This window comes from Bradyrhizobium sp. CCGUVB23 (assembly GCF_024199885.1).
GTDB lineage: Bacteria > Pseudomonadota > Alphaproteobacteria > Rhizobiales > Xanthobacteraceae > Bradyrhizobium.
The window spans coordinates 1,536,423-1,767,108 of sequence record NZ_JANADQ010000001.1; the positions used below are offsets into that span (position 1 = coordinate 1,536,423).

Consider the following 230,686-nt stretch of genomic DNA (forward strand, 5'->3'; position numbering starts at 1 on the left):
TTCTATCAAAAACACAATGCGCGCCTCGGTGCGCTCGGTGATCTCGACCTTGTCGCCTGTCTCGCGAACAAGGTTGGGGATGTCGATCACCGACAGGGGATCAGTGCAGTACACCTCGAGCTGGTCGCCAGCCTTCAACGGCTTCAGCGCCTTGCGCGTCTTCAAGGCCGGCAACGGGCATTTCAGCCCCGTAAGATCGAGAGTCGTTCTGGTCATAGCGGCACCATGGCGAGGCGGGTCGGGAGCGTCAATGCACGACGCTCAGATCAGGTTGGCGTAGGATAGAAATCCGATGCTCTGTCCGGGCTCGACCCGCGTCACCGCCTCGCCGAGTTCGACCAGCCCGTCAGTCTCGACCAATGATGACAACAGCCCGGCACCCTCGCGTGGAAACTTGATCGCCTCGAGCGTGCCGTCTTCGGCCTTGCGCAAGGAGACGCGGACGTATTCGCGGCGGCCCTCCTTCTTCTTGTAGGTGAAGGCGGCGCGCACCGGAATCGGCAGAAGCGGCTCCGGCAGGCCGCCGGCGAGCGCCAGCACCGTCGGTCGCACCACATGGACGAAGGTGACGAAGCTCGCGACGGGATTGCCGGGCAAGCCGATCAGCGGCGTGCCGCCGATGATGCCCATGGCGACCGGCCGGCCCGGCTTGATCGCCATCCGCCACAGCACCAGCGTGCCGATGCTCTCGACCGCGGCCTTGACGTGATCCTCCTCGCCGGTCGACACGCCGCCGGTGGTGAGGATCAGGTCATGCTGGCCTGCGACCTGCTTCAGACCATCCGCGAGCAAGGCTTGCTCGTCGCGCAAGATACCGAGATCGCTGACATCGCAGCCGAGCCGGCGCACCATCGCCATCAGCATGAAACGGTTGGAGTCGAAGAGCTGCGAGGGGGCGCGCGCATCGCCCGGCGAGACCAGCTCGTCGCCAGTCGAGAACACCGCGACGCGGATGCGCCTGACGACGTCGAGCGCGGTCAGGCCGAAGGCGGCGGCGAGCGCGACATGTTGTGGCCGCAAGCGCTGGCCGGCACGCAAGGCGACGTGACCTTGCGGAATGTCCTCGCCGGCGGGCCGAACGTTCGCGCCTCCCTTCAGCCCAGGCGGCAGAATGATCTTGCCGCTCTCATCAACACGCACGTCCTCCTGCATGAAGACGGTCTCGGCCCCCTTCGGCATCGGCGCGCCGGTGAAGATGCGTGCGGTATGGCGGGGCTTGATTGGATGATCGGCGGCACTACCGGCCGCGATACGGCCGTCGAGCGGAAACGCTTCTTCGTTCGCTTGCGGCAGGTCCGCATTGCGCACTGCGTAGCCGTCGACCGCGGAGTTGGTGAACGGCGGCAGCGGCAGCGGCGCGGCGATGTCGCGTGCGAGCACCCGCCCGTCGGCATCGACCAGCGCCACGGTCTCGATGTCGGCGATCGCGTTGACGCGGGCCGCGATCAGGCTGACGGCGTCGTCGACCGACATCATCGGCCCACCGAAGGCAAAGCAATCGTCGGACAGTTGCGCCATGATGCCTCGTCAGCGCGCAAGCGCGCTCTTCGCCATCGCCTCGTCGGCCGTCATCGCGGAGCGCAAGACAAGCGCGGCTACGGCCGGGATATCATCGAGATGGACCGTCGGCAGCCTGGTTTCAACCGCAACGTCGGCCGCAATCCCGACAATGCCGGGATCGTCGGGAAACAGCAGCGGCTTGCCGTTGGCAGCGCGGTACACCTCGATCTTGCGATGCGGCTCCCGCTTGAAACCCTCGACCACGACCAGGTCGACCGCCGACAGCTTTGCGAGCAGTTCCGGCAACCGCGGCTCGGCCGCCCCCCGCAGCTCATGCATCAGCGCCCAGCGATTTGCCGAGGACACCAGCACCTCGGCCGCACCCGCCTCGCGATGGCGCCAGGAATCCTTGCCCGGCACGTCGACGTCGAAATGATGATGGGCGTGCTTGATCACGGAGACGCGCAGGCCTTGCACGTTGAAATGTGGAATCAGCCGCGTCAACAAAGTGGTCTTGCCCGCTCCGCTCCATCCCGCAAGGCCGATGATTTTCATCACAACTCGATCTCCGCCAGCCGTATCACGCGGCTGGAACCGCCATCTCCGTCATTGCGAGCGGAGGCATTTCCTTCATTCCCTCACATGCTTATATCGGCCTGAGCCGAATGTCATGCTAACGTCGCACCCATGATGAAGATCGACAAAGCCCCGGTCCCCCTGATCGTCCCCAACCCGGACGATCCGCGCCTGACGCAGAGCGTCGTCGGCGTCGACCAGGCCGGCGCGAGGGTCGAGACCAAGGTGCCGATGGAGCGGCCGTTGACGCTCTATCTCAACGCCCAGGAGATCGTCACGATGATGACGATCGGCGACTATCCGGAGTATCTGGCGCTCGGCTATCTCCTCAACCAGAACATGCTGAAATACAGCGACGTCGTCACCGAGGTCGAATATGACGACGACCTCCAGGTCGTCGTGGTGCGCACCTCGCACCACACCAATTTCGAGGCCAAGCTGAAGAAGCGCACCCAGACCTCCGGCTGCGCGCAGGGTACCGCGTTCGGCGACCTCCTCGAAGCGGTGGAAAGCGTGGCGCTGCCGAAGGCCGAGCTGCGCACCTCCTGGCTCTACCAGATGACGCAGACCATCAACACCATGCCCTCGCTCTATCTCGAGGCCGGTGCGATCCATGGCTGCGTGCTGTGCAAGGAGGGCACGCCGCTCTGCTACACCGAGGATGTCGGCCGCCACAACGCCGTCGACAAGATCGCGGGCTGGATGTACCGCCACAATGTCGAGGCCGGCGACAAGATTCTCTACACCACGGGCCGGCTCACCTCGGAGATGGTGATCAAGACGGTGCGGATGGGCATCCCCATCCTGGTGTCCCGCTCGGGGTTCACCGCCTGGGGTGTCGATCTCGCCCGCCAGGTCGGGCTGACGCTGATCGGACGCACGCGCGGCAAGCGCTTCATTGCGCTCGCAGGCGAGCAGCGCATCGTCTACGACCAGAACCTCGCTTATGTCGAGGAAGAGTCGGCCAAGCACAAGCGCAAGGGTGAAGGTGGTGACGACTGAAACTCCACCGACCTTGGGCGTGCTGCTCGCAGGCGGCCTCGCGCGGCGCATGGGCGGCGGCGACAAGCCGATGCGCACGATCGGCGGCCGCACCATTCTGGAGCGCGTGATCGCGCGGCTGAAGCCGCAATGTGACGGGCTGATCCTCAACGCCAATGGCGAGCCTTCGCGGTTTTCCGCGTTCGGCTTGACCGTCGTCGCCGATGACGTGCCGGGCTATCCTGGGCCGCTCGCCGGCATTCTCGCCGCGCTCGACTGGACCGCGGCGAACCGGCCCGGCATCGAATGGGCGTTGAGCGCTGCCGGCGACTGCCCGTTCCTGCCACGCGATCTCGTGGCACGCCTGCACGCGGTTCGCACGGCAGAGAATGCACAGCTCGCCGTTGCCGCTTCCGGCGACCAGTCGCATCCGGTGATCGGATTGTGGCGCGTCGCCTTGCGCGACGAATTGCGCCAAGCCCTCGTCGTCGAAGATATCAGGAAGATCGACCGCTGGACCGCGCGGTATCCGCTCGCCACCGTGACCTGGCCGGTTCAGCCGCTCGATCCGTTCTTCAATGCCAACACGGTCGAGGACATCGCGGAAGCCGAGCGGCTGGCCGCGCTGGACGAGCATTCGGCTCAGTAAGATCGTGCCTTCTCTTAGAAGAGCTAAGGCTTGGGGAATTCCGTCAGCAATTGCGCCCACACCACCGCAAAGGCGATCAACCCGCAGAAGCCGAAAAGGGTGGTGAAGCGCGGCAGCCGGCCGATCGCGACGAGCAGCCAGGCCGGCAGGAAGAACACCCCGAAAATCATGCCGAGCGGGAAGACCGCGAGCCATTGGAAACCGGTGCCGTCACCCATCGGGACGTGCGCGATGGCGTAGAAGGTGTAGAGCCAGAACAGCGTGCCGGTAGCCGCGATGATAGCGGCGATCTTGCGGAAATTGAGCTGGGACGACAGGGGCATGGGCTGATCCTCGCCACATTAGTCGTGGTCGCAAGGCGGCAAGTTCACGGCGCCTTGACCGCCCTGAACCGCCTCGGGCCGGGCTGCGACCAACGAGCGTTCAATAGCTTTACCGGTTAACGGCGATGATCGAGGCGGTCTGGGGCTTTCTGGTTTTCCTTGTCCGTGCGGTCAACTTCGCGCTCGATATCGCGTGCTTCATCGCCGATGCGAGGTACCTTGCGCGGCTGGCCACGGGCGCCGAGAAGCTCGTCGAGGTCCCACCGGATCCCAAGCCGCTCGCACCCGATGCACAGCGCGCGCTTACCGGTGCAGAAGAGCGCGAACGCATGCGCGAAAAGGCCACTCAGGCCGCGAGCGGCACGGTCCAGGCGTCGTAGCCATAGACCCAACCGGTATCAGTTCGCTCCTTTAGCCAAATGTTGGCGCGCGAGGTCTCCTGCACCCGCGTGGTCCGCTCCTTTGCGGGTCGCCTCGAAGCGGCGAAACGCGTTTGCCACGCCCTCCCGCGCGACGCCGTCGAGGCAGCGCGACAGGACGGCGGCATCCTCAATCGCCATCGCCGCGCCCTGCGCCATATAGGGCGTCATCGGATGGCAGGCGTCGCCGAGCAGCGTGACCTTGCCGTCCGACCAGCGCTCGAGCGCGTCGCGATCCATGATCGCCCATTTGTGCACGTCGGGGCATGCGGCAAGCACCTGCGCGACCTGCGGATGAAAGCCTTCGAACGATGCGCGCAAGTCCCGCACGTCGCCCTTCGCCGACCAGGACTCGATGCGGAAATCCGGCTCCGGCTGGCTGGTGACGAGATAGACTTCGCTGCGATCCGGCTTGACGTAATAGATGACGATGTGACGGTCCTCGCCCCACCATTTGGTGCAGTCGTCGATCTCTTCGCCGCCGAGCAATGACGCGGGATAGGTGGTGCGATAGGCGATACGGCCGGTGAACCTGACCGGCGCCGTGTCGAACAGAATGTCGCGCACGAGCGAATGCACGCCGTCCGCGCCGACCACGGCATCGGCGATAGCGCTCGTGCCATTCGCAAACGTGAGCCTCACGCCTTCGGCGCTCTCATCGAGGCCGGCCAGCTTGTGGTTGAGCCTGATACATTCGGCGGGAACGGCGCTGGCGAGCGCCGCATGCAGATCGCCACGATGGGCAAGCAGATAGGGCGCGCCGAACTTCTGCTCGGCGCTCTCGCCGAAGATCATGTCGAACTTGACGTCGCCGCTCCGCCAGTCGCGGTTGTTCCAGGAGCGCGGATAAAAGGCGTGATCGCGCATCTGCGTCTCGAGCCCGAGCGCGCGCAACACCTTCATCGCGTTGCAACCGATTTGGATGCCGGCGCCGATCCGGGCAAATTGCGACGCCTGCTCGTAGACCATGACGTCGATGCCGGCGCGCCGCAGCGCAGCGGCGGTGGCAAGCCCGCCCATCCCGGCACCGACGATCGCGACCGAAAGCGGCTTTGCCATCGCGTCCCCACCCCTGTCATCACGCAGCTCGACGGCCGTGTCGTTATCTTAGGCTCAGGCTGGCCGGAATCCGGCCCGCGCCAGCGCCGCCCGGCTCTCGTCCGAGGCAAGCGCATCCAGAAAGGCCTGCACCGCCGGACGCTGCTTGCGCGCGCTCACCAGCGCGAAATCATAATGCTCTTCGCTGAGCGGAATGAAACCGAGGCTGGACGCATGGGCGACCGGCGCGATGGTCATGCCCCAGTCGGCGCGACGCTGCGCCACCGCGGCGGCCACCGCATTGTGCGAGCGCGGCTGATTCCAATAGCCTTCCGGCCGCGCGCCGCCGAGCAGGCGGTCGATCAGGATGCGCGTGCCGGCGCCCTGGTTGCGATTGACCATGATGCAGGCGGGATCGGCGAGCGCGGCGGCGACGGCATCCTTCGCTGACAAGCCGTCGAAACGCCTGTCGCCTTTGCGGAACACGATGCCTTGCATGCGCCGCCAGCCCGGCACGAGCTCGAGGCCCTCAGCAAGGTAAGGCGTGTTGTAGGTCTCGGTCTTGTCGTCGAACAGATGGATCGGCGCCAGATCGCACTCGCCCCGCCGCGCCGCCGCCAGTCCACCGAGACTGCCCACCGCAATCGAGCGCACGGAGAGGCCAGCGCGCGCGAGCGGCGCGGTGACGAGATCGAGCCCGGTGCAATGGCTACCGATGATGACGAGATCGGGCACGCGCACATGCGGCGTGAACAGCGTCACCTCGGCCTCGCTGCCGGCCGGCATCTGGTCGGCGAGCGCATCGATGCGCAGGAATCCGTCGGCCTGCGCGAAGGAGGTGATCGCGCCGGAGCCCTTTCCGGAGGGGTAAGCTATCAGCCCGTCCTTGCCATCGACCAGCGAGACCATCACGAACTCGGTGCGGCCGAGCTCGGAGGCAATCCGCACCGGCACCTTCGCACTCACTTTGGCATCCGCGCGCGGCGGAAGGCCCGCCATCTGCCGTAGCACCGGCACGATCATGTCGTGAAAGGTGAACATCGCCGAGGTCGGAAAGCCCGGCAAAATCACCACCGGCTTGCCGTCGCAGACCGCAAGGCACAACGGCTTGCCGGGCTTGAGCGCGACGCCATGGGCGATGATGCCGGGCTGGCCGAGGCGGCCGATGATGCGATGGGACACGTCGCCCGCGCCTTTCGACGTACCGCCCGACAGCACCAGCATGTCGGCTTCCGCGAGCGCCTTGCGCATCGCGGCCTCGAGCTGGGTCTCGTTATCAGGAATGGCGCCGATGAAATGCGCCGCGCCGCCGTTCTCGTCGATTGCAGCAGTGACGATCGCGCCATTGGTGTCGTAGATCGCAGCGGGCGCGAGCGCCTCGCCGGGCTGCACCAACTCGTCGCCGGTCGAGATAACCGCAACGCGCGGCTTGCGCACGACCTTGACCTCGGCGATGCCACAGGCGGCGAGCATCCCGATCTCGCGCGAACCGATGATCGTGCCACCGCGCAGCAGAGCTTCGCCGCGCGCGATGTCCGAGCCGGCATAGGACACGAACTGGCCCGGCGAAGCCGCGCGGCGGACGTCGATCGCGCCGATCCCCGCCGGCTGGGTGTGCTCGACCATGACCACCGCATCGGCGCCGCGTGGCAGAGGGCCGCCGGTCGCGATTGGCGTCGCAGTGCCCGAGGCGACCTGAAGGGCCGGCGCGGTGCCGCAGGCGATGATCTCGCCATTCAGGGCGAGACGCACGGGCGCAGCCTCGCTCGCCGCGGCAAGATCCGCGGAGCGGACGGCAAAGCCATCGACGTTGGAGCGGTCGAAGGGCGGCACGTCGATCGGCGCAAAGATGTCTTCGGCGAGCGCGCTTCCGAGCGCAGCCGCAAGCGCGCGCGTCTCGCTCGGCAGCGCGCGGGGGAACAACGCGGCTTCAAAGCGCGCCAGCGCCTCCTCGCGGGAGAGTATCTTGAGGAACTGCTCCTGATCGACCGAACTGCGGTCGGTCGGTTGCGGAATCCTGTTCATGCCGGAACCCATATCATTCCCGCATCAGATAGGCATCGACCGGCGCGCCCGCCGCAAAGCCTTCACTGTCGCCGGGAACGAGCAGCCATGCGTCGGCGCGGGCGATCGCCTGCAAGGACAGCTCACCGACCGCAAGCGGCAGCCAGGCGTCTTGTTCCTCGGCCAGCAGCGCGATCTCCGCCATGCCGACGTTTGATGCGATCTTGCGGGCGAGCTGCAAGCTGGCGGATTTGCGCAAGGCCCGCATCGACAGATGATCCAGCACCGGACAGACCAGCATGAGCCAAACCGCAAATGCCTGATCCGGCGCGCCCGGCAGCGCGATGACGGGAACTGATCCGATTCTTCCGATCGCCGCCGTACGTCCAGGCTGCACCGCAATCCCGTGAGCCAGGACCTCGCCGCAATCGGCTAGCGCGGTGACGGCGGCATCGCGGCGACCGACGCCGGTGCCGCCGACGGTCAGCAGCAGGTCGCAAGCGGTGATATCGAGCGCGTTCGCAATCGACGCCGCATCGCGCGCGCTAGCCTCCGCCGCAGTCACCTCCGCGCCCGCCGCGCGAGCCTGATCGGCGATGAGCTGAGCAGCCGCGGTGCCACCGGGCATGTTGATGACGCGCAGCCGCGGGCGGCGGACGCTCAGAGTCTCCAGTTCTACAGCTCGCGCCAGCAGAAGCTCGGTGGTGCGAACAGGCCGGCCCTCGGCAACGGTCGAGGTGCCTTCGGCCATGTCGCAGCCCCTCCGCCGAACGCCCTGCCCGGGAGAACCTTCGGTGAGCACTTCCGTGATCGGCCCCGCAGTATCGACCGCGTCAGCATCGAGCATGCAGTCGCATCCCTCCGGGATCGCGTCGCCGGCCTCGACCCAAATCGGAGGCGCAGCCAAAGGCAACGGCGAGTAGGAGGACGCCCCGACGAGATCGCTGACGCGCAACGCCCAGCCGTCCGCGGCAGCGGTATCGTGTGGCGGATAAGCGCCGAGCGGCGGCATACCCGCCGCGACGCAGCCGAGCGCCTCGGCGAGCGGCAGATCGACCGGCGCAACCGGCCGAACACCGCGCAGCAGCGCGGCGAGCGCAAGATCGAGCGGCGTGAGCGACGGCGGCAGGCGCTGGGTCATCCCTCAGATGGACCACGCAGCGCTCGGTTTGGCAACTCGCCTATTCCGGCTACTTGCTAGTCAGGCTTCCTGGCGGCATCCGGAAAGAACAGCTGCTGGCCGTCGATCTTGTAGCCGGCGATTGCGGCCTGGCCTTCCGGAGAAATCAGCCAGTCGACGAAAGTCTGACCCAACTCTTTCTTCACCGACGGATACTTTTCCGGATTCACCAGCATCACGCCATATTGGTTGAACAGCCGCTTGTCGCCCTCGACGACGATGTCGAGATCGCCGCGGTTCTTGAACGCGATCCAGGTGCCGCGATCGGAGAGCACATAGGCATTCATCGCACTCGCGGTGTTGAGCGCCGCCCCCATGCCCTGCCCGATCTCGCGATACCAGGCACCCTTGGTGCTCGCGACATCGATGCCGGCGATGATCCAGAGTGCAAGCTCGGCGGCATGGGTGCCGGAGCGGTCGCCGCGCGAGACGAACGGCGCGCCCTTGGCCTCGATCGCCTTCAGCGCAGTCGCGATGTCCTTGCCCTTGACGCCGGCGGGATCGCTCTTCGGCCCGATCAGCACGAAGTCGTTGTACATCACGTCGAAACGCTTCACGCCAAATCCGTCGGCGACGAATCTCTCCTCCTGCGGTTTTGCGTGCACGAACACGACATCGGCATCACCGCGGCGTGCGGTGTCGAGCGCCTGGCCGGTGCCTTGCGCGATCACCTTCACGTCGATGCCGGTCTTGGCCTTGAACATCGGCAGGAGATAACCGAACAGGCCGGAGTCCTGCGTCGACGTCGTCGAAGCCACGACGATCGAGCGATCCTCGGCCGACGAAGTCGAACTCACCAAGGCGATGCCCAGCAGCATCGCGAGCGGAAGGAACGGGCGGCGAGAGGCCATCGGAAAACTCCACTTCAAATCACGAGATCGCCGCGCAGGAAGGCCTGCGCCTCCGGCGTCGACGGATGGTCCAGGAATTCGCTCGCCCGCGCGCGCTCGCACAGCGTCCCGCGCGCAAGGAAGACCACCTCGCCCGCAAGCCGCCGCACCTGGCCGAGATCGTGCGAGGCCATCACGATCTTGATGCCGGATTGCGCCGCGCTCGTGACGATCTCTTCAACCGCGCGCGTCGCGGCGGGATCGAGATTGGCGGTCGGCTCGTCCAGCAGCAGAAGCTCGGGATCGCGCGCAAGCGCCCGGGCCAGCGCCAGCCGCTGCTGCTCGCCGCCGGAGAGGAGTCGCGCCGGACGGTGCGCAAGATCGGCAAGGCCGACCCGCTCCAGCAGCGCCACCGCGCGCCCGGGCCGGTGCGCGTGCGGCACGCCGGCCTGTGCGAGGGCGTAGGTGACGTTGGCCGAAGCCGTGCGCCGCAACATCACCGGGCGCTGGAACACGAAGGCGCGGCGCGTCGGCGCCGGATCGCTGCGGCCACCCCAACTGATGCGGCCACCCGTCGGAGCCGCAAGTCCCATGCACAGCCGCAGCAGGCTGGTCTTGCCGGAGCCGTTGGGACCGATCAGCAGGGTCGGCGCACCCGGCGTGATCGTGAGGCTGATGCGATCGAGGATCGTGGCCACGCCCCTCTGGAGCGAGACGCACTCGAGCACCACTGGAAGATCGCTGATCGGCGCCCGCATGGTCACCCCGTCACCCGTTGCGACCAGACGCGCGTCCCCCAGGCGGCCGCGTTGATGGCGAGCACGATGACGATCAGGATCGCACCGAGCCCCATTGCCAGCGGCAGATTGCCCTTGGACGTCTCCAGCGCCACGGTAGTCGTCATGGTGCGGGTAAAGCCGTCGATATTGCCGCCGACGATCATGACCGCGCCGACTTCCGCGGCAGCGCGGCCGAAGCCGGCGAGCAGCGCCGTCAGCAGGCTGAAGCGCGCGTCCCACAACAATGTCGTCATGCGGCCAACCGCGCCGACATTCATGGCGCGAAGCTCGTCGCGATACTCGACCCAGAGGTCCTCCACCGTTTGCCGGGTCAGCGCAGCGATGATCGGCACGATCAGCACCGTCTGCGCAATCACCATCGCCGCCGGCGTGAAGAGGATGCCGAGTTCGCCGAGCGGCCCCGCGCGCGACAGCAGCAGATAAAGCGCAAGCCCGACCACGACCGGCGGCAGCCCCATCATGGCGTTGAGCAGCACCACCAGGACCGCGCGCCCCCGGAAATGTGTCAGCGCCAGTAACGCGCCGAGCGGCATGCCGATTGCTGACGCCAGCGCGACCGCCGCAAGGCTCACACCAAGTGAGAGCCGTACGATCGCCAGCAACGCAGGATCGCCGCTGACGATGAGTTGCAAAGCACTGAGATGATCGGGCATGGTTCCCATAAGATGACATTGAACTGCAAAAATTCCGGCCTGCGTCAATTGCCAAAAGGCGAACAAAGATATGCATAGGAATGCAGAATGGAATTCCTGACGACGAGTGAGGCGGCGGACTACCTCCGGCTGGGGGAGCGCAAGCTTTATGAGCTCGTCACCAATGGGGCCATCCCCTGTAGCAAGGTGACCGGAAAGTGGTTGTTCCCGCGCCATGAGCTCGATTTATGGGTGCTGTCGGGCCTGGCGCGCCCGGCCGGCATGCGGGCGACCGAACCGCCGCCGATCGTCGGCGGCAGCCAGGACAGCCTGCTGGAATGGAGCCTGCGGGAATCCGGCTCCGGGCTCGCCTCGCTCAACGAAGGCACGGCACGGGGACTGGAACGGTTGCAGCGCGACGAGGTGATGGCGGCGGCACTGCATTTCCACAGCCTCGATGGCTCGGACAATCTCGCCAGCGACGCCAATGCCGCGGCCGTGCGCGCCGCGCCGGACCTGCATGATGCCGTGCTGGTGGGCCTGGTGCGCCGCGAGCAGGGCCTCCTGGTGCCGCCGGGCAACCCGAAGCGGCTGCGCAGCCTGCCGGACGTGCTCGCGCTCGGGGCCCGGATGGCGCTGCGACAAGAGGGCGCAGGCGCGCAGATGCTGCTCGACGTGCTGCTCAAGCGTGCCGGTGCCTCCTTTCGGGATCTGCGCCGGCTGGATGCGCCGAACCTCACCGGACCCGACCTCGCCGCCACCATCCGCGCCGGCCATGCCGATTGCGGCGTCGCAACACGCGGAGCCGCCAAGTCGGCCGGGCTCGATTTCGTTCCGCTGCTCTGGGAGAACTTTGATCTCGCCATGCGGCAGCGCACCTATTTCCGCCCGCCGATGCAGGCGCTGATCCGGTTCCTCAGCGAGAAGAAGCTGCGCCAGCATGCGGAGGAGTTGACCGGCTACGATCCCTCGCCGGCCGGCCAGATCCGCTTCGCCGCCTGACCAGCGTTGACGCGCGGCCCCAAATAGTTGCAAAAGAAACCAATTCAGCCGGGCCATACCCGGCCGCAATCAAGCGAACAGCGGCCAACGAGCTGCATGAGGGGAGGAATAGCGTGACTCCAGGCAGAACAGGACTGTCCGTCGTGGCCGCAATCGCAGCCGTGACGCTGCTGTCGGGCACCGCCTCGGCGCAGGTGTCCGACGACGTCGTCAAGATCGGCGTGCTTACCGACATGAACGGCCCGGCATCGACGCCGACCGGCCAGGGTTCGGTGACGGCGGCGCAGATGGCGATCGACGATTTTGGCGGCAAGGTGCTCGGCAAGCCGATCAGCGTGGTGGTCGGCGATCACCAGCTCAAGGCCGATATCGGCGCGGCGCTGGCACGGCGCTGGTACGACGTCGAACAGGTCGACCTCATCGTCGACGTCCCGGTGTCGGCGGTGGGATTGGCGGTGCAAAACATCGCCAACGAGAAGAAGAAGCTGTTCATCGCCCATTCGACCGGGACTGCCGATTTCCACGGCAAATTCTGCTCGCCCTACGCCATCCAGTGGGTGTTCGACACCCGCGCGCTCGCGGTCGGCACCGCCCAGGCGGTGGTCAAGCGCGGCGGCGACAGCTGGTTCTTCATCACCGACGACTACGCTTTCGGACACTCTCTGGAGCGCGATGCATCCTCGGTCGTGACCGCCAGCGGCGGCAAGGTGCTGGGCTCGGTGCGGCCGCCCTTAGCGACGCCTGACCTGTCCTCCTTCGTGCTCCAGGCGCAGGCCTCGAAGGCCAAGATCATCGGCATTGCCGCAGGGCCCCCGAACAACATGAACGAGATCAAGACCGGCGCCGAGTTCGGCGTGTTCAAGGGCGGCCAGCAGATGGCGGCGCTGCTCGCGCTGATCACGGACATCCACGGCCTCGGCCTTCAGGCCGCGCAGGGGCTGTTGCTGACGACCTCGTTCTATTGGGACATGGACGACAAGACCCGCGACTGGGCAAAGCGCTATTTCGCCAAGATGAACCGGATGCCGACGATGTGGCAGGCCGGCGTCTATTCGTCCGTGATGCACTATCTCAACGCCATCAAGGAGACCGGCACCGACGATCCGCTCAAGGTCGCAGCCAAGATGCGGGAAAAGCCGATCGAGGATTTCTTCGCCCGCAACGGCAAGCTGCGCGAGGACAATCTGATGGTGCACGACCTCTGGCTGGTGCAGGTCAAGTCACCCGAGGAGAGCAAATATCCCTGGGACTATTACAAGATCCTCGCGACGATCTCCGGCGATCAGGCGTTCGGCCCGCCCGATCCGGCGTGCGCGATGGTGAAGAAGTGACGGCGTAGCAGTCATTCCGGGGCGATGCGAAGCATCGAGCCCGGAATCTCGAGATCCCGGGTTCGTGCTTCGCGCGCCCCGGGATGACCGTCGCCTTGAGCGACGGTCATTTCACCACGCCGATCTCGCGGAAATATTTCATCACGCCGGGATGAATCAATTCCGGCCTCAGTGCGGCCGCGACGGTGTTCGCGGCCGTGGTCTCGCAGGCCTGCGCGAGCTTCTTGCAGAACACGGCTTCGACGCCGTGCAGCGTCTTCGCCAAGCGATACGCGACATCGTCGGGCAGGTCCTCGCGCGTGAGCACGAAGCTCCAGGAGCCGAGCGAGGCGATCGGCTCGGTCTGCTTCGGATAGGAGCCGGCCGGCACCGTCAGAGGCTTCAGGAAGGAATGCTTTGCGCGGATGCGCGCGATCTCATCACTATCGGGCGCAATGAAACGCGCGCCGGATGCGCTCGATGCGACCGCGGCGAAGCCGGGCCAGCCGATGCCGGCGCCCCAGAGCGCAGCGACGCGGCCGTCTTCGACCAGCGCGGGGCCGTCGCCGGCGCGGTCGAGATAGATCGCCTTGAAGTCCTCGTCCTGTTTGAGGGCGAGGCCGTCGAGCACATAGCGCGCGAGAATTGGCAGGCCGGAGCCCCTCGCGCCGAACGCCACGGGCTGGCCGACGAGATCGCGGATGGTTTTGTAGGGGCTGTCCGCCCGCACCACGAACATGCCGGGATTGGAATAGATCGCCGTGAGAATTTTCAGCGCTACCTTCGCGCGGCCAATGCCGGCGAAGGCCTCATAGGCCGGCTCGCCGGCGACGAGCGCGAGATCGAGCTCGCCCTTCTCCAGCAGCGGAATGTTCTCGTTGCTGCCCTTGGTGTTGCGCGGAGCGATCGCGAGCGAGGGATCGGCCGCATTCATCACTTCCGCGAACGCATTGCCATAGAGCGGGAAGCCGCCGCCAGGCGTCGCGGTGCCGAGGCTGATTGTCATTTTCGAGATGGCCTTGTCTCCATCCTCTCGGTTTTGCGCTGAGGCTGCGCCTGCAAACAGCGCCACGCCCAGCATGATCAGCGAATGAAGTTTCATGAGGGCTCCTCGGCGCACTGCGTCAACAGTCAACACTAGACTAGCGACGATGTAGGCAGCGACACGAATTTATGGAAGCATGGCGGCAACGACAATAAAGCAATGGGAGGCGTCATGTTGGGTGTTTTGCGTCGCGGTCTTTTCGGTCTTGCCTTTCTTTCCGCCCTCGCCGGCGTTTCACCCCCCGCCTCCGCCGCCGACTACCCGAACCGCCCCGTGCACTGGCTGATCGGCTTTGCTGCCGGCGGCCCCGTCGACATCGTGGCGCGGATCATGGCGCAGTGGCTGTCGGATCGTTTCGGCCAGCAGTTCATCGTCGAGAACCGTACCGGAAGCGGCGGCAACATCGCGGCCGCCGCCGCGATCAACTCTGCGCCCGACGGCTATACGCTGCTGTTCGTCGCGCCCAACAACGCGATCTCGACCTCGCTGTACAAGAAGCTGCCGTTCGACTTCCTGCGCGACACGACGCCGGTCGCGAGCATCATGCAGCTCACCAACATGCTGGTCGTCTCCAACGCCATGCCGGTGAAGACCGTCCAGGAGTTCATCGACTACTGCAAGGCCAATCCCGGCCAGATCTCCTATGCGTCCTCCGGCAACGGCACCTCGGTGCACATGTCGGCGGAGCTGTTCAAGGCGATGACCAAATGCGACATGGTGCATGTGCCCTATCGGGGATCTGCGATCGCCTTCCCCGACATCATCTCCAACAAGGTGCAGCTGATCTTCGACAACCTGCCCTCCGCGCTGGAGCAGGCGCGCGGCGGCAATGTCCGCGCGCTCGGCGTCACCTCGCCAAAACGCTGGCCGAGCGTGCCCGATGTGCCCGCCATCGCCGAGACCGTTCCGGGATTTGAATCGGTCGGCTTCTACGGCATCTCGGCGCCCAAGGGCACGCCGGGCGAGATCGTCGATCTCCTCAACAAGGCCGTCGGCGAGGCGCTGAAGGACCCCAAGCTGGTGGCACGGCTCGCCGAGACCGGCGGCATCCCGAGGCCAATGACATCAGCCGAATTCGGCAAGCTGGTCACCGACGAGACCGAGAAATGGCGCAAGGTGGTCGAGTTCGCGGGGGTCTCGGTGGATTGAGAGGAGGCCATCCCGGCGAGCCCCGCCGACGGCCGAGACCCGCAAGAATCAAAAACTGGAAAACAACCCCATGCAAAGTAGCCAAGGGGGCAGCGCGACATCTTACGCCTTTTCCGAAAACAACTTGACACGTCGGGCAAATCACCGGCACAATCGTATCATTGGCCCGTCTCGGCAGACCAACCAACACATCGCTCCGGCGGTTGCCCCGCGCCCGCGGGGCCGGCATTGCACCCTTGGCTCAAGCCTTGTAAACGGACCACGCACCGTTGCCGGCCGCACCTGTCGCGGCCGCCTCGCGGCGGGGCCTGTAGCTCAATGGTTAGAGCCGGCCGCTCATAACGGTCTGGTTGCAGGTTCGAGTCCTGCCGGGCCCACCACGCTTCGCCCTTCGGGCTTCGCGTGGCGCAGCCACGCGAGGGCCGAAGGGCGAAGCGTGTCCGGGCGTAGCTGGAGCGAAGCGGAAGCGAAGTCGGACTGACGCCACAAAGCTTCGTAGTTTTGGTGATAGTGCCCCCGGCAACGCTCGGCGAAACGCGTCGCGGAGGACCGCCGGTTCAGCCTGAGGATTCTTATTCACTGAAGATCATCTAGCCGGCCTTCGCTAGCAAGAAGGCGGTGGAGCTAAAGTGAGTTCGCAATCATCGATTCACTTTAGGCCACGAGGAGGCGAAGATGATGTACGGCGGGATTGATCTGCATTCCAACAACAGCGTTGTCGCTGTTATCGACGATGCCGACCGGGTCGTGGCGCAGAAGCGCTTGGCAAACGACATCACGAAGATCGTCGGCTTTCTGGCCCGATGGCAAGACCAGTTGGCCGGCGTCGTCGTCGAATCGACCTACAACTGGTATTGGCTGGTCGATGGCTTGCAAGACGCAGGGATGCACGTGTATCTCGCCAACACCGCTGCGATCAAGCAATACGAAGGCCTCAAGCACAGCGGCGACGAGACCGATGCGCAGCATCTGGCCCATCTCTTGCGACTGGGCATCCTGCCGACGGGAACGATTCTACCGAGGGGACACCGCGCGCTGCGCGATCTGGCACGCAAGCGCATGCAGCTGGTGCAATCGTGCACGACACATATCCTCGCGGTCGAAAACATCATGGCCAGGCAGTTCGGTGGGCGGATGACCAGCAATCAGATCAAACGGCTGACCGACGATACGATCGACAGCTTGCCACTGGCGGCGGACGTAAGCTTGGCAATCAAGGCGAACGTCGCGGTGATCGCGACATTGCAGTCACAGATCGATGTTCTGGAGAAGCGCCTGCAAGAACGCGTCAGGCCCCGGCCGCAATACCGCTTATTGACCAGCGTGCCAGGGATCGGCCAGACGCTTGCCACCGTCATTCTTCTGGAAGCAGGTCCGATCGACCGGTTCGCCGACGTCGGCAACTTCGCGTCCTACGCTCGCTGCGTCGACAGCGTGCATACCAGCAACCGGAAGAAGAAAGGCGAAGGCAACGTCAAGAACGGCAACAAGTATCTTGCCTGGGCATTCGTCGAGGCGGCGAACTTTGCCAGGCGCTTTTGCCCCGAAGCCAAACGCTTCCATGAACGCAAGAAGGCCAGGACCAACAACGTCGTCGCCACCAAGGCGTTGGCACACAAGCTGGCGCGCGCCAGCTATCATATCCTGAAGGAGGGCAAGCCGTTCGAGGTAACGCGCTGCTTTGCCTGACGGACGACGACGATCCGGCGAGCCACGTACGGTGACTGGGGCGACAACCAGCAGCACTGAATTGGACGCCGGATCGCCGTCACCAGCCGCGGTGACAGCGGATCGCCCGAACCGTAAGCCATCCGGAGATTGGCGCCGGCTCGCCGGCAGCCACGGTTCTGTGAAACTCTTTTGGATACGGGGCGGTACCAACGTTCTTCTGGGGCGGCCATGCCGCCAGGGCGCAGGCCTCATTTTGGGCCCGATGCTTGATCCCGATGGGTGTCTGGCGCGATCCGCGATACGGACGCAGCCATCAATCGAAGAAACGGGTGCGGTTCGAGCACCGCAGCTGAAAGCGACGAATGAAGAAATTGGCAGCTAGCGCTGCCAAAAAAAATGCGCTGCGCCCTTGACGACCGACCGGCTAATGGGTGTCACCGTAATCTCAGAAACACCCCTGCCAAAACGCAACGAACGCAGGCTAGGATTGGGCGGGAAGGTCTGGAAGTGATTTGAGAAAGCCGGAACGTGTGGATCACAGATAGTAGCGGGGGTCCGCTGCACCGTTCAACCCATTACGGATGACGCCGTATTTTGCTATTGGAGGCGCGCCGCAACATGCAGGACTTTGATTCGGTCTCTACATCTGGCCAGACGATCCATATCTGACTCATGACACGAATCGCACTATTGAGCGTTGGGGGCGTGCCGCATGTCAGTGTCGTAGATCGCAATTCCACCATCTCCCTCCGGTTTAGGTGTGAGCACATCGCGGCCGAGGGCCCGCTCCGTATCCGATCGTCCACGCGCCCAGTGCTCAGCGATCGCATTCTGCGAAAAATTGTGAGGCGCAAATACGACATCGTCGTCCTGCCGACGGTAGACCAGATTTACCAGACTAACGCGCGGCTGAGAAACAAGTCCATTAAGGAGGTCCTTTTCCTCCTGCGTTCGGGCATCCTCGGGAAGCCGTTCGAGCACATGTCTTAGTTTGCGTCGCATCCACTGCATATTGGCGTAATAGTCAGCAATAAAACGAGCCCTACTTGTCAAACTGATTGCACGTTGCTTGGCATTGACCTCGTGCAAGGAGCGCGGAAGTCGATCCGAGACCGCGAGCAAGTAGGGCTGAAACACGACAAGCGCACGATCTCCGAAGCCGTCTAAAACGTGCTGCAGCGCAGTGCTGGAAACAAGCGCAGCGCCCCAATAAGACTGACCATCGATTTGTATGGCCGGAAAGCCAGGCGGGAGTGCCATGCTTGCGAGGACGTGTTCGGGGCCGATGCGCATATAGGCGTTGTCGAAGTATGTGAAATTGCCGGTCGCAGCATTCACAGCACCAGCCGCAAAGCGGATCTCGCGATCGTTTAGTCGGTCGAAGTCAATATACCGCTCAAGTGTGGCTCGTGCCGGCGACAGATCATAAAACGCCGTGCCGCCAGCCAAGGGGCCTGGTAGGCTTGGCGAGTAGAGGCCGGGCACACCGTAGGCCGCGCCCAGCCAATCGCCAATCGGCCAGGGAAAAAGTTGTGTCGACGGCCACGAGTGCTGGGCGAATGTAGCCCACAGTGCCCTTAGCGCGTCGATGCGCCGTTCAATCGGATTTCCGGCGATAACGGCACCGACCATCGCCCCCATAGATTCTCCAGCGATCCACTCTGGTTCGATTCCGGCCTCGTGCAATGCTTCGTAAACGCCTGCGTGATAGGCGCACAACGCCCCATTGCCTTCAAGAGCGAGTGCAATACGAGCCCCGGTTGTACGATTGAGCATAACCTTCCAAAGCTCCGTGGTGGTCGGCACGGGCCCGATAAGCCGCCCAGCGTTGACGTGCTCGGCAAGCAGCTTTGGGTACGCTTGCGCGACATTGGTTGCAAAATTGGCACCGCCCCCCCAATGGGAAAATGTCTCGCGAATGAGTAAGACGTCGGAAGCTCTTCCCAAGCTTGAAGCCAACATGGAGTGACAGAGAAACGCAGCGTACCGGCCGGCATCGTCATGATCCAGAGACGCCAAGTAGGCAGCGGCGCGTTCGTTCAAGAGTCTAAAACGCGCCGGGTCTGCCTGGCGCAGGCGCGTAAGTAGTACCCGACGGGTTTCATCGGACAAGCGATGCTGGCCAAATCGGTCCTTGCTGGCAAAGCCAAGCTCCTCGATCCTTTGCAGCCTATGTTCCGCATCTTTGGTCGACTGCATCGCCAGCGCTGCAAGAAACGGCGCATCAAGACGATCTGGGATGGCGGCGATGAATAGAAAGTCTTGAATGGTTGAGTCCAGCTCCTGGATATTGGCGTGCAAGAAAACCCATGCCCGCTCGTCGCTATCCTTAGCCACCGAGAGCGCCTGAAGCAGTTCATCGATCATGTCAGCTGCATCGCGTGCGGCAATTTGAGTTCGATCCAGTTCATGAGTTGCTCTGCGTTCGAGACGCAGCTACACACCGCCGCAAGCGCGCCGTCCGGATCGGCACTGTCCACGCGGCGTCCCATCTCATTGATGAGCAGTTTCCAATCGCTGGGGTCTGTTACGGGCGACAGTATCTGCACCGGACCGCAGCATGCGCTCCACTTGCCCGAAAGGTCCGGAACGGTGCGGCCCGCGATGACAACCCGAATCGCGTTCAGCAGCGCAGCACGGGGGAGCAACAATCCTTTTATCCAGTCTTTCGCCGCCTTCGAGCCATAATCATGGGAATCGATTGCGATTAAAAACGGCCTTTTGAATGCAAGGGCATCTTCGAAAAACGCCTCGACCAATCTCGCGCGATCCGTCTCCGCATCGGGACTGTACTCAACCGATATCGTGTTCATGCCGATCATCCGATTGTTCATTACCTGAACCAGCGGACTCGCCTGATCGCGCCGAGCCTGTGCTAGACGAGCTAGGCTGTCGCCCATTTTTAACCAAGCGACCTGCAACAGCTCGTCCGCTGGATGAGGAGGATCCTTCAAGTCGATGCGCACATAATCGACACCGGCCGCCAGCTTTGCAAAACAATGATCGAGCAAACGAGTTTTTCCGGCTCCCTGCATGGGACCATGAAGCAGAAGGATTCGGACCGGAGAGGACGGCGCGATCAGGCGCTCGAAAGCATCACGCGGAGATCGATGATCAGCAAGCGGAATGCCAATCATGCCTCGTGCTTGCGCGGTCATGCTGACGGCGGACTTGGCTCGCGCGGACTTCTACGTTCTTGAACTTTTACCTTGTTCGCACCGAGCAGCGCATTTTCCGCAACGGTGCCGCCTTCAACGGTCTCCACTTCGTTGCGTCCCAACAACGTGTTGTTGCTTACCCCTGGTGTGGCGGTATTGCTGGGAGTTTGGGCCGTTAGCGACGCTGTAAGACTTCCGGATTGGATGTCCGCCTTAGTCAGCCGCCGTCGAACGGCGAACACGACAATTACGGCAGCAATAGCAACAATGAGTGCGATCCAGACATTTTCAGTCATCGCCTCGCTCCTGTACTCGCTCCCCCAAAAAGCCGGTGATTAGGCTAGCGATTTTGCACGAATTTCCTCCTTCCCGCAACGGTTGAACGTCTCTATTTTTGCGACGGGCAGAGGAATGGCCCTGATTCTCTGCGGCGCAATACTCTATGTATTTTGGCCATTTGCCCTTCTATTTGGTGAGCGCAACGCGCTGAGTGCAAGTGCGATGACGGTTTCAACGAGAAACACCTCATCCTATATCGAAGAAAGCTTGATGCTCGGCATTGGTATTACGGTGACAGTCCTGGACTGCACCCCTTAAGTGAGACACGATAATTCCTGTGACAGGCATTTTGAGGATGACCTGTGGCAGGAAGAGGAAAGAACCGTCAGTTTCCGACGGCCTACAAATTGAAGGCGATCAGGCGGGTTGAGCGGGGCGAAGGCGTTCTGCCTGTGGCTCGCGAACTTGGGATATCACGCAAGATTCTGCACGACTGGATCAAGGCGTGGAAAGCGCATGGGCCGGAGGGACTAAACCGCAAGCCCGGACCCAAGCCTGGTCCCCGGAAGCTCAAGCCTGTACCGACGTATGACGACAAGCGTTCTGCGCTCACGCGTGCGAATGCCCGCATCGCCGAGCTCGAGCGGCTGGTGGGCCGCCAGCAGATGGATATCGATTTTTTTCGGAAAGCCTTGCGCGCATTGGAGCGGCCGGCAGCGCAAGGCAAACCCGCATCCGCATCGTCGAAGTCATCCAAGCCATGACGTCGGAGACGACCAATTCTCACGCCGACGTGCAGCGCCTCTGCTATCTGGCGGGCCTGCCGCGCGCGACGTACTACCGGCATCTCAACAGGCGCAATCGTGCGACGGCCGAGTGCGAGCTGCGCGACCAGCTCCAGCGTATTTGCCTCAAGCATCCTTTCTACGGCTATCGACGCGTGGCAGCCACCCTCCGGCGCCAAGGCATGGTCGTAAATGCCAAGAAGGTTCTGAGGCTTATGCGCGAGGACAATCTTCTCGCGCAGCGCAAGGCGCCGTTCCTGAAGCCACCTGCGGAGCGACCAGGGCGCGTTCTCGTCGTCCCCAATCTGGTGCGGGGCCTGGTGCCGTCCGCGCCCGATCAAATCTGGGTCGCCGACATCACCTATGTGCATCTCGCCAGAACCTTCGCCTATCTCGCTGTCATCCTCGACGCCTTCTCGCGCAAGGCCGTCGGCTGGGCTTTCGAGAACACACTCGATGCCTCGCTCGCGATCGCCGCGCTCGATATCGCTCTCCAGGCCCGTAAGCCGCAACCCGGCAGCCTGATCCACCACTCCGATCGCGGCGTGCAATACGCCTCCATCGCCTATCGCCAGCGATTGGCCGATCGCGACATCACCATCAGCATGAGCAGGCCCGGCAATCCCTTCGACAACGCCAAGGCCGAAAGCTTCATGAAGACGCTCAAGGCCGAAGAGGTCAACGGAAAGGCATTTGCCGACCTCGGCGACGCCCGCCGCCGGATCGATAGCTTCATCGCAGATGTCTACAACAAGGAGCGCTTGCACTCGGCGCTTGGATACCAATCGCCTCTTGAGTTCGAAACCGCGTTCGCGCAAAACAAGATACGATAACGTCGTGGCAACCGCACTGTCACAGGAATTATCGTGTCTCACTTAAGGGGTGCAGTCCAGTCCAGGACTGTCACCGCAACTGAAGCGCCCCCTCCCGTAGGCCCCTTTAATCCTCGACCCGGTACAGCCGCCATCGCTCGGGCACGCCTTTGAGCTGGTGAACGCCGTGATCCCTGAAGCGGATTTGCGCGTGCGACACGAGCAGGTTCTTGACCGCGCTCGAGACCAGGACTTCGCCGGCGCGCGCTTTCGCGGCGATGCGCGTGCCGATGTGAAAGGCGAGACCGACCATTTCGCCCCCGCTCACCGTGTACTCGCCCACATGCAGCCCTACCCTGATCTCGAGCCCGAGCGTGCGCACGGCCTTTTGGATCGCTGTCGCGCAAGTGACCCCGGCAGCCGGCGCCTTGAACGTCGCCAGCACGCCGTCCCCCGTCGTCACGACTTCCTTTCCGCGCGAGGTTTTCAGCTCTTTGCGCACGGCTGCGTAATAGTGGCCCATCACCTTTGTCCAGCGCGCATCGCCGAGCTTTGCAGCTTTTTCGGTGGAGCGGACGATATCGACGATCAGGATCGTGGCGAGCGCCTGTTTGAGCTCGGTGCCGCGCTCGACGGATCGGCGCCGGAGCGCAATCGGTCCGGCTAGCGATTCGTAGCGATGGCTGCGGCGCCGCGCGATCGCGGCTTTTGCATAGTCCTGGGCACGCTGCGCCGTACCGCAACGAACTGTTTTCTCCCTCGGCGCAACCGTCCAGTAAACCTTCCGCCCGTCTCCGGCACCATGGACTTCCACGGCGCCCCACTTCAGGAAAACCGCCGAGCCAACGCGCCGAACACACCACGCCTTCGACGTGTATCCGGAAACGTTCGACTGATGGACCCCGATGCGAAGGAATTTTGGCATGAACGTGCGGCCATTCGCAAGAACGTTTGGGAAAGCCTCCGTCAAAAAATAGTCGTACACCGCTGCGTTGGCAACCGCACCGCCCGCGCATTCGCGACGTTGAGTTACGATGACAGTGCATTCAATTTGCCCGACTCGCCTTGGTACCCATCACCGCGGGCATGGCCCGCTTGGCTAGCATCGTCATCCCCTGTCAATTGTACCACTTCGCCTGGCGCGGCAACGGACGCACTCATTGTCGATTGAGTGCACTGTAATCCCCCGTAAACGAACCGCGCACCGTTGCGGTCCGCGTCCCGCGGCCGCCTCGCGGCGGGCCTGTAGCTCAATGGTTTGAGCCGGCCGCTCATAACAGTCTGGTTGCAGATTCGAGTCGTGCCGGGCTCACCACAACAAATTCAAATAAATACTTGTCGGACTGAGAGCGGCGTTACGGCTATTTTTGCCACAGAAATTCTACGACGGATGTGAACGAACGTCGTCGAACGCGGACGAATTCGCGCAAATGACGATCAGATAGTTGGCCGTGTGAGACGGCTTGCTCGTACGTTTCTCTGACAACAGAAAGTCGTCCGGTACGTCATCTGCTTTTGCTCGACAATCGGACGTTCGCCGGCGACGTCCGCAGCTTCGAAATGGGCCATTTCCGGACCAAGAGTATCGACGATCGCGCTGATATTCCGTGCGACTCTAGCTCGCCGGCATGTTGTTCCAGATGTCGCGATGCAGACGCCACCGGCCATCCGGGCATCTGAGCCAGACAACAAGGTATTTTGCCTTTGCTTGCCCGGTGTCGGTTTCGCCAATCTCGTAGGCAGTGTCACCGACGACCTCGAGCTCAGTGGTCTTGAATGTGGGGTCGCTCCGCTCGAGTGCCGCGCGCCAAAATTCTTCTATCGCCTTCCTTCCCGAAACGATCGCCGCACCCGGCGGCAGAACCTTGGCATCTTCGGTAAAGATGCCAGCCACACCCAAATAATCCTTGCGGGCGGCGGCGGCTCCAAAGTTGCGAATTTCCAGTTCAATAGCCTGTCGACGCTCATCAGAGTTCATAACGATCCTCCTGCTGAAGCTACAACACGCCACGCACCCACGATGTCGATCCCCTCGTCCTTACCAAGAACCAGATTAGCCTATCAAAATTGGCACGCTATGTCCCTTTCGGGTCAAAAGCAGCAAAATAGCCTGATGACGACCGCGGGCGTCCGGTTTCCCGTAGGCAGCCGACATGGCAGCGGCTGTCCCTACTCGGGCCAGAATAAAGGACGCGTACTTCTATCCGAACAGCGCCTGGATGACCGTGTTCATCGGCGGAAATTACAAGTTCGAGCAGAATGGCGCCGTCAATCTGGACGCGAAGGCCATGTTCTTCTTCTACGCCACGGGCATTACACCGGCGATGACAGAGAAGATGGTTGGAGAAGGCTCACAGTATGCCGGCGCTTTCGTAGATGCCAAGGGCGATCCCCTCGATGGAGCGAAGACTTATAAGATACACATGACTTCACCAGTTCCCGCCAAAGATTTCTGGTCGTTCACGGTGTACGACAATCAGACACGCTCGATGCTGCAGACGGATCAAGAATTCCCTGCTGTTGGTAGCCTCACCAAAGGACTACTGGTGAATGCGGATGGGTCAGTCGATGTCTACTTCGGTCCGAAGGCTCCAGCCGGAAAGGAAAACAACTGGGTCCGGACGGTCCCCGGCAAGGGCTGGAGCACCCTGCTCCGCCTGTACGGGCCGCTCGAAGCATGGTTCGACAAGAGTTGGAGGCCGGGAGAGATAGAGCCGATGTGACGGCGCACCGCTCTCCTACAACTGCAACCAGCAATTTTGGCGCATCAGATATCCTCGATAGATGCGGTCGCGCGTCCCCCGCTTTTTCGACGCGGCCCAGAGGACCCGAGCCTGAGGACCTACATGAGCCCGCCAAAAGGGCGTCACCATGCGAAAGCAACCTTGATCTAGCTCAAGGGTGGCAGTTTGCCTCTGTCCGACCGTCGAACCATGACACCGACCGAAAGATCATGCCCGGAAGCACATGAGCCAACACCGAAGCCGTCGCGCACGGAGGAAGCGCGCCGGGTTGTTGAGGAGTACGCGAACGATCTCGGGGAAATCGTCAGGAAATTGGGCAAGCGCTTCTTCCATTAAGGCTGCCACACCGGGGGTGAGGTGGCCGCGCGCCTAATGTTTAATTTTGGACCAACCCCGGCTGTGCTAGTTTGATCACCATCACCGGCCAAGGCTCTGCCCGTAGGCGTCGGTGGCTGAGAGACCGAGCGCGCTCCCGCCTATAGCGAGGAGAGCGAGATGGATCGGTCCCGGCAACTTCAACATCTTGAACAAGCTGAGCGCCACCTGTTGCGTGGCGAGCAGAATGTTTTCGACCAAGAACAGCGTATCGAGGACCTTGAGCATCATGGGCATGACACAACCTTGGCCCGCGCTCTCTTGGAAACATTCCTCTGCACGCAAACGCAATTCGTTGCGCACCGCGATCAAATCCTTCGAGAACTAGACCACAGCGGAGCTTCCTGACGTCAGCTCCGTTCCCTGGCAAGGGCAGATGAGGATATGGAAGGTGCAGGCCGCGCCAGCCTCGCGCCAGCTTCGCACCATAAACGACTTCATGGGACGCTACGGCCGCGCTCGGTGGGTGGACTCCGCCAGCACAGCTCAATGCGAACTGATGGAACGAGAAGGCAAGTGCGACGGACACCTCCTTCCCGCGTGACTGAGAGGCGGCGAGCAATCTGACGTTGTCCACTTTTTTCTGGTCAGCTTATGAATCGTCAAGAGTGCCGGGCCGCGGCGGAACAATCCCAAAAGGTCGCACCGCAAAATTTGGAGGCCGCGAAACAAAGTTTGGAGGCCGCGAAACAGGGCCAATTGCTGTTCAATCTCGGCCGGTATGCCGAAGCCCTGGAATGCTTCAACGCATTCGATAGGCTCAATCCAAATATCGCACCTCTGTATCAAACGCGCGGCCTTTGCCTCCAACGGTTGGGCCGGTTCGAGGAAGCGCAGGCCGACTTCGAGAGGTCCATTGCGCTGAACCCCGGCGAGGCGGAGACGCACAAAAACCTTGGCACGCTTCATTCAAGATTTGGCCGGATGGAGCAGGCATTAGCGAGCCTCGATCGCGCGCTCGAACTTCGTCCTGATTTTTCCGCAGCGCTTAACGAAAAGGCACGGGCGTTGAGGAACCTGCAATTGCGGGATGAAGCTCTCGTGGTCCTTCACAAATCGCTGGCGATCGACCCGGGCAATGCGGACACGATCCGGAATCTCGCGCTGCTGCTGCTTGATCTCGGCCGGCATGCGGAAGCCCTGGACTGCTTCAACGCAGCCGTGAAATTGAATCCAAATTCCGCAGCTCTGTATCAAATGCGCGGCGTTTGCCTCCAAGAGACGAACCGGTTCGAGGAAGCGGAGGCCGACTACGAGAAGTCCATCGCGCTGGACTCCGGCCTGGCGGAAACGCACAACAACCTCGGCTCGCTTCATTCGAGACTTGGCCGGATGGAGCAGGCATTTGCTAGCATCGAACGGGCGCTTGAACTTCGACCGGATTTTGCCGCAGCGCTTTCCAATAAAGCATTCCTATTGTTGAATCTGCAATTGCTGGATGAAGCCTTCGCGACCTCTCACAGATCCTTGGCGGTCGACCCAAATCATGCGCCGGCGGCCTTTAATTTGGCGACGCTTCAGCTGCTGACCGGAGATTTTGAGCGAGGCTGGCTTGGGCGCGAAGCGCGTTGGAGAATTCCTTCTTTCGGTTTGCCCGATCGCGGTTTTCCCCAATCCCTTTGGCTTGGTGACCAACCGCTCGAAGGCAAGACCATATTGCTTCATGCCGACGAGGGATTGGGCGATGCAATTCAGTTTGCGCGCTATGTGCCCATGGTGGCCGCGCTCGGGGCTCAACTCATCCTGGAGGTCCAGCCGCCAATCCAGCGGCTCCTGGCTGGGGTGCCCGGCGTCGCAACGTGTACCGTCCGATCGTCTACAACGTCGCTGTCGTTCGACCTGCACTGTCCTCTTGGAAGCCTGCCGCTGGCGTTCGGGACGCGGCTCGATACGATCCCGTTCGCGCAAGCGTACCTTCCTGCGCCTGCGGCGGCGCGCGTGAAGGCCTGGGAAGACCGGCTTGAAGACCGGATTGGCCCCCGCAATCGCTTGCGCGTCGGACTTGTCTGGTCGGGGAATCCGGTTCACAAGAACGATCACAATCGATCGATGGCACTGCGCACGCTTGCTCCTCTCCTGGATTGCGACGTCCAGTTCGTCAGCCTGCAAAAAGGCGTCCGGGATCAGGATCAGGCCTTTCTCCGCGAACGTTGTGACATCGTAGACTTAACGGAACATCTTACGGATTTCAGCGAAACAGCGGCGCTGGTTTGCTGCCTCGATCTGGTGATCTCGGTCGACACCAGCGTCGTTCACCTTGCCGGCGCGCTGGGCGTCCCCGTCTGGACGATGGTGCCATTCAGCCCGGATTGGCGCTGGCTGCTCAACCGCGACGACAGCCCGTGGTATCGGTCAATGAGGCTGTTCAGGCAAAACGCGCCGCGCGAATGGTCGGGAGTTGTCGAGCAGGTGCGCACCGAACTGCGCAAAGTCATTGCTGGCTGGAGCCCGGCGAAAAAAAGGACGATCGGCGCAGACTAAAGCGCGATGAGATTAGGATGAATCGTCATCGCGCTCAGGTCGCTTGTTTGAGCATGACCTCCGCGCAAACGCGTTCCACGTTTGTCGCGAGGGAAAACCGCTTCACACTTTGCGCTAACGCGCCCCTTCGGGTCCGGATGATGCTCTAGACATTTGCTTCCGCAAAGCTGCGTGCTTCAGCATGCTGGCCGGCGCCTTGAAGTCCGTTGATATCCTTCGAACTCTCATCGCTTTGATGTACTGCGAGAATATTGATGCCGAGAGCCAAGGACTGATAGCCGTTGTCCCGTAGCCAATGCTCAAGTTGCCGGTTATCCGTCTTGATTTTTTCGATGAACAGCATCGGGCGATACTTTTTGATTGTCTCCCGAGCACCCGCAAGGGCCTCCATCTCCATTCCCTCGATATCAATCTTGATGAAATCCACTCGAGGCAAGTTGAGCTCGTCCAGCGTCATTTTTTGTACAGGGACGGTGTTGTCGGTATAGTTGATCGACTGACCTATAAATTCGTTACCCGGACGCTGCCGCAATTCCAGGCTGCCGAAGCTGGAAGGCGTAAAATAGTTTGGATTTGGAATTTGCATCGTGCCGGATTCGGAGGAAACGGCAGCATGCACCGCTAACGCATTGAAGCAGTTGTTGATGGCAATGTTGCCCGCCAGCGCATAGTAGATCCGTTCCTGGGCTTCGATCGCAATCACCGAACCCCAGCCCGTCATCGACGAGGCCCATTCGATCGTGTGCACGCCGATATTCGCGCCACAGTCAATGGCGATCACCCCGTCACCGTGGTACCGCCGTCGCAACGCCAACAATTCGAGAGCGGCCCTGACTTCGCCTGGATCGAAAGCGGCCGTTTCGAGGATCTGAAACCCCACGCCGTAGCCGCGGTCAGGACTGACCATGCGATAGTCGAATCGATTGACTATCATCGTTCCATGATTGGACGAGGCCAAGACAAAGGCCAGCTTTTGCCCCGCGATAGGCATTGCAGAATCTCCTTTAACCTAGAATCGATCCCACTATCCCAATGCCCGCTTGTGCGAAGCTGGTCCCGACAATGGCTTCCGGCAGTTCTTTAGCGGCCATGCCGTCAGGCGAACTGACAGAAACTGGAGGACGTTAGTTGCCGGAATCACACCCGATTACCTAGTCGCTCGTGAATGGACGATATTGGATGGCCGCTCCTTCAACAGTGCCGAGATCAATTCCGGTGCCAAGGTCGCCATCGTAGGGACAGTCATTCCTATGGAACTCTACGACTCGCGTCCGGCAGTCGGAAGAATATTCCGGATTGGCGACGTGCCCTTTACCATCATTGGTGTGCTGGACAAAAAGGGGATTGGAGCGGCTGGCCGCAGTCAAGACGATGTTGTCTTCGTTCCCATCTCGACGGCAAAGAGTCTAGGTTGCTATTCGACACCTATCCTGATTTCGCCCAGCCCGTCGATTCCTCCCGTCATCACCTGGCCCCGCTGCACGGGGCCGACGCCTTCCGGCGTGCCCGTCATGATGATGTCGCCGGGTTTGAGCGCCATCGACTGCGAGCAGATCGAGATGATGTCCGGCACGGGCCAGATCAGCTTTGAGATGTCGGAGTCCTGCTTGAGCGCGCCGTTGACGGCAAGCCAGATGCGCCCGGCGTTTGGATGGCCGACCTCCGAGACCGGTCGCAGCGGGGCGATCGGCGCCGAGAGATCGAAACCCTTGCCCCAGTCCCAGGGCCGGCCCTGCTCGCGGGCCTGAAGCTGCAGGTCGCGGCGCGTCAGATCGATGCCGACGCCGTAGCCCCAGACATGATCGAGCGCGCGCGCGACGGGAATGTCCGTGCCGCCCTGGCCGATCGCGACGATCAGCTCGATTTCGTAGTGGAAGTTGCTGGTCTGCGGCGGATAGGGAACCGTCGTCCCGTCGTCCACGACCGTGTCCGCGGGCTTCATGAAGAAGAACGGCGGCTCGCGATCGGGATCGCGTCCCATCTCGCGTGCGTGCGCCGCGTAGTTGCGGCCGACACAGATGATCCGGCGCAGCGGAAAGCGCGCCGCCACATCGTGGACCGCGACCGAGGCGTGCGGCGGCGGCGGCAGAACGAAATCGGAGTGAGTATTGGCGTTAAGCATTGCCGCGGTCCTCCCGGAAAAGATGCAGGGCTTCCTGAATGGGGCGATCGGAATAGGAGAAGATCACGGCGTCGCCGTCGATCGCCTCGTGACGTGCGCGATGCCAGGAGGGTACGACGAAGATGTCGCGCTTGCCCCACTCGACCACGATGTCCTCGCCGGATCGCGACGAGATGACGCTGCGGCCCCTGCCCTCGATCGGCACGAACACGGTCGCGTCCGTCGAACGGTAGGCCGCGGTCGCAAAATCCTTTGGCAGGAGCTGGATGAAGGTCGCCATGGTGGCCATGGCGTGATTGCCCGTGATCGGGTTGGTGTAGCGCATCTTGAGACCGTGGCAGGGGTCCCAGGCGGCGGCGCGTCGCAAGCGCTCGAGCGACTCGCGGGTTCGTGCATAGGGATAGTTGAACACCGGCGAGGTGCCGCCGCCTCCCCTGTGATCGACGGGAAGCAGGTTGTGGCCATAGCGAGCGTCGCTGTCGCCGATGGGACGGATAATCGGCTGCTCGTCGACGTCGAGATGTTCGGCGAAGGACGCATCCAGCATCTGAATGACGGGAATATCGAGACCGTCCAGCCAGAACACCGGATTGGGGCTGGGGTTGCCGTGATCGTGCCAGGCCCAAGGCGGCGTGATGATGAAATCGCCTTCGTGCAGGATGGTGCGTTCGCCGTTCACCGCCGTGTAGGCGCCCTCGCCTTCGAGGATGAACCGCAGCGCGGATTGCGTATGGCGGTGGGCCGGCGCAACCTCACCCGGCATGACGAGCTGCACACCGGCATAGAGGTCCGTCGTGATTTTCGACTGGCCGCGAAGACCGGGATTTTCGAGGACCAGGACCCTCCGCTCCGCCTCCTTGGCGGTAATGAGACTTCCGGCCTCGAGCATATAGGCGCGGATCTCATCAAAGCGCCAGGATGCGGGGCGACACGCGCTTCTCGGTTCGGGCGTGACGAGATCGGCCAGTGACAGCCACAGGGCCGTCAGGTTCCTCTTGTCGATCTTGTCGTAGAAGGCCCGTCGCTCCGGCGTATCGGCGGTCGGGGCCATGATCGAATGTTGGGACATTGTCTGTCTCGCTGTTAATGATGAAGTGTCGCGGTCGACGACACGAGCGCAAGCGCCGGCTCTCGTCTGCGAAGCGCGATCACCGCCAGTCCCGCCAGCATTGCCGGCACCGCCGCCGTCAAGACGACGGACTGCGCAGTCCATCCGAAGCCGAGCAGCACGCCGCCTGCGACCGGGCCGATGATCGAGCCGATGCGGCCCACGCCCAACGCCCAGCCCACACCGGTGGATCGGATCTCAGTCGGATAGAGGCTGGCCGCGAGCGCGTTCATGCCGATCTGCGCACCCACCACCCCGAACCCGGCGAGGAAGGTCGAGATCATCAGCGTCCACACATTGGCGGACCCGAATGCGATGCCCGCAATGAAGAGCGCCGAAGCGGAGTAGGCGCCGCCGAGCACCAGATACGGATCGAGCCGGTCGACGAAGCGGCCGAGAACGACCGCGCCGACGACCCCTCCGGCGTTCAGCACCGCCGTCGAGAGGATCGCGATGTTGAGCGGCAGCCCGCTCGCCTTGAGCAGCGAGGGCATCCAGTTTACCAGGAAGTACATGACGAGCAGGTTCATGAAGAACGCGATCCAGAGGAGCACCGTCATGGATGCGCGGCCTTCCCCGAGAAGCTTCGTCACCGGAAATCCGGATGCTTTCGAACCATGCATGACATAGCGGCTCACCGCAGTCGGGGAGATGGTCGGATCGAGCCTGGCGACGAGACGCCCTATTCTTTCGTCTGCAACGTCGCGTGTCATCAGATAGCGGATCGACTCGGGCAGCCAGATCAACAGCACGATCAGGGTGACGAGAGGAAGCACGCCGCCCACGACGAAGACCGCCTGCCAGCCGAGCGCACCGATCAAAGGCGCACTGATCACGCCGCCGATCGTCGACCCCAGCGGAAAGCCGCAGAACATGATGGCGATGAGCAGCGCACGCATCCGCTTCGGCGCGTATTCGCTGGTCAGAGCGATGATGTTGGGCATCGCACCGCCGAGGCCAAGGCCCGTCAGAAAGCGGTAGACCAGGAGCTCGTTCAGCGTGGTCGCGCGCGCGGTGACGAGCGCGAAGATGCCGAACAGCAGCACCGAGAGCAGGATCACGCCTTTTCGACCGAAGCGATCCGCCGCCGGGCTCAGGACGAAAGCACCGACCGTGAGGCCGGCGAGGCCCGCACCGAAGATCGGGCCGAAGCCGGCCATGGCGATCCCCCATTGCTCGGCAATGACGGGCGCGACATAGGCGATCGCCTGAGTGTCGAAACCGTCGAGCAGGGCGATCCACGCGCAAAGAACGAGGATCAGAAGCTGGAGGCGTCCGAACCGCGCCTCTTCGATGACCTCGGTAACGTCTACAATATTCGCAGCGGACATCACGAACTCCAGTGAGCTTGTGTTTCTAAGCCGGTGACAGTTCAAGTATGTGAGAAGGCGGAGCTGGCTGCTTGGTCAGGCGCCCAACGGGGCGCTACGCAGCTTCTGCCGATCGATCTTGCCCGTTCCCGTCTTCGGCAAATCGGACCAGTATTCGATCAGGCGTGGATATTTGTAGGGGAGCAGTTTCGATTTGACGTGATCCTGCAGCTCACGCGTCAACGACTCGCTCGGCGTATGACCGTCCTGAAGGATCACAAATGCCTTCGTGGTCATGCGGCGATCGGGAAGCTCGAGGCCAAGGACCGCGCATTCCCGGACCGCGGGATGATCCGACAGGCAGAGCTCGATCTCGACCGGGTAGATCCACTGCCCGCTCACCTTGATGAGATCGTCGACGCGACCGACGAAGGTGAAGAAGCCGTCGGCATCCTCGACCAGCCTGTCGCCGGTCCAGATCCACCCCTCCTCGCGCATGGTCTGTTCGGTCTTGTCGGGCCTGTTCCAGTAGCACGGCGCGTTGGAGTGACCGCGGACCCACATCACGCCTTCTTCGCCTTGCGCGACGGGCTCTCCTTCGGGCGTGGTCAGTCGGATCTCGTATCCCGGAACGCGCTTGCCGGCGGTCCCGGTCTTCCTGCGTTCGCGCGTGTTCGAGAGATAGATGTGCAGCACCTCGGTCGATCCGAGTCCTTCGACGATCTCGAGCCCGAAGCGTCGTCGCCAGTCGTTGAAGATATCCTGCGACAGCACTTCGGCAGCCGACAGGCACAAGCGCACGCTCGACAGGTCGGCAGTTTCGATGCGAGGATGATGCAGCAACGCGTTGTAGAGCGTCGGCAGGCCGAAGAAGAGGGTCGGCTTGAACCGCTCGATCATGTCCAGGACAGCGCCTGGCTCGGGCCGCCCGGCGAGCAGGACCGTGCTGGCGCCGACCGAGAACGGGAACGTGATCGAATTGCCGAAGCCGTAGGCGAAGAAGATCTTCGGCACCGAGAAACAGATGTCGTTCTCTTCGATTCCCAGGATGTGACGCCCGAAACTATCAGCCGTGTAGGCCATGTCGTGCTGGAGATGCACGATGCCTTTCGGCCGGCCGGTACTGCCCGAGCTGTACATCCAGAACGCCATGTCGTCACGACGCGTGGGTGCTGCGTCCAGCTCTTCGGGAAACTGGGCAAACCATTGGTCGCCATTCAGAACCTTGATCGAGGACGGCTCGCACGCGGCATCGCCATTGACGACGACCAGCGCGCGCAGCCGCGTTCCCGCGACCGTCTCCTGGTCGAACAGGGCAGCATATTCGGCGTCGACGACCGCCGCCGGCGCAGCCGAGTCCTGAAGGTAGAAGCCGATGAGGTCCTTGGGCGACAACGTATTGATCAGCATCGGCACGAAGCCGGCACGGATCGCGCCAAAGAACACCGCAGGGTAAGCGGCCGTGTCGTTCAGCAGGAGGAGCACGCGCTCACCGGCGGCAAGCCCGAGCGATTTGAGCGCGTTTCCGCATTTGGCGGCCTTGACACACAGCTCGGCATAGCTGGTGTTGCCGGTCGCGGCAAAGATCGCGACCTTATCGGCACGACCCGCCCCGAGATTGTCGAAGAGGATTTCGCTGGCGTTGTAGCGCTCGGCGATTTCAAACCCGATCTCCTGTGCGCCCGGCGCATTGTCGGGCACTTGGTCCACGATCGCGTCCGCGAGTACCTGGCCGATTCCGTTCGTCATGGAAGCGCTCCTCATCATCGCTTACGTGCTTGGGACCAATGAACTGGCGTCGTAGCGCGCCATGAAGCGCGGCGACATCGCGCGGAGCTGATTGTCGTCGATCCGCCCCGAACGGGTGATGTAGCTGTAGCCGAAATCCAGCGGCTTTAGCTTCATGTGCTCGGCAAAGCGCTCGTACCAGGCCGCGCTCGTCCTTGCCGCTTTGACCAGCTTCTCCACCACCGGGCGGCGCAGAGCCTCGTAGACTTCCAGCGTGCGGCGGAGATCGTTCGGTTCACTGTCCAGCGCATTGACGAGGGCGATGACGTCCTCGAGCGCCAGGCGCGTGCCCGATCCGATCGAGAAGTGCGCGGTGTGAAGCGCGTCACCCACGAGCACCATGTTGCGGTGTGACCAGCGATCGTTCCACAGCCACGGGAAATTCCGCCAGATCGACTTGTTGTTGACGAGCGGATGCCCTTCGAGCGTGTCGGCGAACACCTTCTCGCAAAGAGTCCTGCTCTCTTCCTCGGTCTTCTCCGCAAAACCGGCGCGCAGCCACGTTGCGCGATCGCACTCGACGATGAACGTGCTCATCGTCGGCGAGTAACGGTAATGATGGGCGTTGAAGCTGCCGAACTCGGTTTCGACGAAGGTCTGGGTCAGCGTCTCGAAGCGCTTGGTGGTGCCGTACCAGGCGAACTTGTTGTCGTCATATGAAAGGGACGTCTTGAAGTCGCCTTCGTAGCTCCTTCGAACCAGCGAGTTCACGCCGTCGGCAGCAACGATCAGATCGTATCCCGCGAGCTCGTCGACCGAGCGCACGACGGTGCCGAAGTGCAGATTCGCGCCGGCGGATCGGGCACGCTCAGTCAATTGCGTGATGAAATCGAGCCGTCCGACCGCGGAGAAGCCGACGCCGTCGAGCGCGACGCGCTCGCCGCGATGAACGAGCGTGATATCGCGCCACGTCTCCATGCGCGCCGATACAGCTTCGGCCGTTTCCGGATCATCGGCGCGAAGGAAGTCGAGCGCCTTGTCGGAGAAGACGACGCCAAACCCCCAGGTCGCACCTTCCGGATTCTGCTCGAAGACGTCGACGCGGGTGTCGGGGTGCCGACGCTTCCACAAGTAGGCGAAATACAGCCCCGCAGGACCGCCCCCCATCACAGCAATGCGACCGAGCCGCATGACCTTCCCTTCCCTGTTGGTTTGCTTGCCGTTTTCTTATTGCGTATTATGCAATCAATTTCTCAATATGCAATATATTTTTTGCGCAGTGAGGAAACATTTTTCTTATAGGGAATGAAGCCGCCGAAGCTAAGCTTCGGACCGGCGTCGTGCGACAGGAGGGTTTTCGGATGTTTGAGACAGCTTTCACGATCGAGTGGGGCGATTGCGACGAAGCCGGAATCGGGTTTTATCCCAACTACTTCTATTGGTTTGACTGCACTTATCAGCGCTGGCTGCGTAAGCACGGTTTGAGCCAGCGGGAGCTCAAGCGCCGCTTCAAAAGCGTCACGCCGCTCGTCAATGTCGGCGCCCAGTTTGTCGGACCTGCCCGCTACGACGATGAGCTGGTGGTCCGCGCTGAAATCGCCGAGTGGCGAGAGCGAAAGTTTCGAATCGACTACAAGCTGTCGGTCGGAAACATGCAGATTGCGAGCGGCTTCGAACAGCGCGCCTGGTCCTCTGTCACGGACACGGGCGAACTCCGCGGCGCCAGCGTGCCGCAAGAGTTCAGGGAATTGCTGAAATGAAACGGACGCCTCCGAAAGACACTGGCGAAGAGAGCGGCGGGACGGCTCCCGGCGGTATCCAGGCTCTCGACGCCGCGCTTTCGGTCCTGCGAGTCCTGCGATCCTTTGACGGGCCGGCGACACTGTCGGATATCGCGCGCGAAGCCGGGATGCCACCGAGCAAGGTGCATCGCTACCTGGCGAGCTTCATTCATGCGGGACTTGCCGTGCAGAAGGAGCGCTCCGGCCGGTACGACCTCGGCCGCGAAGCCGCGGAGTTGGGCGTTGCGGCCATCAGCCGGAACAACTTCGTCGTCCGCGCCTCCGACGAGCTCGAGGAATTGGCCGCGACGACGGGCCAGGCTGCGCTGCTGGCCGTCTGGAGCCACAATGGCCCGACCGTGGTCCGAATGGAGAGAGGTCCCCATCTGACGACCACGTCGATCGGTCTCGGCAGCACGTTTCCCTTGCTGGACTCCGCGACCGGACGCGTCTTCTTGTCTTACCTGCCGTCCCCACAACTGGCCGGGCGGCTGCAAAACGAACTCGAGCGTGCCGCGTCAGTCGGCGTCAGCTGGCCGGATCTCAATCCCAACCCGGAAAGCGTCGAGGCATTGACGACGAAAATCCGGCGCGAGCGGATTGCCTATGTCGATGGACGCTACATTCCGGGACTGAGCGCGATCTCATCCGCGATCACGAACTGGCAAGGCGAGATCGAGGTCGCCGTGACCTTGTTCGGCACGCACAGGGACTTGCTGCAGCCTGATAGTCCCGCGCGAGGCGCCTTGATCGATTTTGCCGCCCGTCATTCGATCGTGCCGCCGGCCCAACTCGGCAATTCGAGCGGCGTGCCAGAGCGATAGCTGGCGCGTGCGCCTTGGCTGACAACCTGAATTCACGAGCAAGCTCGGCCCCACACAGCCGCCGTCGCCTCCAATTGACACGGGCCTTGCTTATCGGCACGGTTTACGTCCGTGAAACATGCGGGAACGAGTTGCCGATTCGGCGGCGTCGGCACGCAAACCGCAGCGTCGCAACACGACCCTCGGGGCACTCAAGCCGCATCGGCGCAGCTGCTGAAGTTGACAGATGGCTCCATCGAGAACGGATATCGGCCGGCTTGATCTGCGAATGGAGCGTGATCCGTTGCACGCCGCCGCTCGTCCTCCACCGGAGGATCATGTTCCAGAGGACCAGGAGCTGGGGTCAGGCACCGGGCAAAGTAGCAGAGCACCCGCGGTTCACCCGGCCCACGAGGCCTCTGCCGTGTCGTCCGTGCACTTCGGTTCCGGGGGCGATGAGGCGGGAGACATGACCGCCTTTGCCAGATGGGTGGGGCGAGCACGCAGCATCTGGCGTGGCCATGTCCTGCGCGATCAGGCCCCCGAGGCGACGAGGCCGTCGGGAGGAAATGTCGAGCGCTGGTTGCTCGCATTGTTGAGCGTCCTCGTGATCGTCAGCTGCGTTTGCGTGACCATCGTCTTCACGCAGGTCACGTCGCTCAAAGCAGAGATCACAACGCTGCAACGCGAGATCATCGCGCTCAAGCTGCACGTCGCCAGGCTCGATCAGATCGCCAACGAGGCACGTGACAGGCAAAGCAGCGAAACACCCAAGCCAGCGGCGGAGCCCCGTCCTGACCAGGGCTTGCTCATCCTCTCGCGCGAAGAGATTCAGCTGATCAGAGACTTTATCAAGCCTGCCCCGATTGCGCCGTCCGCGACTGAGCCGATCAAGGTCGGCGATCCCGTCGCGGGAGAAACCATCCCCTTTCCTTCTCCGATCACGGACAAGGTGCGGAAACTGCTTGGCGCCAGATTTACCATTCGCAACGGCGTCATCGCCGTTACCCGGAACGGTAGCCGCCAGGTTGACGCCGTGATCGGGCCCAATTGACGAGGGGCGGACTTCGGGGCTGCTGCGGTGAGTATGCCGCCTGCCGCGCCCTCACCCCAGATCATCAAACACGCGACGAAGATTGCCCTTGTGGCCGGCGAGAAGGTTCGCCGCTTCCGTCTTGTCGTATCCGAGCACGACGAGCGCGGCCAGCTTGATGTCGCCGCCGGTCTCTTCCAGGGCAGAGGCAGCTTGCGCTTCGCTGCAACCTGTGATGTGGGCGACCATCGCCTCGGCACGGCGCTTCAGCTTCGCGTTCGTGGGCAGCATGTTGACCATCATGCCGCGGTAGACGCGACCAAGACGCAGCATGATGCCGGTCGACATCAGGTTGAGGACGATCTTCTGGGCCGTGCCGGCCTTCATCCGCGTCGAACCGGCGATGAGCTCGGGCCCGGTCTCGACGAGGACCGGATATTTCGCGGCTGCAAGCAGCGGGGCCTGGCGATTATTGGCGATGCCGACGGTCACGGCCTGGTATCGGCCGGCCTGGCGCAATGCGGTTACGGTGAACGGGGTCGTGCCGCTCGCCGCAACCGCGATGACAACGTCGTGTGACGACAGCCTTGCGGCATCGATCTGGGCGATTGCGTCATCGACGTCGTCTTCCGCGCCTTCGACGCTGGTGACAAACGCGCTCTCTCCGCCGGCGATGATGAAGTGAACCCGCTGTTGAGGCCACGCGAAGGTAGGCGTCAGCTCGGCGCCGTCCTGGATGGCCACCCTGCCGGACGTTCCTGCGCCGACATAGACCAGGCGCCCGTCATCTCCGAGGGCCTCTGCCGCGGCAGCCGTCGCCGCGGCGAGCGCGGGAAGACACTGGCCGACGGCCGCGACGGCCGCGAGCTGACCTTCCCACATCGCTTCCAATGCCGCGGTCCCCGACCAAGCGTCCAAATCCGTGAAGCGGGGATCGACGGCTTCAGTTGCATTGGCGCGATCCGTTCGTTTCATGGGCTCGTACCACCGTAGCGTGACGCTGAGTTGCCAGTAGCCGGCCTGACGCTAGCCAAGGGCAGGTCGCCGTTCATCGCATCCTTGGGAATGCCAGCGCGACCGGCAAACTAACATGGATCCTGGTACATGGGTTCCAGTTCGGTAGACGCAACCGGCCGCGCAGGCAGTCCGATCGAGCTCCCAACAAAAATCTAAAAAAACACGGAAAATTGAGTCGCGAGCGTTTCGCAAAAAAATGCCGTGCCTGATGGCACGGCCAGTTTCAGGGAGCAAACCGGCGCGATGGACAGCCCGCTAGCGGGGCCGGCATTCTATCGCGGCGGAGTTCAGGATCGCTCAGTGGTCCATATCAGGCGAGGCTCACCATTTGAGGGCTGCGGTGCGGACCGGGTGGTCCCACAGCGCCGTCGTCTCGGCATCGAGCAGGCTCAACGTGAGCGAACAGCCGGCCATGTCGAGCGAGGTGACGTAGCTGCCGACCAGCGAGCGGGTGATGCGCAGGCCGCGCTTCTCGAGCAGCTTTCGCGCCGCCTGGTACATCAGATAGAGCTCGATCGTGGGTGTGCCGCCGAAGCCGTTGACGAGCAGGAGCGCCTCGGCCCCCTCCCGTGCGTCGAGATCCTCCGCGATGGCCGTCGTCATCTCGAAGGCGATGGCGTCGGCCCGCTCCAGCTTGACGCGGCGGCGCCCGGGCTCGCCGTGAATGCCGACGCCCATCTCCATCTCGTCCTCGGCGAGCGCGAAAGTCGGCCCGCCCGCGGCCGGGACGGTGCAGCTCGTCAGCGCCACGCCCATCGAGCGCGTTTTCGCATTGACGCGCTCGCCGAGCGCAACGCAGCCGGCGAGATCAAGGCCCTTCTCAGCGGCCGCGCCAACGATCTTCTCGACGATCAGCGTCCCGGCGACGCCACGGCGGCCGATGCTGTGGGTAGAGTTCTCAACCGCGACGTCATCATCCGTCACGATGGTCGCAATCCGGCCTTCGGCGATCTCCGCCGCCATCTCGAAATTCATGCGGTCACCGGCATAATTCTTCACGATGAACAGCACGCCGGCGTCACCAGCGACAGCCTGGGCAGCCTCGACGATCTGGTCCGGCGTCGGCGACGTGAAGACCTGCCCCGGACAGGCGGCGTCGAGCATGCCATAGCCGACGAAGCCGGCATGCAGCGGCTCGTGCCCGCTGCCGCCGCCCGAGACCAGCGCCACCTTTTTCGGGTTGAGCTCACGGCGGCGCACGAATTTGCGTTCGGATCCCAGCGTCACGAGATCGGCATGCGCCGCGGCAAACCCGTCCAGGCTCTCGGCCAGGACGTCGTCGACGGAATTGATGAACTTCTTCATGCGACCCTCCCCATCACTTATGCCTCATTCTTTTTCCTGCATGATGGCAATCAGTCGGCGCGCGAACTCCTGGAGCAGCGCGTCGAGCTGAGCATTCCGCTTGCCGCTGCCGAGATCGGGCAGATGCAGCGTCAAGGTCCGCTCGTGCGGTCCCTCGGTCAGCCGGCTGATCCTGCGCGGATGGGCGCGCGCATAGGCGCGCAGAAAGGCTGCCTTCGCCTGCGGAGGAAAGTGGCAGACGTCGAAGATCGTGTTGAGATGCTGCACCGGGATCGGCACCGGATAGGCCGGATTGGAGATCTGGCTGACGAAGCTCCGGTTCTTTCCCATGGCATGGGCGAGCCGCAGCCGCATCCCCGAGGGGCGCTTGTCCAGCACCTCCTTGAAAATGCGCTTGTAGACGGCAACGGCACCGGCTTCCGCCGGTTCATCGACAACGGCGTCAGTCAAGTCCCACCTCCGCTGCCCAGACGATCGATCGTTTGCTTGATCTGCGCAAGCGCCGAAACATTCACCGAGAGCTCGCGCAGCCCGCAATCGAGCAGCGCAGGAATGCAGCGCGGATCGCTCGCCATGTCGCCGCACAGGCTCACGGGAATTCCGGCGCGCCGGCCGTGCTCCGCGGTCCGCGTGATCAGTTCGAGAACAGCGGGATGCAAGGGATCCACCAGGGGTGCGAGAGCTCCATTTGAGCGGTCGCAGGCAAGGACGTATTGCGCAAGGTCGTTCGACCCGATCGAGAAGAAGGCGCTCTTGAAACTGGCGATCGAAAGCGCCGCCGCGGGCACCTCGACCATGATTCCGAGGTCGGGAAGCATCGCGGCAGTGCCTTTCGCCTGCAAGTCCTGCACGATGTCGGCAAACAGCTTTCGAGCCGCCTCGACCTCGTGGGCCGAGGTGACCATCGGGAACATGACCTTGAGATTTCCGCGCACCGCCGCACGCGCCAGAGCGCGGAGCTGGACCGCAAAGATCTCGGGCCGAGCCAGACAAAGACGAAGGCCGCGTACGCCGAGGAAGGGGTTTGCCTCGCCATCCGGCGTGAAGCCCGGCACCGGCTTGTCGCCGCCTGCGTCAAAGGTGCGGATCGTCACCGGACGCCGCTCGGCCCAGCGCAGGACCTGGTCGTAGACCTGAAACTGCGTCTCCTCGTCAGGCAGGCCGCGCTCCGAAAGCAGAAACTCGGTGCGCATCAGGCCGACGCCGTCGGCATATTGCGCATCCGGATAGTCGAGGTCCTCGACGCGCTGGATGTTGATGAGGAGCTTGATCCGATCGCCGCGCCAGGACGCCGCCGGCCGCCGCAGGATGGCTCGCGCAGAAGCCCTGCTCTTGCGGTGGATCTCCCGCCGCTTCTCGAACAGGCCGATCTGCTCGATGCTGGGATCGAGCTCGAGCGTTGCGCCCTCGCCGTCGAGCAGCGCCGTGCTGCCTGCCGGGACCGCGCCGAGTTGCACCACCATCGGTATGCCGCGGGCGCGCGCCAGCATCGCGACGTGGCTCGTCGGACTGCCGCGCAGCAGCGCCAGGCCACCGCCATCGGACCAGTCGATCTCGAGGAAGCGCGAAGGCGGCAGATCGTCGGCGCAGACCACCGCACCGCTCGGAATTCTCAACGCATGGCCTTCGCCGCCGCGCAAGATGTTCAACACACGATCGCGAAGGTCGGCAAGATCCGAGCTGCGCGCCTTCAGATATTCGTCCGGCGCCGAATTATAGTCCGCGATCTGCTCGTCGAGCACCGCGCGCCAGGCGGCGTCCGCGGGTTCGCCTTCGCCGATCGCCGCGAGGATCGCGCTGACCAGATCCTCGTCCTCCAGCAGCGCGACCTGGAATTCCAGGATTTGCGCGGCTTCGCCGCCGGCGATTGCGGCGAGCTCGGCGATCTGCCGGCTCGCGGTATCGATCGCACTTCGCAGCGCAAGCGCTTCATCGACCAGGGTGCCGGCGACCCGTTCGCCGTTCGCGCCCGCGTCGACCCGGACGAACGGGCCCTGGGCAAAACCGATCGAGGCGGTTCTGCCGCGGTAGGCCAGTCGTGAAGCGCTGTCTCGCATGTTAAGCGGTCCCATCCGGAAAATCGGTCGCGATCAGATCGATCAGCGCGGCGACGGCAGCTTCCGCATCACTGCCCAGCGCCTTGATCTCGATGATGCTGCCGTGGGCGGCGCGCATCGCCATGATCTTGGCCACGCTCTTGGCATTGATCCACTCGGCCGCGCCGGCAACGCGGACCGATATCTGCGCCTCGAACTTCTTGGCGAGCTTGGTCAGCTTGACCGCCGGACGCGCATGCATGCCGACCGCGTGCACCAGCTGCACGTTGCCCGTGAAGATCTGTCCGTTCACATTTGAGGTTTCCAGCATCGTCATATTCCATCTTCGCTTCGCCGAACTGTTGTCAGTCGGCAGAGAGTTCCTCGGCCACGGCCCGCACCTCGGCCAGCGAGCTGCCGCCCGCGGCTTCAGTCGCCGCCATCACGGCGCCTTCGACGATCGGTGCGTTGCAGACGACAACAAGATCACGCCGCTCGGGGTCCAGCATTTCGACCGCCATTTCGCTGTTGGTCTCGGCGCCGCCGAGATCGACGAGAATCGCAACACCCTTCGGCGACCAGGCGTCATTGATGGCATCGACGATCAGGGCGACGCTGGTCCCCAGTCCGCCCTCGGGGTTGCCGCCGCAGAAGGCGACCTTGACCTCGCTGCCGACCATCTGCCGCACCATGTCGGCGGTGCCTTTGGCGATGTCCTTGGAATGCGAGACGATCACGATGCTCACGGTGTCGTTCATGGCCGCCCCTCCAGGCTCGCGCACACCGCTTGCAGAAGGACGCAGCTCGACCGTGCACCGGGATCGACATGTCCGACACTGCGAGGTCCGAGGAACGACGCGCGTCCCTTGGTCGCCTGCATCGGCGCAGTCCGCTCGGCGGCTTCGGCGGCCGTGGTGCGAATGCGCTCGACGATGTCGGGCCGCCCGGCATCCGTCTTCAACGCCTCCAGGACGGGAACGAGCACGTCGAGCATGGTCTTCTCGCCGGCGTGCGAGCGGCCGCGCTTGCTCACGGCGTCGACCCCACTTGCGAAGACTTCGGCGAGATCGTCCGGCAGATGCTTGTCATGCGACAGCGCTTCGCCGGCGGCAAGGAAGAAGCTGCCGTAGAGCGGCCCCGAGGCACCGCCGACGGTCATCACCAGCGTCTTGCCGATCGTCTTCAGCGCCTCGTCGAACGGCTGCGCGGAGATCGCATCGAGCTTGCCGAGCACGGCCTCGAAACCGCGCTTCATGTTCGTGCCGTGATCGCCGTCGCCGATCGCCTGATCCAGCGTCGTGAGCTCCGGCGCGCTGGCGATGACCTGTTCGGCGGCCACCTTGAGCAGCGACTTGAATGTCTCGGGTTGCAGCGACATTGAATTATCCTCAGTGAACCATGGCGTTGATGCGTTGCCCGACGCCGTCGAAGTAAAGCGGATGCTTCAGGTGCAATTCAACCTCCTGACCGACCTGGAGCGGCTGGCGCGGGTCCGCAAGCGTCACCAGCGTCTGGCCCTTGTAGTTCAGGTGTACGTGATTCTGCTCACCCAGGTGCTCGACCCGATGCACGCGGCCGATCAACCGCCCCCCATTTCGCGCGGCGATCTGCAGATGCTCGGTGCGGATGCCAATGGTCTCGGTCCCGGGTGGAAGGACGATCTCCGAAGCAAGGCGTGCCGGAAGAAGGTTGATCTGGGGCGTGCCGAGCCGTGACGCGACGTACGTACTGGACGGGCTCTCGTAGATCTCCCGCGGCGTGCCGAGCTGGAGAAGCTGGCCGTCCTTGATCACGCCGATGCGCGTGGCCATGGTCATGGCTTCCACCTGATCGTGCGTCACATAGAGTATGGTTGCACCGAGCTCGACCTGGATCCGCTTGAGCTCCAGGCGAAGCTCGGCGCGCAGCTTCGCATCCAGCGACGACAGCGGCTCGTCCATCAGGTAGATCGACGGATCCCGCACCAGGGCGCGTCCGATGGCGACCCGCTGCATCTCGCCGCCGGACAGGCGGGTGGCGCGATTGTTCAGCTTGCTGGCGATATGCAGGAGCTCCGCGGTCTGTTCGACGCGCTGGCGGATGACCGGTTCCGGAACGCGCCGCGCCGGCGAGCGCAGCGGAAACGCCAGATTGTCGTAAACCGACAGATGCGGATAGAGCGAATATTGCTGGAAGACGAACGCGATGTCGCGCGACCCCGGAGGATCGAGCGTGACGTCGCGGCCGTTGATCATGACCGAGCCCGAATCGGGTTGTTCGAGCCCGGTGATCAGCCGTAGCGTCGTGGTCTTGCCGGCGCCGCTCGGGCCGAGCAGGACGAGAAACTCGCCGTCGTTGACCGCAAGCGACAATTCGCGCACGGCCTCGACCGCACCAAAACGCTTGCTGATGTTACGCAGAATGACGTCAGCCATGGCGAGAGCCTCCCCCGTTCGCGGTGCGGATCGCAAGGCCGCTGCCGGCATCGAACAGCGCCAGCCGTTCGGAGTGGAATTCGAGACCGACCGTCTCGCCGATCCGCACCGGCGTGGCGGACGGCAGCCGGGCCGCAACGCGCCCATGCGCGGTGTCGACGGTGACGATCTGGTTGGTGCCGAGATATTCCGCGCCGAACACCTCGCCACGAACCGGCGCAGCATCGGTGAAACGGATGTGCTCCGGACGCACGCCGAGCACCAGCGGGGCGCTGGCACGGTCCTCGCGGATCTCCGGCACGGCAATGTCGGTGTCATGGAAACTGACCGCGCGGTCGCCGCAATGCAGGCCGCCCTCAAAGCGCAGGAAGTTCATCGACGGTGAGCCGATGAAGTCGGCAACGAACATGCTCGCGGGCCGATCATAGATCTCCTGCGGCGAGCTGATCTGCTCGACGCGTCCCTTGTTCATGACTGCGATCTGGTCCGCCATCGACATCGCCTCGAGCTGGTCGTGCGTCACGTAGATCGTGGTCGCGCCGATGCGATCGTGGAGATCACGGAGCTCGCCGCACATCAGATGGCGAAACTCGGCATCGAGGGCTCCGAGCGGCTCGTCCATCAGGAACGCCTTCGGCCGCCGCACCATCGCCCGGCCGAGGGCCACGCGCTGGCGGTCACCGCCCGACAGCTTTGACGTCTTGCTCGACAACAGATGCTCGATCCGCAGCAACCGCGCCGTCTCCTCGACGCGCTGACGGATTTCGCGGCGGCCCATGCCCTGGCACTTCAGGGGGAAGCCGATGTTTCCGGCGACGTTCATGTGCGGATAAAGCGCGAAGAGCTGGAACACGAAGGCGATGTCGCGGGCGGATGCACGCTCGAAGGTGACGTCCTCGCCGTCGAGCAGGATCTTGCCCTCGGTCGGCAGCTCGAGGCCGGCGATCATGCGCAGCGTCGTCGTCTTGCCGCAGCCGGAGGGGCCGAGCATCGCAAAGAAGGTGCCGTCGTCGATGGTGAAGTTCGAGCCTTCGACGGCGGTGAACTGATCGAACGACTTGCGCAGGTTTTCAACGCGGATCTGTGCCATCTCTGCCGCCCTATTCCGGAAAATGGCTCACGATGACGTAGCCGAGCGTGCCGGCCAGGATCGTCACGAACGAATAGCTGTAGAGATCGAGCGAGAACGGCTGCACCAGCATGACGATGCCGCCGCCGATCAGGATCGTCGCTCCGGTCTCCCAGGGCCCGCGCCGGAACCAGCGCGTCACGCCACCATTGGCAATCGCAGAACCGCTCATTTGCGTACAGCTCCGAAGGTGATGCCGCGCAACAGATGCTTGCGCAACAGAACGGTGAACAGGACGATCGGGACGACGAACAGCGTGGTCGCGGCAGCAACTGCCGGCCAGTCCTGTCCGCCTTCGCCGATGATGAAGGGGATGAAGGGCGGCATGGTCTGGGCTTCGCCGCTGGTGAGGAGAACCGCGAAGGCATATTCGTTCCAGGAGAAGATCAGGCAGAAGATCGCCGTTGCCGCGATGCCCGTCACCGCCTGCGGCAGCACCACCTTTCGCAGCGCCTGCAGTCGCGTGTAGCCGTCGACCAGGGCAGCCTCCTCGTATTCGCGCGGAATCTCGTCGATGAACCCCTTGAGCAGCCAGACCGCGAGCGAGACATTGACCGCCGTGTAGAGCAGGATCATTCCGAGCCTGGTGTCGGTCAGGTTGAGCTGGCGGTACATCAGATAGATCGGGATTGCGACCGCAACGGGCGGCATCATGCGCGTCGACAGGATGAAGAACAGGAGGTCGTCGGCAAGCGGAATGCGAAACCGCGAGAATGCATAGGCCGCGAGCGTGCCGAGGAAGACGGCGAGGAAGGTCGAGCCGAAGCCGATGATGAGCGAATTGACGAAGCGCGGCACGACCTTCGAGGGACCGGCGATCACCATGTCGTGCTGGCGCACGAGCTTGTCGTACCAGGTCTCCGGTGGCGGAAGCTTTGCGATGAAGTCCGGCGTCTGCCGCGTGCGCACCGTAAACAGGTTCACATAGCCCTCCAGCGTCGGCTGGAACAGCACCTTGGGCGGATAGGCAATCGCATCGCTCTGCGACTTGAACGCCGTGGCGACGATCCAGACGAGCGGCAGGATCGTGATCACTGCATAGAGGATGACCAGGCTTCCGGCCACCGCCCTTGTGCGCGGCGAGGATTCGACGATGGAGTGAGCGGTGGATTTGGCGATAGCGGCGGTCATCGTTGCTTCACCTTGTTGAGCACCTTGACGTAGATGTTGGCTGCACCGAACACGGTCACGAACAGGATGATGGCGAGCGCGGAGGAATAGCCGGTGCGCCATTTCTCGAATGCCGCGCGCTTCAGCGTGATCGAGACCAGCTCGGTGGTCGATCCCGGTCCGCCGGAGGTCAGGAGGTTGACCATGTCGAACATCTTGAAGTTCTCGATCGCACGGAACAGAACGGCGAGCATCAGGAACGGCACCGTCATCGGCAGCGTGATCGACCAGAACTGGCGCCAGGCCGAGGCACGATCGACTTCGGCAGCCTCATAGATGTAGTCGGGAATGGAGCGCAGCCCGGCGAGGCAGATCAGCATGACGTAAGGCGCCCACATCCAGGTATCGACGAGGACGATCGTCCACGGTGCCAGCGCGACCTCGCCGGTCATGCTGAACGAGCTCGGCGGCACGCCGGTGAACAGGCTGATCAGGTAATTGAACGGTCCGATCTGCGGCTGGAACAGCAGGGTCCAGAAGTTGCCGACGACCGCAGGCGACAGCATCATCGGCAGCAGGATCATCGTGGTCCAGAAGCTGTGACCGCGAAACTGTCGGTTGATGAGCAGCGCGAGCCCAAATCCGATGACCACCTGCAACGCCACCGACGAGATCACGAACTGCGCCGTGGTCTGGAGCCTGATCCAGACATCCTCGTCGGTTAAGATGTCGGTGAAATTGTCCAGGCCGACGAACCGCAGCGGCAGATAGGACATGCTGAGGTTGAGGCTCGTGAAGGAGAGCCTGATCATCCAGACCAGCGGAAAGATGTTGATCGCGAGCAGAAGCGCGATCGTCGGCGCGACGAACAGCCAGGCGATGGCCCGGTCCGACAGGCCGCGGACGCGCCGCGTGGCACGAGATTTGGCGGGCTCGCTCACGCCGGGGATCGTAACATGATCGGGTTGGAGAATGGTGGTCATCTTGTCCATCGGCTGGCTGGTTCGGCTTCCCCGGGACACGTCCCCGGGGAAACCAGTTAGGTCGATGCGAACGGTCTCGTTTATTGCGAGGCGACCTGCTTGCCCTGCTCCTTGAAGACCTTGGTCCAGTCCTTGACCAGGAGATCGAGCGCCTGCTGCGCCGTTCCCTTGTCGGCGACGACGTAGTCATGCACGCGCTTCTGCATGTCGAGGAGCAGCTGGGCGTAGGACGGCTCGGCCCAGAAGTCCTTTACGATCGCCATCGACTCCAGGAACTGCGGAGCGAACGGCGCGCTCGCGGGGAAGTCAGGCGCGTTGACGACGGCCTTCAGCGCTGAGTAGCCACCGAGCTGCCACCACTTCTGCTGCACGGTCGGCTGCGCGAACCACTTGATGTAGGCGAGCGCATCTTCCTTGTGGTCCGACGTCGCGACGACCGAGATCCCCTGCCCACCGAGCTGGGTGAAGTGTCCGTTCGGACCGGCCGGATTGACGAAGAAGCCGATCTTGTCGCCGCCGACGTTCGGGTCCTTGTAGAGCCCGGGGAAGAAGGCGAACCAGTTCATCTGCATCGCCACCTGGCCGGACTTGAAGGCGTCGAGACCTTCCTGCATGTAGGCGTTGGTCAGGCCCGGCGCGGTGCAGCACTTGTAGAGCTCCTTGTAGAACTCAAGTCCCTTGGCGGCATCCGCCGAATTGACGAAGCCCTGCATCTGGTACGGCTTCTTTGGGTTCTCATAGTTGAAGCCGTAATTGTAGAGCGCGTTGGTCACGCCCATCGTGATGCCTTCGGAGCCGCGCTCGGTGAAGATGTAGGCTCCGTAGACCTTCTTGCCGTCGATCTCGCGGCCCTGGAAGAACGCGGCGATCTCCTTCAGCTCGTCAAAGGTCTTGGGCGGCGCGAGATCGCGGCCATACTTGGCCTTGAAGGCCGACTGAATGTCGGGACGCGAGAACCAGTCCTTGCGATAGGTCCAGCCCACCGCATCGGCCATCGCCGGCAGGGCCCAGTAGTTCGGCGAGTTCTTCGGCCACTGCGAATAGCCGACGACGGTCGCCTGGACGAAATCGTCCATCGAGATCTTCTCCTTGTCGAAGAAGTCGTTGAGCTTGACGTACCACTTGTTCTCGGCGGCACCGCCGATCCACTGGCTGTCGCCGATGATCAGGTCGCAGAGCTTGCCGTGCGAGTTGAGCTCGTTCAGGAAGCGATCGGCATAGCTCGTCCAGGGGACGAACTCGTATTTCATCTCGATGCCGGATTGCTTGGTGAAGTCCTTGCCGAGTTCGACCAGGGCGTTGGCCGGATCCCATGCCGCCCAGCACAGCGTGAGCTGCTTCCCTTCCGCCGCGGCTTCACCGCCGCCCGCGGCCACCAGCGCGGCGGCCCCGAGGACCGCAGACGTCACTGCACCACCTAGCCATTTGAGTCTTCGCATGTCCGTTTCCTCTCTATCGTTGAACCACCGAACCCGCCCGGCGCGCGCCTTTTCCGGAGCAACGCCAAGACCCTGAAACCGAGTTGATGAGCGATGAGATGATGGAGAACGAGACGGACCGCGCCCGGAAACGGGTCCGGACGGGTTGGGCTCCTCCCATACATCAGCTCGATGCGCGATGTTTATTTTTTTGTAGTACTAAACCTATTACTAAATTCTCGAAGCCGTCAAGCCGGTTTCTGGCGCACCGGGAAAAAAGCTCGTCCGCGGCCGCATTCGCCGGAAGCCTGCTGCAACGCAGCACGATAGCCGTGATTTCGGTGAATTTGCTTCTCGCCATTGAACGCAGACCGCGCCAATCACCGCGACGCCAACGCGATCGAAGCCAAGCGAATTTGTTTAGCAAACTGTTTTACTGAACGTTCAATACCGCGTAGTTCCCACGCTGTGTCGTCAACTGCCTTCACTTCGGCAACTGCGCTACAGTCAGAGGGGGCTGGCTGATCGTCGTTCACTTCGGGAGCCCGCATGTCTACGGCAATCTCGGTACTCGGCGGCGTCGGTCTTTTCTTGCTCGGCATGACCGTGATGACGGAAGGCCTGAAGGCGCTGGCCGGCTCCGCCCTGCGCACCGTGCTCGGCAAGGCCGCTGCGACGCCGCTGCACGGCTCCTTCTGGGGCGCCGTCGTCACGCTCCTGGTGCAGTCGTCGAGTGCAACGACGATGACGACGATCGGCCTCGTCAGCGCGGGCCTGCTGACGTTCCAGCAAGGCTTGGGATTGGTGTTCGGCGCCAATATCGGCACCACGGGCACCGGCTGGCTGGTCGCGCTCATTGGCGTCCGTGTCTCGCTTACCGCCGCGGCACTGCCGATGATCTTCGCCGGCTCGTTGACCAAGCTTCTGGCGCGCGGGCGAATATCCGGCGCAGGCGCAGCGCTCGCCGGATTCGGGCTCGTGCTTTTCGGGCTGACGACCTTGCAGCAGGGCATGGGCGGGCTCGCCGAACGATTGCACCCGGCGGACCTTCCTGCCGTTCTCGCGGGTCCCGACGGGCGGTGGTGGTCGGGCCTGCTCGGCGTGCTGGTGCTCGTCGTGATCGGACTGGTGATGACCGCCCTGATGCAGTCGTCAACGGCCGCCGTCGCGGTGACCTTGTCCGGTCACTTCGCCGGTGCGATCGGGCTGGACCAGGCTTGTGCGCTGATCATCGGCCAGAATATCGGAACGGCGACGAGCTCCGCCCTCGCCGCGATTGGCGCGAGCATCACCGCCAAGCGGCTGGCCATTGCCTATGTTCTTTTCAAGCTGATCGCCGCCGTCATCGCGCTCGTGCTCTTTCCTGTCACCATCCCACTGCTCATGCGCGCCTCGAACAGCATCGATGGCGTCACGCTGCTGGCCGGATATCATACCGCGTACAATGTCGTCGGCGTGGTGGTCCTGCTGCCGCTGATCAACCAGTTCACGCGCCTGGTCGAGCGTATCCTGCCCGAGCGCGGCTCGCCGCTCACGCGGTGTCTCGATCCCTCGGCGCTCGTGACCCCAATCGTGGCCGTCGAAGCGGTACGCCGAACGATCGCGCGCGTGCTCGTAACGGTCTGCGCCTGGGTCGAGGCGGCACTGGCTGGCCGAGCTGCACCAGTCCGTCTCGGGAGAGCCGCCGTATCGCTGCAGGACGCCGCCGACGCCCTGCGACAGGCACAGATATTTTTGTCGGAGGTGGCCGGACCGCCTGACACCGAGGACGAGCAACGGAGTCTGACCAGCACACTGCACGCACTCGACCATGCGTCTCGGCTGACGGACGTGGCGAATGGCGGAATCAATTTCGCTTCAGTGAGGGATGGACCGGAGGACGTCCGCGCAGGAGAACTCTGCGCCGAAGTGATGCGAAGCGCAGCTGCGCTCGCCCGCGGCGTGGCCGCACCATCGCAGCCGGTCGTGCCAGTCCCGCATGGCGTCGACGCCATGGCCGGTCCGCGCGCGATCCAGACCGACGAAGCCATCGCCGAGCTCGAGCGTTGCACGACGGAACTTGGCGAAGTGCTGCGCCGCCACCGCAGCGCGACACTCGGCGCAGTCGCCAATGCAACGCTCACCACCGACACCGCACTCGTTCGCGTCGAAACGGTCCGCAGCCTCCAGGTGCTGTCGCATCATGCCTGGCGCTCCGCGGCGCATCTCGTCGGTCGCGGCTAGTCGTATCGGCTAGACGCCGAGAGCCTTCCGGTTGAAGTTTCGCAACAGCCGCAGCGTCAGCGTTCTGGCGTTCGCGACATTGAGCAGCCAGCCTGCGCCGGCATAAGCAACGCCGCCGGCCAAGCTTACCACGATCAGCGACAACAGGCCGGTGCCGTTAACCTGGGAGCGGGCCACGAGGATCGCCGCCGCCATGATCGCGGCCGAGGCGCCTACGCCCGCGAGCCGGCCCGGATCGAACGGCAGCACATAGGCGCGGCGCATCAGGACGACCGCGGCCACGAAGCCGATGGCTTCGGTCGCGAACGTTGCCAGCGCTGCGCCATACAGCCCCAAGCCCGAAATCAGCGCGAACATCAGCGCGATGCTCAGCACCAGCGTGAGGAACGACTGCGCGGCAAGGATGAAGGGCCGCTCGGCGAGCTGGAAGCTGATCTGGACATAGAACTGATTGGCGATGCCGAGCATCCGCGCGACGACCAGCATCGGCAGCAGCGCCGACACGCCGGCGCGGAAGTCGACGCCGACGAGCGTTCCGGCGACCTGGTCCGCAGCGAGCGCGAGCCAGATCGCGACCGGCATGATCACGACGAGCAGGAGCTCGAGGCTTTCGTTGAGTCGTTCACGGGTCGCGGCATGGCCCTCCTGGCTCAACGTCCGGAACACGATGGGCACGGTGGCCGCAGCGACGCTCGAGGCCAGCATCACCAGAAACTGCCGCGGCAGATCGGCGGCAACGCCGAAAATTCCGGCGGCATCCTTGCCGAGAAGATAGGCGACGATCAGCCGGTCGCTGGTCGAATAGAGCGCGACCGAGAGGCCGCCGATGGTCAGCGGCAAGCCGTAGCGGGCGAGTTGCGTGAGCTGGCTCTTCTGCCAGGGCGCGATCCTGGTCTGGTCGCCCGCGAGATTGAGAACGATGCCGGTCAGCGAGCCGAGCCCGAACGCCGCGAGCAGACCCAGCCCGCCCCAACCCAAATAGATCGCGAGCAGCCCGAAGCCGACGCTCGCCAGGCTGCGCACGATCGCAATTGCCGCGAACCTGTACGGGCGCAATTTGGCGCGCTCGAATTCCTGACCGACATCGACCGCATTCGCGGTGATGGCAACGAACACGCTGGCGAGCAGCAACTCGAAGCTGACGTCGCGATGGAAGAGGAACGTCAGCGGCGCCGTGGCGCAGAGAGCGGAGACGGTCAGCGCGAAGGCAACCATCGCCGTGCCGCGAAAATCCACCTCCAGCGACATCGCCTGGTAGCGCGAGACCGACAGCTTGATCCAGGCGAAGAAGATCGCGCCCAGGATGCTGGCGATGCTGAGGCCTACGACGTAGACGCCATATTCCGCCGGACTCAGGAGCCGCGTGTAGGTCGTGATCGCGAAGAAGCCGACGGCGGCCGGCAGGATGTAGGCCGCGAGATAGATCGAGAAATGGCGATTCAGCATGCGAGCACGAGACGTTGATTATCCCAGCCAATTAACGCTTCGTTAATCAGTTGGACCTTGGTTGGGCTATTTTGACGACGGCGCTGCAGCATGCCGGAGAATACGCGCAGAAAGCGACAATCCCGACCGGCGAATGCGCCGTTAGGCTCTATTTCGTACGTTAGCGTTAAATTTGCGGTTGTCTTGAACTCGCAAGTGCGATCACCCATTAGACATAGTGGTTTCGAGCACCCGCCGACCGTTTTCAACCTGGACCGATTGACATGGAAGTTGCCGAACATGCTCGGATGGAGTTGCGCCTGCCAGACGGTGGCCGCAGCGACGCCGGCAAGGGCATGAGCGCGACCTTGCATCCATCACGGCCGGAGACGTCGCGCGGCGAGCGGATGGTGCTCAATCTCTTCTTCGAGGAGAAGGACGACCGCTGGTTCCGGGGCGACCGGCATCTGCGGACCTGGCTCCGGCGCCTGCTGCTCGGCAAGCCGTGGATCAACGGCCAGCAGCGCGTGTTCCTTAATCTGTGCGCCGGCCTCGACAAGCTCGGAATCCGCTACCGGGTCAACGATTACGGCTACATCCGCAAGCACCCTGATGAGCTCGCCTGCGTCATCGGCCGCCCTTTCGTGCTCGACTGGATCGACTGGAAAAACCCGATCCTGCTCGGCGTCGCCTCGTACAATCATCCGATCGACGATCCGGATCTGCTGACGCGGTATCCGGTGAAACACATCGTGGTCCCCTGCCAATGGTACGCCGATATGTGCCGGCCCGGCTGGCCCAATATCGACGCCTGGCCGGTCGGCATCGATACCGACGCTTGGACGCCGCCCGTCGCGGAGCGCAAGAGCGTCGACGTGCTGCTCTATGACAAGGTCCTGTGGGACCGCGACCGCATTGAGCCGGATCTGATCGAGCCGATCCGCGCCCGGCTCCGCGCCGAGGGCCGCACTTTCGAGGAAATCCGGTACGGCAGCTACAACGAGCAGGACTATCGCGCTGCGCTGGCACGCTGCCGCACCATGATCTTCCTCAGCCAGAACGAAAGCCAGGGGATTGCCTGTCTCCAGGCACTCGCGAGCGGCGTGCCCGTGCTTGCCTGGGATCGCGGCGGGCCATGGCGCGATCCGGATTATTTTCCGCACCGGGTCAGGTTCGACGGTGTCTCCTCGGTGCCTTACTGGGACGATCGCTGCGGCATGAAATTCGTCGATGCCGAGGGCTTCAGTTCCCGCTGGAGCGAATTCTGGACGCAGGCCGGCACTGGAGATTTTCAGCCGCGCCAATATGTGCTCGACAACCTCACGCTCGAAAAAGGCGCGCTGCATTACTACGAGATCGCGCAAGCGGTGATGCAGCGTCTGTCGGCGCGTTAGGGAGTGCGCAACATGGCGAGCCTCGACAGACGCGAATTTCTCCTGGGCGCAACGGCCGCGCTTGCAGCTAGCTCCTCGGCGGGTGCCCAGACCTCAAAGCAGCTCAGCCGCCGCCCCGGCTATGGCGCCGCGGCCACGTTGTGGGATTTGCAGGCCGACCCGCGGCTCGGCGAGGCCATCAGCACGTATTGCACGCAGGTCGTTCCGGTCCTCGAACTGAAATGGCCGATGCTGCGGCCGGATCCGTACACCTTCGCGTTCGAGCGCGCCGATGCGATCCTGGATTTCGCGCGGCAAAATGACCTGACCATGCGCGGCCACGCGCTCGCCTGGTACCACGACATCCCGGACTGGACGAAGCAGATCAAGGAGACGAAGGCGGCCGAGCGGGCCTTCGTCGATCACATCTCGACCGTCGTCGCCTACTACAAGGACAAGTTGACCTCGTGGGACGTCATCAACGAGCCGATCCCCGACAATCCGCGCAAGATCACCGATCGGCGCGACTGCTACTGGTCGAGCATGCTGGGCGAGCGTTGGATTCCCCTCGCCTTCCGCACCGCCGCGGCCGCCGATCCGTTCGTGAAGCTCGCGATCAACGAGTACGACATCGAGTCCGCCAAGGACAGCTTCATCGCCAAGCGCGCGGCCTACCGCAACCTGATCCAGGACCTGCTCGATCAGGGCGTTCCGCTGCATGCGGTCGGATTGCAGTCGCATCTGCATGCCGAGCTCGAGATCGATAAGGACGGGCTTGCCGCCTTCGTCGCCGAGATGCGCTCGTGGGGGCTCGAGATCCTCGTCACCGAGCTCGACGTCGACGACCAAAAACTACCCGGCGATCCGGCGCAGCGCGACGCCATCGTGGCGAAGCGCGTGGACGACCTCTTGACGGCGATCACCGCGAGCGGCCCGCTCAATTCGATCCTGAGCTGGGGCATCTCGGATCGCTACAGCTGGATCAACGGGACGTTCAAGCGACCCGACAAGCAGCCGAACCGGCCGCTGCCGCTCGACGGCAACTTTCAGCCGAAGCCGCTGATGGACGTGATCAGCAAATTCCTGAAGCCCGCCTGAGCGGCGACCGGCTATCGCGCCATTTTCGACGCTTCGATCCCTGCGCCATCACCGACGTGATCGCCGGGCGCAAGGCTCGGCGCGCGTGAGCGCAGGCGGAAGACGTCGCGGATGTCCTCGATCGAGGTCGACGAGTAGGACTGGATGCACAGCGCGACCTGCCGGGGCGAAGCGGCGCGCATCATCGCTTCGATCGCCGCGCGATCGAGCCGGCTGTCATCCCAATGCGACACCGCGATGCTGTCTTCGGTGATCTCATGCGCCGCCAGATGCTTTGGCGAACTGGCGACGAAATGGCCGTAGAGCAGGTATTCGGAGAATTTCTTGCGGCGGCACAGCGCCAGAATCCAGTTCGTTCCCGTCGCCGACTTGATCGCGTCGGTCATCGCCTGCACGGAATCCTTATCCCAGACCAGCGCATTGCCCACATAGTCGTCCGCCGGGAAGGGCGTATCGGGCATGCCGAGCAGTTGATCGACGGTGCGGAGCCAAAGGCAGTGCAACGGCGTCTCGGCGCCGATCGCACCGCGCGTAACGAACAGCGGTGCCTTCGCGGAGCCCGCATATCGGCCGACGTCGAACTCGCGGAAGAACAGATTGTCGGAATCCAGGATGCAGACGCGCTGCTCGGACGCGCCAAGCACGCCCGCGATCTTGACGATCTGCTGGATGTGCCAGCCATGCACCGGAGAGGACAACAGCGAGAGCCAGACCTTCCGGTTGCCCCGCTGGAGGAACGACGGCGCGGCAAACAACCATCGCGGCAGATAACGCGACACCGGCACGATGACGCGCTTGTCGGAGGCGAACTGCGCGAATAGCGGAACGTCCTCGTCGTTAACGACGACGTAGTGCCTGGTGTATCCCGTTAACCACGTGTCGATGCTCTCGGCGAGCAGCGAGAAGCGCTCGATATCCTTGGCGTAGCTGGCTGTCAGCAGTGCAACAGAATGCATGAACGCGCTCAGGCCGGGTTGTCAGGGGGCATCGCGGGTCAACTTAGCGGGGCCGCCTACGGCGGGGAACTCACATTCCAAATCAAGGTAAAGCCCCGCTGTATCCCGGGGACACCGAGGGCTATTTCGAGTTCAGCGTGGCGACTGGGCGCCACGCCTGATCCGGACCCGACCGCAGCAACTGCTGGCAACGCTCCAGCATCAGTTCCGCGGGACGATCGCGCAGCCGTTCCCCGAGCACCGCTTCGAAATCGGCGGCAGCGCCGGCGAAATCGCGCGCGCGGTATTTGGAGAGCCCCTGCTCGTAGCGCGCAATCCAGCTCGCCGCCTGACGCTCCGCGTCGGCCTCTCCCGTCAGCCCTACCAGTTCATGCACCGCAAGCCCTTCCTCGCGCCCATAGACGGCGATGCTGTCGATCTCGCGGGTCACGACGTCTCCTCGCGCGAGGCGCGCCGTCGTCTCGCCGATCAGGATCTGCGTCAGGTAATGCTTGTTGGCACTCTCCAGGCGGCTTGCGACGTTCACGGCGTCGCCGATGACGGTGTAGTTGAGGCGCAGTTCGGAGCCGATATTGCCGACCAGCATGAGGCCGGAATTGATTCCGATGCGGATCTGGAGGGGATGGCCGAGATCGTCGATGAGACCGGAGGACTCGATCGCGCGGCGGCAGGCGAGCGCGGCCCGGCAGCACAGCAGCGCGTGATCCACCTGCGGCTGGGGCGCGCCCCAGAACGCCATCACGGCATCGCCGATAAACTTGTCGATGGTCCCGCCGTGAGCGACGATGATCTCGGAGGCAAGATCGAGATAGCTTGACAGCAGCGGCACGACGCGGTCGCCCATGCGTTCAGAGAGTCGTGTGAAGCCGGCAACGTCGATGAACATCACGGTCAGCTCCTGAATGGAGCCGCCGGGTTTTGCTTCGACACCCTGGCGCAGGAGCGAGCGGACGAGATCGGCCGGAATGAACTTGCGGAAGGCGGACAGGCCCGCGGCCATTTCGGCGATTGCGCCCGACAGGCTCGCAATCTCCTTCAGCCGCGAGGGATGCCGCCGAACCTGCTCCAACGCAAAGCTTTCGACGTGGCGGAGCTCGCCCACGACGCGGGATAGGGGCGCTGCGATCACCGACCGCGCCAGCACGGCCGACGCGAGCGCCGCCAGCACCGCTCCCACCGCGAGACCGACGATGAGGCGTCGCAACGTCGTCTCGACGGGACCCAGAAACTCCGCCTCGGGAATCACGGTCGCAAGTCGCCAGCCTGGAAACGGCAGCGGCGTGAGCGCGACTTCATAGGCCGCGCCGCCGGCGGCGAGTCGGCTTCGCCATGCATCCTTCCCGCCTTCCTCGCTGGCTTTCGCCAGCGCCGTCCGCGCCAACGGCAGCAGCGGCTGCTCGCCATGCACGGGATGCAGTTCGTCGGCGTCCTTGTCGGGCGCGGCGACCAGTTCGCCGCTGCCGTCGAAGATGAAGGCAGTGCCCGTGCGGCCGACCTCGAGCTGCGCCAGGAACCGCGCAAGCCGGGTGTATTCGATGACGATGGCAAGAACGCCCTGGCGTTCCTGGTAGACGTCGATCGGCCCGGCAAAGGCGATCGACGGCCGCTCGCCGATCGGGTAGTTGGTCACCTTGAACCATTGCGGCTGCTCCGCGGCCATGCCGGTCTTGAACCAGTCGCGCTCGGCGACGCGAAAATCGGTCGGCTCGAAGCGGCGATGCGTGAACTCGATGTCGCCCGGCACCACCTCATACTCGTCGACCCGCCGCTGGCCGGGATGATCGGTCAGCGAAATCTCCATCATCTCCAGATGGCGGTCGCCGAGCTTGTGGGCGGCGAAGAACGAGCCGTCGGGCCAGCCGAACGCCGCCCAGGAGATCGTCGCCTGCGACTGCAATTGGGACAGGAACACGAATTCGCGCTTGTCCGCCTCGCGGGTGTCGAGCACGTTTTGCAGGAACAGCGTGCGAATGGCGGTATGGGCGGCGCGTGCCTCATCCACGATCGCCGACACTTCCTTGCGAACGGCGGCCACGATCTGTTCGTTGATGGTGCTGGCGAGCTGCCGGCTGGTCGCTTCCGCCGTGCGCCACCACAACAGGCTCGAGAGCGCGGCGGTGAGAAGGATTGCGGTCAGCACCAGCGCCGACACCGCGAGACGAATGCTGACGGTGAGCCGGTTGAGGGCCGACAGGGACGTCGGTCGACGATATCGTCCAGGATTCGCGATCATCCTTGGTTCTGCCCTCGAGCCATGCGCGGCGCATTGCGCCGGCTGATATCGACATACGCAGGGCCTGCGCCGTCCGTTACGTCTCGCAAATGTCTCGGCACCCGGCCAATGCCCGCCGGCTAATGTGGCGATAGGAACAAGGCATTGGATTTGCCCCGCCGCTTCCTCGCTAATCGCGTCCCAAGCGTACGACGTCGTGCGCGATATCGAAACGGTTTCACGGACTCGTGAGCGGCGTTGCCCGTAACAACGGAGGCCGCCGCGACGAATGAAGTCATGCACCTTCGCTTGCCAAGCGGAGCAACCCTCGAGAGGAGAATTTCATGTCTGCCAAGACCCTAGTCAGCTCGCTCATGCTCGCCGGCGCGGTCTCGACCGCGCTCGCGACGCTCGCCGCGGCCGCACCACTCACCAAGGCGGAGGCCGATGCTGCCGTCGCCGCCAAGAAGGAGAAGTGTTTTGGCGTTGCACTGAAAGGCCAGAACGATTGCGCCGCGGGACCGGGCACGACCTGTCAGGGCACGTCGACGGCCGACTTCCAAGGCAATGCCTGGAAATTCGTCCAGGGCGGCACCTGCGCCAATATCGAGCTGCCGAACGGCAAGCACGGCTCGCTCAAGCCGATCTGAGGCAGCCAGCTCATCATGACAACAGAGAGCGGAGGAGCATCATGACCATTGCGATCAGGCTAGATGCGCCTGCGACCATGCCTCTCCGCTTTTCGCCGCCGATCGGCGGGCTCGCCGGCACCAGCTTCAAGCACGAGCATCTCGCCGCGATCCTTGCCGAAGGGCCGCAGCGCGGCTTCTTCGAAGTCCATGCCGAGAACTACATGGGCGCCGGCGGCGCTCCTCATCGCGCGCTCGAGGCCATGCGCCGCGATCATCCGTTGTCGCTGCATGGCGTGTGCATGTCGATCGGTGGCCCGCGAGCGCTCGACCGGACACACCTTGCGCGCTTTCGCGGCCTCGTCGCGCGCTACCAGCCGGCGCTGGTGTCGGAGCATCTCGCCTGGTCGACGCATGAGACCGGCTTTTTCAACGATCTTTTGCCCCTGCCCTACACCGCGGCGACGTTTCAGCACGTCTGCGATCACATCGACGAGGTGCAGGAGACGATCCGGCGGCCCATCCTCCTGGAAAATCCGTCGACCTATGTCGCCTTTGCCACCTCAACGATGAGCGAGACGGATTTCATTCGCAGCGTGGCGGACCGCACAGGGTGCGGCCTGCTGCTCGACATCAATAACGTGTTCGTCACCGCCACCAATCACGGCTTCGCGGCGCTCGAATATCTGGCCGACTTCCCATTGTCGCGGGTCGGCGAGATCCACCTTGCCGGGCACGCGGAGCAGAGTGACGACGAGGGTGATCCGCTGCTGATCGACAGCCATGACGGCCCGGTCGCGGATGCCGTGTGGAAGCTGTTCGAAATCGTCATCCAGCGCCGCGGTCCGGTTCCGACACTGATCGAGTGGGACAGCAGCATTCCCGACTGGCCGGTCCTCAAAGCCGAAGCCGCGCGGGCGCAGGCGATCCTGGATCGTGCCCACGCCGCCGCAGTTTCGGATAATCGTCATGCCGCCTGAGCCCTCCACATCTTACGCAGCCGCCATCGCTCCTGCGCTGCTCGATCCGACGCGCGCTGTGCCGACCGTCGTCATCGGACCGAACGGCAAGGCGACCGAGAAACGCTTCGGCGTCTACCGCAACAACGTCACGGTCAGCCTGATCGAGGCGCTCGCGGCGATCTATGCGGCCGTGCTGCGTATCACGGGCAACGACTTCTTCCGTGCCATGGCGCGCTTCTACATCCGCAGCAGCCCGCCACGATCGCCGCTGCTGTTCGAATATGGCCGCGACTTTCCGGCGTTCATCAAACGCTACGAATACGCGCAGTCTTTGCCCTGGCTCGCCGATGTCGCGCGCGTCGAACGCGCCTGGCTCGATGCCTATCATGCCGCCGATGCGGTGCCGCTTGCGCCGCACGCTCTGGCGAGGATCGCGCCGGAACGGCTTGCCAGCCTCGTCTTTGCCGCGCATCCGGCAACGCGGCTGGTGCGCTCGCCCTATTCAGCCGTCACGATCTTTGCCGCCAACCGCAGTGCGGAGCCCGTCGGCCGCATCGATGCGTCAACGCCCGAGGACGCATTGATCACGCGACCGGATGTCGAGGTCGTGGTGCGGCAGCTCCCGCCGGGTGGCGCGATCTTCATCTCGTGCCTGATGGCTGGATGTCCGCTCGGCGAAGCCGCAGCTATGGCGCTCAAGCAGGCGCCCACATTCGATATTGCCGCGAATATCGCCGGTCTGATCGAGGCCGGTGCATTCACCTCTATCGCGCCAGCGACTTTCGGAGACGGACGATGATCACGAACCAAGATATTGCAGCGGGGAACACTCTGCCTTCTCTCGGACGTCTCGCCTGCAAGGCCGATCATCTGGTGCAGGCGATCGCATCGCCCTCTCTCGTCCAGCTCGTCTTGCGCGTCGCGCTGGCGGTGCCGTTCTGGCGCTCGGGCACCCTCAAATGGGGCGGCTTTCTGAGGCTCAACGACACGGCCGTGACGCTGTTCAGCGATGAGTTCATGCTGCACCTGCCGGGCGGGCCCTATCATTTCCCGGCGCCGACGGTGATGGCCTTCCTGTCTGGATCTGGCGAGATCCTGCTTCCGATCCTGCTCTTGCTCGGCCTCGGCACCCGGTTCGCAGCGCTCGGCCTCCTGTTCATGACCGTGATCGTCGAGCTCACGGTGCCGGACGGATGGCCGGTGCACATCACCTGGGCTGCGATGGCCCTCGCAATCATGGCGTACGGACCTGGGCCGATTTCGCTGGATCATCTGGTGAGCCGCGCAGTTCGGGTGACCAAGACCGCGCACTCAGGGGAGTAACGGCAAGGACGCAATACGCGTCAGCCCCTTCACTCCCTCCCGCCCTTCAACTTCGGCAGCGTCTCAACGATCTTCTGCTTGCCGTCGACGATCTCGGCGAGGAAGCTCGCGCGGTCGATGTCGCCATTCTGGTCCCAGCTCGCTTCCATCAGCATGCCAGGCGCCTTGTCCGGCGTCAGCGTCAGGCCTTTCATGGCCGCACCGAAAGCCTTGCTGTCGAATTTGCCAATCTTTTCGGTAACGTACTTGACGAGATAGACCGCCGTATAGCCCTTGATGCCGTTGTGGTCGGGCCAGTATTTGTAGCGCGCGCTGAATTTCCTGGCGAAGTCCTGGATCGCAGGCACCGGCGCATCGGCGGAAAGGCCGACATGGCCGCGCACGCCGTTGGCGGCGGGGCCGGCGAGCTCGACGACCTTCTGGCTGAGCAGCGTGGTCTCGCCGAACAGCGGCGTCGACAGGCCCTGCCGCCTTGCCTCGATCAGAAAGCGCGCGCTCTCCTCCTCGTTGGTGTAGACGAACACGGCATCGGCCTTGGCGCTCTTCAGCTTGATGACGTCGGAGCCGAAATCGACTTGGCCCTGCTCGGTCGAGATATCGGCCGCGATGTCGATGTTGCGCGCCTTCATCTCCTTCAGAAAATTGTCGTGGCCGCCCTTGCCGAAATCATTGTTGACCCAGACCAGCGCGACCGTCTTCACCTTGAGCTTGTCGTGCAGATAGTTGGCGATCTTCGGCATGGAGAACTGCTGGCCGAAGGCGGTGCGGAAGACGAACGGATTGCCCTGCGTGGTGATGTCGGCGGCTTCGGCGCCGACGATCTGCGGAATCTCGGCCGCCTGGGTCAGCGCCATGTTGACCTTGACCGAGCCGGAGTAGATCGGGCCGAGCACCACATACGGGTCCTTGTCCAAAACCTTCTGCACCTGGGCGCGAGAGACGCCGGGATTGCTCTGGGTGTCGAGATGCTCGGTTTCGATCTTGCGGCCCAGAATGCCGCCGGAGGCGTTGATCTCGTCGATCGCAAGCGCAACGCCGTCGCGCCAGTTGGTGCCGGAGACCGCGCCGGGGCCGGACAGCTCGACGACATCTGGGATGTAGACCGTCGTCTGCGCCTGCGCGAGGCCCGCCCACAGCGACGCAGCAGCGACGATGCCACCCCATTTTCCCAAGGCCTTCATGACGTCCTCCCTCTATTTCTCGTTATGCTGATTGATCTGGGTCGAAGCCGAGCAGCCTTGTCGGCGTTCGCCACAACAGGCTGTGCTGATCGGCCGGATCGGGAAACAGCCGGCTCAGCACCGCGAGCAGCGGCCCGTAATCCAGCCGCTCCGGGGCACGCAGGAACGGATAGTCCGAGCCCCAGACGCAGCGATCGAGCGTGAAGGCGTCGACCAGCGCTGCGATGAACGGCCAGGCGTCTTCGTAAGGATGCGGCTGCTGCGAGAATTTGTAGTAGCCCGACAGCTTGATGTGCGCATCGCGCGTGCGGCCGATCGCCAGCAACGCCTGGAAGGCCTTGCCGTTCAGGCCCTGCTCGACCGGCGGCCGCCCGCAATGATCAATCACCAGCTTGACGTTCGATTTTTCGATCAGCGGCAGCAAAGCGAGCAGTTGATCCTGCTCGACCTGGATCTGGAGGAACAGGCCAAGATCGGTCAGCTTCGCCAGCAGCGGCGCGGTGTTGCGATAGTATTCGGCGCCGTGGAACGGGACGTTGAAGGCAACGCCGATCACGCCGGCCGCCTTCAGGCGCTCGAGCTCCCTCACATCGACGTCGTTCTCGACGACCGCGACGCCCCTGAAGCGGCCCTTCCCTTGCGCGAGCGTGTCGAGCAGGATGCGGCTGTCGCTGCCATAGCCGGTGTTGGTGGCGACGACGAGCGCGTGCCTGACGTCGAAGACGTCGAACACGCTGAGAAGCTGCGCGGCCGGCGCGATCTCCTGCCCGCTCGGCCGATAGGGCGTTGTGGACACGTACGGAAACCGCGCGGGATCAATGGCGTGGATGTGGCAATCGATCTTGGGACACGCCGGGATGGTCATGGCGGAAAAACTTCTAGAAGGTCGCTTCGATGGCCTTGATGAGATCGGGCGTCACGTCGGGCATGACGCCGAACCAGGCCTTGAAGGCGATCCGTGCCTGGTTGAGCAGCAGGCCGAGCCCGTTCACGGTCTTGCAGCCGCGCGTGCGGGCCTCAGCCAGGAACCGCGTCTCGAGCGGCGTGTAGATGAGATCGGCAACCAGGGTCGACGGCTTCAGCCGCGACAGGTCGATCTCGAGTGCATCCTTGCCGACCATGCCGCGATCGGTGCAGTTGACGACCAGCGCCTTGTCGGCGACCGCAGCGCTGCGGTCCGCCCAGGCGACGGTGCGGACATTTGCGCCGAACTCTTTCGCCAAGGCTTCCGCCTTGTCCGCCGTGCGGTTGGCGATCAGGATCTCGCGCGCGCCGTTTTCGAGCAGCGCCACGACCACCGCACGTGAGGCTCCACCGGCGCCGAGCAGCAGAATCGGTCCCTCGTCGGCACGCCAGTCCTCACGCGCATCGCGCAGGCTCTGCACAAAACCGTTGCCATCATTGTTGAAGCCTGAGAGCGTGCCGTCCTCTTCGACGACTATGGTGTTGACGGCACCGATGCGGCGCGCGGTGTCGTTGACGCGGGCGAGCAGCGCCATCGCCGTCTGCTTGTGAGGCATGGTGACGTTGCAGCCGCGGAAGCCGAGCGCGACGAGACCCGGCAGCGCGTCCTTCAGCCGCTCGGGCTGAACCGCGAGCGGCACATAGACGCCGCGGATGCCGTGGGCATTCAGCCAATAATTGTGAATCACCGGCGAGCGCGAATGCGCGACCGGCATTCCGATGATACCGGCGAGTCCAAAGCCGTTTGCGGACATGCTTTCGATCCATCCTCCGTTGGCGCGATACGCGCTCTCCGCGCATCGGCCGGCCCTTGCCGGCGCGAAGAGCGGCCGGCGGACCTCTGTTCTTGGTCAACTGTACAAGACTATTAGGCGGAACGCCAATCGCAGGCAATCTGAATCTCGGGCCCAAGGCCCGGCCGCGTATCGCGCATATTGTGAGATACGGGCGAGCGCCGGCTCTAGCCGTCCGTCGGCAGGCCCTGAGCAATGCCGAGGAAGCACTAGGACGCGGACTCATCAAGACGCAGCCACAGCCGGATTGAAGCAAGCTGTACGAACGCGAGGTAATTTACGGCGAGCCTGTCATAGCGTGTCGCCACACGCCGACATTGTTTGATCCTGTTGAAGAACCGCTCGACCCGGTTGCGGGCGCGGTGGAGATACGGACGATATTGGTCGGATCGAAATCCTGCACAGGCTGTCGCCCACACTGGTATGTCGCCTCCTCGGCGCCGAGCTTTTGGGCTATCATACTGAGGCGGAGCGGATTGCTTCGCGCTGTGTGTTTTTTTGTCAGAACCGGTGCACAGCCGCGCCGGGAGACTACCCATGGCAAACTCAAAAGCGATCGCTGGTCTAATCGGCCCGTCCCTGATCGCGCTTGCGGCCGCGTTGCTCATCAATCTGGGCTCGATGTCGGCACTGGTCGAGGCAGTCTCGCGCGATCCGGCGGTCGTGCTGGTCTCAGGGGTCGTTTCCTTCGTGGCCGGGCTCGCTGTCGTGCGCGTGCACAATCACTGGGCCGCAGATTGGGCGGTTCTTGTCACGATCTTCGGCTGGCTTCTGCTGATCGGCGGCCTGGTTCGCATGCTGTTTCCGATCTGGCTCGCTGGAATGGCTGCGACCCTCAGCCTCAGCACGGGGCTTATTGTGGGAGAGGCCGTCGTGTTTCTCGTGATCGGGGCTTTCCTGTCTTACAAGGCCTACATGAACGGCTGAGGAAGGCAGCGATCGGGCAGCCGACCAAGTTCGCCTTGCTGCGCGCTCGCCCGTGGCCGCTATCGAGGTGCTGGAGAAATGGGCAGCCTTGCCGGCCCGGGCAGAAGCGTCGAGGATGACCCGGGGCGGACCTCGCCCTTCGCTCCGGTACTGGTGCGAAATTGAAGAAGTTCGCACCAGTGGGAAAGTCAGCCTCTCAGCGATTCATTTAGCCGCCGGCCGACGTTTCGGGTCCGGTCGGACCTGGGTCGTTAAGCCCCTCTCCCTGAAGAGCCTGCCGGATCGCAATCTCGACCGGCGAGTAATCACCGTTCTCGCGGTCGAGCCGGACAGGGTCCTGCGGATGCGGATGCAGCGGCGGCTGCGCCATGAACCGCGGTGTCGTCCCCTGATGCCGTTGCCCGGCGTGGACGAGGAAGGGATGGCACAGGTAGACATCGCCGGCCTCGCCGGTCGCCAGCGCTTCGGGCCGGTCGGCACCCATCTGGTCCAGCATCATATCTTCATGTGACATCCCCGCCTCGCCGGCCGTCGCAAGGTGGCGCGCCATGTCGATGTGCGATCCCACCCGTATGCGCGTCGGGGCGTCGTGCGGGCCGACGTCGGAGAACAGGAACAGCATCAACAGGGTGCGGCCGCGCGACCTCACGTTCGCGCGCCGCTCGTTCGGATCGCCGCCATCGGGGGAAAAGCTTGTATCAATGTGCCAGCCGTCGTCGCCGGGCGCATCCGGATGCGGGAAGCGCACCACAAACGTGCCCCCGAAGCCCAGCGACCCCAGGCGCCAGCGACCCTTGCCGGCGATTTGGTCCAACGCGGCGTGCAGCACCGGTGTGCGTTCGGCCTTCAGGAACGGCGGGTCCTTGTAGCCGGAAAGCCGGATCACCGGCTTTGTCCATGTCCCCGGATCGTGAGGATCGCAGCCGGTATCGCGCCACAGGATGGCGCGGGCTTCATCGGCAAGTTCGCGCGGAAAGGCTCGGTCGATGCGGACGAATCCGTCGCGAACGAATCGCTGTATCTGATCGTCGCTGAGCGCGCGCATCTCATCAGCAGGCATGAAGATCATCCTCATATCGCTCTAGGCTGGTCACCTATCGCTGCGCGATGCAACGTTGGTGCGGCCTATTGGTCCAGTAATGTAAGATGGGACGGCTAGGCGGCTGCCCAGCACGCTCTCGTCTTCCGCCCGCTCGAAGCAGGCGCCGTTAACGGCTCAGGAAGAAGACCGAAGCGATATCGGATGCGCGGATCATCATGATAATTCAGCTTGGCACAGATAGGGTGAAGGATCAATGCACGACTTGAGGCCGACAATAGGTGCAAGACCAAAGATCAAGAGTCCGCATCTGGCCCATCGCGACACTTGCTGCGGTTGTACAAAGGCGGTCGGTGTCGGGGCGAACCGGACATCGACGAAGATTTATGAGTACGCGCGCTAGCAGCGCGAGCGCGGAGGCGCGTTCCCAGCCAAGGGCGACGCTTACCGCTCCACGTCGACCTGCTGCCTGCCGAGCTGCTTCAGCAGTTGCGCCGCCTGCGTTAGGTCCGGCGTCAGGAAGCCTTCGCTGAACTTGCCGATGATGGGGCCGAGCAGCCGTTCGGCCTGCCCGGCCTTGCCCGCGTCCTCCCAGAGCCGCGCAAGGCTGATCGCTGTCCTGAGCTCCCAGGACTGTGCACCCTGCTTGCGGGCGACGTCGAGCGAGAGCTCATAGAGATCTTCGGCGTCATGGGCCGAACTCGGCCCGCCCTCGGCGAGCGTGATCTCGCCCTGCAACCGATAGACTTCGGCGAGGTAGGAGTGATCGCCGGTGCGCCGTGCGGTCGCGAGTGCGCCATCGAGCGCGCGCAAGGCTGCCTCGCGGAAGCCGGCCTTCGCATAGGCCTCGGCCAACAGGCATCTGAACCAGCAGCCGGCGAGCCAGGAGTCCATCGCCTCATACTCGTCGAGACCGACGCGCATCTGGCTCAATCCATCGTCGACGTCGCCAAGCTGCGTCAGCGCCCAGCCGCGCAGGATCGCAGCCTGCTGCTTCCAGTGCAGGAAATTGTGCTCGGTGGCGAGGATCATCGCGCGGTTGGCGTGATCGCGGGTGCCTTCGACGTCGCGCAGGTGCTGGCAGAGATAGGCGCCGAACACCAGCGCGAAGGCAAGCGTGAAGGGATGGCGGATCTTCTCGGCGTTCGCGATCGCCTGTTCGCTATGCTGGCGTGCCGCATCGGAGCGGCCGAGGAACCACAGGAGATAGCCGAGATAGGACAGCGACACGACGCCGGGATCGGTGCCGTGCCGCACCATCAGGTCGGCGTGCAGATCCGCGCTATAGAGATTGATGCAACGGTGCAGATGATGCTGGGCAGCCGCAAAACGCCCGCGATAGAGCATGGTCATCGCGATGGCGCGATGGGCCTCCATGAGATAGCCGGTCTGCTGCGCGGGCCGCGCCCGCTCGCTCTGCCGCACGCGCTTGGCAAACTTCAACAGTTCGACGCTGAGATCGTGCGCGCGCGTCAGATCCGCGCGGATGAAATGGCAGACCCAGAGCCCGCGCGTCGCCGCGAACGTCTTCTCCTCGTCGTCGAGCTCATGGCCGAGTTCGAGGGCGCGGATATAGTTTTCCTCCACCTCATGCACCGCATAGCCCTTGGCGGCGATCAACGCGTTGCCCAGCGCAATTCGCAGCTCGAGCTCCATTTCGCCCGCGCCCTGAATACGGGCATTGGCCTGGACGACGCTCAAGCCCCGACGCAAGTGCCCGATCGCCTCCAGATTGCCGCCGGTCTTCGCGGCCTGCTCGCCGGCCTTGAGCCAGAAGCTCGCGGCGCCTTCGCTCTGGCCGGATTCGGTCAGATGATGTGCGAGAAGCTCGGGCTCGCGCGCCGTCTTCTCCGGATACATCTCGGCGAGCACTTGGGCGATCCGCGAATGCAGCTTGCGCCGCTCGCTGTGCAACAGGCTGGCATGTGCCGCGTTCTGGATCATCACGTGCTTGAACGCGTAGAGCGCATCCGGCGGATGGCCGCCGCGCACGATCAGGCCGGCCTCCTCCAGATGATCGAGTGCCGCCTCGATCTGGTCGGCGGGCGTGTTGGCGACGGCGTGAAGCGTCTCGTAGGAGAACTCGCGGCCGATGGTGGCGCCGATCTGCGCGATCTTCTTGAACGGGCCCATGCGGTCGAGGCGCGCCATCAGCGAGTCCGTCAGCGTCGCCGGGATCGCGAGCTGCCGCCACTCGCCGGACAGCACGTAGCGGCCGTGCCGTTCGGTCAAGAGGTTGGATTCGAGGACGGTCTTGGTCAATTCCTCCAGGAACAGCGGCACGCCGTCGGTCTTGACGATGATCTCCTCGACGACCTCCTTGGGCAGCTCCCGCCCGGCAACGCGCTCGACCAGAGTCGTGCGCAATTGCCGGCTCAACCGGTTCAAGACCAGCGTCGTGATGTGCGAATGCGCATTCCAGCTCGGCTGAAACTCCGACCGCGCGGTGATGACGACGAGGATCGGCTGGCCCTGCACCTTGTCGACCAGGAGATCGATGACCTCGCGCGAGGTCGGATCGATCCAGTGCAGGTCCTCGAAGGCAATCACCAGCGGCTGCTCGCGCGCAAGCCCGAGCAGATGGTTGACGATGGCCGACACCGTCGCGTCCTTCTGCTGCTGCGGCGACAGGTCGAGCGGCGGGTAGCGGTCGCCCGTCGGGATCGACAGCAGCGCAGCGAACAGCGGGGTCACCTGCGCGACGTCGTTTCCCGTAGCCGCCACGGCGGCCTCGAGATTGGAGAGCGACATCGCGCTCGCATCCTCGCGATCGAGCCCGAGCGCGAATTTGAGCTGCGCGCTGAACGGATAGAACGCGGTCGAGGTGTAGTACGGAGAGCACTGCAACGAGATCTGCCCGTGCCGCTCACCCGCGATGGCCGCGAATATCTCCTGGACGATGCGGGACTTGCCGATCCCGGGCTCGCCGAACAGCACCACGACCTGTCCGTCGCCCCGCCTCGCCTGCTGCCAGCGCCCCGTCAGCAGCGAGACCTCCTCCTCGCGATTGACGCGCGGCGTCAGCCGCGTGCCCATGGCCGCGGCGAAGCGAGTCTCTACGCGCGAGGGCCGCACCACGTGCCAGGCCTGGACCTTCCCGGAAAGACCCTTGAGCGCCTGGAGGCCGAGATTGCGGTAGTCGAACTTGCCCTTCAGCAGCGACTGGGTGGAGGCGGAGATGACCACGCCGTTCGGCGGCGCCAGTCCCTGGAGCCGCGCGGCGAGATTGACGGTTTCGCCGACCGCGGAATCGCGCTCCTCGGTGCCCTGGCCGACGAGATCGCCGACCACGACGAGACCGGTGGCGATGCCGATGCGGACCGCCGGTGCATGGCTCGGCGCGCCGCGCGGCTCGACCGCGCGTGCCGTCGACAGCACCCGCACGATCTCGAGCCCGGCGCGCACCGCGCGCTCGGCGTCGTCCTCATGCGCGGTCGGATAGCCGAAATAGACCAGGATGCCGTCGCCGACGAAGCGGGCAGCAAACCCCTCATAATGCTTGACCACGCGGACGCAGGTCTCGCGAAAGCTCGCGATCATGTCGCGCACGTCTTCGGGGTCGAACTGGGTCGAGAGCGGGGTCGAATCCACCATGTCGCAGAACATGGTGGTGAGCTGCCGCCGCTCGGCGCCGACCTCCGCGCGCGCCGTAGTCTGCGGGGCGGGTGGCGGCTGGGCCGGTTCGGGCGAAAGCAGCGTCGCCATCGCCCGGCGCAGCCGCTTGCGATCACCGAGCGGCAGGCCGAGTTCTGCGAGATCGGCCTCGGTCAGGTCGGGCATGACGTCGAGGCCGAGGCGATGCTGTGTAAAAAGTTCGGTGTATTGGCCGAGCCCCGCGCCCTCAAGCCAGCCTTTCAAATCCGTTTCCGTCGCCGCGCCCGGCTCCAGCATGCTGCTTCCGTTCGACTGCACACTCCATCCAGGAGAATATGCCCTCAACCACAAAGTTTGAGAGCCAAAACTCCATCTCGGACCGGACGCGTTTCACAGTTTTTTGAATAATAGCTCAACTGGATCGAAAAGGCACGGCGTCACTCACTCGGACTCTGCTCTCGCAAAATCCGACCTCTCCCCACGCGCGGGAGAGGCGACGCCGGATCACCGCACCTCTTGAAAGCCCGCCAGCACCGACGTCAGGTTCGCGCCGAGGATATCGGAGAGATAACCGCCCTCCTGCACGAACACGGTCGGCAGTCCCATGCGCGCGATCGCCTGGCCGATGCGGCGGAAGCCGGGCGTGGTGACGGCAAGCCCTCTCAGCGGATCGTGCTCGGAGGCGTCCAGACCAAGCGCCACGACGAGCGCGCCGGGCGCGAATGCTTCGATCGCGGTCCTGGCGTGCGCGAGCGCCTGCATGTAACCGTCATCGCCCGTGCCGATCGGCAGCGGGATGTTGAGATTGGTGCCAAGCCCCTCGCCCTCGCCGCGCTCATGCGCATAGCCCCACACGAACGGATAGTACGCGACCGGATCGGCATGGATCGAGATGGTGTAGACGTCGGGCCGCGCATAGAAGATGCCTTGCGTGCCGTTGCCGTGATGCACGTCGACGTCGAGGATCACGACGCGCTCATGCCTGAGCCGCAGATGCGCGGCCGCGACGGCGCTGTTGTTGAGGAAGCAGAAGCCGCCGGCCATGTCGCGATAGGCGTGATGGCCAGGCGGACGGCAGAGCGCGTAGGCAGCATCCTCGCCGTCCATCACGAGCTGCGCCGCGGTGGTCGCAACATCCGTCGCCGCGCAGGCCGCCGCCCAGGTGCCAGGCCCGATCGGCGCCGCGGTATCGGCGGTGTGCCAGCCGAGCTTGCCGACGATATGCGTCGGATAGGTCGCGGCATGGCGCACGGGATGGATATTGCCGATCATCTCCGGTCCGGAATCGCCGAGCGCGCTCCAGGCGTCCCAGGCCTCAGAGAGAAAAGCAAGATATTCCGGACTGTGAATCCGAGCCCGCGGTCCCTGCCCGAATGTGGTCGGCTCGACCAGTTGATGCTTACCGTCCTTCAAACCCTTGAGCAGCCGGTCCGCGCGCTCGGGCTGCTCGGTCGTGCGCTTGACGACCCCGCGCACCAGGAAGAATTGCGGATCGTGGCTGCGATGCAGTTCGGTATAAAGGGCTTTCACGTGGGCGGCTCCATTGCCTTGGGATCGGATGACGTCTTGATCCCGGCGGCGCTACGATGCAAGCAAGAACAGTGCCGCATCTTGCGCGCGTGCCCTGCGTGGCGCGCGGATCGCACCCGATGCACGGCTCAGCAACGGCCGCGTTGCACGCAATGCTCGCGGCCCTGCTGATCGGTGCGGAAGGCCTCGATGAAGCCGCCCTGTCGCTGCGTGACGAAGACGGTCTTGCCGTCGTCGCCGCCGAACGCGAGGTTGGTCGGCTCCTTGCCTTTCAGGGCGACCTCACGCTGGACCGCGCCATTGGGCTTCATGACCGCGATCGTGCCCTTGAGAATGCGCGCGACATAGAGCCTGCCGCTGACGTCGGTGCGCAGACCGTCGATGGTGTCGGGCTGGAACGTCTTGATCAGCTTGGCGTCAGTGAGCTCTGTGCCGCGTATCGTATAAGACCAGACCTCGCCGCTGTTGGATTCGCCGACATAAAGCGTCTTGCCGTCCGGGCTGAGATCGATGCCGTTGGTGGTGCCCATCGCGCGCGGCGCCGTCATGACCTGGCCCTGCACCGATCCGTCAGCGGCCTTGGCGATGCGCCAGACGTGGCCCTCGCGCCCCTTCCAGTTCGGATCGCTCGCATAGATGGTGCCGTCGCGCGCCATCGTCATGTCATTGGGCTGCTTCATCTCGTCGGAGTGAAACCAGAGTCGCGGCTCCGCATTGCCCTTGGGAAGCGCGAAGATGTTGTGGCCCTTGTAGTCGGCGACGAACATGGTGCCGTCGCGATCGAAGCGGATGGAGTTGCCGACGCTGCCTTGCGGGAGCTCCGCAAAAGTTTCGGAGGCCGCGCCTCCCGCCGGCAATCTGCCGATCGTGCCGGGCTTGCCGAGATTGACCACGAACAGGTTGCCGTCGAGATCGACGGCGGGCCCTTCGATGCCGAAGGTGTACTCGCCAGCCGGCGTCACCTGCGCGCTTTCGAACAGCTTGGTCTGCGCTCCGGCCGGCTGCGTCGCCAGCATCATGAGAATGCTACTGCAAAGGCACCAGATCGTTCTGCTGGATGTAGTAGCCATCGTCGTCGGTGCATTCGCCGTTGAGATAGGGATCGGCCGGCCGGTAGAACCGGCTGAAGCCGGCTTTGTCTACAGCGGTCCTTTGTGTCACGACGACGACCTTGGCGGCCGGTATTTCGCCGCATTCCTTGCCGCTGCGCGCGACGAATTTGCGCGTCGGCGGGCCGGGCTTGATGCGCATGCGCGTTCCCGGAACCATATTTGCAACCAGCGAGTCCGCATAGTCGAGCTGGCGGGCGTAGCCGGGCTCGGTCTTCGCCAGCGCTTCGCCGCCCGGCGGCATCAGCTTCTCGGCGCCGATCCCGCGCAGGCGCGTGCGCAGCTTCCCGGACCCGGGATCGCCAGGATAGATCCAGCCGTCCTGTGTCAGCATGAAGCGCAGCACGGTCTGGTCCTTCTCGGTGTCGGACTGGCCCTGCTTCAGTCCGAAATCAGAATGGCAGCCGACGCAGTGCTTCTCCACGACCCCCTTGCGCAGTGCCGAGAGCCGGTCCCTGTTCTGTGCGTCCTTGGCAACGAAGGCGGCGAGCTGGTCGATCTGCGCAGGGCTTCGCATGTCGCAGGGGAGCGGCTCCGGACCAGTGCCATCAGTGCGATCGATCCGGATCACGGTCTGGTTCTTGTCCTCCACCAGCCAGATCGCGCCATCCTCCGCAACGGTGATGCCGACGGGCGCGCCCTGCGGCCGCGCGCCGTTCACGCGGTGCCAGCCGGAGACCAGTTCCTCGAAAGGCGCCGCGGCGACCTCGCCCGCGTCGGTCTGGAAGCTGCGCGTCGGCTCGGCGGCGCAGCTTACATGGTAGCGGACCGGCGGCGGACTGATTTTGGGGAAGCCGTGATCGTCGACATCGTAGACCAGGAGGCGGCTGCCGGTCGGGCGATAGCCGTGGAGGGCGATCAGCAGCTTGCCCTCCAGCTCCGGAAATTTTGCGCCGTGATAGTAGAGCATGCCGAGCGGCGCGCCGTGCGGGGGCAGCAGCGAAAACGGCTGCTTGTAGAGGGCATTGCCGGCGCAGAGGTTCTTGTAAGGCCCCGATTGAAGCACCAGCCTGAATTCCGGACTCGCCGTCGAGAGGTCGTAGCAATAGGGCCAGCCGTAGTGCTTGCCCTGCTCGATCGCGTTGATCTCCTCGTTCGGCTTGAAGATGTCGGGCAGGTCGCGGCCGTTCTCGCCCTGCAGGAAGGCGTAGCCGGGATCGGGAAATTGCCGGTGCAGCGCCATCGAGTTGCGCAGGCCGCGCGCATAGACCTCGTGCGGCGGATTGGGATCGCTGGGCTTCAATGCAGGGAAGACGCCGCCTGAAGGCGGCGTGAACATCCAGATCGCGGCGAGCGCCGAGGCGCCTTCCGCCGGCGCGCATGGCCGCGTGATCGGCGGCTGGGTGATGCAGTCATCGCTATGCGAGCCGACATTGACGAACAGCCGCCCGGTGCGGTCGAACGCGAACTGCTTGAGCGGATGCGCGCTCTCCTCGACCTTGGTGCCGTCAGGCAAGGTGAGCCGGCGGCCCGGCAGATGATGAAGGATAGTCTCGACCGTGCTGTGCGGATTGTCGGCAAGCGGATCGACGCGGAAAATCGTCTCGTCGGTGGACGCATAGAGTTTTTTGTCGGGACCTATCACCAGACCAAAGGGATATTCGATCCCCGTGAGCAGCTCCTTGATCCGCTTGCCCTCGGCTGCACGGGGATCGAGCAGCAGCAGCCGGCCATCGGTGTGGCCCCAGCCGCCCATGTCGGTCACCACAAACAGCTCGTGGCCGGGAATCTGGATGATCGATCGCGGGAATTTGAGATGATCCTCTTCGCTGGCGACGAGACCTGCGCAAAACCCTTGGCGGAGGTCGATCTTGAGCCTCGGGAAGGCGAGATCGCCGCTGCCGCAGGTATCCGTGCCGATCGCATAGCCGCTTCTCCGGATCGGGTCGGACGACGCCGGCGGCGCAAGGCCAAGCCCCGCGGCCAGCAGAATGCATGCGAACGTCCCCGGCCGGCCCCAGGTTTCTCTGGTGAATTGCAAGTTTCCCCCTCCCCTCGCCCCCGGCAAAATCGAGAGTTCCATGCCTCCGCCGCGCCGTCCAGCCGAAGGTTAAGAATCAGTAACGCGCTCACCGTCCCGTGAATCGGAACATCCGTAAATTCCCTTACCGGGTTGAACCCGAATATTTCCGACAACGTCAGAGTGTTATGGGTTGATTGCGTCCGATTCGCTCCCTGGAGGAGACGGCTATGGTCCAAGTTTATTTTCATTGTTCGAATACTGACGGCATGTTGATCGACCGGCACGGCACCGCCGTGTCGAACCTGACCGAGGCCCGCGACCGTGCCGCGCAAATCATGCACTCGATGATCATGGTGCCCGGCGACGAAGACTGGCGCGACTGGATCCTGCACGTCAGCGACGACGACGGCGAGGAGATCTTCGACGTGCCGTTCAGCTCCGTGCTCGGCAAGCCGCACTGAGGACATTGCCATGCTGATCGCTTCGCTCACGCTGCTTCGCCACCACGTCTCCGCGATCGCCACGCGATGGCAGACGCTGGTGAAGCTCGCGGGCAATCCCTACCGCCCCGAGCTGCACTACATGCGCGGCCCGGGGCCGAAATGGCACGCCAAGCACGGCAACCGCCGCAGGGATGGCCGGCTCTGAGCGCGACCTCGCCGGGCCGAAACGCACAATCCTCCCCATCACCACGACGCCGATTTAAGGCTTTCATCAGGGAACAGCCTTGTCTACCTTGCCGCCCTTTCAGGCAGCAGGGGCCATTTCATGCCGAATGAATTCCATTTGGACAACTACCTGACGCGCATCGGTCATGGCGCGGCGGTGAAGCCGGATCTGGCCACGCTCACCGCGCTTCACAGCGCTCACGTCGACGCGATCCCGTTCGAGGGGCTCAATCCGCTGTTGCGCCGGCCGGTCCACCTCGATCTGCCGTCCGTGCAGGCCAAGCTCGTCGACTCCCGGCGCGGTGGTTATTGCTTCGAGCAGAACGCGCTGTTCAAGGCGGCGCTCGAGCGCATCGGCTTCACCGTGACGGGCCTTGGCGCGCGCGTGCGGTGGATGGCCGCACCCGACAGCCCGCTCGGGCCGAAGGTCCATATGCTGCTCAAGGTCGACCTGCCCGAGGGTCTCTACATCGCCGATGTCGGATTCGGCGCCTGCGTGATGGATAGCCCCTTGCAGTTCCGGACGGAGATCGAGCAGCGCACCGCGATGGGAACTTATCGGATCGACGAGACCAATGGCCTGTTCTCAATCAGCGCGAAACAGCCCCGCGGTTGGCGGACCATGTACGTCTTCGACCAGGTCCCGCAGCTTCAATCCGACTACGAGCTCGGCAACTATTTCACCTCGACGAGCTCCATCCCACCCTTCACCAGCACCCTGATCATGGAGCGCGTCGCAGCCGATACGCGCTACAAGCTGGCCAACCGCCGGCTGACCATCGAAGGACGCGACGGCGAGGTGAAAGGCGAGCGCACGATCGACAGCGCCGACGAGCTGGGGCTGGTGCTGGATGAGACGTTCAACGTCGAGCCCCCGGTGCCGCTCGAGGAGGTGTTTGCGAGGATTGGGGGATAGCGCGCTGGCGTCCCCTCTCCCCTTGCGAGACAGGTGAAGGGTCTCTCTCCGCGAGTCGCTCTGATGGTTGTGTTCGCGGATACAACCTCTCATCCGGCGCTTCGCGCCACCTTCTCCCGCAAGGGGAGAATGAACAAGGACGATCCCGCGCCTGCTTCACACCTGCCATGTTGCGCTTCGGTCTGGATCGTCGGCCGCGATCTGCCATTGTTGGCTCCCGTGCCACTCCGGCGCAATTCCATCCCACGCAACAAGATCGGCCCATGTCTCACCAGTTCAGCTATGCCCAGCAGCCCCGCAAACCCGCCCGCCACGCCAAGGGCGGCATCGTCGCGGCGCAGTCGCGCCGGGCGGCCGAGATCGGGGCGGAGGTGCTGGCCGCGGGCGGTGACTGCGTTGACGCGGTGGTCGCTACAACCTTCGCGCTCAACGTGCTGGAGCCCTGGATGAGCGGCATCGGCGGCGGCGGCATCATGGTGCTCTACCGCGCGAGCGAAGACCGTTACGAAGTGATCGACTACAACATGCGTGCGCCGCAAAGCCTGCGGGTCGAGGATTATCCGATCACGGGCCAGGGGGCTGCCTCCGATCTCTTCCCCTGGGCGCGAGTGAAGGACGACCGCAATATCCACGGCCCCGGCGCGATCGCTGTGCCCGGCGTCGTTGCCGGCATGGAGGAAGCTCATCGCCGCCACGCCAAACTGCCCTGGAAGGACCTTCTCGCACCAAGCGCGAAACTCGCCGGCGAAGGCCTGCTCGTCGACTGGTGGACGACGCTTATGATCGCGAGCAGCGCGCTCGACCTGCGGCGCTATCCCGCCAGCGCCGAGGCGTATCTTGTCGACGGCCTGCCGCCGAATGCACCGTGGGGCATCAATGCCGAGACGCGGCTGCCGCAGCGGAAATTGCAGGCAACGCTGGCGCACCTCGCCGCGGCCGGCCCACGCGATTTCTATCAGGGCGATCTCGCCAAAAGCATCGCCTCCGACATCCGGGCCGACGGCGGCGCCCTCTCGGTCGAGGACCTCGCCGCCTTCCGTGCGCATCTTCGCGAGCCGCTGAAAATTCCCTATCGCGGCGGCAAGGTGTTTGCGACGCCCGAGCTCACCGCCGGCCCTACGCTTGCGCATACGCTGCGCCTCTTGCAGCAGAACCTGAGGCCGGACGGCGCGCCCGATGCAACGGCCTACGCTGAATACGCCGCTGCCCTGCAAGCGGCCTATCGCGAGCGTCTCAAGGACATGGGCGATGCCGACGGCAAGCGGTCGCTCGGCGCCGAATATCTCGCGCCCGGCTGCACCACGCATTTCTCCGTGGTTGACCGCCACGGCAACATGGCCGCGGTGACGCAGACGCTGCTGTCGACCTTCGGCTCGAAATACGTGACGCCGCATTCCGGCATTCCCATGAACAACGGCGTCATGTGGTTTGATCCGACACCCGGCACGACCAACTCGCTGGCGCCCGGCAAACGCTGCCTCACCAACATCACGCCGGTTATCGCAGAAACCAGAGACGGCAAGCGCCTCGCAGTCGGCGCCTCCGGTGGCCGCCGCATCCTGCCCGCAGTGACGCAGCTCCTCTCCTTCGCGATGGACTATGGCATGGACCTCGATGCCGCAATCCACCAGCCGCGCATCGACGCCAGCGAAGGCGCCGTCGTGACCGGCGACCGCCGGTTGCCCGCGGACGCACGCAGGGCGCTCGCGGCGCGCTTCGACTATGAGGAGACGCAGGTGCAGTCCGTGCCGATGAAATTCGCCTGCCCGAGCATGGTGATGCGCGAGGGCGACACCAACTCCGGCGCGGTCGATATCTTCCAGCCCTGGGCCGATGCGGTAGCAGAGAGCTGAGCGTCACGACTCCTCCACATTTGCAGGCGACTTCCAGTCCGATGTCAGTTCATCGAACGGACAGAAGCGTACGTCCAAGAGGAGACCATTCTAATGAGGAAGCTTGCGCTCGCCGCAACATTGATCATCGCGGCTGGCTTCGCCATGCCAAACGCGGCATCCGCCAAAGGCGGTCATGGCCACGGACACGGCCACGGCGGATTCCATGGACATCACCATGGCACGCCACCGGGCTGGTATCACGGGCGCAAAGTCGGCTGGCGCGGTATGGGCTGCCCGCCCGGCCTGTGGAAGCAGGGCCGCTGCTGATATCGCCGACAACCTGCCAGGCGCCGCTCGACATCGGGCGGCGCCTTTCTAGATCCCCAGCCTGTCCCGTACGCGACCGGCAATCACTGCGCTCGTCACCCCGACCGGCCAGAACGCGTGCAACGGGATCGGCTTGATGCCGGTGATGGGCATGTCGATCTCCGCGCTCCTGCCACCGATCAGGCGGCGTGCGAGCTGCGCGCCCATTGCGGTGGAGAGCGCCACGCCGCGGCCGTTGCAGCCGAGCGAGATCAGGATGTCCTCCGCCGGCTCATGCACATGCGGATAATGATCCTTGGTGATGGCAAGGCGGCTGTTCCAGCCATGGGTCCAGGCGACGCCCCTGAGCTGCGGCCATAGCCGCTCGGCATAGCGCATGAGATAGGTCACATCGGACGGCGAGCTGATCCAGCGCATCGGGCCGCGGCCGCCCATCAGCAGGCGGTTCTGCTGATCGATGCGGTAGTAGACCGTGATGTGTCCGCTTTCGTAGAGCACGGAGCGTGTCGGCATGATCGAGCGGGCGACCTCGTCCGACAGCGGCGCGGTCGCAGCGATCGACGAAAACACCGGCACGATGGTGCGGCGAAGCGAAGGCCAGAGATCATCCGTAAACCCGTTGGTGGCGAGCAGCACCTTTTCGGCGCGCACGACCGCGCGCGGCGTCTCGATGCGCCAATGCGTGCCCTCGCGGCGCAAGGCGAGCGCCGGGGTTTCGCCGTGCACACTCGCACCGGCCGAGATCGCGGCGCGTGCCAGGCCACGGGCGTAGCTCAGCGGATGCAAATCGCCGCCGCGTGCATCCAGCATCGCGCACAGGTAGCGATCGGTGCCGGTGATCTCGCGCAATTGCTCGCGATTAAGCAGCGTCACTGGCATGGCGCGGCGAATGCACTGCTTTGCCGTGCTTTCGATCGCCGCAGCGCTTGCTTCGTTATAGGCCGCACGCAGCGTGCCGTTCTGCCGCGCCTCGCAGGGAATCTGGTACCGGCGGATCAGGTCGTGGGTAAAATTCGTTGTGCCGTAGGAGAATTCGATCATGCGGCGGCCGAGATCAGCGCCGAAATCGGCCTCGATCCGATCGGGATCGTGCTTCAGCCCCGGATTGGTGTGTCCGCCATTGTTACCGGACGCGCCCCAGCCCGGCTCCTGCGCCTCCAGCACCAGTGCCTCGACACCCTGCTCGGCCAGATGCAGCGCAGTGGACAGGCCGGTGTAGCCGCCGCCGACGATCGCGACAGAGACACTCTTGTCCGCATCGAGCGGCGGCGTGGGCACCGCCGCAACGGCGGTGTCGGCATAGAGCGAGGGCGGCAAAGGCAGGCGCACGGGCGCGGTCATGTCGGATACCGGATCAGAGCGGATGCAGCACGCGGCGCAGGAAATCCTGCGTCCGCGCATGCTGCGGTTGATTGAGCACCGCTTTCGCCGGCCCCTGCTCGACGATGACGCCGCCGTCGATGAACAGCACACGGTCCGCGACGTCGCGGGCAAAGCCCATCTCGTGGGTGACGACGACCATCGTCATGCCGTCATCGGCGAGCTTGCGCATCACGGAAAGCACCTCGCCGACGAGCTCGGGATCGAGCGCCGAGGTCGGCTCGTCGAACAGGATCGCCTTGGGCTGCATCGCGAGCGCGCGCGCGATCGCGACGCGCTGCTGCTGGCCACCGGAGAGCTGCGGCGGATGCATGTCGGCCTTTTCGGCCAGCCCCACCTGCGCGAGCAGCGCGCGGCCACGCTCCAGCGCCGCGGCGCGCGGCTCTTTCTTCACATAGAGTGGTCCTTCAACGACGTTCTCCAGCGCCGTGCGATGCGGGAACAGGTTGAAGCGCTGGAACACCATCGACACCTGTGTGCGGATCGAGACGATCGACGATGCATTGCGATCGACGCGCGTGCCCTCGACGCTGATGTCGCCGCGGTCGTAGCTTTCGAGCCCGTTGATGCAGCGCAGGATGGTCGACTTGCCGGAGCCGGACGGGCCGATGATGCAGACCACCTCGCCCTTCTCGACGGACGCCGTGATGCCCTTGAGCACCTCGACCTTGCCAAAGCTCTTGTGGACGTCGTCGAGCTCTATCATCGCTTGCCGGCCCGCTTCTCGAAATGACGGACGAGCAGGATCAGCGGGATGCTCATGGTGAGATACATCAGCGCCACGAGCGTGAACACGCTGGTGTTCTTGAAGGTCGAGGACGCGATCAACTTGCCCTGGAGCGCGAGTTCGGCGACCGTGATGGTTGAGGCCTGCGACGAATCCTTCAGCATCATGATCATGACGTTGCCGTAGGGCGGCAGCACGATGCGCACCGCCTGCGGCAGCACCACGCGGCGCATGGTGAGCCACCAGCCCATGCCGATGGTCTGTGCCGCCTCGATCTGCCCCTTTTCGATCGCCTCGATGCCGGCGCGGAAGTTTTCCGCCTGATAGGCCGAATAGGCGATGCCGAGCCCGAGGATCGCGGCCTGCAAGGCCGTGAGCGTGACGCCGAGATCGGGCATCACGAAGTAGAGATAGAACAAGAGCACGATGATCGGGATGCCGCGGATCACGTTGATCACGCTGGCGCTCAGGCCGGACAGAAAGCCGATGCCGGAGACCCGCATCAGGGCCCAGACCAGCCCGAGCAACGTCGACAGGATCAGCGAGCCGATGGTAACGACGATCGTGAGCGCGACGCCGTTCAGGAGGATCGGAAAGAACTCAACGGTGTCGCGCCAAAAGCCCTGCATCGGCGATCAGCCCTTCAGGCCCCATTTGTCCAGGATCTTGTCCACGGTGCCGTTGGCCTTCAGCCGGCCGAGCGAGGCGTTGATCTTCCCGAGCAGCTCGGTGTCGGTCTTGCGCACGCCGATGCCGACCGAGCCGACGGTCACGGGCTTGTAGCTCGTAACGAGGCGCACCTCGGGGAAGCCACCCTGCTTGAGGTTGTAGGCGAGGATCGGATAGTCGGCGAAGCCGGCCTTGAGACGGGCGGCGTTCACGTCGCGCAAAATGTCGGGAATGGTGTCATAGGCCTTCACGTCGCTGAACAGGCCCGATTTCTTCAGCGCATCGACGAAGGCGGTGCCGACCTGGGCGCCGACCACCTCACCCTTCAGATCTTCCTGCGACGCATAGGCCTTGGTATCGCTCTTCGGCACCACGAGACCTTCGCCATAGGTATAGATCGGATCGGAGAAATCGATCACCTCCTTGCGCGGCGCGGTGATGAACATCGCGGCGGCAATGATGTCGATCTTGTTCGAGGTCAGCGAGGGGATCAGCGCCGAGAACTGCATCGGCTCGATCTGGACGTTGAGGCCGGCGTCCTTGCCGACCTCGGTGATGAGATCGACCATGACGCCCTGGATGGTGTTGGTCTTGGTGTCGAGGAAAGTGAAGGGGATACCAGTCGGGGTCGAGCCAACCTTCAGCACCTGCTGCGCGGATGCCGGCACGCTGGCTGCAAGGGCGAGCGCCGCGACCGCGGCTTGAACGAAACGCTTCATCGCAATCCCCCTGTTGGGTTCGGCCGATGACGGCGCGCCCGCTTGTGACGGATATTGCGGGTCGGGCCGTTTCGGCTTATTTTCACCAATATGAAAATTTGGTCACACTTTCGCGGACGATGCAAGCGGTTTTCATGCACATGAAGGAAGCGGTTTGACGTGAGCGGTGGCAAAAGAATGCGCAAACCGGCCGCCGCCAAGGCGGTGAAGAAGGCAAAGGCCGTCGCCAAACCGGCCGCCAAGCCGGTCGAGCCGGCGATGGACGTCGCGGTCGGACGCCGCATCCGCGATCTCAGGCGCACGCGGCAACTCTCGCTCGAAACGGTCGCCGAGCGCACGTCGCTGTCGATCGGCTTCCTCAGCCAGATTGAGCGCGGCCTGTCCTCGCCATCGCTGCGCGTGCTCGCGACACTTGCCGACGTGCTCGGCGTCGGCATCGCCGCGCTGTTCGGCGCGAGTCCGAGCACGGACGGCGCATCCGATTCCGTGGTGACGCGCGGAATGCAACGGCCGGAGCTGAAGCTCTGGCGCACCGGCATATCAAAACAGCTCCTCAGCGCCGCAGGCGCCGAGAACCGGCTCAACCTGTTCCTGGTGCATCTCGAGCCCGGCGGCTCGACCGGCGATGAACTCTACACCCATGATGGCGAAGAGGCCGGCCTCGTGCTCGAAGGCGAAATGATGCTCACGGTGGACACGGAGACGTGGTCGCTGAAGACGGGCGACAGTTTTCGCTTTGCCAGCCGCAGGCCGCACCGGTTTTCCAATCCGGCTGATGATGCGAAGGCAGTCGTGCTGTGGGTGAACTGCGTGACGGGGGCGAGTTAATCTGAGTCATTCCGGGGCGATGCGAAGCATCGAACCCGGAATCTCGAGATTCCGGGTTCGCCTCTTCGAGGCGCCCCGGAATGACAGTGCAAATCACCCAAACCGGTGCGCGTAGCGATCCACCGTCAGCTCGCTGGTGTCGATCTCCGGCTTCTTGCCCGAGAGCATGTCCGCGAGGACGCGGCCGGAGCCACAGGACATGGTCCAGCCAAGCGTGCCGTGGCCGGTGTTGAGATGGAGATTCGGATAGCGCGTGGCGCCGATCACGGGCGGGCCGTCCGGAGTCATTGGCCGCAGACCGCTCCAGAAGGTCGCTCTGGAGAGATCGCCGCCGCGCGGGAAGAGATCCGTCACCGAGTGATCGAGCGTGGCGCGGCGCGCGGCATAGAGCTTGTCGGAATAGCCGGAGATTTCCGCGGTGCCGCCGACGCGGATGCGATTGCCGAGCCGCGTGATCGCGACCTTGTAGCTCTCGTCCATCACGGTCGATTCCGGCGCGCCGGAGGCGTCCTTGATCGGCACCGTGATCGAATAGCCCTTCACCGGAAAGACCGGCAGCGAAATCCCGAGGGGAGCAACGAGCCGCGACGACCAGCTCCCGAGCGCGACGACGTAGGCATCCGCCTGCAACAGGCCGGCGCCGGTCGCAACGCTGGTGACGCGCGAGGCGTCCGTGACGATGCCGTCGATGGACGTGTTGAACATGAAGCGGACGCCGAGCTTTTCGGCCTCCGCGGCCAGCGCCTGCGTGAACATGTGGCAGTCGCCGGTCTCGTCCTCCGGCAGCCGCAGGCCGCCGACGATCTTTTCCTTCACGCCGGCGAGCGCCGGCTCGGCCGCGATGCAGCCCTCGCGATTGAGCACTTCATAGGGCACGCCATACTGCTTCAGCACGGCGATGTCCTCAGCCGTGCCGTCGAGCTGCGCCTGGTAGCGGAAGAGCTGGAGCGTGCCCTTGGAGCGCTCGTCATATTGAATGCCGATGTCCTTGCGCAAAGCGCGCAGGCAATCGCGGCTATATTCCGCGATCGGGATCATCCGGCTCTTGTTGACGGCGTAGCGCGCGGACGTGCAGTTGCGCAGCATCTTGAGCAGCCAGACCCACATCACGGGATCGATCTTCGGCCGGATCACCAGAGGGCCGTGCTTCATCAAGAGCCATTTGATCGCCTTCACCGGCACGCCGGGGCCGGCCCAGGGCGAGGAATAGCCGGGCGAGACCTCGCCGGCATTGGCAAAGGACGTCTCGAGCGCCGGCTCGCCCTGACGGTCGACGACCGTCACCTCATGGCCGGCCCGCGCGAGGTAGTAGGCAGAGGTTACACCGATGACACCGCTGCCGAGGATCAGGACTTTCACGTTTCGCACCACTCCCGCGGCGTTTGTCGCGCCGCTAGCAAGAACAAGGGGTCGAGATCCGCGAGAGCAATTATCAGGCCACGCGCTTGATGGCGTCGCCGAGAATCGAGACCATCTGGTCGATGTGGCTCTTCTCGACGATCAGGGGCGGCGACATTGCGAAGGAGTCGCCGCTCATGCGCAGATAGAGGCCAGTGTTGAAGCAGTCGACCATGATGTCATAGCCGCGCGCACCAACCGCACCATCACGGGGCGAGACCTCGACCGCGCCCATCAGGCCGCAATTGCGGATGTCGACGACGTTCGGCAGGCCTTTGAGCGAATGCAGCGCATCGCGCCAGTAGTCGGCGATGTCAGCGCCGCGGGTGAGCAGGCCCTCATCCTTGTAGATGTCGAGCGTCGCGATGCCGGCGGCGCAGGCGACAGGATGTGCCGAATAGGTGTAGCCGTGGAACAGCTCGATCTGGCCCTCCGGGCCGGTCATCAGACCATCGTGAACCTTGCGGCTCGCGAACACGGCGCCGCAGGGCACGGTGCCGTTGGTGATGCCCTTGGCCGTCGTCATCAGGTCCGGCGTGACGCCGAAGAAACAGGCGGCGAACGGCGTACCGAGGCGACCGAAGCCGGTGATGACCTCGTCGAAGATCAGGAGAATGCCGTGCTTGTCGCAGATCTCGCGCAGGCGCTTGAGATAACCTACCGGCGGCGGCAGCACTGCGGTCGAGCCCGGCACAGGCTCGACGATGACAGCGGCGATCGTCTCGGCGCCATGCAGCGCAACGAGGCGCTCGAGATCGTCGGCGAGCTCGGCGCCGTGCGCGGGCTGGTCCTTGGCAAAGGCGTTGCGGGCAAGATCATGGGTGTGGCGGATGTGATCGACGCCTGGCAGATGCGTCGCAAACGCGCGGCGGTTCGCCACCATGCCGCCGACCGACATGCCGCCGAAACCGACGCCGTGATAGCCGCGCTCGCGGCCGATCAGGCGGGTGCGGCTCGACTGGCCGGTGGCGCGATGATAGGCGAGCGCGATCTTGAGCGCAGTGTCGACCGACTCGGAGCCGGAATTGGTGAAGAAGATACGATCGAGGCCCTTAGGCGCGATCTCGGCGAGCCGCTCGGCGAAGTCGAACGAAAGCGGATGACCCATATTGAATGACGGCGCGAAATCGAGCGTCATGAGCTGCTTCTCGACCGCAGCCGCAATCTGCTTGCGGCCGTGGCCGGCGTTGACGCACCACAGGCCAGCGGAGCCGTCGATCACCTTGCGGCCGTCGACGCTGGTGTAATGCATACCCTCGGCCGAGGAGAACAGGCGCGGCGCCTTCTTGAACTGCCGGTTGGCCGTGAACGGCATCCAGTGCGAATCGGTCTTGATGGTGTTCGGAATCTGGTGAAGGGTCACGGGCCGCTCCTTTGCTGACCCGATAGCAGAGCCACGGCTTCAAAAGCGCAACAAGTCCTTTTCTGCGCACCGGCAACCCATTGATCTGGCTGGGGCTGCCGGTCCATATTTGCGCGATCCGCAACACCTGCAACAGGGATTTGCACCATGAGCGTCGACATCGGTGGACGGCTGCGATTCATCCGGGCCCGCCACAAGCTGTCGCAGCGCGAGCTCGCCAAACGCTCCGGCGTCACCAATTCGACGATCTCGCTGATCGAATCCAACCAGATGAACCCGTCCGTCGGCGCGCTCAAGCGCATCCTCGACGGCATCCCGATGGGGCTCGCCGAGTTCTTCGCGCTGGAGCCGGAGAAGCGGCGCAAGATCTTCTACCGCACGGAGGAGTTGACCGAGGTCGGCAAGAAGCCGATCTCCTACCGCCAGGTCGGCGACAATCTGTTCGGCCGGAGCTTGCAGATCCTGAAAGAACGCTACGAGCCCGGCAGCGACACCGGCCGCGTGCCGCTCGTGCATGACGGCGAGGAGGGCGGCGTGGTGATCTCCGGCAAGCTCGAGGTGACGGTCGAGGACGAGCGGCGCATCCTCAATCCCGGCGATGCCTATTATTTCGAAAGCCGCAGGCCGCACCGCTTCCGCTGCGTAGGCGGCAAGCCGTGCGAGGTGATCTCGGCCTGCACGCCGCCGACGTTCTGAGGTGCTGGCAGACCCGCCGCTATGCTTGCGCAGGGTCAAGGAATACAGTCCGCGGTGATGCGCCGGATAAACTGCAACCGCCGTCCATCACGTTGAGCCATCTCAATTCCCGCGCACCGAATCTCGCCTAGGGTCCGCCCCGTAGCCGAACAACCTGGCGCAAAGGTGCTGAGGTTATGGCCCCGGACTCCTAGGCACTCCGGGGCCGCTTCGTCTTGGTCCGGCTCCTGCTGAACCCCGCGCACAAGGCAGGCGACCAAAGGGGCAGGTGTGATCCCCTTTGGACCCAAGAGCTGCCCGCCCATGCCCGCGCCCTTCCGTTTCGCCCTCTTCGCCGCGATGGTTTCGCTTGCCCCGGCCACCTGCCAGGCGATGGACGACTATCTCCGCGCCAGCAGCAGCGCGCCCACGGGAATCGTGCTGTGCGGCGCGGTCAATGGCGACGGCAGCCGCATCAAGACGGCGGCGGCCTGCAAGAAAGCCGGCTACGACAAGCTCGTAGCCGCGATCGATAAATCGTTCGATGCCGCGCTCGCCAAAACACCCGGCAATATCCGGCCGCTCATCAAGCGCGACCAGGCCTGGTTCAACGAGATGATCCTCGGGGCCGCCGATACCGTGCAGGAGGTCGACGAGGCCGAGCTCCGTGACAATTTCATCGCAACGCTCCGCCGGCGCGCGAGGGTGCTCGACGAGATCGCCATCGGATTCGGCCACAGCGGGCTGGCCGGCAAATGGACCAACGCGTTCGGCGGCCTGATCGTCACGCCGGCCGCGAACGGCGGCTATGATCTCGCCGTCGACATGAACGCCTATTACGGCAGCGACAAGCATCGCCAATGCAAATTGAGGGCAACGGTGACGTCCGGCACGGGCGGCTGGCTGAACGGCCCGCTCCCACCACCGGCTGCCAAGGCCGCGGACACCGGAGACAAGGCGAAGTCGGGCGATGCCAATAGCAAGTCGGCAAGACCGCCGGCGATCAAGATCCGGCGCCAGGGCGATACGCTTCGCGTCGTCATGATCGACGGCGACGACGGCTCGAGCGAGGACCGCGACGATTGCGATTATCTCTGGCAGATCACTGGCACTTATTTCGCGAGCGGCAAATCAGGCACGACAGACAAGATCGATACGTCATTCGTCGTCCCGACGTTCGACTGCACGCGCCCGGACACCGCGACGGAGGAGGAGATCTGCTCCGATCCGGATCTCGCCGAGAACGACCAGCGACTGAACCGGGCCTGGAAGGCGTTGCTGCCGCGGCTCGACGACGCGACACGGCATGCACTGACGGACGACCAGCGCAATTGGGTGCACGCCCAGGCCGAAGAATATCCTGAATTCCTGCACCCCGCCTGGGAGAAGCAGACCTCGGAGATGCATTTCACGGCGAACGCGCGCGATCATGTCGACGCCCTGCAACGCGAGCGGATCGCGCTGCTCGAAGGCTTTGACGACAAGCGCACCGGTCTTGCCGGCGTCTGGCTCGCCTACAATGCGGTCATCAAGATCACCGTCGACAAAGACGGCCAGTTGAAGGCCAAAGGCTGGAAATGGGACCAGGGCGACTGGAAAGCCGGCTGCGACTATGAGATGAGCGGCGCCGTCAGTGACGGGACATTCCGGTCGGATGAGAAGCGCAAAAATCCGGACACGCTGGAGCGCGACCACGCCATGCTGATCGTCAACCGGCTCGACGACGATTTTGCAAAAAAGCGCACCGGAGCGAACGACACCGACGAACAGAAATGCAAGCGGCGGCTCGACATCTCCTCGACCGCACGGCTGTTTCCTGCCCTGTCCTCCCCAGACATCGACAATATGCCGGGCGAGATCCGTTGAGCGGGCCGAAACTATTCCTGCCCGCCCGCCGCCTCGGAGCGTTTTCCAGCGAAGTGGACACCGGTTCGCATGAAGAAAACGCGTCAAAACAAGAATCTAGAGCTCCGTTCCGATTCAATCGGAACGGAAACGGCTCTAGAGCGGCGTCAGCAGCTCCTCGATCCGGATCGGGAAACGGCGCACGCGCACGCCCGTCGCATGCCAAACGGCATTCGCCACCGCGCCGGCGCTGCCGGTGATGCCGATCTCGCCGACGCCCTTGATGCCGAGCGCGTTGACGTGCGGATCGTGCTCCTCGACCGTCAGCACGTCCATCGGCGGCACGTCGGCATTCACGGGGATGTGGTACTCGCCGAGATTAGCATTCATGATCCGCCCCGTTCGCCGGTCGGTGATGGCTTCCTCGTGCAGCGCAAAGGACAGGCCCCAGATCATGCCGCCGAGGAGCTGGCTGCGCACCAGATGCGGATTGATGATGCGGCCCGCGGCGAATGCGCCGACCATGCGCGAGACCCGGATCTGGCCGAGCTCGGGATCGACCTTCACCTCGGCAAACACGGCGCCATGCGCATGCATGGCATAGTCGGTTTGCGCCGTCGGGTTCGGTGCGCCGGTGCCGCGCGCATCGATCTCGGCTAGGCCGGCCCGCGCGAGGATATCGGCATAGCTTTCGCCACGGCTCTCGTCGTCGCGCCGGAACAGCTTTCCGTCGCGCGCAACCACGCCGGCATTGCCGGCGCCGAACAGCGGCGAACGCTCGTCGCGGGTCGCTAGATCAGCGAGCTTGGCGATCACCGCAGCGCCGGCGTTGTGGATCGCATTGCCCGCGGTCGCGGTGTGAGCCGAGCCGCCGGCAATGCCGCCATCGGGCAGGTCCGAGGTGCCGGAGCGAAACTCGACGCGATCGACGTCGAGGCCAAGGCCATCGGCGGCGATCTGGGCAAGCGCGGTCCAGGCGCCCTGCCCCATGTCATGCGCGCCGATCTCCATCACGCCGGTACCATCGCGGCGGATCGCCGCGCGCGCCTCCGCCTGGAACATCAGCGCCGGGAAGGTCGCGGTGCCCATGCCCCAGCCGACAAGGAGGCCGGAATCATCACGCATCTGCCGCGGCGCAAGCGGCCGCTTCGCCCAGCCGAAGCGCGCCGCGCCCTGCTCGTAGCAGGCACGCAGTGCCTTGGACGAAAATGGCTTGCCGGTGGTCGGCTCGACCTCGGCATAGTTTGTCAGGCGAAACGCCAGCGGGTCCATGCCGCAGGCGAGCGCCATCTCGTCGATCGCACTTTCGAGCGCAATCGATCCGGTTGCCTCACCGGGCGCGCGCATGAACAGTGGCGTGCCCGTGTCGACGCGCGCCGCCTCGTGCGAGCTCCTGATCGCGGGGCTCGCGTAGAGCGTATGCGAAGCGTCCGCGGCGGGCTCGTAGAAATCGTCGTAGCTGCTCGACACGGTCTTCGCATGGTGATCGATCGCGGTGAAGTGCCCTTCCGCGTCGATGCCCATCCGCAAGCGCTGCCGCGTCGGCGCGCGATGGCCAACCGGGCCATACATTTGCTCACGGCGCAGCACGAGCTTCACCGGCTTGCCGACCAGCTTCGCCGCCATGACGCCGAGGATCTGCGGTCCCGTCAAAAATCCTTTCGAACCAAAACCGCCGCCGAGAAACAGGCTGCGAATCCTGATCTTGTCCGGCACGAGGCCGAACAGCTCGGCGACGCGGGCGCGCGCCATCACCATGGCCTGGCTCGGCGTATCGATCGAGAGCGTGTCGCCGTCCCAGCTAGCGACGATCGCGTGCGGCTCCATGGCGTTGTGATATTGCGGCGGCGTCTCGTAGGTCGCTTCGATCCGCTTTGCGGCAGCAGTGAGCCCGGCATCGATATCGCCATGCTGCACTTGCGCAGGATTGCCGACGCCGACGACGGGCGGCGCAAACGTTTCGCCGGCGTCGAGACCGACGCGCGGCGCAAGGGCCTCGTAGCGCGGTGCCAGCAGCGCTGCGCCCTCGGTCGCCGCCTCCAGCGTCTCTGCGATCACGACGGCGATCGGCTGGTTGGCGTAACGGATCTCGTCGCTCTGCAGGACCTCCATCCGGAACACGAACGGGTTGGTCTTGATGTCGGGGTCGATCGCGAGCTCAGGCTTGTGCTTCGACGTCATGACGTCGACCACGCCCTTGTGGCCCTTGGCCGCCGCCACATCCAGTGCCGCCACGCGGCCGCGCGCGATGCTCGACACTGCGATCACGGCAAACAGCATGCCCGGCGGATGGTGGTCCGCGGCGTAGGCGGCCTGCCCCTTGACCTTCAGAACGCCGTCACGGCGGGTCAGCGGCTGGCCCATGTTCGAGCCGTGGCGGATGTGAGCGGGTGCGGAGGTGAGGCTGATCTCAGGCATGCAGGGCTCCGGAAGCAAAGAGAGAGGCCGGCAGCGCCGGAATGCGCGCGGGCGTCCCAGCGGCGGCAAGGGTCAGCGCGCGCACGACAATGCGGCGCGCGAGCTCGAGCTTGAAGGCGTTGTCGCCGGACGGCTTTGCATCGGCGAGCGCGGCTTGCGCGGCTTCGCTGAAAACGGACGGCTCAGGCGCGGCACCTTTCAGCACCGCTTCCGCAGCGCGGGCACGCCAGGGCTTTGCAGCGACACCGCCGAGCGCAAGCCGGGCCTCGCGGATCTTGCCATTCTCGATCCTCAGCGCGGCCGCGGCGGACACCACGGCAAAAGCATACGACGTGCGCTCGCGAACCTTGAGATAGCGCGCATGGCCTGCGAAATCGCGCGCCGTAGCCGGCAAGCGCACCGCCACGATCAGATCACCCGGCTCGAGCGCGGTCTCGCGCTCGGGCGCATCACCCGGCAGGCGATGCAGTTCATCGAGCGGCAGCTCGCGCCGGCCGCTTTTGCCTTCGATCTCGACGATGGCGTCGAGCGCAACCAACGGCACGCAGAAATCAGAGGGATGGGTCGCGATGCAGTTCTCGCTCCAGCCGAGCACGGCATGCAGCCGGTTCTCGCCGCCGCGTGCGTCGCAGCCGCTGCCGGCCTCACGCCGGTTGCAGCGGCTGGCGGGGTCATAGAAATACGCACAGCGCGTCCGTTGCAGGAGATTGCCGCCAACGGTCGCGGCATTGCGGAGCTGCGCGGAGGCGCCCGATAGCAGCGCTTCGGCGATCGCCGGATAGGCCTTTGCGAAGGCCGCGTCATGCGCGAGATCGGCATTGCGCACGAGTGCACCGATGCGCAACGCACCGTCGGCGAGGTGTTCGATCTTATCGAGTCCCTGAAGATGCGTGACATCGACCAGACGATCCGGGCGGCTGACGCCGCCCTTCATCAGGTCGAGCAGATTGGTGCCGGCGGCAAGGTAGGTCGCGCCGGGCTGCGCGGCGGCGGTGACGGCCTCGGCGATGGTCGCGGGCCTGACGTAATCGAACGGCTTCATGCGGAGCGCCTCTGATTGGCTTCACTGGTCTGCACCTCGAGCACCGCATCGACGATGCCGGCATAGGCGCCGCAGCGGCAGAGGTTGCCGCTCATGCATTCCCTGATACGTTCGGGATCATCGCCCGCCTGCGCTTCCCGCATCATCCCGATCGCGCTCATGATCTGGCCGGGCGTGCAGAAGCCGCATTGAAAGCCGTCATGAGCGATGAAGGCGGCCTGCACGGGATGAAGCTGGTCGCCGCGCGCGACGCCCTCGATGGTGAGGATGTCGGCGCCGTCATGGCTGATGGCGAGCGCGAGACAGGAGTTGATCCGCTTGCCGTCGACCAGGATGGTGCAGGCGCCGCACTGGCCGCGGTCGCATCCCTTCTTGGTTCCGGTCAGTTGCAGACGCTCACGCAAGAGATCGAGCAGCGTGACTCTGGGATCGTCGAGTTGAAAATCGCGCCGCGCACCGTTCACGGTGAGGCTGATGGAGTGGGTCATACAGGGCTCCGATCAGATATGGACATGGTCGATCGCATGCGCGCCACCGCCGTGGCCGCAGTCGATCTGTCGCCACCCGAAGGCAAATCGAGCCGGCGTGCGAGCGGATATACGGAGGCACCCTCCACTTAGCAAGAGGGTGCAAATTCCTGGAATTCGTCAAAACCCCGTGCGCAAACAACGTGATGCAGCGCGCAAAGGGTTCAATCTAACCAGATCGTGATCTAGATTGGTCTGCATGGACGACCAGGTCGACAACATCCGGAAACCCCGCGCCGACGCCGTGCGCAATCGCGAGCGCGTGCTGGAGGCCGCGAAAGCCGTGTTCAGCGCGGGCGGGCCGGAGGCGAGCCTGGAAGCCGTTGCAAAACGCGCCGGTGTCGGCATCGGCACGCTCTATCGTCATTTTCCGACGCGCGAGGCGCTGTTCGAGGCAGTGTATCGCCGCGAGGTCGAGCAGCTCGGCGAGCTTGCCGAGCAACTCAGAAGCGCCAAGGATCCGGTCGACGCCTTGCGGCGCTGGTTGCGCTCCAACGTCGAATTCGTCACGACCAAGAAAGGCATGTCGGCAGCGCTTGCACTTGCGGTGCAGAGCGGGTCGGAGCTGCATGCTTTCTCGTTCGACCGTCTGACCAAAGCCATCGGCTCACTGCTCGATCGCGCGGTTGCAGCCGGCCAGATGCGGGCCGACATCAGTCCCGAGGACCTGCTGCGTGCATTCTTCGGCATGTGCTACATGCACGACCAACCCGGCTGGCAATCGACCGCGCTCAGGCTGCTCGACGTATTCGTCGACGGACTTCGCGTGCAGTCCAAACCATCATCGCGCGCGACCGTCAGAAAGACAAAACCGGCGGCGAAGCGAAAACGATAATGCGGAGCCAGTGATGCGCATCGTGGTATTGCTGATCACGTTACTCCTGAGTTTTACGGCCGCGCAGGCCGACGACATCGCAGCCGCCAAGAGCGTGATCCGCGCCCAGGAGCAGGCTTTTGCCCGCAACGATGCCGCGGCCGCCTATTCCTATGCCGCACCCGAGATCAAGAAGATCTTCCCGGCCGCCGACATCTTCATGGCGATGGTGGAGAATGCCTACGCACCGATCTATAGGCACAAGAGTTTTGAGTTCGGCGAGACCAAGGTCGATGGCGACTGGATCGGCCAGCACGTCGACATCATCGATGCCAATAACGAAGCTTGGGACGCGCTTTATACGCTGGAGCAGCAGAGCGACGGCAGCTACAAGATCACGGGGTGCTCGCTGTTGAAGGCGGGACAGGCGGTCTAGGCGTGGACTCACGGGACGGCGATGTCCGTTCAACCTTCAACAGCGTCGCAGATGCCGCCATTGCGTGAGGTCCGAGTAGGGCCAATTTGCGGACAGGTGCAAGACGAACGGCTAGGCTGGCGGGGGTTCGCAGATCGCTACGGCCAGTGGACCGACAAGGCGGCAAGAGGAGAGCTCAATTGAGAAGCGCCGACCCAGATGCGTTCATCAACAGCGCCATTGAAGTGGGCTCACGCGCGCCACGAGACGGTGGAGGAATTGGCACATTAGACGCTGATCAGCGCCTTGTATACCTGATATCGGAAGCAGAGGTCCTCTGCGATATGGAGGGAATTGACTCTTTCCTCGATCGCTACTTTCCGCAGTGGATGGAGGAGACCGCCTCCGCCTTCGCCGAGGTCGGAGCCGCTGAGATCGCTGTCGCCCTGCGTGCAATTGACGCCGACACCATACACGACGATCCCCTCCTTGATCGCGCAAACGATCTTATCACCAGCCGCGCAGGCTATGGTTACGAAGCCATCCGCCAGACAGTCGAGAGGCGCCTCACAAAACGATCTCCTTGAGTGCGGACCTCGGCGCCTCTCGTTTGCGGCGCGCAGGTGCATTGTCGGCTTCGGGGCAAAATCGGAAATACTCTGATTAAACAAGAAACATCTGCTTGGCCTCAAAAAGCCGACGCTCACGCGTCAACCGCTGTGGATATCGAGCCGATCACATTCGCCAACGGGCTCCCGCCTTGAAATGACGGCTGAAGCCATGCGCGCTGATAGGCGTCAGCCGTGCCCCTTCCGTCGTTTTGCAGATTGCGCGATGATCCTTTTTTAACCCCTGATTTGCCCGACGCGTCAAGCTAATTTCTGTAAATCAGCAATCCTCTCTGACGGCCGCCTCTACTTTGCATGGGGTTGTTTTTCGAGTTTCTATTGGCGAGCGCCGTCGAGATTGCTCCCGGCGTCAAGTGGCAAACCCAGGCCCGGCCTTCGCCGCATTCATCCGCGAGCGGATCAGGAGCGTCGCCACGATCGCGATGTTGACCGCGTTCCACGCCACGCCATTGGCGAAGGCGGCAGCATAGGAGCCGGTGGCATCGAAGATCAGGCCCGACACCCAGCCGCCGAAGGACATGCCGAACACAGAGGCGAAGATCACGATGCCGACGCGGGTCGCCGCTTCGCTCGCCGGCATCGCCTCGCGCACGATGATGGCGTAGCTCGGCACGATGCCGCCCTGGAACAGACCGAACATCGCGGAGATCAGATAGAGCGAGGAGAGGCTGTCGAAGAACAAATAGAACACGAGCGCAAAGGCCTGCGCGAGCGAGCCGATCAGGAGCGTGCGGACGCCGCCAATCTTGTCGGCGAGGTAGCCGGAGCCGATCCGGCTGACGATGCCGCAGCCCATCATCAGCGAGAGCATCTCCGCGCCGCGCGCCACGCCGTAGCCGAGGTCGCCGCAATAGGCCACGATATGGACCTGCGGCATCGCCATCGCCACGCAGCAGGAGATCGAGGCGATCGACAGCAGCACCGTCAGCGTATTGGTCGACAGCCCGAGATCGACGCGCGGCGGCGGCGCGTTGGCGTGATTGCGAACCTTGTCGTCGCCGATCCGGGCGCGCAGGACCATTACCAGCATCGTCATCGTGCTCGCGCAGACGATGCCAATTCCAATGTGAGTCATGCGCCAGCCGACGGTCTGCACGCCCCAATTCACGATCGGCGGCCACATCGCGCCCGCGACATAATTGCCGCTTGCCACGATCGTCACGGCGAGCCCGCGATAGCGTTCGAACCAGTGCGAGGCTTCCGCCATCAGCGGCGCGAAGGTCGCGGACGTGCCGAGCCCGATCAGGAAATACACCGCTACGAACTGCCAGAGCTGGGTCGACAGCCCGGCCAGCACGTTGGCGACGCCGAGAAAGGCGATGCTGATCGCCATCGCCGGCACGATGCCGAAGCGATCTGTGATCTTGCCCGCGATCACGCCGCCAAGGCCGAAGCCGAACATCATGAGCGTGAAGGCCAACGACACCGCGCCGCGCGTGGCTGCGAATTCGGCCTGCACCACGGGAATCACGACCACGACCGCCCACATGCCGACCGCGCCGATCGATCCGATCACGAGCGCGAGCACGAGCCGCACCCAGGCCTGACGCGAATCAGGGGTGAAGCCGGCCGGTCGCTGCGGGTGATTTGGCGCGTGCACGGCGCGACCTTCTTCGCTGGCCGCCTTGCGGTCAAGCATCATGCTGCGATATTGGGCATGCGCGGTGCACTGCGGTAAGAAGAGCTTGGCGGAACCGCGCTTTGCCATTAGTTTGCAATCTGCGTGTGCATCATTGCCGCGCAATGGGCATGTCGACGGGATGTTGTTGCAATTGACGCGATCAATGCGGATCAAGGTGGGGCGGTTCGTCGCTCTCGCCTATCTGTTCTGCGTCCTCGCGCCGGCAGCAGCCCTTGCCTGGGGCAGCGGTCCCGCACCGTGCCTTGGCGATGAAGTGCAGACGGTCGTGCTCGCGCCGGAGCACCATCACGGTGCGAGCCAGATGCACGCCGACGGCGGCCATGATTACGCGGGTGGGCATGCGCATCACCAGACCGCTGCGCAGGATGCACCTACACAACATCATCATGACGGCAAGGGCACACCCGGCCCCTGCTGCGCGATGATGTGCGCGAGCGCGCTGCCGGCCGCCCTGCCCGACGTCGCCAAGCCGGTGCAGCCGATCTCCGCCTGTGCGCCCGAGATCGCGGTGAGCTTGCACAGCGAGGCGCCACCCCTGCTCTACCGTCCTCCCATCGCCTGACCTGACGTCACGATTTGAGGCCTCGCGCATTTTTGCGCGCGCGGACTCGTGGTCATCAGACAGTTCAGGGAATACCCATGGTTACGCTTCTCGGAGCGAAGTTTGCCGCCGCATCTGCGGCGCGCGAACGGCACTTAGGATTCATCTGGCCGATCCTGGCCGTAACGGCGCTCGCGTTGTCCGGCTGCATGCCCGCGACCACCGCGCCGCTGGCGAGCGCCGATCCTGCGGATCCCGCGGCCAGGGTCGCGCACGTCGGCTATCGCTCGACGGTCGCGCCCTACAGCAGCCTGCGACCGGCGATGCCGGCACCATGGCGCGAGCGCAACGACAGCGTCGCGCCTCCAGCGAAATCGGACCAGTAGGAGCGGCCATGGCACACCCATTCGCGCGCGGCCTGCTCGCATTCGCAGCGCTTGGCCTTTCCGGCTGCGCCGCGTTCTCGCCGGACAGCGGCATGACCACTGTTGCGGACCTGACCCGCCGGACCATCAACAAGGATGTCGCCTTCGTGCGAACGGCCGAAGGCGCCGACGTGGTCAACGAGGGCGTTCGCCGCCTGCTGTCACGGACGTTGAGCGCAGATGCCGCCGTGCAGATCGCGCTGCTCAACAACAAGGGGCTGCAAGCTGCCTATAACGAGCTGGCGCTGGCCGAGACCGATCTCGTCGAGCAAAGCCTGCCGCCCAATCCGGTCTTTTCGGTCTTGCGGATTTCAGGCAATGGCGCCAGCGAAGTCGAGCGCCAGGTCGTCGGCGATATCCTGGCGCTCGCGACGCTGCCGTTCCGCTCCGAGGTCGCCCGCGACCGTTTCCGCCAGGCGCAGCTGCGCGCGGCACTGGCAACGCTGCGGCTCGCAACTGACGTGCGGCGCGCCTATGTTCGCGCCGTTGCCGCCAACGAGATGGTGGCGCTGCTGACCGATGCGAAGTCGACGGCCGAGTCCACCGCGCAGCTCGCCGTGAAGCTGGGCGAGACCGGATCGATCAACAAGCTCGATCAGGCCCGCGAGCAGGTGTTTTATGCCGAGACCACCGCCGATCTCGCCACCGCCCGCCAGGCCGCAACGAGTGCGCGGGAGCGGCTCGCGCGGCTGATGGGTCTGTGGGACGACGGGCTCGACTTCCGCCTGCCCAACGCGTTGCCGCCGCTGCCGCGGCGGCCGCTCGCACTGCCCTCGATCGAGACCGATGCGGTCGCCCATCGCATCGACCTGCAGATCGCGCGGCTCGAGCTCACGGCGCTGGCAAAGTCGCTCAATCTCACCGAAGCGACGCGCTTCGTCACGTTGCTCGATCTCGCCGGCATCTCCCGCCGCACCCAGGATCCTGAAGGCGCGCCGTTCCGCGAGCGCGGCTTCGACGTGCAGTTCCAGATCCCGATCTTCGACGGCGGCGAGGTGCGCGTGCGGCAGGTGACCGAAACCTACAATCTCGCCTTCAATCGGCTCACGGAGCGGGCGGTCAATGTGCGATCGGAGGCGCGCGACGCCTACCGTGCCTATCGCTCGACCTACGACATCGCCAGCCACTACCAGCGAGAGATCCTGCCCCTGCGCAAGATCATCACCGAGGAGATGCAGCTCCGCTTCTCCAGCATGCAGGTCGACATCTTCGCGCTGCTGACCGAGGCGCGCCAGCGCCTCGCCTCGCTGCGCGGGGCGATCGACGCGAAGCAGAAATTCTTCCTCGCGCAGTCCGAGTTGCAGACCGCCGTCAACGGCGGCGGTCTGCCTGCGGGCGGCACGGATAATTCGACGACCATCGCCGCGGCGGCGCCTGCCGATGGCGTGCACTGAGATGGAGGCCGACATGTTTTCCCGCCGAGGATTTTTGGGCACCGCCGCGCTCGCAAGCGCGTCAGCAATCAGCGGCCGCGTCCAGGCCGCATCGATTCCGGAAGCCCCGCACATGGACAAGGTGGTGATGCAGCCGCCGCGGCATCCGACCAACGGCCCCGATTATCGCCCCGTCGTCACGCTGAACGGCTGGACATTGCCGTTCCGCATGAACGGCGACTGGAAGGAATTCCATCTCGTCGCCGAGCCCGTCGTGCGCGAATTCGCCGAAGGCATGAAGGTCAACCTCTGGGGCTACAACGGCCAGTCGCCGGGGCCGACGATCGAGGCGGTCGAGGGTGACAAGGTCCGCATCTTCGTCACCAACAAATTGCCCGAATACACCACCGTGCACTGGCACGGCATGATCGTGCCGAGCGGCATGGACGGCGTCGGTGGGCTCAATCAGCCGCACATCCCACCCGGCAAGACCTTCGTCTACGAGTTCGAGATGAAGAAGAGCGGGACCTTCATGTACCACCCGCATTCCGACGAGATGGTGCAGATGGCGATGGGCATGATGGGCATGGTCGTCGTGCATCCGCGCGATCAGGATTTCCGTCCGGTCGACCGCGACTTCGTCTTCGTGATGAGCACCTATCGCGTCGACCCCGGCACCTACCTGCCGAAGGTCAACGAGATGACCGATTTCAACATGTGGACCTGGAATTCGCGGGTGTTTCCCGGCATCGATCCCTTGCCGGTGCGGCTCGGCGACAAGGTGCGCGTGCGCATCGGCAATCTCAGCATGACCAACCATCCGATCCATCTGCACGGCCACAGCTTTGCGGTGACCTGCACCGACGGCGGCTGGATTCCCGAGAGCGCGCAATATCCGGAGACGACGACCGACGTTCCGGTCGGCGCGGTGCGCGTGTTCGACGTTCTCGCCGACAATCCCGGCGACTGGGCGTTCCACTGCCACAAGTCGCATCACACCATGAATGCGATGGGCCACGACATGCGCAATCTCATCGGCGTCTCGAAGAAGGATCTCGCGCGTGCGGTCGGCAAGCTCGCGCCCGACGCCATGGTGATGGGCCAGTCGGGCATGGCGATGGGCAACATGGAGATGCCCGCGCCCGACAACACGCTGCCGATGATGACGGGCTCAGGCCAGTTCGGACCGATCGAGATGGGCGGCATGTTCACGGTGATGAAGATCCGCGAGAACCTCGCGCGCGACGATTACAGCGACCCCGGCCCCTATCAATTCCCGCAAGGCACCGTCGCCTATGAGGTCGCCTCACCTGCCGCGGAGCCGGCACGGCAGCAAAACGCACCGATGAAGAAAATGAAGATGTGAACGAATGTTTTGACGACCACCAACTGGAGAACAAGATGAAGAAGACGACGATGATCCTACTTGCGGCACTTTCGCTTTTCGCCGCGCCTGCACTCGCACACGAGCATCACGCCCATGAGACCTTTTCCGCCGGCGAGCCCGGCGATCCCAACAAGCCGGCGCGCATCATCGAGATCGCGCTGAGCGAGATGGCCTACGAGCCCTCGCGCATCACCGTCAAGCGCGGCGAGCAGATCCGCTTCGTGCTGCGCAACGTCGGCAAGGAGGACCATGAATTCCTGCTCGCCACCACCAGAGAGAATCTCGCGCATGCCGAGGTGATGAAGAAGCATCCGCACATGGAGCACGACGACCCCAACGGCGTGCGGCTCGCGCCGGGCAAGACGACCGAGATCGTCTGGAAATTCACCAAGGCCGGCACGTTCGAATTTTCCTGCCTGATCCCCGACCACCGCGACTACGGCATGGTCGGCCGCGTCACTGTGAAGTGAGCTATGGAGACTCCCATGAACGGCATCATCCGCATCGCCGCTGCGCTGGCGCTGAGCATCGGCCTGTCTCGCGGCACCCTCGCGGCCGAGGGCGCCGCGATCAGCGGCGAGGTCAAGAAGATCGACGAGAGCGCGGGCAAGATCACGCTCAAGCACGGACCAGCGAAAAGCCTCGGCATGGATGAGCCGATGACCATGGTCTACCGCGTCAAGGACTCGGCGGTGCTGAGACAGGTCAAGGTCGGCGACAGGGTCACCTTCGAGGCCGAGGAGGCGGCGTCGGGATATACGGTGACGAAGATGCAGAAGGCGAAGTAGGCACACCCTCCGCCACCGTCATTCCGAGGCGGCTCGAAGAGCCGAACCCGGAATCGCGAGATTCCGGGTTCGATGCTTCGCATCGCCCCGGAATGACGGCCGTAAGGCGCCCCATTTCGCACCTCTCCCACCCTCCTCGTTAACCCTTTGCTAACCATACACCGGGCAAAAATTGCCGGGTGAAGTCGAGTGTCGTCGGCCGCGTAAAACGGGAGCTCCCGTGGACGCCAGTGCGGTGCCTCACTTTCGAAACGGTGGCCCATCGGCCGCCGCGCAGACGTTTGGCGCGCGTGGGCGCCAATCGCGGGGGGAGGCAGCAACCATGGTCGACGTCACCGCGGGTCAAGGTGTAGGCGCCCCCAAGCCCGGCCTCCCCTCCCTCACCGAGATCGGCAACATCCTCAAGCGCGGCGACATCGCGCTGGCGCTCGGCATCCTCACCATCCTGGTGGTGCTGATCCTGCCGCTGCCCTCGATCGTGCTGGACCTCTTCCTGGCGATCTCGATCACGCTCTCGATCCTGATCCTGATGACCTCGCTGTTCATCCAGGCGCCACTGGAGTTCTCCGCTTTCCCGACCATCCTGCTGATCTCGACGATGCTCAGGCTGTCGCTCAACATGGCCTCCACCCGCCTGATCCTGTCACACGGCCACGAGGGCACGGATGCTGCGGGCCATGTCATCGAAGCCTTCGGCAGCTTCGTGATGGGCGGCAATTTCGTCATCGGCATCATCGTCTTTGCCATCCTGATCATCGTCAACTTCGTCGTCATCACCAAGGGTTCGGGCCGCATCGCCGAGGTCGCGGCGCGCTTCCACCTCGACGCCATGCCCGGCAAGCAGATGGCGATCGACGCCGACCTGTCCGCCGGACTGATCGACGAGAAGGTCGCCAAGGAGCGGCGCAAGGCACTTGAGGACGAGAGCGGCTTCTTCGGCGCCATGGACGGTGCCTCGAAATTCGTCCGCGGCGACGCCATTGCCGGCCTTTTGATCGTCTTCATCAACGTCGTCGGCGGCATGATCATCGGCGTCGCGCAGCAGGGCCTCTCCTTCGCCGACGCCGGGCGCAGCTACACGCTGCTGACCGTCGGCGACGGCCTCGTCACGCAGGTGCCGGCGCTGATCGTCTCGACCGCGGCGGGCCTGCTCGTCTCCAAGGCCGGCGTCTCCGGTGCCGCCGACAAGGCGCTGATGAAACAGTTCTCCGGCTATCCGCAGGCGCTCGCGATGTCGTCGGCGGTGATGATCGTGCTGGCGATCCTGCCGGGCATCCCGACCATCCCCTTCCTTGCGCTTGGCGCCGGCGCCGGCGCGCTCGCCTGGTCGGCGCGCAACCACAAGCGGACCACGGCCAGGGCCGAGGAAGCCGCCAAGGCCGCGCCCGCCCAGGGAACGCCGGGCGCGCCCGGCGCTGCAGCGGCGGAGGAGCCCATCTCCGCAGCGCTCAAGATCGACGATCTCAAGATCGAGCTCGGCTATGCGCTGCTGCCGCTCGTCAACGGCCCCGACGGCACCGATCGCCTCACCGAGCAGATCAAGGCGCTGCGCCGCTCGCTCGCCATCGAGATGGGTTTTGTGATGCCGGCCGTCCGCATCCTCGACAACGTCCAGCTCGAAGCCAACACCTACATCATCAAGATCAAGGAGGTCGACGCCGGCACCGGCAAGATCTGGCCTAACCAGTTCATGGTGATGGACCCCGCGGGCAACCAGGTGCAGGTGCCGGGCATCCACACCACCGAACCGACGTTCGGCCTGCCCGCGACCTGGATCGATGCCAGCCTCAAGGAAGAGGCGTCGCTGAAGGGCTACACCGTCGTCGACGCCGCAACCGTGCTCTCCACCCACCTCACCGAACTGCTCAAGACGAATATGTCTGATCTACTGTCCTATGGTGAGGTGCAGAAGCTGCTCAAGGAGCTGCCGAAGGAGCAGAGCGAGCTGGTCAAGGACATCGTGCCTGGCCAGGTCACCATTTCCGGCATTCAGCGCGTGCTGCAACTCCTGCTCGCCGAACGCATCTCGATCCGCGATCTCTCGACCATCCTCGAAGGCATCGCCGACTCGCTCGCCTTCTCGCGCAATCCCTCGACCATGGTCGAGCATGTCCGCGCCCGCCTCGCCCGGCAGATCTGCGCGCAGAACACCTCCTACAACGGCTACCTGCCGCTGATCGCGCTGTCGGCGAGATGGGAGCAGGCCTTTGCCGAATCCATCATCGGCCAGGGCGAGGAGCGCAGCCTTGCGATGCAGCCCTCGAAACTCTCCGAGTTCATGACCGCCGTGCGCGAGGCGTTCGAGCGTGCGGCACGCGAGGGCGAGGCGCCGGTGCTGGTCACCTCTGCGGCAATTCGTCCCTTCGTGCGTTCCCTGGTGGAGCGGTTCCGCGCCCAAACCACCGTGCTGTCGCAGGCGGAAATCCATCCGCGGGCACGACTGAAAACGGTTGGAAGCATCTGATTTGCTTCTGATTTGCCCGAATTTCGTCTGTGTTTTTTCGCCACAGGCAAATGGTTTTTGTAGTTTTGGGGCAACTCGCTGATTTGGCTCAGGAACTCGCGACAGCCAGCTAACAGACTGAGTTACCTGAATAAATATTCACGGTTACGATCTTTCGATCGCGACCGTTCACGTCTTTTCACGCCCTTGTGATCGCCTCTTGGGAACGAATCCCCGCAATACTAGGTTGTTGGGTACCGAAGGCATGAACCTCGCCGATGAAGCCGGCGACTACTTCGGTAGATGGCGGCAGGAGGCTTCCATGAACCACTCGATCTACAGCGCGGATCGATCGACCCATCTTAAGATCGTGGTCGTCGCCCTCGTTGCTGGCGTCGCAGTGGCGGGCCTCAGCATTACGGCGCGATCGGGTTCCGACGACGGCATGACCCAGACCGCCCGCGTCATCAAGGCCGGGAAGCCGGTTGTGATCACCAGTTCGAACGCTTCACTGGTTCGCTGAGGAGATTTGACGGAATTCAGGAATTCACGTGGCTCTTTACCAGCCCCCCAAAGTCGCCATGTGGATATGTAGACGACCCCAACCCCAAGTCGACTACAGAAAGCGCCCGCCCCCCACGGGCGCTTTCTCATTTCTGGGGGGACGATTTCTCTGCGGGTGATGTTCGCCGCCGAGACAGCACACCACATCTCCCCACCCATCGCTTGTCATTCCCCGCGAAAGCGGGGAATCCAGTACGCCGCGGCTTCTCCGTATCCTCGCGCTGTCTCTGGAATACTGGATCGTCCGCTTTCGCGGACGATGACACCGAAAATGCAGCGCGCCTGTCCACGCCGGGCGCGGTTACTTCCTCGCCGGCGCCGCCTGCACCGTTGGCGCAGCTGCGGCGAACAAGTCTTCTTTCCTGCCGGTGAGCGGCGGGTAGATGCGCTGGTGATTGATGATCTGCTTCGTTGCTTTCGCCGCGGCCCCGGTCGTGCGCACCTCGCGGTCCCAGCCTTCCGTATAAAGCGCGCCCCAGCCACCGAGATCGAGCACGGTCACGTACCAGTCGATCCGCAGCGGCAGCAGCGGCTGGCCGACGAGATCGGCGATCACATTGTGGCCGGCGAAGCGGCCCATGGGGCGCGCGAACTGGCAGGACATCACGGTCGCATGCAGCCCGTCGACCAAACTGGACGCAACGTCACCGGCCGCAAAGACGTGGGCGAGATCGGCAACCCGCATGAAGGGATCGACCAGAATACGCCCCAGACGGTCCCGTTCGACCGGCAGCGTCGCGGCGAGCGGGCTTGCACGCATGCCGGCGCACCAGATCACCGTCTGCGTCCGAATGACTTCTCCGGAGCTCAAGCGGACGCCGGCCGCATCCATCGCCTCGACCCGCACGCCGAGACGGGTCTCGACATTGAGCGCTGCGAGTGCCTCGCTGATGACGGGACGGGCGCGCTCGCCGATGGTCGCGCCGACCACCGGGTTCGGATCGACCAGGATGATGCGGCCGCCGGCGATGCCGGCGCGCGCGAGCCGGTCCGGCATCTCGGCGGCGACCTCGATGCCGGTGAAGCCGGCGCCGACCACCACGACCGTCGTTCGTCCCGGCGCCGGCGCGCTGCGGCCAAGCGCGGCGAGATGGGCCTCGAGCTTGGCGGCAGCGGCATAAGTGTCAACATCGAACGCATTCGCGGCGAGACCGGGAATGTCCGGCCGCGGCACCCCGCTGCCGAGCGCCAGCACCAGCCGATCATAGACAACCACGTCGTGCGCGCCGTTCACGGCGATGGTGACGGTGCCTCTTGCGACGTCGATGGTTTCGACGTCACCGAGCCTGTGATCAACACCGACGGGATCGAGCAGCTGCGACAGCGGAAGCACGACCTCGCTCAGATCCACTTCGTAGTTGCGCACGCGGATGTTATGATAGGGATTGCGGTCGATGACGAGGATTTCGATGTCGCTGCCGGCCGCACCGATCTCGTCGCGCTTGCGGGCAGCGCCGATGGCGGCCCACAGGCCCGCGAACCCAGCACCGAGCACGACGATACGCGCCATTCCAAGTCCTGCTGCGCAAGTCCTGTCCGCGCCGCCTACGGCCCCAGCGTCCGCGCCACGCGCACACTCATATAGCTCATCCGGTTCGGCGGGCCAAACCAGAGGCGCGCGGCGGAGCGGCGGGTCTGGAGCGCGCGGCTGAAGGCGCCGCCGCGCAGGACGTGGCCCTTGCAGTCATCCGCGATCCACGCCGAGCCGTCATTCGGCGCGCCGACGTAGTTGTCGTGCCAGCAGTCCTCGACCCAGTCGTAGACGCCGCCATGGACCTCGAAGAGGCCAAAGGGATTGGCCGGGGGCGGCGTGAATGCCGTGGTCGCGATCGTCACGATGCCGACATCGGCGACCAGATTGGCCGCCGCGATGTCGGCAAGATGCGGATCGGCGCCATCGCCCCACCAGAACGCGGTGGTCGTGCCGGCGCGCGCGACGTATTCGCGCTCGGCTTCGCTCAGGAGCCGGTACGGGCGGCCCGTCAAACGCGACAGCCACTGCACATAGTGGCTGGCCTCCTGCCAGAGGATCCCGGTCACCGGATCGCGCACGTGCTCCGGCTCGGTCGGATGCGGACTGCACGCCTTGGCCGCCACGCAGGCGCTCCATTCGTCGACGCTGACGGGCCAGCTTCCCGCGGCGAAGCGCTGCACCGTCACCCGGTGCTGCGGCCGCTCGTCCTCGGTGCTGCCCATCTCGCCTGCGCTCGCACCCATCATGAAGGTGCCGTCGGGGACGACCACCATCTCGGGGCAATGCGCGCATTCCCTGAAGCGATCCTTCGGCCTGAGCGCCGCTTCCTCGCCGCGCGAGAGCGGCTTTGACAGGCGCATGTCCAGGATCGCCGCATCAGTGCTCGCCAATGCCAGGCTGGTCGGAGCCTGCTCAATGGTTTGAGCCGCCGCAAGCGGCGCCGAAAGACCAGACATCAGCAATGCAAGCAGGGCAAACGGCCGGTCAATGAACCCGCCCATGAGACCCTCCCGGTCACGTCAGTGTGACCTTCAAAATGACTTCTTCAAAAACGTGCTTCGAACACCGGCAAAGCGCGCCGGCGCTCGGCACAATCGCGCGCGAAAAGCGCCGCCGCGGCTCTCGTCAATCTGGTGATGATGCGAGGTGAATGTTTCAGGCGTGTTTCGCGGGCGCGTGAAAGCAGCTTCGCAATGAAGCGCTTTGCCGCTTTTGACGGCGACAAAACGTCTCAATTTCACGCGCGGCGTGCGCCGGCGGCGAATTCACGACATGATTGCAGACATCGCCGCGATCACACCTCGCGCAGCTCCGATGGAGTCGACCCGAACCGCTTGCGGAAGGCGCGGTTGAAATAGGACAGATCCGCAAAGCCCGAGGAATGCGCGATGTCGCTGATCTTGCGTGCGCGCGATCGCGGATCCTGCAGCAGCTTTCGCGCAAGCAGCAGGCGCTGCTCGAGCACGAATTCGGTGAAGGTGGTACCGGCCTGCTCGAACAGGCGCTGCGCCTGGCGCGGGCTGAGCCCCGAGCGTCCGGCGACTTCCGACAGGCTGAGATCATTGCGGCCGAGCGCCGACATAACGTCAGCGCGCATCAGATCGAGACGCGCGGCAGCGTGGCCGCGGCCGCGGGCAAGCGCGGCGTGCTCGGCATCGGTGCCGAGCATGAGACCGACGAGATCGACCATGTGCTGCGCGGTGAGGCGCTGGCCGACCGCATCGAGATGCGGCGCGTGATTGGCGGCGAGCGCATGATAGCGCGTGATGGTTTCGGCGACGGCGCCGTCCGAAAGGACCTGCGAGATCTTGTCTTCGGCGCGCGGATTGATCTCGAGCAGCGCGCGGCGCGGCATGCGGATGGTGGTGAAACCATCCTGCTCAGTATGGCCGACTGCGCCGGTGACGCTGAGATCAGCGAGCACCATCTGCGACGGCTCGAGCTCGAGCGTGTGGCCGCTCTGCTGGACGCGGACGAGCCCCGAATGCGCCGAGATCAGCACGAGATCGTCGCAGCCGTCGGCGAGGCCGCCCTGCGTGCGCGAGAACTGCGCGGAGGCGCCCTCGGGAATCCCGAGCACGATGTTGCCGACCAGGCTGACCTGGAGGCGGCAATCGATGCTGTCGCCGCGGCTCGGTGCGACGTCAAGCCCGCACGATCCGAAAGCCCGGTCGCGCCAGTGCTCGAACGCCGGACCGCTCGGCAGCCCCGTATACTGATGAATGAAGATGCCCGGCGGCTTCGCTGGATCCATCTCGATATCTCGCCCCTTCACTCCGGCACGAACGACGCCGGGACTGCCCAATCGCGCGCATTTGACGCGGTGAAACGCGAGGAGGTTCAAATCGGGCGTCGGAGTCCACCCAGCTTGTCGGAATACGACGGCAAGACGGACCATGGCGACATTGCGCACCGGAGAACTACGGAGCTCGACGCGTAGCCCGCATGAGCGAAGCGATGTGCGGGATCGAATGTCCCCGGATCGCTTCGCGCGCCCGGGCTACATGCGCGGCAAACTACTTCTTCGCGGGAGCCTGCGGCTGGGACGGCGGCACGGTCTCGATCAGCTTGCCAGAAAACACCGGCGCGGATGTCGGCTGGCCGCTGGGCGAGCCGCCGGCCGGCTCGACGGTGACGGCGTAGGTGGCAGCATTGATGACGTCGGCATCGTAGCCGGCGAGCACCGGGCGCGCGGTGAAGTCGCCATTATTGATCACGCCGAGCGAGCGCGGGCGCGGCAGCTTGTCGGAGATCAGCCAGAGCTCAAAGCTCTTGCCCGGCTCCGGAGTGGCGCCCACTTTACGCACCGTGAAATTCTTGGTCGCGCCGTCGATGGTGAGGATGAAGGCGGGGCCGCCACCCTGTCCCTGCAACAGCGCGACATATTGCGATGACGGCGTAAGCGGCGTGGCAGGCGTCTTCACCTCGACGGTCTGAACCTGCGGCGCTGGACGGAGCGCGCCAGGCAGCGCATCGGGCCGCAGGATCTGAAGCGACAGCACCACAAAGAGCGCAGCGGCAAGCGCACTGAGGCCGGAAGCGATGCTGCGCCAGCGCTTCACGCGGCCTTCGAGATAGATGACGTTGGTGTCGTCAACGATCGGCACCTGCGAGACGGTGAAATCAGGCGCATGGACTTGCGGCACGAATTGCGGAGCGATGTCGGACGCAGCTTCCGGCTCCGCCGGCGGCTCTGGCACCTCGGGCGGTGGAGACGTCGGCGCCTCAGGCGGCGCCTGCGGCTCCTCTGTTGCCCGGATCGGTCCGATCGCAGCCTTGATGTTTTCCCACACGATCGGCCGCGGCTCGACCGAGCCGACCATCTGGTTCAACACGCCCAGCCGCAATTGCCAGGCCTGCACGAGGCCGGCGAACTCCTTGTCCACCGCCATCATGGTCTCGACCTGCGCGCGCTCGTCGGCATCGAGTGTGCCGAGCGTGTATTCCGCGGCGAGCGCAATATGGTCCTCAGAGTAGGCCATCAATTACAACCCAAGACTCACAATCCAAGGCACTCCCGGATATCCATCATACTGCGCCTCAGCCACGTCTTCACCGTGTTGACGGGCGCGGAAAACTTCTCCGCCAACTGCTCGCGGCTCCAGCCGTTGTAATAGGCGAGAAGCACGAGCTTCTGGCGATCCGGCTCGAGCCGGCCGACACATTCCAGGAGCCGCTTCAACTCCTCCGTCATCTCGCGCCGCGCGAGCGGATCGGGGCTGTCGGCGGCAACCTCCATCGCCTGAGGCTCCTCCTCGATCGAGGCTTCGGTCTTCTTGCGCACCAGGTCGATGGCGCGGTTGCGCGCGATCGACGCCATCCACGTGATCGGCGAGGACAGCGCCGGATTGAACTGGCCCGCACTGTTCCAGATCTTGACGTAGGTTTCCTGAATGACCTCCTCTGCGAGATCCTGTCGGCGCAAGATACGGAGCACGACGCCATAGAGTTTCGCGCGCGTGGCGCCGTAGAGGCGCTCGAAAGCCGCCTCGTCGCCCTTCGCCACCGCTGCGATCAGCCAGACCAGATCTGCTGGCGTCAGCATTCAGTCCCCCAACGCGCACCGCCCCGTCGCTTTCCCGCGAGGCCCCTGCAAACTCCACCACCATAGCGCGCAGCAAAGCCCGCCACCAAGGGGCCGGGCGCCACACTGTGGACATCGCACGCGAAAAACCCGGACCCTTTCGGGATCCGGGCTCACACAATTCCCTGGCTGTGGGGCTTTGAGAGCCTTAGGCGATGGCGCCCATGCGGGCGCGCATCAGGCCGATGCTGTCGAGGTCGGCCTGCTCGCGGGCGCTCTCCTCGGCGCGCTCGCGCGCCTGGTCGCGCTCGTCCAGGAGCTCGACCTTCTTCAATTCCTCAAAAGCCTCGGCCAGCGCGCCCTTGGCCTCTTCGAGCTGGCCCTTCAGCTCGTCGGCCGAGCGGGTCAGGTTCTCGCGGCGCTGGATCGCGGCCTTGGCATAGGTCGGATAGGCGAAATGAGAGGGATCGTTGATCCCGGCGCGCTCCTGCTCGGTCAGGATCTCGCGCTCGAGATCGACAGACATGCGCTGGAAGTCCGCGATCATGCTCTCGATTTGGGTGACCCTGCGGCGCTTCTCGTCGACCTGAAATTTCTTCAGGCGAATGAGCGTTTCACGTGACTTCATCGACTCGTACTCCCCAGAAGTCCCCTAGCTGCACGTGGGACAACACCGGTCTCCCCGATCCCGAAATTGGGCCCCGACCGGCTCTGCTACTCTGTGGAGCGGATGATGGCCTGACAAAGTTAGCGTTCCGTTTCCAAATTCTGGAGGATTTGCGCCAACTGGCGGTAGCCGTCCGCCAAACCGGCACTTTCGTCCTTGCGCTGGCGCAGGAAGGCCTCCAGCGGCTCATGGAGCCGGATCGCCTCGTCGACCTCGGGGCTGGACCCCGCCCGGTAGGCGCCAAGCCGGATCAGTTCCTCCATGTCGGCATAGGTCGCCATGACCTGGCGGGCCTTCTGAATGGTCGGCCAGAACTGCGGGTCGGCCGATTTCGGCATCGTGCGGGAGACCGATTTGAGGATGTTGATGGCGGGGTAGCGCCCGCGCTCGGCGATCGAACGCTGCATCACGATGTGACCGTCGAGGATGCCGCGGACGGCGTCCGCGATCGGCTCGTTATGGTCGTCGCCGTCGACCAGCACCGTGAAGATCGCGGTGATGGCACCGACCCCCATGCCGGGACCTGCGCGCTCCAGGAGCTTCGGCAGCTCCGTGAAGACTGTCGGCGTATAGCCCTTGGCGGTCGGCGGCTCGCCCGCGGAGAGGCCGATCTCGCGCTGGGCCATGGCAAAGCGCGTCACCGAGTCCATCAGGCACAGCACGTCCTGATCCTCGTCACGAAAATATTCGGCGATCGCAAGCGTCAGATACGCCGCCTGCCGCCGCATCAGCGCCGGCTCGTCCGATGTCGCGACCACGACGACGGAGCGCGCCAGGCCCTCCTCGCCAAGGTCGTCCTGCAAGAACTCCTGCACCTCGCGGCCGCGTTCCCCGATCAGGCCGATGACGCTGGCATCGGCGTCGACATTGCGCGCGAGCATCGACAGCAGCACGGATTTGCCGACGCCGGAGCCGGCAAAAATGCCCATCCGCTGGCCACGGCAGCAGGTCAGAAACGTGTTGAGCGCGCGGACGCCGAGATCGAGCGGCGCGCCGACACGCTTCCTCGAATGCGCAGGTGGCGGCGAATTGCGGAACGGCATCGGCGAGGTGCCCTGCAGCAGCGGCCCCTTGCCGTCGATCGGCTCGCCCAGCGCATTGACGACGCGGCCGAGCCAGGCCGCCGACGGCCGCACCTGGTTGGCGGCATTCGCGATGACAGCCTTGCAGCCGCGCCGCACGCCCTCGAGTCCCGCGAACGGCATCACGACAGCGTTGTTGCCGGAAAAGCCGATCACCTCGCAGGGAATGAAGCGGTTCGCGCCGGTCTCGATCACCAGCCGCGCGCCGACCGACATCGCGTGAATGGGACCAGCGACCTCGACCATCAGGCCGCGCACGCCGACGACGCGGCCGTATATATTGACGCCGTCGATGTCCCCGATCTGCTCGGCAAGCGCCTTCATGATCCGGCTTTCATGCCCTTCATGACGAAACCCTTAAATTTCGCCACATTTCTGAACGGCGCTTAACTTCGTGTTTACCCGCATCATTAATCATTGCGTCACTGTCTTTGTGACTGAGCGCCTGCCCGGCAGAAGAAGGGGAGTCGCGAGAGTCGGTTAGGCCCGTCTCTTAAAGTGGAACTTGAACGGAACCGGGTGACGAAAACTGCTTCTGCGCAACATCTTAGGGCGATTCGACAAAAATTGCACCGTGAGGTCTTGCGTTCCAGAATCAGACTTTGTTAACCATGTGACGTCAGGATCCGAATCAGTTGTTCAAAGGCGTTTTGTTGAGTGCCGCGAATGCGGCCGACCTGACGCCCGGAGCGGCGACTATGGGGAACTGGCATGCGCGTTTTGCTGATAGAAGATGACAGCGCCGTCGCGCAGTCGATCGAGCTGATGCTGAAGTCTGAAAGCTTCAACGTCTATACGACCGACCTGGGGGAAGAGGGCGTCGATCTCGGTAAGCTATACGATTACGACATTATTCTTCTCGACCTCAACCTGCCCGACATGTCCGGCTACGACGTGCTCAAGCAGCTCCGGGTCTCCAAGATCAAGACACCGATTCTGATCCTCTCCGGCCTCGCCGGCATCGAGGACAAGGTCAAGGGTCTCGGCGTCGGCGCCGACGACTACATGACCAAGCCCTTCCACAAGGACGAGTTGGTGGCCCGCATCCACGCGATCGTGCGCCGCTCCAAGGGCCACGCCCAGTCGGTCATCCAGACCGGCGACCTCGTCGTCAACCTCGACACCAAGACGGTGGAAGTCGGCGGCCAGCGCGTGCATCTGACCGGCAAGGAATACCAGATGCTGGAGCTGCTCTCGCTCCGCAAAGGCACGACCCTCACCAAGGAAATGTTCCTCAACCACCTCTATGGCGGCATGGACGAGCCGGAGCTGAAGATCATCGACGTCTTCATCTGCAAGCTCCGCAAGAAACTCGCCAACGCCTCCGAAGGCCGCAACTTCATCGAGACCGTGTGGGGCCGCGGCTACGTGCTGCGCGAGCCGCACGAGGCCGACGAGCGGATCCCCGCCTGATCTTCCTTCCGTCGTGAGCCCCAGGTGGCTCGCTCCTCCCCGACTGGACCCCGCCGCAAATGGCGGGGTTTTCGTTTTTGGAGGATACGAACAGAGCTTCATCCCCCTCTAACCGTTGAACCGGTATCCTCGGCCTGCCGACGAATACTGGCCTGACACCGGGGGAACGATGATCCTGCAATCGCTTGCTGGCCTGCCAGCCTTTCTGGTCTATTTCTGCACCGGGCTGGTGGCGATCGTGGCCTATCTGTTCGTCTACACCCGCATCACCCCGCACAACGAATTCCAGCTCATCCGCGACAATGATCCGGCCGCAGCGATTGCGCTGGGGCTGAGCCTGCTCGGCTTCGTCGCACCGCTGGTCAGCGCCATCGCACATTCGGCCAACGTGCTGGACTGCCTGATCTGGGCGTTCATCGCGCTGATCGTCCAGGTCGTGGTGTTCTACGTCGTGAAGGTGCCGGTGCCGAACCTGTCGGCGCGGATCGCCGCGGGCGACATGGCGCCTGCGATCTGGCTCGGCCTTTCCTCGCTCGCCGCAGGCCTGCTCAACGCCGCCTGCATGATCTACTGACCATGGCCGAGAAGCGCCCCAACAAGGATTTCGGCAAGCGCCATCCTCAGCCCTTGCCGCTGCCGCCGAAGGAGCCGGTCAAGCGCTCCGGCGAGGTCGCATTGCTGGTGATGGGCGCGATCGCTGTCGGCACCGCCGCCTACACACTGATACCGCGGCAGAACTGCGACCAGCCCGGCATGGCGGCCTGCTCGTCGAGCGGCGGCGGCGGCGGTGGCCATTGGTCGTCGCGATCGAGCTTCTACAGCAGCGGCTCCGGCGGTGTGACGCGGGGCGGCTTCGGCTCGTCCGCGCATGCCTTCGGCTTCTCGGGAGGCGGTTGAGCCGAGCCACGTTTTGAATTCACCGCCTTTGGCCGGTCTGCTTGATTGGCGTCGGGAGGAAGCAACATGAAACGTTCGCGACGGGTCGTGCTGACCCTGATGGGGAGTGCCGCGGTCAGCGCGGTCTCGATGGGATTTGTGCGGCGGCCCTATGACTGCGGACCCGGAATGACGGCCGTTCCCGGCATCGACGGACAACCCTATTGCGGGCCCGCCACCTATGGCGGCTTCGGCGGCACGCTGCATGTCGTCCACGGGCACGGCCATGGCGGCCATGGCCACGGTGGCGGCTAGCGCATGCAGCGGATCGTCTGTCCCGAGCGCGACGACTGGGAGCAAACCGCGCAGCAATCCGGCTTCGATTTCCATACCATCGACGGTGAGCGCTATTGGGATGAGCGCGCCTATTACGCCTTCACGCTCGACGAGATCGAACGCGGGATCGAAACGCCGACCGGCGAGATCGACGCGATGTGCATCGAACTCGCCGGCCGCATCATCATCGATGAGCGGCTGCTGGAGCGGTTGAAGATCCCGGAGGCCTTCTGGGACCTGATCTCCGAGAGCTGGGAGCGCGACGACCGCAGCCTCTACGGCCGGCTCGACCTGAAGTTCGACGGCACGTCGCCGGCCAAGCTGCTCGAATACAACGCTGATACGCCAACCTCGATCTTCGAGGCCGCGGTGTTTCAATGGACCTGGCTCGAACAGGCGATCGAGCGGCGCATCATCCCGGCGCGCGCCGACCAGTTCAACTCCATCCATGAGCGGCTGATCGAGGCCTGGAAGGCGATTGCGGCAGGCCAGCATCTGCATCTCACCGGCACGACCGGCAACGAAGAGGACGCCGGCACGCTCGCCTATCTCGAAGACACCGCGCGCCAGGCAGGGCTATCGACGACGCTGCTCGACATCGAGGAGATCGGCTGGCGCGAGGCTGGCGGCCGCTTCGTCGATCTCGACGATCGCGACATCACGCTCGCCTTCAAGCTCTACCCCTGGGAATGGATGTTCCACGACGCCTTCGGCGCCAAGCTGAAGGAGGCGCCGACACGCTGGATCGAGCCGCCGTGGAAGGCGGTGCTCTCCAACAAGGGCATCCTGCCGCTGCTGTGGGAGATGTTTCCGAACCATCCCAATTTGCTGCCGGCCTTCTTCGAGGATGATCCGCGCGCCGCCGAACTCGGCAGCTCCTACGTGCGCAAGCCGCTGCTGTCGCGCGAGGGCGCCAACGTCACGCTGGTCTCTGGCGGCGCGCCGCTCGAGGAGCACACGGGCCCCTACGGCGCCGAAGGCTTTGTCCGCCAGGCACTCTCGCCGCTCCCGAATTTCTCCGGCTTCTATCCCGTGGTCGGAAGCTGGCTCGTGAATCACGAGCCCTGCGGCCTGTCGATCCGTGAGGACGAAAGCCCCATCACCGGCAACAGCTCGCGATTCTTGCCGCACGCGATCTTGTGAGGCGGGCATTCTTACCCTCTCCCCTTGCGGGAGAGGGTGCCTTCGCGAAGCGAAGGCGGGTGAGGGGTCTCTCTCCGCGATTGACCTCTCGCATTTGAGTTCGCGGAAGCAACCCCTCATCCGGCGCTTCGCGCCACCTTCTCCCACAAGGGGAGAAGGGAAGAAGGCACCTCACCGCGCCGCGGCGATCCTCATGCCTGCGAGCATCGGCGCACCCGCCGGACGCGCGCCGCGCGCCGGATTGATCTGGTAGAGACCGCGGCGGTCGGCGACGGGACGAAAGGCGTCGGTGATGCCGACGACGGACTCGGCGGCGCCAAGCAGCAACGTGCCATCCGCCTCGAGGCTCTTTGCCATGCGTTCGAAGATCACCGCCTTGGTGTCTTGGTCGAAATAGATCAGCACGTTGCGGCAGAAGATGACGTCGAACGTGCCGAGATGCGAGAAGTCCTGGAGCAGGTTGAGCTGGCGGAACTGCACCATGGAGCGGACGTCGGCATTGAGCTGCCAGATGTCGCCGGACTGGGTGAAGTATTTCACCAGCAACTGGATCGGCAGGCCGCGCTGCACCTCGAACTGGCTGTAGACGCCGGCCTTGGATTTCTCCAACACCTCCTGCGACAGATCGGTCGCGACGATCTCGATGCGCCAGCCGGCGAGCGCCGCGCCCTTCTCCTTCAGGCACATCGCGATCGAATAGGGCTCCTGCCCGGTCGACGATGCCGCCGACCAGATGCGCAGGCTCTTGCGCGCCGCGCGCGCCTGGATCAGGCCCGGCAGGATGGTGTCGCGCAGATGATCGAACGGGATCTTGTCGCGGAAGAAGAAGGTCTCGTTGGTGGTCATCGCCTCGACCACGTCGGTCGCGAGCCTGGCATCGCCGTTCTTGATCTTCTGCACGAGATCAGGAATGGCGGCGAGGCCTGCCTTGCGCGCGAGCGGCATGAGCCGGCTCTCGACCAGGTAGGTCTTGTCGGCGGAGAGATCGAGGCCCGAACGTTCCTTCAGGAACTTGCGCAGGTATTCATAATCCATCGGCGTCACGACCGGTCTCCCGAAAACAGCCGATTGACCTTCGGTGCAATCTGATTGAGCGGCAGGATCGCGGCGCAGATGCCGGCATTCGCGGCCGCACCCGGCATGCCCCATACCACGCTGGTGGCTTCGTCCTGCGCGATCACGCTGCCGCCGGCGGCGACGATGTCCTTGCCGCCGCGCATGCCGTCCGAGCCCATGCCGGTCAGGATCACCGCCAGAATACCGCCGTGCCAGAGGTCGATGGCGGAAGTGAAGAGCGGATCAACCGCAGGCTTGCAGAAGTTCACCGCAGGTCCGTCGTCGAGCGCGATCGCGGCCTCAGCGCCGCTCCGCACCACGCGCATGTGCTTGCCGCCCGGCGCGAGATAGATCTGGCCCGGCTTCACCGCCTCGCCATCGATCGCCTCATGCGCGGGCCTGCGGCTCGAGCGCGCCAGATGCTCGGCGAGAATGGTGGTGAAGGTCGGCGGCATGTGCTGGGTGATCAGCACCGGGAAGCGATCGATCACCGGACCGAGATCGGTCACCAGCGACATCAGCGCCTGCGGCCCGCCGGTCGAGGAGCCGATCAACAGCACCTTCGGGGCCTGCGTCGAAAACGAGCGTTTGACGAGCGAAGCGGCTGAGGCCGTCGGTGCGGCCGGCGCCGGTGCTGCAGGACGCGCGGCGGGCTCACGCGCAAGCGGAGCCGGGCTCGCGGGCGCGAGCGACGGGCTTGCGACCGCCGCCTTCCTGCGCAGCCGCGCGCCGAGATGACGGATCTTCTGGATCAGATCGTGATGGAATATATCGGCGGCGGAGGCCTCGCGGGTCGATTCCGGCTTCGGAATGTAGTCGGCCGCGCCCAGCGACAGCGCCTTGAAGCTGATCTCCGCGTTACGGCGGGTCAGCGTGGAGGCCATGATGATGACGAGATCGCGCTTCTTGGCCAGAAGCTGCGGCAGCGCCGTGAGGCCGTCGAGTTCGGGCATTTCGATGTCGAGCACGGCGACATCGGGGTTGATGCGTTCGAGCTGGTTGACCGCCTCAAGTCCGGTGCGCAAGGAGGCCGCCACCTCCATGTCGTGCTCGGCGCCGATCCAGCGCGAGATCAGACCGCGGATGACGACGGAATCGTCGACGATCATCACGCGCAGTGGCCCTTCCCGCGACGGACTGATGGCCGAATTTCCAGCGAACGCAACACTCATTACTCACCAACTCAGACTGGAACGGTTCAGTTGAAACAAACGCCGAAGGATCCGTTCAGCCCCCGGGCAGCACGGTCAGATCAGGCCGACTTCCTGGAACTTCGCCGTCACGATGTCCTTGTCGAATGGCTTCATGATGTACTCGTTGGCACCGGCGTGCAGCGCGCGCGCGATATGCGCGACGTCGTTCTCGGTGGTGCAGAACACCACCTTGGGCTGGTCGCCGCCGGGCATGCGGCGCAGATGGCCGAGGAATTCGTAGCCGTCCATGACCGGCATGTTCCAGTCGAGCAGCACGGCATCGGGCAGCCCGCGCTTGCAAGCTTCCAGCGCCTTCTCGCCATCCTCGGCTTCGAGAATCTGGAAGTCGAGGCCTTCCAGGATGCGGCGCGCAACCTTGCGGATGACACTGGAGTCATCAACGACGAGACAAGTTCTCATGTGAGCCTCTACTTCCTGTCCCCGGCGGGACACTTCCAATTGCAGGTCGGTCGGCGGGCCGACCGTCGTCTCAGGCAGCCATCATCTCGGGCGCGAGTTCGAGGACGCGATCGACGTCGAGGACGACCATGAGCTGGCCGTCGAGACGGTGGACGCCGCCGGCAAGCTTGGCCATGCGGGGGTCGAGGTTGACGGGGTTTTCCTCTTTGCCGTCCTCGGGCAGGCGCAGCACCTCGCCGATCGTGTCGATCAAGAGGCCATAGGATTCGCCGCGCAGGTCGACGCCGACCGCCATCGGCACCTTGCCGTCCTCGGGCCTCGGCAGCCCGAGGCGCGCGCGCATGTCGACCACGGTGACGATGCGGCCGCGCAGGTTCAAGACGCCCGCGATCTCGCGCGAGGCGAGCGGCACGCGGGTGACGCGCTCGGGCATGAACACGTCCTGGACGCGCGAGATCGGCAGGCCGAAGAGCTGGCCGCCGATCATCGCGGTGACGTACTCGACCATCGCACCTTCGCTGCCTTGCGTCTTGCTGCTCATCTGTCTTTCCCTTGTCCCGCTTTAAGCCGCAGCCCGGTTCAGCTCGCAGGCGCCGGCCGCACCTGCGGTCTGCTCCTTCAGCGCCGCGATCAGACCGGGACGGTCGAATTTGGCGACATAGTCGTGGAAGCCGGCCTGCCGGCCGCGCTCGATCGCCGCCGGCGAGACCAGCGCGGAGAGCCCGATGATCGGCATCGCGCCGAGATTGTGGTCGGAGCGGATCACTTCCGCGAACTCGAAGCCGTTCATGTCGGGCATCTCGATGTCGGTCAGCACGACGTCGAAGGTCTGCGCGCGCAGCGCGGCGAGGCCCTCCTGCGCGGTCGGCGCGGTGCGGACGCGGTAGCCGGCGGCCTTGAGCACCGGGGCCAGCATGTTGCGGAAGAACGCCGAGTCGTCGACCAGCAGCACCGACTGCGAATGCATCGACGGCTTCATCTCCTTGCGGGTGAACCAGTCGGCAAAGGCCATCGGCAGGAAGTGGCCGACGTCGATCACCTCGGTGGCCTGGCCCTTGATCACGGCCGAACCCAGAATGCCGGCGCTGGAGCCGCCGACCTCGATGTTGAGGCGCTCCTCGACGATGTCGATGATCTCGTCGACGACGAGGCCCATGGAGCGGCCGTCATCGGCGAACACCAGGATCGGCTGGGCGCCCTGGCTCGCGACGGTGACGCCCTCCATGGCGACCAGCGGCATCAGCTGCTCGCGGTACTGCACCATGTAGCGGCCGTTCGAGAACTCGATCTTGTCGGCGGGCAGCTCTTCGAGGCGCGTGACGAGGCCGAGCGGGACCGCCTTGGGCTGGCTGGAGCCGGCGCGGAACACCAGCAGCGAGGTGGTCTGCTCGCCACTTCCGATGTGATGGCCGGCATTCTCGTCGGTCATGTCATGGGCCGAGGAGCCGGAGGCGCCCAAGGCTTTGGCGATGCCGTTGGGGTCGATGATCATGATGACGGCGCCATCGCCCAGGATCGTATTGCCCGAGAACATGTCGATGTGGCGCAGCTTGGTGGACATCGGCTTGACCACGATTTCTTCGGTGTGGAACACGCCGTCGACCACGATGCCAAAGGTCTGGCTGCCGACTTGCGTGACCACGATGAAGCCGTTCTCGGGATCGCTGGCGGCGCCGTCGTCGATCTTGAGCAGCTTCTTGAGGTGGATCAGCGGCAGCAGCTTGTTGCGCAGGCGCAGCACCGCGGTGTCCTTGATGCGCTCGATGCGGTGCTCGGAGTTGGCGCGGGCCCGCACCAGTTCCACAACCGAGAGCTGGGGAATGGCAAAGCGGTCGCCGCCGGCTTCCACGATCAGCGCGGAGACGATGGCCAGCGTCAGCGGGATCTTGATGGTGACGGAGGAGCCCTCGCCGGCAACGCTCTTGATGTCGATGGTGCCGCCGATCTGGTCGATGTTGGTGCGCACCACGTCCATGCCGACACCGCGCCCGGAGACCGAGGTGATGGCGGCCGCGGTCGAGAAGCCCGGCGCGAAGATGAACTTGTGGATCTGGGCTTCGCTCATCTTCTCGAGCTCAGCCTCGGTGACGAGACCTGACGAGAGCGCCTTGGCCTTGATCTTCTCGGTGTTGAGGCCTCTTCCGTTGTCGGCGATGCAGATGATGATGTGGCCGCCCTCGTGATAGGCGGACAGCCGGATGGTGCCCTGCTCGCCCTTGCCGCTCGCCGTGCGCTCGGCCGGGGTCTCCAGGCCATGGTCGGCGGAGTTGCGCACCATGTGGGTGAGCGGGTCCTTGATCAGGTCGAGCACCTGGCGGTCGAGCTCGGTGTCGGCGCCGTGCATCTCCAGCTCGATCTGCTTGCCGAGTTCGCTCGACAGGTCGCGGACGATGCGCGGCAGCTTCTGCCAGGCATTGCCGATCGGCTGCATGCGCGTCTTCATGACGCCTTCCTGCAGCTCGGCGGTGACGTTGGAGAGGCGCTGCAACGGCACCTTGAACTCGGTGTCCTCGTTGCGGCGGGAGATCTCCAAAAGCTGGTTGCGGGTCAGCACCAGCTCGGAGACCATGGTCATCAGATGCTCCAGCGTATCCACGTTGACGCGGATCGACTGGTTGGCGACGCGGTCGCCTTCGGTGACGCTCTCGTCCGCCATCGATTTCTTGGGCGAGGGTTTTGCCTCCTTGGCCTTCTCCTTGGCCTTCTCCTTGGCCTTGGCCTCCTTGGCAGCCTCCTTCGCAACAGGCGCCGGGGTGGCGGCCGGCGCGGGCGCGGCGGCAGGAGCCGCAGCCGGCGCGGGCACCTCGATCGCGGTCTCGCGGAAGGCGCGCTCGAGCTCGTCGAGCGACACCTCGCCCGGACGCAACGGGCGCTCCAGCGCCTGCTCGATCAGCGTGCCCTGAGTCATCTCCTTGGCGGGTGCAGCGGCGGCCGGGGCTTCCGGCGCAAGCGGCGGGGCGTCAGCAACTGGTGCGGCTCCGCCAGCAGCCATTGCGGCCATGCCCTGCTCGACCATCGCTTCCAGCTTGTCGATGAGGTCGCGGTCGGTGCCCTCGGGCTCGGCTTCGGTCGCCTCGAGCCCGGCCAGAATCTCCTTGATGCGGTCGATCGACGACAGGATCACCGTCACCGCCTCAGCGGTGACCGGCATGCCGTCGCGGAACTTGCCCATCAGCGTCTCGCCGGCATGCGCCAGCGCTTCGAGCCGCGGCAGCCCCAGAAAGCCGCAGGTACCCTTGATGGTGTGGACGAGGCGGAAGATGTTATCCAGGATCTTGGCGTTGTTCGGCTCCTGCTCGAACTTCACCAGCTGATTGTCGACGGTGTCCAGGCTCTCGCTGGTCTCCGTCAAAAACTCCCGCAACAGATCATCCATGAAAACGGGCCTTCATAAGGGAGGGCGCACATGTGCGCCTTTCAGAATGGGGCCAGCTTCTCCGCAAAGCGTTTAATATTGGTTGAGTAAGTGCAAAAGAACGGAACCAACAAAGAGATAAGGCGCTCCGAAGGTTTCGAAGCGCCTTGTAAAGCTTTGATTAACGAGTGCCGTGCGGTAGCCGTTTACGAAGCCGTAACAGTTATCGCCTCGCCCTCGGGCGCGAGCTTCACGGTGAGCCCGCAGGCCTGCGCCAGCAGTCGCGTATAATAAGGCTGGATCGCATGCGCGTCCGCGGCGGGTCCGCGCTCGCCGCTCAAGAGCTCGGCGATGTTCTGCGGCAGGCGCGCATTGTGTCCGGTGGCGGTGACGCAAAAGCTCATGGTCTCGCCGTCGCCGATCGGATCGACCTTCAGCATGCCGCCGCGCGGGATCGTATGTTGCGCGATCACGAGCATGTTGAGCAGCAACTTCACGCGGTTCTTCGGCAACAGCAGCCGCGGCAGATTCCAGGTGATCGTGCACTTGCCGTCCTCGATGTGGCCGCGCGCCATGTTTTGCGCGTCACCAAGATCGATCTGTGCGCCGGACGATCCGGCCGCGCCGAAGGCGAGCCGGCAGAATTGCAGCCTCGCCGATGCCGTCTTGGCGCTCTTGCGGATCAAATCCAGCGCGAATTCACGATCCTCGGGCTTGGGATCGTCATCGAGCACCTCGAGGCCATTGACGATGGCGCCGACAGGGCTGATGAGGTCGTGACAGACCCGCGAGCACAGAAGCGCCGCGAGTTCGAGCATATCGGGAGCAGTAGCAGTACCGGGTGACGAGGTGCCAGACATCGATGGTTCCTGGAATTGCACGGCCAGAAGGCGGCGAATCACGCGTGCCCTAAAATTGGCTCGGGTTCTAACATTCGCACCCCCGTCGCAGCTAGCGCTTGCGATAGGCTCGAAGCGGCCATAAGGGACGCGAATCAACTCGAGGCGAAAGAGGTTGCCGATGAATGAGGCATGCAGGTGAAGGGGCGCATTGAGGGGCCGACTGCCCTTGGCCTGATGGAGCCGTTGACCGCGCTGGTGCTGAAGGCGGGCGAAGCGATTCTCGCCGTCAATCGGGCCGCGATGCGGGTCGACGGCAAGCAGGACGGCTCGCCGGTCACCGAAGCCGACCTCGCCGCCGACCGCATCATCGGCGAGGGGCTTTTGCAGCTCGCGCCCGACGTGCCGACGTTGTCGGAAGAGCGGGCTCAGCTTGCGACGCTGCCGTTTCAGGGCAGCTTCTTCCTGGTCGATCCCCTTGATGGCACCAAGGAATTCGTCGCGGGCCGCGACGAGTTCACCGTCAATCTCGCCATCATCACCGATGGCGTGCCGCTGCTCGGCATTGTCAGCGCGCCCGCGCTCGGCCTGCTCTGGCGCGGCATCGTCGGGCGCGGCGCGGAGCGCGTGAAGTTTGATGGCGCTATCATCACCGCCGCCGAGCCGATCCGGACCCGAAAGCTGCCGAAGCCGGGCGAGCCCTGGGTCGCCGCGGTCAGCCGCTCGCATGGCGATACCAGGAGCGAAGCCTTCCTTGCCAGCCGGCCCGGCGCGGTCAGGCAGACGGCGGGCTCGGCCGTCAAATTCGGCCGCATCGCCGAAGGCACTGCCGACATCTATCCCCGCCTCGGCCCGACCTCGGAATGGGACGTCGGAGCCGGCTGTGCCGTGGTCACCGCCGCCGGCGGCAAGGTCACGGACGGCAAGGGCGGCGAGATCCGGTTCGGCGAGAAACGCGACGACTTCATCGTCCCGGAGTTCATCGCCTGGGGCGACCCGCAAGGCGAGTTCGGCCCTACTGGCTGAGCTGCTCCTGCAGCGCGGGCCAGCGCTTGGCGACTTCGTAGAGGAAACGCTCGGGATTGGCGGCAAAGGCGTCGCGACTGTCCTCCCGGCTAAACAGATAGAGCCGCTGGGCCGAGATCACGAAGAAGCGGGGATTGCCCGCAATGACAACACCGCGGGCGATATCGGTGGGATCGTAACCGCCGAACTGCGGTCCATAGACCTCGGGATGGGCCAGGAACTCGGCCCGGTTACCCTCGTTGCGGAACCGCCAGACTGCACCCCACAGGCTTGCCTCGAACTCGGCGGTGCCCTGGACGGGCCCGCCATCGACGAAATAGGCCACGGGATCGAACCCCTCGATGGCCACCCCGGAAAAGCGGTTGACCACGATCCGCTCGGTGGTGGCGGCCTCGACCGCCGGGCCGTAAAAGACCAGCCAAAGGCCGGCCAAAAGCGCGATCCAGGGGCCGATCAAGGCAATTCCGGGGCGCAAAGGGCTATCTTCCTGCCGTTGTGCCGTCATAGTTGCTGCGGATAACATCCGAGTCGAGGGGACATCCAGCGCAACCTAGCCCTCGCCTGTTGGCGTCAGGTTAAAGGTGCGTCCGGATTCGATACCAGGGGTTCTTTTATGACTTTCGCATCACGCCTCGCCGCGGTCGCACTTGCCGCGCTGGTGGGCTGGATCGTGCCGGCCTCCGCACAGCAGGCGCCGCCGCCCAACCTGCCGCCGCCGCAGCGGACCCCGACGCCGAACACCTATGGGCCGGACGAGCTCGTCGGCGCCGGCCACCGCTTCTTCGGCAACGTCTCGCGCGGGCTCGCCTCGATCATCGAGAAGGCGGTCAGCCAATGGGGCCTGCCGAACGGCTACATCCTGGGTGAGGAAGGGTCCGGCGCATTCGTCGCAGGCCTGCGCTATGGCGAAGGCACGCTCTACACCAAGAACGCTGGCGACCTCAGGGTCTTCTGGCAGGGGCCCTCGCTCGGCTTCGACTGGGGCGGCGACGGCGCGCGCACCATGACGCTGGTCTACAACCTGCCCGCCACCAACGCGATCTACCAGCGCTTCGCCGGCATCGACGGCTCCGCCTACATCATCGGCGGCTTCGGCATGACGGCGCTGACCGCCAACAACATCGTGCTGGTGCCGATCCGGTCCGGCATCGGTCTGCGGCTCGGGGCCAATATCGGCTATCTGAAATACACGCCGCGCGCGACCTGGAACCCGTTCTAGAGAACTCGCCCGGGGTCTTCGACAAAAAGGTCGAAAACAACCCCATGCAAAGTAGCCGATGACCACCGGCGCGATGCCTTGCGCATCGTGCGGAACCGTCGCGCAAATCAGCGGCATCACTGCATCATCGCGGCGCGCCGGATAGATGGAGCCGTTGCGGAGCTGCCTTTCCGCTAGCGGGAGCCGTCACGTCCTGAGGCTCCCCTACTTTTTCGGTTACAGATTCACGTTAACGACGGGCCGGGGCTGGCTTTTTGCCGGCCCGCCATGGCATGGTCTTTGGTAAATTTTTCCTTGTCTTTGGGAGTTCTGGCTCATGGTCGAACCGATCATGTACCTTGCGATCGGTTTCCTGCTCTCGATGCTGTGCGGGCTCGCGATCGTGCCGCTGGTGCATAACCGCGCGGTGCGCCTGACCACGCGTCGGCTCGAGGCGGCAACGCCGCTGTCGATGGCGGAGATCCAGGCCGACAAGGACCAGCTCCGCGCCGAATTCGCGATGTCCGCGCGAAGGCTCGAAATGAGCGTCGATCAGCTCAAGAACAAGACCACGAGCCAGCTTGCCGAGCTCGGCAAGAAGAGCGACGCCATCAACCGCATGAAGATCGAGCTTGGCGAGAAGAACGCCACGATCTTCGCGCTTGAGGCGCGCGAGAAGGCGGTGAAGGAGCAGCTCCGCGCCACCGAGGAGGAGTTCAGCGCCAAGACCGAAAGCTTGCGCACCGCCGAGCAGGCGCTGACAGACAAGCAGGGCGAACTCGCCAGGATCAACCACGAGCTCTCCGACCGTTCGATGATGGCGGAAAGCCGCCAGGTCGAGCTGGTCACGGTGCGTGCGCAGATCGAGCAGCTGAAAAATCGCGTCGGCGATGCCGAGAAGGAGTTTGCCTCGACGCAGGCGCGCCTGACGCAGGAGCGTTCGGACTCCGAAACTGCTTCGCGCGAGCTCACCGACGCGCGCGGGCGTGTCGAGAATCTGAGCCAGCGCGTCACCGAGCTTGACCGCCAGCTCATCGTGCAGGTCAAGGAGGCCGAGATGCTGTCCGGCCGCGTCGCCGATCTCGAGGGCCGGCTCGCAACCCAGGGCAAGCTGCTCGCCGAGCGCGATTACGAGAACAACCAGCTCCGCCAGGGCCAGGAGACGGCCGAGCGCACCATCAAGGAACTGCGCACCGAGATCGCCGGCCTCAGCGCCGGCAACAAGTCGCCGGCGCTGGAGGCGCTGCGCAGCGAGAAGGCCGCGCTCGAGGAGCAGCTCAAAGCCGCGCGCGACGAGCGCGGCAAGCTCCAGCGCGACATCAACGCGATCCAGCAGCAGGCCGAGAGCTCCTGGGCGACCGAGCGCATGGAGAATGCGCTGCTGCGCGAGCGCATCAACGACATCGCCGCCGAGGTGGCCAAGCTCGCGATACAGCTCGAAGGCCCGAACTCGCCGATCGAGGCGCTGCTCGCGACTGAGGCAGGCCAGGCGCCGAAGCCCGCCCCTCGCCCGGCCAATGGCGCCACGACGAACGGCGCGGCCGCGGCCGGCCTGCCCGAGGGCGGCGGCACGCTCGCCGAGCGCATCCGCGCCCTCCAGGCCCACGCCTCCCGCGCCCGCCAACAGGGCGCGTAAGCGGCCAAAAGACGATTTTCGCAGGGATTGCGAAGTCTACGGACAGTTTTCCGGCTGGATGCCGCCTGAAAACTTGACACCTTTGGCCCGCACTTCTAAATCGCGGGCTCTGACATGCCGGTCGGCCAACCGCCTGACCGGCACATTGGTCCCGGGCGCATAGCTCAGCGGGAGAGCGTTCCCTTCACACGGGAGAGGTCCAAGGTTCGATCCCTTGTGCGCCCACCATTAGGCCTTTATCATCAACCACTTAATGAACTAATTCCCTGGATGTGTGCCCCAGAAAAGCCGGGGCACAACTGGGGCACTTCGGCACAGTTGATGACCGGCGAAATATCGGGCCAGTGCGTCCTGATGAGCGCGTTGTATTCACTGGCGCTCGAGAGGCTCGGTTCGCAGCGCGGCTACGTCGTGGCCCGTTCGCTTTACACTGGCGACAAACGCATCTTCGGCGAAGACAAGGAGGTTCGATGGCAAAGAGCTGTTCTCGGAGTCGAACCTTGATTGGGACGGGCATGCATGGGTCGTCTATGGCGATTGGCTCGCGGATGTGTCGGTCTCCCACCCAATTGAACAGGGACTACTCGGACAGGCTCCTAGAGCACTGACAGCCGAGATCATCAACGATGTGAGAGCGGCGATAATGGTAGATGCGCCGCCGCACCCTGCCTTCATCCACCAACTCTTGCGCGGAGGATGAAAAAGGCGGGCGGAAGCGCCCGCTTCCATGACTAACGAACGGACTTGGATCGAACCTCAGGGCAACCGCCCATGGCGACCGATCATGCGCTCGATCCTCATATCAAGCATCAGCGTCTTGAGATCTGGCGGTGGGTCAGGGTTCTCATTGTGGTGGATAATTGCCTGATTCACCTCGCGTCCGCGGCCGTCGACCCACCCCTGATTTTCCTCATGGATTGTCTGCGAGCCATCGGGCGTCAACTGATCGAGAGTCCGCCCGGCGTTGGACTGCGTCACCTTCAGATTGTCTTTGCCATCCTTGTCGTCACCGAGCCCCTCGATAACCATGGCGTTGTCGCCGTTCGTAATAGTAAGCTTCGAGGAGATGGTTTTGCCGTTACCGTAAACGACGGTGTTCACGGTGATCTTTGTGCCGTCATCGAGCTGCAGGGTCATGTCTTTCTTGAAATCGAAATCGTCCCTGCCGTCGCCATTGGCATCGACGTGAGGATCGCCGTGGATCTTCGTGACATGGCCGGTCTCGTTGTTACGAACCATCCAGGTGCCGTCATTCTCCTTGGCTGTGATCGTGTCCTTGTCGCCAAGGTTGATCGTGGCCTTGCCGTCCTTGACCTCATGCGTCCACACCGGATCCGGCGAAGGCGGTTGGCTCTGGTACTGGTAGGCGCCCGCCGGAACACCGCCGGCATACGGCTCCAACAATGTATCGAACGTGGTATTGGCGGCCGCGCCTTCCGGCACCAAATTACTCGTCGCCGAATCGAAAGCGCCGACCACGGGAAGACCGGTCACGGGAAGATACACCATTGTAATTCACTCCTGTTGCATTGAAGTCCTGTTGCATTGAAGTAAGCGGCAGACTGCGAGCGCCACGCGCATAATCAACCGGGCACATTACTCACGAAATCTTCCGAAAGCACCGTTCGCCCGCACGTGGCGGGCGCACCATGTTTCTCGTTGCCAACGACACGAGCCTTGATGAGATGAGGCGACCCTGCCTCTCTCATCCGAGCTCCCCGGCACGTTCATATCGCGCGCATCCAACTCGCAGGGACTCTACCCGCAGCACCTGTCGAAAAACTGACGATGAGCAACGATCGACTAGCAGCTCAGCTTTCGTTACCACCCGACCGACGTGCGCCTGTGGAGCTCATGCGGGGCATGCACTACATGGGCGTGTTGCCGAACGAGGACCGGCAGCAGACGAATTTCACCATTGGTGGCGCGCCATACACGGCAACGTTGGGCCTGTCACGTAAGCAAAACGACATTCGGGTCTTCCTAACGCATCGCACGTAATGGCTGTGGACGCGACCCGTCCGACAGCCTCAACAAGGACTGAGCGAGACCGCTGACTTCGGCCGAGCCACGAGCGCCACCTTGTCGGCTGGGGAAGATGTCCTCACGGGGATAGCAAAACGGGATGTGGCGCGATGCGCGGCAGAGATCCGTATTGAATTCGATGGCCGTCCAATTCTCCCCGACCGTTGTCAGAATTTGCCTTACCTAACCTTGGACTGTCGCCTCAAGTTCTCCTCTCACTCTCGGCTTTGCGGGAAATCGGTCGATCAAGCCGATACTGACTTCTCCAACCAAGGGGATCGTATTCCGGGAGTTACCACCATTTGATCCTCATCGCTTAGACGATCTTCCATGCCTAAAAGGCTGAGCCCCACAGCATTGTGGCTCGACACGTCCGTCAGATCTCAGCTCGAGCACAACCGATAGATGTTGGTGGTTGCAACCGATCCCCCGTTGTCAGAGGATTGCTCGCCGATAGACCCGTTCGGATGTCGCTGTAAGCTCTGGTGCAACCTTTCAATTACCCATAACTTTGACCACTCGGGCTGATCCGCTGATCGGCAAAATCTTGAGTCGAAAGAATCACTTGTGATTCCTTGCTGAGCACCTGATTCGCGAGGGGGTGCTCTATGGGGCTGACATTAAGGGATCGATCGGCAAAAGGCCGTTTGCGGTCCTTGGAAGGCGAATGTTGGATTGATCGAGAGAGTAGTGGATGCGAGTTTAGGGACGCGCGGCTCGGCGACAGATTCCGCAAACTGCTCACGCAGATTGGAAGCGCCATGGGACAAAGCATTCCGCTCGTCTGCCAGGATTGGGCGAATACCAAGGCAGCCTACCGCTTCTTCTCCAATGACCGGGTCAGCGAAGCGGACATTCTGGCCGGCCATTTCCAATCGACACGTGATCGTACCGCCGCTGCTGAAGGTCTCGTTCTTGTGCTGCACGACACAACGGAGTTTAGCTATCAACGCGAGAAGTCAGAAGCGATCGGCATCACCAAGAGCATAAACAGTGGGCGGGATAAGGCGGGTCGCCTCAGATCGCACACGGTTTGCGGCATCCTGATGCATTCGAGCCTCGCGGTTACAATCGAGGGTGTGCCGCTGGGGTTGGCGGCCGTTAAGTTCTGGACCCGGAAGAAATTCAAGGGGACGGCAGCGCTTAAAAAGAAGATCAATCCGACCCGGATTCCCATCGAGAAAAAGGAAAGCGTCCGGTGGTTGGAAAATCTCAAGCAGTCTACGCAACTCGTGGATCATCCGGGACGATGCATCCATATCGGTGATCGCGAGAGTGACATCTACGAGCTTTTCTGCGCAGCACAGGAGATCGGAACTCATTTCCTGATCAGGACCTGCGTCGACCGCTTGGCTGGAGACGGGGATCACACGATCGCTGACGAAATGGACGAGGTCGCCGTCAAAGGGCTCCATCGCATCGAAGTCAGAGACAGCAACGGCGATCCCGACCAGGCCGTTCTTGAGATCCGGTATCGCAAGATACGCATCCTGCCACCGATCGGAAAGCAGAAGCGCTATCCCGCTCTGACCCTGACGGTGATCCATGCCGAAGAGCGCGGGACGCCGAAAAACAGAAAGAAGATCGATTGGAAGCTGATCACCGACCTGCCGGTTGGTTCCCGCACCGACGCCATTGAGAAGCTCGAATGGTATGCTTTGAGATGGAAGATCGAGGTGTTCCACAAGATCCTCAAATCGGGCTGCAAAGCTGAGGAGTCGAAGCTCCGGACCGCCCAGCGTCTGACCAATCTGATCTCACTGTTTTGCATCCTGAGTTGGCGGGTCTTCTGGATGACAATGCTCAACCGTTCCGCCCCAGACGCGCCACCAACCCTCGCGTTGACTGCGACTGAAATCGGTGTGCTCGATCGCCTCGCCAACGACAAACCAAAAGCAAGACAGAAAACGCTCTCGCACTATCTGATCAAGATCGCCCGGCTTGGCGGTTATCTCGCCCGCGCCAGCGATCCGCCGCCCGGCAATACCGTCATGTGGCGCGGGCTGTCACGCCTCACCGACATCGCGCTGGGCGCCATGGTCGGAGGAGAATTTGTGGGTAATTGAAAGTGGTGCAACCCCACTAACGCGCCCGTCCGAAGTAGACAGCATTGTTCATGTATTTCTCCTAGAGCGAAGACCTGCAAACCTGTTCGTTGGGGTGTTTCATGAAGAGACGAGAGAGCGATGATAGATTTGATTTTAGAGCCGGTGGGGCACCCTCTACGACACCCAAACGATCAAGAGCTAAGAAGCTGACAGCAACAATGAAACGACGCGCTTTGAAAACTCGGAAACCCGAGCAGAAGCGCTCCCCCGTTTCGTGAACGAAACTGAATACTCGAGAGGCCTCGGAGGTTGTCGAAGCGCAATCAGACGTCGTTGAACCGCCTTATGGTTGAGGCACGGTTTCGGGAGTCACTTTTCGAATGAGAATACTTCTACTTCTCTTCGCGGCGCTTTCAATCATGATGGCCGCACATGGGCCGCGCCAGGATGTTTTTGTGCCGCGCTCGACCGCGCCCTTGCCTCCAGTCAACGTGCCCTAGCCGCTGATCCTATCTGAGACATTGACGCTGAACACGAAAGCAACGCGTCGAAGGTCGGGAAAGACCCAGTAGGCGCGCCGATCAACGTCGCTCGGCTTAATTTACTTGAAAGTATCGACGGCTGGCCCTTCGCCCCCTCGTTCAGAACCCTGCAAGAGGACATCTTCTTCGAGTAACGCGACGAAACGCGTGCCATACGCGTCGATTGATCCGAACACAAGTGGATCGTTGACTTTCCGTTCGGCGTAATAGATCACAAGCTCTAGAATGGAACGGCCTGAAATTTGTAAGTGCTTTCCACCATCCATCAGCATCTCGTCGATCTCACGGCACCATCTTGCTCGGAGACGGCCACAGCAAGGGATGCAACCAGCATTGCTCCTCGATCTCAAAGAAGAGGCTCGGCGCCTCGCCCGGATCACGCACGAGCAGGTCTAGTCTCGTCCTGATCGAGGCCGAAGAACTGACCGAACAAAAAGCCACAGCCCGGCGGCGTCCGGCGCTCATCCAAGACGAGATGCGCCGGATCCAAGATGAGGTCGGTGAGAGCGAGGCAGCCGCGTGGCGCACGCACCGCGAGACGCAACGCTTCGGCCGGCCGCGAGCGCGTGAGGTTCTTTGCCTTGCTGATTTTCGCCGTTCGATAAGCGGCGCTCGCGCTATAACGCCAGCGGTGCGACCGTCCTGCAATTCGAGAGGCTATGCCGTCACAACGGTGGAAAAATCGGCACGCGGTGCGTCGCCGTGGAACGTGCACCGCGTGCCGCCGAAGCTCGTGCCAGTGCGCGGGCGACCAGCCCGCCGATACTGGTCGCCTCTTCCACGAGCATCAGTATGTCGCGTATGCCGCATCCACCTGACGAGAAGCTGACGGGGCGGCCACTTGCATCTGTCTGGTCCGGAGGCAGCCATGGCCATAACTGAGCTGTACGAGACCTATTGCGCGCTGGAGGTGCAAATCACGCGTTCGGCAGCGGCGCGCCGAGATCGAGGAGTCGATCTGCGCGCGGATCACGGTGAGACCTGCATCGGCGATCTTGTGTTTCGCGTCTTCCAAGTCTCGATTGCGGGCCGCCGGCTGTCTTCTTTTCGAGTGACGCGGCATCTGCCTCCGCCGCCGGATGAGAGCGCGGGGGTTCGGCTTCTCACGAACGCGGGCCGATTTGCTAGGCTAGCACAGGCCAATGAGCAAAGAGCGTTGGATCGCGCAAACAGGTCCTGCGGATCCAATCCTCTGCCCGCCGGCGCTGTCGCTTGAGGCGCTTGTATTTAGCCACCGCCCAACGCGCGAGGCGTCGGTTCAGATAGCGCAGCGTCGGGTAGGCGTTCATCTCGAACTCTCCTTTCCTATGCTGCTGCAGCACACGCTCAATGGCTGGCCTGCATGTTCCCCTGCCGACGCTTCGCCAGCGCCCTCTCGGACGCTGCCGCACGGCTCGGGGCCGATGTGAGGCGCTACTCCTTGGTCGTAATGGACTCTCACCATCTATTCCTTGCCGGCCTCCCGGCGCACACTCGGTCAGACTAAGCCGTTGATATGTTTTGCCTTGTTAGGTGTTGCCTACGTTTTGTTCACGGTGGTTCACCCAATACGTTGCCATTTCGCGGCGTTCTGAAGATGATGTAACCTTGAGGGCCCACTCGCCGGCGTTTCGGTTACGTTTTTGACCAGATTGTCAGGAGACGAGTATGTCCGCCCGCACCCAAAGCGCCGGTACCTCGCGCGCTGAGTTCATGCGAGCCGCGAACGACGAGCTAACCAAGTTCGAGCGCCGCGAGCGTGAGTTTCGGAAGAACGACCGCGACGAACGGGCCAAAACGTTGCAGTTGCCGGTGGAAAAGTACGACACTGAAGATTGGCGCGCACGGAAACCATCAAGCCTACTTCATCGAACCTGAGACCGCGCGCTCTCGGTGCGACATGAACATGTCTCAACACGACAGCAGTGCGGACAGGCGTCTGTCTGACGTGGTGGTCTTGCTGCAGGGTGGCATCGACACTCGCTGTAGGAACGGAATAGGGAAACGGCACGAGCAAGAGGTTGAAGGCATGATGTTCTGACTCCCGGCCGAGTTCGTCGGCGATATGCCAATACGTAGTTACATTGGCGATCGACGGCAACAGAGCGAGGTGGCGAGTGAGGGAGCGAAGCGTGCAGCCGACGGCATCGATCCGCGCCGTCATCCGTCGGCACAGGACCTCGAAATCCTGCACACCCATCTGTGGCCAACGCCGTAGCGGGATCGGATTAGCCGCCGCGCCGAGCAGCGGAATAACGGGCTCCGAGCCGACTCCGCCTGGTCGACCGACGACGACGTTGTCCGCCGCCACGGCTTTTGCTGAGGAATTGCTGGCAGTTCCGTCGGCCGAGTTGGAAATCGTGCGCGCGGAATCTTTCGTCGAGAAATCCGCCGGGGCCGCCGAGCAAGCCGCAAGCGATCGCGTAGCGTTCGAGCGGAACCCGCGCTTCCACCGTGGCCGGCGCCTCGATCCGGGGAACGCGGCGCAGCGGCGCAATCAGGAAACGGCTGAAGTCGCGTCCGTCGACGGCGGGAGCGAGATCAGAAGCGCGAAAGCGCGCCTGGTTGAGCAGCGCCGGCAACAGCGCGCGGACGATCGCGGTGAGCGCGGGAGAAGGCGAGCCTACAGGCAGGAAATTCGGCGGCTCGGGAAACGGCGCCACCATTATGTTCGTCCGTTCGACGGTCGTGCCATCTGTCGGAGCGCGCGACGATCCCCCGATCAATGCGAACTGTGCGTAGTCGAACGGGTTGTTGTTGACGATGCCGCCGTCGAGGCTCTGGAAGTTGAAGGTACCACACTGACCTAGCTACTTTCCGGCGCAAAATTTGGTCTGGTTAGCCTTTGAATAGAATCGGCCGGTGGGCTGAAAACTGCAAGGTCGGACGGAATTGCAGTTGACGTTGGTCGCTGCCGCTGATTCATTCTTGCGGATGAAACGCGCGCAAGCTCTCCGGGCCCGCCAGAAGCTGGCCGGCAAATTGCCGGTCACCGGCGAGATTCTGCGTGGCTCGCTGCTGGAGCGTACTGTCCGACATACCAAAGATTGCCCGAAATGCGCGCGCGGCGAAGGGCACCAGGTCTTCGTGCTGACGGTGAGCTACGCCGGTGGACGAACCCGGCAAATCAGTGTGCGCCGCGAACGGGTTCCCGAGGTTCGCCGCTGGCTCGACAATTATCAGAAGCTGAAGGAGGCGATCGAGACGATCTGCGAGCTCAATCACGATTTGCTGCGTCCGGAGAGAGCCGCGACAAAGCGCCGAGCACGCGGGGGCAAGAGCTGTGATTAAGATGCGGCGGGCGCAGCTGAGCTTCGGCGACGGACTGATCACTGAGGAAGTGAGCGATCTTCGTGAAGACTGGATGACACACGCCGACCAAGTGCTGGCGGACGAACAAATCGTAGCTGCCGTGTACGAAGCGTTGGCGAAGCGGCATCCCAAGAGTCGCAGCCGCGGCCGACCGGGCGCTCCAGCCGAAGTGGTGCTCCGCTTGTTGATTCTCAAGCACATCCGTAACTGGAGCTATGGCGTGCTGGAGCGCGAAGTGCGCGCCAATCTGGTGTACCGGGACTTCACCCGCGTCGGCGCCGCCAAGACGCCCGATGCCAAGACCATGGGGCGCTGGGGCGTGGCGGTGGGGCCGGACGTGGTCAAACAGATTCACGAAAGGCTGGTAAAGCTCGCACGAGACAAGGGGGTGACGGAAGGGCGCAGAATGCGCGTGGATACAACGGTGGTGGAGACCAACATCCACTATCCGACCGACTCGAGCTTGTTGGGAGACGGTGTTCGGGTGCTGATCCGCACCATGAAGAAGATCACAACGATCGCTGGCGAGGTCGGAGCCGCGCTGTCCGACCGTAGCCGGACCGTGAGGCTGCGGGTGCTGGACATCGCGCGCGCGGCGCGCTCCAAAGCCAAGCAGAGCCGGGAGAAGCTCACGCGGGCGTATGGCAAACTGCTCAGTTCGACCAGCCGGGTGGTGGGACAGGCGAAGCGGTTCTCCAAGGAGATCGCCGAACGAGTGAAGCGCGCCTCGAGCGCCCGCAAGCAGCTGATGCTGGAGGGCCTGCGTCAGGAACTCGATGCGATGGTGCCGCTCATCAAGCAGGTGATGAAGCAGACCAGAGCGCGCATCTTCCGTGGTGATACGCGCTCTGAAGGCAAGATCCTCAGCCTGTTCGAGCCATCGACAGAAGTCATTCGCAAGGGCAAAGCGGGCAAGCCCAACGAGTTCGGCAAGATGGTGAAACTACAGGAGGCCGAAAACCAGATCGTGATCGACTATGAAGTCTACGCTCAGCGACCGCACGATTCGGAGCTGCTGATTGCAGCCATCGAAACGCATCAAACGATGCTCGGACGTGCGCCACGCCTCGTGGCGGCAGACGCCGCCTTTTACTCCGCAAAGAATGAGGCAGCCGCGAAAGCGAAAGGCGTCAGACGCGTCTGCATCCCCAACCGCTCAACCAAGAGCATTGAACGCAGGTGCGAGCAGAAAAAGCGCTGGTTCCGTAACGGCCAAAAATGGCGGACCGGATGCGAGGGCCGCATCAGCGTAGCCAAGCGGCGACATGGGCTTAACCGTTGCCGCTACAAAGGCGAGGCCGGCATGAAGCGTTGGGTCGGCCTCGGTGTCGTCGCCGACAACATCGTCAATATCGGCCGTGCAATGGAAAAGCGGACCGCCCCATAGACAGCCTCGCCATCTGACTCTGCAACACTCCGCCGGTCACCTCCGGCGACTTTTGCGTTGCCGGACGCCCTCGGCCACTCTCTCCAAAACATCAATTTTGCGCCGGAAAGTAGCTAGTACCCGGAATCAGAGCTGAGTGACACGGCGGTCTTTGAACCGGCGTTGACGGACCTTTTTCTTGGTCCAGACGAAGGGCACTGCTTTGTCGTTGTATGCATTGATGTAGGCATCGATGTGTAGCTCGAGCTGTTTCAGGCTTGTGAAGGAGGCACCGCTGAGCGACTGCCCCTGCAAGATCGAGAACGATACCTCGACCTGATTGAGCCAGGACGCGCTTGTCGGCGTGAAATGAAATTGCACATTGGGATGGGCCTTGAGCCAGGGCTCTCGTGTTTGTCCAGTTTCCGACAGCGGCGGCGAGAATGGCTGTCGGATTAAAAATACGGCCGCCGTCTCCCGCGTGCGACTTGTTCCGAACAAGATCGGCAGCCGCAATGCGAAGGACGGGGCCAGCGTGGCCGTCATCGAATTATTGGTAGCATTGAGCAAGCGCCCACGCCCACGATTTCAACTACATTTGAAACTAACAATGAACGCCGATCTCGCAAAAGGAGCGAACCCGATCGTTGGCGCATTCAGCAAACGTCGGGCTACGCGCACCAGGCTGTTCGTCAGTCCCGTTGGTTCGAGATCGGGAAATTATGAGCACGAAGGAATGGTTATTGCATTGACTTCACGCCCCCCGACTTGGGTGCAGTGTCGATCCATCCATATTGCTGAAGTGTATGCAATCAAACAGGAGGGAACGATCCGAGAAGCTTGTCGTCGTTTCAATTCGAGGACCCGGACCTGGTGCTGACATGCTGCGTCTGGCTGCAGCTGTTCTGAGCGCGAATGAGGCGGCATGTTCGATAGCCCCCATGATAGCAACCGGAGCCTTGATTTCGAACGCTTCATCATTCGTCGACACGCATTGCCGGGTTCGACAAACGTCGTTCCGGCGCATTTCTCCTGATTTTGGCTTTCGCAGAGAGGTGGTTGATGAACACAGCACGAGCCCAGCGGGTCGCTGGCAATAGTTCCGACGCTTCCGAACGAGACGCCAGCGAGCTCTCAACCGGCGCGCGGCACACAGGATCGACGCCTTGACCGGGGCGCGCGCGAGCCTCGATGCCTGGCCGGCCAGCGAACCATCACTGGACGAAATCCTTGACGCCTGGGCTAGCGCGGACGGGCAGAGCGAAGTCGAGGACCGGCAAGAGGCGGCAAGACGGACGAGGACTTGGCAGACGGCTGGCGATGTGGACGGGCCGCTGAATCTGTCACGGCTGTCCTTGACGGCCTTGCCCACCGCGTTCCCGGAGGAACTCCAGGAGCTCAATGTCGGCAACAACGTGCTGACCACTTTGCCTGCCGCGCTTCCGGCAGTGCTCCAGACGCTCAGGCGCAACGTCAATCAGATCGTCGGCGCGCCCTCCTACCTTCCGGCTGCGCTCCGAAGCCTCTCTGCCAATCACAACGCGCTGAGCAGCCTGCCCGATGCCCTCCCGGCGGGGCTCCAGGAACTCGATGTGCGCGTTAACCATCTGACCAGCCTGCCCGACACTCTGCCGGCGCCGCTCTCGCGTCTCGTGGTCGGAAACAACCAGCTGACCAGCCTGCCGGCAATGCTCCCAGCCGGGTTGCGGGCGCTCTATGTCCACCACAATCGACTGACTGGTCTGCCCGACACTCTCCCGGCTGGGCTTGTATGGCTGGATGCCGGTCGTAATCAGCTGACCAGCCTGCCCGAGCCCCTCCCAGCCGGACTCCAGACGCTCAACGTCGGCCGCAACCAGCTAACCAGCCTGCCTGACACCCTCCCGCTCCGAACGCTGCACGTGAGTCACAATCGGCTAACCAGTCTGCCTGAGACACTCTCGGCTGAGCTGCAAAACCTCGTGGTCAGCAATAATCAGCTGACCAGCCTACCGGAGACTCTTCCGGCTGGGCTGCGGACGCTCGAAGCCGCGTGCAACCGGCTGACCCACTTGCCCGAGACCTTGCCGGCTGGACTTGAATTGCTCGACGTTACGCGTAACCAACTGACCAGCTTGCCGGAAACCATGCTGACACAGCTGGGCCCTTGGTGCAGGGTTGTACTGGACGACAACCCGCTGCCCGAGCGGGTGCGGACGAACCTTGCAACAGCCATCCGTGAGCCGGGCTACGCCGGCCCTCGAATCTTCTTTTCGATCGGCGGAGAGGCGGGGCCAAGTCAGCCGCCGCCGTTGCACGCAGCCGTGGCGGATTGGGTTGGCGGCGAACCGGAGATGATCGCGACCTGGCAGGGGTTCGCCGAAGAGGCAGGAGCTCAGGAATATGCGCGCTTTCTCGACCGGCTGCGACGCACCGTGAACTATGGGAGCGCCGCGTTTCGGCAAGCGGTGTCTGTGGATCTGCAGCAGGTGGCAATGAGGCCACGATTGCGCGAGCTGTACTTCCAACAGGCCTTCGGGGCGAGCGCGAGCTGCGAAGATCGCATCACTTTGGCCTGGAACCACATGCAGAGCGCACGCCTGACCGCCGATGTCGAGGACGGGGCATATGACGATCGGCTCGACCAACTCATCGAGCAGGCTCGTGTCCTGTTCCGCTTGGGCGTACTCGACCAGATCGCCCGCGAGAAGGTCAGCTCGCTTAGGTTTGTTGACGAGATCGAGGTCTATCTCGCCTATCAGGTCAAACTGCGCGAGCGGCTGAAGTTGCAGCTCCTCGCCCCCGACATGCGCTTCTTCACCGCGTCCTATGTCACCGAGCGCGATCTCGCCGTGGCCGAGATGCGGGTGCGGCATGAGGAGGCAACGCAGTTCGATGACTATCTGGCAACCCGCTGGCAACCCTGGGAGACGGTGCTGAGCCGCATCGAACCCGAGGCTCATTCAGCGATGCAGGAACAGCTCCTCAAGGCGATGGAGGAGGAACTCCCCAACCGCGTGCAGCAACGGCTCATAGCTGATGGCCTGACTGGCGATGAGGCCGAGACACAGCTCGGAGCCTTGATCCGCGACCAGATCGCCTCTGAGATCAAGGGCGAACTGACACGCCGGGTGCGCAGGGACCGCGGCCTCTAGAATGGAGAAAGAAGCGCATAAGCGCTTCTCCTCCCCGAACCGTACGGGCAGTACAGCGCATACGGCTCTCCGTTCAGGTCTGGCCCATGCGTTCCCATTGCTCGCGATCGTTGTCCAGGGGTCGTATGATTGAACGGGAAATTCCCAGGCTTGTTGCCTAGTCAGATCAAATATTTGCACATAACGTGCGCGTTACGTCCGCCCGGCGCAAAATCGTTGAATACGCGTACACGCATGGGTCAACACCGCCGTCGGGCAACTCGCGTGAGAAAAGCGCTCGCAGCGGTGTGCCTCACGCTTATATCTTTCTGTGTTACAAACAGCAAAGGTCCGCGACCAATACCGAACCGGTTGATGATTCTGTGATGAACAATGCACCATTTGGACCCAACGCTACGTTCGTGCAGGTCGGGCCCGCGCACGATTTGATACGAGCAAGACACTCGCCATTCGGCGCGAGCACGAAGACGTGGCCGAGCGACGCATGAGCTACGAACAACCGTCCTTCGCGATCCATCGCCAGCCCATCCGGACCGCTGGTTCCAAAGAACGTGCTGAAACTACCGACCTTTGCGATTCCACCATCGCGCATCTGCGGCACGCGCCAGACGCTGTTGTCGCGCGTCGTCGCCACAAACAGGACGGTTTCATTCGGATCGAGCACCAGACCATTTGGGCTCGGCCCGTTTGAGATCAAGCATTCGAGTCGGGCGTCCAGTCGCAGGCGAAACACGCGGCCTGTCGGGTCGTGCAGCCCGGTTTGACCCAGGTCGGTGAAGTAGATGTCGCCGGTCGACGCGATATGCAGATCGTTGCAGCCCTTGAACGATTCGGAATTGCGGTGACCGATCGGCCACCCCTCATATTCGATGATCAAGGACCAGGAGCCATCCGGTGCAATCCTGAAGATCCGGCCGAAGGGAATGTCGACGACAGGTTTCCGGCAGCGTCGAACGATGGTCCTTCGATGAAGCAGTCCACCGGTTTGCCACCGCGGTTAGCGTCCGCCCAATCGGAGCGCTCCGCAGGCTGGCGAAATTTGGCCGGCATCGTCGCAAAGACACGCGTTTCGATAACCTGCGGTGGCTCGTCGAGGTACATCATGGCGACCCGTGCAGCCGCAGGCCTTCACAGCCTCCCGGAACTCCTTCCAGCTCGATCGGCTTTGCGATTGCGGAGCGCGGATGGCCGTAATGGGATTTGCATGCTTGAAGGGCGCCCTCATGGTGCCGCCTCTAACGGAGCTTGGACCTCTCTGCGTTCACCGCAAAGGTAGGCGTGCAGCGCGCTGAGGCAAGCATCCGCGCTCATGAGATCCCGCTGGCGCTGCGGGGCAATGGTGAGATCGGCAAGCTGATAGATGGGATTGCGCACTTGGACACGGTTTGTGACCGTCTTATCCTGGTCGGCGGTTTGCATCTTCGGACGCTTGGTGTTGTGCCTCAGGTTCCGCCTGATCACGTCCTCGTTGGTATTAAGCCAGATCGTGACCGCTTTCTGCCCGACATGCTGCCGGATTTCGTCGATCATGAACGTCCCATCACCGGTTGCGAGTACCGCCGGCCCTTGTTCGAGCAGCTGCCTGATCTCATTCATCTCAAGATTCCTGAAATGCGCCTCTCCATCCTCAGCAAGAATCTTAGTTATGGACTTGCCGGTCTTCGCCTCGATCTTTTTATCGGAATCCACGAAGCTCAACCCCAGTTTTTTGGCGAGTACACGGCCAAGAGTGGATTTCCCTGCGCCCATCATCCCGACGAGCACGATCGGTCGCGCGCCCAACGCGCCAAGAATCTCTGTCGCAAGCGGGGAGTGCGCCGCATGTCTCGGCGGGGCCACTTGCAACCGGCGAGCTAGGCTGGCACCACCAACTGTACTAGCCGCATCGGCCTCCCAGTGGGGAATCGCGATGGCCCCGTCGGGAATGACAACCTTGTTGCAGGCCTGTCGCACGCGCTCCAAGAGTTGCTCGGCTCTGGACTTATCCAGGGGCTCTCGACTCACGCGCTGCAGCTCCTGCAGCTTCTGCAGCTCCTTGTACGTGTCGTGATTGTTGATCTTGGCGTTGTAGCTGTCTGCCGTGTGGAACTCCACCTCGAAACGGTATCCGCCCGGCGTAGCGAGCACAGTCTTGATGCCGACGAAGGTCGGCGATCGCGCCTTGAACCAGTTGGTCGTGCTGACCTCGGTATAGCCGCTCTCTTCGAAGGCTAGAATGGCTTTCTTGAAGGCACGTGTAAAATCTTTATCAGGAAGTTCGAAGACGTGGCGTACAGCGTTGCTGATCAGCTGGGTACCGGCCTCAAACGGGGCCTGCGTGCCCACGAGCTGATCTGTCATCGACCCTTCCGATCTCAAACGCTGAGCGAGATGGGGCAGCTTCACCGGTATGTCGGCATTCCTGAGGGCTTCGGCAACCGAAGTTGCCGTCGGAGTGATGTCCTTCTCTTCGGTTTGAGCGCGGGAGGCTTCCATTTGGGCGCGCTGTGCTGCCTGCTCGCTGGTCAATGTGATTGTCGTGGCCGAATCATCGGCAGCTAGCCGTCGGCCCGAGGGTTCAGGCAGAATGCCTCGCTCCGCGGCAAGTTTAATCGATACTTGCATGACTGAAGCCGCCAGCGTCGGATTGTCTTTGAGATCGTCCAATGTCGCATCGACATCGAACTGACCGTGGCTGAGAGTAGCCGCCATGCTCTTGGTGTAGGGCACCGATTTCATCCCCGGCGTCTGTTGCAGCAGGCGCTGAAGGTAGCCGCTCTTATTCATAAAGGTGTTGGCGCCAGTGTCGGATTTATAGGCGTCAGTTCCGACCTTGATGCCAAGGCTCAGGAGATTGCTTGCACTTTGCACGAGGTCGGATGGATTGTAGCCATCTGGTCGTGGGTCGATGCGCGCAGGGTAACGATCGAGGATAAGCTGGACGCGGTCACGTGGCCGAGCCATTGCCGGATAGGTCTCCGCCAGCTCGGGGAACAGTTCGCCGAGCTGTTGACTCAATGCGAGCTGTGCCTCGCTCACGCCGGCGACTGTTTCGGGCAGGAGTTGTTCGGGCAGGCTCACGGCCCACGCCTCGAGCTCGATGAGGAGCAACTCGGCCATCTCGCGCGCGACCGGATGGTCTGCCAGTTCGATCTCGTGCCGCGCATTATCGAGCTTGTCTTGGACGTTCTGAGCGCTGACCTGCTCCTGCTCCAACAGGCTTCGGATTGCTCGCTTAAGCTCTTCGTGAATGCCTTCGTACGTGCCGAAGATGGCACGCTCGGCAAACCACTGTCGGGCTTCATGGGATTGAGCCAGAAAACCTCGCTGCAGGCCAGTATAGATTTCCAGAACATTTCGCGTGGCGGCGAGGATCTGGCTGGCGCGACCGAACTTGTAGCGACCGTCCTCAATCGCTGGGGTATGAGATTTTGGCGGCTTGAGGGAGCGCAACCCGCGCGCTTTCTCCTCTTCATCGAATTGCCTAACATGCTCGTAAAGCTGCGGCCGGTCGCCGATGATGAGCACGCTATCCCCATCGAAGTCGCCGTCAAGCTTCTTCTGTTCATTGGGCGGCACGGCAACCACCGAGCCTGAGGCAAACAATTCGGTCGCCTGGAGGATGCCGATGCAGTCGACCGGCGTGTCCACCTTCGCGCGGTCCTTGCTCTTGGTCCAGCTCGAATGGCACTTTACATCCTCGGCAGACATCACCAGCTCCCTGTCGGCGAAGTCGGCCGGCCACATCTCATCCGGCACCACGATCAGAAGTCCTTTGGCGAAGAAAGTGGGATCGTTGGCGGCCAACTCCTCCGCCGATTTCTGGGCGACATTGAAACTGTATTGGATGGTGGCGCACTTATCGAGAAATGCCCCAGTAGGATCCCCATCGGCGGCCGACCTGACCCGGTCGGCGGCGAAGGGACGGAGGTTGGGCTTGTCGTAAGGGGATCGCCCGATCAGCACGCCACCACCGCTCAACGTCTCGCTCTTGAGCGTCGGCACATGGAGACAGTCATCAGCGGACGGGATGGCGATGGCGCCCAAACCGTTGATATGCCCGGCCGTTACGGTGCGAAACAGCTCCTCTGACGTCAGCTTTTGCTCGTCCCGCCTCTCAAGCCAGCTCCTGGCCTGCTCGCGCGCCTCATCCGCGACTTGATCGCTGCGCGGATAATGCTGGAGTGCCGAGACCGGTAGGGATGATCTCCTTTCACCATAGGCAGGCACCCGGTCAGGACCTTCCTGCTCGGCAGCCCGGCGAACAGCTGGCATAACGTTGGCCACCGAGGCCCTGATGAAGCCACAGCCGTCATGCGGTCGTAACGCAATGGGGCCATCGGGCCCTCTCAGCTTGAACGGATGCTCCTCGTTGGCAGGGCGGTCCGGCAGCAGCGCCAATTTGAAGGCGCCTTCCAGCGCGTAGTCGTGAGGAGATAGACCTTTGATGGCCGGAGGCGCCGCAAAACCCCTGCGTTGAGTGTAATAATAGGCTTCTTTGAAAGGGGCCCAGGCCCGTGAGAGCTGCTCGAAGGCCGTGCCCGGGGCGGTTTCGGCATAGGGAATCGCCAGCAGCTTTCCCCCGGAAGGCTTTGCTAGCTCGCCTGGAGCTCGGGCCGCAACCTGAGACACGCTCATTCGCGGCGGCTTTAACTTGCTGCCGCCGAACAGGTCCATGCGGTATGGTACACCGTTGACGTTCACCGTACGCGCCAGCATGAAGGCGCTCGGCGTTGCTGGCAGTTGCACCGCGACCACGGGCAGGGCTCCCGAGGTCAGGCGATGAAAAATCGAATACCGTCTCTCCGGCTCCGTGGCCAATGGCCGCCCCTGCATGTCCACCACCGGCAACTGCATCAGCCCCGCGTCACCCTGCGGAGACCTTGGCGCGTGGTCCATGGCTTGCAAGACCTGATGCACGTCGAAGACAGACGCAGGATTTTGCGCCTGGATCGCCGCCGTATCCTGCTCCATGAATAAGTCCAGCGCATCTACTGGACTGTCGGCCTCGATCTGCGCGATCAGATTCCAGCTCATGCTGGAAAGATCGCCTTGAATCAGGTCGCGCGCGCCAGCCAGGATCGCTCTGGTCCCATGCTGCAGCTCATCCTGTCTGATCCGTAAATCGGGCCTCTTGCCCTCGACATACGGTGACCTGAACAATCTCTGCAGGACCGCACGAGCCTTAAGCGTCTGATAGATCGATAAGGCGGTGCAGCGGCTCGCAAGCGGGCCACGGGTCCGCTCGGCATCGCTTGCGTTCAGATGCGCCTCGATCTTGTGCTCGACCGCGGGTTGGAGATCGTTGAGCAGGTTGAGGGCCTGCCTGCGATGCCAGCGCAGCGGCCTCTCTGGGCTGCGCGCCAGCGGCAGCAAAGCAGCGCACAGATTGCCCATGGTTTCCAGATCGTTCCGCGTCATAAAATCAGGGGCTTGACGCAATTCCGAGAGCCGATTCAAGCCTGTCAGTGCGAGCAAACCGAGGTCATCAACCAGCCTAGCCTTACCCAGCGCCTTGAAGATTGTTGCGATGTGCAGAACGTCAGCCTGCCCCAGACGATCATTATCATAGTGCAGGTAGTGGGCGAGCTTGTGCAACCGATCCTTCGGCAGAGTAGCGTCCGTAATTTCCCCACTGTCCTCTGCCCCCATGATCGTTCGCGACAGAGCATTGGCGAGCATACTCAGCTGAGGCGTGGTGAACACACCGAATCGCTGCCCTCGAGCACCTAATCCGCGCGCGATGTCCATCGTGGACTGCCGGCACGCAGCCTCTTCCGGCCATTTGGTGAACCCGTTCACCAAGGTCGCCACTACCTGCGGAGCGAAATCAGAGAGCTGGCGCCGACTGGCTTCCCCGGCGATTGCGGCCGCGGCTTTGCGGCAGTCCTCCTCGTCCGGCCACTTGCTGAAGCCGTTCACCAGATTCGCCAGTCCCAGTGGTGCAAAATCAGAGAGTTCGGCGCGGCGAAGAACCTCACCCGCGATCGCAACAGTGGCGTCGCGAGAGATCGGCGATTCCGGCCATTTGCTGAAGCCGTTCACTAGGTTCGCCAGTCCTTGCGGGCTAAAATCAGAGAGTTCGGCGCGGCGAAGGACCTCACCCGCTATCGCAAACGTGGCTTGGCTAGCGTCCGGCGATTCCGGCCACTTGCTGAAACCGTTCACCAGATTAACCAGCTCCTGGCGAGTAAAATCAGAGAGTTCGGCGCGGCGAAGCACCTCATGCGCGATCGCGGCTGTGGCTTGCTGAGACCCCGGCTGATCTGGCCACTTGCTGAAACCGTTCACCAGGTTCGCCAGCTCCTGCGAAGTAAAATCAGAGAGCGATGCGGCGCGCCCAAGAACCTGCCATGCGATTGCGACCGTGGTGTCCCGACAGTCCGGTGCTTCCGGCCATTTGCTGAAACCGTTCACCAGATTAGACAAGTGCTGGTTGTTAAAATCAGAGAGCTGGGCCCAACGGCGACGGACCTCGCTGGCAACCGCTACTGTGGCTTGCTCAGACGCCGCCGCTTCTGGCCACTTGCTGAAGCCGTTCACCAAGTTCGCTAGGCCCTGCGGAGCAAAGTCAGAGAGCTGGCGGCGACGGACCTCACCTGCGATTGCGACCGTGGCGTCACGACAATCCGGTTCTTCCCGCCACTTGCTGAAACCGTTCACCAAATTAGCCAGGTGCTGGTGATTAAACTCGGAGAGCCGGGCGCCGCGGCGAAGGACCTCATGCGCGATTGCAACTATGGCTTGCTGAGACGCCGCCGCTTCTGGCCACTTGCTGAAACCGTTAACCAAGTTCGCCAGTTCGTGTGGAGCAAAATCGGAGAGCTGGCGCCGACGGATCTCCTCAGCGATTGCGACTGTCACCTCGCGACAACCCGCTGCGTTCGGCCACTTGCTGAAACCATTCACCAGATTAGTCAGGTGCTGGTGAGTAAAATCACGGAGCTGGGCGCCGCGGCGAAGGACCTCATGCGCGATCGCGTCCGCGGCTTGCTGATTTCTTGTCCCTTCCGGCCACTTGCAGAAACCGTTCACCAGGTTCACCAAGTCCTGGTGATTAAAATCAGAGAGCCCGAACTCGCCGCGCGCGGCGCGACGACGGACCTCACCGGCAATCGCTCCGGTGGCCCGGCGAGACCACTCGTTTTCCGGCCACTTAGTGAAGCCGTTCACCAGGTTTGCTAGGTCCTGCTGACGGAATTCAGAGAGCCGGGCACGGCGGTCACGACGGAGCACCTCACTGGCCATCGCGCCTGCTGCTTGGCGCGATGGCGCCTCTTCCGGCCACTTGCTGAACCCGTTCACCAATGTCGCCAGCGTCTGTCGAGAAAGATGAGATAACTGGTCGTCGCGGCCAAAGACCTCGCTGGCGATTGCGAGCGCGGCGTCGCGACAGTCCGTCCCGTCCGGCCACTTGCTGAAACCATTCACCAGGTTCGCAAGATTCTGGTGAGTAAAATCAGAGAGTTGGGCGCGGCGGCGAATAATCTCAGTGGCGATTGCGACTGTCGCTCTGTGATAGTCCGCATCGTCCGGGCATTTGCTGAACCCGTTCACCAAGTTCGCCAGCTCCTGCGGAGTAAACCGAGAGAGCCCTTGCTCGCCGGCGCGGCGAGAGAGTTCTGTGGCGATTTTGACTGTGGCTTGGCGATGAACCGCCTCTTCCGGCCATTTGCTAAAACCGTTCACCAGGTTCGCCAGCTCCTGATGACTAAATTCGGAGAACCCGAGGTCGCGGTCAGCGCGGCGAGCGACCTCACCGGCGACGGCGACCGTGGCCTGGCGAGACGCTGCCTGTTCCGGCCACTTGCTGAATCCATTTACCAACGTCGCCAGCGCCGGTTGAGTAAGATGAGACAGCTGGTCGTCGCGGCGAAAGACCTCACCGGCGATTGCGAGCGCGGCTTCGCGACAGTCCGCCCCGTCCGGCCACTTGCTGAAACCATTCACCAGGTTCGTCAGATTCTGGTAAGTGAAATCAGAGAGTTGGGCGCGGCGGCGAATAGTCTCAGTGGCGATTGCGACTGTCGCTCTGTGATAATTTCCATCGTCCGGGCATTTGCTGAACCCGTTCACCAGGTTCGCCAGCTCCTGCGGAGTAAAACCAGAGAGCCCTTGCTCGCGGGCACGGCGACAGAGTTCTATGGCGATTCTGCCTGTGGCTTGGCGATGGCCGCCCTCTTCCGGCCATTTGCTAAAGCCGTTCACCAGGTTCGCCAGGTCCTGATGATTAAAATCAGAGAGCCCCAACCCGCCGCGGTCAGCGCGGCGAGCGACTTCACTTGCAATTGCTCCGGTGGCCTGGTGACACGCCGCCTGTTCGGGCCATTTGCTGAAGCCGTTCACCAGGTTCGCCAGTTCCTGCTGACTGAATTCAGAGAGGCGGGCACGGTGGTTGCGACGAAGGACCTCACCGGCCAGCGCGCCTGCGGCTCCGCGAGAAGCGGCCTGTTCCGGCCATTTGCTGAACCCGTGCAGAAGATTCACCAGGTGCAGGTGAGTGAGTCCAGAGAGCCCGGCATGGCGATCGCGGCGGAGGACCTCGCCCGCGACAGTGGCTATGACTTGGCAAGAGACCGCCTCTTCCGGGCATTTTTCAAAACCGTTCACCAGGTTCGCCAAGTCCTGCTGATTAAAAGCAGAGAGCCCGAAGTCACTGGAAGCGCGGCGAAGGACCTCACCGCCGAGCGCGGCCATAGCGTGGCGACAATCGGCTTGTTGTGGCCACTTGCTGAAACCGTTCACAAGGTTCGCCAAGTTTTGCTGCGAAAAATCAGAGAGCCGGAAACGACGGTCGGCGCGGCGACGGACCTCACGGGCAACGGCTTGCGTGCCATCACGAGTCTCCGGCCGCTGCGTCCACTTGCTGAAACCGTTCACCAGCAACGACAAACTTTGACTATTCAGTGCCCCAAGCGCCTTGCCTTCATCGCGACAAAACTCGGCGATTCTGATCGTTCCATTGCGGCATGTCCTCGATTGCGGATACCGACCAAATGATGCAGCCAAAAGCGAAAGAGCTTTTGGCTCGACTTCGCATAACAACGCACCATGAAGCTGCGACACGCGAGCCGCGATCGCCTTGCAAGCCTCGACACCTTCCTGACCTCCGGCCTCGCGACTGACCACGTTGCATGCCGTCGCGTAGCCCCACGATTTACCGCGGCGGATATCGTCCTCGAAGCGAGGGACAAATTGACTTCTGAATTGGGAGGCGGCCTTTTGTACGAATGTTGCATGAATCGCGCCGTCAGCCCTTTGCAGCTGCTTGTCATGGTCTACCACTGCACATGAGAATCCAACGATGTCGCGGGCGAAACGAATCGCGTGCAGGGCTGCGTTGGATTGCTGTTCTGAGATTCCACTTTGCGCATGTGTGGCGACACCATCCATTCGGCGCCGTTTTGACTCTCGATCTAGGTCGGATACGGACCGCTTGCGCGAGGAAGGAGCACTTTGTCGTGAACTCCTGGACTGATCGGCACCGCGATCCTCGGCACCGGAACGCGACGAACTTTCCTCCCAATTTGGCGCGCCGCGGTGCGGCAAATGGAGAGAACCTGGCTGGTCGTCACGCACATCAACGGCGCGATCATGCTGGTCGTCACGCAACTCAACGCTGCGACCGGGCGGCATGCGGCGCCGGACATTGCTGGCCGAAGGTGGCCTTTGAGCGGACGACGCCCCCAAATCTCGATTTTCAGAGCGCAAGCCTTGCACGACAGAACTGAACGTCGAGCCATCCCCTCCACCACCAACATCTGATTCAGCACGGGACCAGTGCGCATCTGGTCCGCTGGGCGCGTTCCCAGGTCGATCAACTCCAGTCAAACTCCGCCCTCCATGCAAGCGAGAATGAGCCGAATTAGAACGTTTGGCACACACGGTGCCGCCGCGACAGCCTCAACGATTGTGTTTCGGCAGCTGATCGGAGAGGTCTCCTTACGCTGCACCGACGAGACGTGACTCGCCACAACCGGCAAGCGCGGACCGTCTCTGCACAATTGTTCGCACTGTGGCATCGAAGATATCCACTTCACCTGACGTGAAGCTGACCTGCGCACAGCCGAAAACGGAGGCAATCCGCGAGGGAGCTTGCAAAGATCGCGCGCATCGCGCCGCGTACTTGTATGCGGTCGGACCCAATGTTCGATCATGATGCAGCGATGAGCATCGCAAAAGGAAGCTCGGCAGCGGGCCCATTCTTCGGCGAGGTATATGCCCCGTCCGAGCGCGTGACGATACGCGCTTTGTGCCGCATTGCGGCACTAGTCACAGCGTAAATGATGCTGACTCGACCAACCGAAGGAGGGCGAGTGAAGAGCTACATGATTTGGCCCGTGGAACGACCTCGCGGGGTCAGCAAGCTGCTCCAGCACCTTCCATCAGACCGGCTCGTTTCATACTCCTCGTCGTGCCATCCGAGCGCAGTCGCGGCAACGCCAAAGCTTGACTTATCGTGCGGCGGCATATGGCTTGGTTCGCTCATCCGTCGTTTGACGCCAAGATCTTTGACGCCAAGATCATGGATTCTACTGGTCCTGAGCTTGCGAACAGCGCCGTACGGTGAGATCGCGATGAAGAGGTTACAGAGCAGGCGATGAGGTGATCTAAGATTCGAGGCTCGGAGGCGACAGCCTAGAGGAACGTAAAGACGGAGCTGGCGCTCCCCGCGCGGCCCACTTCCGCTCTCCAATGCAAGATATCCTTAGCGCCCTCAGGGATGGCAACTTGCTTACAAACCTCTCGCACGCAGAGCTCGAGTTCTTTGGATTTAACTTGATCCTGTCCATTTCCGGCTCCTGGTTGCTGCTGCTCCTCCAGCTCCTTATACGTATCATGATTGGCAAGCTTGGCCCGATAGCTGTCTGGTGTGTGAAACTCCAGTTCAAAGCGGTAACCTTGCGCTGTGGCGAGCACAGTCTTGATCCCCACGAAGTTCGGCGTTCGTATCCTAAACCAATTGGTCGTGCTGACCTCAGCATAGCCTCGATCGTCGAAGGCCAGCATGGCTTTTCTGAAGGCCGCTGCAAACTGCCCATCAGGGATCCTGAAGACATGACGTACGGCGTTGTTGATCAGCTGTGAAGCGCTCTCGCAGGGGACGCTCACGCCGGTGAGCTGCAATCGTATGGTCCTTTCCGATTTCAAGCGGCGATCGACGTGGGGCATCTCAACTTCGATCTGGTATTTTGTGCGGAGCGTTTCGGCAATCTCACATACCGTAGTCGTGATTGTCTCCTCCTCGATTTTGGCGCGCTCAGTCTCAAGTTTAGCGCGCACGGCGGCCTCCTCGCGGGTCAGAGTGATCGTCGCAATAGAATCGGCTGCGGCCGGGCGACGGCCGGATGGTTCAGGCAGAATGCCGCTCTCCATGCTAAGCTTGATGGAGGCTTCCATGACCGAGGCCGCAAGCGTCGGATTGTCCTTCAGATTTGCCAATGTCGCATCGAGATCCAGCCTGCCCTGGTTGAGACTTGTTGCTATGTTCTTGCTGTAGGGAGCGGGCCTCAGTCCCGGGGTTGCTTGTAGCAGTCGCTGAAGCTGATGGCTTTTCTTCAGAAAAAGGCCGGCACCCGTGTCAGATTTATAGGCGTCGGTTCCGACCTTGATCCCGAGACTGAGGAGGTTGTTTGCGCTTCGGACGAGGTCATCGGGATGGTAACCATCGGGTCGGGGATGGATCCGCGCCGGGTAGTGGTCAACAAGCATTTGGACACGCTCTCGTGGCTGAGCCGTTGCGGAAAAAGCCTCCGCCAGATCGGGGAAGAGCTCCCACAGCTCCGTGCTCAGCGTCAGCCCTGCATTGCCGCTGCCCTCAGCGGTTACAGGCGGGGCGTGCTCATCCGTAGCCCATGTCCCAAGGTCGGCAACGAGCAGGCCGGCGATTTCGCGAGCGACCGCATGGTCTGCCGCCTCGATCTCGTGCCTTGCCCTGACGAGCGTGTCCTGGATGTCCTGCCGACTCGGCTGTTCCTGGTTTAACAGCTCACGAAGGTCACGCTTGAGTTCCTGCTGAATGCCCTCATACGTCCCAAATACGGCCCGCTCGGCGAACCAGCCTCGTGCGTCGTGGGATTGCGCCAGAAAGGTGCGCTGCAGACCCGTATACGTTTCCAGGACGTTCTGCGTGGCGGCCAGGATCTGGCTGGTGCGACTGAACTGGTAACGCTCGCCCTCGATGGCGGGTGTGTGCGACTTGGGCGGCTTAAGGGAGCGTAGTCCGCGCGCTTGCTCCTCTTGATCGAATTGGCGTACGTGTTGATACAGGGCAGGCCGATCGCCCAGGATAATGACAGTGTCCCCGTCGAAGTCGCCATCAAGCCTTTTCTGTTCGTCAGGCGGGACTGCAACCAGCGACCCCGGAGCGAACACTTCGGTTGCCTGGAGGATGCCGACACATTCGAGCGATGTGTCCTCCTTGACGCGGTCCTTGCGCTCGGTCCAGCGCGAATGGCACTTGACGTCCTCGGCCGATAGCACCACGCCTCGGTCGGCGAAGGCGGTGGGCCACATTGCATCGGGCGCCACGATCAGAATGCCTTTGGCAAAGAACGTGGCATTGTCGGCAGCGAGTTCGCCGTGCGATCTCTCGGCCGCATTGAAGCTGTACTGCATGGCCACGCACGTATCGAGAAACGCCGCGGTTGGATCCCCGTCTGTTGCCGACCTGACTTGCTCGGCGGCAAACGGACGCAGATTGGCCTTGTCATAGGGGGAGCGCCCGATCAGGACGCCCCCTTTCGCGGTCAAAGTCTCGCTTTTGAGCGCGGGCACATGGAGACGGCCATCGCTGGATGGTACTGCAACGGCGCCGGGTCCCCCGATGTTTCCGACCGTCACGGTGCGATAGATCTGTTCGAAGGTCAGTTTTTTCCCTTCTCTGCTTTCGAGCCAGGTCCTGGTCTTCTGTTCCGCCTCATCGGCCACCTGCTCGCTGCGCGGGTAATGCTGCAGCGCCGAGGCGGGCAGCGATGATCTGCGTCCCTCACCATAGGCCGGCACCCGCTCAGGACCGTCTTGAGTCGCGCCGCGTCGAACGGCCAGCATTCGCTCGGCCAGCGAGGCTTTGATGAAGCCGCAACCGTCATGTGGCCGCAGCGCGATCGGCCCCTGCGGTCCACTAAGTCTGAAGGGATGCGCCTCGCCTTCCGGACGGTCCGGCAGCAGCGACAGCCTGAATGCGCCCTCCAACGCGGAGTCGTGAGGTCCCAAACCCTTGATCGCCGGAGGCGCCGCAAATCCCCTGCGCTGCGTATAGAAATAAGCCTCCTTGAAGGGGGCCCAGGCGCGCGACATTCGCTCGAAATCCGTGCCGGCTGCTGTGTCGGCATACGGAATGGCCAAGAGCTGGCCCCCGGAACGTACGCGGACGTCACCTGGCGTACGGCCAGCGATCTGCGCCACAGTCAATCGCGGCGGCTTCAATTTGCCTCCGCCGAACAAGTCCATGCGATACGGCACGCCGTCAACCGTGAGCGTCCGCGCCAGCATAAAGGCGCTCGGCTTTGCCGGCAGTTGGACCGCGACGACGGGAACCGCACCTGCGGTCAGGCGATGAAAAGCGGAATACCTTGTCTCGCGCTCCGTGGCCACGCGCCGGCCCTGCATGTCTACCACTGGCAATTGCATCAAACCCGCGTTTTCCTTTGGAGGCGTGGGCTCGTGGTCCATGTCTCGCAAGACCCGATGCACGTCGAAGGCAGCGGGGTGATGTTGCGCCAGGATTGTCGCTGCATCCTGCGCCAAGAACGAGTCCAGCGCACCCACGGGACCATCCGACTCGATCTCCGCGATCAGATTCCAGCACATATTGGAAAGATCGCGCTCGATGAGATCGCGCGTAATGCGCAGGATCTCTCTGGTCCCACGCTGCAAGTCCTGCTGCCTCATCTGCAGATCGGACTTCTTGCCCTCGACATACGGTCGGCGAAACATCGTTTTCAGGATCGCACGGGTCTTGAGCACTTGATAGATTGAGAGCGCGGGGCGACGGCTCGCGTACGGGCCGCGGATCCGTTCCGCATCGTCCGCCTCAATATGCGCAGCGATCTTTTCCTCGACAATGCCCTGGAGGTCGTTCAACAAATTTAGGGCCTGTCTACGGTGCCAGCGCAGATGAGGACTGCGTGCCAGCGGTAGCACAGCGACGCAGAGATGTCCCATGGCCTCGAGGTTATGCCGGCTCGCAAAGCCGGCGTCACCACGCAATTCGTCAAGCCGATTTAACCCAACCGATGCGAGCGAGCTCAGATCATCGAACAGCCTAGCCTTAGCCAGCGGCTTGAAAAGGTTGGCGATGCTCAAAAGCTCGGCCTGCTCGAGGCGATCACTTGCATAGTGCAGGTAGTGGGCCAACCTATGTAACCGATCCTTCAGCAGAGCGGTCTCGCTAATCTCGCCGCTCTCCTCTCCCCTCAACACGGCTCGCCCCACAGCATTCGCGATGATGCCGAGCTGAGGCGTGCTAAAGCTGGCGAATCGTCGGTCTGCGGTGCCAAGCCCGCTGGCGATATCCACTATCGCTCGAAAGCACACCTCCTCGTCCGGCCACTTGCTGAGGGCGTTGACCAGGTTCGTCAGCTCCTGCTCATCAAAATGAGCTAACCGGTCAGCATCTTGAATCTTAGCTGCAATTGCGACAATGACTTCGCGAGACGACGCTTCTTCGGGCCAATGGCTGAAGCCATTTGCTAGGCTCGCCAGCCCTTGCGGAGTAAAACCGGAGAGCGGATCGGTGTTGCCAGGACGAGAAAGAACCTCAGAAGCAATCGCCATCATTGCATGGTGAGTGCTCGCCTCCTCCGGCCATTTGCTGAAGCCGTTGGCCAGCATCGCAGTTTCTTGCTCATTGAAGCCAGACAGCTGGGCGGTGTTACCGACCCTAGCCGCTATTACCGCTGTCGCTTGGCGGCAGGTCACGTCCTCCGGCCATTTGCTGAAACCATTCACGAGGATCGCCAGATGCTGCTCCTCAAAGCAAGAGAGTTCGCCAGCGCGGCGAAGGGCCTCACGGGCGATTGCGGCCGTGGCTTGGCCACAGTCGTCCTCTGCCGGCCACTTGCTGAAACCATTGACCAGGTTGGCCAGGTGCTGCTCCTCAAAGCAAGAGAGCTCGCCGGCGCGGCGAAGGAGCTCACGGGCGGTTGCGGCTGTGGCTTGACCACAGTCCACCTCTGCCGGCCATTTGCTGAAGCCGTTCACCAAATTCGATAGCCCCTGCGGAGTAAGCCGAGAAAGCTGATCCTCATGCTCGCCGCAGCGACGGACCTCGTTGGCGATTGCAATCGTGATTTGGCGACAGGCCTCCTCCTCCGGCCATTTGCTGAAACCGTTCACCAGATTCGCCAAGAAGTGATGAGGAACACTGGAGAGCCGGTCGTCACCTTGGGCGCGGCAATGGATCTCGGTGGCGATTGCAACCGCAGCTTTGCGAGTGTTCGACATTTTGGGCCACTTGCTGCAGCCGTTTACTAAGTTCGCCAGCTCCTGCTCACTAAAACGAGACAGTCGGCCGGACTGTCGGACCTCACGGGCGACTGCCGCTGTGGCTTGGCCACAGACCCGATCAGTCGGCCATTTGCTGAAACCGTTCACCAGGTTTGCCAAGTGCTGCTCGTTGAAACGAGCGAGCTCGCGGGTTCGGCGACAAATCTCACGGCCGATTGCGACTGTGGCCTGCCGACAATCTTCCTCTGCCGGCCATTTGCTAAAGCCGTTGACCAAGTTAGCTAGTCCTTGCGGATTGAAGCCAGGAAGACGGTCCTTGCCGCGCAGGCTCAGAACCTCGCGAGCGATTACGAGTGTCGCCTCGCAAGTGGCCATCGTATCTGGCCACTTGCTGAAGGCATTAACCAAAGCCGCCAGTTCCTGGTCCGGACAATTGGAGAGCTTGGCGCCGCGGAAAAGAACTTCATCGGCAATTGCAAGGGTGGCCTTGCGCGTGGCCGTCCGGTCCGGCCACTTACTGAAACCGTTGGCCAGGTTCGCCAAGTCCTGGTAGGTAAACCTGGAGAGTTGTTCGACGCGACCGAGAACTTCATCGGCGATCCTGAGTGTGGCCCTGCGCGTGGCCGTCCTTTGTGGCCACTTGCTGAAGCCGTTCACCAGGTGTGACAGCTGCTGCGGGGGAAAAGAGCGAAGTCCGTCAGCACCACGGCGGGCGCGATTCAGGAGTTCATCAGCGATTGCCAGTGTTGCGTCACGACACTCTGACTCTTCTGGCCACTTGCTGAAACCATTCGCCAGCAACGATAGACTTTGGCAGTTCAGCTCTCGAAGGACTCCAGTATCATAGCGACAAAATTCGGCAATCCTGATCGCTCCGTTCCGGCATTCCTCCGCCCAGGCGTGTCGACCGAACGATGAAGCGAAGAGTGAAAGAGCTTTAGGCTCCACTTTCCTCATTAGCGTGTCATCAAGCCGAGACACGCGAGCAGCCAGGGCCCTGCAAACCTCTATGCCGGCTCGACCTCCGCCTTCTCGGCTCACCGCGTTGCAGGCCGTGGCATAACCCCACGCTGAGCGAATGTTACCCACCAACTGGCCGACAAATCTTGCTTCGAAGTCGCCCGCGGCCTTTTGCAGGAACGTAGCCAGGTCCGCGCCCCGCAGCCGCTTCGCATGATCGACGACTGCAATTGAGAACCCACGAATGTCGCGAGCGCGATCGATCTCTTGTAGAGCTGCGTTGAGCTCCTCTGTCCGCATTCGAAGTATTTCTGCGTTCGCGCCCTCGACGCTCTGCGTGGAAGCATCGTCGGCACGCTTTCGTTTTTGCCCCCCGCTTAGGCCGGCGAGGGATTCTGCATGGGGCGCAAGCGTCGCTCGCGCCGAGTTCCGGGCATCTTGGTCGCCGAGCTCGGATTCGCCATCAGAGCGTGAGACTCTGGCTTCACGATATGGCGCCCCATGATGGCGCTTCGCAGGTCGCTTCGAACCTGAGCCTTGGTCGGTCTCCACATGCTCCCTGCACCGCTTTCGTAATTGGGCATCCAGGCCGGGCAAGGAATGGCTATGCCGCTGCAGTGCGTCCAGTGGCGAGCCTTCGGTCCCTCGATCTCCGGGGAGGGGCTCGCCCCCCGAACGGACAGAGCTCGCCTCCCGACGTGATGCGCTGCTAGACTCGACATCAGATCGCTCCGCGCCTGCACCGTGGACCGTTTGCATGCGCCGCCTTTCTGTTCGGCCGCCGCGGTCAGCGATCGATCGCCCACCCGCCGGACGCGACTCTGTTTGCGATCGCTCTGGATGCTCGCGCAACAGAAACCGATCGAAACGGGAGGAGCTCGCTTCCTCCCGGGAGAGGAAAGGCCGACGGCTGCCACCGGCTTCGCGCTGCAGCTCATGCGCCAGGATTTGCCGTGCGCTGAAAGTAGACATGTCGCGGAAAACATCCGCGCTGCCGGGCGCGGTGCGAGACGAGGACGCCCTTGACTCCTGATGCTCAGAACGCAGCTGATCGACAACAGAACTGAATGATTGGCGGCCTTCTGCAGCACCAGGGCGCCCCGACGAACGAGACGCCTCTGCCCCTTCGGAGGGTCCGATTGCAAGTTCCGTGACCGGCGACTTGCCGCGCCCATCAATGCCCGTCATAGCCCAACTTCGCTGCAGGCAAGAACGCGCCAGCCGCGACGTTTGATCACTTTCAACGAACTCCTTCCCGCCTTTGCCGCTAATTTCATCGAAACGCTCCTTGCCAACGAGGATTGACCGTAGATCGTGATTTCGAATGATCCAGTAGGATCTCGATAGGACTTGGACGTCATCTTCGACCCCGGCTTACGATTGTTGCAATCGTCGAGACATGAAGCCGCCCGCATCATATCAGACGACATGACACATTGACCGGTTCGAGCGCGGCTGTCTGCCGCTTGGATTGGGAAGACTGCCTCCTTAGCGGATAGCCATTCTGGCCCGAAAGACGCTTCCGAACACTCCACCCGATCAATTTCGGCGACCGTTTTGACAGATGCTCAACTCGAATGGAGAGATCGTCGTAGCACTCCAGGCATCAAACTGCTCGTTGGCTTATCAGCTGTGAAGGCAGCTACTGGCTTAACGGCGCAAATTCCTAGAGAGACAATCTGACGGCAAGCTGACGCATTCATCAGCTTACGTGTTCAGCTCCAGAAAAGTCCGGCCTTTGGTCGCAAGTTACGGCTACGTGCATTAGCACTACACTTTCGCCTCGGGCTTATCTCGATGCGCGGCAGCAGGCCGGTGCACGCAGGATCCGCACTCCGCCCTGTTCTGTCACGAGGGGCGCAACGCCCGCTATACAAAGCAGGTCATCGCCTTGTTGCTCGTCGACGTGATCCGCCGAGCCGGGCTGAAGCCGCCAGAAGGGCGAATGGTCCCCCGTCTTCATGACCTGCGCCACTCGATGGTCGTGCACCATATCCTCGAATGGTACCGCTCGGGTATCAATCCGCAAGACCGGCTGCCCGTTCCTCGTGACATATCTTGGCCATAAGGATGTCCACTACACCCTCATCTACATCACCGTTACGCAAGACCTGCTGCATCTTGCGAACGAGCGGTTCAGGGCCGTAGGCGCGCCATGCCTCCTCGATCTGGGGCAGGAGGTGCGGCCATGAACAAGAACGCGTTCCCGGAGTTGATGCGCGCGTTCTTCTACGAAGGGCTCGTCGAGCAACGCAATGCATCGATCCACACGGTCCGATCCTATCATGACACCTGGCGGCTGTTCCTGCGGTTCGCCGCACAACGCGCGGAAAGGAAGGTGGCGGTGATCACACTGGCCGATCTGACTGCCGACGGGGTGGCTGCCTTCCTCGGTCACGCCGAGCACGACCGCGGCGGTACGATCGGCACGCGCGACTGCAGGCTTGCCGCGATCCGCAGCTTCTTCAACTTCGTCGCAACCAAAGATCCCCGCATCGATCGCTCAGTGCGTGGAAATCCTTCACATCCCAGTCAAGCGGGCGCCGGTATCCGAACCCTGTTATCTGGACCCAGCGGAGGTAGCAGCGATCCTTGCCCAGCCAGACCGCTCCACGCTCGAAGGCATGCGCGATCACGCACTGCTCTCGTTCCTCTACAACAGCGGGGGCACGGACACAGGAGGCTCTCGATCTCTGTCCCAGGGCGATCCGGTTCGATAGCCCAAGTTGCGTTCGCCTTACCGGCAAGAGCCGCAAGGAAGCATCTGCCTACTCTGGCCGGAAACCGTGCTGTTGCTGAAAAAGCTGCTGGAGCGACAGCCGCGTGCATTGGACCAGCGGCTGTTCGTCAACCGCTATGGCGAGCCGCTCAGCGCATCCGGCGTTCGGTTCAAGCTTGCAGCCTATGTGAAGGCGGCGGCCGAAACCACGCCAACGTTGCGGACTAAGCATGTGACGCCGCACAGCTTCCGACACGCCACCGCCGTACACCTCGTCTCGGCGGGTGTCGACGTCACCGTTATCCGTAGCTGGCTTGGTCATGTGAGCCTCGACACCACTAATCACTATGCCAGGGCCAATCTGGAAACGAAGCGAAAGGCGCTGGAACAGGTCAGTGCCCCGGAATCGGCACGGCATCCCCCGTCATGGAAGCCGGATACGAGCCTGCTCGCCTGGCTCGACATGCTCTGAAATAATGCGAAGGAACGTCAATCAAAAACAGTATCAATCCCGCGTCCGGCGGCGAAGATCGGACAGTTCGCGCGCAATACCTGTCGATCTCGTCCGCGCCGGCAAGTTCGATGCGGCCGAGCAGGCCGCCCAATGACGAGTTGCGGTCGCGCTTTGTGGAGAGCGCGCCCAAAGGTTACGTGAAGATGTTCAAGGCCATGGCGCGATAGCGTCGGCTGCGAACACAGATCACGGCCAGTGTCCGGCCGCAGGCCAGCTGGAACGCCGGATCGCCGCGTAAACGATCGAGATCATTGCCATCCTCGTAGCCGCACGCGATGGCGAAGATACGGGCGCGGATCATATCCCCAAGGCTGTGCACGAAGCGTCCCGGATCGCGCCGCTCGGGGAATACGCAGGACAACTTCGCGGCCAAGCCGAGGCGCTGGTCCACCATGGCCAGAAGCATGACGCCGCCATCCGACGTCAGCCTGCCGCCGTCAAACGCGGCTGTGATCCTCTTGCGGGAAACGGCTGGAAATGAGAACGGCAGACTCGTATTGTCGGTCATGGCGAGCGTGGCGGCGGCCCGGATGTGCGGAGGGTGGGTGTCAGCAACCGAATCCTACGCCACCTCAGCGGCTTACGCCACGCTCGCCAGCTTCTCAACAATCCGCTGATGAATATGACGGGCTAGTCAGCGTTGGCGGAGAAAGATCTCATTCTCCCAGCCTGGTGGCCCGATAGTGGCCGTGTAGTTAACGCCTTGAATGGCGAGATTTGTCTGCGGCTCAGCCGCGCTCGGCAGCACGTTATGCAAGCGCATTCCCTGCATGAAGTTTTCCGTCGCCCACTGGTCGCCGTGCTGCCAGCCCAGGGGAAGGTACGAATCTAGATTCGGCACCGCAAGCGGCGCGTGAACCGGGAGATATTCCGGGCCGGAGGTCGACTCCCCCATCTCCCACAGGGGCGAAGGATTGGGCTGATTAACACTGTCGGCCGGCGAATGGGTAGGTGAAGCCAGCATCTCCAAAAGCTCTACCGTATCTAAACTTTCAGCCGGCAGCTGGCCGGTTCTATCCGCTGCCGGCCCAATCTCATCAGGAGCGACAGCGTGGACTGGCGAGCGGAAGGCTGGGCTTGGCTGATCAACACTGTCTCCCGGCGAATGGGTGGGTGAAGCCAGCATCGCCATAAGCTCTGCTGTGTCCAAACTTTCGGCTGGCAACTGGCCAGTTTGATCCGCGACACCTCGAAGCTCCGCCGAATCGTAAATAGATCGCGAGGGAGCGGGCTGACCATCCAGCCGTCGCAGAAGCTCCCCTGAATTGACACTTGGCACCGGCGACTGCACGGCCAGGCCCTCCGTATGTGGAGAGCTGCCCGCGCCGGCGGGCTCCTGCGCGCTGCGGTAATCGCGAATGATGTTCAACCCGGTGATTAAATTCTTGTTGCTTGAGTATAGGCGTTTCGCAAGCCTGATCAGGGACTCGTGATCCAGCTTAGCAATTCCTTGGCCGTCCTCTTTGAGCACTCCGGCAAACCTGTAAAGTTTGTCGGTATAGTGTTTGACGGTATGCTCGGGTCGCCCGCTGGCAAGAACCGCACTATCGATGAGATCCTTGTCCTCCATAGAGGGAACACACTCATCCTTTCGACGCGGAATGCGAGCAGCTACAACATCGGGCTCACGGTACTCACGAAGCACCTCCAACGCAGACGCCATTTTTACGTCATCCCCGAAGGACTTTTTGACGTGAGCGACCAGGGAATTGTGATCAAGAGTAGCAATTGTTTGTCCCTGAGACTCGAGAGATTTCGCCAATCTGCGAAGAGTCTTCTCATTGTTGTCGGCGGTAGTAGGCGTCCATCTTCGGCGCGCAGCAGCTGCGCCGATGGCTGAGTCGATCAGGCTCGCATCCTCCAAAGAAGGAACATAACGTCGGGAGCTATCTGAAGCCTTGGGCTCGCGGTACTTACGAAGCGCGTTCAATGCGGTAACCATTGAACCATCAGCGGGAAAGAACGCACTAGCGTGCCAGACCAACGAATCGTGATCAAGCGCATCAATCGTCTGGCCCCGAGAGGCAAGATGATTTCCCAGTACGCGAAGAGCCCAAGTATAAGTGCCGACCGTGTGCGATTGTACATTCCTCGCAAAATGCTCGGCTGCCGCCTCGATTAGGGTCCGGTCTTTTTCAGTTAGATGAGGATAGCGGGAATCTGGTGTCGCGTCCGCGGCTGGAGCAACATCGGCCTGGCGCACCTCAGCCAAGCGTCGCTCAAAGTCCTCCTGCCCGGCCTGTCCCGCTTGCGGTTGTTGCAATATGGCGTGATGCGCCTCCGGCCGGCCCGACACATCGAATGGATTGAAGTTGCTTGCGTCCACGCCAGCCTCACGTCCACGAGGTCACCGGAGAAGATCACAACTACCAGGCCTAGCTTTCGAGAAGCTGACTGAAATAGACCCCGAGCGCGGGACAAGCATGGCCGACAGCGCGATGCCTATATGAAGCTGAACCGCAGGCCTCCGGCAGAAGCCGACATCGGGGAATATTCCGCGTCAGCCGGTCCTCGGTTCATCAAATGGTGCTGACGCTGGAACGAGTTGGACTCACTAAAAGGCAGCAAAGGACAGTCGCGGTCCTCGCCGATCCCAAGTGTCTGCCGGTACTTAACTGACCACCTCGACCAATCCGGGGTCTTCAGGGAACCGAGTGGACGATTTTGGGGATCATGGCGGCGGAAGCATGCAGGTGAGAACCTTGAGGCGGCGATATTCGTTGTCGCACAGGCCGTAAGCCCGTCGCTGGAAGACGCGGATTTTGTTGTTGAGGCCTTCGACGAAGCCAAGCGAGACTCTGTTTTCTGGCTCGCAGTAGGCAGCGATACCATCCCAGTGGCGCTCGATCATGTCGGCGAAGCGCTCGTAGGGTTCGAGGCGCTGCCATTTGAGGCTGGCTCTCCAGTTGTCGAAGAAGCGCCTCGCCCAACACTCGCGCCCGTAATCCCAGAGCTGGCCGAAGGCCTCCTTGAGGACACAAGCGGCGTTGAGGCGCCGATTTGCGGCGAGCAGAATCTGGAGTGAGCGCTTCCCCTCCAGGGTGAGGTTTTCGTGACGCGACAGCAGATTACTTCTGGCTGTGTGTACCGAAAACCTACGCCCTGAGGCAGTGGTGATGAAGCCCGCCCAGGACGGCAAGTGACCTGACCACACCGGTTCGCTGAACTGGGCGAGAGACAGGCGCATCCTTGTCCACGCGCCGAACGGCGCACATCGTCGAGGTGATCCTTGCCTATCTGACCTCCAGCGTCGCGGCCGCGACCGGCACGCTCGTACCCGACGAGCAGAAGACAAGAAAAGCAAACTAGCGGCACGACCTGTGGCCGGCACAAAAGGACTCGACAATGGCTCACGCCTTGAACCACGACACCAATCCAGCGACGCCCGCCGATGCTAGGATGATCGCTCGGCCAAATCGACCGGATTTCGACAGTGAAGCCATATGGAACGCGCGCGTCGATCTCGCCGCCTATTTTCGTTTCGCTTCACGGCTCGGCATGCATGAGGGGATATGCAACCACTTTTCTGCTGTCGTGCCCGGCCATGACGACCTCTTTCTCCTAAACCCCTACGGTTACGCCTTCAGCGAGCTCACCGCCTCGCATCTCTTGATCTGAGATTTTCATGGCAACGTGCTGTCCGGAAAAGGCATGCCGGAGGCCACGGCCTTCTTCATCCACACGCGACTGCACCTGAAGGTGTCGCGGGCGAAGGTTGCCTTCCACACCCATATGCCTCACGCAACCGCCCTCTGCATGGTCGAAGGCGAACCGCTGCTGTTTGCCGGCCAGACCGCGTTGAAGTTCTACGGGCGAACCACCCTGGACCGCGACTATAACGGCCTCGCCCTCGACAGCGCAGAAGGCGATCGCATCGCCGCTTCCGTCGGGAATGCCGACATCATCTTCATGAAGCATCATGGCGTCATGGTGCTGGGCAACACCATCGCCGAAGCCTGGGATGACCTTTACTACCTGGAGCGAGCCTGCGCCGCAACGTCAGTATCAGCATCGGGGCCGCATGGCGTGATCATTTCGACGGCGATGCACAAGCCCTCATGAAGGAGGCAGACCGGGCGTTGTACGAAGCGAAGGCGGCTGGACGCGATTGTATCGCCTGGAGCGACGCTATTGTCGACATCGGCTCGCCTGGCATTTGTTCCCGAACGCCCCGAGCGCATGATGGCAACGACATTGCGGCTATCGAGACTGTTCTCATCGCGCAATTCGTAGCTGCCAAAACGACCATGCAGCCCCGCGGATGAGCCGCACGGGTATAGGTTTCTAGGACCTCGCCGACCTGCACTGGCTGTCGGGCGTGATCCACGTCTGCATCCATTTGCTGAAGATAGTTCCGGCTAATCGAATTCTTTTCGAGGTGGGCGGGAGAACTCGGCATTAAGGTCGAGCGTCTCAGGACGTACAACGGCCCTTGCCACCGCTTCTTGGCCTTCCGCGGGCTGTGCAACCGGCTTACGGCTGAGACGGGGATCGGATCGCAGCTGTGAAACCTCTCCTCCTGGCGGCGCGAATTTCGCTCCGATTTGCGATGTCCTACACTCGGCTAGACGAGAGATCTCGTTTGCACGTCCCTAATGTGACGCGATGCTAGGTTTGTGCGACCGATGATACGCCGCTTCGCCTAAATGGCTCCCCAGCCTTATCTGGCGGCGATCTTACTGATGAGCTGACCTCAGACGTATATTTTTCGCGACAGTTGTCGGATTGACGCGCATCCCATGAGCTTCATGTCACGTATCACGCTCAAGCTCCGCGCGCAGCAGGCCCAATGACTCACAATTTGACTTGCTCTATCGGCCTTCAAGCGGGAGTTCATTCACAGCAATTATCAACCTACGTCTCTGACGACAGGGACAATAGTGTCCAGTGTCGTGTAACCAACGACGCGCAGGATCGTCCGAAACGCGAACTTGCTGGCGCTCGTTGTCTCCCTCAATCGAGGCGCGCAATCGGGGTGATTGCGCGCCGCCTCCGATTCCGATTCTCAATAAAATAGGCTACGCCCGAAGGGCGGCGCAAGTCAGGGAGGAGCCTCCGATGCAGGAAGAAGACCGCCTGATATAACTGTCGAACTTCCACAGCCGACGGCTGGCTCAGTATGTCGCCCTTCCGCCCGACAAGTCGAAAACTGCACCGGTTGAGAATGAGCATTCATCTGAGGCGAGCCATGCGACCAGTGCGGCAACCTCGTCCGGCCTGCCGGCGCGTCCGAGCGGGATCTTGGCCAGCACACTGCGGTAGGCGTCATCCGACATCTGCTTGACGAGATCGGTAGCGATCACCGCAGGGGCAACCGCATTGACCCGGACTTCCGTCGCAGCCAATTCCTTGCCGAGTGACTTCGTCAGCGCGATCACGCCAGCCTTAGCCGAGGAGTATCCGGTCATGCCGGCATTGCCTTCCTTGCCGGCGATCGAGGCGAGATTGACGATGCGACCGGCGTTCTGCCGTCGCATCGGAGCGATCGCTGCCTTGCAGCAGAGGAAGGTGCTGGTGAGGTTCACATCGAGCACACGCCGCCATTCGGCAAGGCTGTACTGCTCAATGTTGACGGTTGGGCCGGTGATACCCGCGGCGTTGACGAGGACATCGATGCGGCCGAACTGCTCCAACAGGCGCGCCATGGCGCCGTTGACAGCCGCCTCGTCGGTCAGATCGATTCGATCGTCGGCAGCATTGGCGAGATCCCAGACGACAACGGTCGCGCCAGCGGCAGCGAGCCGCATGCGAACAGCCTGGCCGATGCCGCCGCAGCCGCCGGAAATGATCACAACACGTCCTTTAAACTCGCTCATGCGTTCGCCTTTCCGGTTGTCACGTCTGCGACGATCCTGCGGGCTGCGGCCAGCGCGCGTCGTCCCCATTCCTCGGCACCAATCTTCGGAAGCGATTCGTCGTTCGGAATCTCGAGACTGAGTGGAAGATCGTCCGGCAGCGCACGGACGATCCCGCCAAGATCGATGCCGCCGTCGCCCGGCAGAAGCCGGGCGCAGCGCGCGGTTTGGATCAGCTCGTCATTGCTGGCGGGGATGCCTGCGGGTGCATCGCAGAGCTGGGCCTAGCTCAGCAAGCGGCGCGGCAGGCTCGCAATATCGTCGAGGCTGGTCGCGGAGCGTGCGGCATGCAGTACGTCAATCAGCACCCGTCCGTTCGGCTCATTCGCGCTGGTCACAATCCGCAAAGCTGCCGTCGCGTTCATGACTGCGGTCCACGGCGTGAATTCGAGATCGGCGGTGAGGCCGTGAGGCGCTGCGGCGCGGTAGAATTTTGCGAACCATTCCGTCAGGCGCGCTTCGTCCGGATCGTCACCGGCGATGAGGATCGCGCGCGCCTTCAGCGTGCCCGCCGTTTCGAGGAAGGCGGCGAAGCGATTTGGCTCGAAATCAGCAGCCAGGCGCGCGGTCTCGACGTCGAACACCGCACACCCGTGTCGTCGATGCGGCGGATGGTTTCGCGCAGCATGGCGGCATCTGTAGTGAGCGGCGAGAAGTCGCCGCCGGGCGCGGCGGGCGCGATGCGAGCCCCGATCGCCTGGTAGCCGAGCTAAACGGCCGTAATCGAACTCCGTTACTCGTCGTGGGTAGCCGGCAAAGCTTCCATCCTGGAATTCGTTCTTGTTGGCGATATCGCCGCGATTGTTTTGCCAGGCCACCCCTGCCTTGATGTAGGCCAGCGTTTGGCCCTGCGGGCCAAAAGCGTAGCCGACACGAGCGGTCCCTGTGACAAAAACGTTCGGACCTGCATTGCAGGTAGCGATCACAACATTGCCTGAGAAAGCAAGGCAGCTGTTTGTGCCATCGGAAACAGCACGGCTCGCGTCTAATTCGGCACCGAAAACCCACCCGTTCGCTTGCCAATTGTAGCCGATCTGCCCTCCGGCCAGGAACGCAGGCGTCTTGACGATGTCGCCATCGATTAACGGGCCGTAGGGGTCACTGAAGGATGTGCGGCCATAGCCACCGCCGCCGTGCACGCCGATATAGCCTCCGGTCCAGCTCCACAGTGCTGGCGGGACTTTCATCGCCGGCTCCAGATCTGCCGAATAAGTGACACCGCATCCCACGAGTGCAACTGTTGCGGCACCCCACGAAAGGAATCCAGATCCCATATCACCCTCGAACACACGACGCTCGCGCCATCGGCAACGCAGCTCGAACGGCTGACGTCGTGGCGTCACTTCCGCGCTGCTTGTGGTGTGCAGGATCTAGGCCAGCGGCTGCGATGCGCATCCCGGCTTTTTTTTCGATGGCGATGTTGTCTACCAGACAAGGCCTGTGGTGGTAGGAACAAGGCGCACGTCTGTGGTCGAACCCAAACGCATGCTGTAGGCCCGCACCGCTGGTCGCTCGCGGGGGCGCAACAGCGCATGTGCGTCCCCAGACCGTTGAGCACCTGGTCCTCTCGAGCGCAATGAAACGTAGCGGACAGCACCCCAGGACGAGCCCATATGGTGCGTCGGTCTTCCGATGTCACTCTCGTCAGAGACGCTGGGTGCGCCGACGGACGATTTGAACGCGAAAGCCAATTCAGATTCGACGCAAGGAAAGCTTAAGGCTCTCGCGCTTTCTCCCTCATAACGAGATAACCTGAATCATCAACAGTGTGCCGGCTTCCACGTCGAGGCAAGCTCAAGTATGCCCGTCAGGCCACATTCTGCGACGATGCTGTCGTGCCAACCTGGCTCGGAGCGCCCGCGGCATGCATGGGGCTGGCCTCAAGGCGCTCCTTCAGGTTATTCAAACAGTCCTCCGCATAGGATTGCGCCTGCGAGACCGTCAAGTCGACCGCGGCATTCGCGGCCCGTTCAATTAGTTCTTTCGCTAGCCCCTCGCGCATCGCGATCTTGACTTCGGGCCCAGCGATACAGCCCACCGCCTGCGCCGCGACACTGAGGCCCGGCTACTTCCAGCGCCTGCTTCATATTGCCCCCGCTAATGGCGGAGATAAGCGTGGAGCGCTTCCACACATGCATCCGCGTTCTTGTTATTGTTCCTTTTGTGGGGCGGAACGACTGTGAGATCGGCTTGGCGATAGAACGGCGTTCTCTGCGCTACAATCTTCTCGAAGCGCTCCTTCTTGATAGCTGACCCGTTGGAGCTCTCGGCGACATAGCTATCCTCCGCCTTGTCGGTCCGCAGCAACGGACGGCTAATGTCTCTTGCCAGGCGCTTCCATATCTCGTCTCGGTTGGTGTCGATCCAGATCGACACCGCCTTGTCCAGCACGAGGCGCCGCGTTTCCTCGCGCTCGAATGCCCCACCGCCGGTTGCGAGGACCACGTTACCTTTCTCCACGCACTGCGCGATCAGGCTTGCCTCGCGCTCCCTGAACCACTGCATGCCTTTGTCTTTGGCACCGAAGATTTCCGTTATCGACATACGCGTCTCCTTCTCGATCTTTTTGTCGGAGTCGATAAAGGCCAGCCCCAGTCGCCTCGCGAGAGCTGCGCCGATGGAGGACTTACCGGCGGCCGGCAGGCCGACGAGCACAATCGGCTGCACGCCAAGTGCCTCAACAACTTCTTTTGCAGTCTGAGACATCTTTGGCGTGCTTATTCGTGCAGCGGCTCGCAATCCGAACGCCGCGTCGACGCCACGTGCATCCGACCCTTCGATATGCCAGTGAGGGAAGTCCTTGACGCCGTAGGGGATCGCCACCTGACTGCAGACCTTTCTCGCGCGCTCTGCCAGCAATTCCGCCTTAGATTGCTCGAGAGCAGCTCCACTCGCCTGTCGCCGCAACCTGTCGTGCTCCTTGTAGGTATCGTGATTATCTAGCTTGGCCTGATAGCTGTCTGGCGTATGGAATTCGATCTCGAAGCGGTAACCGCCGGGGGTGGCGAGCACAGTCTTTATGCCGACGAAAGTTGGATCTCGCATCCTGAACCAGTTAGTGGTGCGGATTTCGGCGTAGCCCAACTCGTATAACGTAAGCATGGTCTTCTTGAAGGCGCCCGCAAGATCCTTGTCGGGGATTTCGAAGACATAGCGGACGGCGCTGCTGATCAGCTGGGTGTTGCCGTCGGACTTAACCGTGGCTCCGGTCAGCTCGTCTGTCATGGAGGTTTTCGATCTCAAGCGGTCACGGAAATGCGGCAGACTCACCTGGATATCCGCTTGCCTGAGCATCTCGGCGACCTGGAATGCCGTTGCTGTAATCTCCCTCTCTTCTGCCGCGGCCCTGGCAAATTCGGCCTTTGCGCGCTCCGCGGCCTCCTCGCGGGTCAACGTGGTCGTCATGCCGGAATCCTCGGCCGTCAGGTTCCGACTGAATGGTTTGGGCAGGATGCGGTTTTCAACGGCGAGGTTGATCGAGACTTCCATGATTGAAGCTGCCAGCGTGGGATTGTCCTTTAGCGACTCCAACGTCGCGTCGACATCGAATCTTCCCTGGTTTAGCGTCGCCGCCGTGCTCTTGATGTAGGGCACGGTTTTCAAGCCTGGCATCTGGTGCAGAAGTCGCTGAAGCTGTTGGCTTTTCTTCATAAAGACGCGGGCGCCAGTATCGGACTTATAGGCGTCGGTCCCGATCTTTATCCCGAGGCTTAGGAGATTCTTTGCACTCTCTATGAGATCATCCGGATCGTAACCATCCGGTCGTGGATAGATGCGCGCAGGGTAATGGTCGAGCACAGCCTGGACACGATCCCGTGGATGGGCAGTAGTCACATAGGCCTCCGCCACATTTGGGAAGAGCTCAGAGAGCGCTTGGCTTACCGTCGCGGTTCGGTCGCTCACGCTTTCGATCGTTTCGGGCGGGATCTGCCCATTCGCACTCCCAGCCCACGCTTCCAGGTCGGCCGCGAGCAACTCGGAGATCTCACGAGCGACTGGATGCTCTGCGACCTCGATCTCGTGCATCGCCCTTTCAAGCTTGCTCTGGATATCCTCGCCGCTCGCCTGTTCTTGATTAAGCAAGAGGCGGATGTCTCGCGTGAGCTCGTGATGAAAGCCCTCATAGATGCCAAAGATGGCCCGCTCGGCAAACCAGCGCCGTGCTTCATGCGATTGAGCCAAAAAGGTGCGCTGCAGGCAACTGTAGATTCCCAAGACATCCTTCGTGGCAGCAAGAATCTGGTTGGCGCGACTAAATTGGTACCTACCGTCTTCGATCGCCGGCGTATGCGACTTTGGCGGCTTAAGCGAGTGAAATCCGCGAGCTTGCTCCGCGTCATCGAATTGCCGGACGTGCTCATAAAGCCGCGGCTGGTCGGCGATGATAGTGACCGTATCGCCGTCGAAGTCGCCGTCGAGCTTTTTCTGTTCATCAGGCGGGACGGCAACCAGGGACCCCGGAGCGAAGATCTCAGTGGCCTGGAGAATGCCGACACAATCGAGCGAGGTGTCCGCCGTTACGCGATCCTTGCGCTTGGTCCAGCCCGAGTGGGACTTGACGTCCTCGGCTGACATCACCAGGCCACGACCTCGATAGTTCGCCGGCCACATCTCATCCGGCACCACGATCAGAATGCCTTTGGCGAAAAAGGTCGGATCGTCGGCCGCCAGTTGCTCCCCTGACTTCTCCGCGACATTGAAGCTGTATTGCATGGCCACGCACTCGTCGAGGAACACAGCCGTCGGGTCGCCGTCAACTGATGACTTGACTTTTTCGGCAGCGAACGGCCGCAGATTGGGTTTGTCATAGGGGGAACGGCCGATCAGCACGCTAGCCCTCCCGGCCAACGTGTCGCTCTTGAGCTTAGGCACATGAAGATGGCCATCATCGGATGGCACGGCGACCGCGCCGGGCCCCTCGATGTGTCCAGCCGTCACGGTGCGAAACAGCTGTTCGGACGTCAGTTCCTGCTCTCGTCTGCTCGCAAGCCAGTTCGCAGCTTTCTCTCGCACCTCTTGCGCCACCTGCTCGCTGCGCGGATAGTGTTGCAGCGCCGAGGCGGGCAGCGACGATCTCCGTCCCTCACCAAAAGCAGGCACCCGATCGGAAGCTTCCTGCTGGCCAGCCCGGCGAACAGCTAGCATACGCTCGGCCAGCGATGCCCTGATGAACCCGCAGCCGTCATGCGGTCGCAAAGCTATCGGCCCATCCGGTCCAGACAGCTTGAAGGGATGTTCCTCGCCAGTACGGCGGTCCGGCAGCAGTGACAACTTGAAGCTGCCCTCCAGCGCGTAGTCATGAGGGCCTAGATCTTTGATAGCAGGTGGCGCCGCAAATCCCCTGCGCTGAATGTAATAATATGCCTCTTTGAACGGGGACCAGGCGCGTGACAGCTGCTCGAACGGCGTCCCAGGCGCGGTCTCGGCATACGGAATGGCAAGCAGCTTTCCCCCGGAAGTGGTGGCCCCCGCGTCGCCCGGAGCGCGGGCGGCAATCTGAGACAGGGTTTGTTTCGGCCCTTTTAACTTGCTTCCGCCGAATAGGTCCATTCGATATGGCACACCATCGATGGTGAGCGTCCGGGCTAACAAGAATGTGCTCGGCTTTCCCGGCAGTTGAACCGCGACGACCGGCAAGGCCCCCGAGGTCAGGCGATGAAAAATCGAATACCGCGTCTCGGGCTCCGTGGCTAGTCGTCGCCCCTGCATGTCAACGACCGGCAACTTCACGAGTCCAGCTTGCCCCTGTGGGGGCCTGGGCTCATGGTCCATCTCTGTCAACAGCGCGTGCACGTCGAAGCTGGACGCAGGATGTTGGGCGTGGACCGCGGCCACGTTGTGTAACATGAACGTGTCTAGCGCATCGAGCGGCTCGTCCGCTTCGAGCTCTGCGATCAGGTTCCAACTCATGTGGGAGAGATCGCCTTCAATAAGGCTGCGCGCGCTGGCCAGGATCTCCTTGGACTTGCGCTCAAGCTCCTGCCGCCTCATCTGCAAGTCAGACTTTTTGCCCTCGACATACGGCCGCTTGAACAATTCCTGTACGATCGTCCGGGCCTTTAGCACTTGATAGATCGAGAGAGCGGGACGGCGGCTCGCGACGGGCCCACGGGCCCGCTCGGCCCTGCCAGCATTGAGATGCGCCTCGATCTTGCGCTCCACGATCGGTTGCAAGTCGTTCAGCAAATTGAGAGCCTGCCTGCGGTGCCAGCGCAACTGTTTCTGTTGGCTGCGCGCTAGCGGCAGCAGAGCTGCAGAAACATGGCCCATAGTTTCGAGGTTATTCTCGGCGGCGAAATCAGGATGAGAACGTAATTCGTTGAGCCGATTCAATCCAATCGATGCAAGCGAATCGAGATCATCGATTAGTCGGACCTTAGCCAGAGCCTTAAGAATGGTAGCGATGGCCAGAACATCTGCCCGCTCCAGCCGATCACTCGCATACTGCAGATAATGAGACAGCTGGTGTAGCCGATCCTTCAGCAGACTGGTTTCCGCAATCTCGCCGCTGTCCTCGCCCGTCATGAAACTTCGCGCCAGAGCATTAGCAATGATGCTGAGCTCAGGCGTCGTGAAAGCGCTGAATCGTTGCACTCCCCGGCCAAGTCCGCGCGCGATGTCCACTATGACTTGCCGGCACGCCGCCTCTTCCGACCATTTGCTGAAGTCGTTGATCAGGCTTGCAATGTGCTGCGGAATGAAATCAGAGAGCCGGTCGTTATCGCGGATCTCACGGGCGATTGCGATCGTGGCTTGAGCACAAGATTCCTCTTCCGGCCACTTGCTGAACCCGTTCACTAGGTTCGCCAGCTCCTGTCCGTTAAATTGAGAGAGCCTGTCGCTCCCACGAACATCGCGCGCGATTGCGACAGCGGCTTGACGACAGTCAACCTCTTCCGGCCACTTGCTGAAGCTGTTTACCAGATTCCCGCGGTCCTGCTGACTACAACCCGAGAGCTGGCGTCCAAGGACTTCGCGGGCGATAGCGACTGTGGCTTGGCCTGCGTCCACGTCTTCCGGACACTTGCTGAAGGCATTCGCCAGGTTTGCTAGATGCTGATCGGTAAAATCGGAGAAGGAACCCTCGGGATCGGCGCGGCGGCGAACGATATCACCTGCGATGGCAGTTATTGCTTGGCGGCTGATCGTCTCTTTCGGCCACTTGCTGAAACCGTTCGCCAGGTTTGCCAACTCCTGATGAGTGAAATCAGAGAGTTCGGCGCGGCCAAGGATCTCATCGGCGATCGCGATTGTGGCTTCGCGACAGGTCGCCTCATCGGACCACTTGCTGAACCCGTTCACCAAGTTTGCCAGTCCGTGCGGCGTTAAACCAGAAACTCTGGTGGCAGCGCGGCCGGAACCAGTGATCTCCTTCGCTATCGCGACTGCAGCCCGAGAACAAGTCGGCTCTTCCGGCCACTTGCTGAAACCGTTAACCAAGTTAGCCAGTTGCCGGTTGGAAAAACCGGAGACCCGGTTGGCACAGCGGCTGGGATCAAAGATCTCGCGTGCTATCGCGACTGCGCCTTGTCGACAGTTCGCATCTTTTGGCCATTTGCTGAAGCCGTTCACTAAGCTCGCTAGGTGCTTGGGATCAAAAGCAGCGAGCCGGCCGTCGTCGGGAAGTTCACAGGCGATTGCAACTGTGGCTTGGAGGCAGGACGCCTCTTTCGGCCACTTACTGAAAGCGTTCACGAGGTTCGCAGAGTTCTGCGGAATAGCATGGGAGAGCAGGTTAGCGCCATGAATCACCTGCTCGGCAATCGCGATCGTAGCCTTCCGACACCCGGCCTCTTCCGGCCACTTGCTGAAGCTGTTTGCCAGGGTTGCGAGTTCTCGCGCGGGGAAATTGGATAGCCCAGTGGCTTCACGGGCACGAGCACGAATCTCTTTGGCGATCGTGACTGCGGCATCAATGGTGGCCTCCTCATTCGGCCATTTGCTAAAGCCGTTCACCAAGTTTGCCAGTCCCAACGGAAGAAGACCAGAGAGCCTTCGGCCGTCGCGAATCTCTCTGGCGATGGCAACGGTTGCTCGGCGACAGTTCTCCTCCTTCGGCCACTTGCTGAAACCGTTCACCAGGTTCGCCAGGTGCTGCTCGTTGTGGTCAGAGAGCTCCGCACGATGGGCAACGACCACACCGGCGATCGCGACCGTGCCTTCGCGACAGATATCCTCTGCCGGCCATTTGCTGAACCCATTTGCAAGCAACGATAGGCTCTGGCTCTTCAGGTCCCAAAGCGCTCCACTTTCATCGCGATAAAATTCGGCGATTCTCATCGTTGCATTGCGGCATGTCTTCGACTCTGGGTGACGACCAAACGATGAAGCGAAGAGCGAAGGCGCCCTAGGATCAAGCTTCTTGATCTGCGCGTCATCAAGTTCTAACACCCGAGCTGCCATGGCCTTACAAGCCTTTATACCTGCTTCACCTCCAGCCTCTCGGCTCACCGCGTTACATGTCGTGGCGTACCCCCATGTCCTTCGCCTGCGGACATCGTCCTCCCAGACGTGAACAAATTCCCTCTCGAAATGGGTGGCGGCTCTTTGCAGGAAGGCTGCAAGGCCCGGCATCCTCAGCTGCTTGGGATGGCCCTGCTTCGTGTGATCCACCACAGCAGTTGAGAATGTATAGAAGTCGTGAGCGCGACAGGCGCGATCGATGGTGTCGATCGCTTCACGGAGCTTCGCTTCGTCTGGTCCTGCACGTCTATGTGCTTCCGAGGTTAGGCCATGCAAGCTCTGCGCGGTCACCTCGTCGATGCGCCGCTTCGCTGCTCTCTCGCTCAGCACGGCCGCGCATTGCTTACCGCGTGGGAACCCAATTTGCGAGCTTCGGGGTGCTCGATCACTTTGCAGAGTTTCGCCGTCCGCACGCGCGGAGGTCGCCCCCCGATTTAGCACGTGAGGATAAGAACCATAAGACCGCTGGTCGGCGCTCTCCATGGCCACATCGCTGATACGCGACGCTTCGGATCCAGCCTCTAGGTAGGGCAAGGATCGGCCATATCGTTCAGTTGTGTCAATCTGCGCTTTCCCAGTCCCCTGGTCGACACGCCACTGATCATCGCCCAAACGCTGCGAGTTTGCTTCCCGAGCCAGCGCACTGGAGTGTTGAGGATCAGAGCGCACGCGCTCCACGACAGACAAGAACGATCGGCCTCGAGCTGCCCCCACCAATTCATCAGCGCACACTTTCCGCCCGCTGGGTACGTTCAGCTTCTTCCGAGATGTCCGACCGCCCACGGTCGCTAATGCGCTTCAATATCCATCTCCTATGCAGCCGAGAATGTTAGCAATAGTGGTTGTTGTACCATGCGTGGCGACGCGCTCTTTCCGGCGAACAATCAGTGACATGAGCCCCGAGCAGGTTACGGCGCAAGCGAAAGCGAACGGTTCAGTCGTGATGTCCAACAAGCCGGGTGAGCCGTAGAGTCCGCAAGATTTCTGGCCTCTGCTCCGACATCCTTTTCGGCGCCGATGCCGCAGCCGGCCCCCTATAAACGTCGGAGTAAAAGACCGTCGAGGGATCTGCCTCGAATTTGAACGAGCTACTCGTAAGGCCACTATGGAATACTCATTGACCTGCAACTTGTTCGCCGCGACGCCCGGCGACGTAAACCTGGGTAGACCGCTGAGTTAGATAAGAAGAGATCGGCGCAGCCGCCTCACTGAGGACAACACTCGCCGACGTTAGTAATGCGATAAGGCGGGTGTCCCCGGCCCTCCATGGCGGGCCGGTACTTAGATAGGCGAGCTGACAGCAAGCTGACGAAGTCACCGCGAAACGCGCCACCCAATATCTGGTCTTCATGGCCCTGGGCGGCGGAAGAGCTGATCCAGGACTGATCTTCGCTACTGCCGCTTCCATCAAACAACTACGGGAGTCCCGGAACGAAATCAGCAAGTGCAAGGTTGCCGTACACTGCTAGGCTTGGCAGGAAAGATGGACGACAGAATTAGGTTCCTCCTCGTATTTGGTGTAAGTTGACGGATTCACGGGAAGCGCGAATAAGGTCATAAGGTCGGAATCGCAGTCGACGCTCGTGATTCGCCCTTGTTCCCTGCCTTCCGTCCGTTCGTCTTCCCGAGGTTTCGATTGTCCAGATCCTTGCCCAGAGCAATAAGGTGATGCTCGTGGCTCGGACGAAGACAGCGGTCTTCGTTCTGCCCCTGTTGCGGCTGCCAGATGGGCCGCGTCCACAGCCATTACGTGCGACGCTTAGCTGATCTGCCGCGGCAAGATCGGGGCCGTCGAGATCCGGCTTCACGCGCGACGCTTTCGATGCACGAATTCGCAATGCCTGCGTCAGATATTCGCTGAGCGGTTGCCGGAAACGGCGCGACCGAAAGCGAGGCGAACGTCCCGTCTCTGCGACAGGCAACTGGCGATCGGCTTCGCGATCGGCGGGGAGCCGGGTGCACGTTTGTCGGACAAACTTGGTATGCCGGCCAGCGGCGACACGCTGGTGTGGATGATCCACGCAACCGAGTTCAAGCCGCCTGAGCCGCCGCGCGTGATCGGCATCGATGACTGGGCCTGGCGCAAGGGGCAACGCTACGGGACCATCATCTGCGATCTAGAGCGGCATCGCGTCATCGATCTTTTACCGAACCGAAATGCCAATGCGATCGCGTCTTGGCTGGGAGGCCATCCAGGCATCGAAGTTATCGTGCGCGATCGTGCCGGCATTTATTCTAAGGGCGCCCGTCGTGGTGCTCCCGATGCAACACAGGTCGCTGACCGTTTTCATCTTCTCCAAAATCTGGGTGAAGCGCTGCATTCGGCAGTTAGTCGTCATCGCAAGACGGTCGATACCGCAGGAAAGGCCACGATCGCCGACATCGTCGAAGACGATAAAACCAAGCTCGAACCACCGATAGAGCCTTCTACAAAACTTCATCAGCTGCGCAGCACGCGGCGCAGCCATCGCCGTTCACTCTATGCCGAAATCCTCGACTTGCACGCCGACGGCCTGTCGTCGCGCGGGATCGCGCCGCGGATCGGCATGAGCGGGGGTCCGATCGGCTCATGTCGTGTGATCCAGCCTGCCTGGCGACTGCGCCGCTAACTGGATGTCCCATCCATACAATCGATTTTACCAATCCCACGAAATGAGGGTAGAAAACGTCAGTTTATTTAAATTGAACTCGGGCATATCCGGATGGCTATCGATCGTTGCTGTTAATCTCAACTTCCATGCGTATCGAGGACGTCATGGTCGTGGTTTTCGCGATTGAGGGCAGGATGAGCGATTGGCCGAGCGGCACCCTAATCAATCGGAACGGGCCAGAACTGTGGCGGATCCCGGCTCCTTATCTAGGGCGCCTAACGAGCGCGCTGACGCCGGCAGACGCTGCAGCGTGTATCTGACGTTTGACGACGGCCCTAGTCTGCTTTTTTACACCGGATAGTTGTCTTAGATGTGCTGGCCGAACAGCTAGTGTGGCCGACTTTTTGTGTCATCAGCCCCTATGCCGCAAACCATCCAAGGCTACTCAACAAATGATTGCAGAAAGCTATGAGATCGCCAAATCACACCATGAGTCATCCGGACGTCTCCAGATGCGAGCCCGCTACCGCGAAACGCAGGGACCATGAGCCTGCTAACGTTACCGTCGTTGATGCGATCTCGAGTTGTCGCAAGCAATATTATCTAAGGAAGATATAAATGACCCGCCCTACATCGCCGCCCGAGCCATTTGTAATCCTGGCAATGCCGAGGACCGGCACCCATTATCTTGAAGAGTTACTGAATGAGCATCCGAACGTGTTGAGCAACGGTGAGCTGCTCAATACATTTGATACGAATTGGCACGATAAGGATCGTTCGTTGCGGAGCGATCGCGAGCTTCTCGAGCTTGCGTATCTGCGCTATCCGACGCGAAGCGATAAGCCTAAGCTGACGCATGTTGGTTGCAAGATCAACGAACCGCAGTTTCACGATCGTTCCGGTGTTTTTGCCGAGCTGGTTCGTTGGCCACGCCTCAAGGTCATCCTCGTGCTTCGGAGAAACACTATGGAATCGCTTCGATCGCTGGTGCAAGCAAGGCAGAGTGGCCAATGGCTGAAGTTCAGTTCTGACGGCGAGGCGGCACCGCGGCCGCGCGTTACAGTGTCAATCGCCGACTGCGAGGCCTATTTCAAGGCCGCCGACGATTTCCATGCCCGAGTTGCTCAGTCCTTCGCGTCGACCGGCATGCTCGTGATCGAGTATGAAAGGCTACTTCACCAACCAAGCGCCTGCCTGGCAACGGTTTGGGCGTTCCCGGGGGTCCCAGCGCTTCAGTGTCTGGTAGCGCCATGCTTCAGCGCCAAGACACGCGACCGCTAGACCGTAAGCGGCGTGTCTCCCGCACCTTGTTGCTGTTGAGCAGATCGGCAATATGCGTTCCGTCTTGACGAGGGCGGTGTGCATAGATGATCGGGCGTGTTGTCGACGCATCTCAGCGACGGGTCCGGCGACGCTGGAGCGACGAGGTTAAGGGACGCATCGTTGCGGAATCCTTTGTGCCGGGCGCGATCGTCTCGGACGTCGCGCGGCGCTACGGTCTGTCGCCACAGCATTTGTCGACCTGGCGCAGGGCGGTGCGCGACGGGTTGTTGAAGTTGTCGGAACACACGGAGCCGGTGGCGAGGAGGAGGCCTGCTGGAGCGGTCGCGATCCAGGAAGCGAGTTCATCAAGCGGCGAGGCTGTTAGTTTGCTCGGCGCGCCACGCCCAGGGCATGAGTTCGTCCAGACGCGAGGACGGCCAGAGGTTGACGAGTCTGGTGAGGACGTCGGTCAGATAGGCCTGCGGCTCGACACCGCAGAGCTTGCAGGTCTCGATCAGCGAAGCGATGCAGGCCCAGTTCTCCGCGCCCTCATCATGCCCCGCGAACAGCGCATTCTTGCGATTAAGGACAAGAGGACGGATGCTTCGCTCGACAATATTTGTGTCGAGCTCGATGCGACCGTCGTCGAGGAAGCGCGTCAGGCCAACCCAGTGGTTCAAGGCGTAACGGATGTGCTCGGCGATTGTCGCTTTGCCCGAGACGCGGGTGAGTTGCTGCTCGAACCAGGCCTTGAGCGCCGCTGCCTGCGGCTTGCTGCGCTCCTGGCGGACGGCACGGCGCTCATCGGCGCTGCGGCCCGTGATCGTCTTCTCGATGGCATAGAGAGCGGCGATACGCTCGAGCGCTTCACTCGCGATCGGGGCAGGACCGTCCTGGACAACGTCGAAGAAGCGCCGCCGCAGATGAGCCCAGCAGAAGGCGAGCGTGATCGCCGCGTCAGGCGCGGTGTTGGCAATGGTCTTGTAGACGGTATAGCCGTCGCATTGCACGATGCCGCGATAACCGTCGAGCAGCTTGAGCGCGTGGACGGCTCCGCGACCAGGTGCATAAGTGTAGGCCACTGCCGGCGGGTCAGCTCCGCCCCACGGCCGATCGTCGCGCGCGATTGCCCAGAAGAAACCCTTCTTGGTGCGGCCGCGGCCGGGGTCGAGCACCGGCGCTGTGGTCTCGTCCGCCGCGATCTTGCCCGCGGTCAGAATGGTCTCGCGCAGCCTGAGCCAGAGCGGACGAAGCTCCGCGGCCGCATAGCCGACCCAGAACGCCAGAACCGAGCGCTTGATGTCGATACCCTGCGCCAGCAGCATCTGAGCCTGCCGATACAGTGGCAGGTGCCAGGCATATTTGGCGACCAGCACATGGGCGACCATCGCCTCGGTCGGCAAGCCGCCCTTGATCAGCCGCTCTGGTGCCGGCGCCTGGACCACGCCATCCGTGCAGGCCCGGCAGGCATATTTGGGACGATGGGTGACGATCACGCGGAACTGCGCCGGGACGACGTCGAGCCGCCGTGAGGTCTCCTCACCGATCACATGCAGAGGCGCGCGACAGCACGGACAGCAGGTCACCTCCGGGGCAATCGTGACGTCGATATGCGGCAGATGGGCCGGAAGCGCACCACGGCTGCCCCGGCGCCGTTCAGCACGCTGGCGTGCGCCTGCCGTGTCCTTCCGGTCCTGAGCCGCCTCGTCGCTGGCAATGGCCTGCTCGATGTCCTCGATCGCCAGCTGCAACTGCTCAGGATCGAGCTTCTCCGAGCGGCGACCGAACTGCGCGCGTTGCAGCTGGCGCAAGAGATGCTGAAGGCGATCCATTTGCGACAGCGCCTGGTCGCGTTCGACGATCGCCGCGTCGCACTTTGCGATCGCCGCGTCGCGCTCCGCGCGTGCCGCCGCAACCAGCGCCTGCAGCGCCTCGATATCGGTCGGAAGTTGATCCGTGGTCTCGCTCACGCCCGGCACTCAAGCTGATTCGCGGGCCGTTGTGGAATATTGCAGCCGACGTGATTCAATTGGTCACAGGGTTTATGACGTTGCGCTCGGCTGAGCAATGTCGCGGGTATGCAGGCGCGACCAGTCCAGGCCGTCCATCAGCGCAGCGAGCTGTGAGGCAGACAAGCGCATCACGCCATCGCTGATCGGCGGCCAGCGGAACGCACTATGCTCCAGCCGCTTCCACAGCAGCACAAGCCCGGACCCGTCCCAGGCAAAAATCTTCAAACGGTCTGCTCGCTTTGAACGGAAGACAAAAATCGTTCCCGCGAATGGATCATCGTGGAGTTGCTCGCGCACCAGCGCGGCGAGACCGTCAGCACCTTTACGGAAGTCGACCGGCCGCGTCGCGATCATGATCTTCACGCCCGCCGAAGCCGCGATCATGCGGTCGCCCTCACGGCCCGCAGCACATCGCGCAGCCAGGCCGGATCGACCCCCGCCGCGGCCCGAACCACCGCATCACCAATCTCGATGCTGATCGTTATCGCGTTCCGCGTTGCCGCTTCCACGCACATCCCAGCGGGACGCAGCTCCGACACCACCGGAACGAAGAGTGGCGCATCCTCCGCCGGCAAGCTCAGCAGACCGGCGCGCGCGGCCTTGCGCCAAGCGAACAAATGTTGCGGTGAGAGGTCGTGCCGGCGCGCCACCTCCGACACGACTGCGCCCGGCGCATACGACTCCGCCACGATCCGTCCCTTGACCGCGTCGCTCCACCGCCGCCGACGCCCCGCTCCGACTTGGATATCCACCCGGCCCCGGGGCTCCGAAGCGTCGACCATATCGTCAACCATATATGCGAGCCTTAACTGTATATGACGGCTCGCATGTTGCCGATCAGCTCACGCCGAACAAGGTGCGGAAGGCACGCCGCTTACGCTAGACCAAACCGTACAGAACTTTCATGAGCTGCGGCGGCACTTCGCAGACGGACCTTACGAACGATTCTTTGAGGTTGGTGAGGCCTGATTCGCGGTCAGTAACGGCGAACGTCGGCGTAATTTAATTTACTTGGGTAGAACGGCCTTGACTGAGGCCAATACGGCCCTTCCGGACGGCGGCGAGCTCGCAACTAGCCAAGCCATTGGGGGCAGCTGGTTCGACAGCATACGTGTCAGGCTGCGGACCGGGGTGGGTGTTCCAGCGGCCTGCTATACATCGCCACTACAACAAGTTCCCTCGGCCCGCGCAGGTCATTGATTTTGTCGAGATGAAATCGCTTATCCGGCCGAAAACACGAGTTTGGCGTCGAACTCGGGCGCCGCTTCTCGAAGCGCAGCCTCCATGCCTTGAACTGTCTCTCGTACGACATCCTCAATCTGAGTTTGCCGAGCCCCTAAGAACACGGCCGGGGTGCGGCTAGCTGGTCCAATCGGCGGTGACGGCGGTAGTCCGTGCCGCAAAAGCACCCAGTCCATTGCCAAGCGAGCGGTTCGTCCGTTGCCATCCTCAAAGGGATGCAGACTGGCCAGCCGCTGATGGACCTGAGCCGCGAACTCCACCACGGCCATGGGATCACTGGATGCCAAGTCGCGCTCGTTGCCTGCGGCCCAATCGGCGAAAGCGGCCATTTCTTTGGAAAGTGTTTGAGGTGGCGGATATCTTTTGGCAGTCCAAGTATTCCCGTCTGCAGCCTGCACAACCACCTTTCGCAGAACGCCGAGGCGCGTAGCCTCATCCGCATTTCCCAGCAATATACGATTTAGTCTAAAATGCCTTCTAAAATGCCTTCTTTCGTGAATGGGGAATTCTTCTCCGCCCACTCCTGCACTGTGGCTGCAGCATGCTGCCATGAAGAGGCCATTTCATGATTCTCCACCAATGTTGTGGAAGCGGAACACCGAAGCTTGTCTATGCGGAAGCCCGCATCGGCGGATAACTCGCTTCCGACCTGACTCCACCTGCGTTTTATTTCCTCACATGTTCTAGACAAAGACAAGCGCTCCGGATGCCCTAACGCCGGAGACCGGAATACCCGGGACATGAGTGCCAGCTGTGTCCCTGTAACGTAGACCGCCAAATTTCCAAGGTTCATGTCGGGAAGATTGCTCAATTCACTATTTGATGCCAAATCTAGCGTCGAAAGATTTTGAAGATTTCCCAGTGTGCTGGGTAGCAGTCGCAGCTTGCAGCCTGCCAAGCTAAGTTTCTCAAGCGCTTCGCAGTCGCCTATTTCATCCGGCAATCCACGCAATGGGTTGAATGATAGTGAAAGCGTGGTTACATCCCAATACTACGAGGCAGCTCGACAATTGAGCAATTGTCCGCAATGAGCTCCGTCAAACGCGTGCACTGGGAAATTTCGTTGGGCAACTGGGTGAGCGCGGCGTTCTCCGAAATATCCAAGCGGCGCAGGCGACGAATCCGATTGAGCCCAGGGGGCAGCTGCGACAAATTCAGGCCACTTAAATCTACGTCCGTCCCACCTTCGTCAAAACAGCGCAGGATGTGATCCATGGCCGCTTGCCTTTGCTCGCGTGATTGCGACGCACTTGCTTCATCTGACGTCGATGGAGCACAACACAGTTTGCTGAGAAAGAATGATGAGTTGTCTTTCGTGGGTGCTCGATTGCACCACGCTTGAAGTTCCGAGCGCAATGCGCCGGACGATTCCGCTTGATCCGTCTGCCGGCCAGAACTGGCTCGCGACATACTTGAGTGTACGTCGTCCTGAGCGCCCCCTGGATGTTGCATCGCTTGATCATCACCTAGCTCCATGCCTGCAATCGTTTCTGCAAAGCGAAGGCCATCTTCTGAGTCTCTCGATTCATCCACCTCGCTAGTGCTTATAGACTGCTCGGATGAGGCAACGATTCGACCGTACATCAGATTCCTTCCCTATCGGCAGATTGCACGTTGTCGAGCGAGTGCCGCTCAATCCTGATATACAGATTAGCTGACCTTAACCTGACGCACAGGCGCCAAGCATGTGTCCGCGCTTCCACGAGACGGCTTGGTTATCGCACTGATTCAAGCGCGCGCTTCACAAGCTCTGAGTGGTGATCAGCGAGGGGCACGACTGCTGGGGACGACACCATTTGACTATTGCTCAGCCAGCAGATCAGTCAAAGGGAGGCTGGACCGCCAACGGAAATCCCGGCGAACGCGATCTTGCGGTACACAAGGATGGCATAACGCTGACCGTCATGGAGGCGGTGGTCTGCGGTCGGCCGATCAGGCAGGAGTCGATGCAAAAGCAGCTGACCAGCCACTTTCAAAAGCTGTTCGCCTATGACCATTGCATGGTCTTTTTTCACCTGACCTACGCCTACATCAAAGATGTGGAGGAAGTGATCGAATATTTGAAGGAAATGGCGGAAAAGGCGGCTCCTCCTGCATTCAAGCATAAGTATCGCGAGGACATCAAGCGGTCGGACTCGCGGCCGAGGCTTTGTCGCCGAATACGAGCCTCCGCATGCGCCAGTCAAGGTCGTATTCCTTGTTCTAGACATGCAGCAGGAAGCGCGGCGCGAGGCTGCGAAGCTGACGGCTGCCACCAAGTCTGGTTGAGAAACTGGGTTTCCTCCGTTGAGGAGGTGGTGAGCTTTCAATTACCACAATTTTGGGTCCGATCGTCCATACTGTAACAAGTGAGCCCATCCCTGGGCGCCCCCGTGACCACCAACTGAATCGCTTCGATACACGTCCACCGCATTCAACAAAACCTGGGGATTGATCCTATCGAAGAACCGGTCGGTCTGCCAGACGCTAGCGAGACAGCCGACGGAAACAGACTGGAGACTTCGTTCAGGAAGTTCATTACTGATTTTTGCGACCTGACATTCATCCTGGAGTCTTGGAGAAGCGTGGAAGGATAAAGTCACACCGGTGCCCGACATGACTCGTCGAGGTGTACCCGGCTTATTGCTCAATATTTTCCAGACTGCTCAAGTTGGTCGAAAAGCTGCTGGACATTCGATTCGAGAAAGCCAGTCCCTCCGTCTCGGTGAATGATTTCGAAGCTAAGCCCCGTTTCAATGGACCGACTTGAGAAGGCCTGCGTCAGTCCAGGGCCTCGAATCACACTCGTATCGACTTTCAAGCCACGAGATTCTAGAGCCTCTACAGCAGCATCGACGTCAAGAGCGATATGAGCAACTCCAACGCCGTGATGGCGCACGAGCTCCGAGACCTGAGACGTCGGGCTCAGTGCCCTGGCACAGAACAAGCCTGATTCCTCGGGTCTCGAGCTCGGCGGATAGCATGCCGGTCGCTCGACCCTTGATGTGAAACCGGCGCTTCAATTCAAAACCCAGCACGTCCCGAAAGAACTCAATGGAGGCTTCAAGGTCGAGCACAGCCGCAATATGATCGATCCCGCGAAATTGTGACAGCGAACTCGTTATTGTTCGGTTGCCATCTATCACCGCCCCTGCTTGACCTTACCATCGGTAGTTTTCGGCATAACATCCTCATTCTCACTCACAGATTCGAAGAGCGAAGCGACCTCGTCGCGCACAACGCTGCCTACATTCCATCCGGACTTGGCGGGCGTCGCTGCCGCCCTCCAGAATCCGCAGCAACCAACGGCTCTGCGCCGCGTCCCTAGCAATCAGTGTGCCGTCTGCCGTTGGAACGTGTTCCCGCAACCACGATCTCGGTGGGCGACCGCACGACCAGGGCACCAAACGATCTTGCGGCGGCCATCAATATGGATCTTGCCAGTTTGCCATCTCCGGCCAGGAACGCAGGGCGTACTGACGATGTCGCCATCGATTAACGGGCCGTAGGGGTCACTGAAGGATGTGCGGCCATAGCCACTACCGCCGTGCACGCCGATATAGCCTCCGGTCCAGCTCCACAGTGCTGGCGGGACTTTCATCGCCGGCTCCAGATCTGCCGAATAAGTGACACCGCATCCCACGAGTGCAACTCGTTGCGGCACCCCAGAAAAGGAATCGAGATCTCATATCACCTCTCGAACACACGACGCTCGCGCCATCTGCAACGCAGCTCGAACGGCCGTCGTTGTGGCGTTGCTCCCACTCTGCTTGTGGTGTGCAGGATCTAGACTAGAACAGAGTGACGAAGTCGCGGCGTGTTACCTTTGCAAGACGCCGCTCGATTCCGAGCGCGCGCGTGACCGGGTCGTAGGACTCATCAACGAGCTTTCGATCCAAATCAAACAATCCGAGCGTTTGCAGGACATCAGAGCAGAACGTCTCAAGCTTCATCAAGCTCAGCTAAGCTCGCTGCAGAGTACTTGGCGCCTGAAATCGAAGGAGCTTGCGGACCTAAGCGCCGTACCGACATCGAAGGCCCGTGAAGAGATACGCGGGCTCCAGCGCAAGCTCGGTTACATAGATAAGTCTATCGAAGACATCGAAAGACAGGTCAGACTAGCTACTTTCCGGCGCAAAATTGATGTTTTGGAGAGAGTGGCCGAGGGCGTCCGGCAACGCAAAAGTCGCCGGAGGTGACCGGCGGAGTGTTGCAGAGTCAGATGGCGAGGCTGTCTATGGGGCGGTCCGCTTTTCCATTGCACGGCCGATATTGACGATGTTGTCGGCGACGACACCGAGGCCGACCCAACGCTTCATGCCGGCCTCGCCTTTGTAGCGGCAACGGTTAAGCCCATGTCGCCGCTTGGCTACGCTGATGCGGCCCTCGCATCCGGTCCGCCATTTTTGGCCGTTACGGAACCAGCGCTTTTTCTGCTCGCACCTGCGTTCAATGCTCTTGGTTGAGCGGTTGGGGATGCAGACGCGTCTGACGCCTTTCGCTTTCGCGGCTGCCTCATTCTTTGCGGAGTAAAAGGCGGCGTCTGCCGCCACGAGGCGTGGCGCACGTCCGAGCATCGTTTGATGCGTTTCGATGGCTGCAATCAGCAGCTCCGAATCGTGCGGTCGCTGAGCGTAGACTTCATAGTCGATCACGATCTGGTTTTCGGCCTCCTGTAGTTTCACCATCTTGCCGAACTCGTTGGGCTTGCCCGCTTTGCCCTTGCGAATGACTTCTGTCGATGGCTCGAACAGGCTGAGGATCTTGCCTTCAGAGCGCGTATCACCACGGAAGATGCGCGCTCTGGTCTGCTTCATCACCTGCTTGATGAGCGGCACCATCGCATCGAGTTCCTGACGCAGGCCCTCCAGCATCAGCTGCTTGCGGGCGCTCGAGGCGCGCTTCACTCGTTCGGCGATCTCCTTGGAGAACCGCTTCGCCTGTCCCACCACCCGGCTGGTCGAACTGAGCAGTTTGCCATACGCCCGCGTGAGCTTCTCCCGGCTCTGCTTGGCTTTGGAGCGCGCCGCGCGCGCGATGTCCAGCACCCGCAGCCTCACGGTCCGGCTACGGTCGGACAGCGCGGCTCCGACCTCGCCAGCGATCGTTGTGATCTTCTTCATGGTGCGGATCAGCACCCGAACACCGTCTCCCAACAAGCTCGAGTCGGTCGGATAGTGGATGTTGGTCTCCACCACCGTTGTATCCACGCGCATTCTGCGCCCTTCCGTCACCCCCTTGTCTCGTGCGAGCTTTACCAGCCTTTCGTGAATCTGTTTGACCACGTCCGGCCCCACCGCCACGCCCCAGCGCCCCATGGTCTTGGCATCGGGCGTCTTGGCGGCGCCGACGCGGGTGAAGTCCCGGTACACCAGATTGGCGCGCACTTCGCGCTCCAGCACGCCATAGCTCCAGTTACGGATGTGCTTGAGAATCAACAAGCGGAGCACCACTTCGGCTGGAGCGCCCGGTCGGCCGCGGCTGCGACTCTTGGGATGCCGCTTCGCCAACGCTTCGTACACGGCAGCTACGATTTGTTCGTCCGCCAGCACTTGGTCGGCGTGTGTCATCCAGTCTTCACGAAGATCGCTCACTTCCTCAGTGATCAGTCCGTCGCCGAAGCTCAGCTGCGCCCGCCGCATCTTAATCACAGCTCTTGCCCCCGCGTGCTCGGCGCTTTGTCGCGGCTCTCTCCGGACGCAGCAAATCGTGATTGAGCTCGCAGATCGTCTCGATCGCCTCCTTCAGCTTCTGATAATTGTCGAGCCAGCGGCGAACCTCGGGAACCCGTTCGCGGCGCACACTGATTTGCCGGGTTCGTCCACCGGCGTAGCTCACCGTCAGCACGAAGACCTGGTGCCCTTCGCCGCGCGCGCATTTCGGGCAATCTTTGGTATGTCGGACAGTACGCTCCAGCAGCGAGCCACGCAGAATCTCGCCGGTGACCGGCAATTTGCCGGCCAGCTTCTGGCGGGCCCGGAGAGCTTGCGCGCGTTTCATCCGCAAGAATGAATCAGCGGCAGCGACCAACGTCAACTGCAATTCCGTCCGACCTTGCAGTTTTCAGCCCACCGGCCGATTCTATTCAAAGGCTAACCAGACCAAATTTTGCGCCGGAAAGTAGCTAACAAGATTGGTGACCTATCCGAAAAGAAGGCAAAGCTGGATGAAGAAATTCAGGCGCTTGGAGCTCGCATCAGTGCGTTGCAGCTAGGCCAGACCGATCGCCTGCGGACTGCGAAGGCAAGCATTGCGAAGAACATAGTCAAGATCCTCCGTGGAGATTTGAAGCGCCAAGATTCTTTCGGTGACCCCAAACGTGTCGAGTTCTCTTTCGCCAAGAACTCCATCACGGTGGATGATCACACCTACTTCTCGGCCAGCTCTCGCGTGGTCTTAAAGACAGCCTTCCTTATGGGTTTCCTAAGCGCGGCTCTTGCTGATCCGATGTTCCGCCACCCCCGCTTTCTGATGATCGACATTACGGAGGACAAGGGAATGGAGCAGGAACGCAGCCATAACTTTCAGAGGCAAGTCATTGAGATTTCCGCGACAGCCCCCGTCGACCACCAGATCATTCTCGCTACAGCTATGCCGTGGCAGAACATTGCCCCCAGCCTGTTCGTCGGAAAGTTTTCTACCCTCCAACAAGGAACGCTAAATTTTCTTGCACGGAACGAAGCGGAGCACTGAAGCCGGTGCGAGGAGCATTAGCGGCGAAAGCACAGCCTCTTGAGATCACCGGCTAAACTTGAGAGAAGACCTAGCGCGCTTGCCTTCATTGAAGGTTATTCGGAAACGAACCTTGAGCCGCAGCTCTGGAGGAAGTAGCGAAGGCGTTTGCTCTTGGAGCCACCGTGCGCCGCCTATTTGAGATCGTCGATGTTGACCTTCAGCTCGGAGACAAAGAAGTCGGCGAGGCCGGCGCCGGAAAAACCAGCACGAAGCCGGGACCTCGGACAAAGTCGACGAGGCCGTCAGTGAGGCGCAGGTCGATGGACCGGATGCAGCTCACGACGCGCCGCCGCGCATCGGATTTATGATCCGAGTTCCGGCGAAATCCCTCTCGTTATCCGTTACGACAGTGCATTCGTTAGCCGCCGCGACGGCTGCGATGATCATGTCGAGCCCGCTACGCGGCTGTCCGGCGACTTTGCCCTCCGCCATCAGGCGCGCCCAGATAAGCCCGGCCTTCTCGTCGAATGGCACAATGCGGCCCGCGAACAAGGCCTGAGGCCCCTCCGGACCGGAGAACCATGCATCGAGAGCGTCCCGCTTCTTCCCGCGTGGCTTTTCAAGGATGCCGCGCCGGATCTCCGCGACCGTCAGTGATGCGATGAACAGATCCTCATCGCGCTGTGCGGCCATCCAAGCCAGTAGCGACTCTGACGGCTGCGGCTTGACGACGTTACTGATGATGTTGGTGTCGAGAAGATAGCGCGTCACAGGTCGACCTTGCGCCCTTCTTCGCGCGGGCGCGTCAGGTCGAGATCGGCGCCGACGAGTGGCGAGCGGCGCAATGCGTTCAAGATGCCACCGGGCTTGGGGGGCTCGCCAGAAACGGCCTGTTGAACCGTGCGCCGGAGATTACCAGCTTCCGGCCCTTCCTCGCTCAGCTTGCGCGCAAGCACTCTGATGAGGTCGCGGTCGGTCTCAAGGGCCTGGAGTTCGAACCGCACAATGCCACGCTTCGTCAGCCGGGATCGGTAATTTTCGATCGCTCTTTTCTGTGCGCTCTTGCTCACTGACCGCCTCCATAGTATATCTGGATATATAGCCGAATCTTCGGCTCGCTGCAAGACCGCGACTCTCCTGTGACGTTGAGAGCAGCAGAGACAATAAGAGGGCGGAGCTGTGTCCGGAGTCGCGATCAAGTCATCACGAAAATATTTCTTGTGCGCCCCACTTTGCGACATCCCGATCTGCTACGCCTCTCATCTCGGATCGGCGCGGGACTACGATGCAACGTATTGATATTACAAGATCTTTCCTCTTGCCTTGGGAGCGCATTTCGTCATCTTTGTCAGGATGCGGAGCAATCCGCGCAATGGCAAGGACGTGGCGGTGGCCCGAGCGAGAGGAACGACCGCCGAAAAGCTTCGCGTGGTCGCCGATGCGGCGCCCGGAGCCACGGTTGCGTTGGTCGCGTCCAAACCTGATTCTCGCCTTATCAATCTGGTGCGGTTGCTCGCGCGGCAAGCCGCGCAGGATTTCGTCCAAGCTGAAGCGAACAGCCGGAAGCGTGACCGTCTCCCGGATTAAGGAGGCGTCATGAAGATCGCACTTTACGCCCGCTACTCGTCCGACAATCAGCGCGACGCCTCGATCGAGGATCAGTTGCGGCTCTGCCGTCTCCACGCCGAGAAGCAAGGTTGGGCGGTGGTCGACAGCTACACGGACCGGGCGACCTCCGGTGCATCGCTGCTTCGCCCCGGTATCCAGGAACTGATCAGCGACGCCATGCGCGGAAAGTTTGCGGTGGTGCTTGCCGAGGCGATGGACCGCCTCAGCCGCGATCAGGAGGACATGGCCGGGCTCTTTAAGCGCATGGCCTTCGCTGGCGTACGGATCGTCACCCTCTCGGAGGGAGACGTCACTCATCTCCACGTCGGACTGAAGGGCTCGATGAACGCCTTGTTCCTGAAGGACCTGGCCGACAAGACTCGGCGAGGCTTGCGCGGCCGCGTCGCGGACGGCAAGTCAGGCGGCGGGCTGTGCTTTGGTTATGACGTCGTCAAGCAATTCGCGGCTAATAGCGAGCCGATCCGAGGTGACCGCACCATCAACGAGGCCGAAGCGGCTGTTGTCCGCCGCATCTTCGCAGACTACCTCGCCGGCAAGTCCTCGCGCACGATCGCTTTCGAGCTGAACCGCGAAGTGTGCCTGGACCGCAAGGCGCTGAATGGGGGCCATCGACCGTTCAGGGAAACCCAAAGCGCGGCGTTGGCATCCTCAACAACGAGCTCTATGTGGGCCGCCTCGTGTGGAATCGGCTCCGCTATCTCAAAGATCCTGACACCGGAAATCGCGTTTCTCGGCTGAACCCCGAATCCGAATGGGTGATCCAAGAAGTTCCCGAGCTGCGCATTGTCGATCAGGAAACGTGGGATGCGGTCAAGGCGCGTCAGCAGACACTCGCCTACGAGCCGTCAGCGCCTGGCGAGAACAAGCTTAACGATCGCCGCCGGCCCAGATACCTCTTCGCCGGCTTGTGAGGTGCGGATGCTGCGGCGGCGGGTACACGATGATTTCGAAGGACCTGCTCGGCTGCGCAACGGCGCGCAACAAGGGAACGTGCAATAACCGCTTGAACATCCGGCGCGACGCGTCGGAGGCGTCCGTACTCAGCGGTCTCCGCACGCATCTCATGGAACCCGAGCTGTTCAAGGAATTTTGCCAAGAGTTTACCCGGGAGGTGAATCGGCTGAGGATCGAGCGCGGAGCCGATATTGAGGCGCAAAGGCGCGAACTCGAGCGCACTGACCGCGAGCTGGATAAGGCGATTCAAGCCATCCTTGAGGGTGTGCCGGGAGCGAAGTTGAAGGACAAGATTGGCGCCCTGGAAGCACGCAAGGCCGAGTTGGTCGACCTGCTCGCGAGCGCGGAGGAGCCGCCGCCCCTCCTTCACCCAAATATGGCGGAGATCTACCGTCAACGCGTGGCCGCCCTGTACGAGAGCCTGCAAGGTGAAGGCGGAAGAGCCGAAGCAGCGGAGGTTTTGCGCGCGTTGGTCGACCAGGTAACGCTCCTCCCCGATGGCGAAGAGCTGGCGATCGTATTGCGCGGGGACCTAGCCGCGATCCTGCGCTTTGCGGCGGGCAAGAAAAACCACGACTTCCTTTCGGAGGTCGGGGCTTTGGATGGCTTGCTATCGCAAGCATCGGTGGTTGCGGGGAGGCGCAACATCCGATTGCTGCGAAATGGGTCCAGAACGCGTACGGCTATGGCGCGACAAACAGGATCGCCGCGCCGCATACGGCGCCCTTCCGGCGCGCCGGCGGTTGGCGGGGCTGGCAGCCCGGTTTCTTGCAATTGATTGAGCGGGAAATCCCGAAGATCGCCTCAGCGCGCTCGAAAAGGGCGACGAGACGCCGATCTTCGCCGAGGTGTTGGATATTGCCGACCTCTACAAGCGGCCGGTCAGTTTCTTCTATCTGACGGTGCTTGAGGGACACGAGGGCCTTAACAAGTTGAGCGCGCTTCGCCTCCTGTACGGGGACGAATATTTCACCGACACGTCAATCCTCGGCTTGGCGCCGATCAGCCCCGACCAATTGCAACGCGCGCTCGACGATGCCACCCAAGACCTGTGGGAGGCCTATCGGGCAGCGGCTCGCTATCGAGATCGGCGACGATGATGTTTTGGCTGAGCGTGTCATCAAATCGGCCGAGCCAGACCGGCTCTTTGCGGCCCAGATGGACGCGCTACGGCGAGCGCGGCGGACGGTTCGGCAGCTCTACCCCGACCTCGTGCGGGGTTGACCGGCCGCCATCGCGCATCAGCTCGAAATGCTGGAGGCCGATGCACAGCCGACCAGCGACTCAGCGGCTCTTGCTCGTCCGACGGGATGGCTTCGCTAGGGGCTAGCCCTTCGATGGCTTCGCTGCGGCCCGGCGCTCAGCTTCACCGAGCATCAACAATTCCAGCCAATTCGCCTGGCCCAGCTCCGGGAGGCTCAGCGCCATGTCTGATCTGCGCCTTAGCGACGAAGCGCGCCGGCTCCTCGATCTCAAAGAAGAGGCCCTGCGCCTCGCCCGGATCATACACGAGCAGGTCGAGTCTCTTCCTGATCGAGGCCGAAGACCTGACCGAACAAAAAGCCACAGCCCGGCGGCGTGCGGCGCTCATCCAAGACGAGATGCGCCGGATCAAAGACGAGGTCGGTGAGAGCGAGGCAGCCGCGTGGCGCAAGCACCGCGAGACGCAACGCTTCGGCCGGCACGCAAGCGCGTGAGGCTCTTTGCCTTGCTGATTTTCGCCCGCTCGATAAGCGGCGCTCGCGCTACAACGCCAGCGGTTCGACCGTCCTGCAATTCGAGAGGCCGTGCCGCCACAACGGTGGAAAATCGGCACGCGGTGCGTCGCCGTGGAGCATACACCGCGTGCCGCCGAAGCTCGTGCCAGTGCGCGGGCGACCAGCTTGCCGATACTGGTCGCCTCTTCCACGAGCATCAGTATATCGCGTATGCCGCATCCGCCTGACGAGAAGCTGACGGGGCGGCCACTTTCATCTGTCTGGTCCGGAGGCAGAGACTGGGCAAGAACGTCTCGCAAAGCCTGACAGGATCGAAGTCGGGGCAGCCAGAGCAGTCCGTGCCGGGCAACTTCTGCTTCTACGAGTCTATGGCAGTCGCGTTCTCTTGATATGGAATCACGCCGGCCCTCGCGATTACTTGGCCAGGCTTGCGATGAACCCCTGAATGCCGAATATGTTGAGTACCCGGGTGAAGTTATAGCTCAGCACCATCAGGCTGCACTCTCCGCGCACCTTGTCAAAGCCACGCAGCAAGAAATGTCGGTATCCAGCGCGGCACTTAAGTGTGCCGAAGGGGTGCTCGACCACGGCGGAACGGCGTCGCATCATTGCGCCGGCATCGCGCATCCGGGCCAGATGTCGCTCGACAACGTTCTCATGCTCCCAGCGGTAAACGATCCGCAGCTTCGCCTTTTCCGTCAGGCAGGCCGCGCGCAAAGAGCAGGAGCCACAAGCAGCAACGCGGGCCGCATAACGGATCTGTAATTTGCCGGCAGCATCCTGTTTGCGACCATTGATCGGCTTGAGCCGTGCTCCTGCCGGACAGTGGTAGACATCGGTATCGGCGTCATAGTGGAAATCACCACGACCAAAACGTCCCTGTGCAGCGAGGCGCTGATTCCGTTCCGCTGGCGGGACATAGGCAGTGACCGCATCCGCTTCGCAGGCCTTCAACGTCTCACCGTTGTAGTATCCGGCATCAGCCACTGCCGTCAGTGTTGCTACCCCAAGGGCCGCCTTGGCCGCCGCTGCCATCGCATATAATTGGGCACTGTCATTGCCGTCATTGACCACCTCGCTGGCGACGATCAGCTTGTGTTTTTCGTCGACAGCGAGCTGTACATTATATCCGGCAACTGTGTGGCCTCCCTTCGTCAAGAGGCGAGCGTCGGCGTCGGTCCCGTCGCGGGGTTGGTGGAATTGAAGGTGGCGTAGTCTCCGAGGTGATCAACCTCGAATCATCCGGCGTTGGAGCGCCGGACCGGAGACCACGCCATGAGCAGCAATATCACGAAGACGCATTCGCCGCAGTGTGGAGACGAGACGGCTCCCCAGCTTTTCGACGATTGGTTCGATCCGATCGAAACTGCGGTGCGGGAACGAGCGCGGGAATTCATTGAAGAATTGATCCGCAGCGAGCTCGATGTGGCCCTTGCGCGCCCGCGCTACGAACGCAGCAAGATGGCCGGCCGCGAGGGAACGGCCGGCATTACGGGGCATCGGCATGGCAGCCGGCCGCGGTCGCTGACCGGCAGCTTCGGGCCGATTGAGATCGCGGTCCCGCGCGCGCGGCTCAACACGGCCGACGGCAAGACCACCGAGTGGAAGAGCCAATCGCTGCGGGCCTACCAGCGCCGCACGCTGGCCGCTGACGCGCTGATCGCCAGCTGCTACCTGGCCGGCACCAACACGCGCCGTGTGCGCCGGGCGCTCAGCGCTCTGTTCGCTGGCGCAGTCGGCAAGGACACGGTGAGCCGGGTGTGGCGCAAGGTGAAGAGCGACTGGGACGCCTGGAATGCCCGCTGGCCGCGGAGCCGATCGTGCGATTGATTCTCGACGGCACCGTGGTGCGGGTGCGGCTCGACCGCAAGGCGACCGCCATCTCGCTGCTGGTCATCATCGGTGTGCGTGCGGACGGTCAGAAAGTGTTGCTCGCGATCAAGAGTATGGGTGGCGAGAGCACCGAAGCCTGGCGTGCCGTGCTCGACGATCTTATCCGGCGTGGGCTGCGGCGGCCCGAGTTCCTCATCGTCGACGGCGCGCCAGGGCTTGAGGCTGCGATCGCCGCGGTATGGGACGGCGTGCCAGTGCAGCGCTGCACGGTCCACAAGCACCGCAACCTGTTGGCGCATGCGCCCGAGCGCCTGCATGAGGAGATCACCGCCGACTACAACGACATGATCTACGGGGCGACTCGCGAGGAGATCGAGGCGCGGCGCAAGGCCTTCATCCGCAAATGGCGGCTCAAGCATCGTGCGGTGGCCGACAGCCTGCAGGAAGCCGGCGACCGGCTCTTCACCTTCACGCGACTGCCGCCGAGTCAATGGAAGAGCGCGCGCACCACGAATGCAATCGAGCGGCAGCACGAAGAGTTCAAGCGACGGATCAAGACGCAGACCGTGTTGCCATCAGCGGACACCGCGGCAATGTTGTTCTGGGCTTTGCTCGCTTCCGGCCAGATCAACATGCGCAAGGTCGACGGCTGGAAGACGCTGGCCACCAAACCCATCGATCAGCCAATTGACCTCGCCGCGTAATCAGATAGCTTCACAATGTCGGAGATTGCCCACTCCGGATTCCAACCACATCCCGGACGGCACCCGTCGGCGTCTGTGCGCGACAACTGTAGCTCACCGTTCTCCTCCAGACGATCGATCCGCCTTAGTGCGGGTTCGTCTCGCCATCAGTGCCGCCAGCTTTTCGGGTGTCGGTAGTTCTCGTATGTCTTTGCAATCGATCGACGAGGGCATCTGCGCGGCCTCAGCCGCATCGTTCGCCTCTAGTGCGTTTGCATAGGCTTCTATGTCGCATTCGAGCGCCCTGAGGCGCTCCGCCAGCTTCCTCTGCGTGGTGATGCACGCTTTGCTAGCATCGCCACGAAAGAAGGCGCTATCGATGGCCACGAGTTCACCGCCAAGCAGATCGAGCGCGCGCGCCAGAAAGACGAAGTCTCTGTTCGCGGCCTTCAACGCCGCCCCGTTCTCCTTACGGAAATTGGCTATGGTTCGATAGCCCGGAACGAGCCCGCGCAATAGCCAGATCAGTTCCAGATTGCGCCCGGCCTCTCGCTCGAGGCGACGCGAGGAGCGGATCTGATTGATATAGCCGTAGAGATAGAGCTTCAGCAGATCTGCCGGATCACATGGCGACTGTCCCGCTCCGCTCTGGCGCCCAGCGTGTCGAAAACCAAGTGCAACCAGATCAAGGTTGGCAACGTAGGCGTCGATTGCCCGCCGGGTTAGTCGCGTCGACGTAGCCCTCGATACGCGGTGGCAGGAGGCTGGTCTGCTCGCGGCATGAACCGCGTTTGAAAGCACGAATCGTCATGCGAAGAATCGTACGCCATCGCGCGCCGAGGATTCTTGCCCAGTCTCGGTAGTGCTGTCCATCAAATCCACAGGCCCCCCGATGTTTCGCGTGAAGATGCGCCTTGGCTGGATCAGGCTTTACGAGGCAACGGGCGATGCCGGTCTCGTCTGTCGACGCCGCGGCATTTCGCGTTCGACGTTGCGCAAATGGTTGCGCCGTTTCCAGGAAGCCGGCGAGGCTGGGCTGGTCGAGCGCAGCCGCCGGCCACTGCGCCAGGCGAAGCAGAAGGTCTTCGAGTCCGAGGAGTCGTTGATCCTGTCGCTGCGGCGTGAGCGCAAGCTCGGGATCAAGCAATTGCGCAACGAACTGATCCGCTGCCACGACGTTGCGCTCTCGCTCGACACGCTGCATCGCGCGTTGTGTCGCCACGGTGAGCAAGTACTGAAGCGTCCGCGCCGCAAGATGAAGGGCACAAAGCGCTACACGCGGCCAGTTCCTGGCGACCGGGTGCAGATGGACGTCTGCAAGATCGCGCCGGGCGTTTACCAGTATACGGCGATTGACGATTGCTCCCGCTACAAGGTGCTGGGCGTTTATCGCCGACGCACAGCGGCCAACACGCTGGACTTCCTGGAGCGCCTCATTGAGGAGACGCCGTTTCCGATTCAGCGTAAGCGCTTTTTTCTACGCACCTGTGCAATTGAGAGCCCGGATGGGATGAGGTGTCCACCATGAACAAGGTGGACACCATCGATGATCACTCCAGAAGCCCCTTTTAAGCTTGAGACGCTCGGCGTGTTGCGGAATGGCCGTCGTCGCTATGACCCAGCCAGCAAACAGCGGCTGGTCGAGGCCTGTCTGCAGCCTGGCGTGTCGCTGGCGGGGCTGGCGTTGCAACACGGCGTGAACGCGAACCTGCTGCGCAAGTGGGTGGCCAAGCGACAACTTCAGAACGGGAATGGCCAGCCGGAGGCGCGGGCGGCGATTGCGCCGGCGTTTATTCCGGTGAGCGCGCCGTCGCGGTCGCCAACCCGATCTGCCGGCGCGATCGCCCTTTGCGCTACGGAGCGATCCTCTGCTGGGCGGCTGACGGCATCGATGCCGAACGGCGTGACGCTTTCGCTGGAAGGCGGCGACGCGCAGTTGCTGTCGGTGGTGATTGAAGCGCTGGGGCGTTGCGATGTTCCGGCTGGCGTCTGATCTTCGAGTCTACCTTCACCGCGCGCCGATTGACTTCCGGGCGGGGATCAACAGCCTGGCGATCGTGGTCGAGCAGTCGATGGGGCAGGATCCGTTCCAGCGCGCGGTGTTCGCGTTCTGCAATCGCCGCCGCGACCGGGTCAAGCTGCTGATTTATGATCGGTCGGGATTTTGGATGCTGTTGAAGCGGCTGGAGGCGGACCGATTCCATTGGCCCCGAAGCCAGGAGGCGGTGCTGACGCTGACGACGGAGGAACTGCACTGGCTGCTTGACGGCATCGACATCGCGGCGGTGCGGCGCCATCCGGTGCGGCAATATCACAGCGTGGGCTGACCGTGTTCGATGCGGGCGGCGTCATCACCGCTATCGGGTGACGCCGCCAACCGCATGGAACCCGGTTGACGCGGCGGCATGACTTCGATTCAAGACTACGATGAGTCGCAAGCCCACGACGCACGAGATGGAAGCCCTGATCGCGGCGCACGCGGCCGAGATCGCGGCGCTGAAGGCCGAGAACGAGAAACTCGCGCAACGTGTCCTGCATCTTGAGGAGCAGTTGCGCCTGGAGCGCTTGCACCGCTACGCGCCGAAGAGCGAAAAGCTCAAGGAGCGCATCTTCAACGAAGCCGAGCAGGCCGCCGCTGAAAGCCGGGACGACGGCGATGTCGAGGCGGTCGCCGTGCCGGACATGGGATTGCCGGAGGCTCCAAAGCCGGCGCCGAAGACACGCGGCCGCAAGCCGCTGCCTGACGATCTGCCGCGCCAGCGCGTCGAACATGATCTGGGTGAGGATCAAAAGGACTGTCCGTGCTGCCGCAATCGGATGCATCGGATGGGCGAGACCGTCACCGAGCAGTTGCACGTCGAGGTAAAGGCGTCGGTGCTGCAACATGTGCGGTTCAAATATGCGTGCCGTCACTGCGAGCGCACCGCGCTGAACACCCCGATCGTGACCGCGCCGATGCCGGCGCAGCCGTTGCCGGGCAGCGTCGCCACGCCATCGACGCTGGCGCTCGTGCTCGCCAACAAATACGTCGACGGCACGCCGCTGTATCGTGTGGCGGACGCGCTGGGGCGGGCCGAGATCAGCATCAGCCGCGGGACGCTGGGCAACTGGGTGATCCGGGCGAGCGAATTGCATCTGCATCGGGTCTATGACGCGCTACAGCAAAAGCTCAGGGCGCAGCCCCTGGTCCACGGTGACGAAACCTGGGTGCAGGTTCTGAAAGAGGAGGGCCGGGACGCGCAGGCCAAATCCTTCATGTGGGCCTACCGCAGCGGCCAGGACTGCGCGCAGCCGGTCGTGCTGTTCGATTACCAGCCCGGTCGCGGTCAGGAGTATCCGCAGGCGTTCCTGGCCGGCTATCGCGGCTTGTTGATGAGCGATGGCTATGACGCCTGGCGCACGCTGACAGGCGCGACCCATCTCGGCTGTATGGCGCATGCCCGCAGGAAATTTACCGACGCGCTCAAGGCCAGGAAGACGCCCGGCGGTTCACCATTGCAGGCGCTCAAGTTCTTCGAGGCGTTGTATGAGGTCGAGAGAGTGGCGCGCCAGACGCCGCCCGACGGCGAAACGCGCGCCGCATACACCGTGCGGCTGCGCCAGCAGCATAGCCTGCCGGTATTGGCCGCCTTCAAGACGTGGCTCGACGACCAGGCGCCGAAGGTCCTGCCCGAAAGCTTGACCGGCAAGGCGATCGCCTATGCGCGCAACCAATGGGACTATCTGACCCGCTACACCAGTGACGGTCTTGCGCCAATCGACAACAATGTTCTGGAGCGCGACATCAGGCCGTTTTGCACCGGAAGAAAAAGTTGGCTGTTCAGCGATACCGTTGCCGGCGCCAAGGCAAGCGCCGTGATCTACAGTTTGGTGCTGACATGCCGGGCATGCGACGTCGATCCCTATGCATGGTTACGTCACGCGCTCACTGAACTGCCTCAGCGTGCGCCCGACGCCGACATCGAAGATCTGTTGCCGTTCAACTGCACCGGTCAAACACACCTGCCAGCTGAGAACAGCGGCTGACGTTCGAACGCTCAGGTCAACCAAGCCGTTCCGATGATCCCGCTGGGGCCCGGCGTCACACCACGCCGCGGCCACCCGCGCGCGCAGCCTGTGCAGTAAAATGCGCGCTTACGATTCAGCGCATCCAGACCGATCGCGGCCGCGAGTTCTTTGCCGAGGCTGTGCAGCAAACGCTGATGGACTGGGCGATAAAGTTCCGTCCCATAAGACCGCGCTCACCGCATCGGAAGGGCAAAGTCGAACGGACTCAAAGGGCAGACCTCGAAGAGTTCTGGTCAACGGTCGACCCGAAGGCCGCCGACATCGAGGATCGGATTGCCGAATGGCAACATCATTGGAATTGGGGCCGCCCGCATACCGCCCTCGGCGGTGGCACGCCTATCGATCGCGTCTGCGACCTGTCGAACGTCACCCCGTTCACAGACCAGGTGGAATCCCGCTTCGACCCTACAAAAGAGCGGATCAGAATCCCGGAGTATCGCTTTGATCAGGCGTTCGCTGCGCTGAAATGATGTGACCAGACCCTACAAATGACGCTGGACGCCGGGGAGTTCATTCGGCGTTTCCTCATCCATGTCCTGCCCGAAGGCTTCAAACGTATTCGCTACTATGGTTTTTTGGGTAACCGCTACCGCAAGCAAAAGCTCGCTCGCTGCCGTGAACTGCTCGGAATAATATCCGCCGATGCTCATTCGGAGCCGGAAGAGCCATCCGATTGCTCCGAGAAGGATTTGCTCGTACCCTCCGCTCCGATTGTTGTCCTTGCAGTAGACGATCCGGGTTTTCTCCGGGTGGAGTTCCAGACCGCACTCGGCAAGGCGATTACGGATCGCTCCCAGTACGGCTTTGGCCTCCTCCTCACTCCTGCAATGGACGATCGCATCATCAGCGAATCTTTCGAAGCGCAGGTGTGAGAAGGTCCGTTGCATCCATGCATCGAAACAATAATGCATGAAGAGATTGGAGAGTACGGGCGAGACGACAGGACCCTGAGGGGTTCCTCGTGTTCGCTCGTCGCGGGTCCCGTCTTTCCGCTCCACGGTGGCTTGCAGCCACCGTCTGACGTAGAGACGAACCCAGCCCAATTCCACATGGTGGGCTACAGCTTTTTCCATCAGGTCCCATGGAATCGTATCGAAGAACGACTTGATGTCCAAGTCTATGACCCAATCGAATTTCCAGCCGCGCTCGCGCGCCTTCCCCACCGCATCGAGCGCAGAGCGTCCGGGCCGATAGCCGTAAGAGTCGGGGTGGAAGACTGGCTCCACTTCCTTTTCTATGACCATCTTTGCGACCGTCTGGGCCACTCGGTCTCCGACGGCGGGAATGCCGAGTTTCCTGACACTCTTGCCATCGGATTTGGGGATTTCCACGAGACGAACAGGCGGTGGAAAATACGTCCCCGACGACATGCGATTCCAGACCTTGTAGAGATTCCTCTTCAGGTCCTTCGAACGCCGCGACGGAGACGCCATCCACGCCCGCGGCCCCTTGGTTTGCTTTGACCTGTTTCCAAGCCTGCCAAACAAGGTGCTTGGAGATATCATACGGCTTTGCCTCGGACATCAGTTCATCCCCATTGCGGGTTGGCTGTTGTCGTTGGCCAGATGATCGGGTCCCTTCGCTCCACCTGCATTACCAGGCTTCATCACTACTGCGAACCCGTCCGCCCCTGCGCCGTGCATCGGTACTCTCCCCTCAGCGGTGCTGCCGCTTTCAGGTTCTCCCTTGGCATCACGACCCAGGTTCCCACGTTCCGTGTAAGAGCCTGCCATCAGGATCGCGCCGCCTCTACACCGGTCGTCACCCATCCAGTAACCAGGCTCCCGATAGGCTTGCTCCCAAGGAAGGGTTGAACCCTTGGTTTCGACAACGTCTGTACTGGTTTTCGATGCTTCATCGGCGGTTCGCTTCCGCTCGCCTTCCTGAGGCTTACCTGACGGGCTTGCGCCCGCCTTTTCCAACAACGCTCACCACCTCGACCGTTGTGTCGAAGCAGCTTGTGGTGGTTTGGACTCTGATCCTGCAATCCGAGCCCGAGGGGCCTACCCTCATCTCTTGCACAGCAAGGCTGCTTGAAAGCTTTAGGTCAATTGATCTACCTCCTTCTTCGCGCCGTCGTCGCGCACCAACCCTGACCAGCTCCGACGGCGCGAGCGCTACCACCTTGCCGTTGGCAAGTTCAGAAATGGAAGCTTGACAACAAACCGCAATTAAAGGGCCGAATGACACCCCGATGCGCTTAACTCTGTGAGAAATGCTCGTTTAGAGGTGTTATCGGTGAGCTATTTAAGGCTGTTGATAAGGATCGAGCCAGAACTCGGCGGTTTTCCGGAATACTTATCATGGTCACGTGATTGGCTGGAATCGGTACGGTATGCACAGCCGCCGCACTCAAGACATGGTCCCACCCCCGCATGGGCGAACTCGCCTCTGGACCTATTGAACTATTGGCCGGTCGTGCCCGACCAATGAGGGGAGACTCGGTGGCATAAAACTGATGTATTTCAACTGGCAGGGATGGAACTTGATACAACCGCAGCGCCCTTTGAAATTGGGCAATTCTTTCACACACGAAAGCATCATTGTGGAGATCACGATCTAGAGCTATCGCTCCAATTTGCTGTGCTTTTTCGAGCAACTGAACAATCGAACTTTGTTTAGCAAAGTGTTCCAACACTTCCAACCGCTCATCATCTTCGTCTAAGGATTCAAGAGATTCTAGCACCACTTCTAGTGCTATTTGGGCTGGCGATATGCTCAATCGATTTGCAGGTAACGTAACATCGATAAAAGCCATGAATGAGACAGTTTCATCGAGACTGAGTAAGCGCTGGGCAATTGCGTAAGCCAGGATCCCGCCTGAAGAGTATCCAGCGAAGCGATATGGACCCCGCGGCTGAATCTGTTTAACCGCCAAGATTGCTTGCGAGGCTATCGCTTCAAGAGTTGGTGGAAACACTTCATCGAAAGACGGCCATGGCAGAGCATAGACGGGCGCGTCTATGTCCATTTCCTTCACCAAGCTAAGGACATAGGAACAATCTCCCAAACCTGTCGGCACAAAGAAGAGCGGCAGTTGTGATCCCGTCACACGAACGGATAGCACTCCAGCTGTATGGCGGTGCGGATCCAACTCAACCTTCGATGCAAGCTCCTTCAGAACAGGAGCTTGGAAGAGATCAGCGGCGCTAAACTTCATCCCAAGATCTAGCGCTCGGCTCAGCAAACGCACCCCTAGCAGCGAATGGCCGCCAAGCGCGAAGAAGTGGTCATGCCGCCCGACCCACTCCACACCCAGAAGCTCGGTCCAGATCTGCGCTAGCGCCGTCTCGATCTCGCCCTGCGGTGCCTCATACGTTGCCCGCGGATACGCCTCATCGTCCGGAGCCGGCAGTGCCTTGCGATCCAGCTTGCCGTTCACCGTCAGCGGCAGCGCCGCAAGCCGCACAAACGCACTCGGCACCATGTAGTCCGGCAACCGCGCACTTAAATGTGCGCGCAAGGTGCCGGCGAGCTCGGCTCCCACAGCTTGGCCGGCATACTCGTCAGCCGCAACCACATAGGCGACAAGATGCTTCTCGCCCGCGCGATCCTGTTGCGCCACCACCACCGCCTCGCGCACCGACGCGTGCTCAACCAGCCGCGCGGCGATCTCGCCCGGCTCGATCCGGAAGCCCCGGATCTTCACCTGGTCGTCGTTGCGGCCCAAAAACTCCAGATTGCCGTCCGGCAGATACCGCGCAAGGTCGCCGGTCCGGTACAGCCGGTCGCCTGCCACAAAGGGACTGGCGATGAACCGCTCCGCCGTCAGCGCGGGACGGTTCAGGTAGCCGCGCGCGACCCCGGCCCCGCCGATATAGAGCTCGCCGACCGCCCCGAACGGAACAGGCTCACCATGACCGTCCAGCAGATACACCCGCGTGTTCGCAATCGGTCGGCCAATCGGGATCGAGTTCAGCCTCTCGACAGCTTTGGATATTTCGAATGTGGCACATCCAACCGTTGCTTCTGTCGGACCAAACTGATTGAACAGACGCACGTTCGGAAAACGTTTTTGCCAAAGCTGTATATCTGCCGGGATTAAGGCCTCGCCCCCAAGCATTAGTGCTCTTGTCGGAGCTGGTCCCTTGTAAGCTTCAAGCCGCTTGTTCAGCATCCTGAGATGCGAAGGCGTCAGCTTAACCAGATCATAGGTCTGACAATGCGCTACAGGAGTCAGCCAATCGATTTGGACAGTCGATTTTAGAAGATGGAGCCTGGCCCCTGCCAACAGAGGCCCGAACAAGGTTGTAATGCCGGCGTCAAAGCTGAATGGTAGCAGCATGGGCGAGCCACACGAACCTCGTTTATAATGGCGGCGATCTGACCATTGCAAATAGTTCATCAGACTCCGATGCTCGACCATGACGCCCTTTGGGGTGCCGGCTGAGCCCGAGGTGTAGATCACATAGGCGAGATGGCGTGAGGTCAGGCCGAGGGTGCGCACATCCGGATCCGAGGCTGGCAGATGCGTCCAGGCCGGTGTCGCCACCTCGAGATCGACCACCATCACATCGGCCAGCGCATCCGGGCCCAGTGCGGCGCGCCCCGCCGCATCGGCCAGCAGCAGCCGTGGCGCCGCGTCGTCAAGAACCTGCTTGAGCCGCCCGGACGGATAGGCCGGATCCAGCGGCAGATACGCGCCCCCCGCCTTCAGGATCGCCAAAAGCCCCACCACCATCGCCACGCTGCGCTCAAGGCAGATCGCCACCGGCTGGTCCGGCTTCACCCCGAGCCCGATCAGATGATGCGCCAGACGGTTGGCCCGCGCATTGAGCTCGCCATAGCTTACGCGCTCGTCCTCATGGAGCACCGCAACCGCGTCCGGCGCCTTGGCGACCTGCGCCTCGAACAGCTCATGGATGCACTTCTCCGAAGGATACGCCGCCCCCGTCCGGTTCAGCGCCTCCAACAGGTACGCCCGTTCGTCAGCCGGCAGGATGTCCAGCTCTCGCACCGGCGTGTGCGGCGCCCGCTCCAGCGCCTCAGCCAGCTGCTCGAGCGCGCGCTGCATGTAGCCGCAGACCCGATCCGCTGAGACAGGCTCCGCCACCTGCGCTGTCAGACCGAGCGCTTCGCCAAAATCCTCCACTGACAACGTCAGCGGATAATTGGTGCGCTCCTCCCCGCTTAACCATTCCACCCCGGACAGCACATCCTGCGGTCCGGGGATGGTCGCCGGCGTGTTGTGGCGGTAGTTCAACAGCGCGCTGAACAGCGGCGCCGGCGCCGCAACGGCGCTGCAGCGTTGCGCCAAAGCCAGCGAGGCGTGCTCGTGCGCCAGCAGCTCGGCCAGACACGCGTGCGTGGTCCGCACGCTCGCCGCGACGGCGGTGTCGTCCAGGTCGAGCCGCACAGGCAGGGTGTTGATGAACAGGCCCATGGTGCGGTCGGCGCCGGCACCGCCGTGCATGCGGCCGAACAGCACCGTGCCGAACACCACCTGCTCGCGCCCGCTGCTGCGCGCCACCACCTGGCCCCACGCCAGATGGCACAGGCTCGCCAGGCTCACACCCAGCCGCCGCGCATGCGCCCGCAACCGATCGTTGAGCTCCTGCGGCAGCATTCGCCGCGCCTCACGGGCCCCGCTGCCGTCGCCGCGCACCTTGCTCAAGCCGAACGGCGTGGTCGGTGCGTCGATGTCGGCGAGCAGCGACCGGAAGAACTCTTCATGCGCTTCTGCATCAACGCCCAGGCGCGCCTGCGCCACTAGGTTGCGGAACGGCTGCGGGGCTGCAAGCTCATGGGCGCGTCCCTCCAACACGGCCCGGACCTCGGCATGCATCACGTCCAGCGTGGTGTGATCCCCGATCAGATGGTGCTGCAGCTCCAAGAGCAGCCAGCGCCCGCCGCCGGGCTCGCGCGCGATCACAAATCGCAACAAGGGCGCCCGGCCAAGATCGATCCGGTGCTGGCGCGGATCAAACCGGCTCCTGAGCTGCTCGGGGCCAGGACCAGCGGACGCATCCAGCTCAACCTCGGTCACCTCCAGCGGCGCGTTCCGCCACACCACCTGGGCCGGGCCCGACAGCCCCTCCCAGACAAACGATGTGCGCAGAATGTCGTGCCGATCCACCACCTGCTGAACCGCGGCAACATAGCGCTCCAACAGGGCCCGGTCGGCAAACGCCATCAGCGAGACCAGCAGGTACGGATCACCGCGGCTGGCCAACAGATGATGGAACAGGATGCCGTCCTGCAGCGGCGACAAGGCATAAATATCCTGGATGTTGTCGACGCCACCGGGCACCGTGGCGACAATCCGGTCGATCTCGCCCTGCGCCAGCTCGATCAGCGGCAGCATCTGCGGCGTGATCGCTGTGCTTCGCTCTGTGATCAGGTTGGCCGGGACCGCCACCTCGCGATGGCTGCCAAGGCTTGCTGCCAGATCGGCCAGCACCGGCTTGGCGAACAGGGTGCGCACCTCCACCCCAAGCGACAGCCGCCGCAGACGCTCCATCAGTTGCACCGCCAAGAGCGAGTGGCCGCCCAGCGCAAAGAAGTTATCGTGGCGTCCCACCCGCGTCAGCCCCAGAAGCTCCGCCCAGATCTGCGCCAGCTTCTCCTCAATAGGCCCCTGCGGCGCTTCATAGGCGCGACGCGCATACGCATCATCCTCCGGCGGGGGCAGCGCCTTGCGGTCCAGCTTGCCGTTCACCGTCAGCGGCAGTCCTGCAAGCCGCACGAACGCAGCCGGCACCATGTACTCCGGCAACCGCGCACCGAGATGCGTGCGCAACGTGCCGGCAAGCTCGGCCACCTCAGCTTCGCCGGCATACTCGTCAGCCGTCACCACATAGGCGACAAGCTGCTTCTCGCCAGAGCGATCCTCGCGCGCCACCACCGCCGCCTCGCGCACCGATGCGTGCTCAAGAAGCCGTGCCGCAATCTCGCCCGGCTCGATCCGGAAGCCGCGGATCTTCACCTGGTCGTCGGTGCGGCCCAAAAACTCCAGATTGCCGTCCGGCAGATACCGCGCCAGGTCGCCGGTCCGGTACAGCCGGTCGCCTTCTACAAACGGACTGGCGACGAACCGCTCCGCCGTCAGCGCGGGACGGTTCAGGTAGCCGCGCGCGACCCCCGCCCCGCCAATGTAGAGCTCACCCACCGCCCCAAACGGAACAGGTGCTCCATGACCATCCAGCAGATACACCTGCGTGTTCGCGATCGGTCGGCCAATCGGCAGCCGGCCGAATGTCTCATAAATTGCGGTAATCTCGCAGACTGTCGCGAAGGTAGTCGTCTCGGTCGGACCGTAACAGTGAATGAGACGTACAGGACCTTCTTCTCTCAGCAATCTCAGAAATGAGGGAAGGTCATTGCGCTCGCCTCCACAGAGGAGGTACTTAAGTTGTGCTAACGTCGAGGCAATCACTGATGCATATTGGTTGAACAATGCTGTTGTTAGAAACAGTGATGTCACCCGTTGCTGTTTGAGCGCCCTAGCAAAAGTTGAAGCGTCTATGACGGTGGTGGCATCCATTGCAACAATGCAGCCACCGTTAAGCAGCGGCGCCCAGACTTCAAATGTGCTGGCGTCGAAGGCGGGATTGGCGGCGAAGGCGACACGATCTCCGGCCCCGATCTTCGCATACCCATTGTTGATCACGAGCCGGTTGACCGCACGATGCGGAACAACAACTCCCTTGGGAACGCCGGTCGACCCGGAGGTGTACATCACGTAAGCGGCCGCCTCGGCGCTCAATGCAAGGCCAGGATCGGCACTAGAGCCTGTTCCAACCATCAGCGGCTCAATGATCAGAACACGATTCGTCACCGCAACCAGATCATCATCGTCACTCTCGGTGAGCACTAGGCGCGCAGCACAGTCGGCTATCAGGCAGCGTTGTCGCGCAGATGGAAGAGTGCGATCAATCGGCACATACACTCCCCCCGCCTTCAGGATCGCAAGCTGCGCCGCTACAAGACTCACGGAACGGTCAATCACAGTGGCTACGCAATCGCCCGGCTTCACCCCGAGCCCGATCAGATGATGCGCCAGACGGTTGGCCCGCGCATTGAGCTCGCCATAGCTTACGCGCTCGTCCTCATGGAGCACCGCTACCGCATCCGCCGCCTTGGCGACCTGCGCCTCGAACAGCTCGTGGATGCACTTGTCCGCAGGATATGCCGCCGCCGTCCGGTTCAGCCCCTCCAGCAAGTACGCGCGCTCATCGGCCGGCAGGATGTCCAGCTCCCGCACCGGCATGTTCGGCGTCCGCTCCAGCGCCTCGGCCAGTTGCGCGAGCGCGCGCTGCATGTAGCCGCAGACCCGGTCCGGACATACCGGCTCCGCCGCGTCCGCCGTCAGCCCCAGCGCTTCGCCAAAATCCTCCACCGACAAGGTCAGCGGATAATTGGTGCGTTCCTCCCCGCTCAGCCATTCCACGCCCGAGAGCACATCACCCGGTCCGGAGATGGCCGCCGGCGTATTGTGGCGGTAGTTCAACAGCGCGCTGAACAGCGGTGCCGGCGCCGCAACGGCGCTGCAGCGCTGTGCCAGCGCCAGCGAGGCGTGCTCATGCGCCAGCAGCTCGGCCAGCCGGGCATGGGTAATCCGCACGCTCGCCGCGACCCCGGTCCCGTCCAAGTCCAACCGCAGCGGCAGGGTGTTCATGAACAGGCCCATCGCGCGGTCGGCGCCGGCGCCGCCGTGCATGCGACCGAACAGCACCGTGCCGAACACCACCTGCTCGCGCCCGCTGCTACGCGCCAGCACCTGGCCCCACGCCAGATGGCACAGGCTCGCCAGGCTCACACCCAGCCGCCGTGCCTGGCGGCGCAGCCGATCCTGCAGCGCCTGCGGCAGCATCCGCCGCACCTCACGGGCCCCGCTGCCGTCGCCGCGCACCTCGCTTAAGCCGAACGGCGTGGTCGGTGCGTCGATGTCGGCGAGCAGCGACCGGAAGAACTCTTCATGCGCTTCTGCGTCAACGCCCAGGCGCGCCTGCGCCACCAGGTTGCGGAACGGCTGCGGGGCTGCAAGCTCATGGGCGCGTCCCTCCAGCACGGCCCGGACCTCGGCATGCATCACGTCCAGCGTGGTGTGATCCCCGATCAGATGGTGCTGCAGCTGAAGCAGCAGCCAGCGCCCGCCGCCGGGCTCGCGCGCGATCACAAATCGCAACAAGGGCGCCCGGCCAAGATCGATCCGGTGCTGGCGCGGATCAAACCGGCGCCTGAGCTGCTCGGGGCCAGGACCAGCGGACGCATCCAGCTCAACCTCGGTCACCTCCAGCGGCGCGTTCCGCCACACCACCTGGGCCGGGCCCGACAGCCCCTCCCAGACAAACGATGTGCGCAGAATGTCGTGCCGATCCACCACCTGCTGAACCGCGGCAACATAGCGCTCCAACAGGGCCCGGTCGGCAAACGCCATCAGCGAGACCAGCAGGTACGGATCACCGCGGCTGGCCAACAGATGATGGAACAGGATGCCGTCCTGCAGCGGCGACAAGGCATAAATATCCTGGATGTTGTCGACGCCACCGGGCACCGTGGCGACAATCCGGTCGATCTCGCCCTGCGCCAGCTCGATCAGCGGCAGCATCTGCGGCGTGATCGCTGTGCTTCGCTCTGTGATCAGGTTGGCCGGGACCGCCACCTCGCGATGGCTGCCAAGGCTTGCTGCCAGATCGGCCAGCACCGGCTTGGCGAACAAGGTGCGCACCTCCACCCCAAGCGACAGCCGCCGCAGACGCTCCATCAGTTGCACCGCCAAGAGCGAGTGGCCGCCCAGCGCAAAGAAGTTATCGTGGCGTCCCACCCGCTCGAGCCCCAGAAGCTCCGCCCAGATCTGCGCTAGCGCCGTCTCGATCTCGCCCTGCGGTGCCTCATACGTTGCCCGCGGATACGCCTCATCGTCCGGAGCCGGCAGTGCCTTGCGATCCAGCTTGCCGTTCACCGTCAGCGGCAGCGCCGCAAGCCGCACAAACGCACTCGGCACCATGTAGTCCGGCAACCGCGCACTTAAATGTGCGCGCAAGGTGCCGGCGAGCTCGGCTCCCACAGCTTGGCCGGCATACTCGTCAGCCGCAACCACATAGGCGACAAGATGCTTCTCGCCCGCGCGATCCTGTTGCGCCACCACCACCGCCTCGCGCACCGACGCGTGCTCAACCAGCCGCGCGGCGATCTCGCCCGGCTCGATCCGGAAGCCCCGGATCTTCACCTGGTCGTCGTTGCGGCCCAAAAACTCCAGATTGCCGTCCGGCAGATACCGCGCAAGGTCGCCGGTCCGGTACAGCCGGTCGCCTGCCACAAAGGGACTGGCGATGAACCGCTCCGCCGTCAGCGCGGGACGGTTCAGGTAGCCGCGCGCGACCCCGGCCCCGCCGATATAGAGCTCGCCGACCGCCCCGAACGGAACAGGCGCTCCATGACCGTCAAGCAGATACACCCGCGTGTTCGCGATCGGACGCCCAATCGTCTCAACGACAGCGTCCCCCCTTGGCATGCAGACCCAGGTTGAGTACGTCGTCGTCTCGGAAGGAGCATACAGATTACAAATCTTCTGGACGCGGCTGCTCTCGAAGATCTTCTCGATCAGACCAGCCTTCAGCGGCTCACCGGCCAAATTAACCACCCTTGTCGAAGCCGGTACTGCTTTTTTGTCGACCAGAGAGGCGATCGCCGAGGGCACTGTGTTGATCACGGAGACATCCAAAGGCCTCTCAGCCAGCGCCAGTGCATTCTCGACCAGATACAGTGTGCTTCCTTGCGAAAGCGGAACGAAGCATTCATAGACAGACAGATCAAAACTGATCGAGGTGGAGAACAGCATGCGGCTGATCTCTGAGGGGGCGAACACTCCGCCGCTCCACTGCAGCAGGTTCGCGGTGCTCTTATGCTCGACCATGACGCCCTTGGGCGAGCCTGTTGATCCCGAGGTGTAGATCACATAGGCGAGATGGCGCGCGGTCAGGCCGAGTGCGCGCGGGTCCGGATCCGAGACCGGCAGGTGCGCCCACGCCGGCGTTGCCGTGTCGAGAGCCACCACGTTCACATCGGCCAGCGCCTCGGCGCCCAGCGCGGATCGTCCCGCCGCATCGGCCAGCAGCAGAGGCGGCGCCGCATCGTTGAGAACCTGCTTTAGCCGCGCCGACGGATAGGCCGGATCCAGCGGCAGATACGCGCCCCCCGCCTTCAGGATCGCCAAAAGCCCCACCACCATCGCCACGCTGCGCTCAAGGCAGATCGCCACCGGCTGGTCCGGCTTCACCCCGAGCCCGATCAGATGATGCGCCAGACGGTTGGCCCGCGCATTGAGCTCGCCATAACTCAAGCGCTCATCCTCATGGAGCACCGCAACCGCGTCCGGCGCCTTGGCTACTTGCGCCTCGAACAGCTCATGGATGCACGTGTCCGAAGGATACGCCGCCCCCGTCCGGTTCAGCGCCTCCAACAGGTACGCCCGTTCATCGGACGACAACAGCTCAATCCGCCCGACTGGCTGCCCTGCATCAGCCAACACACCAAATAACAACTTTTGCAAATGCTGCGTGATATGGTCGATCTGGTTGGGTGCCAAGCGAGTTGCATCAAAGTGCCATCGAAAGCCCCCATCCAGAGCGCGAACCTCAAACGTTAGCAAATCACCGGATAGGACCGCCTCAGAGTCCCCGTTCGAGGCTAGATCACCAGCGGCAGAACAGCTATTGACCGTCACCGTAATGCCAATCGGCCAGGGTCGGCGCGATCGTAGCACCCGCATACCCCGCAACCTCGGGAAGCGCGCGATAAGGTCCCGCGCAAAGCTATCGTGCTTCCTCAGCACAGTGCATTCGCTGGCGACTGCCCTGCGCACTTCTGCAAAATCATGTGCAAGATCAATGGTAATTTCCATCGGAACGACAGAAGCGACAAGCACCTCCACCGCTTTCAACCCGGCTCGCGATCCATTCGAAGCAGGAGTCCATCCCAATTGAAGCTTGGATTCGCCTGTCATGCGGGCGAGATAGATCAGCCAAGCCGTTACCAAGTGTTCCACGCGGTCCATGGAGGAAAACTCAGCCAAAGCACCCGGAACTCGCCACGAACTCGACTGCCACCTGGGTGGCGCCACAGCTACAGACGACAGGAAAGGAAGCTGCAACATTTTAAACTGCTCTAGCCGCTGCGTCCAAAAATCCTCCCGAGGCGCCAACACCTCATGTGTAGTTGTTAGGCTACGCGCCTGATCATCGTTCAAAATCGTAAGACGATCGCCTACATCCAGAGCGGAATGCCTCGCGAGAGCTCGCGCGTCCAGAACCTGACCATCTGAGCCGCCAAACCAAACATCAACATCCTGCGTACCCGTCGCCACACGCCAGTGGCTAGCATGGATTTCAACCAGGGATCCTGCCGGAAGGCCTGACCGTTGAGGCAGCACCTCCAAGCGCCTAACGACGACAACGTCATCGCCTAAGAGAGCCTTGCACAGACACAACGGATTAGAATGATACGGCCCAAAGTCTAAGGCGCGTGTCATCGCTGAGAGATCTAGCGCGGATCGATCCCAGCGCAGACAGCCAGCAGCGTCTGGGCGTTGATGCTTCGGAAAAAAGCTTCTGTCCACTCGCGCCTGTGGACGGACGCTGAGTTTGCCGTTCGTTAGGCCAATTAAAAGCTCTTGGAATCCCTCGACAGCAGCTTCATAGCATTTGAGGTTCAGGGTTAACGCCGTATCGGTGGGCGCAATCAACACTTGGCGTTGAACCACCAGATCACCCGTATTAACACCATCATCGATACGATGCCACGTGATGGCATATTCGGTCTCTTCGGCCAGTAGCGCCCAAGACGTCGCGTGAGTTCCCGCGTATCGCGGCAATGGAGCGTCGTGGTAGTTAAAAGCGCCTTGACGCGCTCGCACAAAAACATCCGGTGTCAATGTAAACGGATTAGCAATAGAAAATATCCAGTCCACCGCTTCGGTATTCAGTAGTGTGGCGAGCTCTTCAACACTTGCCACGCACAAGATGTTGGCGCGAGCAGCCCAATCCGCGAATATGGCGTCGGCACATAGCGCGGCGCGGATGATGTGGCCCATTTCCCTTGCGAGCTGAGCACACCTAATAGCTAGCGTACCGCCACCAACAAAGATGGTAGAACCGATTGGTGATGCTGCAGGTCCTCGTCTATCCCAATCGGCGAGTTCGCAACCCGACGTGGCCGAGACACATGTGTCGTGATGTTCGTAGTTTGCCTCCATGGTCGAAATCTCCACGTAAGCCACTTGCGTAGCAAACCTCTGCTTTCGACGGTCCTGCGATCGACCGCCCAGCTCCGCAAAATCCACACAGGACTCATAGGATCTGTAACAACTAGCGATTTATCTGGTCGCCTGTGAAACGCCTGAGCGTTTGGCCACCGAGTCTGAACACAGAAAGACACACGCGCCGGGCATGAACCGGAGGAGACCGATGGGCCATCTTCACGCTCCAGCCAACCCGTCGCGTAGCCTGATAATTCTAGCGCTGTACGCCGCCCCACATGGCGGGCCCAAACCTGTGACACTGGTTCGGATTTGCTCCGGAGTAACCGCGCTGAATACCCGGCTCGCAGCACTTCACCTCGAACGTGGTGCGCGGCACCTCACCTCGGCACGATTCCGTTTAAGTCCGGGTGCAGGGCCGGGAAAACGCCATCAGGATATGAGAGGCCTCGCCACAGCCGCGTGCGCGACGGACGCGGCTGAATCAGCGGGACGCAGATTTGGATCAATCGAACAAGTTTCATCTGAACTCTTGGACGGGAGCTGAGAGACCGTCACGGTCGTGACGGATTCCCCGCGGCTGAGCAATCGGCGTGCCAAAGACGTTCTGCTAACTCCTCTTGAAGAAAGAATGCGCTTCTCGCCGCGCTGGCGGAACACTGCCGTCTTACCGTCGGGCTTGGAACATTGACGTCTTGAGCCAGACACAGCTCAACACAACAACATGGACCGCCGATGGCGACGATCGCCTCTCTTGGCGAAGTCGAATGTCCGCTCAAGGATGGTGTACCGAGGGACTTCGTGATTAGGCCCCCCCGGGCGAGCCGGTCATTGTCACGCGATTCTGCGGCCAGGATACCGCCCCATCATAATTGTGGTTGCGATCTACGAATGTCGTGCGGCGTCGTTTCCAGACAACGCTATCAGAATAGAAGGCCTGCAAGTCGTTCGGTACAGCCGACAAGGTGGGGCCTCCTTCGGCCTCGCGGGACCAGCCTTTGCGAAACGAGATAGTCGGCGCGCAGCCCGCGTTGCACTACGCGTCTCGAAATCGAGCTGCCAATGCAACGACTCCTCCGACAAATGGGAGATAGATTCTATTTATAACTCGAGTACCGAAACTCGCTGGCTTTTCCGAATTGACAATCTCAGCCTCGAAAAACCCGGTCTGCTCATTAATTCTGAGGAATGCGAAGCTGCAAATTTTGAGTCCTTCAGGATCTAAACCGAGATCGCAAACGACTCAAGGCGGCCGGATATCGCCGTTACATGGCAGCGCATCGCCGCGCCCAAGGCCGGACAACAAATGCGATCCCAAGAGTAGTCGCCTTGTGTGTACCAAAAACCTACGCCCTGAGGTAGTGGTGATGAAGCCCGCCTAGGACGGCAAGTGACCTGACAATACCGATTCGCTGAACTGGGCGAGAGACAGGCGCTTCCTTGTCCAAGGCCAAGTGCGTGCGCGTCTCATTATAGTAGCGAGCGTAAGATTTCAGAATCCGGCGTAGATGTGCCTCGCCTAAGACAATGATGTGGTCCAAACACTCACGCCGGATCGATCCGATCAGTCGTTCGGCAAAGCCGTTCTGCCAGGGTGAAGCTGGCGCGGTAGGTTTGTCCCGGATGCCCATGGCACGCAGTCGGCGTGTGACGACTGGCCAGAGCTGCCCCGGACGGGCGGAGCGGTCCAAAGAAAAAAAGTCAAGAAAGATTCGACCTTGTGGGCGGCGTCACTATGATACTCACGTCTCGAAGCTGATCCACGCTCGGATGACGCCGGGCTGAAGAGGAGGCAACGCAATGTCCAAAAAGCGGTCGAGCCCGAGGGGGCTGATGACGAGCCGAACAGAGTTGGGCCCGACCTTTAACCCGATGACCGGGGAGGGCTGGAGGGATTTCCAAGATGCTGCACAAAACCCGCTTATGTCGTTCACTACGAGCACCGGAAGTCAGCGTGAGCAGGTCATCACCTTCGGCCCGAACTGGCTCGAATTGTGCAAGAGAAATCTCGCCGCTCTTGAAGATATCGCACGCTCGGAGGGGGCAGAGGAAAATTGGCGACTGAATCCCACAATGAGGAATTCAGACCAACTCGATCGAGTGTTGCTCGCGTCAGAGATGCTGGAAAATACACTCAGTGCGAAACGAACTCTAGAAGGGCTTGTCGGCGAAAACGATCGCGAGCGCGCGAAGCTTCTAGCCTATCAAGCGATGTACGAACTCACCGCGCTTGCGGCGAATTATCACGCTTGGACGGTGGTCGATAACGAACGATCCATTTTTGCTCGCAATCAGTCGGTCGAAGGCGCAAGGCGAGGAGGCTTCAAAAAGGCGCAACGCACGCGCGGCCGCGACCTAGAAATCGCGCGCCAGTTTGAAGCCGGGAGGGGCGGAAAACTTAGTGATACCGCCCTGAAGCAAAAGATAGGCAGGAAGTACCGACTAGGACGGACGGCCATCTCCGACGCAATTAGCCGCGCACAAAAAAGTAGTCGCCGAGCGGGGCAGACCGACCGATAGACCGTCTATGACCCGGTAACGCCGGTCGTTCTTGGACCGGTCCTTGAACGGAGGTCAAAGTATGGCAAAGCTACGTACTCCCGATGTGTGCCGCAGATGTCGCCGGGCGCGACGCCGCGATCGCAGCAGCGTTCGCGCCCCAGCATGGCGCCGCCGTCGAGATTGGCAGGGCCCCGTGCCGAGATGCACCAGGGCTGCCGCAAGGCCCGCTCGGCGCCATCCTCGAAATATGTCTCGGGCTCGGGGTGCCCGGCGAATGGCCGACGACTGAAGGATGATGCCAGTCTTGCAGCAAGGCGTAAAATGAGAAACCCCGACCGCTGGTGCCGGGGTTTCTCTGCCTTATACAGATCGGGACTTTCTATCGCGCCTTTGTCCCCTGCGTCTGTACGCTAACTCCTGCGGGGAGGCATCCTGTCGCTCACGGATTACTTCTGCGATACGGTTCTCTTTGCCGACTTAACGCCGGACAGGCCTTTTCGGGGGGTGTTTATGAGCTTCCTAACGAGAAGCCACATGCTGCACCTCCTTTCTCCTTGCGCTGGTCACTTCCAGCGCCGGCCCCTCAAATATGCACAGGGGTTTGCAATCGCAAGGTGCTCAATCCGGAATGGAAAACTCCAATAGAGTTGAGCAAATTGGCCACCTCCGTGATCGAAATGCCCGTTGGCATTGGCGCGCTCACAGCAATTTGGAAGCAGTGCTTGACTGCGAAGCTAGGAAAAGCATCTTCAAAATGCTTACAAATTCGGCCGAGAGAGCGGCGGGGATTTCGCCGCCAAGTCGGGGCAACTTCGGAACTTCGGTCGTGTCCCCTATGGTGGTGTAGCTCGGTATAGCAAAGCCGTCCGCACGCGCGCCCTCAGATAGCGCCGTAGCGGGCGGACGGCTTTGCGGTGGTCACCGGCAATTCGCCGGTAGGGTCGGGTTGCTGACACCACCTGATTCGAGGAACCACCGATGACCGATGAGATGATGAACCTTCGCGCGCTCGTGGAGAAGGCCCCCGACGCCGACTTGCTGCGTGAGATGATCGGCTTTGCCGCCCAGCGCCTGATGGAGCTGGAGGTCGCCGGGCTGACCGGCGCGGCCTATGGCGAGAAGAACGCCGAGCGCCTGGCGCAACGCAATGGCGGCGCCAGCACCCGCGACACCGCCATGCTATTTCCGGTCGCCTCGATCACCACTTCATCGGTCGACCGCAGACTCTTGCCCATCCCTTCAAGGGCGGTCCGGGTCATGTCGACCCGACCAGCATGTCGAAGGATGCCATCTTCCCAGATTACCACCTCGCCGAAGGTTCGGTGAACATCAATACCAATCACGCGTCGCATCTGCGCCTCCTCCCTTCCGCTGGTTATAGCGGGAGCTGCGGGCGACGCGACAACCACCGATTCGCGCTCACGGCGCAACCGGGCGAGTCGCAGAGGGCGGCCAGCTACTAACTCGAGCTCTCGGCTCATCGTGTGTATCGGCCTGCCCGCACCTTCGTGCTCAATCGCAGAATAGAGACACCCCGCTCTCCTGAAAATAACAAGCAGAGGAAACTCAAAGGACTGAAATGAGCGCCCCTCCTTCCGAAATGCTGTCCATTCCAACGCAGCAAGCGATCGTTCAGGAGGCAGTTGCACATCGTTTCAACGTGTATTATGTTGTTAGAGATCGTTCAGATTGCACGTCGCGGAAGCCCTGAGGCTCCGCCCGATATTGTCGTTGCATCTCGAAGCTTCCGGCTGACGAAATAGCGGACCTTTTCTGTGGGCCAGAGAGGAACGGCTATGAAACACCTCCGAGTTATCGGATTGGTGCTCGCGATGACCTGCAACACAGCTGCAGGTCAGCAGAATCCGACGATTATCGAATATTCGGATATGTGCGATGCATCGGCTGCAGCCGCCATATCAGCGGACATGTTTATTGTCGCAAGCGATGAAGACAACGTCCTGCGTGTCTACCGCCGCGGCGAGCCGAAAGTCGTGCAGGCATTTTCGCTTGACCAGTTCCTGAGACCCGATCCCCACGAGCCGGAGGCCGACATCGAAGGTGCGGCGCGCATCGACGATCGAATTTATTGGGTTACGTCGCACGGGCAGAACAAAAACGGCAAGAACCGCCCTAGCAGGCATCGACCATTTGCGACGACGGTAGCGCTCCGAGATGGCGAAGTCACGCTCACACCTGTCGGCACTGCCTACAGGGATTTACGGGCCGATCTGATCGGCGCACCGCAGCTCGCAAAATACAATTTGAAGGTGGCGGCAACTATCGCGCCTGAGAATCCGGGCGGGCTCAATATCGAAGGCCTGGCCGCGGCGCCCGATGGTCGCCTTCTGCTGGGATTCCGCAACCCGATCACGGAGAAGGGCAAGGCGCTAGTCGTACCCATCGAGAATCCAAAAGAGGTGATCCGGGGCAAAAAGGCCAAGATCGGAAAGCCGATCGAAATTGTGCTCGACGGCCGAGGCATCCGAAGTCTCGAATTCAACCAGGAGCGTAATCTCTATCTTATTGTCGCTGGGCCCTACGGCGACGTTGGTTCCTTTGCGCTCTACACTTGGTCCGGGCAACCAGGGAAAGACCCTGAGATCGTCAAGGGCGTGGACCTCGGTACGCTGAATCTAGAGGCAATCTACTTCGCACCAGGTGACAAGGACGCAATTAGCGATGATGGTGGTCGCAAAATCAACGGTAGGGATTGCAAGAAGGTCGACCGGAAAGCGCAAAGCTTTAGAGCGATGTCTCTGATCATTCCCTAGGTCGAGCCACTACTCTTTAGCCTTCGATTTTTGCCGATGGAGGAAGTTCATTCACACTAGGAGGGATTTATGGCTAAGCGATCGACACGCCGAATTGCGAGTGAGCAGGCCGAAGGCACGCCACGCCTCGGCACCGTGGTGCGGTTTGCGCCGCAGGCGGCCCGCTCGGGGGTCAGGCAACTCGAAGGAAGTGGTTTTCGCGTGGCATCATCGAAGGATTTCCGCTCTGCCAATGCAGTGCCGAATGATTTCGATGGCGCTGATGTCCAGTACTTCGAGCGCTTCGGAATCGCCATCGTCAGGCGGGACGGCGAACGGTTGAGGCCCATGGTGGAAAAGGCCATGCAACAGAAGACCGTAAGCGCCGTTCGGCCCGAGCGGACGTATCGCGCTCTTGGTACTGCCGGAATGCAACGCGCTGAGATTCCGCAAGCGTCATTCGCTGGAGTCGCGACATTGGATCAAGATTACCTGCGGGGCTACCGCGATGGCATTAATGAGTTAGTTGATCGTCTGCTGGGCAGCGAAGTGGTAGAGGGCGAGCGGGCGGCTGTGCCGCGCGTTGACGAGACAACGGCCACTTGGGGACTGCAAGCGACAAAGGTCATTGGCAGCAGTCTGACGGGCGCCGGCATCAAGGTCGCGGTACTCGACACCGGCTTCGATCATACGCATCAGGATTTTGTCGGTCGTGCCGTCACCAAGAAGCTGTTTGCGAGCCACAGTAGCGAGGATGATGTGGTCGGCCATGGCACACACTGCATCGGTACGGCTTGCGGTCCGATGCGTCCGACCACCGGTCCGCGCTATGGCATCGCCTACGAGGCGGAAATCTACGCGGGAAAAGTCCTCGGTGATGACGGCTTCGGCACCGATCGTTCGATCATCGCCGGCATGGATTGGGCGGTGGATCAGGGCTGCCAAATCATTTCGATGTCGCTCGGCGCCGCGACGCGACTTGGAGATCAGCCAAGCGACGACTACGAGCAGATCGGACAGGTCTGTCTGGATGCAGGGACACTAGTGATCGCTGCGGCCGGCAACGAAAGCGCTCGTCCGCAGCGGATCGCCCCAGTCGGTTCGCCGGCGAACGCATCCACGATTATGGCGAGCCCCTCAACCGATGAGCTGGCGATGAGGAACGGCGCCTCTCCGAGGATGAGGATCGGGCTGACCTAGCCTATTTGAGTATCGAGGCGGTTTTTCACGGCGGTCACCAACTCGTCAATTTTAATGATGACCTTTTTAATGCCCTCTTTCATCAGAGCTGCGTCGCCATTCCTCGCATATATTCTGTCGAATGCCTCCACGACCTCGTCCCAGCCCTCCGTCGCGATGGACGTCCAATCTTTTCCTTTCACAAACTGACTGCGATCAAGGTCGCTTAGAGCGTCTTCGAGCTGATTGTAGGCGTCGGACAAGGCCTTATTGCTTTCTGCGACCGCCTTCTTGAGCTTCACGGCGCCTGTTCCGGAAGCCTCCAAGCTCCTCAGCGAGTTACGATGGCTATTTATCAAAGTTACGACTGCGTCGACCGGACCGCGAAGTCTCTTGAACTCATCAAGTCGGAGCGTGTCGCGGCGCACCGCGCTCGTGCGCCTGAAATTGATCACGTTAAAAACCAAGCTGATGACGACCCCGCTAACTGTAGCGGCGTCCTTCAACTCCAGCTTACCGAGGTATTCCGAGATCAACGATCAGGCCGCCACAATTGACCCTCGTCTCATCAAGGACGCTTCGATGCCACGTTCGATTTGACGAAGCACCACCGGCGGAGCGTCAAACTCAAAGCGCGCAAGGAACCCGTCACGGTGCCCTGAGCTACGGACGCTCTCGCAGAACATACCCTGAAAGAAAGAGGACGTGATGGAATAGATCTCGTCTGGCACCACGACGCGCACGGATTCACCATCCTGATCAGCCTGATCCAAACCATACTTCGCACGCGCGGCATGGCCCCGCTCGTGTCCAGACAGGTTCCGAACCTCGCCGTTGTTAGTCAGATCTTTCAGGTTGATCTCACGCATCGATCGACTTTCTAAGATTCTCGGAATCCAGAACAAATGACAAACCAACGATAGTTCCGGCGAAGTGATCCTCAAGGTCGAACACACAATCAAGATCAGGCGGCCAAGATGGACTGTTGCCCTGGTTGCACCATAGCAGCCGGGGCTCTGTACGGCCAGCCCTGCGACCAAACATATATGGAGGCCGAAGTTGAATGCACGATCTGCCCGAAACTATCGTAAACCGCGGACTGCGGTCGGCTATCTCATTGGCCCCAAAGGTAGTCACAAATTCGAGAACATCCTGAAAGCCGATACCGCCGCGTGAGTCGGCAGTCGCAGCTGCGTCGCGAGTGATGGTATCTTGCAGTGCCATAAGTGTCGCCAGAGTGTCTCGCGACTGACCCGCGCGTCGATGCCGCATGCAATACCTGTCGACCTCCTCCCTGACCTTGGGTGCTGCCGTGTCGAGGCTTTCGGCAATAGAGATCCCCTCGCTAAGGAATGCCATGTGACAACGATAGACAAACTCTTGGCCCTCCTTGCGTCGCGCCATGAAGGCCGCAATGGACCAACTGCCGTCCTTGGAGAGATCACTATGGCGCTCGGCGTTGTCGAGCAGTTCACCTATTAGGTTAGCGAAGTTCGCCTTGCCGTCCTCAGTCAGTCCTAGATCGGCGGTAATCCCAAGCCATTCATCGACGGCCTCACAGAATCCGTCAGCCACCTTTTCCCGGGTTTGGGGCACGAGATTGCGCTCGCTCGACTTCGAAATTTTAGATGGACGGCGGCGATGGAGAGGATACGCCCAAATGTCGCTGCTACTCGCTTGCTTCTTGAATTTCATAGAAAGCGCATAGCGCAGTCGGACCGCCTCGATGACCTTCTGCATAGCGATACTTATTCGCCCGCCACGGTAGACGTGGCAGAACGCCGGCCAGACCTCTGCTAGCACAAGGTATGCAGCCATGTCTGTGCAATAAGGATCATCGAAATGAAGCTGGGCCTCCAGAGCTTCGTTTGCAATCGTAGCCAGGCGCTTGACCGCTTTGATCGTTTCGCGGGGGTGTTCTAGGATTGAGAAGTTCATCAACTGGATCTCAGGTGGCGTCGCCTGACGATCACGTTTCAGTACCGGGACCCAATGTTTTTCGCGCTCGGGAACAAGGGCGTCCAGGATCGGCGATGGGGTGTAACGACCCAAAAGAGCCGACGCATCGAGCGGCATGATCTTCACGCCGCGCCGTAAGCTTTTCGCCAGTTTCTGGGTCTTGTTACGTGCAAAGCGCCTCCGCGCCATTCTTGCTTCTTTCCTGAAGCGCCCCGTAGCCGCTCCCTTCAACAGACTGCGCCGGTAGGCATGCAAGATTGCCCGCCGGATATCGTTGGGCTGGGGACCGGGGCTTTGGATGTCGTTGAGTTGATGGAGAATGCTTCCGAAGAGGCGCTTAAAAACCGCAAACATCTAAGACCAACTGAGCCGTTTCACTGCTCTTCAATTACGGCTAGCGGGTCAAATCCACTCGAGTTGTACAAATTCCCAACCGCACCCTTCTCCGGGCAAGCACAGTGATAAGGTACCGCTTGGTGGCATAGTGGCAGTCGCCTTCCGTTTTCAAGGAGCAGCGCGGCGCATCATCGCCTGCTTGACCAGACCGGCCCGCAAGCGCAGACGATCCCAGATGATTGTTCGCCGAGGCCATCGCGACGAAAACGCGGCCAGCGTCGCTAGTTGCGGCTCAACTGTCACGTTAGATAGCACAAATCGGCTGCAACGTTCCCGCTGGACTTCCCCGATTTGTGCGGGAATTCAACGAAAAATGTCCTGCGCGCGAGGAAAGCATGCATCGAGTTGTCGCCCGCGGAGGTTCCTCCGCTCATTGCCCGTCCGACATGCGCAAAGACCCAACCTCGCCCACCCTGCAGCCGGCGCGACTGCATCTTGGTTGCGTCTTTCGAAAGGGACGACATCGCCCCACTCACTTCCACGCAGTCAACTGGCCCCCACAGCTCAGCATCCGCCTAGCATCGCTAGGACGGTCGCCACGAGCGCCAGCGCAACGAGGTAATCCGCCGCGGCGGCACGACTTGTCTCTGCGAGCGCGCCAACCGTCAATGTGCCATCGATGCCATTCTCGTTACGAAGGCAAAGCTTTTGCAGTACCATCTGGTTGTCGCTTCTCAGGTGACGCGGCAAGGTACCACCGGAGCGCCGCCGCGACCCGCGCCGGCAAGGGAAAGCGCGGCTCCATCGCCAGGATGCGCCAGAACACCGGGTCCTCCGAGGCCTGCCGTACCACAGGATGCTCGACATCGATTGTCTGTCGGAGCTGCTCCAGCGCCTCCGCCTCGCCCTTATCTGACACAGTCGTCGCAAAAACATCGGCTGTGACCTGTAGACGCGCCGGCAGGCCAGGGTCTTTCACCATCTGCCCAAACACCCCAGAGTTCCGGTAAGCGAGCAGCGACAGTTTCAAAAACAGAGGCCGATCGGTCGGGCGCAACGGCCAGGGCGCGGGTTCGGCAGGAGCCGGCGCGGCGCGTGCCAGCGCCCACAGCACTGAAAGCGATCGCCCGACGCGCTTAAGGCGCCGAGGATTCGTGCCAAGCAGTTCGACGATCCGCGCGAGTTCAGTCGGCCCGAGCTCCACCCCTGGCGCGCAGCCGCCCAACAGCTCCATGGCATCCGTTACGCCGAGAGGCGGCAGGTCGAAAGAGAGAGTGATGGTCTTCTCGATGTATTCGTCCGGATCGACCGTACTCGCGCTAGCGTCGCGGTAGCGGATCGCAAGCCCGCGTCGGATCACCTCTCTGTCCAGCGCCACGATGTAAATGCATTCCGGAGCGTCGAGAAACAGCTTGATCGCCTCGAACACTTCAAGCGCCGCTTCCGGCAGGCAGCGGTCAAGATCGTCCACCAGGACGCATAGCCGCCGCTCGCCAGCAAGGCGGACAAGTCCACGGAAATCGTCCAGGAACTGCTCTATGGAGGTGACCTGATTCACCTGCTTCTCAGTTACCGCTCGGGCAAGCACCTTCCCTACGCGCTCCATGCTCTTGGCGACGTCGTCGTCCTTTCCTTTGCCGACCTCGCGGCCAAACAGGCCGTTTAGCCAGTCGCCGATGCGGTCTATAGCGCTGCCTGGGACTAGGTTCGCGCTGCCGATCCGCATGGCCAGCAGCATCGCCTCGGTTGCCGCCGCGCCCCAATCCATCTTCAGCGTACCGGTCTCCTTCACGGTGAAACTCGCATAAAGGGCACGCTCAAGCCGGTCGATCTCCTTTTCGTCGCCGATGCCGGCAGCGCGCAGCGCCTCTAGTACCTGGATAATCAGCGCGCGCCAAAGCGCCTCGCGTTCTTGGTATTTCCAGGCGTTAAATGGGATGAGGACCGCCCCAGCATCGGCCTTAAGCCGCACCTCGATCGCGTTCAACAGCGTCGTCTTGCCGACACCCCAAGGCCCATGGAGACCGAGCACGAAGGCGCCCTGTCGCTTTTCCTTCAGAACCCCGAGAAGCGTCTCGGCCAGCAGCGGATATCCATACTCCGGCTCGGGCGCCGGGATGTCCTCACGGAGCAAAGCCTTCATTTCTTGTCCTCCTCTACCGAGGATAGATCGTCGCGCAGCGATCGCGGCAATCCCTGGTTCGCGTACTTAATAGCCTTGCGGAAGCCGCCTGTCGCGTCCGGTGCGTCGATCAGCCGGTTCTTCACGCGCAGCAAATCGTCGCGCGGGGCCCCGCCAACTAACATTTCCTCCAGCTTTTGACGCCCCCATCGCTGGTAGCGCACGAAGGCTCGCTGCTCGGCGTGGTATTGTCGAACGAGTACGAAGCCGACCGCCAAGGTACAGACGACAGCCTGCAGAAATATCAAGCCTACAAGACGTTCCTGTTCACCTGGCGGCGCGTCGAAGAAGATCAGGAGAACAGACCTGCCTAAGAAGGCCATGGCTATGAGGAAACCGAAGCTAAGCAGGAATAGCATTAGCAGCGGCAGATACGTCGGCGCGAGCAGGGATGACAGAAAGGTTGGTGTCTGCATCCGCATGCTCTGCGAAAAGTCATCCAGCACGACCGAATCCGGCCCGAAGGCGGAGGCCGGCACCATCGGTGCGGATCCTCGCACCAACGCCGCAGTGGCAGTTCCGCGCACGTCGGCTCCGAAGTCGATCCCCTGCAGGCGGCTGCGTGTCGCTGCGGCCGCCGCCTCGTGTTTCACCCGCGTCTCGCGCAGTGCCTCGCGAGCCGCTTCCTCCCGGACCACGGCGGATTCGTCCTCGGGCACTGCCGGGATCAAGTTTGCGTCAAACGCCGCCGTAGCCGCGCTACGCAGCGCAGCCGCCCAACCGGGCCCTTCCCCCGGCAATGTCTCCACAGCCGGCATAGCGTCTAGCAATGAGAGCGCGGTGCGGTCCACCGCGCCCGTCGCCACTAGCAGCCCGCGCGCGGACGGGTAACGCGTCCGCAGCGCACTTACGGCTATCGAGAAATCATCGAGCAGGCGTGTCAGGTCCGCGGATGTCGCGGCGTGGCGGACATCGGCTACTAACCGGAGTTCTTCGCCCTGTCGCGCCACAAAGTCGAAACGCAAGCGGCCGAACAGCGCCTCGTTACGTGTCACTCGTCCACCAACGGTGCGGACCGCCTCTTCAATCACCGCATCCGGCCGCCCAGTTTCCGCGGCGAGCCGACGACGTGTCTCCACGGCCGATTCCACTTCGGTCGCACTGATCGGCCCGCTACTACTAGCGGTATTGGCATGGAGCTGGTGCAGGATCGCCAGCACCCGCCGGATGTTGTGTCCGCCCGCCTCGGCTACTGCGTCCAACGCTGCGCGATCTAACCGCGTCCCCCACACCGGCGCATACTGGAGTGCAAGCTTTCCTGTTTCGTCGCCTGTCAAAGTCACTAAGTCGATCGACGGCTGGTTGGCGAAGCGCGCCTTGAAGTCCGGCAGCTGCTCCCAAGCGCGCCAATGGCCCGCTACCAGCACCAGAGCACCCATAAGCGCCATCCCCTCTAGCAGGCGCTTGAACGCTGTTGCGTTGCGATGCGCGTTGGTACGCTGGTCTTCCGCCATCAGGTGCTCAAACTCGTCCACCATCAGCACGAAAACGCCCCCGCAGCGTGTCGCCGCTCCAGCGATTGCCACCAGCGCGGTCGCGGCCTCCGCATCGGCGTCCAAGTCACGAGTCACGCCGAGTAGCTCGCGCTCGGCCGGGTCCAAGGTCCGTCCCGCCAGCCAACGCAATGCTGCGTCCTGCCGCGGCTGCCAGGCTAGCGACGCAAGCACCGCGCACAAGTCCTCCGACCCACGCGGTGTAATCTCCGCCACGGTACGCACCAGCGCGCGCTCCACATCCGTTAAGCTGAGCAGCCCATTGCGCAGTGCAGGATAGACCTCAAACGAATCTTTGCGGATAGTGGCAGCTAACTTCTTCGTCAGCGGCACTTGGTCGGCGACCTCGCAGGCGGCACTGGCTAGCAGCTTGGTGAAAAGGCGCGGTAGGCCTAGCCGGTCCAGCAGCCACGCCACGACGGTGAGGTACCAATCGGGAAAGGGTACCTCGGTCGCTGGCGCCGAGAGCACCATCACGTCTAGCGCGTCTCCAGCCCAAGCCTCGCGCAGCCGCGCTTGCGCGAACAACAACAAATGTGTCTTGCCGGTGCCGTAGTCGCCTCGTACGGGGATAGCTATTCCTGTGCGCGCGCCGGTAGTCGCGCGCCGCACATATCCCTGAACCGCCGTATCGAGCGCTACCACCGCCTCCGTCAAAACTGTCCTGTCCAGGATGTCGGCTGCGATGTCGCGCAGCGAGGAGACAGGATAGACCGGAAATGGGTTGGGTACTCCGGAGTTCATCGCGGCCATTATCAGACCTCCGGCAGCAAATAACCCGGCAGTGCGGCGGGCAACGCCTTCTCGACCGGTTCATGATCAGGCCTGGAGCGCAGGCGGCGCGCATGCTCGGCCAGCGCGCCGCGGAAATGAGTGTTGAGCTGACGCAGCACCACAGGCACCGCGCCCGCATCGACGCCCCGCTGCACGAAGCGCCCGGCAAGGCCGGACGGGAAGGGAAAGACGGCCGACAGTTCGTCGATCTCCGGCCGATGCGGGTCGCGGTATTGCGGCAGGCGATGCGCCACATAAGCATCAGCGTCGGCGGGGGTGATCTGGCGAAGGGTGAAAACCTCGATCCGCGCGGCGCCGCCCAATATCCGCTCGTCCGCGTCGAGAAGCTTGAGATTGTGCGTGGTTACTACGAAGAGCCGCGGCCAATCCTGAAGCTGGTTGAAGCGCGCGATCAAGGCGGCAAGACTGGCTGAGGAAACATTCTCGACCAACGCGGCTACGTGATCGCCCGCGGGCACCCCACCGATTCCATTGCAAAGTCGATCGAGCGCGGCAACCCGGGCGGTTTCGGTGTCCTGATCCAGTTCGGACACGTCGAAGCAGGCCCACGGGCAGTTTGGTTGCCGCATCATTTCGGCGATCATCCACGCGCCTAGCGTCGTCTTCCCCGAGCCGACTGCACCGCGGATTACTACCAGCGCGCTGTCTGTCGAGGGCACAGCTCCGACATCGAACAAATAACCGCGTTCAGTCATTAGGTCGCGAAAGCGCGCCATGTGTATTCCAAGATCGAGGATCTGTGTGTACCGAAAACCTACGCCCTGAGGTAGTGGTGATGAAGCCCGCCCAGGACGGCAAGTGATCTGACCACACCGGTTCGCTGAACTGGGCGAGAGACAGGCGCATCCTTGTCCAAGGCCAAGTGCGTTCGTGTCTCATTATAGTAGCGAGCGTAAGATTTCAGAATCCGGCGTAGATGTGCCTCGCCCAAGACAATGATGTGGTCCAAACACTCACGCCGGATCGATCCGATTAGTCGTTCGGCAAAGCCGTTCTGCCAGGGTGAAGCTGGCGCGGTAGGTTTGTCCCGGATGCCCATGGCACGCAGTCGGCGTGTGACGACTGCACCGTAGATGCGATCACGGTCCCGGATCATGTAGCGCGGAGCCTCGTTCCACGGGAATGCCTCCGTGATTTGACGCGCAACCCATTCTGCCGTGGGATTTGCTGTGACGTTGATCCAGATCAGCTCTCTGCGGCCGAGCCGGACGATCACGAAAGCATAGAGCAGGTCGAAACCGATGGTCGGAACAACTAATAGGTCCATGGCGGCAACGTCCGGCGCGTGGTTATGGAAGAAGGTCCGCCATCCCTGGCTGGGTAGCCCTCGCCGTCTGACCATGTACTTGGCGACGCTCGACTGCGCGACCTTAAACCCGAGCTTGAGCAGTTCGCCGTGAATGCGTGGTGCGCCCCAAAGCGGGTTTTCGACGCTCATCCGCCGGATCAAAGCGCGTAGCTTCGTCTCGATCTGCGGTCGCCCTCCCAGTGGCCGCGGTTTCCAACGCCAGTAGCCGCGACAGCCGGCTCTGTGCCAACGCACGAGCGTCTCGGGCCGGATGATTGTGAGAACCTTCAGGATCGCTGGAAACCAGCGATACAGCTGGATCAAGAACCAGCGATCATGGTTCGTGAGCCGGACGCGACCATGCAGCTTGCGCCTCAAAACATTCAATTGATGTCGAAGCACCGCATTCTCAGCCTCAAGCCGCAACTTCGACTTGAATGGCGAAGCCAGGACGGCCAGAACGAAACAGAGCAGCCCGATCATTCCGCCAGCTTAGGCGATTCCATCACGCCATCAACTCGGATGAGGTTTTCGGTACACACAACTGTTTCCGCGGCACTATGGCCAATTCGATCTCGACGGCGAGAATATCGACTATTTCGTCGGCAACCGTCTCAGCATCGCCCTAGACAACCTTTGCGACCAGATCCATCGCGCCGCGCTCTTCATCGGCGATAAACTCACGCCCGGCTTCCGGCGCGACGAGGCGATCGAGCTGACGCGCGGCTTTGCCTCGCAGCTTCCAGATGTGCGCGGGCTGATCATCAGCGACCTCCGCGCCGCCTTCGTTGGCGATCCCGCGGCCAGGAATTTTCCTGAGATCCTGATCGGCTATCCCGGGATGACCGCGATCATCCACCACCGCCTGGCGCACATCCTCCACCGGCTCGGCGCGCGGTTGATTGCGCGTCTCGTCGCGGAAATCGCCCACACCAGGACCGGCATCGACATTCATCCCGGCGCGAGCATCGGTTCCGGCTTCTTCATCGATCACGGTACCGGCGTCGTCGTCGGGGAGACCGCGATCATCGGCAATAACGTCCGCATCTACCAGGCCGTGACGCTGGGCGCGCGCCACTTCCCCACCGACCATGAGGGCAACCTGATCAAGGGCGACGCTCGGCATCCGATCGTCGAGGACGACGTCGTGATCTATGCCGGCGCGACCATCCTCGGCCGGATCACGATCGGCCGGGGCTCGACCATCGGCGGCAATGTCTGGGTGACCCAGGACGTGCCGCCGAACAGCATCGTGACGCAGGCCATGGCGCGCAACAAGCAGGTCTAGACAGCCGGCGCCTTCCAGCGCATCAGCCGGCGTTCCAGCGCCTCGAGGATGACGTTGAAGACAAGGCCGATCACGGTGATCCCGAGGATCCCGAAATACATCTGCGGGATCAGGAAGCTGTATTGGCTGTTGATGATGAGATAGCCGAGCCCGGACTTTGCACCGACCATCTCGGACGCCACCAGCACCAGCATCGCGGAGGCGCTGGCCAGGCGGATTCCGACGAAGATCGTCGGCAGGGACGCCGGCAGGATGACCTTTCGGAACAGCTGGCTCGGCGTCGCGCCCATCGTTCGCGCCGACTTGACCAGAAGTGGATCGACCTGGCGGACGGCCGCGATCGTGTTCAGCAGCAGCGGCCAGGCGCAGCTATAGATCACCATGGTGACTTTCGACAGCTCGCCGATGCCAAGCAGCAGGATGAACACCGGCAGCAGCGCCAGGGGTGCCGTGTTTCGCGCGATCTCGATGATCTGGTTCAGGAGGTCGCCGAGCTGGGCGTACCATCCCGTCAGCAGACCCAGCGGCACCATCAGGATGACGGCGATCAGGAATCCGCTGAGGGCCCGCAGCAGGCTCGCGCCGACGTCGTCGTAGAGCTCTCCGGTCTGCGCGAGCTGCCGGCCCGCAGCGATCACCTCGGAGAACGGCGGCAGGAACGTCACGTCGACGAGCCCCAGACGTGGCGCGGCTTCCCAGACGGCCAGGAACAACACCAGCAGCAGAGACCGTTGGCCAAGGGCTCCGAACCGCTGCGCGAGGCCGCTGAACGCGTCAGCCAACGAGCTCGCGCGTTGCGCAGCACGGTCTTTTGGTCGCCCCTCCGCCAGCTCCAGAAGCGTCAGCATCTCCAGATTAGACATGCGCCAACTCCTTTGTAGTCTTGGCTCGTACGCTTTCGCCCGCTGCGGGAAGCTGCGATCCCTGCGCCTTCAGGACCTCATCGCGCAGCAATGACCAGACGTCGTGGCGCACGCGCCCGAATTGCGGAAGCGAGCGGACGTCCTCGGTCTCGCTGTGCATTTCGCCGGGAACGTCCACGACCTCCTTGATGCAGCCGGGACGCGAGGTCATCACCGCAACCCGCTGGCCAAGAACGACGGCCTCGTCGATTCCGTGCGTTATGAAGAGGATCGTCTTTCCCGTTCTGCGCCAGATCCGCAGCAGCTCGCCCTGGAGCGTTTCGCGCGTCTGGGCATCGAGAGCTGCGAACGGCTCGTCCATCAGCAGCACCTCGGGATCGTAGGCGAGGCTCCGGGCGATCGCGACGCGCTGTTTCATGCCGCCGGAGAGCTCGTGCGGATATCGATCGGCAAAGCCGGACAGCCCAACCAGATCGAGATAATGCAGCGCTCTCTCGCGCCGCTCCCTGGCCTTTAGGCCAGCGATATCGAGCCCAGACTCGACATTCTGAGCGGCCGTGCGCCAGGGGAACAGCGCGTATTGCTGGAAGACGATACCGCGATCGCGCGCCGGCCCTTCGATCGGCTTGCCATCGAGCAGGATGCGCCCGCTGCTCGGCGTCGTCAGGCCGCCAAGCAGGTCCAGCAACGTCGACTTGCCGCAGCCGCTCGGGCCGACCAACGCCAGAAACTCACCGTCGTGAACATCCAGCGTGATGTCGTCCAGGGCGGTGAAGCGCTGCGGCGGCCCACCGTCCTTGCCGCGGACCAAAAACTCCTTCCGCACATGCTCGAAGCGGATCTTGGCATTGGTCATTTGGCCTCCGCTGTCTTGCCCTGACGGAAGTAGTTGAACTCGTTGGTGTAGAGGTCCGAGGGCTTGAGCTGGTCAGGTTTGAGAAGACCGTCCTTCACCAGCCAGTCGATCCATACCTGCAACTCGGCATCGCCGATCACGCCGCCCTTGGTCGCAACGCCCGTGCTCTTCCAGTACTTGATGGGCGTGGCGTCCTCGTTCCGCTTGCGCCCGGTGATGATCCGTTCGAAGCGCGCGCGGACCTCCTCAGGCGGGGTTATCTGCGCCCATGCGATGGCACGCGACACACCTTCGATCAGTTTACGGGAGGTGTTGGGATTGTCCTTGATGAACTTGTCGCGCAGGACGTAGGAGCCGCCGGTGAAATTGCCGAACAGATCGGTGTCGGCAAACAGTCTGCGAATGCCGCCGCGATCGAGCGCCTTGTCACGAAGGATTCCGCTCAGCGTGGTGACTTCGACCTGCCCTTGCCTTAGCGCCTGTTCGCCGGTAACGGGAGGGATCGCGACCAGCGTCACCTGCTTGGCCTCGGCGGGCGTCAGGCCGTTTCGGGCGAGATATTCCCGCAACACGAACTCGAGGTGAGCGCCGAGCGTGTTGACCGCGACCTTCTTGCCGATCAGATCGCGCGCGGTCTTGATCGGGCTGTCCTCCTTCACATAGTAGCCGTTGTAGGTGTTGTCGTCGGATCCATAGTAGCCGACTACCGCCTTGATGGGTGCCTTCGCCGCGATCAGCTTGATGATCGCACCGTAGAACGCGCCGCCAATATCGATGTCGCCGGTGACGACGGTCTGGATGTCCTGCGGTCCACTGATGGTATTGCCGACCCATTTGAGCTTGAGCGGCGCGAGGTAGCCAAGATCGTCGGCCAGCTCGACGAATGTCACCTGGCCGGCCCAGCCCTGATAGCGGATCTCAGTCTTTTCGAGCGGCGGCTCGGCCATGGCGGTGCCGACCAGGCCAATCGTCGCGATGCCGGCTAGGCCCAGTCGACGAGCCTTTGAGAGCGCGCCGGACGTCATCCGGCGCAACGATTGAATTCTCATGATGGTCACCCTCGTGTCGCTGATGGTCTAGGCGGCCTTCGCCTGCGGCTTGGTGGCCTTGATACGGGTCACGCTTTTGCGGCCGTCGATGCTAACCGGCACATCGCCGTCGATGGTAGCGCGCCGCACAACGCGGTGCTGGTCACCGTAGTCATTGACGGCATAGTGCTGGGTGGCGCGGTTGTCCCAGATCACCACGTCCCCTTGCCGCCAGCTCCACCGCACGGTGTTCTCCGGCGCGGTAATGTGCGACTGGAACAGGTCGAATAGCTTTTGGCTATCGTATTTCGACAGGCCGACGAAGCGCTGAACGAAATTGCCGAGCACCAGCGTCCGCTCGTCGGTTTCGGGATGGACGCGGACGACAGGATGCTCGGTCTCGTAGATCGTGCCGGTGAAGACCTCCTCGAAATGCTTCCTGTCGGCTTCGCTCGCACGAGTCTTGACCGCGTAGTCGTAGGCGTTGCTATGCACCGCCCACAGCTCGTCCGCGAGCTTGCGGAGCGGCGCCGGCAGATCGAGATAGGCCGCCGCCGTGTTCGACCAGATCGTGTCGCCACCGAACTCGGGAATCACGACGCCGCGCAGGACGGAGATTTTTAGATAGGCGTCGACGAAGGTGACGTCGGTGTGCCACTGGTCGGCGCGGCCGCCGCCGCGGCGGAGTCGAGCTCGAGGATCGATGCGGTTCCCTTGGTGGCACCGACGGTCGGATGCGGCACAAGTTTTCCGAGTCGGACGGCAAAGCGCTCCTGCTCGGCGTCGTCGAGGTGGCCCTGATCGCGGAAGAAGATGACCTTGTGTTCAAGCAGAACCTGGTTGATCGCCGCGATCGTCTGGTCCGGGAGATTCCCGGAAAGCTTGATGTTCCGGATTTCGGCGCCAATGCGCGCCGACCGCTTGACGATGTCAGCGCGCGGAATGACGTTGTCGATGGCGATTGAGTCCGTCATGTCATGTTCCCCAAGACCGCGACCCCAAATTTGGACAAGGCTCCGCCGTTTGCCGATCGCGGAAGCGATGGCGGAGTGAAGACGATTGAGGTTCTGATTGGTCCTCTTGCTAGACTGCCACCGGGCTTTGGCGGCAATCGCGTCTGCCGGGTCCTTCCAGTCGAAGCCGCCTCAATGCAACTTCGTGTTCAGTTCGATGATGCTAACGCAAGGCTTTCGGAAATAGCTTCCAAAGTTTGAACTGCGCGGGAAATAGCTTCTTTCGCGGAAGCGGTAACAGCGAAACGCAAGCTGCTCTGTGCAGGATCCTTGATCCACGTCATCTCCACCATTCCGCCGCGACAGTGTACGGGGAGTGCCAGACCGCTGACGCGTAGAGAGAGAGAGAGAGAGAGAGAGAGCGAAATCCTTGGCGATCGGCCCATTAATGCGTGCCGCGTGCGCCGGAAGATCGGCCAAAAACAGATCGCGGCTGATCCGCGCAACGACCCCTGGAATATCGCGCTTAAAGCTCGGGACGTCGCCAATCGGCAAGCCGAAGGACTCAAGGCCGCTTCAGCCTCTCAGCTTTTTACAGAACTCTCCGCACAGTACCCGACCCATGGTATGGGACGTGGTGCGCGGATTAACGTCCACTTACGGCCTGAACCCACGCCCCGTGTTGAAGCGCTGTCCAGAGATGGATGAGCGTGGGGTCGTTGTTTGATAGGCCTTGCGCGCACACGCCCTGCAATAGCTTTCACCCGGAAGTGCCGGCGCACCGCAAAACCGAAACTCCGGCGAGGCCGGATCCCCGATGGGCCAGCGGCATGAACTCGGCTCAAGCTCTGCCAGAGTGAGATATCGGGCCAGTGGCACGATCTCTGCAGTGACCTCTACCTGCTCATCGACATAGTCGATCTCGGGCGAGGCCAAGGCCAGATTGCCGCGATGCCGAACGCTGGCCATGGGACCAAACCGTGATGATCGCTGGAGACGGGGTGAACGCGGGGCTCGCGGTTTCGTCGCGGTGGTCACACGGCGAGAAAGACCGAGACGGTGAACCTTCCCGATCACGGCGTTTCGCGTGACGCCGCCAAGCTCGGCAGCGATCTGACTGGCGCTTAGTCCTCCCGCCCAAAGAGACTTCAGCCGTTCAATACGCTCGTCGGTCCATCCTGCACCGTCTACTGACATCCCGTTCTCACCTGCGCATCTAGCAACCGGAGCGGTATGACGATCCATGGGGCTACCGAGATGCAACGTTATGTTATAACATTGCATCTCGGTAGCGCGAGCCGGCTCGGCTTTCAAGCGCGTCACGCTACTGATTGCGGTTTATCCCCAATGCCTTGGGCGCTTCGCGGACAGTCGTCCCCACATCCAGCGAGGCGGAGCCGCGGCAATTGCGGCACTTAGAACGTCGTGGTCTGTCGTATGCAAAACCTCAAGACCAATCTTAAGCGCCGCAACGACGCTGGCTCGATGATGATCTGATTGCAGCAGCAGTTCGTCGGCTTTATTCGACATGAACCCCATTTCGACGAGAACGCTCGGCGTTTCACTGGATCGCAGCACCCCGAAATTCGCTCGACGCGCTGGATTGTGCAGCAGAAGGATGTCCGATGCGAGCGCCCTCTCGAGATATTCTTGCAGGCGGCGGAGAAATAGCGCGTTTCTCGCGCGCAAGACTTGCCAGAATGTCGGCGACCTCCTGCGAAATCTGATGGTCATGCGGCAACAGCCGATGGCTATATACGCCCGCCGTTCGCTCACCCCGTGGGCTCCAAGAGATGCGCGACAGCTTTCCGCTTTCCCGCGGGCCCTACCATTAGACTGTATGTCCCCTCCACAAAATGAGGCGACTCACCCTCGATGTTGCGACGAGGGTTACCCGGATGGACCGGGCAGAGTCTCAAACAAGGAGGGCGAGTCGTGGGTCATCCTACCGAGGCCTTTGTCGGAATCGATACGTCAAAATTGCGTAATGCGGTAGCAATTGCTCATAGCGGCCGTGGCGGCGAGATCCGGTATCTGGGGGAGTTTCCTGCTACGGAGGCGGCGATCCGAAAGCTGGTGGCAAAGCTTGCAGAAAATGCTGTCGTTTGACGTTTTGCTACGAAGCAGGGCCGACAGGATATGGCCTCTACAGACTGCTCAAGAGCCTCGGCCATGACTGCCTGGTGGTCGCCCCCTCGCTCGTTCCGAAGAAGGCCGGCGATCGAGTGAAGACGAAGCGGCGCGATGCGGCAAGCCTCGCCAAGCTGTTACGCGCGGACGAGCTCACTGCGGTACACGGTCATCACCGAAGAAATGGGTATCGGCAGCTGGGTAAAATTCCCAGCGTCTGCAACGCTAAGGGCAGGCTCATCGCAGATCCAACGTCTGGCGAACAAGTTGGGTCTGCGAACTTAGCAATAAGACTGAGACAGCACTCCGTCGATCCCATAAGCAACGGCGCCATTCGACATTCGCTATTTGCTGTGCAGCCGGTCATCTACAAGCCAAAGGAGCTAGCTGGGCCTCGGCGCTGGAAACCTCCGCAAGCGGGGCGCGACGGCGTTGAGGTCAAATTGGCCGACG

The 230,686-nt window shown here is 62.4% G+C and carries 179 protein-coding genes, 3 tRNA genes and 21 pseudogenes (2 of these 203 only partly in view); 87 read left to right on the forward strand and 116 right to left on the reverse strand.

Annotated features, from left to right (window positions below; all coding sequences use genetic code 11):
• The 3 genes in view from NLN62_RS07195 to mobB are tightly spaced (at most 45 nt apart) and all read right to left on the reverse strand, a layout consistent with a single transcriptional unit that may run on beyond the window.
• Window positions 1–216 carry the 5' portion of a sulfurtransferase TusA family protein gene (locus NLN62_RS07195; protein WP_027524927.1) on the reverse strand. 48 nt of this gene lie to the left of the window's left edge, so only the first 216 of its 264 coding nucleotides appear in the window; its start codon is at window positions 214–216; its stop codon lies off the left edge, out of view.
• A gap of 45 nt (window positions 217–261) precedes the next feature.
• Complete coding sequence (gene glp, locus NLN62_RS07200; RefSeq protein WP_254108177.1) at window positions 262–1,518, reverse strand: gephyrin-like molybdotransferase Glp; 1,257 nt, start codon at window positions 1,516–1,518, stop codon at window positions 262–264.
• Between the two features lie 9 nt (window positions 1,519–1,527).
• Window positions 1,528–2,055, reverse strand: coding sequence for a molybdopterin-guanine dinucleotide biosynthesis protein B (mobB, locus tag NLN62_RS07205; protein ID WP_254108178.1), 528 nt, complete (start codon window positions 2,053–2,055; stop codon window positions 1,528–1,530).
• 132 nt (window positions 2,056–2,187) lie between these two features.
• Here mobB and NLN62_RS07210 point away from each other — a divergent pair, with 132 nt between their 5' ends.
• Both NLN62_RS07210 and mobA read left to right on the forward strand, forming a co-directional pair.
• Window positions 2,188–3,078: a formate dehydrogenase accessory sulfurtransferase FdhD gene (locus tag NLN62_RS07210; RefSeq protein WP_254108179.1), complete on the forward strand. Its 891-nt coding sequence runs from the start codon at window positions 2,188–2,190 to the stop codon at window positions 3,076–3,078.
• Complete coding sequence (gene mobA / locus NLN62_RS07215) at window positions 3,023–3,706, forward strand: molybdenum cofactor guanylyltransferase MobA (RefSeq protein ID WP_254108180.1); 684 nt, start codon at window positions 3,023–3,025, stop codon at window positions 3,704–3,706. The genes NLN62_RS07210 and mobA overlap by 56 nt, the downstream gene beginning before the upstream one ends.
• Before the next feature lie 23 nt (window positions 3,707–3,729).
• Here mobA and NLN62_RS07220 read toward each other — a convergent pair whose 3' ends face one another.
• On the reverse strand, window positions 3,730–4,029 hold the full coding sequence (locus NLN62_RS07220) for a hypothetical protein (protein ID WP_254108181.1): 300 nt from the start codon (window positions 4,027–4,029) through the stop codon (window positions 3,730–3,732).
• Between the two features lie 125 nt (window positions 4,030–4,154).
• On the opposite strand from NLN62_RS07220, the gene NLN62_RS07225 reads away from it, so the two are divergent.
• Entirely contained in the window at window positions 4,155–4,409 is a 255-nt protein-coding gene (locus NLN62_RS07225) for a hypothetical protein (RefSeq protein WP_254108182.1), read from the forward strand.
• Window positions 4,410–4,427: 18 nt separating this feature from the next.
• On the opposite strand, the gene NLN62_RS07230 is transcribed toward NLN62_RS07225, so the two are convergent.
• From NLN62_RS07230 to NLN62_RS07255, 6 genes are read right to left on the reverse strand one after another with little or no spacing between them, the layout of a single operon-like run.
• Entirely contained in the window at window positions 4,428–5,507 is a 1,080-nt protein-coding gene (locus NLN62_RS07230; protein ID WP_254108183.1) for an FAD-dependent monooxygenase, read from the reverse strand.
• Window positions 5,508–5,561: 54 nt separating this feature from the next.
• Window positions 5,562–7,511, reverse strand: a complete 1,950-nt coding sequence (locus NLN62_RS07235; protein ID WP_254108184.1) for a molybdopterin biosynthesis protein — start codon at window positions 7,509–7,511, stop codon at window positions 5,562–5,564.
• A gap of 13 nt (window positions 7,512–7,524) precedes the next feature.
• Window positions 7,525–8,631, reverse strand: a complete 1,107-nt coding sequence (locus NLN62_RS07240; RefSeq protein ID WP_254108185.1) for a molybdopterin-binding protein — start codon at window positions 8,629–8,631, stop codon at window positions 7,525–7,527.
• Between the two features lie 56 nt (window positions 8,632–8,687).
• On the reverse strand, window positions 8,688–9,521 hold the full coding sequence (locus NLN62_RS07245) for an extracellular solute-binding protein (protein ID WP_027524936.1): 834 nt from the start codon (window positions 9,519–9,521) through the stop codon (window positions 8,688–8,690).
• A gap of 14 nt (window positions 9,522–9,535) precedes the next feature.
• Window positions 9,536–10,258 carry an ATP-binding cassette domain-containing protein gene (locus NLN62_RS07250; RefSeq protein ID WP_254108186.1) on the reverse strand — a complete coding sequence of 241 codons (723 nt, stop codon included), beginning with the start codon at window positions 10,256–10,258 and terminating at the stop codon, window positions 9,536–9,538.
• A 2-nt stretch (window positions 10,259–10,260) separates the two neighbouring features.
• A complete protein-coding gene (locus tag NLN62_RS07255; protein WP_254108187.1) occupies window positions 10,261–10,953 on the reverse strand; it encodes an ABC transporter permease in 693 nt (230 codons plus the stop codon).
• Window positions 10,954–11,040: 87 nt separating this feature from the next.
• On the opposite strand from NLN62_RS07255, the gene NLN62_RS07260 reads away from it, so the two are divergent.
• Together NLN62_RS07260 and NLN62_RS07265 are read left to right on the forward strand one after the other, a co-directional pair.
• Window positions 11,041–11,934 (forward strand): helix-turn-helix transcriptional regulator, encoded by an 894-nt coding sequence (locus NLN62_RS07260; protein ID WP_254108188.1) that lies wholly within the window; start codon window positions 11,041–11,043, stop codon window positions 11,932–11,934.
• A 113-nt stretch (window positions 11,935–12,047) separates the two neighbouring features.
• Complete coding sequence (locus tag NLN62_RS07265) at window positions 12,048–13,265, forward strand: ABC transporter substrate-binding protein (RefSeq protein WP_254108189.1); 1,218 nt, start codon at window positions 12,048–12,050, stop codon at window positions 13,263–13,265.
• A 106-nt stretch (window positions 13,266–13,371) separates the two neighbouring features.
• Here NLN62_RS07265 and NLN62_RS07270 read toward each other — a convergent pair whose 3' ends face one another.
• On the reverse strand, window positions 13,372–14,346 hold the full coding sequence (locus NLN62_RS07270) for a TAXI family TRAP transporter solute-binding subunit (RefSeq protein ID WP_254108190.1): 975 nt from the start codon (window positions 14,344–14,346) through the stop codon (window positions 13,372–13,374).
• A 114-nt stretch (window positions 14,347–14,460) separates the two neighbouring features.
• Between NLN62_RS07270 and NLN62_RS07275 the strand changes: the two genes are divergently transcribed.
• From NLN62_RS07275 to NLN62_RS07285, 3 genes are all read left to right on the forward strand, one after another.
• Complete coding sequence (locus tag NLN62_RS07275) at window positions 14,461–15,438, forward strand: tripartite tricarboxylate transporter substrate binding protein (RefSeq protein WP_254108191.1); 978 nt, start codon at window positions 14,461–14,463, stop codon at window positions 15,436–15,438.
• A gap of 304 nt (window positions 15,439–15,742) precedes the next feature.
• Window positions 15,743–15,818 (forward strand) — tRNA-Ile (locus NLN62_RS07280).
• Between the two features lie 295 nt (window positions 15,819–16,113).
• Window positions 16,114–17,127: an IS110 family transposase gene (locus tag NLN62_RS07285; RefSeq protein WP_254107295.1), complete on the forward strand. Its 1,014-nt coding sequence runs from the start codon at window positions 16,114–16,116 to the stop codon at window positions 17,125–17,127.
• A gap of 669 nt (window positions 17,128–17,796) precedes the next feature.
• Here NLN62_RS07285 and NLN62_RS07290 read toward each other — a convergent pair.
• From NLN62_RS07290 to NLN62_RS07300, 3 genes are read right to left on the reverse strand one after another with little or no spacing between them, the layout of a single operon-like run.
• The gene (locus NLN62_RS07290; RefSeq protein ID WP_254108192.1) at window positions 17,797–19,476 is read right to left on the reverse strand and encodes a patatin-like phospholipase family protein; all 1,680 of its coding nucleotides are present in this window, start codon (window positions 19,474–19,476) and stop codon (window positions 17,797–17,799) included.
• Window positions 19,473–20,267 carry an ATP-binding protein gene (locus tag NLN62_RS07295; RefSeq protein ID WP_254108193.1) on the reverse strand — a complete coding sequence of 265 codons (795 nt, stop codon included), beginning with the start codon at window positions 20,265–20,267 and terminating at the stop codon, window positions 19,473–19,475. The genes NLN62_RS07290 and NLN62_RS07295 overlap by 4 nt, the downstream gene beginning before the upstream one ends.
• Complete coding sequence (locus tag NLN62_RS07300; protein WP_254108194.1) at window positions 20,264–20,563, reverse strand: hypothetical protein; 300 nt, start codon at window positions 20,561–20,563, stop codon at window positions 20,264–20,266. The genes NLN62_RS07295 and NLN62_RS07300 overlap by 4 nt, the downstream gene beginning before the upstream one ends.
• 115 nt (window positions 20,564–20,678) lie before the next feature.
• Here NLN62_RS07300 and NLN62_RS07305 point away from each other — a divergent pair, with 115 nt between their 5' ends.
• From NLN62_RS07305 to NLN62_RS07315, 3 genes are read left to right on the forward strand one after another with little or no spacing between them, the layout of a single operon-like run.
• Window positions 20,679–20,864, forward strand: a complete 186-nt coding sequence (locus NLN62_RS07305) for a hypothetical protein (RefSeq protein ID WP_254108195.1) — start codon at window positions 20,679–20,681, stop codon at window positions 20,862–20,864.
• Between the two features lie 44 nt (window positions 20,865–20,908).
• Entirely contained in the window at window positions 20,909–21,310 is a 402-nt protein-coding gene (locus NLN62_RS07310; RefSeq protein WP_254108196.1) for a helix-turn-helix domain-containing protein, read from the forward strand.
• Entirely contained in the window at window positions 21,307–22,164 is an 858-nt protein-coding gene (locus tag NLN62_RS07315) for an IS3 family transposase (protein ID WP_254108197.1), read from the forward strand. The genes NLN62_RS07310 and NLN62_RS07315 overlap by 4 nt, the downstream gene beginning before the upstream one ends.
• Before the next feature lie 106 nt (window positions 22,165–22,270).
• Here NLN62_RS07315 and NLN62_RS07320 read toward each other — a convergent pair whose 3' ends face one another.
• Complete coding sequence (locus tag NLN62_RS07320; protein WP_254108198.1) at window positions 22,271–23,068, reverse strand: adenylate/guanylate cyclase domain-containing protein; 798 nt, start codon at window positions 23,066–23,068, stop codon at window positions 22,271–22,273.
• Window positions 23,069–23,382: 314 nt separating this feature from the next.
• Between NLN62_RS07320 and NLN62_RS07325 the strand changes: the two genes are divergently transcribed.
• Window positions 23,383–23,458: transfer RNA gene (locus NLN62_RS07325), tRNA-Ile, on the forward strand.
• A 300-nt stretch (window positions 23,459–23,758) separates the two neighbouring features.
• Here NLN62_RS07325 and NLN62_RS07330 read toward each other — a convergent pair.
• On the reverse strand, window positions 23,759–24,121 hold the full coding sequence (locus tag NLN62_RS07330) for a DUF4440 domain-containing protein (protein ID WP_254108199.1): 363 nt from the start codon (window positions 24,119–24,121) through the stop codon (window positions 23,759–23,761).
• A gap of 241 nt (window positions 24,122–24,362) precedes the next feature.
• On the opposite strand from NLN62_RS07330, the gene NLN62_RS07335 reads away from it, so the two are divergent.
• A complete protein-coding gene (locus NLN62_RS07335) occupies window positions 24,363–24,866 on the forward strand; it encodes a DUF1214 domain-containing protein (RefSeq protein ID WP_371932929.1) in 504 nt (167 codons plus the stop codon).
• Window positions 24,867–25,304: 438 nt separating this feature from the next.
• On the opposite strand, the gene NLN62_RS07340 is transcribed toward NLN62_RS07335, so the two are convergent.
• Entirely contained in the window at window positions 25,305–25,499 is a 195-nt protein-coding gene (locus NLN62_RS07340; protein WP_254108200.1) for a hypothetical protein, read from the reverse strand.
• Between the two features lie 357 nt (window positions 25,500–25,856).
• Here NLN62_RS07340 and NLN62_RS07345 point away from each other — a divergent pair, with 357 nt between their 5' ends.
• On the forward strand, window positions 25,857–27,743 hold the full coding sequence (locus tag NLN62_RS07345; protein ID WP_254108201.1) for a tetratricopeptide repeat protein: 1,887 nt from the start codon (window positions 25,857–25,859) through the stop codon (window positions 27,741–27,743).
• A gap of 145 nt (window positions 27,744–27,888) precedes the next feature.
• Here NLN62_RS07345 and NLN62_RS07350 read toward each other — a convergent pair whose 3' ends face one another.
• Window positions 27,889–28,734 (reverse strand): FkbM family methyltransferase, encoded by an 846-nt coding sequence (locus tag NLN62_RS07350; RefSeq protein ID WP_027526261.1) that lies wholly within the window; start codon window positions 28,732–28,734, stop codon window positions 27,889–27,891.
• 49 nt (window positions 28,735–28,783) lie between these two features.
• Here NLN62_RS07350 and NLN62_RS07355 point away from each other — a divergent pair.
• Window positions 28,784–29,137 (forward strand): annotated as a pseudogene (locus tag NLN62_RS07355) (ABC transporter permease); the annotation flags it as partial.
• Window positions 29,138–29,157: 20 nt separating this feature from the next.
• Here the strand turns inward: NLN62_RS07355 and NLN62_RS07360 are convergent.
• The 5 genes from NLN62_RS07360 to NLN62_RS07380 form a co-directional block, all read right to left on the reverse strand.
• Entirely contained in the window at window positions 29,158–29,865 is a 708-nt protein-coding gene (locus tag NLN62_RS07360; protein ID WP_254108202.1) for a fumarylacetoacetate hydrolase family protein, read from the reverse strand.
• Window positions 29,858–30,916, reverse strand: coding sequence for a gentisate 1,2-dioxygenase (gene gtdA, locus NLN62_RS07365; protein ID WP_371933106.1), 1,059 nt, complete (start codon window positions 30,914–30,916; stop codon window positions 29,858–29,860). Before gtdA ends, NLN62_RS07360 begins: the two co-directional genes overlap by 8 nt.
• Window positions 30,917–30,948: 32 nt before the next feature.
• Complete coding sequence (locus NLN62_RS07370) at window positions 30,949–32,304, reverse strand: MFS transporter (protein WP_254108204.1); 1,356 nt, start codon at window positions 32,302–32,304, stop codon at window positions 30,949–30,951.
• A 75-nt stretch (window positions 32,305–32,379) separates the two neighbouring features.
• Window positions 32,380–34,032, reverse strand: a complete 1,653-nt coding sequence (locus tag NLN62_RS07375; protein ID WP_254108205.1) for a benzoate-CoA ligase family protein — start codon at window positions 34,030–34,032, stop codon at window positions 32,380–32,382.
• 21 nt (window positions 34,033–34,053) lie between these two features.
• The gene (locus NLN62_RS07380; RefSeq protein ID WP_254108206.1) at window positions 34,054–35,202 is read right to left on the reverse strand and encodes an FAD-dependent monooxygenase; all 1,149 of its coding nucleotides are present in this window, start codon (window positions 35,200–35,202) and stop codon (window positions 34,054–34,056) included.
• 170 nt (window positions 35,203–35,372) lie between these two features.
• Here NLN62_RS07380 and NLN62_RS07385 point away from each other — a divergent pair, with 170 nt between their 5' ends.
• The 3 genes from NLN62_RS07385 (at window position 35,373) to NLN62_RS07395 (ending at window position 37,649) form a co-directional block, all read left to right on the forward strand.
• Entirely contained in the window at window positions 35,373–35,771 is a 399-nt protein-coding gene (locus NLN62_RS07385) for a thioesterase family protein (protein ID WP_254108208.1), read from the forward strand.
• A complete protein-coding gene (locus tag NLN62_RS07390; RefSeq protein ID WP_027526254.1) occupies window positions 35,768–36,616 on the forward strand; it encodes an IclR family transcriptional regulator in 849 nt (282 codons plus the stop codon). The genes NLN62_RS07385 and NLN62_RS07390 overlap by 4 nt, the downstream gene beginning before the upstream one ends.
• Before the next feature lie 448 nt (window positions 36,617–37,064).
• The gene (locus NLN62_RS07395; RefSeq protein WP_084801660.1) at window positions 37,065–37,649 is read left to right on the forward strand and encodes a hypothetical protein; all 585 of its coding nucleotides are present in this window, start codon (window positions 37,065–37,067) and stop codon (window positions 37,647–37,649) included.
• 51 nt (window positions 37,650–37,700) lie between these two features.
• Here NLN62_RS07395 and NLN62_RS07400 read toward each other — a convergent pair whose 3' ends face one another.
• From NLN62_RS07400 to NLN62_RS07460, 13 genes are all read right to left on the reverse strand, one after another.
• Window positions 37,701–38,603, reverse strand: coding sequence for an N-acetylmuramic acid 6-phosphate etherase (locus NLN62_RS07400; protein WP_254108210.1), 903 nt, complete (start codon window positions 38,601–38,603; stop codon window positions 37,701–37,703).
• Between the two features lie 363 nt (window positions 38,604–38,966).
• Entirely contained in the window at window positions 38,967–39,950 is a 984-nt protein-coding gene (gene dhaK / locus NLN62_RS07405) for a dihydroxyacetone kinase subunit DhaK (protein WP_027526251.1), read from the reverse strand.
• A gap of 24 nt (window positions 39,951–39,974) precedes the next feature.
• The gene (locus NLN62_RS07410) at window positions 39,975–40,400 is read right to left on the reverse strand and encodes a hypothetical protein (RefSeq protein WP_027526250.1); all 426 of its coding nucleotides are present in this window, start codon (window positions 40,398–40,400) and stop codon (window positions 39,975–39,977) included.
• Window positions 40,397–42,007: a phosphoenolpyruvate--protein phosphotransferase gene (gene ptsP, locus NLN62_RS07415; protein ID WP_254108211.1), complete on the reverse strand. Its 1,611-nt coding sequence runs from the start codon at window positions 42,005–42,007 to the stop codon at window positions 40,397–40,399. The genes NLN62_RS07410 and ptsP overlap by 4 nt, the downstream gene beginning before the upstream one ends.
• Before the next feature lies 1 nt (window position 42,008).
• Window positions 42,009–42,317 (reverse strand): HPr family phosphocarrier protein, encoded by a 309-nt coding sequence (locus tag NLN62_RS07420; RefSeq protein ID WP_063621770.1) that lies wholly within the window; start codon window positions 42,315–42,317, stop codon window positions 42,009–42,011.
• Between the two features lie 34 nt (window positions 42,318–42,351).
• Window positions 42,352–42,744 carry a dihydroxyacetone kinase phosphoryl donor subunit DhaM gene (dhaM, locus tag NLN62_RS07425; protein WP_027526247.1) on the reverse strand — a complete coding sequence of 131 codons (393 nt, stop codon included), beginning with the start codon at window positions 42,742–42,744 and terminating at the stop codon, window positions 42,352–42,354.
• Entirely contained in the window at window positions 42,741–43,364 is a 624-nt protein-coding gene (dhaL, locus tag NLN62_RS07430) for a dihydroxyacetone kinase subunit DhaL (RefSeq protein WP_027526246.1), read from the reverse strand. Before dhaL ends, dhaM begins: the two co-directional genes overlap by 4 nt.
• A 10-nt stretch (window positions 43,365–43,374) precedes the next feature.
• Window positions 43,375–44,400, reverse strand: a complete 1,026-nt coding sequence (locus NLN62_RS07435; RefSeq protein ID WP_254108212.1) for an ABC transporter ATP-binding protein — start codon at window positions 44,398–44,400, stop codon at window positions 43,375–43,377.
• Entirely contained in the window at window positions 44,393–45,490 is a 1,098-nt protein-coding gene (locus tag NLN62_RS07440; protein ID WP_254108213.1) for an ABC transporter ATP-binding protein, read from the reverse strand. Before NLN62_RS07440 ends, NLN62_RS07435 begins: the two co-directional genes overlap by 8 nt.
• Before the next feature lie 10 nt (window positions 45,491–45,500).
• A complete protein-coding gene (locus NLN62_RS07445; protein WP_254108214.1) occupies window positions 45,501–45,701 on the reverse strand; it encodes a hypothetical protein in 201 nt (66 codons plus the stop codon).
• Window positions 45,698–46,660 carry a carbohydrate ABC transporter permease gene (locus NLN62_RS07450; protein ID WP_254108215.1) on the reverse strand — a complete coding sequence of 321 codons (963 nt, stop codon included), beginning with the start codon at window positions 46,658–46,660 and terminating at the stop codon, window positions 45,698–45,700. The genes NLN62_RS07445 and NLN62_RS07450 overlap by 4 nt, the downstream gene beginning before the upstream one ends.
• The gene (locus tag NLN62_RS07455; protein ID WP_371932930.1) at window positions 46,657–47,622 is read right to left on the reverse strand and encodes a carbohydrate ABC transporter permease; all 966 of its coding nucleotides are present in this window, start codon (window positions 47,620–47,622) and stop codon (window positions 46,657–46,659) included. The genes NLN62_RS07450 and NLN62_RS07455 overlap by 4 nt, the downstream gene beginning before the upstream one ends.
• Before the next feature lie 80 nt (window positions 47,623–47,702).
• On the reverse strand, window positions 47,703–49,061 hold the full coding sequence (locus tag NLN62_RS07460; RefSeq protein ID WP_254108217.1) for an ABC transporter substrate-binding protein: 1,359 nt from the start codon (window positions 49,059–49,061) through the stop codon (window positions 47,703–47,705).
• 528 nt (window positions 49,062–49,589) lie between these two features.
• Here NLN62_RS07460 and NLN62_RS07465 point away from each other — a divergent pair.
• On the forward strand, window positions 49,590–51,263 hold the full coding sequence (locus NLN62_RS07465; protein WP_254108218.1) for a Na/Pi cotransporter family protein: 1,674 nt from the start codon (window positions 49,590–49,592) through the stop codon (window positions 51,261–51,263).
• Between the two features lie 9 nt (window positions 51,264–51,272).
• Here the strand turns inward: NLN62_RS07465 and NLN62_RS07470 are convergent, their stop codons facing one another.
• Window positions 51,273–52,709 carry a lipopolysaccharide biosynthesis protein gene (locus tag NLN62_RS07470; protein ID WP_254108219.1) on the reverse strand — a complete coding sequence of 479 codons (1,437 nt, stop codon included), beginning with the start codon at window positions 52,707–52,709 and terminating at the stop codon, window positions 51,273–51,275.
• 335 nt (window positions 52,710–53,044) lie between these two features.
• Between NLN62_RS07470 and NLN62_RS07475 the strand changes: the two genes are divergently transcribed.
• Both NLN62_RS07475 and NLN62_RS07480 read left to right on the forward strand, forming a co-directional pair.
• Window positions 53,045–54,082 (forward strand): glycosyltransferase, encoded by a 1,038-nt coding sequence (locus NLN62_RS07475; protein ID WP_254113361.1) that lies wholly within the window; start codon window positions 53,045–53,047, stop codon window positions 54,080–54,082.
• Between the two features lie 12 nt (window positions 54,083–54,094).
• The gene (locus tag NLN62_RS07480; RefSeq protein WP_254108220.1) at window positions 54,095–55,159 is read left to right on the forward strand and encodes an endo-1,4-beta-xylanase; all 1,065 of its coding nucleotides are present in this window, start codon (window positions 54,095–54,097) and stop codon (window positions 55,157–55,159) included.
• Window positions 55,160–55,170: 11 nt separating this feature from the next.
• Here NLN62_RS07480 and NLN62_RS07485 read toward each other — a convergent pair whose 3' ends face one another.
• Entirely contained in the window at window positions 55,171–56,115 is a 945-nt protein-coding gene (locus tag NLN62_RS07485) for a DUF6492 family protein (protein ID WP_254108221.1), read from the reverse strand.
• Between the two features lie 121 nt (window positions 56,116–56,236).
• Window positions 56,237–58,348 (reverse strand): adenylate/guanylate cyclase domain-containing protein, encoded by a 2,112-nt coding sequence (locus tag NLN62_RS07490; protein ID WP_254108222.1) that lies wholly within the window; start codon window positions 58,346–58,348, stop codon window positions 56,237–56,239.
• Between the two features lie 323 nt (window positions 58,349–58,671).
• On the opposite strand from NLN62_RS07490, the gene NLN62_RS07495 reads away from it, so the two are divergent.
• From NLN62_RS07495 to NLN62_RS07510, 4 genes are read left to right on the forward strand one after another with little or no spacing between them, the layout of a single operon-like run.
• Window positions 58,672–58,977 (forward strand): DUF2282 domain-containing protein, encoded by a 306-nt coding sequence (locus NLN62_RS07495; RefSeq protein WP_027526234.1) that lies wholly within the window; start codon window positions 58,672–58,674, stop codon window positions 58,975–58,977.
• A 41-nt stretch (window positions 58,978–59,018) separates the two neighbouring features.
• Complete coding sequence (locus tag NLN62_RS07500; protein WP_254108223.1) at window positions 59,019–59,936, forward strand: DUF692 domain-containing protein; 918 nt, start codon at window positions 59,019–59,021, stop codon at window positions 59,934–59,936.
• Window positions 59,926–60,717 carry a DNA-binding domain-containing protein gene (locus NLN62_RS07505; RefSeq protein ID WP_027526232.1) on the forward strand — a complete coding sequence of 264 codons (792 nt, stop codon included), beginning with the start codon at window positions 59,926–59,928 and terminating at the stop codon, window positions 60,715–60,717. The genes NLN62_RS07500 and NLN62_RS07505 overlap by 11 nt, the downstream gene beginning before the upstream one ends.
• Window positions 60,714–61,241 carry a DoxX family protein gene (locus NLN62_RS07510; RefSeq protein ID WP_254108224.1) on the forward strand — a complete coding sequence of 176 codons (528 nt, stop codon included), beginning with the start codon at window positions 60,714–60,716 and terminating at the stop codon, window positions 61,239–61,241. Before NLN62_RS07505 ends, NLN62_RS07510 begins: the two co-directional genes overlap by 4 nt.
• Before the next feature lie 29 nt (window positions 61,242–61,270).
• Here NLN62_RS07510 and NLN62_RS07515 read toward each other — a convergent pair whose 3' ends face one another.
• The 4 genes and pseudogenes from NLN62_RS07515 to NLN62_RS07530 form a co-directional block, all read right to left on the reverse strand.
• Window positions 61,271–62,422 carry an ABC transporter substrate-binding protein gene (locus tag NLN62_RS07515; RefSeq protein ID WP_254108225.1) on the reverse strand — a complete coding sequence of 384 codons (1,152 nt, stop codon included), beginning with the start codon at window positions 62,420–62,422 and terminating at the stop codon, window positions 61,271–61,273.
• A 22-nt stretch (window positions 62,423–62,444) separates the two neighbouring features.
• The gene (locus tag NLN62_RS07520) at window positions 62,445–63,287 is read right to left on the reverse strand and encodes an amidohydrolase (RefSeq protein WP_027526229.1); all 843 of its coding nucleotides are present in this window, start codon (window positions 63,285–63,287) and stop codon (window positions 62,445–62,447) included.
• Window positions 63,288–63,300: 13 nt separating this feature from the next.
• A complete protein-coding gene (locus NLN62_RS07525; RefSeq protein ID WP_254108227.1) occupies window positions 63,301–64,140 on the reverse strand; it encodes a shikimate dehydrogenase in 840 nt (279 codons plus the stop codon).
• A 248-nt stretch (window positions 64,141–64,388) separates the two neighbouring features.
• Window positions 64,389–64,547: pseudogene (locus NLN62_RS07530) on the reverse strand (IS5/IS1182 family transposase); the annotation flags it as partial.
• Between the two features lie 169 nt (window positions 64,548–64,716).
• On the opposite strand from NLN62_RS07530, the gene NLN62_RS07535 reads away from it, so the two are divergent.
• Window positions 64,717–65,106 carry a hypothetical protein gene (locus NLN62_RS07535; RefSeq protein WP_027526227.1) on the forward strand — a complete coding sequence of 130 codons (390 nt, stop codon included), beginning with the start codon at window positions 64,717–64,719 and terminating at the stop codon, window positions 65,104–65,106.
• Window positions 65,107–65,314: 208 nt separating this feature from the next.
• Here NLN62_RS07535 and NLN62_RS07540 read toward each other — a convergent pair whose 3' ends face one another.
• The 5 genes from NLN62_RS07540 to NLN62_RS07560 form a co-directional block, all read right to left on the reverse strand.
• Window positions 65,315–66,181, reverse strand: a complete 867-nt coding sequence (locus NLN62_RS07540) for a phytanoyl-CoA dioxygenase family protein (protein ID WP_371932931.1) — start codon at window positions 66,179–66,181, stop codon at window positions 65,315–65,317.
• A gap of 408 nt (window positions 66,182–66,589) precedes the next feature.
• Window positions 66,590–70,036: an AAA family ATPase gene (locus NLN62_RS07545; RefSeq protein ID WP_254108229.1), complete on the reverse strand. Its 3,447-nt coding sequence runs from the start codon at window positions 70,034–70,036 to the stop codon at window positions 66,590–66,592.
• Window positions 70,037–70,243: 207 nt separating this feature from the next.
• Window positions 70,244–71,269 (reverse strand): histone deacetylase family protein, encoded by a 1,026-nt coding sequence (locus NLN62_RS07550; RefSeq protein WP_254108231.1) that lies wholly within the window; start codon window positions 71,267–71,269, stop codon window positions 70,244–70,246.
• Between the two features lie 128 nt (window positions 71,270–71,397).
• Entirely contained in the window at window positions 71,398–72,288 is an 891-nt protein-coding gene (locus NLN62_RS07555; RefSeq protein WP_254108233.1) for an SMP-30/gluconolactonase/LRE family protein, read from the reverse strand.
• Window positions 72,289–72,295: 7 nt separating this feature from the next.
• Window positions 72,296–74,308 carry a sorbosone dehydrogenase family protein gene (locus tag NLN62_RS07560; protein ID WP_254113365.1) on the reverse strand — a complete coding sequence of 671 codons (2,013 nt, stop codon included), beginning with the start codon at window positions 74,306–74,308 and terminating at the stop codon, window positions 72,296–72,298.
• A 260-nt stretch (window positions 74,309–74,568) separates the two neighbouring features.
• Here NLN62_RS07560 and NLN62_RS07565 point away from each other — a divergent pair, with 260 nt between their 5' ends.
• The 5 genes from NLN62_RS07565 (at window position 74,569) to NLN62_RS07585 (ending at window position 78,087) form a co-directional block, all read left to right on the forward strand.
• Window positions 74,569–74,802, forward strand: coding sequence for a hypothetical protein (locus NLN62_RS07565; RefSeq protein WP_027526222.1), 234 nt, complete (start codon window positions 74,569–74,571; stop codon window positions 74,800–74,802).
• A gap of 10 nt (window positions 74,803–74,812) precedes the next feature.
• Window positions 74,813–74,989, forward strand: coding sequence for a hypothetical protein (locus NLN62_RS07570; RefSeq protein WP_254108234.1), 177 nt, complete (start codon window positions 74,813–74,815; stop codon window positions 74,987–74,989).
• A 120-nt stretch (window positions 74,990–75,109) separates the two neighbouring features.
• Window positions 75,110–75,925, forward strand: a complete 816-nt coding sequence (locus tag NLN62_RS07575) for an arylamine N-acetyltransferase (RefSeq protein ID WP_254108236.1) — start codon at window positions 75,110–75,112, stop codon at window positions 75,923–75,925.
• Between the two features lie 263 nt (window positions 75,926–76,188).
• Complete coding sequence (locus tag NLN62_RS07580; protein WP_254108238.1) at window positions 76,189–77,778, forward strand: gamma-glutamyltransferase; 1,590 nt, start codon at window positions 76,189–76,191, stop codon at window positions 77,776–77,778.
• 93 nt (window positions 77,779–77,871) lie between these two features.
• On the forward strand, window positions 77,872–78,087 hold the full coding sequence (locus NLN62_RS07585; RefSeq protein WP_198031871.1) for a hypothetical protein: 216 nt from the start codon (window positions 77,872–77,874) through the stop codon (window positions 78,085–78,087).
• Window positions 78,088–78,135: 48 nt separating this feature from the next.
• Here the strand turns inward: NLN62_RS07585 and NLN62_RS07590 are convergent, their stop codons facing one another.
• Genes NLN62_RS07590 through NLN62_RS07605 form a run of 4 tightly spaced genes read right to left on the reverse strand, consistent with a single transcriptional unit; the run spans window position 78,136 to window position 81,582 of the window.
• Window positions 78,136–79,428, reverse strand: a complete 1,293-nt coding sequence (locus NLN62_RS07590) for an FAD-binding oxidoreductase (RefSeq protein WP_254108240.1) — start codon at window positions 79,426–79,428, stop codon at window positions 78,136–78,138.
• Window positions 79,429–79,441: 13 nt separating this feature from the next.
• On the reverse strand, window positions 79,442–80,173 hold the full coding sequence (locus NLN62_RS07595; RefSeq protein ID WP_254108243.1) for an amino acid ABC transporter ATP-binding protein: 732 nt from the start codon (window positions 80,171–80,173) through the stop codon (window positions 79,442–79,444).
• On the reverse strand, window positions 80,170–80,823 hold the full coding sequence (locus tag NLN62_RS07600) for an amino acid ABC transporter permease (protein WP_254108245.1): 654 nt from the start codon (window positions 80,821–80,823) through the stop codon (window positions 80,170–80,172). The genes NLN62_RS07595 and NLN62_RS07600 overlap by 4 nt, the downstream gene beginning before the upstream one ends.
• Before the next feature lie 6 nt (window positions 80,824–80,829).
• The gene (locus NLN62_RS07605; RefSeq protein WP_254108247.1) at window positions 80,830–81,582 is read right to left on the reverse strand and encodes an ABC transporter substrate-binding protein; all 753 of its coding nucleotides are present in this window, start codon (window positions 81,580–81,582) and stop codon (window positions 80,830–80,832) included.
• A 177-nt stretch (window positions 81,583–81,759) separates the two neighbouring features.
• On the opposite strand from NLN62_RS07605, the gene NLN62_RS07610 reads away from it, so the two are divergent.
• Window positions 81,760–82,410 carry a helix-turn-helix domain-containing protein gene (locus NLN62_RS07610; RefSeq protein ID WP_027526215.1) on the forward strand — a complete coding sequence of 217 codons (651 nt, stop codon included), beginning with the start codon at window positions 81,760–81,762 and terminating at the stop codon, window positions 82,408–82,410.
• A 93-nt stretch (window positions 82,411–82,503) separates the two neighbouring features.
• Here the strand turns inward: NLN62_RS07610 and NLN62_RS07615 are convergent, their stop codons facing one another.
• Together NLN62_RS07615 and NLN62_RS07620 are read right to left on the reverse strand one after the other, a co-directional pair.
• Window positions 82,504–83,769: a D-amino acid dehydrogenase gene (locus tag NLN62_RS07615; protein ID WP_254108249.1), complete on the reverse strand. Its 1,266-nt coding sequence runs from the start codon at window positions 83,767–83,769 to the stop codon at window positions 82,504–82,506.
• Window positions 83,770–83,842: 73 nt separating this feature from the next.
• Entirely contained in the window at window positions 83,843–85,171 is a 1,329-nt protein-coding gene (locus NLN62_RS07620; RefSeq protein ID WP_254108251.1) for an aspartate aminotransferase family protein, read from the reverse strand.
• A gap of 147 nt (window positions 85,172–85,318) precedes the next feature.
• On the opposite strand from NLN62_RS07620, the gene NLN62_RS07625 reads away from it, so the two are divergent.
• Both NLN62_RS07625 and NLN62_RS07630 read left to right on the forward strand, forming a co-directional pair.
• Window positions 85,319–85,867 carry a cupin domain-containing protein gene (locus tag NLN62_RS07625; protein WP_027526212.1) on the forward strand — a complete coding sequence of 183 codons (549 nt, stop codon included), beginning with the start codon at window positions 85,319–85,321 and terminating at the stop codon, window positions 85,865–85,867.
• A 303-nt stretch (window positions 85,868–86,170) separates the two neighbouring features.
• Window positions 86,171–87,712 carry a lysozyme inhibitor LprI family protein gene (locus tag NLN62_RS07630; protein WP_254108253.1) on the forward strand — a complete coding sequence of 514 codons (1,542 nt, stop codon included), beginning with the start codon at window positions 86,171–86,173 and terminating at the stop codon, window positions 87,710–87,712.
• Between the two features lie 135 nt (window positions 87,713–87,847).
• On the opposite strand, the gene NLN62_RS07635 is transcribed toward NLN62_RS07630, so the two are convergent.
• From NLN62_RS07635 to NLN62_RS07645, 3 genes are read right to left on the reverse strand one after another with little or no spacing between them, the layout of a single operon-like run.
• Window positions 87,848–90,109 (reverse strand): xanthine dehydrogenase family protein molybdopterin-binding subunit, encoded by a 2,262-nt coding sequence (locus NLN62_RS07635; protein ID WP_254108255.1) that lies wholly within the window; start codon window positions 90,107–90,109, stop codon window positions 87,848–87,850.
• Window positions 90,102–91,151 carry a xanthine dehydrogenase family protein subunit M gene (locus NLN62_RS07640; protein ID WP_254108257.1) on the reverse strand — a complete coding sequence of 350 codons (1,050 nt, stop codon included), beginning with the start codon at window positions 91,149–91,151 and terminating at the stop codon, window positions 90,102–90,104. The genes NLN62_RS07635 and NLN62_RS07640 overlap by 8 nt, the downstream gene beginning before the upstream one ends.
• Window positions 91,148–91,639: a (2Fe-2S)-binding protein gene (locus tag NLN62_RS07645; protein WP_027526207.1), complete on the reverse strand. Its 492-nt coding sequence runs from the start codon at window positions 91,637–91,639 to the stop codon at window positions 91,148–91,150. Before NLN62_RS07645 ends, NLN62_RS07640 begins: the two co-directional genes overlap by 4 nt.
• A gap of 238 nt (window positions 91,640–91,877) precedes the next feature.
• Here NLN62_RS07645 and NLN62_RS07650 point away from each other — a divergent pair, with 238 nt between their 5' ends.
• The 3 genes from NLN62_RS07650 to NLN62_RS07660 all read left to right on the forward strand — a co-directional run bounded on the left by NLN62_RS07650 (window position 91,878) and on the right by NLN62_RS07660 (window position 93,494).
• Window positions 91,878–92,513 carry a TetR/AcrR family transcriptional regulator gene (locus tag NLN62_RS07650; RefSeq protein WP_254108259.1) on the forward strand — a complete coding sequence of 212 codons (636 nt, stop codon included), beginning with the start codon at window positions 91,878–91,880 and terminating at the stop codon, window positions 92,511–92,513.
• Window positions 92,514–92,526: 13 nt separating this feature from the next.
• Window positions 92,527–92,928 carry a DUF4864 domain-containing protein gene (locus tag NLN62_RS07655; protein ID WP_254108261.1) on the forward strand — a complete coding sequence of 134 codons (402 nt, stop codon included), beginning with the start codon at window positions 92,527–92,529 and terminating at the stop codon, window positions 92,926–92,928.
• A 179-nt stretch (window positions 92,929–93,107) separates the two neighbouring features.
• Window positions 93,108–93,494 carry a hypothetical protein gene (locus tag NLN62_RS07660; protein ID WP_254108263.1) on the forward strand — a complete coding sequence of 129 codons (387 nt, stop codon included), beginning with the start codon at window positions 93,108–93,110 and terminating at the stop codon, window positions 93,492–93,494.
• A 391-nt stretch (window positions 93,495–93,885) separates the two neighbouring features.
• Here NLN62_RS07660 and NLN62_RS07665 read toward each other — a convergent pair whose 3' ends face one another.
• The gene (locus NLN62_RS07665; RefSeq protein ID WP_254113367.1) at window positions 93,886–95,073 is read right to left on the reverse strand and encodes an MFS transporter; all 1,188 of its coding nucleotides are present in this window, start codon (window positions 95,071–95,073) and stop codon (window positions 93,886–93,888) included.
• Between the two features lie 247 nt (window positions 95,074–95,320).
• Here NLN62_RS07665 and NLN62_RS07670 point away from each other — a divergent pair, with 247 nt between their 5' ends.
• The 8 genes from NLN62_RS07670 to NLN62_RS07705 all read left to right on the forward strand — a co-directional run bounded on the left by NLN62_RS07670 (window position 95,321) and on the right by NLN62_RS07705 (window position 102,658).
• Window positions 95,321–95,740, forward strand: coding sequence for a hypothetical protein (locus NLN62_RS07670; RefSeq protein ID WP_254108265.1), 420 nt, complete (start codon window positions 95,321–95,323; stop codon window positions 95,738–95,740).
• A 77-nt stretch (window positions 95,741–95,817) separates the two neighbouring features.
• On the forward strand, window positions 95,818–96,105 hold the full coding sequence (locus tag NLN62_RS07675) for a hypothetical protein (RefSeq protein WP_254108268.1): 288 nt from the start codon (window positions 95,818–95,820) through the stop codon (window positions 96,103–96,105).
• Between the two features lie 8 nt (window positions 96,106–96,113).
• On the forward strand, window positions 96,114–97,538 hold the full coding sequence (locus tag NLN62_RS07680) for a TolC family protein (RefSeq protein WP_254108270.1): 1,425 nt from the start codon (window positions 96,114–96,116) through the stop codon (window positions 97,536–97,538).
• A gap of 13 nt (window positions 97,539–97,551) precedes the next feature.
• A complete protein-coding gene (locus tag NLN62_RS07685) occupies window positions 97,552–98,883 on the forward strand; it encodes a copper oxidase (protein ID WP_254108271.1) in 1,332 nt (443 codons plus the stop codon).
• A 35-nt stretch (window positions 98,884–98,918) separates the two neighbouring features.
• Window positions 98,919–99,374, forward strand: a complete 456-nt coding sequence (locus tag NLN62_RS07690; RefSeq protein ID WP_027527640.1) for a cupredoxin domain-containing protein — start codon at window positions 98,919–98,921, stop codon at window positions 99,372–99,374.
• 15 nt (window positions 99,375–99,389) lie between these two features.
• The gene (locus tag NLN62_RS07695) at window positions 99,390–99,692 is read left to right on the forward strand and encodes a copper-binding protein (RefSeq protein WP_254108272.1); all 303 of its coding nucleotides are present in this window, start codon (window positions 99,390–99,392) and stop codon (window positions 99,690–99,692) included.
• 322 nt (window positions 99,693–100,014) lie between these two features.
• On the forward strand, window positions 100,015–102,156 hold the full coding sequence (gene flhA / locus NLN62_RS07700; protein ID WP_027527638.1) for a flagellar biosynthesis protein FlhA: 2,142 nt from the start codon (window positions 100,015–100,017) through the stop codon (window positions 102,154–102,156).
• Between the two features lie 301 nt (window positions 102,157–102,457).
• Window positions 102,458–102,658 (forward strand): hypothetical protein, encoded by a 201-nt coding sequence (locus NLN62_RS07705; RefSeq protein WP_027527637.1) that lies wholly within the window; start codon window positions 102,458–102,460, stop codon window positions 102,656–102,658.
• A 342-nt stretch (window positions 102,659–103,000) separates the two neighbouring features.
• Here the strand turns inward: NLN62_RS07705 and NLN62_RS07710 are convergent, their stop codons facing one another.
• The 7 genes from NLN62_RS07710 to fliI form a co-directional block, all read right to left on the reverse strand.
• The gene (locus NLN62_RS07710) at window positions 103,001–104,209 is read right to left on the reverse strand and encodes an NAD(P)/FAD-dependent oxidoreductase (protein WP_027527636.1); all 1,209 of its coding nucleotides are present in this window, start codon (window positions 104,207–104,209) and stop codon (window positions 103,001–103,003) included.
• A gap of 35 nt (window positions 104,210–104,244) precedes the next feature.
• Entirely contained in the window at window positions 104,245–105,174 is a 930-nt protein-coding gene (locus NLN62_RS07715; RefSeq protein ID WP_254108273.1) for a formylglycine-generating enzyme family protein, read from the reverse strand.
• Between the two features lie 293 nt (window positions 105,175–105,467).
• On the reverse strand, window positions 105,468–106,427 hold the full coding sequence (locus NLN62_RS07720; RefSeq protein WP_027527634.1) for an AraC family transcriptional regulator: 960 nt from the start codon (window positions 106,425–106,427) through the stop codon (window positions 105,468–105,470).
• Between the two features lie 262 nt (window positions 106,428–106,689).
• Window positions 106,690–107,655, reverse strand: coding sequence for an anti-sigma factor domain-containing protein (locus tag NLN62_RS07725; protein WP_254108274.1), 966 nt, complete (start codon window positions 107,653–107,655; stop codon window positions 106,690–106,692).
• Window positions 107,656–107,672: 17 nt separating this feature from the next.
• On the reverse strand, window positions 107,673–108,218 hold the full coding sequence (locus NLN62_RS07730; RefSeq protein WP_027527632.1) for a sigma-70 family RNA polymerase sigma factor: 546 nt from the start codon (window positions 108,216–108,218) through the stop codon (window positions 107,673–107,675).
• 187 nt (window positions 108,219–108,405) lie between these two features.
• Window positions 108,406–108,825, reverse strand: a complete 420-nt coding sequence (gene fliJ, locus NLN62_RS07735) for a flagellar export protein FliJ (protein ID WP_027527631.1) — start codon at window positions 108,823–108,825, stop codon at window positions 108,406–108,408.
• 119 nt (window positions 108,826–108,944) lie between these two features.
• Complete coding sequence (gene fliI, locus NLN62_RS07740) at window positions 108,945–110,270, reverse strand: flagellar protein export ATPase FliI (RefSeq protein WP_254108275.1); 1,326 nt, start codon at window positions 110,268–110,270, stop codon at window positions 108,945–108,947.
• Between the two features lie 387 nt (window positions 110,271–110,657).
• Between fliI and ctrA the strand changes: the two genes are divergently transcribed.
• The 5 genes from ctrA to NLN62_RS07765 all read left to right on the forward strand — a co-directional run bounded on the left by ctrA (window position 110,658) and on the right by NLN62_RS07765 (window position 113,714).
• Complete coding sequence (ctrA, locus tag NLN62_RS07745) at window positions 110,658–111,359, forward strand: response regulator transcription factor CtrA (RefSeq protein ID WP_016848562.1); 702 nt, start codon at window positions 110,658–110,660, stop codon at window positions 111,357–111,359.
• 169 nt (window positions 111,360–111,528) lie between these two features.
• The gene (locus NLN62_RS07750; protein ID WP_027527629.1) at window positions 111,529–111,933 is read left to right on the forward strand and encodes a DUF350 domain-containing protein; all 405 of its coding nucleotides are present in this window, start codon (window positions 111,529–111,531) and stop codon (window positions 111,931–111,933) included.
• Window positions 111,934–111,935: 2 nt separating this feature from the next.
• Window positions 111,936–112,256, forward strand: a complete 321-nt coding sequence (locus NLN62_RS07755) for a hypothetical protein (RefSeq protein WP_027527628.1) — start codon at window positions 111,936–111,938, stop codon at window positions 112,254–112,256.
• Between the two features lie 66 nt (window positions 112,257–112,322).
• On the forward strand, window positions 112,323–112,550 hold the full coding sequence (locus NLN62_RS07760; RefSeq protein WP_254108276.1) for a hypothetical protein: 228 nt from the start codon (window positions 112,323–112,325) through the stop codon (window positions 112,548–112,550).
• A gap of 3 nt (window positions 112,551–112,553) precedes the next feature.
• Window positions 112,554–113,714 (forward strand): glutathionylspermidine synthase family protein, encoded by a 1,161-nt coding sequence (locus NLN62_RS07765; RefSeq protein ID WP_254108277.1) that lies wholly within the window; start codon window positions 112,554–112,556, stop codon window positions 113,712–113,714.
• Window positions 113,715–113,885: 171 nt separating this feature from the next.
• Here NLN62_RS07765 and NLN62_RS07770 read toward each other — a convergent pair whose 3' ends face one another.
• The 6 genes from NLN62_RS07770 to chpT form a co-directional block, all read right to left on the reverse strand.
• Window positions 113,886–114,758 carry a protein-glutamate O-methyltransferase CheR gene (locus NLN62_RS07770; protein WP_027527625.1) on the reverse strand — a complete coding sequence of 291 codons (873 nt, stop codon included), beginning with the start codon at window positions 114,756–114,758 and terminating at the stop codon, window positions 113,886–113,888.
• Complete coding sequence (locus NLN62_RS07775) at window positions 114,755–115,942, reverse strand: chemotaxis response regulator protein-glutamate methylesterase (RefSeq protein WP_254108278.1); 1,188 nt, start codon at window positions 115,940–115,942, stop codon at window positions 114,755–114,757. The genes NLN62_RS07770 and NLN62_RS07775 overlap by 4 nt, the downstream gene beginning before the upstream one ends.
• 75 nt (window positions 115,943–116,017) lie before the next feature.
• Entirely contained in the window at window positions 116,018–116,383 is a 366-nt protein-coding gene (locus NLN62_RS07780; RefSeq protein WP_007600538.1) for a PleD family two-component system response regulator, read from the reverse strand.
• 70 nt (window positions 116,384–116,453) lie between these two features.
• Complete coding sequence (locus tag NLN62_RS07785) at window positions 116,454–116,924, reverse strand: chemotaxis protein CheW (RefSeq protein ID WP_254108279.1); 471 nt, start codon at window positions 116,922–116,924, stop codon at window positions 116,454–116,456.
• A 21-nt stretch (window positions 116,925–116,945) separates the two neighbouring features.
• Window positions 116,946–119,759: a hybrid sensor histidine kinase/response regulator gene (locus NLN62_RS07790; RefSeq protein ID WP_254108280.1), complete on the reverse strand. Its 2,814-nt coding sequence runs from the start codon at window positions 119,757–119,759 to the stop codon at window positions 116,946–116,948.
• 185 nt (window positions 119,760–119,944) lie between these two features.
• Window positions 119,945–120,598 carry a histidine phosphotransferase ChpT gene (gene chpT, locus NLN62_RS07795; protein ID WP_027527982.1) on the reverse strand — a complete coding sequence of 218 codons (654 nt, stop codon included), beginning with the start codon at window positions 120,596–120,598 and terminating at the stop codon, window positions 119,945–119,947.
• Window positions 120,599–120,769: 171 nt separating this feature from the next.
• On the opposite strand from chpT, the gene NLN62_RS07800 reads away from it, so the two are divergent.
• The gene (locus NLN62_RS07800; RefSeq protein ID WP_254108281.1) at window positions 120,770–121,603 is read left to right on the forward strand and encodes a 3'(2'),5'-bisphosphate nucleotidase CysQ; all 834 of its coding nucleotides are present in this window, start codon (window positions 120,770–120,772) and stop codon (window positions 121,601–121,603) included.
• Here the strand turns inward: NLN62_RS07800 and NLN62_RS07805 are convergent.
• Window positions 121,593–122,078 carry a YHS domain-containing (seleno)protein gene (locus NLN62_RS07805; RefSeq protein ID WP_254108282.1) on the reverse strand — a complete coding sequence of 162 codons (486 nt, stop codon included), beginning with the start codon at window positions 122,076–122,078 and terminating at the stop codon, window positions 121,593–121,595. The two genes, NLN62_RS07800 and NLN62_RS07805, sit on opposite strands and share 11 nt — an antisense overlap.
• A 138-nt stretch (window positions 122,079–122,216) precedes the next feature.
• Here NLN62_RS07805 and NLN62_RS07810 point away from each other — a divergent pair, with 138 nt between their 5' ends.
• The 3 genes from NLN62_RS07810 (at window position 122,217) to NLN62_RS07820 (ending at window position 124,665) form a co-directional block, all read left to right on the forward strand.
• The gene (locus NLN62_RS07810; RefSeq protein ID WP_254103653.1) at window positions 122,217–122,822 is read left to right on the forward strand and encodes a DUF1134 domain-containing protein; all 606 of its coding nucleotides are present in this window, start codon (window positions 122,217–122,219) and stop codon (window positions 122,820–122,822) included.
• Between the two features lie 316 nt (window positions 122,823–123,138).
• On the forward strand, window positions 123,139–124,437 hold the full coding sequence (locus NLN62_RS07815) for a hypothetical protein (protein WP_027527978.1): 1,299 nt from the start codon (window positions 123,139–123,141) through the stop codon (window positions 124,435–124,437).
• 153 nt (window positions 124,438–124,590) lie between these two features.
• Window positions 124,591–124,665 (forward strand) — tRNA-Val (locus NLN62_RS07820).
• A gap of 528 nt (window positions 124,666–125,193) precedes the next feature.
• Here the strand turns inward: NLN62_RS07820 and NLN62_RS07825 are convergent.
• A complete protein-coding gene (locus tag NLN62_RS07825) occupies window positions 125,194–125,931 on the reverse strand; it encodes a DUF1521 domain-containing protein (RefSeq protein WP_254108283.1) in 738 nt (245 codons plus the stop codon).
• A gap of 1,139 nt (window positions 125,932–127,070) precedes the next feature.
• Here NLN62_RS07825 and NLN62_RS07830 point away from each other — a divergent pair.
• The gene (locus NLN62_RS07830; RefSeq protein WP_254108284.1) at window positions 127,071–128,528 is read left to right on the forward strand and encodes an IS4 family transposase; all 1,458 of its coding nucleotides are present in this window, start codon (window positions 127,071–127,073) and stop codon (window positions 128,526–128,528) included.
• 583 nt (window positions 128,529–129,111) lie between these two features.
• Here the strand turns inward: NLN62_RS07830 and NLN62_RS07835 are convergent.
• The gene (locus NLN62_RS07835; RefSeq protein WP_254103650.1) at window positions 129,112–129,318 is read right to left on the reverse strand and encodes a hypothetical protein; all 207 of its coding nucleotides are present in this window, start codon (window positions 129,316–129,318) and stop codon (window positions 129,112–129,114) included.
• 1,381 nt (window positions 129,319–130,699) lie between these two features.
• Between NLN62_RS07835 and NLN62_RS07840 the strand changes: the two genes are divergently transcribed.
• The 4 genes from NLN62_RS07840 (at window position 130,700) to NLN62_RS07855 (ending at window position 133,730) form a co-directional block, all read left to right on the forward strand.
• A complete protein-coding gene (locus tag NLN62_RS07840) occupies window positions 130,700–130,909 on the forward strand; it encodes a hypothetical protein (protein WP_254108285.1) in 210 nt (69 codons plus the stop codon).
• Between the two features lie 419 nt (window positions 130,910–131,328).
• Complete coding sequence (locus NLN62_RS07845) at window positions 131,329–131,841, forward strand: hypothetical protein (RefSeq protein WP_254108286.1); 513 nt, start codon at window positions 131,329–131,331, stop codon at window positions 131,839–131,841.
• 124 nt (window positions 131,842–131,965) lie between these two features.
• A complete protein-coding gene (locus NLN62_RS07850) occupies window positions 131,966–132,322 on the forward strand; it encodes a DUF6788 family protein (RefSeq protein ID WP_371933107.1) in 357 nt (118 codons plus the stop codon).
• A 1-nt stretch (window position 132,323) separates the two neighbouring features.
• Window positions 132,324–133,730 carry an ISNCY family transposase gene (locus tag NLN62_RS07855; protein WP_254108288.1) on the forward strand — a complete coding sequence of 469 codons (1,407 nt, stop codon included), beginning with the start codon at window positions 132,324–132,326 and terminating at the stop codon, window positions 133,728–133,730.
• Between the two features lie 126 nt (window positions 133,731–133,856).
• On the opposite strand, the pseudogene NLN62_RS07860 reads toward NLN62_RS07855, so the two are convergent.
• Window positions 133,857–134,117: pseudogene (locus NLN62_RS07860) on the reverse strand (IS630 family transposase); the annotation flags it as partial.
• A gap of 758 nt (window positions 134,118–134,875) precedes the next feature.
• Between NLN62_RS07860 and NLN62_RS07865 the strand changes: the two are divergent.
• A complete protein-coding gene (locus NLN62_RS07865; RefSeq protein WP_254108289.1) occupies window positions 134,876–136,843 on the forward strand; it encodes an NEL-type E3 ubiquitin ligase domain-containing protein in 1,968 nt (655 codons plus the stop codon).
• Between the two features lie 313 nt (window positions 136,844–137,156).
• Here NLN62_RS07865 and NLN62_RS07870 read toward each other — a convergent pair.
• From NLN62_RS07870 to xopAD (NLN62_RS07880), 3 genes and pseudogenes are all read right to left on the reverse strand, one after another.
• Window positions 137,157–137,947: pseudogene (locus NLN62_RS07870) on the reverse strand (SMP-30/gluconolactonase/LRE family protein).
• A gap of 117 nt (window positions 137,948–138,064) precedes the next feature.
• Window positions 138,065–146,434: a XopAD/skwp family type III secretion system effector gene (gene xopAD / locus NLN62_RS07875; protein WP_254108290.1), complete on the reverse strand. Its 8,370-nt coding sequence runs from the start codon at window positions 146,432–146,434 to the stop codon at window positions 138,065–138,067.
• 1,026 nt (window positions 146,435–147,460) lie between these two features.
• The gene (xopAD, locus tag NLN62_RS07880) at window positions 147,461–153,532 is read right to left on the reverse strand and encodes a XopAD/skwp family type III secretion system effector (protein ID WP_254108291.1); all 6,072 of its coding nucleotides are present in this window, start codon (window positions 153,530–153,532) and stop codon (window positions 147,461–147,463) included.
• A gap of 1,915 nt (window positions 153,533–155,447) precedes the next feature.
• Between xopAD (NLN62_RS07880) and NLN62_RS07885 the strand changes: the two are divergent.
• Window positions 155,448–155,648: pseudogene (locus NLN62_RS07885) on the forward strand (site-specific integrase); the annotation flags it as partial.
• A 310-nt stretch (window positions 155,649–155,958) separates the two neighbouring features.
• Window positions 155,959–156,423, forward strand: coding sequence for a tyrosine-type recombinase/integrase (locus NLN62_RS07890; protein ID WP_254108292.1), 465 nt, complete (start codon window positions 155,959–155,961; stop codon window positions 156,421–156,423).
• 200 nt (window positions 156,424–156,623) lie between these two features.
• Here the strand turns inward: NLN62_RS07890 and NLN62_RS07895 are convergent.
• The 3 genes and pseudogenes from NLN62_RS07895 to NLN62_RS07905 all read right to left on the reverse strand — a co-directional run.
• A pseudogene (locus tag NLN62_RS07895) lies at window positions 156,624–156,973 on the reverse strand (transposase); the annotation flags it as partial.
• A 126-nt stretch (window positions 156,974–157,099) separates the two neighbouring features.
• On the reverse strand, window positions 157,100–158,677 hold the full coding sequence (locus NLN62_RS07900) for a hypothetical protein (RefSeq protein ID WP_254108293.1): 1,578 nt from the start codon (window positions 158,675–158,677) through the stop codon (window positions 157,100–157,102).
• Window positions 158,678–159,136: 459 nt separating this feature from the next.
• Window positions 159,137–159,652, reverse strand: coding sequence for a transposase (locus NLN62_RS07905; RefSeq protein ID WP_156944743.1), 516 nt, complete (start codon window positions 159,650–159,652; stop codon window positions 159,137–159,139).
• A 158-nt stretch (window positions 159,653–159,810) separates the two neighbouring features.
• Between NLN62_RS07905 and NLN62_RS07910 the strand changes: the two are divergent.
• Both NLN62_RS07910 and NLN62_RS53325 read left to right on the forward strand, forming a co-directional pair.
• Window positions 159,811–160,479, forward strand: a pseudogene (locus NLN62_RS07910) (aldolase); the annotation flags it as partial.
• Window positions 160,476–160,730: a hypothetical protein gene (locus NLN62_RS53325; protein WP_371933108.1), complete on the forward strand. Its 255-nt coding sequence runs from the start codon at window positions 160,476–160,478 to the stop codon at window positions 160,728–160,730. The pseudogene NLN62_RS07910 and the gene NLN62_RS53325, both read left to right, overlap by 4 nt.
• An 849-nt stretch (window positions 160,731–161,579) precedes the next feature.
• Here the strand turns inward: NLN62_RS53325 and NLN62_RS07915 are convergent.
• The 3 genes from NLN62_RS07915 to xopAD (NLN62_RS07925) form a co-directional block, all read right to left on the reverse strand.
• Window positions 161,580–162,281, reverse strand: coding sequence for an SDR family NAD(P)-dependent oxidoreductase (locus NLN62_RS07915; protein WP_027527034.1), 702 nt, complete (start codon window positions 162,279–162,281; stop codon window positions 161,580–161,582).
• Window positions 162,282–162,544: 263 nt separating this feature from the next.
• Complete coding sequence (locus NLN62_RS07920; protein WP_254108294.1) at window positions 162,545–163,609, reverse strand: outer membrane beta-barrel protein; 1,065 nt, start codon at window positions 163,607–163,609, stop codon at window positions 162,545–162,547.
• A gap of 808 nt (window positions 163,610–164,417) precedes the next feature.
• Complete coding sequence (gene xopAD, locus NLN62_RS07925) at window positions 164,418–171,113, reverse strand: XopAD/skwp family type III secretion system effector (RefSeq protein WP_254108295.1); 6,696 nt, start codon at window positions 171,111–171,113, stop codon at window positions 164,418–164,420.
• A 1,520-nt stretch (window positions 171,114–172,633) separates the two neighbouring features.
• Here xopAD (NLN62_RS07925) and NLN62_RS07930 point away from each other — a divergent pair.
• The 4 genes and pseudogenes from NLN62_RS07930 to NLN62_RS07945 form a co-directional block, all read left to right on the forward strand.
• Window positions 172,634–173,392: a transposase gene (locus NLN62_RS07930; protein WP_254113369.1), complete on the forward strand. Its 759-nt coding sequence runs from the start codon at window positions 172,634–172,636 to the stop codon at window positions 173,390–173,392.
• Between the two features lie 128 nt (window positions 173,393–173,520).
• Complete coding sequence (locus tag NLN62_RS53330) at window positions 173,521–173,694, forward strand: hypothetical protein (protein WP_084801738.1); 174 nt, start codon at window positions 173,521–173,523, stop codon at window positions 173,692–173,694.
• A 298-nt stretch (window positions 173,695–173,992) separates the two neighbouring features.
• Window positions 173,993–174,669 (forward strand): annotated as a pseudogene (locus tag NLN62_RS07940) (sulfotransferase); the annotation flags it as partial.
• Between the two features lie 72 nt (window positions 174,670–174,741).
• Window positions 174,742–174,882 (forward strand): annotated as a pseudogene (locus NLN62_RS07945) (transposase); the annotation flags it as partial.
• Window positions 174,883–175,002: 120 nt separating this feature from the next.
• Here the strand turns inward: NLN62_RS07945 and NLN62_RS07950 are convergent.
• The 3 genes from NLN62_RS07950 to NLN62_RS07960 form a co-directional block, all read right to left on the reverse strand.
• Window positions 175,003–176,607, reverse strand: a complete 1,605-nt coding sequence (locus tag NLN62_RS07950) for an IS66 family transposase (protein WP_254108296.1) — start codon at window positions 176,605–176,607, stop codon at window positions 175,003–175,005.
• A 72-nt stretch (window positions 176,608–176,679) separates the two neighbouring features.
• Window positions 176,680–177,033 carry an IS66 family insertion sequence element accessory protein TnpB gene (gene tnpB, locus NLN62_RS07955; protein ID WP_254108297.1) on the reverse strand — a complete coding sequence of 118 codons (354 nt, stop codon included), beginning with the start codon at window positions 177,031–177,033 and terminating at the stop codon, window positions 176,680–176,682.
• Window positions 177,030–177,338: a transposase gene (locus NLN62_RS07960; protein WP_371932932.1), complete on the reverse strand. Its 309-nt coding sequence runs from the start codon at window positions 177,336–177,338 to the stop codon at window positions 177,030–177,032. Before NLN62_RS07960 ends, tnpB (NLN62_RS07955) begins: the two co-directional genes overlap by 4 nt.
• Window positions 177,339–177,528: 190 nt before the next feature.
• Here NLN62_RS07960 and NLN62_RS07965 point away from each other — a divergent pair.
• Window positions 177,529–177,618 (forward strand): annotated as a pseudogene (locus NLN62_RS07965) (sulfotransferase); the annotation flags it as partial.
• 251 nt (window positions 177,619–177,869) lie between these two features.
• Here NLN62_RS07965 and NLN62_RS07970 read toward each other — a convergent pair.
• Both NLN62_RS07970 and NLN62_RS07975 read right to left on the reverse strand, forming a co-directional pair.
• On the reverse strand, window positions 177,870–178,442 hold the full coding sequence (locus NLN62_RS07970; protein ID WP_254108298.1) for a Fic family protein: 573 nt from the start codon (window positions 178,440–178,442) through the stop codon (window positions 177,870–177,872).
• Between the two features lie 427 nt (window positions 178,443–178,869).
• Window positions 178,870–179,475: a hypothetical protein gene (locus NLN62_RS07975; protein ID WP_254108299.1), complete on the reverse strand. Its 606-nt coding sequence runs from the start codon at window positions 179,473–179,475 to the stop codon at window positions 178,870–178,872.
• Between the two features lie 212 nt (window positions 179,476–179,687).
• Between NLN62_RS07975 and NLN62_RS07980 the strand changes: the two genes are divergently transcribed.
• Window positions 179,688–180,236, forward strand: a complete 549-nt coding sequence (locus tag NLN62_RS07980; RefSeq protein ID WP_254108300.1) for a hypothetical protein — start codon at window positions 179,688–179,690, stop codon at window positions 180,234–180,236.
• Window positions 180,237–180,728: 492 nt separating this feature from the next.
• Here the strand turns inward: NLN62_RS07980 and NLN62_RS53335 are convergent, their stop codons facing one another.
• From NLN62_RS53335 to NLN62_RS07995, 4 genes are all read right to left on the reverse strand, one after another.
• Window positions 180,729–181,016 (reverse strand): VOC family protein, encoded by a 288-nt coding sequence (locus tag NLN62_RS53335; protein ID WP_371932933.1) that lies wholly within the window; start codon window positions 181,014–181,016, stop codon window positions 180,729–180,731.
• A gap of 645 nt (window positions 181,017–181,661) precedes the next feature.
• Window positions 181,662–181,823, reverse strand: a complete 162-nt coding sequence (locus NLN62_RS07985; protein WP_254108301.1) for a hypothetical protein — start codon at window positions 181,821–181,823, stop codon at window positions 181,662–181,664.
• 282 nt (window positions 181,824–182,105) lie between these two features.
• Complete coding sequence (locus NLN62_RS07990; RefSeq protein ID WP_254108288.1) at window positions 182,106–183,512, reverse strand: ISNCY family transposase; 1,407 nt, start codon at window positions 183,510–183,512, stop codon at window positions 182,106–182,108.
• Window position 183,513: 1 nt separating this feature from the next.
• Window positions 183,514–183,870 (reverse strand): DUF6788 family protein, encoded by a 357-nt coding sequence (locus NLN62_RS07995; protein WP_371933107.1) that lies wholly within the window; start codon window positions 183,868–183,870, stop codon window positions 183,514–183,516.
• A gap of 108 nt (window positions 183,871–183,978) precedes the next feature.
• Here NLN62_RS07995 and NLN62_RS08000 point away from each other — a divergent pair, with 108 nt between their 5' ends.
• Window positions 183,979–184,563 (forward strand): hypothetical protein, encoded by a 585-nt coding sequence (locus NLN62_RS08000; protein WP_254108302.1) that lies wholly within the window; start codon window positions 183,979–183,981, stop codon window positions 184,561–184,563.
• 318 nt (window positions 184,564–184,881) lie between these two features.
• Here the strand turns inward: NLN62_RS08000 and NLN62_RS08005 are convergent, their stop codons facing one another.
• Complete coding sequence (locus NLN62_RS08005) at window positions 184,882–185,316, reverse strand: type II toxin-antitoxin system VapC family toxin (RefSeq protein WP_254108303.1); 435 nt, start codon at window positions 185,314–185,316, stop codon at window positions 184,882–184,884.
• A complete protein-coding gene (locus NLN62_RS08010) occupies window positions 185,313–185,615 on the reverse strand; it encodes a hypothetical protein (RefSeq protein WP_027527863.1) in 303 nt (100 codons plus the stop codon). Before NLN62_RS08010 ends, NLN62_RS08005 begins: the two co-directional genes overlap by 4 nt.
• Before the next feature lie 526 nt (window positions 185,616–186,141).
• On the opposite strand from NLN62_RS08010, the pseudogene NLN62_RS08015 reads away from it, so the two are divergent.
• From NLN62_RS08015 to NLN62_RS08025, 3 genes and pseudogenes are all read left to right on the forward strand, one after another.
• Window positions 186,142–187,085: pseudogene (locus tag NLN62_RS08015) on the forward strand (recombinase family protein).
• Between the two features lie 29 nt (window positions 187,086–187,114).
• Window positions 187,115–187,906 (forward strand): hypothetical protein, encoded by a 792-nt coding sequence (locus NLN62_RS08020; protein ID WP_254108304.1) that lies wholly within the window; start codon window positions 187,115–187,117, stop codon window positions 187,904–187,906.
• A gap of 73 nt (window positions 187,907–187,979) precedes the next feature.
• The gene (locus tag NLN62_RS08025; protein ID WP_254108305.1) at window positions 187,980–188,228 is read left to right on the forward strand and encodes a virulence-associated E family protein; all 249 of its coding nucleotides are present in this window, start codon (window positions 187,980–187,982) and stop codon (window positions 188,226–188,228) included.
• A gap of 402 nt (window positions 188,229–188,630) precedes the next feature.
• On the opposite strand, the gene NLN62_RS08030 is transcribed toward NLN62_RS08025, so the two are convergent.
• Window positions 188,631–188,813 carry a hypothetical protein gene (locus tag NLN62_RS08030; RefSeq protein WP_156944890.1) on the reverse strand — a complete coding sequence of 61 codons (183 nt, stop codon included), beginning with the start codon at window positions 188,811–188,813 and terminating at the stop codon, window positions 188,631–188,633.
• A 447-nt stretch (window positions 188,814–189,260) separates the two neighbouring features.
• Window positions 189,261–190,010 (reverse strand): annotated as a pseudogene (locus NLN62_RS08035) (transposase); the annotation flags it as partial.
• A 111-nt stretch (window positions 190,011–190,121) separates the two neighbouring features.
• Here NLN62_RS08035 and NLN62_RS08040 point away from each other — a divergent pair.
• A pseudogene (locus NLN62_RS08040) lies at window positions 190,122–191,383 on the forward strand (IS256 family transposase).
• Window positions 191,384–191,476: 93 nt separating this feature from the next.
• Here NLN62_RS08040 and NLN62_RS08045 read toward each other — a convergent pair.
• Window positions 191,477–192,163, reverse strand: a complete 687-nt coding sequence (locus tag NLN62_RS08045; protein WP_254108307.1) for a transposase — start codon at window positions 192,161–192,163, stop codon at window positions 191,477–191,479.
• Between the two features lie 91 nt (window positions 192,164–192,254).
• On the opposite strand from NLN62_RS08045, the pseudogene NLN62_RS08050 reads away from it, so the two are divergent.
• The 6 genes and pseudogenes from NLN62_RS08050 to NLN62_RS08075 form a co-directional block, all read left to right on the forward strand.
• Window positions 192,255–192,827, forward strand: a pseudogene (locus tag NLN62_RS08050) (helix-turn-helix domain-containing protein); the annotation flags it as partial.
• 81 nt (window positions 192,828–192,908) lie between these two features.
• Complete coding sequence (locus NLN62_RS08055; RefSeq protein WP_254108308.1) at window positions 192,909–193,355, forward strand: transposase; 447 nt, start codon at window positions 192,909–192,911, stop codon at window positions 193,353–193,355.
• The gene (gene tnpB, locus NLN62_RS08060; RefSeq protein ID WP_254108309.1) at window positions 193,336–193,689 is read left to right on the forward strand and encodes an IS66 family insertion sequence element accessory protein TnpB; all 354 of its coding nucleotides are present in this window, start codon (window positions 193,336–193,338) and stop codon (window positions 193,687–193,689) included. Before NLN62_RS08055 ends, tnpB (NLN62_RS08060) begins: the two co-directional genes overlap by 20 nt.
• A gap of 100 nt (window positions 193,690–193,789) precedes the next feature.
• Window positions 193,790–195,388: an IS66 family transposase gene (locus NLN62_RS08065; protein ID WP_371932934.1), complete on the forward strand. Its 1,599-nt coding sequence runs from the start codon at window positions 193,790–193,792 to the stop codon at window positions 195,386–195,388.
• 113 nt (window positions 195,389–195,501) lie between these two features.
• Window positions 195,502–195,900 (forward strand): annotated as a pseudogene (locus tag NLN62_RS08070) (integrase core domain-containing protein); the annotation flags it as partial.
• An 18-nt stretch (window positions 195,901–195,918) separates the two neighbouring features.
• A pseudogene (locus NLN62_RS08075) lies at window positions 195,919–196,003 on the forward strand (transposase); the annotation flags it as partial.
• Window positions 196,004–196,167: 164 nt separating this feature from the next.
• Here the strand turns inward: NLN62_RS08075 and NLN62_RS08080 are convergent.
• From NLN62_RS08080 to NLN62_RS08090, 3 genes and pseudogenes are all read right to left on the reverse strand, one after another.
• Window positions 196,168–196,935 (reverse strand): annotated as a pseudogene (locus tag NLN62_RS08080) (reverse transcriptase domain-containing protein); the annotation flags it as partial.
• 695 nt (window positions 196,936–197,630) lie between these two features.
• Window positions 197,631–208,463, reverse strand: a complete 10,833-nt coding sequence (locus NLN62_RS08085; protein WP_254108310.1) for a non-ribosomal peptide synthetase — start codon at window positions 208,461–208,463, stop codon at window positions 197,631–197,633.
• Window positions 208,464–209,974: 1,511 nt separating this feature from the next.
• A complete protein-coding gene (locus tag NLN62_RS08090; protein WP_254108311.1) occupies window positions 209,975–210,259 on the reverse strand; it encodes a transposase in 285 nt (94 codons plus the stop codon).
• Between the two features lie 169 nt (window positions 210,260–210,428).
• Here NLN62_RS08090 and NLN62_RS08095 point away from each other — a divergent pair, with 169 nt between their 5' ends.
• From NLN62_RS08095 to NLN62_RS08110, 4 genes and pseudogenes are all read left to right on the forward strand, one after another.
• The gene (locus NLN62_RS08095; protein WP_254108312.1) at window positions 210,429–211,148 is read left to right on the forward strand and encodes a hypothetical protein; all 720 of its coding nucleotides are present in this window, start codon (window positions 210,429–210,431) and stop codon (window positions 211,146–211,148) included.
• A 960-nt stretch (window positions 211,149–212,108) separates the two neighbouring features.
• Window positions 212,109–212,282 (forward strand): annotated as a pseudogene (locus NLN62_RS08100) (IS256 family transposase); the annotation flags it as partial.
• Window positions 212,283–212,926: 644 nt separating this feature from the next.
• Entirely contained in the window at window positions 212,927–213,904 is a 978-nt protein-coding gene (locus tag NLN62_RS08105) for a DUF3616 domain-containing protein (RefSeq protein WP_254108313.1), read from the forward strand.
• A gap of 69 nt (window positions 213,905–213,973) precedes the next feature.
• Complete coding sequence (locus tag NLN62_RS08110) at window positions 213,974–215,083, forward strand: S8 family serine peptidase (RefSeq protein WP_254108314.1); 1,110 nt, start codon at window positions 213,974–213,976, stop codon at window positions 215,081–215,083.
• On the opposite strand, the gene NLN62_RS08115 is transcribed toward NLN62_RS08110, so the two are convergent.
• The 7 genes from NLN62_RS08115 to NLN62_RS08145 form a co-directional block, all read right to left on the reverse strand.
• Window positions 215,080–215,598, reverse strand: coding sequence for a hypothetical protein (locus tag NLN62_RS08115; protein WP_254108315.1), 519 nt, complete (start codon window positions 215,596–215,598; stop codon window positions 215,080–215,082). The genes NLN62_RS08110 and NLN62_RS08115 overlap by 4 nt on opposite strands.
• Before the next feature lie 3 nt (window positions 215,599–215,601).
• Window positions 215,602–215,931 (reverse strand): hypothetical protein, encoded by a 330-nt coding sequence (locus NLN62_RS08120; RefSeq protein WP_254108316.1) that lies wholly within the window; start codon window positions 215,929–215,931, stop codon window positions 215,602–215,604.
• Entirely contained in the window at window positions 215,924–217,375 is a 1,452-nt protein-coding gene (locus NLN62_RS08125) for a hypothetical protein (RefSeq protein WP_254108317.1), read from the reverse strand. The genes NLN62_RS08120 and NLN62_RS08125 overlap by 8 nt, the downstream gene beginning before the upstream one ends.
• Window positions 217,376–218,048: 673 nt before the next feature.
• On the reverse strand, window positions 218,049–219,491 hold the full coding sequence (locus NLN62_RS08130) for a P-loop NTPase fold protein (protein ID WP_254108318.1): 1,443 nt from the start codon (window positions 219,489–219,491) through the stop codon (window positions 218,049–218,051).
• A 5-nt stretch (window positions 219,492–219,496) separates the two neighbouring features.
• Window positions 219,497–221,785, reverse strand: a complete 2,289-nt coding sequence (locus NLN62_RS08135; RefSeq protein WP_254108319.1) for a hypothetical protein — start codon at window positions 221,783–221,785, stop codon at window positions 219,497–219,499.
• A 2-nt stretch (window positions 221,786–221,787) separates the two neighbouring features.
• Window positions 221,788–222,543: a hypothetical protein gene (locus NLN62_RS08140; protein ID WP_254108320.1), complete on the reverse strand. Its 756-nt coding sequence runs from the start codon at window positions 222,541–222,543 to the stop codon at window positions 221,788–221,790.
• A 38-nt stretch (window positions 222,544–222,581) separates the two neighbouring features.
• Complete coding sequence (locus NLN62_RS08145) at window positions 222,582–223,598, reverse strand: integrase core domain-containing protein (protein WP_254108321.1); 1,017 nt, start codon at window positions 223,596–223,598, stop codon at window positions 222,582–222,584.
• Between the two features lie 61 nt (window positions 223,599–223,659).
• Between NLN62_RS08145 and epsC the strand changes: the two are divergent.
• Window positions 223,660–224,403 (forward strand): annotated as a pseudogene (gene epsC, locus NLN62_RS08150) (serine O-acetyltransferase EpsC); the annotation flags it as partial.
• Here epsC and NLN62_RS08155 read toward each other — a convergent pair.
• The 7 genes and pseudogenes from NLN62_RS08155 to NLN62_RS08180 all read right to left on the reverse strand — a co-directional run bounded on the left by NLN62_RS08155 (window position 224,400) and on the right by NLN62_RS08180 (window position 229,837).
• Complete coding sequence (locus NLN62_RS08155; protein ID WP_254108322.1) at window positions 224,400–225,266, reverse strand: ABC transporter permease; 867 nt, start codon at window positions 225,264–225,266, stop codon at window positions 224,400–224,402. The pseudogene epsC and the gene NLN62_RS08155 overlap by 4 nt on opposite strands.
• Window positions 225,259–226,122 carry an ABC transporter ATP-binding protein gene (locus NLN62_RS08160; RefSeq protein ID WP_254108323.1) on the reverse strand — a complete coding sequence of 288 codons (864 nt, stop codon included), beginning with the start codon at window positions 226,120–226,122 and terminating at the stop codon, window positions 225,259–225,261. The genes NLN62_RS08155 and NLN62_RS08160 overlap by 8 nt, the downstream gene beginning before the upstream one ends.
• Complete coding sequence (locus NLN62_RS08165) at window positions 226,119–227,171, reverse strand: ABC transporter substrate-binding protein (RefSeq protein WP_254108324.1); 1,053 nt, start codon at window positions 227,169–227,171, stop codon at window positions 226,119–226,121. Before NLN62_RS08165 ends, NLN62_RS08160 begins: the two co-directional genes overlap by 4 nt.
• 27 nt (window positions 227,172–227,198) lie before the next feature.
• Window positions 227,199–228,124, reverse strand: a pseudogene (locus NLN62_RS08170) (TauD/TfdA dioxygenase family protein).
• Between the two features lie 188 nt (window positions 228,125–228,312).
• A complete protein-coding gene (locus NLN62_RS52920; RefSeq protein WP_256375324.1) occupies window positions 228,313–228,447 on the reverse strand; it encodes a hypothetical protein in 135 nt (44 codons plus the stop codon).
• Window positions 228,448–228,760: 313 nt separating this feature from the next.
• Entirely contained in the window at window positions 228,761–229,387 is a 627-nt protein-coding gene (locus NLN62_RS08175; protein WP_371933109.1) for a GcrA family cell cycle regulator, read from the reverse strand.
• A gap of 54 nt (window positions 229,388–229,441) precedes the next feature.
• Entirely contained in the window at window positions 229,442–229,837 is a 396-nt protein-coding gene (locus NLN62_RS08180) for an N-acetylmuramoyl-L-alanine amidase (RefSeq protein ID WP_254108325.1), read from the reverse strand.
• 201 nt (window positions 229,838–230,038) lie between these two features.
• Between NLN62_RS08180 and NLN62_RS08185 the strand changes: the two are divergent.
• Window positions 230,039–230,400, forward strand: a pseudogene (locus NLN62_RS08185) (transposase); the annotation flags it as partial.
• 271 nt (window positions 230,401–230,671) lie between these two features.
• Here NLN62_RS08185 and NLN62_RS08190 read toward each other — a convergent pair.
• Window positions 230,672–230,686: the end of a hypothetical protein gene (locus NLN62_RS08190; protein ID WP_254108327.1), read on the reverse strand. The gene runs 732 nt beyond the window's last position; the window shows 15 of its 747 coding nt (coding positions 733–747); its start codon lies off the right edge, out of view — the gene reads right to left on this strand; the stop codon is at window positions 230,672–230,674.

Coding starts and splice junctions, on each gene's coding strand:
- NLN62_RS07675 (WP_254108268.1), top strand. CDS start 95,818: ATGGTTACGCTTCTCGGAGCGAAGTTTGCCGCCGCATCTGCGGCGCGC.
- ptsP (WP_254108211.1), bottom strand. CDS start 42,007: ATGCGAGACAGCGCTTCACGACTGGCCTACCGCGGCAGAACCGCCTCG.
- NLN62_RS07720 (WP_027527634.1), bottom strand. CDS start 106,427: ATGGATCCAGCGAAGCCGCCGGGCATCTTCATTCATCAGTATACGGGG.
- NLN62_RS07420 (WP_063621770.1), bottom strand. CDS start 42,317: ATGCTGGAAACCTCAAATGTGAACGGACAGATCTTCACGGGCAACGTG.
- NLN62_RS08085 (WP_254108310.1), bottom strand. CDS start 208,463: ATGGGCCACATCATCCGCGCCGCGCTATGTGCCGACGCCATATTCGCG.
- NLN62_RS07565 (WP_027526222.1), top strand. CDS start 74,569: ATGGTCCAAGTTTATTTTCATTGTTCGAATACTGACGGCATGTTGATC.
- dhaM (WP_027526247.1), bottom strand. CDS start 42,744: ATGAACGACACCGTGAGCATCGTGATCGTCTCGCATTCCAAGGACATC.
- NLN62_RS07520 (WP_027526229.1), bottom strand. CDS start 63,287: ATGACCATCCCGGCGTGTCCCAAGATCGATTGCCACATCCACGCCATT.
- NLN62_RS07475 (WP_254113361.1), top strand. CDS start 53,045: ATGAGCGCGACCTTGCATCCATCACGGCCGGAGACGTCGCGCGGCGAG.
- NLN62_RS07850 (WP_371933107.1), top strand. CDS start 131,966: ATGAAACGCGCGCAAGCTCTCCGGGCCCGCCAGAAGCTGGCCGGCAAA.
- NLN62_RS07295 (WP_254108193.1), bottom strand. CDS start 20,267: ATGACCGCGCAAGCACGAGGCATGATTGGCATTCCGCTTGCTGATCAT.
- NLN62_RS07645 (WP_027526207.1), bottom strand. CDS start 91,639: ATGACCCACTCCATCAGCCTCACCGTGAACGGTGCGCGGCGCGATTTT.
- NLN62_RS07375 (WP_254108205.1), bottom strand. CDS start 34,032: ATGACGAACGGAATCGGCCAGGTACTCGCGGACGCGATCGTGGACCAA.
- NLN62_RS08065 (WP_371932934.1), top strand. CDS start 193,790: ATGAGTCGCAAGCCCACGACGCACGAGATGGAAGCCCTGATCGCGGCG.
- NLN62_RS07905 (WP_156944743.1), bottom strand. CDS start 159,652: ATGCGCCTGTCTCTCGCCCAGTTCAGCGAACCGGTGTGGTCAGGTCAC.
- NLN62_RS07655 (WP_254108261.1), top strand. CDS start 92,527: ATGCGCATCGTGGTATTGCTGATCACGTTACTCCTGAGTTTTACGGCC.
- gtdA (WP_371933106.1), bottom strand. CDS start 30,916: ATGGCCCCGACCGCCGATACGCCGGAGCGACGGGCCTTCTACGACAAG.
- dhaK (WP_027526251.1), bottom strand. CDS start 39,950: ATGAAGAAGTTCATCAATTCCGTCGACGACGTCCTGGCCGAGAGCCTG.
- NLN62_RS08105 (WP_254108313.1), top strand. CDS start 212,927: ATGAAACACCTCCGAGTTATCGGATTGGTGCTCGCGATGACCTGCAAC.
- NLN62_RS07570 (WP_254108234.1), top strand. CDS start 74,813: ATGCTGATCGCTTCGCTCACGCTGCTTCGCCACCACGTCTCCGCGATC.
- NLN62_RS07450 (WP_254108215.1), bottom strand. CDS start 46,660: ATGACCGCCGCTATCGCCAAATCCACCGCTCACTCCATCGTCGAATCC.
- NLN62_RS07390 (WP_027526254.1), top strand. CDS start 35,768: ATGAAACGGACGCCTCCGAAAGACACTGGCGAAGAGAGCGGCGGGACG.
- NLN62_RS07605 (WP_254108247.1), bottom strand. CDS start 81,582: ATGAAGCGTTTCGTTCAAGCCGCGGTCGCGGCGCTCGCCCTTGCAGCC.
- NLN62_RS07300 (WP_254108194.1), bottom strand. CDS start 20,563: ATGACTGAAAATGTCTGGATCGCACTCATTGTTGCTATTGCTGCCGTA.
- NLN62_RS07785 (WP_254108279.1), bottom strand. CDS start 116,924: ATGAGCAGCAAGACGCAAGGCAGCGAAGGTGCGATGGTCGAGTACGTC.
- NLN62_RS07790 (WP_254108280.1), bottom strand. CDS start 119,759: ATGGATGATCTGTTGCGGGAGTTTTTGACGGAGACCAGCGAGAGCCTG.
- NLN62_RS07230 (WP_254108183.1), bottom strand. CDS start 5,507: ATGGCAAAGCCGCTTTCGGTCGCGATCGTCGGTGCCGGGATGGGCGGG.
- NLN62_RS07360 (WP_254108202.1), bottom strand. CDS start 29,865: ATGCTTAACGCCAATACTCACTCCGATTTCGTTCTGCCGCCGCCGCCG.
- NLN62_RS07780 (WP_007600538.1), bottom strand. CDS start 116,383: ATGAGAACTTGTCTCGTCGTTGATGACTCCAGTGTCATCCGCAAGGTT.
- NLN62_RS07345 (WP_254108201.1), top strand. CDS start 25,857: ATGAATCGTCAAGAGTGCCGGGCCGCGGCGGAACAATCCCAAAAGGTC.
- NLN62_RS08055 (WP_254108308.1), top strand. CDS start 192,909: ATGATCACTCCAGAAGCCCCTTTTAAGCTTGAGACGCTCGGCGTGTTG.
- ctrA (WP_016848562.1), top strand. CDS start 110,658: ATGCGCGTTTTGCTGATAGAAGATGACAGCGCCGTCGCGCAGTCGATC.
- NLN62_RS07650 (WP_254108259.1), top strand. CDS start 91,878: ATGGACGACCAGGTCGACAACATCCGGAAACCCCGCGCCGACGCCGTG.
- NLN62_RS07480 (WP_254108220.1), top strand. CDS start 54,095: ATGGCGAGCCTCGACAGACGCGAATTTCTCCTGGGCGCAACGGCCGCG.
- NLN62_RS07340 (WP_254108200.1), bottom strand. CDS start 25,499: ATGCCCATGATGCTCAAGGTCCTCGATACGCTGTTCTTGGTCGAAAAC.
- fliJ (WP_027527631.1), bottom strand. CDS start 108,825: ATGAAGTCACGTGAAACGCTCATTCGCCTGAAGAAATTTCAGGTCGAC.
- NLN62_RS07540 (WP_371932931.1), bottom strand. CDS start 66,181: ATGAGGATGATCTTCATGCCTGCTGATGAGATGCGCGCGCTCAGCGAC.
- NLN62_RS07400 (WP_254108210.1), bottom strand. CDS start 38,603: ATGAAACGAACGGATCGCGCCAATGCAACTGAAGCCGTCGATCCCCGC.
- NLN62_RS07815 (WP_027527978.1), top strand. CDS start 123,139: ATGGTCGAACCGATCATGTACCTTGCGATCGGTTTCCTGCTCTCGATG.
- NLN62_RS07350 (WP_027526261.1), bottom strand. CDS start 28,734: ATGCCTATCGCGGGGCAAAAGCTGGCCTTTGTCTTGGCCTCGTCCAAT.
- NLN62_RS07730 (WP_027527632.1), bottom strand. CDS start 108,218: ATGCTGACGCCAGCAGATCTGGTCTGGCTGATCGCAGCGGTGGCGAAG.
- NLN62_RS07725 (WP_254108274.1), bottom strand. CDS start 107,655: ATGGCCTACTCTGAGGACCATATTGCGCTCGCCGCGGAATACACGCTC.
- NLN62_RS07235 (WP_254108184.1), bottom strand. CDS start 7,511: ATGAACAGGATTCCGCAACCGACCGACCGCAGTTCGGTCGATCAGGAG.
- NLN62_RS07315 (WP_254108197.1), top strand. CDS start 21,307: ATGACGTCGGAGACGACCAATTCTCACGCCGACGTGCAGCGCCTCTGC.
- NLN62_RS07465 (WP_254108218.1), top strand. CDS start 49,590: ATGTCTACGGCAATCTCGGTACTCGGCGGCGTCGGTCTTTTCTTGCTC.
- NLN62_RS07975 (WP_254108299.1), bottom strand. CDS start 179,475: ATGTACGGTCGAATCGTTGCCTCATCCGAGCAGTCTATAAGCACTAGC.
- NLN62_RS07835 (WP_254103650.1), bottom strand. CDS start 129,318: ATGGATGGTGGAAAGCACTTACAAATTTCAGGCCGTTCCATTCTAGAG.
- NLN62_RS07435 (WP_254108212.1), bottom strand. CDS start 44,400: ATGGCTGACGTCATTCTGCGTAACATCAGCAAGCGTTTTGGTGCGGTC.
- NLN62_RS08165 (WP_254108324.1), bottom strand. CDS start 227,171: ATGAGAATTCAATCGTTGCGCCGGATGACGTCCGGCGCGCTCTCAAAG.
- NLN62_RS07765 (WP_254108277.1), top strand. CDS start 112,554: ATGCAGCGGATCGTCTGTCCCGAGCGCGACGACTGGGAGCAAACCGCG.
- NLN62_RS07535 (WP_027526227.1), top strand. CDS start 64,717: ATGGCAAACTCAAAAGCGATCGCTGGTCTAATCGGCCCGTCCCTGATC.
- NLN62_RS07305 (WP_254108195.1), top strand. CDS start 20,679: ATGGCCCTGATTCTCTGCGGCGCAATACTCTATGTATTTTGGCCATTT.
- NLN62_RS07220 (WP_254108181.1), bottom strand. CDS start 4,029: ATGCCCCTGTCGTCCCAGCTCAATTTCCGCAAGATCGCCGCTATCATC.
- NLN62_RS07695 (WP_254108272.1), top strand. CDS start 99,390: ATGAACGGCATCATCCGCATCGCCGCTGCGCTGGCGCTGAGCATCGGC.
- NLN62_RS07470 (WP_254108219.1), bottom strand. CDS start 52,709: ATGCTGAATCGCCATTTCTCGATCTATCTCGCGGCCTACATCCTGCCG.
- NLN62_RS07270 (WP_254108190.1), bottom strand. CDS start 14,346: ATGAAACTTCATTCGCTGATCATGCTGGGCGTGGCGCTGTTTGCAGGC.
- NLN62_RS07600 (WP_254108245.1), bottom strand. CDS start 80,823: ATGCAGGGCTTTTGGCGCGACACCGTTGAGTTCTTTCCGATCCTCCTG.
- dhaL (WP_027526246.1), bottom strand. CDS start 43,364: ATGTCGCTGCAACCCGAGACATTCAAGTCGCTGCTCAAGGTGGCCGCC.
- NLN62_RS07635 (WP_254108255.1), bottom strand. CDS start 90,109: ATGCCTGAGATCAGCCTCACCTCCGCACCCGCTCACATCCGCCACGGC.
- NLN62_RS07385 (WP_254108208.1), top strand. CDS start 35,373: ATGTTTGAGACAGCTTTCACGATCGAGTGGGGCGATTGCGACGAAGCC.
- NLN62_RS07510 (WP_254108224.1), top strand. CDS start 60,714: ATGATCACGAACCAAGATATTGCAGCGGGGAACACTCTGCCTTCTCTC.
- NLN62_RS07555 (WP_254108233.1), bottom strand. CDS start 72,288: ATGATGCTGGCGACGCAGCCGGCCGGAGCGCAGACCAAGCTGTTCGAA.
- NLN62_RS07630 (WP_254108253.1), top strand. CDS start 86,171: ATGCCCGCGCCCTTCCGTTTCGCCCTCTTCGCCGCGATGGTTTCGCTT.
- NLN62_RS08175 (WP_371933109.1), bottom strand. CDS start 229,387: ATGCAATGTTATAACATAACGTTGCATCTCGGTAGCCCCATGGATCGT.
- NLN62_RS07455 (WP_371932930.1), bottom strand. CDS start 47,622: ATGACCACCATTCTCCAACCCGATCATGTTACGATCCCCGGCGTGAGC.
- NLN62_RS07320 (WP_254108198.1), bottom strand. CDS start 23,068: ATGCCAAAATTCCTTCGCATCGGGGTCCATCAGTCGAACGTTTCCGGA.
- NLN62_RS08110 (WP_254108314.1), top strand. CDS start 213,974: ATGGCTAAGCGATCGACACGCCGAATTGCGAGTGAGCAGGCCGAAGGC.
- NLN62_RS07810 (WP_254103653.1), top strand. CDS start 122,217: ATGACTTTCGCATCACGCCTCGCCGCGGTCGCACTTGCCGCGCTGGTG.
- NLN62_RS08125 (WP_254108317.1), bottom strand. CDS start 217,375: ATGTTTGCGGTTTTTAAGCGCCTCTTCGGAAGCATTCTCCATCAACTC.
- NLN62_RS07915 (WP_027527034.1), bottom strand. CDS start 162,281: ATGAGCGAGTTTAAAGGACGTGTTGTGATCATTTCCGGCGGCTGCGGC.
- mobA (WP_254108180.1), top strand. CDS start 3,023: ATGTCGAGGAAGAGTCGGCCAAGCACAAGCGCAAGGGTGAAGGTGGTG.
- NLN62_RS07495 (WP_027526234.1), top strand. CDS start 58,672: ATGTCTGCCAAGACCCTAGTCAGCTCGCTCATGCTCGCCGGCGCGGTC.
- NLN62_RS07760 (WP_254108276.1), top strand. CDS start 112,323: ATGAAACGTTCGCGACGGGTCGTGCTGACCCTGATGGGGAGTGCCGCG.
- NLN62_RS52920 (WP_256375324.1), bottom strand. CDS start 228,447: ATGACGTGGATCAAGGATCCTGCACAGAGCAGCTTGCGTTTCGCTGTT.
- NLN62_RS07285 (WP_254107295.1), top strand. CDS start 16,114: ATGATGTACGGCGGGATTGATCTGCATTCCAACAACAGCGTTGTCGCT.
- NLN62_RS07445 (WP_254108214.1), bottom strand. CDS start 45,701: ATGAGCGGTTCTGCGATTGCCAATGGTGGCGTGACGCGCTGGTTCCGG.
- NLN62_RS08135 (WP_254108319.1), bottom strand. CDS start 221,785: ATGGCCGCGATGAACTCCGGAGTACCCAACCCATTTCCGGTCTATCCT.
- fliI (WP_254108275.1), bottom strand. CDS start 110,270: ATGAAGGCGCTTGCCGAGCAGATCGGGGACATCGACGGCGTCAATATA.
- NLN62_RS07625 (WP_027526212.1), top strand. CDS start 85,319: ATGAGCGTCGACATCGGTGGACGGCTGCGATTCATCCGGGCCCGCCAC.
- NLN62_RS07485 (WP_254108221.1), bottom strand. CDS start 56,115: ATGCATTCTGTTGCACTGCTGACAGCCAGCTACGCCAAGGATATCGAG.
- NLN62_RS07275 (WP_254108191.1), top strand. CDS start 14,461: ATGTTGGGTGTTTTGCGTCGCGGTCTTTTCGGTCTTGCCTTTCTTTCC.
- NLN62_RS07690 (WP_027527640.1), top strand. CDS start 98,919: ATGAAGAAGACGACGATGATCCTACTTGCGGCACTTTCGCTTTTCGCC.
- NLN62_RS07685 (WP_254108271.1), top strand. CDS start 97,552: ATGTTTTCCCGCCGAGGATTTTTGGGCACCGCCGCGCTCGCAAGCGCG.
- NLN62_RS07210 (WP_254108179.1), top strand. CDS start 2,188: ATGATGAAGATCGACAAAGCCCCGGTCCCCCTGATCGTCCCCAACCCG.
- NLN62_RS07855 (WP_254108288.1), top strand. CDS start 132,324: ATGCGGCGGGCGCAGCTGAGCTTCGGCGACGGACTGATCACTGAGGAA.
- flhA (WP_027527638.1), top strand. CDS start 100,015: ATGGTCGACGTCACCGCGGGTCAAGGTGTAGGCGCCCCCAAGCCCGGC.
- NLN62_RS07290 (WP_254108192.1), bottom strand. CDS start 19,476: ATGATCGATGAACTGCTTCAGGCGCTCTCGGTGGCTAAGGATAGCGAC.
- xopAD (WP_254108291.1), bottom strand. CDS start 153,532: ATGCGGACAGAGGAGCTCAACGCAGCTCTACAAGAGATCGATCGCGCT.
- NLN62_RS07985 (WP_254108301.1), bottom strand. CDS start 181,823: ATGAAGCTTGAGACGTTCTGCTCTGATGTCCTGCAAACGCTCGGATTG.
- NLN62_RS07755 (WP_027527628.1), top strand. CDS start 111,936: ATGGCCGAGAAGCGCCCCAACAAGGATTTCGGCAAGCGCCATCCTCAG.
- NLN62_RS07250 (WP_254108186.1), bottom strand. CDS start 10,258: ATGCGGGCGCCGATCAGCGATCTTCCAGTGGTGCTCGAGTGCGTCTCG.
- NLN62_RS07840 (WP_254108285.1), top strand. CDS start 130,700: ATGTCCGCCCGCACCCAAAGCGCCGGTACCTCGCGCGCTGAGTTCATG.
- NLN62_RS07460 (WP_254108217.1), bottom strand. CDS start 49,061: ATGCGAAGACTCAAATGGCTAGGTGGTGCAGTGACGTCTGCGGTCCTC.
- NLN62_RS07380 (WP_254108206.1), bottom strand. CDS start 35,202: ATGCGGCTCGGTCGCATTGCTGTGATGGGGGGCGGTCCTGCGGGGCTG.
- NLN62_RS08155 (WP_254108322.1), bottom strand. CDS start 225,266: ATGTCTAATCTGGAGATGCTGACGCTTCTGGAGCTGGCGGAGGGGCGA.
- NLN62_RS07255 (WP_254108187.1), bottom strand. CDS start 10,953: ATGCCCGATCATCTCAGTGCTTTGCAACTCATCGTCAGCGGCGATCCT.
- NLN62_RS07610 (WP_027526215.1), top strand. CDS start 81,760: ATGCGCAAACCGGCCGCCGCCAAGGCGGTGAAGAAGGCAAAGGCCGTC.
- NLN62_RS07490 (WP_254108222.1), bottom strand. CDS start 58,348: ATGATCGCGAATCCTGGACGATATCGTCGACCGACGTCCCTGTCGGCC.
- NLN62_RS07680 (WP_254108270.1), top strand. CDS start 96,114: ATGGCACACCCATTCGCGCGCGGCCTGCTCGCATTCGCAGCGCTTGGC.
- mobB (WP_254108178.1), bottom strand. CDS start 2,055: ATGAAAATCATCGGCCTTGCGGGATGGAGCGGAGCGGGCAAGACCACT.
- NLN62_RS08140 (WP_254108320.1), bottom strand. CDS start 222,543: ATGGCGCGCTTTCGCGACCTAATGACTGAACGCGGTTATTTGTTCGAT.
- NLN62_RS07640 (WP_254108257.1), bottom strand. CDS start 91,151: ATGAAGCCGTTCGATTACGTCAGGCCCGCGACCATCGCCGAGGCCGTC.
- NLN62_RS07330 (WP_254108199.1), bottom strand. CDS start 24,121: ATGAACTCTGATGAGCGTCGACAGGCTATTGAACTGGAAATTCGCAAC.
- NLN62_RS07545 (WP_254108229.1), bottom strand. CDS start 70,036: ATGCTGGAGCCGGGCGCGGCGACGGAAACGGATTTGAAAGGCTGGCTT.
- NLN62_RS07440 (WP_254108213.1), bottom strand. CDS start 45,490: ATGGCACAGATCCGCGTTGAAAACCTGCGCAAGTCGTTCGATCAGTTC.
- NLN62_RS07525 (WP_254108227.1), bottom strand. CDS start 64,140: ATGTCCGCAAACGGCTTTGGACTCGCCGGTATCATCGGAATGCCGGTC.
- NLN62_RS07830 (WP_254108284.1), top strand. CDS start 127,071: ATGGGGCTGACATTAAGGGATCGATCGGCAAAAGGCCGTTTGCGGTCC.
- NLN62_RS07710 (WP_027527636.1), bottom strand. CDS start 104,209: ATGGCGCGTATCGTCGTGCTCGGTGCTGGGTTCGCGGGCCTGTGGGCC.
- NLN62_RS07500 (WP_254108223.1), top strand. CDS start 59,019: ATGACCATTGCGATCAGGCTAGATGCGCCTGCGACCATGCCTCTCCGC.
- NLN62_RS08120 (WP_254108316.1), bottom strand. CDS start 215,931: ATGCGTGAGATCAACCTGAAAGATCTGACTAACAACGGCGAGGTTCGG.
- NLN62_RS07260 (WP_254108188.1), top strand. CDS start 11,041: ATGGAATTCCTGACGACGAGTGAGGCGGCGGACTACCTCCGGCTGGGG.
- NLN62_RS53330 (WP_084801738.1), top strand. CDS start 173,521: ATGCGTATCGAGGACGTCATGGTCGTGGTTTTCGCGATTGAGGGCAGG.
- NLN62_RS07750 (WP_027527629.1), top strand. CDS start 111,529: ATGATCCTGCAATCGCTTGCTGGCCTGCCAGCCTTTCTGGTCTATTTC.
- NLN62_RS07715 (WP_254108273.1), bottom strand. CDS start 105,174: ATGGGCGGGTTCATTGACCGGCCGTTTGCCCTGCTTGCATTGCTGATG.
- glp (WP_254108177.1), bottom strand. CDS start 1,518: ATGGCGCAACTGTCCGACGATTGCTTTGCCTTCGGTGGGCCGATGATG.
- chpT (WP_027527982.1), bottom strand. CDS start 120,598: ATGTCTGGCACCTCGTCACCCGGTACTGCTACTGCTCCCGATATGCTC.
- NLN62_RS08180 (WP_254108325.1), bottom strand. CDS start 229,837: ATGACCATCAGATTTCGCAGGAGGTCGCCGACATTCTGGCAAGTCTTG.
- NLN62_RS08095 (WP_254108312.1), top strand. CDS start 210,429: ATGTCCAAAAAGCGGTCGAGCCCGAGGGGGCTGATGACGAGCCGAACA.
- NLN62_RS07225 (WP_254108182.1), top strand. CDS start 4,155: ATGATCGAGGCGGTCTGGGGCTTTCTGGTTTTCCTTGTCCGTGCGGTC.
- NLN62_RS08020 (WP_254108304.1), top strand. CDS start 187,115: ATGATTTCGAAGGACCTGCTCGGCTGCGCAACGGCGCGCAACAAGGGA.
- NLN62_RS07395 (WP_084801660.1), top strand. CDS start 37,065: ATGACCGCCTTTGCCAGATGGGTGGGGCGAGCACGCAGCATCTGGCGT.
- NLN62_RS08145 (WP_254108321.1), bottom strand. CDS start 223,598: ATGATCGGGCTGCTCTGTTTCGTTCTGGCCGTCCTGGCTTCGCCATTC.
- NLN62_RS07505 (WP_027526232.1), top strand. CDS start 59,926: ATGCCGCCTGAGCCCTCCACATCTTACGCAGCCGCCATCGCTCCTGCG.
- NLN62_RS07240 (WP_254108185.1), bottom strand. CDS start 8,631: ATGACCCAGCGCCTGCCGCCGTCGCTCACGCCGCTCGATCTTGCGCTC.
- NLN62_RS07515 (WP_254108225.1), bottom strand. CDS start 62,422: ATGAAGGCCTTGGGAAAATGGGGTGGCATCGTCGCTGCTGCGTCGCTG.
- NLN62_RS07580 (WP_254108238.1), top strand. CDS start 76,189: ATGTCTCACCAGTTCAGCTATGCCCAGCAGCCCCGCAAACCCGCCCGC.
- NLN62_RS08160 (WP_254108323.1), bottom strand. CDS start 226,122: ATGACCAATGCCAAGATCCGCTTCGAGCATGTGCGGAAGGAGTTTTTG.
- NLN62_RS07970 (WP_254108298.1), bottom strand. CDS start 178,442: ATGGCAGCATGCTGCAGCCACAGTGCAGGAGTGGGCGGAGAAGAATTC.
- NLN62_RS07990 (WP_254108288.1), bottom strand. CDS start 183,512: ATGCGGCGGGCGCAGCTGAGCTTCGGCGACGGACTGATCACTGAGGAA.
- NLN62_RS07590 (WP_254108240.1), bottom strand. CDS start 79,428: ATGACCGCGCCCGTGCGCCTGCCTTTGCCGCCCTCGCTCTATGCCGAC.
- NLN62_RS07995 (WP_371933107.1), bottom strand. CDS start 183,870: ATGAAACGCGCGCAAGCTCTCCGGGCCCGCCAGAAGCTGGCCGGCAAA.
- tnpB (WP_254108309.1), top strand. CDS start 193,336: ATGTTCCGGCTGGCGTCTGATCTTCGAGTCTACCTTCACCGCGCGCCG.
- tnpB (WP_254108297.1), bottom strand. CDS start 177,033: ATGATCGCGGCTTCGGCGGGCGTGAAGATCATGATCGCGACGCGGCCG.
- NLN62_RS07585 (WP_198031871.1), top strand. CDS start 77,872: ATGAGGAAGCTTGCGCTCGCCGCAACATTGATCATCGCGGCTGGCTTC.
- NLN62_RS07335 (WP_371932929.1), top strand. CDS start 24,363: ATGACCGTGTTCATCGGCGGAAATTACAAGTTCGAGCAGAATGGCGCC.
- NLN62_RS07705 (WP_027527637.1), top strand. CDS start 102,458: ATGAACCACTCGATCTACAGCGCGGATCGATCGACCCATCTTAAGATC.
- NLN62_RS07670 (WP_254108265.1), top strand. CDS start 95,321: ATGCGGATCAAGGTGGGGCGGTTCGTCGCTCTCGCCTATCTGTTCTGC.
- NLN62_RS08090 (WP_254108311.1), bottom strand. CDS start 210,259: ATGGGCATCCGGGACAAACCTACCGCGCCAGCTTCACCCTGGCAGAAC.
- NLN62_RS07245 (WP_027524936.1), bottom strand. CDS start 9,521: ATGGCCTCTCGCCGCCCGTTCCTTCCGCTCGCGATGCTGCTGGGCATC.
- NLN62_RS07775 (WP_254108278.1), bottom strand. CDS start 115,942: ATGAGTGTTGCGTTCGCTGGAAATTCGGCCATCAGTCCGTCGCGGGAA.
- NLN62_RS07800 (WP_254108281.1), top strand. CDS start 120,770: ATGCAGGTGAAGGGGCGCATTGAGGGGCCGACTGCCCTTGGCCTGATG.
- NLN62_RS07370 (WP_254108204.1), bottom strand. CDS start 32,304: ATGTCCGCTGCGAATATTGTAGACGTTACCGAGGTCATCGAAGAGGCG.
- NLN62_RS07575 (WP_254108236.1), top strand. CDS start 75,110: ATGCCGAATGAATTCCATTTGGACAACTACCTGACGCGCATCGGTCAT.
- NLN62_RS07595 (WP_254108243.1), bottom strand. CDS start 80,173: ATGATAGAGCTCGACGACGTCCACAAGAGCTTTGGCAAGGTCGAGGTG.